General features: G+C 56.9%; 218 protein-coding genes, 4 pseudogenes, 1 riboswitch and 1 other annotated feature (2 of these 224 only partly in view). Of the genes and pseudogenes, 110 read left to right on the top strand and 112 right to left on the bottom strand.

Going from position 1 to position 229,204, the window contains the following annotated elements:
* On the bottom strand, positions 1-150 hold the 5' end (the start) of the coding sequence (gene ycjG, locus ACESQ2_RS06900) for an L-Ala-D/L-Glu epimerase (RefSeq protein ID WP_014229032.1). It extends 816 nt beyond the left edge of the window; the window shows 150 of its 966 coding nt (coding positions 1-150); its start codon is at positions 148-150; its stop codon lies off the left edge, out of view.
* 101 nt (positions 151-251) lie between these two features.
* Between ycjG and tpx the strand changes: the two genes are divergently transcribed.
* On the top strand, positions 252-758 hold the full coding sequence (gene tpx / locus ACESQ2_RS06895; protein ID WP_004850226.1) for a thiol peroxidase: 507 nt from the start codon (positions 252-254) through the stop codon (positions 756-758).
* A gap of 45 nt (positions 759-803) precedes the next feature.
* Here the strand turns inward: tpx and ACESQ2_RS06890 are convergent, their stop codons facing one another.
* From ACESQ2_RS06890 to pspA, 9 genes are all read right to left on the bottom strand, one after another.
* Complete coding sequence (locus ACESQ2_RS06890; protein ID WP_049070214.1) at positions 804-1,859, bottom strand: AbrB family transcriptional regulator; 1,056 nt, start codon at positions 1,857-1,859, stop codon at positions 804-806.
* A gap of 116 nt (positions 1,860-1,975) precedes the next feature.
* Positions 1,976-3,517 (bottom strand): transcriptional regulator TyrR, encoded by a 1,542-nt coding sequence (tyrR, locus tag ACESQ2_RS06885; protein WP_004850219.1) that lies wholly within the window; start codon positions 3,515-3,517, stop codon positions 1,976-1,978.
* Positions 3,518-3,802: 285 nt separating this feature from the next.
* Positions 3,803-4,864, bottom strand: a complete 1,062-nt coding sequence (locus ACESQ2_RS06880) for a YcjF family protein (protein ID WP_046877375.1) — start codon at positions 4,862-4,864, stop codon at positions 3,803-3,805.
* Positions 4,861-6,258, bottom strand: coding sequence for a YcjX family protein (locus tag ACESQ2_RS06875; protein WP_373170251.1), 1,398 nt, complete (start codon positions 6,256-6,258; stop codon positions 4,861-4,863). The genes ACESQ2_RS06880 and ACESQ2_RS06875 overlap by 4 nt, the downstream gene beginning before the upstream one ends.
* 88 nt (positions 6,259-6,346) lie before the next feature.
* The gene (gene pspE / locus ACESQ2_RS06870) at positions 6,347-6,661 is read right to left on the bottom strand and encodes a thiosulfate sulfurtransferase PspE (RefSeq protein WP_014229028.1); all 315 of its coding nucleotides are present in this window, start codon (positions 6,659-6,661) and stop codon (positions 6,347-6,349) included.
* Positions 6,662-6,694: 33 nt separating this feature from the next.
* Positions 6,695-6,925 (bottom strand): phage shock protein PspD, encoded by a 231-nt coding sequence (gene pspD, locus ACESQ2_RS06865; protein ID WP_004101464.1) that lies wholly within the window; start codon positions 6,923-6,925, stop codon positions 6,695-6,697.
* Positions 6,926-6,944: 19 nt separating this feature from the next.
* Entirely contained in the window at positions 6,945-7,304 is a 360-nt protein-coding gene (gene pspC / locus ACESQ2_RS06860) for an envelope stress response membrane protein PspC (protein WP_373170250.1), read from the bottom strand.
* On the bottom strand, positions 7,304-7,528 hold the full coding sequence (gene pspB, locus ACESQ2_RS06855) for an envelope stress response membrane protein PspB (protein ID WP_004101459.1): 225 nt from the start codon (positions 7,526-7,528) through the stop codon (positions 7,304-7,306). Before pspB ends, pspC begins: the two co-directional genes overlap by 1 nt.
* A 50-nt stretch (positions 7,529-7,578) precedes the next feature.
* Positions 7,579-8,247, bottom strand: a complete 669-nt coding sequence (pspA, locus tag ACESQ2_RS06850; RefSeq protein WP_049070217.1) for a phage shock protein PspA — start codon at positions 8,245-8,247, stop codon at positions 7,579-7,581.
* A gap of 152 nt (positions 8,248-8,399) precedes the next feature.
* On the opposite strand from pspA, the gene pspF reads away from it, so the two are divergent.
* Complete coding sequence (gene pspF, locus ACESQ2_RS06845) at positions 8,400-9,389, top strand: phage shock protein operon transcriptional activator (protein WP_192830782.1); 990 nt, start codon at positions 8,400-8,402, stop codon at positions 9,387-9,389.
* Here pspF and ACESQ2_RS06840 read toward each other — a convergent pair.
* Both ACESQ2_RS06840 and ACESQ2_RS06835 read right to left on the bottom strand, forming a co-directional pair.
* Positions 9,380-10,771: an MFS transporter gene (locus ACESQ2_RS06840; protein ID WP_373170249.1), complete on the bottom strand. Its 1,392-nt coding sequence runs from the start codon at positions 10,769-10,771 to the stop codon at positions 9,380-9,382. The genes pspF and ACESQ2_RS06840 overlap by 10 nt on opposite strands.
* 25 nt (positions 10,772-10,796) lie before the next feature.
* Positions 10,797-11,965 (bottom strand): annotated as a pseudogene (locus tag ACESQ2_RS06835) (M20 aminoacylase family protein).
* Between the two features lie 169 nt (positions 11,966-12,134).
* Between ACESQ2_RS06835 and ACESQ2_RS06830 the strand changes: the two are divergent.
* The 13 genes from ACESQ2_RS06830 (at position 12,135) to osmB (ending at position 26,601) form a co-directional block, all read left to right on the top strand.
* The gene (locus ACESQ2_RS06830; RefSeq protein WP_373170248.1) at positions 12,135-14,441 is read left to right on the top strand and encodes a helix-turn-helix domain-containing protein; all 2,307 of its coding nucleotides are present in this window, start codon (positions 12,135-12,137) and stop codon (positions 14,439-14,441) included.
* Positions 14,442-14,611: 170 nt separating this feature from the next.
* Positions 14,612-14,896 (top strand): hypothetical protein, encoded by a 285-nt coding sequence (locus tag ACESQ2_RS06825; protein WP_345911174.1) that lies wholly within the window; start codon positions 14,612-14,614, stop codon positions 14,894-14,896.
* A gap of 363 nt (positions 14,897-15,259) precedes the next feature.
* Positions 15,260-16,903, top strand: a complete 1,644-nt coding sequence (sapA, locus tag ACESQ2_RS06820) for an ABC transporter substrate-binding protein SapA (protein WP_004850192.1) — start codon at positions 15,260-15,262, stop codon at positions 16,901-16,903.
* Entirely contained in the window at positions 16,900-17,865 is a 966-nt protein-coding gene (gene sapB / locus ACESQ2_RS06815) for a putrescine export ABC transporter permease SapB (protein WP_014229022.1), read from the top strand. Before sapA ends, sapB begins: the two co-directional genes overlap by 4 nt.
* Positions 17,852-18,742, top strand: coding sequence for a putrescine export ABC transporter permease SapC (gene sapC, locus ACESQ2_RS06810; RefSeq protein ID WP_004139490.1), 891 nt, complete (start codon positions 17,852-17,854; stop codon positions 18,740-18,742). The genes sapB and sapC overlap by 14 nt, the downstream gene beginning before the upstream one ends.
* Positions 18,742-19,734 carry a putrescine export ABC transporter ATP-binding protein SapD gene (gene sapD / locus ACESQ2_RS06805; RefSeq protein WP_014229021.1) on the top strand — a complete coding sequence of 331 codons (993 nt, stop codon included), beginning with the start codon at positions 18,742-18,744 and terminating at the stop codon, positions 19,732-19,734. The genes sapC and sapD overlap by 1 nt, the downstream gene beginning before the upstream one ends.
* Before the next feature lies 1 nt (position 19,735).
* Positions 19,736-20,545: a putrescine export ABC transporter ATP-binding protein SapF gene (gene sapF, locus ACESQ2_RS06800; RefSeq protein WP_004850180.1), complete on the top strand. Its 810-nt coding sequence runs from the start codon at positions 19,736-19,738 to the stop codon at positions 20,543-20,545.
* Positions 20,546-20,781: 236 nt separating this feature from the next.
* A complete protein-coding gene (fabI, locus tag ACESQ2_RS06795) occupies positions 20,782-21,570 on the top strand; it encodes an enoyl-ACP reductase FabI (protein ID WP_004121225.1) in 789 nt (262 codons plus the stop codon).
* 182 nt (positions 21,571-21,752) lie between these two features.
* Positions 21,753-22,910, top strand: a complete 1,158-nt coding sequence (locus tag ACESQ2_RS06790; protein ID WP_046877379.1) for a carboxymuconolactone decarboxylase family protein — start codon at positions 21,753-21,755, stop codon at positions 22,908-22,910.
* A gap of 81 nt (positions 22,911-22,991) precedes the next feature.
* Positions 22,992-24,926, top strand: coding sequence for an exoribonuclease II (locus ACESQ2_RS06785; protein WP_014229019.1), 1,935 nt, complete (start codon positions 22,992-22,994; stop codon positions 24,924-24,926).
* A 176-nt stretch (positions 24,927-25,102) separates the two neighbouring features.
* Complete coding sequence (locus ACESQ2_RS06780) at positions 25,103-25,285, top strand: hypothetical protein (RefSeq protein WP_004121231.1); 183 nt, start codon at positions 25,103-25,105, stop codon at positions 25,283-25,285.
* A gap of 70 nt (positions 25,286-25,355) precedes the next feature.
* Positions 25,356-26,105, top strand: coding sequence for a DNA-binding transcriptional regulator YciT (locus tag ACESQ2_RS06775; RefSeq protein ID WP_014838218.1), 750 nt, complete (start codon positions 25,356-25,358; stop codon positions 26,103-26,105).
* 277 nt (positions 26,106-26,382) lie between these two features.
* On the top strand, positions 26,383-26,601 hold the full coding sequence (gene osmB, locus ACESQ2_RS06770) for an osmotically-inducible lipoprotein OsmB (RefSeq protein WP_004139496.1): 219 nt from the start codon (positions 26,383-26,385) through the stop codon (positions 26,599-26,601).
* Between the two features lie 97 nt (positions 26,602-26,698).
* Here osmB and yciH read toward each other — a convergent pair whose 3' ends face one another.
* The 5 genes from yciH to pgpB all read right to left on the bottom strand — a co-directional run bounded on the left by yciH (position 26,699) and on the right by pgpB (position 30,343).
* Positions 26,699-27,025 carry a stress response translation initiation inhibitor YciH gene (gene yciH, locus ACESQ2_RS06765; RefSeq protein ID WP_014229017.1) on the bottom strand — a complete coding sequence of 109 codons (327 nt, stop codon included), beginning with the start codon at positions 27,023-27,025 and terminating at the stop codon, positions 26,699-26,701.
* A complete protein-coding gene (pyrF, locus tag ACESQ2_RS06760) occupies positions 27,025-27,762 on the bottom strand; it encodes an orotidine-5'-phosphate decarboxylase (protein ID WP_014229016.1) in 738 nt (245 codons plus the stop codon). The genes yciH and pyrF overlap by 1 nt, the downstream gene beginning before the upstream one ends.
* A 192-nt stretch (positions 27,763-27,954) precedes the next feature.
* Entirely contained in the window at positions 27,955-29,124 is a 1,170-nt protein-coding gene (gene lapB / locus ACESQ2_RS06755; protein WP_004850164.1) for a lipopolysaccharide assembly protein LapB, read from the bottom strand.
* A 6-nt stretch (positions 29,125-29,130) separates the two neighbouring features.
* Positions 29,131-29,439, bottom strand: coding sequence for a LapA family protein (locus tag ACESQ2_RS06750; RefSeq protein ID WP_014229014.1), 309 nt, complete (start codon positions 29,437-29,439; stop codon positions 29,131-29,133).
* Between the two features lie 136 nt (positions 29,440-29,575).
* Positions 29,576-30,343, bottom strand: coding sequence for a phosphatidylglycerophosphatase B (gene pgpB / locus ACESQ2_RS06745; protein ID WP_046877380.1), 768 nt, complete (start codon positions 30,341-30,343; stop codon positions 29,576-29,578).
* A gap of 162 nt (positions 30,344-30,505) precedes the next feature.
* Between pgpB and ribA the strand changes: the two genes are divergently transcribed.
* Positions 30,506-31,096 (top strand): GTP cyclohydrolase II, encoded by a 591-nt coding sequence (gene ribA, locus ACESQ2_RS06740; protein ID WP_004121245.1) that lies wholly within the window; start codon positions 30,506-30,508, stop codon positions 31,094-31,096.
* Between the two features lie 57 nt (positions 31,097-31,153).
* Here ribA and acnA read toward each other — a convergent pair whose 3' ends face one another.
* The 4 genes from acnA to topA all read right to left on the bottom strand — a co-directional run bounded on the left by acnA (position 31,154) and on the right by topA (position 38,538).
* Complete coding sequence (acnA, locus tag ACESQ2_RS06735; protein WP_025106987.1) at positions 31,154-33,826, bottom strand: aconitate hydratase AcnA; 2,673 nt, start codon at positions 33,824-33,826, stop codon at positions 31,154-31,156.
* A 395-nt stretch (positions 33,827-34,221) separates the two neighbouring features.
* A complete protein-coding gene (locus ACESQ2_RS06730; RefSeq protein WP_004121247.1) occupies positions 34,222-34,389 on the bottom strand; it encodes a YmiA family putative membrane protein in 168 nt (55 codons plus the stop codon).
* A gap of 245 nt (positions 34,390-34,634) precedes the next feature.
* Entirely contained in the window at positions 34,635-35,609 is a 975-nt protein-coding gene (gene cysB, locus ACESQ2_RS06725) for an HTH-type transcriptional regulator CysB (protein WP_004121248.1), read from the bottom strand.
* A 331-nt stretch (positions 35,610-35,940) separates the two neighbouring features.
* Positions 35,941-38,538, bottom strand: a complete 2,598-nt coding sequence (gene topA, locus ACESQ2_RS06720; RefSeq protein ID WP_014229012.1) for a type I DNA topoisomerase — start codon at positions 38,536-38,538, stop codon at positions 35,941-35,943.
* A 410-nt stretch (positions 38,539-38,948) separates the two neighbouring features.
* On the opposite strand from topA, the gene ACESQ2_RS06715 reads away from it, so the two are divergent.
* Positions 38,949-39,200: a YciN family protein gene (locus ACESQ2_RS06715; RefSeq protein WP_004101388.1), complete on the top strand. Its 252-nt coding sequence runs from the start codon at positions 38,949-38,951 to the stop codon at positions 39,198-39,200.
* 55 nt (positions 39,201-39,255) lie between these two features.
* Here the strand turns inward: ACESQ2_RS06715 and sohB are convergent, their stop codons facing one another.
* A complete protein-coding gene (gene sohB / locus ACESQ2_RS06710; protein WP_373170247.1) occupies positions 39,256-40,302 on the bottom strand; it encodes a protease SohB in 1,047 nt (348 codons plus the stop codon).
* Positions 40,303-40,556: 254 nt separating this feature from the next.
* On the opposite strand from sohB, the gene ACESQ2_RS06705 reads away from it, so the two are divergent.
* Both ACESQ2_RS06705 and cobO read left to right on the top strand, forming a co-directional pair.
* A complete protein-coding gene (locus tag ACESQ2_RS06705; protein ID WP_286114257.1) occupies positions 40,557-41,318 on the top strand; it encodes a YciK family oxidoreductase in 762 nt (253 codons plus the stop codon).
* On the top strand, positions 41,315-41,905 hold the full coding sequence (gene cobO / locus ACESQ2_RS06700) for a cob(I)yrinic acid a,c-diamide adenosyltransferase (RefSeq protein WP_004850148.1): 591 nt from the start codon (positions 41,315-41,317) through the stop codon (positions 41,903-41,905). The genes ACESQ2_RS06705 and cobO overlap by 4 nt, the downstream gene beginning before the upstream one ends.
* Here the strand turns inward: cobO and ACESQ2_RS06695 are convergent.
* The 6 genes from ACESQ2_RS06695 to rnm form a co-directional block, all read right to left on the bottom strand.
* Positions 41,877-42,851, bottom strand: coding sequence for an AraC family transcriptional regulator (locus ACESQ2_RS06695; protein WP_049070226.1), 975 nt, complete (start codon positions 42,849-42,851; stop codon positions 41,877-41,879). The two genes, cobO and ACESQ2_RS06695, sit on opposite strands and share 29 nt — an antisense overlap.
* Before the next feature lie 13 nt (positions 42,852-42,864).
* On the bottom strand, positions 42,865-45,225 hold the full coding sequence (locus tag ACESQ2_RS06690; protein WP_025106984.1) for a beta-glucosidase: 2,361 nt from the start codon (positions 45,223-45,225) through the stop codon (positions 42,865-42,867).
* Between the two features lie 18 nt (positions 45,226-45,243).
* Complete coding sequence (locus ACESQ2_RS06685) at positions 45,244-46,608, bottom strand: MFS transporter (protein ID WP_032720005.1); 1,365 nt, start codon at positions 46,606-46,608, stop codon at positions 45,244-45,246.
* A 165-nt stretch (positions 46,609-46,773) separates the two neighbouring features.
* Positions 46,774-47,661, bottom strand: coding sequence for a 23S rRNA pseudouridine(2605) synthase RluB (gene rluB, locus ACESQ2_RS06680; RefSeq protein WP_004121268.1), 888 nt, complete (start codon positions 47,659-47,661; stop codon positions 46,774-46,776).
* A gap of 410 nt (positions 47,662-48,071) precedes the next feature.
* Positions 48,072-48,692 (bottom strand): L-threonylcarbamoyladenylate synthase, encoded by a 621-nt coding sequence (locus ACESQ2_RS06675; RefSeq protein WP_004850139.1) that lies wholly within the window; start codon positions 48,690-48,692, stop codon positions 48,072-48,074.
* Between the two features lie 9 nt (positions 48,693-48,701).
* Complete coding sequence (rnm, locus tag ACESQ2_RS06670) at positions 48,702-49,571, bottom strand: RNase AM (RefSeq protein WP_049070229.1); 870 nt, start codon at positions 49,569-49,571, stop codon at positions 48,702-48,704.
* Positions 49,572-49,798: 227 nt separating this feature from the next.
* Positions 49,799-49,894 (top strand) — a sequence feature (Trp leader region).
* A gap of 35 nt (positions 49,895-49,929) precedes the next feature.
* On the opposite strand from rnm, the gene ACESQ2_RS06665 reads away from it, so the two are divergent.
* The 5 genes from ACESQ2_RS06665 to trpA are packed head-to-tail and all read left to right on the top strand — an operon-like array spanning position 49,930 to position 56,461.
* Entirely contained in the window at positions 49,930-51,492 is a 1,563-nt protein-coding gene (locus ACESQ2_RS06665; protein WP_014838210.1) for an anthranilate synthase component 1, read from the top strand.
* The gene (gene trpD / locus ACESQ2_RS06660) at positions 51,492-53,087 is read left to right on the top strand and encodes a bifunctional anthranilate synthase glutamate amidotransferase component TrpG/anthranilate phosphoribosyltransferase TrpD (RefSeq protein ID WP_004850135.1); all 1,596 of its coding nucleotides are present in this window, start codon (positions 51,492-51,494) and stop codon (positions 53,085-53,087) included. Before ACESQ2_RS06665 ends, trpD begins: the two co-directional genes overlap by 1 nt.
* Positions 53,088-53,090: 3 nt before the next feature.
* Positions 53,091-54,449, top strand: a complete 1,359-nt coding sequence (gene trpCF / locus ACESQ2_RS06655) for a bifunctional indole-3-glycerol-phosphate synthase TrpC/phosphoribosylanthranilate isomerase TrpF (RefSeq protein ID WP_025106981.1) — start codon at positions 53,091-53,093, stop codon at positions 54,447-54,449.
* A 9-nt stretch (positions 54,450-54,458) separates the two neighbouring features.
* Positions 54,459-55,652 (top strand): tryptophan synthase subunit beta, encoded by a 1,194-nt coding sequence (trpB, locus tag ACESQ2_RS06650; RefSeq protein WP_004850131.1) that lies wholly within the window; start codon positions 54,459-54,461, stop codon positions 55,650-55,652.
* Entirely contained in the window at positions 55,652-56,461 is an 810-nt protein-coding gene (gene trpA, locus ACESQ2_RS06645; RefSeq protein WP_032749463.1) for a tryptophan synthase subunit alpha, read from the top strand. The genes trpB and trpA overlap by 1 nt, the downstream gene beginning before the upstream one ends.
* Positions 56,462-56,492: 31 nt before the next feature.
* Here trpA and ACESQ2_RS06640 read toward each other — a convergent pair whose 3' ends face one another.
* Positions 56,493-56,948 carry a MarR family winged helix-turn-helix transcriptional regulator gene (locus ACESQ2_RS06640; RefSeq protein ID WP_046878276.1) on the bottom strand — a complete coding sequence of 152 codons (456 nt, stop codon included), beginning with the start codon at positions 56,946-56,948 and terminating at the stop codon, positions 56,493-56,495.
* Positions 56,949-57,025: 77 nt separating this feature from the next.
* Here ACESQ2_RS06640 and ACESQ2_RS06635 point away from each other — a divergent pair, with 77 nt between their 5' ends.
* A complete protein-coding gene (locus ACESQ2_RS06635) occupies positions 57,026-57,973 on the top strand; it encodes a zinc-binding alcohol dehydrogenase family protein (RefSeq protein ID WP_046878277.1) in 948 nt (315 codons plus the stop codon).
* A 154-nt stretch (positions 57,974-58,127) separates the two neighbouring features.
* Here the strand turns inward: ACESQ2_RS06635 and ACESQ2_RS06630 are convergent, their stop codons facing one another.
* Positions 58,128-59,027 (bottom strand): LysR family transcriptional regulator, encoded by a 900-nt coding sequence (locus ACESQ2_RS06630; protein WP_014838206.1) that lies wholly within the window; start codon positions 59,025-59,027, stop codon positions 58,128-58,130.
* Positions 59,028-59,148: 121 nt separating this feature from the next.
* On the opposite strand from ACESQ2_RS06630, the gene ACESQ2_RS06625 reads away from it, so the two are divergent.
* Both ACESQ2_RS06625 and ACESQ2_RS06620 read left to right on the top strand, forming a co-directional pair.
* On the top strand, positions 59,149-59,853 hold the full coding sequence (locus ACESQ2_RS06625; protein WP_224260285.1) for an SDR family NAD(P)-dependent oxidoreductase: 705 nt from the start codon (positions 59,149-59,151) through the stop codon (positions 59,851-59,853).
* Positions 59,854-60,067: 214 nt separating this feature from the next.
* Positions 60,068-60,313 carry a YmjA family protein gene (locus tag ACESQ2_RS06620; RefSeq protein ID WP_014228996.1) on the top strand — a complete coding sequence of 82 codons (246 nt, stop codon included), beginning with the start codon at positions 60,068-60,070 and terminating at the stop codon, positions 60,311-60,313.
* Positions 60,314-60,434: 121 nt separating this feature from the next.
* Here the strand turns inward: ACESQ2_RS06620 and ompW are convergent, their stop codons facing one another.
* The gene (gene ompW / locus ACESQ2_RS06615) at positions 60,435-61,073 is read right to left on the bottom strand and encodes an outer membrane protein OmpW (protein WP_004121296.1); all 639 of its coding nucleotides are present in this window, start codon (positions 61,071-61,073) and stop codon (positions 60,435-60,437) included.
* Positions 61,074-61,386: 313 nt separating this feature from the next.
* On the opposite strand from ompW, the gene ACESQ2_RS06610 reads away from it, so the two are divergent.
* The 5 genes from ACESQ2_RS06610 to yciA all read left to right on the top strand — a co-directional run bounded on the left by ACESQ2_RS06610 (position 61,387) and on the right by yciA (position 67,139).
* Entirely contained in the window at positions 61,387-62,130 is a 744-nt protein-coding gene (locus ACESQ2_RS06610; RefSeq protein ID WP_046878279.1) for a YciC family protein, read from the top strand.
* A gap of 52 nt (positions 62,131-62,182) precedes the next feature.
* Entirely contained in the window at positions 62,183-62,722 is a 540-nt protein-coding gene (locus ACESQ2_RS06605) for a septation protein A (RefSeq protein WP_004101360.1), read from the top strand.
* A gap of 99 nt (positions 62,723-62,821) precedes the next feature.
* A riboswitch (Fluoride riboswitch) is annotated at positions 62,822-62,883 on the top strand.
* 79 nt (positions 62,884-62,962) lie between these two features.
* Positions 62,963-64,279 (top strand): voltage-gated chloride channel family protein, encoded by a 1,317-nt coding sequence (locus tag ACESQ2_RS06600; protein ID WP_049070232.1) that lies wholly within the window; start codon positions 62,963-62,965, stop codon positions 64,277-64,279.
* A 182-nt stretch (positions 64,280-64,461) separates the two neighbouring features.
* On the top strand, positions 64,462-66,642 hold the full coding sequence (locus ACESQ2_RS06595) for a TonB-dependent siderophore receptor (RefSeq protein WP_373170246.1): 2,181 nt from the start codon (positions 64,462-64,464) through the stop codon (positions 66,640-66,642).
* 98 nt (positions 66,643-66,740) lie between these two features.
* Positions 66,741-67,139 carry an acyl-CoA thioester hydrolase YciA gene (gene yciA / locus ACESQ2_RS06590; protein ID WP_004850109.1) on the top strand — a complete coding sequence of 133 codons (399 nt, stop codon included), beginning with the start codon at positions 66,741-66,743 and terminating at the stop codon, positions 67,137-67,139.
* A gap of 32 nt (positions 67,140-67,171) precedes the next feature.
* Here the strand turns inward: yciA and ACESQ2_RS06585 are convergent, their stop codons facing one another.
* Positions 67,172-67,708, bottom strand: coding sequence for a YniB family protein (locus ACESQ2_RS06585; RefSeq protein ID WP_049070234.1), 537 nt, complete (start codon positions 67,706-67,708; stop codon positions 67,172-67,174).
* A 129-nt stretch (positions 67,709-67,837) separates the two neighbouring features.
* Between ACESQ2_RS06585 and hxpB the strand changes: the two genes are divergently transcribed.
* The 4 genes from hxpB to ACESQ2_RS06565 all read left to right on the top strand — a co-directional run bounded on the left by hxpB (position 67,838) and on the right by ACESQ2_RS06565 (position 71,624).
* Positions 67,838-68,506 (top strand): hexitol phosphatase HxpB, encoded by a 669-nt coding sequence (hxpB, locus tag ACESQ2_RS06580; RefSeq protein ID WP_049070235.1) that lies wholly within the window; start codon positions 67,838-67,840, stop codon positions 68,504-68,506.
* A 148-nt stretch (positions 68,507-68,654) separates the two neighbouring features.
* The gene (kduD, locus tag ACESQ2_RS06575) at positions 68,655-69,416 is read left to right on the top strand and encodes a 2-dehydro-3-deoxy-D-gluconate 5-dehydrogenase KduD (protein WP_014228989.1); all 762 of its coding nucleotides are present in this window, start codon (positions 68,655-68,657) and stop codon (positions 69,414-69,416) included.
* 91 nt (positions 69,417-69,507) lie between these two features.
* Positions 69,508-70,098, top strand: a complete 591-nt coding sequence (locus ACESQ2_RS06570; protein ID WP_004850102.1) for a metal-dependent hydrolase — start codon at positions 69,508-69,510, stop codon at positions 70,096-70,098.
* Between the two features lie 134 nt (positions 70,099-70,232).
* Positions 70,233-71,624 carry an L-cystine transporter gene (locus ACESQ2_RS06565; protein WP_014228987.1) on the top strand — a complete coding sequence of 464 codons (1,392 nt, stop codon included), beginning with the start codon at positions 70,233-70,235 and terminating at the stop codon, positions 71,622-71,624.
* A gap of 75 nt (positions 71,625-71,699) precedes the next feature.
* Here the strand turns inward: ACESQ2_RS06565 and cedA are convergent, their stop codons facing one another.
* Positions 71,700-71,939, bottom strand: coding sequence for a cell division activator CedA (gene cedA / locus ACESQ2_RS06560; protein ID WP_009653410.1), 240 nt, complete (start codon positions 71,937-71,939; stop codon positions 71,700-71,702).
* 196 nt (positions 71,940-72,135) lie between these two features.
* Between cedA and katE the strand changes: the two genes are divergently transcribed.
* Entirely contained in the window at positions 72,136-74,394 is a 2,259-nt protein-coding gene (gene katE, locus ACESQ2_RS06555) for a catalase HPII (protein ID WP_046878282.1), read from the top strand.
* A gap of 42 nt (positions 74,395-74,436) precedes the next feature.
* Here the strand turns inward: katE and chbG are convergent, their stop codons facing one another.
* The 7 genes from chbG to osmE all read right to left on the bottom strand — a co-directional run bounded on the left by chbG (position 74,437) and on the right by osmE (position 80,379).
* Entirely contained in the window at positions 74,437-75,195 is a 759-nt protein-coding gene (gene chbG, locus ACESQ2_RS06550; RefSeq protein ID WP_046878283.1) for a chitin disaccharide deacetylase, read from the bottom strand.
* 12 nt (positions 75,196-75,207) lie between these two features.
* On the bottom strand, positions 75,208-76,554 hold the full coding sequence (locus ACESQ2_RS06545; protein WP_009653470.1) for a 6-phospho-beta-glucosidase: 1,347 nt from the start codon (positions 76,552-76,554) through the stop codon (positions 75,208-75,210).
* A gap of 102 nt (positions 76,555-76,656) precedes the next feature.
* Positions 76,657-77,496 carry a transcriptional regulator ChbR gene (gene chbR, locus ACESQ2_RS06540; RefSeq protein ID WP_071532282.1) on the bottom strand — a complete coding sequence of 280 codons (840 nt, stop codon included), beginning with the start codon at positions 77,494-77,496 and terminating at the stop codon, positions 76,657-76,659.
* A 12-nt stretch (positions 77,497-77,508) separates the two neighbouring features.
* Positions 77,509-77,856: a PTS N,N'-diacetylchitobiose transporter subunit IIA gene (gene chbA, locus ACESQ2_RS06535; protein ID WP_004850090.1), complete on the bottom strand. Its 348-nt coding sequence runs from the start codon at positions 77,854-77,856 to the stop codon at positions 77,509-77,511.
* Positions 77,857-77,909: 53 nt separating this feature from the next.
* Positions 77,910-79,268, bottom strand: coding sequence for a PTS N,N'-diacetylchitobiose transporter subunit IIC (gene chbC, locus ACESQ2_RS06530; protein WP_004850089.1), 1,359 nt, complete (start codon positions 79,266-79,268; stop codon positions 77,910-77,912).
* Positions 79,269-79,435: 167 nt separating this feature from the next.
* On the bottom strand, positions 79,436-79,756 hold the full coding sequence (gene chbB / locus ACESQ2_RS06525; RefSeq protein ID WP_004101340.1) for a PTS N,N'-diacetylchitobiose transporter subunit IIB: 321 nt from the start codon (positions 79,754-79,756) through the stop codon (positions 79,436-79,438).
* 284 nt (positions 79,757-80,040) lie between these two features.
* Positions 80,041-80,379 (bottom strand): osmotically-inducible lipoprotein OsmE, encoded by a 339-nt coding sequence (gene osmE, locus ACESQ2_RS06520; RefSeq protein WP_004850085.1) that lies wholly within the window; start codon positions 80,377-80,379, stop codon positions 80,041-80,043.
* A 230-nt stretch (positions 80,380-80,609) separates the two neighbouring features.
* Here osmE and nadE point away from each other — a divergent pair, with 230 nt between their 5' ends.
* Positions 80,610-81,437, top strand: a complete 828-nt coding sequence (gene nadE / locus ACESQ2_RS06515) for an ammonia-dependent NAD(+) synthetase (RefSeq protein ID WP_373170245.1) — start codon at positions 80,610-80,612, stop codon at positions 81,435-81,437.
* A gap of 107 nt (positions 81,438-81,544) precedes the next feature.
* Positions 81,545-82,405 carry an excinuclease Cho gene (cho, locus tag ACESQ2_RS06510; protein ID WP_004850082.1) on the top strand — a complete coding sequence of 287 codons (861 nt, stop codon included), beginning with the start codon at positions 81,545-81,547 and terminating at the stop codon, positions 82,403-82,405.
* A gap of 34 nt (positions 82,406-82,439) precedes the next feature.
* On the opposite strand, the gene ACESQ2_RS06505 is transcribed toward cho, so the two are convergent.
* The 8 genes from ACESQ2_RS06505 to ACESQ2_RS06470 all read right to left on the bottom strand — a co-directional run bounded on the left by ACESQ2_RS06505 (position 82,440) and on the right by ACESQ2_RS06470 (position 92,076).
* Positions 82,440-84,482 (bottom strand): DUF2207 domain-containing protein, encoded by a 2,043-nt coding sequence (locus ACESQ2_RS06505; protein ID WP_373170244.1) that lies wholly within the window; start codon positions 84,480-84,482, stop codon positions 82,440-82,442.
* 4 nt (positions 84,483-84,486) lie between these two features.
* The gene (locus tag ACESQ2_RS06500; RefSeq protein WP_373170243.1) at positions 84,487-85,029 is read right to left on the bottom strand and encodes a LemA family protein; all 543 of its coding nucleotides are present in this window, start codon (positions 85,027-85,029) and stop codon (positions 84,487-84,489) included.
* A gap of 191 nt (positions 85,030-85,220) precedes the next feature.
* The gene (gene spy / locus ACESQ2_RS06495) at positions 85,221-85,703 is read right to left on the bottom strand and encodes an ATP-independent periplasmic protein-refolding chaperone Spy (RefSeq protein WP_368762632.1); all 483 of its coding nucleotides are present in this window, start codon (positions 85,701-85,703) and stop codon (positions 85,221-85,223) included.
* Positions 85,704-86,052: 349 nt separating this feature from the next.
* Positions 86,053-87,018 (bottom strand): succinylglutamate desuccinylase, encoded by a 966-nt coding sequence (gene astE, locus ACESQ2_RS06490; RefSeq protein ID WP_373170242.1) that lies wholly within the window; start codon positions 87,016-87,018, stop codon positions 86,053-86,055.
* Between the two features lie 9 nt (positions 87,019-87,027).
* Positions 87,028-88,353 carry an N-succinylarginine dihydrolase gene (gene astB, locus ACESQ2_RS06485; protein WP_373170241.1) on the bottom strand — a complete coding sequence of 442 codons (1,326 nt, stop codon included), beginning with the start codon at positions 88,351-88,353 and terminating at the stop codon, positions 87,028-87,030.
* Positions 88,350-89,828, bottom strand: coding sequence for a succinylglutamate-semialdehyde dehydrogenase (astD, locus tag ACESQ2_RS06480; protein ID WP_373170240.1), 1,479 nt, complete (start codon positions 89,826-89,828; stop codon positions 88,350-88,352). Before astD ends, astB begins: the two co-directional genes overlap by 4 nt.
* Entirely contained in the window at positions 89,825-90,859 is a 1,035-nt protein-coding gene (gene astA / locus ACESQ2_RS06475) for an arginine N-succinyltransferase (RefSeq protein ID WP_014228978.1), read from the bottom strand. The genes astD and astA overlap by 4 nt, the downstream gene beginning before the upstream one ends.
* The gene (locus ACESQ2_RS06470; RefSeq protein WP_373170239.1) at positions 90,856-92,076 is read right to left on the bottom strand and encodes an aspartate aminotransferase family protein; all 1,221 of its coding nucleotides are present in this window, start codon (positions 92,074-92,076) and stop codon (positions 90,856-90,858) included. Before ACESQ2_RS06470 ends, astA begins: the two co-directional genes overlap by 4 nt.
* Before the next feature lie 444 nt (positions 92,077-92,520).
* On the opposite strand from ACESQ2_RS06470, the gene xthA reads away from it, so the two are divergent.
* The 8 genes from xthA to ACESQ2_RS06430 all read left to right on the top strand — a co-directional run bounded on the left by xthA (position 92,521) and on the right by ACESQ2_RS06430 (position 100,105).
* A complete protein-coding gene (gene xthA, locus ACESQ2_RS06465) occupies positions 92,521-93,327 on the top strand; it encodes an exodeoxyribonuclease III (RefSeq protein WP_004850068.1) in 807 nt (268 codons plus the stop codon).
* Between the two features lie 210 nt (positions 93,328-93,537).
* Complete coding sequence (locus ACESQ2_RS06460) at positions 93,538-94,173, top strand: TVP38/TMEM64 family protein (RefSeq protein ID WP_373170264.1); 636 nt, start codon at positions 93,538-93,540, stop codon at positions 94,171-94,173.
* A complete protein-coding gene (locus ACESQ2_RS06455) occupies positions 94,163-94,861 on the top strand; it encodes a TVP38/TMEM64 family protein (protein WP_049083448.1) in 699 nt (232 codons plus the stop codon). The genes ACESQ2_RS06460 and ACESQ2_RS06455 overlap by 11 nt, the downstream gene beginning before the upstream one ends.
* Entirely contained in the window at positions 94,858-95,409 is a 552-nt protein-coding gene (locus ACESQ2_RS06450; protein ID WP_042944930.1) for a carboxymuconolactone decarboxylase family protein, read from the top strand. The genes ACESQ2_RS06455 and ACESQ2_RS06450 overlap by 4 nt, the downstream gene beginning before the upstream one ends.
* Before the next feature lie 9 nt (positions 95,410-95,418).
* Entirely contained in the window at positions 95,419-96,579 is a 1,161-nt protein-coding gene (locus ACESQ2_RS06445) for an ABC transporter substrate-binding protein (protein ID WP_373170238.1), read from the top strand.
* Positions 96,552-98,087: an ABC transporter permease subunit gene (locus tag ACESQ2_RS06440; RefSeq protein ID WP_049070248.1), complete on the top strand. Its 1,536-nt coding sequence runs from the start codon at positions 96,552-96,554 to the stop codon at positions 98,085-98,087. The genes ACESQ2_RS06445 and ACESQ2_RS06440 overlap by 28 nt, the downstream gene beginning before the upstream one ends.
* Positions 98,087-98,719 carry an ATP-binding cassette domain-containing protein gene (locus ACESQ2_RS06435; RefSeq protein ID WP_032692752.1) on the top strand — a complete coding sequence of 211 codons (633 nt, stop codon included), beginning with the start codon at positions 98,087-98,089 and terminating at the stop codon, positions 98,717-98,719. Before ACESQ2_RS06440 ends, ACESQ2_RS06435 begins: the two co-directional genes overlap by 1 nt.
* Positions 98,720-98,797: 78 nt before the next feature.
* Positions 98,798-100,105: a rhodanese-like domain-containing protein gene (locus ACESQ2_RS06430; protein ID WP_373170237.1), complete on the top strand. Its 1,308-nt coding sequence runs from the start codon at positions 98,798-98,800 to the stop codon at positions 100,103-100,105.
* Between the two features lie 141 nt (positions 100,106-100,246).
* Here the strand turns inward: ACESQ2_RS06430 and ACESQ2_RS06425 are convergent, their stop codons facing one another.
* Positions 100,247-100,864: a CDP-alcohol phosphatidyltransferase family protein gene (locus tag ACESQ2_RS06425; protein ID WP_046878586.1), complete on the bottom strand. Its 618-nt coding sequence runs from the start codon at positions 100,862-100,864 to the stop codon at positions 100,247-100,249.
* A gap of 86 nt (positions 100,865-100,950) precedes the next feature.
* Between ACESQ2_RS06425 and ACESQ2_RS06420 the strand changes: the two genes are divergently transcribed.
* Together ACESQ2_RS06420 and gdhA are read left to right on the top strand one after the other, a co-directional pair.
* Complete coding sequence (locus ACESQ2_RS06420; protein ID WP_009653472.1) at positions 100,951-101,361, top strand: pyrimidine (deoxy)nucleoside triphosphate diphosphatase; 411 nt, start codon at positions 100,951-100,953, stop codon at positions 101,359-101,361.
* A gap of 182 nt (positions 101,362-101,543) precedes the next feature.
* A complete protein-coding gene (gene gdhA, locus ACESQ2_RS06415; RefSeq protein WP_004850048.1) occupies positions 101,544-102,887 on the top strand; it encodes an NADP-specific glutamate dehydrogenase in 1,344 nt (447 codons plus the stop codon).
* Positions 102,888-102,982: 95 nt separating this feature from the next.
* Here gdhA and ACESQ2_RS06410 read toward each other — a convergent pair.
* Together ACESQ2_RS06410 and selD are read right to left on the bottom strand one after the other, a co-directional pair.
* Positions 102,983-104,915: pseudogene (locus ACESQ2_RS06410) on the bottom strand (DNA topoisomerase III); the annotation flags it as partial.
* A 4-nt stretch (positions 104,916-104,919) separates the two neighbouring features.
* A complete protein-coding gene (gene selD, locus ACESQ2_RS06405; protein ID WP_049070249.1) occupies positions 104,920-105,963 on the bottom strand; it encodes a selenide, water dikinase SelD in 1,044 nt (347 codons plus the stop codon).
* 227 nt (positions 105,964-106,190) lie between these two features.
* Between selD and phoC the strand changes: the two genes are divergently transcribed.
* Positions 106,191-106,937, top strand: a complete 747-nt coding sequence (gene phoC / locus ACESQ2_RS06400; RefSeq protein ID WP_032749502.1) for an acid phosphatase PhoC — start codon at positions 106,191-106,193, stop codon at positions 106,935-106,937.
* Between the two features lie 231 nt (positions 106,938-107,168).
* On the opposite strand, the gene ACESQ2_RS06395 is transcribed toward phoC, so the two are convergent.
* Complete coding sequence (locus tag ACESQ2_RS06395; RefSeq protein WP_038424334.1) at positions 107,169-107,720, bottom strand: NAD(P)H nitroreductase; 552 nt, start codon at positions 107,718-107,720, stop codon at positions 107,169-107,171.
* Positions 107,721-107,886: 166 nt separating this feature from the next.
* Between ACESQ2_RS06395 and sppA the strand changes: the two genes are divergently transcribed.
* The 3 genes from sppA (at position 107,887) to pncA (ending at position 111,503) form a co-directional block, all read left to right on the top strand.
* Positions 107,887-109,740: a signal peptide peptidase SppA gene (sppA, locus tag ACESQ2_RS06390; RefSeq protein WP_014228962.1), complete on the top strand. Its 1,854-nt coding sequence runs from the start codon at positions 107,887-107,889 to the stop codon at positions 109,738-109,740.
* Positions 109,741-109,834: 94 nt separating this feature from the next.
* Positions 109,835-110,851, top strand: coding sequence for an asparaginase (gene ansA, locus ACESQ2_RS06385; protein WP_004850037.1), 1,017 nt, complete (start codon positions 109,835-109,837; stop codon positions 110,849-110,851).
* Positions 110,852-110,861: 10 nt separating this feature from the next.
* Complete coding sequence (gene pncA, locus ACESQ2_RS06380; RefSeq protein WP_373170236.1) at positions 110,862-111,503, top strand: bifunctional nicotinamidase/pyrazinamidase; 642 nt, start codon at positions 110,862-110,864, stop codon at positions 111,501-111,503.
* Between the two features lie 37 nt (positions 111,504-111,540).
* On the opposite strand, the pseudogene ACESQ2_RS06375 reads toward pncA, so the two are convergent.
* A pseudogene (locus ACESQ2_RS06375) lies at positions 111,541-111,638 on the bottom strand (hypothetical protein); the annotation flags it as partial.
* Between the two features lie 232 nt (positions 111,639-111,870).
* On the opposite strand from ACESQ2_RS06375, the gene ACESQ2_RS06370 reads away from it, so the two are divergent.
* Together ACESQ2_RS06370 and yajD are read left to right on the top strand one after the other, a co-directional pair.
* A complete protein-coding gene (locus ACESQ2_RS06370) occupies positions 111,871-113,124 on the top strand; it encodes a glycoside hydrolase family 18 protein (protein ID WP_038424330.1) in 1,254 nt (417 codons plus the stop codon).
* 100 nt (positions 113,125-113,224) lie between these two features.
* Positions 113,225-113,569: an HNH nuclease YajD gene (yajD, locus tag ACESQ2_RS06365; RefSeq protein WP_004138290.1), complete on the top strand. Its 345-nt coding sequence runs from the start codon at positions 113,225-113,227 to the stop codon at positions 113,567-113,569.
* Between the two features lie 60 nt (positions 113,570-113,629).
* Here yajD and ACESQ2_RS06360 read toward each other — a convergent pair whose 3' ends face one another.
* Both ACESQ2_RS06360 and msrB read right to left on the bottom strand, forming a co-directional pair.
* Positions 113,630-113,905: a YeaC family protein gene (locus ACESQ2_RS06360; RefSeq protein ID WP_004850031.1), complete on the bottom strand. Its 276-nt coding sequence runs from the start codon at positions 113,903-113,905 to the stop codon at positions 113,630-113,632.
* A gap of 42 nt (positions 113,906-113,947) precedes the next feature.
* Positions 113,948-114,361: a peptide-methionine (R)-S-oxide reductase MsrB gene (msrB, locus tag ACESQ2_RS06355; protein WP_004121465.1), complete on the bottom strand. Its 414-nt coding sequence runs from the start codon at positions 114,359-114,361 to the stop codon at positions 113,948-113,950.
* 338 nt (positions 114,362-114,699) lie between these two features.
* Here msrB and gapA point away from each other — a divergent pair, with 338 nt between their 5' ends.
* Together gapA and ACESQ2_RS06345 are read left to right on the top strand one after the other, a co-directional pair.
* Positions 114,700-115,695, top strand: coding sequence for a glyceraldehyde-3-phosphate dehydrogenase (gene gapA, locus ACESQ2_RS06350; RefSeq protein WP_004138295.1), 996 nt, complete (start codon positions 114,700-114,702; stop codon positions 115,693-115,695).
* 74 nt (positions 115,696-115,769) lie between these two features.
* Complete coding sequence (locus tag ACESQ2_RS06345) at positions 115,770-116,654, top strand: D-hexose-6-phosphate mutarotase (protein WP_014838178.1); 885 nt, start codon at positions 115,770-115,772, stop codon at positions 116,652-116,654.
* Positions 116,655-116,752: 98 nt separating this feature from the next.
* Here the strand turns inward: ACESQ2_RS06345 and ACESQ2_RS06340 are convergent, their stop codons facing one another.
* Together ACESQ2_RS06340 and ACESQ2_RS06335 are read right to left on the bottom strand one after the other, a co-directional pair.
* On the bottom strand, positions 116,753-117,607 hold the full coding sequence (locus ACESQ2_RS06340) for an aldo/keto reductase (RefSeq protein ID WP_025106950.1): 855 nt from the start codon (positions 117,605-117,607) through the stop codon (positions 116,753-116,755).
* A 92-nt stretch (positions 117,608-117,699) separates the two neighbouring features.
* Positions 117,700-118,446: a MipA/OmpV family protein gene (locus ACESQ2_RS06335; protein ID WP_373170235.1), complete on the bottom strand. Its 747-nt coding sequence runs from the start codon at positions 118,444-118,446 to the stop codon at positions 117,700-117,702.
* Between the two features lie 427 nt (positions 118,447-118,873).
* On the opposite strand from ACESQ2_RS06335, the gene yeaG reads away from it, so the two are divergent.
* The gene (gene yeaG / locus ACESQ2_RS06330; RefSeq protein WP_004121478.1) at positions 118,874-120,808 is read left to right on the top strand and encodes a protein kinase YeaG; all 1,935 of its coding nucleotides are present in this window, start codon (positions 118,874-118,876) and stop codon (positions 120,806-120,808) included.
* 131 nt (positions 120,809-120,939) lie between these two features.
* Positions 120,940-122,223, top strand: coding sequence for a YeaH/YhbH family protein (locus ACESQ2_RS06325; protein ID WP_004138302.1), 1,284 nt, complete (start codon positions 120,940-120,942; stop codon positions 122,221-122,223).
* A 48-nt stretch (positions 122,224-122,271) separates the two neighbouring features.
* On the opposite strand, the gene ACESQ2_RS06320 is transcribed toward ACESQ2_RS06325, so the two are convergent.
* The gene (locus ACESQ2_RS06320; RefSeq protein WP_004850015.1) at positions 122,272-123,429 is read right to left on the bottom strand and encodes a glycosyltransferase family 9 protein; all 1,158 of its coding nucleotides are present in this window, start codon (positions 123,427-123,429) and stop codon (positions 122,272-122,274) included.
* A gap of 361 nt (positions 123,430-123,790) precedes the next feature.
* On the opposite strand from ACESQ2_RS06320, the gene dgcJ reads away from it, so the two are divergent.
* The 3 genes from dgcJ (at position 123,791) to ACESQ2_RS06305 (ending at position 126,430) form a co-directional block, all read left to right on the top strand.
* A complete protein-coding gene (gene dgcJ, locus ACESQ2_RS06315; RefSeq protein ID WP_224260301.1) occupies positions 123,791-125,287 on the top strand; it encodes a diguanylate cyclase DgcJ in 1,497 nt (498 codons plus the stop codon).
* A gap of 32 nt (positions 125,288-125,319) precedes the next feature.
* On the top strand, positions 125,320-125,820 hold the full coding sequence (locus ACESQ2_RS06310) for a YbaK/prolyl-tRNA synthetase associated domain-containing protein (protein WP_046878576.1): 501 nt from the start codon (positions 125,320-125,322) through the stop codon (positions 125,818-125,820).
* A 163-nt stretch (positions 125,821-125,983) separates the two neighbouring features.
* Positions 125,984-126,430: a DUF441 domain-containing protein gene (locus tag ACESQ2_RS06305; protein ID WP_004138309.1), complete on the top strand. Its 447-nt coding sequence runs from the start codon at positions 125,984-125,986 to the stop codon at positions 126,428-126,430.
* Here ACESQ2_RS06305 and ACESQ2_RS06300 read toward each other — a convergent pair.
* Positions 126,414-127,208, bottom strand: a complete 795-nt coding sequence (locus ACESQ2_RS06300; protein ID WP_192830784.1) for a helix-turn-helix domain-containing protein — start codon at positions 127,206-127,208, stop codon at positions 126,414-126,416. The genes ACESQ2_RS06305 and ACESQ2_RS06300 overlap by 17 nt on opposite strands.
* 97 nt (positions 127,209-127,305) lie before the next feature.
* Between ACESQ2_RS06300 and ACESQ2_RS06295 the strand changes: the two genes are divergently transcribed.
* The gene (locus tag ACESQ2_RS06295; protein WP_049070255.1) at positions 127,306-128,490 is read left to right on the top strand and encodes a CynX/NimT family MFS transporter; all 1,185 of its coding nucleotides are present in this window, start codon (positions 127,306-127,308) and stop codon (positions 128,488-128,490) included.
* Between the two features lie 37 nt (positions 128,491-128,527).
* On the opposite strand, the gene ACESQ2_RS06290 is transcribed toward ACESQ2_RS06295, so the two are convergent.
* On the bottom strand, positions 128,528-129,220 hold the full coding sequence (locus tag ACESQ2_RS06290) for a CTP synthase (RefSeq protein ID WP_345911162.1): 693 nt from the start codon (positions 129,218-129,220) through the stop codon (positions 128,528-128,530).
* Between the two features lie 162 nt (positions 129,221-129,382).
* Here ACESQ2_RS06290 and ACESQ2_RS06285 point away from each other — a divergent pair, with 162 nt between their 5' ends.
* Both ACESQ2_RS06285 and ACESQ2_RS06280 read left to right on the top strand, forming a co-directional pair.
* On the top strand, positions 129,383-129,892 hold the full coding sequence (locus ACESQ2_RS06285) for a DUF523 domain-containing protein (protein ID WP_049070257.1): 510 nt from the start codon (positions 129,383-129,385) through the stop codon (positions 129,890-129,892).
* Positions 129,879-130,223: a DUF488 domain-containing protein gene (locus tag ACESQ2_RS06280; protein WP_049070258.1), complete on the top strand. Its 345-nt coding sequence runs from the start codon at positions 129,879-129,881 to the stop codon at positions 130,221-130,223. The genes ACESQ2_RS06285 and ACESQ2_RS06280 overlap by 14 nt, the downstream gene beginning before the upstream one ends.
* Here ACESQ2_RS06280 and ACESQ2_RS06275 read toward each other — a convergent pair.
* A complete protein-coding gene (locus ACESQ2_RS06275) occupies positions 130,218-130,457 on the bottom strand; it encodes a DUF333 domain-containing protein (RefSeq protein WP_046876548.1) in 240 nt (79 codons plus the stop codon). The two genes, ACESQ2_RS06280 and ACESQ2_RS06275, sit on opposite strands and share 6 nt — an antisense overlap.
* A 296-nt stretch (positions 130,458-130,753) precedes the next feature.
* Between ACESQ2_RS06275 and ACESQ2_RS06270 the strand changes: the two genes are divergently transcribed.
* The 4 genes from ACESQ2_RS06270 to ACESQ2_RS06255 all read left to right on the top strand — a co-directional run bounded on the left by ACESQ2_RS06270 (position 130,754) and on the right by ACESQ2_RS06255 (position 132,266).
* Positions 130,754-131,767, top strand: a complete 1,014-nt coding sequence (locus tag ACESQ2_RS06270; RefSeq protein ID WP_046876547.1) for a sensor domain-containing diguanylate cyclase — start codon at positions 130,754-130,756, stop codon at positions 131,765-131,767.
* A 57-nt stretch (positions 131,768-131,824) separates the two neighbouring features.
* The gene (locus tag ACESQ2_RS06265) at positions 131,825-131,926 is read left to right on the top strand and encodes a YoaK family small membrane protein (RefSeq protein WP_004101234.1); all 102 of its coding nucleotides are present in this window, start codon (positions 131,825-131,827) and stop codon (positions 131,924-131,926) included.
* On the top strand, positions 131,926-132,000 hold the full coding sequence (gene yoaJ / locus ACESQ2_RS06260; protein ID WP_100248259.1) for a protein YoaJ: 75 nt from the start codon (positions 131,926-131,928) through the stop codon (positions 131,998-132,000). Before ACESQ2_RS06265 ends, yoaJ begins: the two co-directional genes overlap by 1 nt.
* Before the next feature lie 140 nt (positions 132,001-132,140).
* A complete protein-coding gene (locus tag ACESQ2_RS06255) occupies positions 132,141-132,266 on the top strand; it encodes a hypothetical protein (protein WP_102075955.1) in 126 nt (41 codons plus the stop codon).
* 48 nt (positions 132,267-132,314) lie between these two features.
* On the opposite strand, the gene ACESQ2_RS06250 is transcribed toward ACESQ2_RS06255, so the two are convergent.
* From ACESQ2_RS06250 to ACESQ2_RS06235, 4 genes are all read right to left on the bottom strand, one after another.
* Entirely contained in the window at positions 132,315-132,578 is a 264-nt protein-coding gene (locus ACESQ2_RS06250) for a DUF2534 family protein (RefSeq protein ID WP_004131510.1), read from the bottom strand.
* Between the two features lie 129 nt (positions 132,579-132,707).
* Complete coding sequence (gene leuE, locus ACESQ2_RS06245) at positions 132,708-133,346, bottom strand: leucine efflux protein LeuE (RefSeq protein WP_046876546.1); 639 nt, start codon at positions 133,344-133,346, stop codon at positions 132,708-132,710.
* Between the two features lie 90 nt (positions 133,347-133,436).
* On the bottom strand, positions 133,437-134,351 hold the full coding sequence (gene lpxP, locus ACESQ2_RS06240; protein ID WP_009653416.1) for a kdo(2)-lipid IV(A) palmitoleoyltransferase: 915 nt from the start codon (positions 134,349-134,351) through the stop codon (positions 133,437-133,439).
* A gap of 543 nt (positions 134,352-134,894) precedes the next feature.
* Complete coding sequence (locus ACESQ2_RS06235; RefSeq protein WP_046876545.1) at positions 134,895-135,683, bottom strand: class I SAM-dependent methyltransferase; 789 nt, start codon at positions 135,681-135,683, stop codon at positions 134,895-134,897.
* Between the two features lie 259 nt (positions 135,684-135,942).
* Between ACESQ2_RS06235 and fecI the strand changes: the two genes are divergently transcribed.
* The 7 genes from fecI (at position 135,943) to fecE (ending at position 143,517) form a co-directional block, all read left to right on the top strand.
* Complete coding sequence (gene fecI / locus ACESQ2_RS06230) at positions 135,943-136,464, top strand: ferric citrate uptake sigma factor FecI (protein WP_032749540.1); 522 nt, start codon at positions 135,943-135,945, stop codon at positions 136,462-136,464.
* The gene (fecR, locus tag ACESQ2_RS06225) at positions 136,461-137,408 is read left to right on the top strand and encodes a ferric citrate uptake sigma factor regulator FecR (RefSeq protein WP_048261624.1); all 948 of its coding nucleotides are present in this window, start codon (positions 136,461-136,463) and stop codon (positions 137,406-137,408) included. Before fecI ends, fecR begins: the two co-directional genes overlap by 4 nt.
* A 98-nt stretch (positions 137,409-137,506) precedes the next feature.
* Positions 137,507-139,843 carry a TonB-dependent Fe(3+) dicitrate receptor FecA gene (fecA, locus tag ACESQ2_RS06220; protein ID WP_046876543.1) on the top strand — a complete coding sequence of 779 codons (2,337 nt, stop codon included), beginning with the start codon at positions 137,507-137,509 and terminating at the stop codon, positions 139,841-139,843.
* A gap of 58 nt (positions 139,844-139,901) precedes the next feature.
* Positions 139,902-140,804, top strand: a complete 903-nt coding sequence (locus tag ACESQ2_RS06215; RefSeq protein ID WP_046876542.1) for a Fe(3+) dicitrate ABC transporter substrate-binding protein FecB — start codon at positions 139,902-139,904, stop codon at positions 140,802-140,804.
* Positions 140,801-141,799: an iron-dicitrate ABC transporter permease FecC gene (gene fecC / locus ACESQ2_RS06210; protein WP_014228931.1), complete on the top strand. Its 999-nt coding sequence runs from the start codon at positions 140,801-140,803 to the stop codon at positions 141,797-141,799. The genes ACESQ2_RS06215 and fecC overlap by 4 nt, the downstream gene beginning before the upstream one ends.
* Complete coding sequence (gene fecD, locus ACESQ2_RS06205; protein ID WP_046876541.1) at positions 141,796-142,749, top strand: Fe(3+) dicitrate ABC transporter permease subunit FecD; 954 nt, start codon at positions 141,796-141,798, stop codon at positions 142,747-142,749. The genes fecC and fecD overlap by 4 nt, the downstream gene beginning before the upstream one ends.
* Positions 142,750-143,517 carry a Fe(3+) dicitrate ABC transporter ATP-binding protein FecE gene (gene fecE / locus ACESQ2_RS06200; protein WP_046876540.1) on the top strand — a complete coding sequence of 256 codons (768 nt, stop codon included), beginning with the start codon at positions 142,750-142,752 and terminating at the stop codon, positions 143,515-143,517.
* Positions 143,518-143,553: 36 nt separating this feature from the next.
* Here fecE and fraE read toward each other — a convergent pair whose 3' ends face one another.
* A complete protein-coding gene (fraE, locus tag ACESQ2_RS06195) occupies positions 143,554-144,597 on the bottom strand; it encodes a fructose-asparagine asparaginase (protein WP_046876539.1) in 1,044 nt (347 codons plus the stop codon).
* A gap of 279 nt (positions 144,598-144,876) precedes the next feature.
* Between fraE and ACESQ2_RS06190 the strand changes: the two genes are divergently transcribed.
* From ACESQ2_RS06190 to ACESQ2_RS06180, 3 genes are all read left to right on the top strand, one after another.
* Entirely contained in the window at positions 144,877-146,064 is a 1,188-nt protein-coding gene (locus ACESQ2_RS06190) for an HD-GYP domain-containing protein (protein WP_046876538.1), read from the top strand.
* Positions 146,065-146,141: 77 nt separating this feature from the next.
* Positions 146,142-147,926: a sensor domain-containing diguanylate cyclase gene (locus tag ACESQ2_RS06185; protein ID WP_032749549.1), complete on the top strand. Its 1,785-nt coding sequence runs from the start codon at positions 146,142-146,144 to the stop codon at positions 147,924-147,926.
* Positions 147,927-148,231: 305 nt separating this feature from the next.
* Positions 148,232-148,462, top strand: a complete 231-nt coding sequence (locus ACESQ2_RS06180) for a hypothetical protein (RefSeq protein WP_224227263.1) — start codon at positions 148,232-148,234, stop codon at positions 148,460-148,462.
* An 85-nt stretch (positions 148,463-148,547) separates the two neighbouring features.
* On the opposite strand, the gene icd is transcribed toward ACESQ2_RS06180, so the two are convergent.
* On the bottom strand, positions 148,548-149,798 hold the full coding sequence (icd, locus tag ACESQ2_RS06175) for an NADP-dependent isocitrate dehydrogenase (protein WP_004131480.1): 1,251 nt from the start codon (positions 149,796-149,798) through the stop codon (positions 148,548-148,550).
* 236 nt (positions 149,799-150,034) lie between these two features.
* Between icd and rluE the strand changes: the two genes are divergently transcribed.
* Genes rluE through purB form a run of 5 tightly spaced genes read left to right on the top strand, consistent with a single transcriptional unit; the run spans position 150,035 to position 154,402 of the window.
* Complete coding sequence (gene rluE / locus ACESQ2_RS06170) at positions 150,035-150,685, top strand: 23S rRNA pseudouridine(2457) synthase RluE (RefSeq protein WP_004138338.1); 651 nt, start codon at positions 150,035-150,037, stop codon at positions 150,683-150,685.
* 20 nt (positions 150,686-150,705) lie between these two features.
* Positions 150,706-151,182, top strand: coding sequence for an NUDIX domain-containing protein (locus tag ACESQ2_RS06165; protein WP_014838108.1), 477 nt, complete (start codon positions 150,706-150,708; stop codon positions 151,180-151,182).
* A gap of 38 nt (positions 151,183-151,220) precedes the next feature.
* The gene (gene mnmA, locus ACESQ2_RS06160) at positions 151,221-152,327 is read left to right on the top strand and encodes a tRNA 2-thiouridine(34) synthase MnmA (protein WP_004849976.1); all 1,107 of its coding nucleotides are present in this window, start codon (positions 151,221-151,223) and stop codon (positions 152,325-152,327) included.
* A gap of 59 nt (positions 152,328-152,386) precedes the next feature.
* Entirely contained in the window at positions 152,387-153,028 is a 642-nt protein-coding gene (hflD, locus tag ACESQ2_RS06155) for a high frequency lysogenization protein HflD (protein WP_004131471.1), read from the top strand.
* Positions 153,029-153,031: 3 nt separating this feature from the next.
* Positions 153,032-154,402 carry an adenylosuccinate lyase gene (gene purB, locus ACESQ2_RS06150; RefSeq protein ID WP_004131470.1) on the top strand — a complete coding sequence of 457 codons (1,371 nt, stop codon included), beginning with the start codon at positions 153,032-153,034 and terminating at the stop codon, positions 154,400-154,402.
* Between the two features lie 50 nt (positions 154,403-154,452).
* Here the strand turns inward: purB and ACESQ2_RS06145 are convergent, their stop codons facing one another.
* Positions 154,453-155,667: an MFS transporter gene (locus tag ACESQ2_RS06145; protein ID WP_286114282.1), complete on the bottom strand. Its 1,215-nt coding sequence runs from the start codon at positions 155,665-155,667 to the stop codon at positions 154,453-154,455.
* Positions 155,668-155,766: 99 nt separating this feature from the next.
* Between ACESQ2_RS06145 and ACESQ2_RS06140 the strand changes: the two genes are divergently transcribed.
* The 4 genes from ACESQ2_RS06140 (at position 155,767) to ACESQ2_RS06125 (ending at position 159,644) form a co-directional block, all read left to right on the top strand.
* The gene (locus ACESQ2_RS06140) at positions 155,767-156,213 is read left to right on the top strand and encodes a helix-turn-helix domain-containing protein (RefSeq protein ID WP_009653498.1); all 447 of its coding nucleotides are present in this window, start codon (positions 155,767-155,769) and stop codon (positions 156,211-156,213) included.
* Between the two features lie 85 nt (positions 156,214-156,298).
* Positions 156,299-156,973, top strand: coding sequence for a two-component system response regulator PhoP (phoP, locus tag ACESQ2_RS06135; protein ID WP_004101181.1), 675 nt, complete (start codon positions 156,299-156,301; stop codon positions 156,971-156,973).
* Positions 156,970-158,436, top strand: coding sequence for a two-component system sensor histidine kinase PhoQ (gene phoQ, locus ACESQ2_RS06130; RefSeq protein ID WP_004849971.1), 1,467 nt, complete (start codon positions 156,970-156,972; stop codon positions 158,434-158,436). The genes phoP and phoQ overlap by 4 nt, the downstream gene beginning before the upstream one ends.
* An 86-nt stretch (positions 158,437-158,522) precedes the next feature.
* A complete protein-coding gene (locus ACESQ2_RS06125) occupies positions 158,523-159,644 on the top strand; it encodes a cupin domain-containing protein (protein WP_004849969.1) in 1,122 nt (373 codons plus the stop codon).
* A gap of 55 nt (positions 159,645-159,699) precedes the next feature.
* Here ACESQ2_RS06125 and pepT read toward each other — a convergent pair whose 3' ends face one another.
* Positions 159,700-160,929 carry a peptidase T gene (gene pepT, locus ACESQ2_RS06120; RefSeq protein WP_014228870.1) on the bottom strand — a complete coding sequence of 410 codons (1,230 nt, stop codon included), beginning with the start codon at positions 160,927-160,929 and terminating at the stop codon, positions 159,700-159,702.
* A 257-nt stretch (positions 160,930-161,186) separates the two neighbouring features.
* On the opposite strand from pepT, the gene potA reads away from it, so the two are divergent.
* Genes potA through potD form a run of 4 tightly spaced genes read left to right on the top strand, consistent with a single transcriptional unit; the run spans position 161,187 to position 164,989 of the window.
* On the top strand, positions 161,187-162,323 hold the full coding sequence (gene potA / locus ACESQ2_RS06115; protein WP_046876576.1) for a spermidine/putrescine ABC transporter ATP-binding protein PotA: 1,137 nt from the start codon (positions 161,187-161,189) through the stop codon (positions 162,321-162,323).
* Entirely contained in the window at positions 162,307-163,164 is an 858-nt protein-coding gene (gene potB, locus ACESQ2_RS06110; RefSeq protein ID WP_004849963.1) for a spermidine/putrescine ABC transporter permease PotB, read from the top strand. Before potA ends, potB begins: the two co-directional genes overlap by 17 nt.
* Entirely contained in the window at positions 163,161-163,946 is a 786-nt protein-coding gene (potC, locus tag ACESQ2_RS06105) for a spermidine/putrescine ABC transporter permease PotC (RefSeq protein WP_004849960.1), read from the top strand. The genes potB and potC overlap by 4 nt, the downstream gene beginning before the upstream one ends.
* On the top strand, positions 163,943-164,989 hold the full coding sequence (gene potD, locus ACESQ2_RS06100) for a spermidine/putrescine ABC transporter substrate-binding protein PotD (RefSeq protein WP_014228868.1): 1,047 nt from the start codon (positions 163,943-163,945) through the stop codon (positions 164,987-164,989). The genes potC and potD overlap by 4 nt, the downstream gene beginning before the upstream one ends.
* 56 nt (positions 164,990-165,045) lie before the next feature.
* Here potD and ACESQ2_RS06095 read toward each other — a convergent pair whose 3' ends face one another.
* The 8 genes from ACESQ2_RS06095 to pdxA form a co-directional block, all read right to left on the bottom strand.
* Positions 165,046-165,327: a hypothetical protein gene (locus tag ACESQ2_RS06095; protein ID WP_014228867.1), complete on the bottom strand. Its 282-nt coding sequence runs from the start codon at positions 165,325-165,327 to the stop codon at positions 165,046-165,048.
* Between the two features lie 254 nt (positions 165,328-165,581).
* A complete protein-coding gene (gene tkt / locus ACESQ2_RS06090; protein WP_373170234.1) occupies positions 165,582-167,585 on the bottom strand; it encodes a transketolase in 2,004 nt (667 codons plus the stop codon).
* A gap of 18 nt (positions 167,586-167,603) precedes the next feature.
* The gene (tal, locus tag ACESQ2_RS06085; RefSeq protein ID WP_046876497.1) at positions 167,604-168,554 is read right to left on the bottom strand and encodes a transaldolase; all 951 of its coding nucleotides are present in this window, start codon (positions 168,552-168,554) and stop codon (positions 167,604-167,606) included.
* Between the two features lie 30 nt (positions 168,555-168,584).
* Positions 168,585-169,043, bottom strand: coding sequence for a ribose 5-phosphate isomerase B (gene rpiB, locus ACESQ2_RS06080; RefSeq protein WP_004101165.1), 459 nt, complete (start codon positions 169,041-169,043; stop codon positions 168,585-168,587).
* 33 nt (positions 169,044-169,076) lie between these two features.
* On the bottom strand, positions 169,077-169,445 hold the full coding sequence (locus ACESQ2_RS06075) for a PTS glucitol/sorbitol transporter subunit IIA (protein ID WP_368768081.1): 369 nt from the start codon (positions 169,443-169,445) through the stop codon (positions 169,077-169,079).
* Position 169,446: 1 nt separating this feature from the next.
* A complete protein-coding gene (locus ACESQ2_RS06070) occupies positions 169,447-170,466 on the bottom strand; it encodes a 2-keto-3-deoxygluconate permease (protein WP_046876498.1) in 1,020 nt (339 codons plus the stop codon).
* Between the two features lie 92 nt (positions 170,467-170,558).
* Positions 170,559-172,277, bottom strand: a complete 1,719-nt coding sequence (locus tag ACESQ2_RS06065; protein WP_373170233.1) for a four-carbon acid sugar kinase family protein — start codon at positions 172,275-172,277, stop codon at positions 170,559-170,561.
* Between the two features lie 35 nt (positions 172,278-172,312).
* Positions 172,313-173,320: a 4-hydroxythreonine-4-phosphate dehydrogenase PdxA gene (gene pdxA, locus ACESQ2_RS06060; protein ID WP_014228860.1), complete on the bottom strand. Its 1,008-nt coding sequence runs from the start codon at positions 173,318-173,320 to the stop codon at positions 172,313-172,315.
* 242 nt (positions 173,321-173,562) lie between these two features.
* On the opposite strand from pdxA, the gene ACESQ2_RS06055 reads away from it, so the two are divergent.
* Positions 173,563-174,357 carry a triose-phosphate isomerase gene (locus tag ACESQ2_RS06055; RefSeq protein ID WP_049071764.1) on the top strand — a complete coding sequence of 265 codons (795 nt, stop codon included), beginning with the start codon at positions 173,563-173,565 and terminating at the stop codon, positions 174,355-174,357.
* Positions 174,358-174,398: 41 nt separating this feature from the next.
* Positions 174,399-175,361 (top strand): sugar-binding transcriptional regulator, encoded by a 963-nt coding sequence (locus tag ACESQ2_RS06050; RefSeq protein ID WP_004101147.1) that lies wholly within the window; start codon positions 174,399-174,401, stop codon positions 175,359-175,361.
* Positions 175,362-175,657: 296 nt separating this feature from the next.
* Here the strand turns inward: ACESQ2_RS06050 and cobB are convergent, their stop codons facing one another.
* The 6 genes and pseudogenes from cobB to ACESQ2_RS06020 all read right to left on the bottom strand — a co-directional run.
* Positions 175,658-176,488 (bottom strand): Sir2 family NAD+-dependent deacetylase, encoded by an 831-nt coding sequence (gene cobB / locus ACESQ2_RS06045; RefSeq protein ID WP_032749587.1) that lies wholly within the window; start codon positions 176,486-176,488, stop codon positions 175,658-175,660.
* A gap of 14 nt (positions 176,489-176,502) precedes the next feature.
* On the bottom strand, positions 176,503-177,414 hold the full coding sequence (nagK, locus tag ACESQ2_RS06040) for an N-acetylglucosamine kinase (RefSeq protein ID WP_025106920.1): 912 nt from the start codon (positions 177,412-177,414) through the stop codon (positions 176,503-176,505).
* A gap of 48 nt (positions 177,415-177,462) precedes the next feature.
* Positions 177,463-178,707 (bottom strand): lipoprotein-releasing ABC transporter permease subunit LolE, encoded by a 1,245-nt coding sequence (gene lolE, locus ACESQ2_RS06035; protein WP_032721372.1) that lies wholly within the window; start codon positions 178,705-178,707, stop codon positions 177,463-177,465.
* On the bottom strand, positions 178,707-179,408 hold the full coding sequence (lolD, locus tag ACESQ2_RS06030) for a lipoprotein-releasing ABC transporter ATP-binding protein LolD (RefSeq protein WP_014228855.1): 702 nt from the start codon (positions 179,406-179,408) through the stop codon (positions 178,707-178,709). Before lolD ends, lolE begins: the two co-directional genes overlap by 1 nt.
* A complete protein-coding gene (lolC, locus tag ACESQ2_RS06025) occupies positions 179,401-180,600 on the bottom strand; it encodes a lipoprotein-releasing ABC transporter permease subunit LolC (RefSeq protein WP_004849945.1) in 1,200 nt (399 codons plus the stop codon). The genes lolD and lolC overlap by 8 nt, the downstream gene beginning before the upstream one ends.
* 200 nt (positions 180,601-180,800) lie before the next feature.
* Positions 180,801-180,866: pseudogene (locus tag ACESQ2_RS06020) on the bottom strand (hypothetical protein); the annotation flags it as partial.
* A gap of 39 nt (positions 180,867-180,905) precedes the next feature.
* Between ACESQ2_RS06020 and mfd the strand changes: the two are divergent.
* Together mfd and ACESQ2_RS06010 are read left to right on the top strand one after the other, a co-directional pair.
* Positions 180,906-184,352 carry a transcription-repair coupling factor gene (mfd, locus tag ACESQ2_RS06015; RefSeq protein ID WP_014228854.1) on the top strand — a complete coding sequence of 1,149 codons (3,447 nt, stop codon included), beginning with the start codon at positions 180,906-180,908 and terminating at the stop codon, positions 184,350-184,352.
* Between the two features lie 166 nt (positions 184,353-184,518).
* Entirely contained in the window at positions 184,519-185,478 is a 960-nt protein-coding gene (locus tag ACESQ2_RS06010) for a L,D-transpeptidase family protein (RefSeq protein ID WP_032719683.1), read from the top strand.
* Positions 185,479-185,700: 222 nt separating this feature from the next.
* On the opposite strand, the gene bhsA is transcribed toward ACESQ2_RS06010, so the two are convergent.
* Positions 185,701-185,958, bottom strand: a complete 258-nt coding sequence (bhsA, locus tag ACESQ2_RS06005) for a multiple stress resistance protein BhsA (protein WP_004131427.1) — start codon at positions 185,956-185,958, stop codon at positions 185,701-185,703.
* Positions 185,959-186,207: 249 nt separating this feature from the next.
* Here bhsA and ACESQ2_RS06000 point away from each other — a divergent pair, with 249 nt between their 5' ends.
* Together ACESQ2_RS06000 and ACESQ2_RS05995 are read left to right on the top strand one after the other, a co-directional pair.
* Positions 186,208-186,843 (top strand): TetR/AcrR family transcriptional regulator, encoded by a 636-nt coding sequence (locus ACESQ2_RS06000; RefSeq protein WP_004849937.1) that lies wholly within the window; start codon positions 186,208-186,210, stop codon positions 186,841-186,843.
* A 370-nt stretch (positions 186,844-187,213) separates the two neighbouring features.
* The gene (locus ACESQ2_RS05995) at positions 187,214-189,391 is read left to right on the top strand and encodes a TonB-dependent siderophore receptor (RefSeq protein ID WP_049071768.1); all 2,178 of its coding nucleotides are present in this window, start codon (positions 187,214-187,216) and stop codon (positions 189,389-189,391) included.
* Between the two features lie 56 nt (positions 189,392-189,447).
* On the opposite strand, the gene ACESQ2_RS05990 is transcribed toward ACESQ2_RS05995, so the two are convergent.
* From ACESQ2_RS05990 to hinT, 8 genes are all read right to left on the bottom strand, one after another.
* Entirely contained in the window at positions 189,448-189,987 is a 540-nt protein-coding gene (locus ACESQ2_RS05990) for a glycine zipper 2TM domain-containing protein (protein WP_004131424.1), read from the bottom strand.
* Between the two features lie 225 nt (positions 189,988-190,212).
* On the bottom strand, positions 190,213-191,517 hold the full coding sequence (locus tag ACESQ2_RS05985; protein ID WP_004849932.1) for an NAD(P)/FAD-dependent oxidoreductase: 1,305 nt from the start codon (positions 191,515-191,517) through the stop codon (positions 190,213-190,215).
* A gap of 234 nt (positions 191,518-191,751) precedes the next feature.
* Positions 191,752-192,294 carry an alpha/beta hydrolase YcfP gene (gene ycfP, locus ACESQ2_RS05980; protein WP_004849931.1) on the bottom strand — a complete coding sequence of 181 codons (543 nt, stop codon included), beginning with the start codon at positions 192,292-192,294 and terminating at the stop codon, positions 191,752-191,754.
* 36 nt (positions 192,295-192,330) lie between these two features.
* On the bottom strand, positions 192,331-193,341 hold the full coding sequence (gene nagZ, locus ACESQ2_RS05975) for a beta-N-acetylhexosaminidase (RefSeq protein WP_029946910.1): 1,011 nt from the start codon (positions 193,339-193,341) through the stop codon (positions 192,331-192,333).
* 31 nt (positions 193,342-193,372) lie between these two features.
* A complete protein-coding gene (gene thiK / locus ACESQ2_RS05970; RefSeq protein ID WP_046876503.1) occupies positions 193,373-194,191 on the bottom strand; it encodes a thiamine kinase in 819 nt (272 codons plus the stop codon).
* Complete coding sequence (gene lpoB, locus ACESQ2_RS05965; protein WP_014228847.1) at positions 194,172-194,807, bottom strand: penicillin-binding protein activator LpoB; 636 nt, start codon at positions 194,805-194,807, stop codon at positions 194,172-194,174. The genes thiK and lpoB overlap by 20 nt, the downstream gene beginning before the upstream one ends.
* Positions 194,808-194,819: 12 nt before the next feature.
* A complete protein-coding gene (locus ACESQ2_RS05960; protein ID WP_046876504.1) occupies positions 194,820-195,194 on the bottom strand; it encodes a YcfL family protein in 375 nt (124 codons plus the stop codon).
* A gap of 5 nt (positions 195,195-195,199) precedes the next feature.
* Positions 195,200-195,556, bottom strand: coding sequence for a purine nucleoside phosphoramidase (gene hinT / locus ACESQ2_RS05955; RefSeq protein WP_004849924.1), 357 nt, complete (start codon positions 195,554-195,556; stop codon positions 195,200-195,202).
* Between the two features lie 354 nt (positions 195,557-195,910).
* Between hinT and fhuE the strand changes: the two genes are divergently transcribed.
* Positions 195,911-198,094: a ferric-rhodotorulic acid/ferric-coprogen receptor FhuE gene (gene fhuE / locus ACESQ2_RS05950; protein WP_048261585.1), complete on the top strand. Its 2,184-nt coding sequence runs from the start codon at positions 195,911-195,913 to the stop codon at positions 198,092-198,094.
* Between the two features lie 99 nt (positions 198,095-198,193).
* Here the strand turns inward: fhuE and ptsG are convergent, their stop codons facing one another.
* The 14 genes from ptsG to yceD all read right to left on the bottom strand — a co-directional run bounded on the left by ptsG (position 198,194) and on the right by yceD (position 210,830).
* Positions 198,194-199,627 (bottom strand): PTS glucose transporter subunit IIBC, encoded by a 1,434-nt coding sequence (ptsG, locus tag ACESQ2_RS05945; RefSeq protein WP_014228844.1) that lies wholly within the window; start codon positions 199,625-199,627, stop codon positions 198,194-198,196.
* A gap of 297 nt (positions 199,628-199,924) precedes the next feature.
* Positions 199,925-200,719, bottom strand: a complete 795-nt coding sequence (locus ACESQ2_RS05940; protein WP_004849918.1) for a metal-dependent hydrolase — start codon at positions 200,717-200,719, stop codon at positions 199,925-199,927.
* Between the two features lie 10 nt (positions 200,720-200,729).
* Entirely contained in the window at positions 200,730-201,734 is a 1,005-nt protein-coding gene (gene holB / locus ACESQ2_RS05935; protein ID WP_088168048.1) for a DNA polymerase III subunit delta', read from the bottom strand.
* Entirely contained in the window at positions 201,731-202,372 is a 642-nt protein-coding gene (gene tmk / locus ACESQ2_RS05930) for a dTMP kinase (protein WP_368762766.1), read from the bottom strand. Before tmk ends, holB begins: the two co-directional genes overlap by 4 nt.
* Positions 202,362-203,384, bottom strand: coding sequence for a cell division protein YceG (yceG, locus tag ACESQ2_RS05925; protein WP_004849912.1), 1,023 nt, complete (start codon positions 203,382-203,384; stop codon positions 202,362-202,364). The genes tmk and yceG overlap by 11 nt, the downstream gene beginning before the upstream one ends.
* 2 nt (positions 203,385-203,386) lie before the next feature.
* Positions 203,387-204,196: an aminodeoxychorismate lyase gene (gene pabC / locus ACESQ2_RS05920; protein WP_025106910.1), complete on the bottom strand. Its 810-nt coding sequence runs from the start codon at positions 204,194-204,196 to the stop codon at positions 203,387-203,389.
* A gap of 145 nt (positions 204,197-204,341) precedes the next feature.
* Positions 204,342-205,583 carry a beta-ketoacyl-ACP synthase II gene (fabF, locus tag ACESQ2_RS05915; RefSeq protein ID WP_004849908.1) on the bottom strand — a complete coding sequence of 414 codons (1,242 nt, stop codon included), beginning with the start codon at positions 205,581-205,583 and terminating at the stop codon, positions 204,342-204,344.
* Positions 205,584-205,672: 89 nt separating this feature from the next.
* Complete coding sequence (gene acpP, locus ACESQ2_RS05910) at positions 205,673-205,909, bottom strand: acyl carrier protein (RefSeq protein ID WP_000103754.1); 237 nt, start codon at positions 205,907-205,909, stop codon at positions 205,673-205,675.
* A 210-nt stretch (positions 205,910-206,119) separates the two neighbouring features.
* Positions 206,120-206,854 (bottom strand): 3-oxoacyl-ACP reductase FabG, encoded by a 735-nt coding sequence (fabG, locus tag ACESQ2_RS05905; RefSeq protein WP_004131399.1) that lies wholly within the window; start codon positions 206,852-206,854, stop codon positions 206,120-206,122.
* A gap of 12 nt (positions 206,855-206,866) precedes the next feature.
* Positions 206,867-207,796 carry an ACP S-malonyltransferase gene (fabD, locus tag ACESQ2_RS05900; protein ID WP_046876508.1) on the bottom strand — a complete coding sequence of 310 codons (930 nt, stop codon included), beginning with the start codon at positions 207,794-207,796 and terminating at the stop codon, positions 206,867-206,869.
* A gap of 15 nt (positions 207,797-207,811) precedes the next feature.
* Entirely contained in the window at positions 207,812-208,765 is a 954-nt protein-coding gene (locus ACESQ2_RS05895) for a beta-ketoacyl-ACP synthase III (RefSeq protein WP_004131395.1), read from the bottom strand.
* A gap of 53 nt (positions 208,766-208,818) precedes the next feature.
* Positions 208,819-209,916, bottom strand: a complete 1,098-nt coding sequence (plsX, locus tag ACESQ2_RS05890; protein ID WP_071846169.1) for a phosphate acyltransferase PlsX — start codon at positions 209,914-209,916, stop codon at positions 208,819-208,821.
* Between the two features lie 202 nt (positions 209,917-210,118).
* Positions 210,119-210,292, bottom strand: a complete 174-nt coding sequence (rpmF, locus tag ACESQ2_RS05885; protein ID WP_004101077.1) for a 50S ribosomal protein L32 — start codon at positions 210,290-210,292, stop codon at positions 210,119-210,121.
* Between the two features lie 16 nt (positions 210,293-210,308).
* Positions 210,309-210,830, bottom strand: a complete 522-nt coding sequence (yceD, locus tag ACESQ2_RS05880; protein ID WP_004849895.1) for a 23S rRNA accumulation protein YceD — start codon at positions 210,828-210,830, stop codon at positions 210,309-210,311.
* Between the two features lie 141 nt (positions 210,831-210,971).
* Here yceD and ACESQ2_RS05875 point away from each other — a divergent pair, with 141 nt between their 5' ends.
* Entirely contained in the window at positions 210,972-211,556 is a 585-nt protein-coding gene (locus tag ACESQ2_RS05875; RefSeq protein WP_004849894.1) for a nucleoside triphosphate pyrophosphatase, read from the top strand.
* 199 nt (positions 211,557-211,755) lie between these two features.
* Positions 211,756-212,901 (top strand): dienelactone hydrolase family protein, encoded by a 1,146-nt coding sequence (locus ACESQ2_RS05870; RefSeq protein ID WP_373170232.1) that lies wholly within the window; start codon positions 211,756-211,758, stop codon positions 212,899-212,901.
* A gap of 12 nt (positions 212,902-212,913) precedes the next feature.
* On the opposite strand, the gene rluC is transcribed toward ACESQ2_RS05870, so the two are convergent.
* Positions 212,914-213,867, bottom strand: a complete 954-nt coding sequence (gene rluC, locus ACESQ2_RS05865; RefSeq protein ID WP_014228836.1) for a 23S rRNA pseudouridine(955/2504/2580) synthase RluC — start codon at positions 213,865-213,867, stop codon at positions 212,914-212,916.
* 697 nt (positions 213,868-214,564) lie between these two features.
* Here rluC and rne point away from each other — a divergent pair.
* Positions 214,565-217,819 (top strand): ribonuclease E, encoded by a 3,255-nt coding sequence (gene rne, locus ACESQ2_RS05860; protein WP_373170231.1) that lies wholly within the window; start codon positions 214,565-214,567, stop codon positions 217,817-217,819.
* 40 nt (positions 217,820-217,859) lie between these two features.
* Here the strand turns inward: rne and ACESQ2_RS05855 are convergent, their stop codons facing one another.
* Positions 217,860-218,795: a LysR family transcriptional regulator gene (locus tag ACESQ2_RS05855; RefSeq protein WP_373170230.1), complete on the bottom strand. Its 936-nt coding sequence runs from the start codon at positions 218,793-218,795 to the stop codon at positions 217,860-217,862.
* Between the two features lie 109 nt (positions 218,796-218,904).
* On the opposite strand from ACESQ2_RS05855, the gene ACESQ2_RS05850 reads away from it, so the two are divergent.
* Complete coding sequence (locus ACESQ2_RS05850; RefSeq protein ID WP_014228834.1) at positions 218,905-220,119, top strand: MFS transporter; 1,215 nt, start codon at positions 218,905-218,907, stop codon at positions 220,117-220,119.
* Positions 220,120-220,190: 71 nt separating this feature from the next.
* On the opposite strand, the gene murJ is transcribed toward ACESQ2_RS05850, so the two are convergent.
* From murJ to rimJ, 4 genes are all read right to left on the bottom strand, one after another.
* Positions 220,191-221,726 (bottom strand): murein biosynthesis integral membrane protein MurJ, encoded by a 1,536-nt coding sequence (gene murJ / locus ACESQ2_RS05845; RefSeq protein WP_042944885.1) that lies wholly within the window; start codon positions 221,724-221,726, stop codon positions 220,191-220,193.
* Positions 221,727-221,838: 112 nt separating this feature from the next.
* Entirely contained in the window at positions 221,839-222,762 is a 924-nt protein-coding gene (locus ACESQ2_RS05840) for a Gfo/Idh/MocA family protein (protein WP_368762769.1), read from the bottom strand.
* A 2-nt stretch (positions 222,763-222,764) separates the two neighbouring features.
* Positions 222,765-223,412, bottom strand: coding sequence for a YceH family protein (locus ACESQ2_RS05835; protein ID WP_049071789.1), 648 nt, complete (start codon positions 223,410-223,412; stop codon positions 222,765-222,767).
* Between the two features lie 9 nt (positions 223,413-223,421).
* Positions 223,422-224,006 (bottom strand): ribosomal protein S5-alanine N-acetyltransferase, encoded by a 585-nt coding sequence (gene rimJ, locus ACESQ2_RS05830; RefSeq protein WP_004131378.1) that lies wholly within the window; start codon positions 224,004-224,006, stop codon positions 223,422-223,424.
* Between the two features lie 229 nt (positions 224,007-224,235).
* On the opposite strand from rimJ, the gene mdtH reads away from it, so the two are divergent.
* The 7 genes from mdtH to solA form a co-directional block, all read left to right on the top strand.
* Positions 224,236-225,444, top strand: coding sequence for a multidrug efflux MFS transporter MdtH (gene mdtH / locus ACESQ2_RS05825; protein ID WP_286114289.1), 1,209 nt, complete (start codon positions 224,236-224,238; stop codon positions 225,442-225,444).
* 65 nt (positions 225,445-225,509) lie between these two features.
* Entirely contained in the window at positions 225,510-226,157 is a 648-nt protein-coding gene (grxB, locus tag ACESQ2_RS05820) for a glutaredoxin 2 (RefSeq protein WP_004849875.1), read from the top strand.
* Positions 226,158-226,292: 135 nt separating this feature from the next.
* Positions 226,293-226,853, top strand: coding sequence for a lipoprotein (locus tag ACESQ2_RS05815; RefSeq protein WP_286114290.1), 561 nt, complete (start codon positions 226,293-226,295; stop codon positions 226,851-226,853).
* Positions 226,854-226,975: 122 nt separating this feature from the next.
* Positions 226,976-228,022 (top strand): dihydroorotase, encoded by a 1,047-nt coding sequence (gene pyrC / locus ACESQ2_RS05810; RefSeq protein ID WP_025106905.1) that lies wholly within the window; start codon positions 226,976-226,978, stop codon positions 228,020-228,022.
* 72 nt (positions 228,023-228,094) lie between these two features.
* Entirely contained in the window at positions 228,095-228,340 is a 246-nt protein-coding gene (gene dinI / locus ACESQ2_RS05805) for a DNA damage-inducible protein I (RefSeq protein ID WP_004101040.1), read from the top strand.
* A gap of 286 nt (positions 228,341-228,626) precedes the next feature.
* On the top strand, positions 228,627-228,881 hold the full coding sequence (bssS, locus tag ACESQ2_RS05800) for a biofilm formation regulator BssS (RefSeq protein WP_004101039.1): 255 nt from the start codon (positions 228,627-228,629) through the stop codon (positions 228,879-228,881).
* A gap of 124 nt (positions 228,882-229,005) precedes the next feature.
* Positions 229,006-229,204, top strand: the 5' end (the start) of a protein-coding gene (gene solA, locus ACESQ2_RS05795; protein WP_014228828.1) for an N-methyl-L-tryptophan oxidase. Its footprint extends 920 nt past the window's final position; 199 of the gene's 1,119 nt are visible here — the first part of the coding sequence; it begins with the start codon at positions 229,006-229,008; its stop codon lies off the right edge, out of view.

Raw genomic sequence — 229,204 nt, 5'->3', positions numbered from 1 at the left:
ACGAGGATAGGGCGTGCACTCACCTGTCCCCTTGACGCCATTCTCTTCAATCTCCACCACCACGACTTTTGCCTCGCTGCGGCTGCCGCGGGCGATCACAAACGGAGTATGTAACGGCCAGGCTTCTTCATAGACTCGCAGATTTCGCATTCCCTGAACCTCGCAGGTAAGTATTAAAAGGATTTGCCGTGCTGATGACGGATGTCATACACTAGCCGCGACGTTAACTATATGTAAACAGGAAGATAACCATGTCACAAACCGTGCATTTCCAGGGCAACCCCGTTTCTGTTCAAGGCACCATTCCGCAGGCAGGCGCTAAAGCGCAGCCGTTTACGCTGGTGGCCAAAGATCTCTCTGACGTCGCGCTGAGCCAGTTCGCCGGCTCCCGTAAAGTGCTGAACATTTTCCCAAGCATCGATACCGGCGTTTGCGCGGCATCGGTACGTAAATTTAACCAGCTGGCGTCTGAACTGGACAACACCGTCGTGCTGTGCATTTCCGCTGACCTGCCGTTCGCGCAGTCTCGCTTCTGCGGCGCTGAAGGCCTGAACAACGTTGTCACTCTGTCCACCCTGCGCGGCGCGCAGTTCCTGGCCGACTACGGCGTCGCTATCTCTGCGGGCCCGCTGGCCGGTCTGGCGGCGCGTGCTGTGGTCGTCATTGATGAAAATGACCAGGTTGTTTACAGCCAGCTGGTGAATGAAATCACCGAAGAGCCGGACTACGACGCAGCCCTGGCCGCGCTGAAAGCGTAATATCCTCGCTGAGTTACGTAAGCCCTCGTTAAACGGGGGCTTTTTTTATTGCCGCGCCGCATAGCGGGAGATGAAGCGCGCAATCGCCGGGCCGGTCAATAAGATGGTGAACAGGCGCAGCGTCTGCATTGCCATAATAAACGACATATCCGCCCGCGTACCGGCGGCGATAATCGCCACCGTGTCCAGTCCGCCCGGACTGGTTGCCAGATAGGCGGTCATAAAGTCCAGCGGCAAAACCTGCGTCAGCCCATAAGCCATCAGCGCGCACAGCAGGATCAGGCCGATAATCGATGCCAGGATCTGCGGCAGGGTTTTCAGCGCCAGCAGGAAAATCTGTTTATTAAACTTTAGACCAACGCTCCAGCCGACGGCGGCATAGGCCAGCGCCAGCAGCCATTCGGGAAGTTCGAGCAGCAGCCAGCCTTCTCCCTGCACCAGCGCGCCAATCAGCATCGGGAAGAGCATCGCCCCGGAAGGAAAGCGCAGCCGCAGCCCAAGCCACCCCGCCGCCGCCGTCAACAGCAGCGTAAGCGGCAGCTGCCGGCTGACCGGCGGAAACCAGGCGACCTGCTGAGTCATCTCCTGCGCTTCACCGCCGAGCGCGACGCGCACCACCAGCGCCGCGGCGCCGGCAACAAACAGCACCCGCAGATACTGCATCAGCGCGACCAGCCGGACATCGGCGCCGTACTCCTGGGCCATAATCACCATCGCCGAGGCGCCGCCCGGCGAACTCCCCCACGCTCCGGTGGCGCCGGGCAGATCGCTGTAGCGCACCAGCAGCCATCCCGCCAGCGCGCTGATAGCGAGCGTGGAAAAGAGAATCAGCAGCACCAGCGCCCAGTTTGCCAGCAGAACGCCGAAAATGGAGGGCGTCAGGCTGCGGGCAATCATGCAGCCGATAATCGTCTGGGCGGCAATAAAAAAGGGACGGGGTACGCGAATTTCCGCACCGCGCAGGCTCAGGCTGATGCCGGCAATCATCGGCCCCAGCAGCAGCGCGGCGGGAAGGTGAAACCAGAACAGCACAAAAGAGATCGCGCTGGAGAGCGCCAGCAGTTTCATCCATTGAAAAAAATGACTACGCCAGATCCGCATGCGTATGCCTGCCATAAAGAGGGTAAAAACGCAGTATATACCGATTCATTTGACGCCAGCCCCCCTCCCTTTTCTGGAAATGCCGGCCGGCGGCGCAGGCAGCCGGCCGACGGGCATTACTCATCGCCCTTTTTCTGGCTCAGGCCATATTCACGCAGCTTGTTGGCGATGGCGGTATGCGAGACGCCAAGACGCTTGGCCAGCTTACGCGTGCTGGGGAAGCTGCGATAAAGCTGGGTGAGCACCGAGCGTTCGAAACGACGGGTAATATCATCCAGCGAGCCTTCCATCGCTTCTTCGCCTACCGCCAGCGAGGAGACGTCGTGATCCGGCAGCAGAATATCCTGGGGGCGCAGCTCGAAACCGTCCAGCTGCGTCAGCGCGCGATAGATCGCATTTTTGAGCTGGCGCACGTTGCCCGGCCAGCTGTAGCGCATCAAAACGCTGTTCAAATCAGCGGAGAGTTTCGGCCGCGGGATGCCCTGCTCATCGGCAAAACGCGCCACGAACAGCTCGGTCAGCGGCATGATGTCCTGCGGGCAATCGCGCAGCGGCGGCAGATACAGGGTCAGGACGTTAAGACGATAGTAGAGGTCCTCGCGGAACAGCCCTTTTTGCACCAGCTCCACCAGGTTTTTCTGGGTAGCGCAGATCACCCGGACATCAACGTGGACTTCATGATCTTCACCAACGCGGCGGAAAGTTCCATCGTTAAGGAAGCGCAGCAGCTTGGTCTGCATGCGCGGCGACATTTCGCCAATTTCATCCAGCAAAACCGAGCCGCCGTTAGCCTGCTCGAAGAAGCCTTTCTTGCCCTGAACGGCGTCGCCGAACAGCTCGCTCTCCACAGCGTCTTCCGGGATGGAGCCGCAGTTCAGCGCCAGATAAGGTTTCCCCGCGCGCGGGCTGGCCAGATGGCAGGCGTGGGCCAGCAAATCTTTCCCTGTGCCGGTATCACCGACGATCAGCAGCGGCGCGCTGAGCATGGCCAGCTTACGGGCCTGCTCGACAACGTGGCGCATTTTCGGCCCAACGGCGAGGATCTGGCTAAAGGCGCTGGTGTCCTGAATGGTCATCGTTTGCAGCTGGCGCCCCATACGGACCGTCGAACGCAGCATCGCTACCGCGCCGGTCAGTACCTTCTCGCCGTGTTCGCCTTCGAGATAAACCGGAGTGATCTCCAGCAGGAAGTTCTGCCCGTTGACCACCACGTGCTCGGCGTGGGACTCCTGCGGACTGTTTTCCAGCCAGCGCTGGACGTTAAAATCGGTAATCAGCTGCGCGACCGGGTGGCTGCGCAGCTTCTCCTGACTCTGGCCAAACAGCTGGCAGCTGGCCGGGTTAGCCAGTTCGACTTTTCCTTTGGTGTCGAGAGACAGCACCGGCTCAGGCATCGCCACCAGCAGCGCGCTGAGCGCCAGATGTTCGCGCTCTGACGGCATCCACGCCACGGTACGCACGTCGGTGACGCCGGCGATACGACGAATTTCCGCCATCAGGCTGCTGAAGCTGGCGAAATCCAGCTCGGCGAAGTTGAGATAAATTCGGCCAATAGGGTCAATATCGATGCCCCGCAGGTCGATACCGCGCAGCACCAGTAAATCGAGCAATTCACGAGTCAGACCAAGACGGTCTTCACAAAAGACTTCAAGACGCATAGGCGTTTTCACCCTAAAGAGGCCAATAACCGATGAATAATAGGACAGTTATTTGCTGGCGTGAAGATAGCTGTCAACAATTATTGACAGTATGGCGGAAAAATGGCCTTTCTGCCGTAAAGTTATGCGCTCAGAGGAAAAATGACGATGAGATAAGCGGCTATCATCGCTTCTGCTTTTCTCCCCGGCTTGCGCTGCGCGTAGCCGGGCTACAGGTTACAGCCTTCTGTGAAACGGTAGCCCGGCTAAGGCGTTCACGCCGCAAGCCGGGAATGCTTAAGCGACTTATTTTTCCGCGCCGCTTTTGCTCTTCTGCAACGTCTCTTTTAGCTGGCCGATCAGCTCGCGGCGAAAATCCCCCAGCCGCGGTTTATCGTCGGCGATCCACGGCAGCGGACGGCACAGCTCCATCGCCTTAATACCCAGCCGCGCCGTCAGCAGACCGGCGCCAATTCCCTGCGCCGCGCGCGCCGATAGCCTGGCCGCGAGATCCTGCGACATCCAGTCCATCCCGACTTCCCGCACCAGCTCGCTGGCGCCAGCAAAAGCGATATTCAGCAGCACCAGGCGGAACAGGCGCAGGCGGCTGTAGTAGCCCAGTTCAATACCGTACAGAGTGGCGATGCGGTTGATCAGACGTAAATTACGCCAGGCGATAAACGCCATATCCACCAGCGCCAGCGGGCTGACGGCAATCATCAGCGTCGATTCCGCCGCCGAACGGCTAATCTCACGCCGCGCCTGCGCATCCAGTACCGGCTGCACGATCTGCGCGTACAGGCTCACCACTTCACGATCGTTCTGCGTTTCATGGATCGCCGCATACCAGCGCTGCAGCGCCGGGTGCGAGTGATCCAGCCCCGCCTGATGGGCCAGCTTTTCGCAAAAGGCGCGCCCTTTGCCGACCGCATGGCTGTGCATCAGGTCCCGCGCCTCATCGCGCTCGTGGGCGCGCTGGCGTAGCCGCCACAGCCGGCGCCATTCGGTCGCCACTGAACCGACGCCCGCCCCGACGATCAGCGCGCCGGCAGCGCAGCCGCCGAGGGCGATCCAGTCCTGCGTTTGCCAGGCGGTCATCGTCCACTGCACGCCCTGCGCCACGACGCTGACGCCAAAAATAGCCAGCCCGGCGCTGACCATCTTTCGCCACAGGCTGCGCTTAGGTCGCAGCACCGATTCCACCACCGCTTCCGCCGCGCCCTCTTCTTCTTCCGGCGCGTCGAGCCGCGCAGGAGCGAATTTCTCCGCATCGGCGCCGTCAAAAGCGCGCGCGGATTTCAGAATTTGCGCCTTTTCCACCTCCAGCGGGCCATCGAAATCGATACGCGGTTTTAAAGGTTCGGTCATCGCAATTTATCTCCGATCAAAAATTCCAGCGCCGCGTCGAGGCGAATATGCGGCAGCGGTTTATCAACGTCCATTACCTGCGGGCGAAAGTTTTCAAACTGAAAACCCTGCTGCTCCCAGAAGGCCTGACCCGGCAGGCGCGCGGGCACTTCGCCGGGATAGACGGTCAGCGGCTGTCCGTCGCTTAGCCGATGCCCCCGCAGCGCAGGGATCTTCTCATCGTTCACCTCGATAAGCCCGCTCTGCGTCGCCTGAATCGACGCCAGCCCCAGACAATCCATGCTGATGCCTTCAAACGCCGCGTTCTGCCAGGCATCCTGAATCAGCTGCTGCAGCAGCGACACCATATTGCTGTGCTGATCGACGGTGACGTGATCGGCTTTGGTCGCGGCGAACAGCAGCTTATCGATAACCGGTGAGAACAGGCGACGAAACAGCGTGCGCTGCCCGTAGTGGAAGCTTTGCATCAGCTGCGTCAGTGCGAGACGCATGTCGTTAAACGCCTGCGGCCCGCTATTAAGCGGCTGCAGGCAATCTACCAGCACGATCTGCCGATCGAAGCGCAGGAAATGATCTTTGTAGAAGCCCTTAACCACTTTCTCGCAGTAGTATTTAAAACGCTCGCGCAGCATTCCGGCATTGGTCTGTTTGTCCGCCTGCGCCAGCTTAGCTTCACCGGCGGCATCAACGTCCGGCCAGGGGAAGAACTGCAGCGCCGGCGCGCCGGCCATTTCGCCGGGCAGCACAAAGCGCCCCGGCTGAATGAAGTGCATCCCTTCGCGCTTACAGGTATGCAGATAGTCGGTCCACGCCGCGGCGATCTCCGCCAGACGGGTTTCATCGGCGGGCGCCAGCGGATCCAGTCCTTCGCATAGCTGCCGCCAGCGCGCTGACCACTCCGCCCTCTGCCCCTGCAGTAATCCGGTCATCTGCCGTGACCAGGTCAGATAGTCCTGGGCCAGCATCGGCAGATCCAGCAGCCACTCGCCGGGATAGTCGACAATCTCCAGGTAGAGGGTCGAGGTCTCTTTAAAATGGCGCAGCAGCGAATCGTTGGAGCGATAGCGCAGAGCGAGGCGGATTTCGCTGACGCCGCGGGTGGGCGTTGGCCAGACCGGCGGCTGACCGTACAGCTGGGCCAGCCCTTCGTCATAGGTAAAACGCGGAATGCCGAAATCCCGCTGCGGGACGCGCTTGACGCCCAGCAGGCGTTCTTCACGCGCTGCGCTGAGCAGCGGCAGCCGCGCCCCGGCGTGAATATTGAGCAGTTGATTTACCAGCGCGGTGATAAAGGCGGTCTTGCCGCTGCGGCTAAGGCCGGTGACGGCCAGGCGAAGGTGCCGGTCAACCCCACGATTCACCAGCGCATTAAATTCTGTTTTGAGTCGCTTCATCGCCATCCTGTTGAGCCTGAAGAACGAGGGAAATAGACATGAGGGCTAATCATAAAGTGCAATAGCCCCGCTGCGACGGGGCTGAAGATTATTTGCTGGCGCTTTTCGGCCTGGCGATCTGACTGAGGCCGCCGGCATTCACCACCTGCGTGTAGCCCATTTCGCTCAGCATCTGCTGAGCCTGGCCAGATTGCCGGCCAACGTTGCAATAGACGTGAATGGTATCGTTTTTATCCGGTACTTCAGCCGCAATCCGCGTTTTTAAATCCGCCAGCGGAATATTCACCGCCCCGTCGACGTGTTCTTTTTGATACTGCTGCGGAACGCGGACGTCAATCCAGTGCTCCGCCGCGAAGACGGGTAAGGCCATGGCCAGCGCTAAACCCAGAAGCAGTTTTCGCATTTTATCATCCTGATAGAGTGAGTTTTTAGGCACTCATAACATACGCCATCCGCGACGTTTAGAAAACCGCTGCGCCGCCCGGCTGAGCATCGGTTCCAGAACAAGCATCAGCAGCATTTTCAGCGGCCGACGCGCGACGGATTTTACCGCCCAGCCTGCGACGCCCGCCGGACCGTAGCGCAGCGCGGTGAGCAGAACCAGCTTGCCTGCGATTTTCAGACCCGGTTTGACTTTTTGCCCGGCCTGCTGCCATTTCATGTTCATTATTAACCTCAACTTTCAGTTATAGCTGGCGAAAACGACTGCGTAGCGAAAAGGTGTCGGAAGTGACGTAGCGTTCCATTTCACGCAGACGACGCTCCCCTGTTGCCAGCTCCTTATCCGCGGCGGCCAATAGCTCTCCGCTGCTCGGCGTTTTTTCACCATACAGCTCGCTTTCCGGCATAGGATCCAGCGCAAACGAGAGAATGATGTAGGCCACCACCACAAACAGGAACAGGCCAAAAATCATTGCCAGTACGGTAATCAGGCGCACCAGCTTAACCGGCACGTCCAGATACTGCGCGATGCCGGCGCAAACCCCTTTCACCATGCCCTGCTGCGGAATGCGCCACATTTTTTTACTCAGATCCAGTCCGCTCATTATTTCTCTCTCCAGTTCGGATGCTCAGCGTCAAGAATCGCCTCCAGCGCCTGAATACGCTCGCGCATACGCTTCGCGTCATCGGTCAGCTGCAGCAGGCGCTGCTGTTCGTTCTGCGATAGACTGCCGCTGGCGGTGCGGTTGTTGTAATGCAGCCAGAGCCAGACCGGCAAAACAAACAGCACAAACAACGTCAAAGGGATGGCGAGAAAAAGCATGCTCATGTGAACTCCTTGCTGATGGCGGCGGCACGTCTTGGTGCCGCCCGAAGACATTACTGGTTATTTTGATTCATTTTGGCTTTCAACGCCGCCAGCTGCTCGCTGATTTCATCGTCCGCTCTCAGATCGGCGAACTGCTGATCCAGCGATTTATCTTTACCGAAGCGGTGGCTTTCGGCTTCGGCTTCCATATGATCGATGCGGCGTTCAAACGATTCAAAACGCGCCATCGCCTCGTCAATCTTACCGCTGTCCAGCTGACGGCGAACGTCGCGGGAGGAGCTTGCGGCCTGATGACGCAGCATCAGCGCCTGCTGACGGGCGCGGGTTTCGCTGAGTTTGTTTTCCAGCTCGCCAATCTCTTTTTTCATCCGCGCCAGCGTTTCATCAACCAGTTGCGCTTCGTTTTCCAGGCTGCCGATAAGGTCGGTCAGCTTCTGCTTTTCGATCAGCGCCGCACGGGCCAGATCCTCTTTCTCTTTACGCAGCGCCAGTTCGGCTTTTTCCTGCCATTCCGCCTGCTGGGCAACGGCCTGTTCAATACGACGGCTCAGCTGTTTCTTTTCAGCCAACGCCCGCGCCGAGGTCGAACGGACTTCAACCAGCGTGTCTTCCATCTCCTGGATCATCAGCCGAACCAGCTTCTGCGGGTCTTCCGCTTTCTCCAGCAGAGAGTTAATGTTGGCGTTCACGATGTCGGCAAAACGAGAAAAAATACCCATAATTTCAATCCTCATAGTTCTGGTGTCAGGCACCGGCCTGTGCCATGACTAATACAAATGCCGTGCCAAGTTTTTATCTTATTGATTTTAATGGAAGTGGTTGTTATCTGGCCAGCGCATTGCTAAAGTGACCTGGTGAATCACACTACTAAATGGCGAAATTCATCATGGCGGATTACAAGGACAACCTGCTCGGCGAGGCCAATAGCTTTCTTGAGGTGCTGGAGCAGGTCTCAAGACTGGCGCCGCTCGATAAACCGGTGCTGGTGATTGGCGAGCGCGGAACCGGCAAGGAGCTGATCGCCAGCCGTCTGCACTTCCTCTCTTCCCGCTGGCAGGGGCCGTTTATCTCCCTGAACTGCGCGGCGCTCAATGAAAATCTGCTCGATTCGGAGCTGTTCGGGCATGAGGCCGGCGCCTTTACGGGGGCCAGTAAACGTCACCCGGGTCGCTTCGAGCGCGCCGACGGCGGTACCCTGTTTCTCGATGAGCTGGCCACCGCGCCGATGCTGGTACAGGAAAAACTGCTGCGCGTGATTGAGTATGGCGAACTGGAGCGCGTCGGCGGCAGCCAGCCGCTACAGGTTAACGTCCGCCTGGTGTGCGCGACCAACGCCGATCTGCCGCAAATGGTGGAAGACGGTCTTTTTCGCGCCGACCTTCTCGACCGTCTGGCCTTTGATGTGGTGCAGCTGCCGCCGCTGCGCGAGCGCCAGAGCGATATCATGCTGCTCGCCACCCAGTTTGCTATCCAGATGTGCCGCGAGCTCGGACTGCCGCTGTTTCCCGGCTTTAGCGAACGCGCCGCCGTGACGCTGCAGAACTACCGCTGGCCGGGGAATATCCGTGAATTAAAAAACGTGGTTGAACGCTCGGTCTACCGCCACGGCAGCAGCGAGCGCGAGCTGGATAATATTATTATTAACCCCTTCCGCCAGCAGCACGCGGCGACGCTCGTCGAAGTGGAGAAGACGCCAGGCCCCACGCTGCCGCTCGATTTGCGCGCTTTCCAGCAGGAGCAAGAAAAAAGCCTGCTCGAGAGAAGCCTCGAACAGGCGAAGTACAATCAAAAACAGGCGGCCGAACTGCTGGGGCTAACCTACCACCAGCTGCGGGCGCTGCTGAAAAAACATCAGCTTTGACCTGTACGCGGAAGCAGTAGCGCGCTCACCGCCATTGAACCCAGGCAGAGCGCGGCGTTAAACCACAGCGCATACTGCGCCGCGCTGGCCATGCCGAGCGGTAAAAACAGCGCAAAAAGTGACGCTGTCACCGCAATCCCCATCGCTCCGCCGAGCGAACTGCCCATCTTATAGATCCCCGAGGCCACGCCTACCTTATTCTCGGGAGCGTTAACCACCGCGGTATCCGTTGACGGGGTGGCGTAGCAGCCCAGGCCGAAGCCAAACAGCACGTTGCTGAAAAAGACCGTGACGATATAGGTCGATTTATCGAGAAAGGTGCAGGAGATAAGAAGAATACCGACCGCGGTAAAGACCGGGCCGCTCATCATCGGCAAACGCGCGCCGTAGCTTTGCAGCAGCTTCTCGCCCACCCGAATCATCGCCAGCACGGTAACCAGATAGCCGAGCGTCATCATTCCGCTCTCCAGCGGGCTCAGATGATGCCCCTGCTGGAGCCAGATGCTGGCAATCATCATCGTACCGATGGCGCCGTTGAGCATAAAGTTCGACAACACCGCGGCGCTGTAGGCCCGGTTGCCAAACAGCGCGAAATCAATCAGCGCCGCGTCGCCCTTACGCTGGCCGCTGCGGATAAAAAACAGCCCCGATGCCAGCGCGCCGGCCAGCATCGCCAGCGAGGTTGCGCTGGTCCAGCCCCAGCCGTGGCCTTTGCTGATAAACAGATTTAACAGCACCAGCGCAAGGATCAGGCTGAGCAGGCCGCTGATGTCCAGCTTATGCTGCTGCGCGCTGGCGCTGCGGCTTTCCGGCGTACCGCGCAGCAAAAACAGCGCCGCCAGCGCTACCGCGATGGAGAAAACAAAGATCCAGCGCCAGCCCAGACCGGTGGCGATCGCCCCGCCGACAAACGAGCACAGACCGCTGCCGCCCCACGAGCCGATGACCCAGAAGCTGACCGCCCGCTGGCGCGCTTTGCCTTCATACCAGGTTTTAATTAACGCCAGCGTCGCCGGCATGATGCAGGCGGCCGACAGCCCCTGTAAAACGCGCCCGGCCAGGAACAGCGCGGGTCCCTGAGAGAACACCAGCATTGCGCTACCGACAATGCTGAGGATCAGGCCCAGGGTAGTCATGCGCATGCGGCCGAATTTATCCGCCAGCCCGCCGCTGGCGACCACGAAGCAGCCGCTGAATAAGGCGCTCAGGCTCACCGCCAGGGTCAGGGTTTCCAGCGAAATATCGAGGCTGCTCTTCATCGCCGGAACCACGTTAATCACCGACTGGGCAAACAGCCAGAAGGTCAGAACGCTCAATACAATACCCGCCAGCAGACGATCGGTGCCGACGAACTGCGCTTCGCTTAGCGATACAGAACTCATAGCAGGGTCCTCTTCATTGCGGACATTAACGCAAATAGTGTTCCGTCAGGGCGCACCACAGCGCGGCGCCTTTCAGCAACAGCGCATCGTTGAAGTCGTATCCCGGGTTATGCACCATGCAGCGATCCGCTTCGTCCCCGGCCCCGATGGTGAAATAGCAGCCGTTCGGATTGCGCTCGAGCATAAAAGCAAAATCTTCGCTGCCCATAAACGGCTTCACCTCGCCGACCTGCGCCGCGCCAAACAGCGCGGTCGCCACCGTGCGGACCATCTCATTGGCAGCCGGATCGTTCCTTAAAACCGGGCTGCCGTTAACGTGGGTTAAGGCGGCGCTGGCGTTAAAGCTCTCGGCCTGAGCAACGGCGATATCGTGAATGCGCTGCAGGACGGTCTCGCGAACCTGTTCGTTTAAGGTGCGCACCGTGAGCTTCATTAACACCTTGTCGTTGATAATGTTCGGGGCGTGCCCGGCCTGAATGCTGCCCACGGTCACGACCGCTGGTTCAAACGGCGTGATGTTTCGGGAAACAATGGATTGCAGCGCCAGGGTGATATGACAGGCAACCAGCGTGGCGTCGACGGTATGCTCCGGTACCGCGCCGTGTCCGCCCACCCCTTTGACTTCAATATGGAGAGTATCCGAGGAGGCCATCATCGCCCCATCGCGCAGGCCGATTCTGCCTAACGGCTGCCCCGGCATATTATGCAGGCCAAAAATGGCATCGCAGGGGAACTGGTCAAACAGGCCGTCTTCCAGCATGACCCGACCGCCGTAGAGTAATTCCTCAGCAGGCTGAAAAATAAGCTGCAGGGTGCCGTTAAACTGCCGGGTGCGCGCCAGATATTCCGCGGCGTACAATAGCGTGGTGGTATGGCCATCGTGGCCGCAGCCGTGAAAACGACCGTCGACCCGGCTGGCCCACGCTTTGCCGCTCATCTCCTGCATCGGCAGGGCGTCCATATCCGCCCGTAGCCCCAACCGTTTTTACCCTCGCCGACGCGTAAAGTACCGACCACGCCGGTGCCCGCCAGACCGCGGTGAACCTGATAGCCCCATTCGCCGAGCAGGCGGGCAACCTCTTCGCTGGTTTTATGCTCTTCAAAACCAATTTCCGGCTGCTGATGGAAACGGCGGCGAAGCGCGACAAACTGCGCCTCGTTAACCTGTAATGCCTCAATAATCGGGTGTGTCATTTTTATTATTCCTGTGTTGTGTTTGCACGACACTTTCGAGTTTATGCATCCCTGTTGGCTTTAAAATGCGCTTTTTTGTTTTATAGTGACGGATTATTAATGAGTGTTTTTCATACAAAACGGTTATGACAAAAAATGACGTGCTGTTTTTTGTCTTCAGGAGGCGACGGTGGAGCATCATTCAGGCGACTTTCAGGTTGTGGTTCGCGATATCCGGCAGCTGAGCCAGCAGGAAAACGATGCTCTGACGCTGCTATGGCTGCTTGAGGGCAGCGTCGAACTCCGCGATGGCGAGACGGGTCGGTACCTGCAGGCCGATGAACTGGCGATAGTGAATCGTCATCGCCGCTGGAGCCTGCACAGCAAGACGGCGAACGTCGTGATGGCGCTGTCGCTGAACGCCGGATGGCTGACCCGCCTCGACGGCGATTTTTTTGCCTCCGCTTACCAGAGCAGCAGCGAAACGCCCGATGCCGAAGACACCCTGCGCTACCTGATGCGCCAGCTGCTGGTCCTCGGTCTGGTCAATCCGCAGGCCCACTACCGGCTGGAGGCCAACCGCTGGCTTAGCGAAATTGCTCTCCTGCTGGCGTCACGCTTCAGCCGTCCCCTCACCGCCCAGGCGCCTCGCGGAGCCGAACGCTGGAGCCAGCGAATAAACAGAGTGGTGGCGCGAATCGACGCCAACTATCAACGGCGCCTGTCGCTGCAGGAGATAGCCGCCGCGGAGTTTGTTTCTGAGGCCTGGCTCTCGCGTCTGTTCCGCAAAGAGGTGGGCGTCAGCTTTATGCAGTACATCACCGGGCTGCGCCTGCGCAAAGCCGCGGAGCAGCTGACGACGACGCGTCAATCGATACAGCAGATCGCTCAGCAGCAGGGCTTTGCCAGCAGCCGGGTGATGAGCGACCTGTTTAAACGCGAGCACGGCCTGACGCCGCGCCAGTTCCGCCAGCAGCACCCGCAGACGGCAGTCGAATCTCTCCGCCCGCACCTACAGCAGACCGAGCGATGGCAGCCGGTGTCAATCGATCGGCTGTACGCCCGGCTAAACGCGCCGCAAACCTACGGTCTGGATAGCCCGCCGCTGCGGCTCAGCCCCCAACAAACCCGCCATCTCGATGTTCGCGAACTCCCGGCGCGCGGCGCGCCGCTGCGTCACACCCGAATGGTGATTACCGTTCGCGAACTGGACGACCTGCTGCGCGAGGATGTCCGCCGCGAACTGGAACAGCTGCACGACGCGCTGCCGATATTCGCCATCGATATTCACGATCCGTTTCTCAGCAGCCGCCTGTTCGGCACCGGCTGGGACGATCCGCAAATGGCCGGGTATGCCTGCTGGTATAACCTGCAGCGCATTTTTAGCTGGCTGGCGACCCAGGGCTTGGCGGTGATACTGCATACCGGGCTCACCACCCGCGGCGACCTGCTGCAACGTTTCCTCTCTCTGTCCGCTAACCATTTTCCGCCGGCAACCCTCGCCAGCTGGCACTTCGTCTGGCACTGGTCCCCTCAGGCCAGCGACGAGGCCCGCCAGCACGCCTGGCGGCAACAAAAGACGATCCTGCAGAGGCTATCGCCGCAGTCGACGCTGGGGATCTGGCACCGTTTCCCTCAACAGGTGGAGGACGATCCCCTTCTGCGTTCACCGCTGCTGGTCGAGGCGGATTTTCTGGCCTGCCAGGCCGATGCTAATGAACTGCTGGATCTCGCGCAGGCGGATAGCCAGAAACTGGCCGCCAGCGAAAACTATCCGGTACACAAATTGCGCAAACTTCATAGCGCGCTGCGCCAGCGGCAGCTCCTGCTGCCGCTTTGGCTGCTCTCGTGGAATACCCTCACCGGCGATACCCGCGATACCAACGGCCGTTTCTTTCGCGGCGCGCTGCTGATGGATAATCTGCTGGGACTGGCGGATCAGGTTTGGCTCGCGGGGTTCTGGCTGAATTCAGGGCTGCAGGGGGAAGCCCGCGCCAACGGCAAGCTGGATACTTCCAGCCTGGCGCTGCACTATCTCCACGGTCTGCCGCGACCGGTCTACTGGGTGCTATGGCTGTGGCGCAGGCTGCGGGGCGAGGTGGTGATCAACGACAAGAACTTGCTGCTGCTGCGCCATAACGGCCATTATCAGCTACTGCTGCGCAACACGGTAGTTTTCAATCCCTGGCTTTCCAGCGAGGAGGCGTTTATCCAGCGCTTTAGTCAGCCCTGGAGCGTGCGCCTGCTCGGTCTTGAAGGACGCTGGCGAATCAAACATCATCTGTTCGATCGGCACCATGGCGCGCTCTTCCCGCTGTTTGAGGCCTTTCGCAGCCAAAGCGGGCCGGACGATGAGGACTATCGCTGGCTGATGCACAGAGCGCGTCCGGCGCTGCGCGTCAGTGAAGAGACGCCGGATAGCGACCGCTGGCAGCTTGTCGATTCGCTGGAGAGCAATGCGCTGGCGCTTTATGAATTCACGCCGCTCGGCGATTGAAAAGTGACAGCGTCACTACCCTGCTTCTTTCTGCAAGCGGTCTGTGCCGTGAAAAATAGCTTTTGCTTGCGCGGCAGCCCGTTCGCATGCGGTTAAAAAATTGTAACTAGCAAGATATTCTCATGTGAACTATCATCAGCGCATCATGACTCAATGGACTGAAAATAAAGATGATTCCGGTTAATCCTTCAACACTCGGCCGCTATGCGGCGCACGTTAGCCTGGTCCATACCATGAAAAGCCACCGCGCGCCGGCGCTCTCGGTCATGATGATCTTTTCGGACCTGCTTATCCGCTCAACCGAAGATGCATATCGTCAACAGGGCTGGACAATTTCGCCGCAAAACAGCGGCCTGGTACTGCGTACTTATGTTGCCCACCATTACGATGGCGAAAAGCTGGAAATTAATCCCAAAGATTATATCGCCCGCTATAACCGACTCCTTCCCCTGTAGCGCCCCGACCGCCAGCCAGCCGTACAGCCACGGCTGGCTGGAGAAACCGCCAATAAAAAGATACCATGTGGCGGATATCGGGGCTTCGACGCAAATAAGCGCCATGCTCAATACCCATAGCTTCCTCAAGCCGTGCGGCAGATGAATCGAAAATACGCTTTGCTCAAACCCTCGCTTGCCTGATGACAAACGTCGGATGATTTACGAGGTATACTCGAAGTTAATAAGCGGTATGAATTTGAATCAGTTGGTCAAATAACCGACGCAGCCCTCGCTTATATTATCTCCATGAGCAAGAAGGTGGTGGTAAATGTTATTTAATATTAATAAGATAGAGCCTTGCTCTATAATCAAAAAGAAACTATGCGCCTGAAATTGTCTTCTCTCCTGGCAGCGGTATGTATGCTGTACGGGCAAGCTTTTGCCGCGCCAGCGCTGCCTGCGCACGCGGATATTCGCGATAGCGGCTTCGTTTATTGCGTGAGCGGTCAGGTCAACACCTTCAACCCGCAAAAGGTCAGCAGCGGCCTGATTGTCGATACCCTGGCCGCCCAGCTCTACGACCGGTTGCTTGACGTCGACCCCTATACTTATCGCCTGGTTCCCGAACTGGCAGAAAGCTGGGAGGTGCTGGACAACGGCGCAACCTACCGCTTCCACCTGCGCAACAACGTGCCTTTTCAGACCACCGCCTGGTTCAAACCGACCCGTAATTTTAATGCCGATGACGTCATTTTCACCTTTGGCCGCATTTTTAATCGCGACCACCCGTGGCACAACGTTAACGGCAGCAGCTTTCCCTATTTCGATAGCTTACAGTTTGCCGACAGCGTGGAAAGCGTGCGTAAGCTGGATAGTCATACCGTCGAGTTTCGCCTCAAACGCCCGGACGCCTCGTTCCTGTGGCACCTGGCCACCCACTACGCCTCGGTGATGTCGGCAGAGTATGCCGCGAAGCTGGCGCAGAACGATCGCCAGGAACTGATCGACCGGCAACCGGTCGGCACCGGTCCGTTCCAGTTGGAGGAGTATCGCAGCGGTCAGTACATTCGCCTGCAGCGCCATCCGGCCTACTGGCGCGGTAAACCGCTGATGCCGCAGGTGGTGGTCGATCTCGGCTCCGGCGGCACCGGCCGCTTGTCAAAACTGCTGACCGGCGAATGCGACGTGCTGGCCTGGCCCGCCGCAAGCCAGCTCTCTATTCTGCGTGACGACCCGCGTCTGCGCCTGACCCTGCGCCCGGGAATGAACATCGCCTGGCTGGCGTTTAACACCGCTAAGCCGCCGCTCGATAATCCTGAGGTGCGCCATGCGCTGGCGCTGGCCATCAATAATCAGCGCCTGATGCAGTCGATCTACTACGGCACCGCGGAAACCGCCGCGTCTATGCTGCCTCGCGCCTCCTGGGCCTACGATAACGACGCCAGGATCACCGAATATAACCCCACGGAAGCCCGAGCCCGGCTGAAAGCCCTGGGGCTGGAAAATCTAACGCTTAAGCTGTGGGTGCCAACCAGCTCGCAGGCCTGGAACCCCAGCCCGCTGAAAACCGCCGAGCTTATTCAGGCGGATATGGCGCAAATTGGCGTGAAGGTGATTATTGTGCCGGTCGAAGGCCGCTTCCAGGAGGCCAGATTAATGGATATGAGTCATGACCTGACGCTGTCCGGCTGGGCAACGGACAGTAACGATCCGGACAGCTTTTTCCGTCCGCTTTTGAGCTGCGCGGCGATTACCTCACAAACCAACTATGCTCACTGGTGTCATCGCGAATTCGACGAGGTGCTGCAAAAGGCGCTCACTTCGCAGCAGCTGGCCTCGCGCATTGAGGCCTATAAAGAGGCGCAGCGCATTCTTGCCAATGAACTGCCGGTGCTGCCGCTGGCCTCCTCCCTGCGTTTGCAGGCCTATCGTTACGACATGAAAGGCCTGGTGCTGAGCCCGTTTGGCAACGCCTCTTTCGCAGGCGTCTCGCGGGAAAAAGAAGACGAGGTGAAAAAACCATGATTATTTTTACTCTGCGTCGCCTGCTGCTGTTGCTGATTACCCTCTTCCTGCTGACCTTTGTCGGTTTTAGCCTGAGCTATTTTACGCCCCACGCGCCGCTGCAGGGCGCCTCGCTGTGGAACGCCTGGCTATTCTGGTTTGAGGGCGTGCTGCACTGGGATTTCGGCGTTTCCAGCATCAACGGTCAGCTGATTTCCGAGCAGCTTAAAGAGGTCTTTCCCGCCACCATGGAGCTCTGTATCCTCGCCTTCGGCTTCGCGCTGGTGATCGGGATCCCCGTCGGTATGCTGGCGGGCATTATGCGCAACAAATGGCAAGATACCCTGATCAGCGCCCTGGCGCTGCTGGGCTTTTCGATTCCCGTCTTCTGGCTGGCGCTGCTGCTGACCCTGTTTTTCTCCCTTACCCTGGGCTGGTTTCCGGTCTCCGGACGCTTCGATCTGCTGTATGAAGTGAAATCGGTCACCGGCTTTGCGCTGATCGACGCATGGCTATCCGACTCCCCGTGGCGCCATGAAATGATCGTCAGCGCGGCGCGCCACATGGTGCTGCCGGTGCTAACCCTGGCGGTAGCGCCGACGACGGAAGTGATCCGTTTGATGCGTATCAGCACCAGTGAAGTATACGACACCAACTATGTCAAAGCCGCCGCCACCCGCGGCGTATCACGGCGGACGATTTTACACCGCCACGTCCTGCACAATGCCCTGCCGCCGGTGATCCCGCGCCTGGGGCTGCAGTTTTCCACCATGCTAACGCTGGCGATGATTACCGAAATGGTCTTTAGCTGGCCGGGGCTGGGCCGCTGGCTGATTAACGCGATTCGCCAACAGGACTACGCCGCGATCTCAGCGGGCGTGATGGTCATCGGCGCGCTGGTGATCATTGTGAACGTGATATCCGATATTCTGGGTGCTATGGCTAACCCACTGAAACATAAGGAATGGTATGCCCTACGATAGCGTCTATCTGGAGAAGCGCCCGCCGGGTGCGCTGCGCACCGTATGGCGAAAATTCTACGGCGATACGACCGCCATGATCGGCCTGTACGGCTGTGCGGCGCTGGCGCTGCTGTGCGTTTTCGGCGGCTGGTTCGCTCCTTACGGCATCGACCAGCAGTTTCTCGGCTACCAGCTGCTGCCGCCGTCCTGGTCGCGGTACGGCGAAGTGTCGTTCTTTCTCGGTACCGACGATCTCGGTCGCGACGTCCTGAGCCGCCTGCTGAGCGGCGCGGCGCCGACGGTCGGCGGCGCGTTTGTGGTGACGCTGGGCGCCGCCCTGCTGGGACTGGTGCTTGGCGTGATTGCCGGTTCTACCCACGGCCTGCGGTCGGCGGTGATGAACCATATTCTTGACACGCTGCTGTCGATCCCGTCCCTGCTGCTGGCCATTATCGTGGTCGCCTTCGCCGGGCCGCACCTCAGCCACGCGATGTTCGCCGTCTGGCTGGCGCTTCTGCCGCGGATGGTGCGTTCGGTCTACAGCATGGTGCATGACGAACTGGAAAAAGAGTACGTTATCGCCGCCCGCCTTGACGGGGCCTCGACCCTGAATATTTTATGGTTCGCGGTGCTGCCGAATATTACCTCAGGCCTGGTCACCGAGATCACCCGCGCGCTGTCGATGGCGATCCTGGATATCGCTGCGCTGGGCTTCCTCGATCTCGGCGCTCAACTGCCTTCCCCCGAATGGGGAGCGATGCTCGGCGACGCGCTGGAGCTGATTTACGTGGCGCCGTGGACGGTGATGCTGCCGGGTGCGGCAATCATGATAAGCGTCCTGCTGGTTAATCTGCTGGGCGACGGGATCCGCCGCGCCATCATCGCCGGGGTGGAATAATGCCGTTACTCGACATCCGTAATTTAACCATTGAATTCAAGACCAACGAAGGCTGGGTAAAAGCCGTCGATCGCGTCAGCCTGACACTCGCCGAGGGGGAAATACGCGGCCTCGTAGGGGAGTCCGGCTCCGGCAAAAGCTTAATAGCTAAAGCGATATGCGGCGTCACCAAGGACAACTGGCGGGTAACCGCCGACCGCATGCGCTTCGACGACATCGATCTGCTGCGTCTGTCGGTGCGCGAGCGGCGTAAGCTGGTGGGCCACAACGTCTCAATGATTTTTCAGGAGCCGCAATCCTGTCTCGACCCTTCCGAACGGATCGGCCAGCAATTAACGCAGAATATCCCCGGCTGGACCTTTAAAGGACGCTGGTGGCAGCGCCTGGGCTGGCGCAAGCGGCGCGCCATCGAGCTCCTGCACCGCGTGGGGATCAAAGATCATAAAGATGCGATGCGCAGCTTCCCCTACGAGCTGACGGACGGAGAGTGCCAGAAGGTCATGATCGCCATCGCGCTGGCTAACCAGCCGCGGCTGCTGATCGCCGATGAGCCGACTAACGCCATGGAGCCGACAACGCAGGCGCAAATCATCCGCCTGCTGACGCGGCTGAACCAAAACAACAACACCACCATTTTGCTGATCAGCCACGATATGCAGATGCTCAGTAAATGGGCGGACAAAATCAACGTGATGTACTGCGGGCAGACGGTGGAAACCGCGCCGAGCGAAGAGCTGGTGACGATTCCTCATCACCCTTACACGCAGGCGCTGATTCGGGCGATTCCCGATTTCGGCAGCGCCATGCCGCACAAGAGTCGGCTCAACACCTTGCCGGGGGCGATCCCTTTGCTCGAACAGCTGCCCATCGGCTGCCGGCTCGGGCCGCGCTGCCCCTATGCCCAGCGCGAATGTATCGAAACGCCCCGGCTGGTGGGCGCCCGTAACCACCTCTATGCCTGTCATTTCCCGCTGAACATGGAGAAAGAGTGAAATGGTCGAAACATTGCTTGAAGTGCGCAATCTGAGTAAGACCTTTCGCTACCGCACCGGCTGGTTTCATCGGCAAACGGTGGAAGCGGTTAAGCCGCTAAGCTTTACCCTGCGCGAGCGCCAGACGCTGGCGATTATCGGCGAGAACGGATCCGGCAAGTCAACGCTGGCAAAAATGCTCGCCGGAATGGTCGAACCCAGCACCGGCGAACTGCTGATTGACGATCGCCCGCTGGCGTTTGGCGATTACTCTTTCCGCAGCCAGAAGATTCGCATGATCTTTCAGGATCCGTCGACCTCGCTCAATCCTCGGCAGCGTATTTCGCAAATCCTCGATTTTCCGCTGCGCCTGAATACCGACCTCGAACCCGAAGCGCGGCAGAAGCAGATTATCGAAACGTTGCGAATGGTTGGCCTGCTGCCGGACCACGTCAGCTACTACCCGCATATGCTGGCGCCGGGGCAGAAACAGCGTCTGGGCCTGGCGCGCGCGCTGATCCTGCGTCCGAAGGTCATCGTCTGCGATGAAGCGCTGGCGTCGCTGGATATGTCAATGCGCTCGCAGCTGATAAACCTGATGCTGGAGCTGCAGGAAAAACAGGGTATCTCCTACATTTACGTGACTCAGCATCTGGGCATGATGAAGCACATCAGCGATCAGGTGCTGGTGATGCATCAGGGCGAAGTGGTCGAACGCGGCAGCACCGCCGACGTTCTGGCGTCTCCGCTGCACGAGCTGACAAAACGCCTGATTGCCGGCCATTTCGGCGAGGCGCTGACTGCCGATGCCTGGCGTAAAGACGGTAAATAAACCGAGGCGTAATTTGCACGGAGCTAGCGCCAGGTCGCCGTCATATCCGATGGTATACTCTTGTATACGCGGTAGCCAAAGCGCGATATGACGTGGCGAATGGCTGAAAAATATCGTGACAAAGGGGTCGTCAGTGGGATATAATTCCCGGCTAAATTTGAGTTATTTTGAAATAACAATGCTAACCAAATGATTGTTAAAGTAAAAATACGCAATAACGATAAGGATTAAAAGCTATGGGTTTTCTTTCCGGTAAGCGCATTCTGTTGACTGGCCTTGCCAGCAAACTGTCCATCGCCTACGGCATCGCGCAAGCCATGCACCGTGAAGGGGCTGAACTGGCGTTCACCTATCAGAACGAAAAACTGAAAGGTCGTGTGGAAGAATTTGCCGCCGCGCTGGGCTCTAATATCGTCCTGCCGTGCGATGTCGCGGAAGATGAGAGCATCGAGTCTCTGTTCACCGAGCTGGCAAAAGTGTGGCCGAAGTTCGACGGTTTCGTCCACTCTATCGGCTTTGCGCCGGCAGACCAGCTGGACGGCGACTACGTTAACGCGGTGACTCGTGAAGGTTTCAAAATTGCTCACGATATCAGCGCCTACAGCTTTGTGGCGATGGCGAAAGCCTGCCGCGGTATGCTGAACCCGGGCTCCGCCCTGCTGACGCTCTCCTACCTGGGCGCAGAGCGCGCCATCCCGAACTACAACGTGATGGGTCTGGCGAAAGCCTCTCTTGAAGCTAACGTGCGCTATATGGCGAACGCCATGGGCCCGGAAGGCGTTCGCGTTAACGCCATCTCTGCCGGTCCGATCCGTACCCTGGCGGCTTCCGGTATTAAAGATTTCCGTAAGATGCTGGCGCACTGCGAAGCGGTCACCCCGATCCGTCGCACCGTCACCACTGAAGACGTGGGCAACAGCGCAGCATTCCTGTGCTCCGACCTGTCTGCCGGCATCTCCGGCGAAGTCGTTCACGTTGACGGCGGCTTCAGCATCGCCGCCATGAACGAGCTGGAACTGAAATAAGTTCGTTACCCTCCTCGCGCCCGCGAGGAGGGGTATTTCCCCCGCGCTTTCCTTCTGTTATTCCAATCCGCTATTTGTTAGCACGGATCAATATTTTCTCCCGCTCCAGGGTTAAGCCAGGATAGTTCCGCATAGCATGACCGCGAAACGGCGGTTTGCCACATACCGAACAAGGAACGCCCATGGAGCAACGCCGCGTTAACGGCAAAAACCACTGGTATCATGAGACCCAGTCAACAATCTGCCCGGTGGATGTATTGCCGCTCGTCCCTGAAGCCGCCCATGTCGAAGATCGTTTTCTACTCGATCTGACTCTCCCCCGGGAGCTGCTCGAGGCGCATGCGCGCTGGCTTACGCCGGCCCGTCGGCTGGCAGATGCCCTCTTTCCCGCGTCAGTGACGGTTAACCGTCTACAGACATTTAGCGCCTATGACCGGCTAAGTACGGCGCTGACCGTCGCCCAGGTTTATGGCGTACAGCGCCTGTGTAATCACTACGCCGCTCGCCTGGCGCCGCTTCCCGGCCCGGACTCCTCGCGTGAGAGCAACCGTCGTCTGGCGCAAATTACCCAGTACGCGCGTCAGCTCGCGAGCTCTCCTTCGCTGATCAACGCGCTCGCCCGCAGCCAGCTGGACGAAGTCGGCCTGACCAGTCGCGATATTATCCTTATCAATCAGATTATTGGCTTTATCAGCTTCCAGGCCCGCGCTATCGCCGCCTTCCATGCCGCGCTGGGTTACCCGGTGCGCTGGATCCCCGGCATGCCGCAGCAGGAAGATGCCCCGGAAGCGCTTTTCGTCACGAGGGAGAGTGACTGGCAGCCAGGACTTGACGACGCGGACTTACGCTATGCCGACGATGAGCGCCAGTCTCTTTTAGCGAACTGGCGAAAACATCCGGGCCTGTTTGAACTGGCCCCGCTGCTGGCGGCTCAGGAACCTCCTCTGGCTCTGCAGGAGCAGCTCCTGTTCCACCTCAGCGATCGGCAACCGTTCGCCGCGCAGGTGGCGCTGATCGCTGCGCGGATTAATGGCAGCATCAGCTGCTTTAACGCGTGGGCCTCGCGATGTCCAGATTTAGCCGATCTCACGGACGCTTTGCGTGGTAATGAATCCGGCGTCCAGCCATGGGGAGACAACCCGTCAATGGAACGCCAGCTTCTACAATCCGTACAGCTTTTGACCCGCGCGCCCGACCGCTTCAGCGCCGCCCAGCTAACTCCCCTCACTGATTACGGGCTTTCCCGTAGCGCGGCTATCGATCTACTCGCCTGGTGCGGGCTGTGCGGTTGGATGAATCGGCTAAAAATCGCCCTCGGGAATGTACGTCAGGAGACGTAAAATGCTGAAACAGCGCTTGCTGCGGCAGGCATATTCGCGTAAAAATGTCAGCCGCTCTTTTAGCCACGAAAATACGAAATTATGTTTCAGGACAACCCGCTGCTAGCGCAGCTTAAACAGCAACTGCATTCCCAGACTCCGCGCGTTGAAGGGGTCGTTAAGGGGACGGAAAAAGGATTTGGCTTCCTCGAAGTCGACTCGCAGAAAAGCTATTTCATTCCGCCGCCGCAAATGAAAAAAGTGATGCATGGCGATCGTATTATCGCCGTGGTCAATACTGAAAAGGAACGCGAAAGCGCTGAGCCTGAAGAACTGGTTGAGCCGTTCCTGACGCGTTTTGTCGGCAAAGTTCATAAGAAAGACGATCGTCTTTCCATCGTTCCTGACCATCCGCTGCTGAAAGATGCCATTCCTTGCCGCGCCGCGCGCGGCGTAGAGCATGATTTTAAAGAGGGTGACTGGGCCGTTGCCGAAATGCGCCGTCATCCGCTGAAAGGCGACCGCGGTTTCTACGCTGAGCTCACCCAGTACATTACCTACGGCGACGATCATTTCGTTCCATGGTGGGTCACCCTGGCGCGTCATAATCTGGAAAAAGAAGCGCCGGACGGCGTGGCGACCGAGATGCTTGATGAAGGTCTGGAACGCCGTGATTTAACGGCCCTGGCTTTCGTGACCATCGACAGCGCCAGCACCGAAGATATGGACGATGCGCTGTACGTTGAGCAAACCGCTGACGGCAAGCTGCATCTGACCGTCGCTATCGCCGATCCGACCGCGTGGATTGCCGAAGGCAGCAAGCTGGACAACGCGGCGAAAATTCGCGCCTTTACTAACTATCTGCCGGGCTTCAACATTCCGATGCTGCCGCGCGAGCTCTCGGACGACCTCTGCTCTCTGCGCCCCAACGAGGTTCGCCCGGTTCTGGCCTGCCGCATGATCCTCGCGGATGACGGCGCCATCGAAGATGATATTCAGTTCTTCGCGGCGACCATCGAGTCGAAAGCGAAGCTGGCCTACGATGATGTTTCCGACTGGCTGGAAAATAACGGTGGCTGGCAGCCGGGAAGCGAGACTATCGCCCAGCAAATTAAGCTGCTGCAGGAGGCCTGCCTGCGTCGTAGCGAATGGCGTAAAAACCACGCGCTGGTATTCAAGGACCGCCCGGATTACCGCTTTGTGCTTGGCGACAAGGGCGAAGTGCTGGATATCGTCGCCGAACCGCGTCGTATCGCCAACCGCATCGTTGAAGAGTCAATGATTGCCGCCAACATCTGTGCCGCCCGCGTGCTGCGCGACAAACTCGGTTTCGGCGTTTATAACGTCCACACCGGTTTCGATCCGGCCAACACCGAGCAGCTCGCGGCCTTACTGAAGACTCACGATGTGCACGTTGACCCGGTGGAAGTGCTGACGCTGGAAGGCTTCTGCAAGCTGCGTCGCGAGCTGGACGCGCAGCCGTCTGGTTTCCTCGATAGCCGTATTCGTCGCTTCCAGTCGTTTGCGGAAATCAGCACCGAGCCGGGCCCGCACTTCGGCCTGGGTCTTGAGGCCTATGCGACCTGGACTTCCCCGATCCGTAAGTACGGCGATATGATTAACCATCGTCTGCTGAAAGCGATTATCAAAGGGGAAGCGATCTCCCGCCCGCAGGATGACGTTGCGATCCAAATGGCTGAACGCCGTCGCCTCAACCGCATGGCGGAGCGCGATGTTGGAGACTGGCTGTACGCCCGCTATCTGAATCCGCAGGCCGGCACCACTACCCGTTTTGCAGCTGAGATTATCGATGTCAGCCGCGGCGGCATGCGCGTGCGTCTGGTTGATAACGGCGCGGTTGCCTTTATCCCGGCGCCGTTCCTTCACGCCGTGCGCGATGAACTGGTGTGCAGCCAGGAAAACGGCACCGTGCAGATCAAAGGCGAAGTCGTCTACAAAGTCACGGATGTTATCGACGTCACGATTGCCGAAGTGCGCATGGAAACCCGTAGCGTGATTGCGCGTCCAGCCGCCTGATAATTCACCTGTGCGGCTCCCTTATATGGAGCCGCATTTTAGCCCTTCCCGTTGTTTTTCTGCGCGTTGCCCACGAATCATTGTAGATGAGTTAGTTTGTGCGTTTTTTTCGCTTCTCTTTTTCATCCGTTTTTAGCATCATTGATTTTATTCACATTTGTAACCAGGATAACGCCATGTCAGATCTGAATGCCCGCCTGCTCGCCCAACGAATCGATACCGTGCTGGATATTCTGGTTGCCGGGGATTATCACTCCGCAATCCATAATCTGGAAATTCTGAAAGCTGAACTGCAGGCGCTTTCCAGCGACGAGCAGGAAAATAAACCCGGTCAGCCTAAAGCGCCGTGGGAAATTTGATAATCTTCATCGTCGCCATCGGCCATCCAGGGCCGATCGCGCCCAAATAGCCCTTAACTGCGAAGTTGCTATGAACGCCCGACAACAAAGTATTTTGCAAATGGTCATCGATAAAGGCCGTATGAGCGTGGCCGATCTCGCGAAGATGACCGGTGTCTCTGAAGTCACCATTCGCCAGGATCTGAATTCACTCGAGAAACAGAGCTACCTGCGGCGTACCCACGGCTTCGCCGTTCCGCTGGATAGTGAAGATGTGGAAACCCGCATGATGACCAACTTCGCCATTAAGCGAGAGCTGGCTGCGCGGGCCGCTACGCTCGTTTCGTCCGGGGAAACGGTATTTATCGAAAACGGGAGCTGCAACGCCCTGCTCGCCCGTACGCTTGCCGAGCGCGGCGATATCACTATCATCACCGTCAGCAGCTATATCGCGCATCTGCTGAAAGAGACGCCCGGAGAAGTCATCCTGCTGGGCGGGATCTATCAAAAGCGCAGTGAAAGTATGGTGGGTCCGCTAACCCGCCAGTTTATTCAGCAGGTCCACTTCAGCAAGGCCTTTATTGGCATTGACGGCTGGCAGGCTGAAACCGGATTTACCGGACGGGATATGATGCGTGCTGACGTGGTCAACGCGGTGCTTGAAAAGGGCTGTGAAGCGATTGTGCTCAGCGATAGCTCGAAATTCAACGTGGTTCATCCCTATCCGCTCGGCCCGATAGCGCGCTTCAACCGCATTATCACCGATGATAATCTCAATGATGCCGTGCGCAACCAGTTAACCCAGTGCGGTTTAGCCGTCGATATCGTTAACCATCCCTGATCCTTATTTCTGCCTTAACGCCGCTTTGCCGGGCTCTCCCCGGCATCGCCCTGGTCTGAGACTTTTCTGACACCTGAATTCAGACTTTTTACCTGCCTGAAAAATTTATAGAAAGTAGAATTAATGTTAGCGATATAACAGGAAGTAACTATCACCTGCGTGAATAGAGCAACACCTGCGCAACTAAAGCTTCATGGAATACCCCCCGGGCTGGCGTAACAAGCTATGCTTAAGGGAAGTTGTATCCATGAATAGATTATTCAGGAGAAAAAAAATGATGACTTCAATGAACAAAAAAATGGCCGCTGTGGTTCTGGCCGTCACTGTTGCAATGTCTCTGAGCGCTTGTTCTAACTGGTCTAAACGCGACCGTAACACCGCTATCGGCGCAGGTGCCGGTGCACTGGGCGGTGCGGTATTAACGGATGGCAGCACCCTGGGTACCCTCGGCGGCGCGGCAGTCGGCGGGATTATCGGCCACCAGGTGGGTAAATAATATTAACCACGAACAATAAAATGAAAGTTTATATTTGCTGACCAGTACACCAGCACAAAAATAAAGGCCACGATATTTATCGTGGCCTTATTATTAATCAACCGCCAGCCAGCTTAACCTTCATGCCTTTGGCTTCCAGAAGCGATTTGAGCAAGTCACGCTTATCGCCCTGAATCTCAATCACGCCATCTTTTACCGCCCCGCCGCAGCCGCATTTCTTTTTCAGCTCGGCAGCCAGCTTAGCCAGCGCGTCGTCACTTTCATCTATTCCGCTAATCAGACACACGCCCTTCCCCTTGCGCCCGCTGGTCTGGCGCTGGATACGTACGATACCGTCCCCTTTCGGACGCGCCTGTACCGCTTTGGGCTCATCAATACGACCGCTGTCCGTTGAATAAACCAGACGACTGTTGGAATCGCTCATCATACCCCCTTATTCAACGATGCGTTGATACCGCGCAGGGTGGCGGCCGGATCGGCAGACTGCGTTACCGGACGACCAATCACCATGTAATCTACCCCCGCCGCCTGCGCCTGTTCCGGCGTCATAATGCGCCGCTGGTCACCCGCGTCGCTACCTTGCGGACGAATGCCAGGCGTCACCAGCTTGAACGCCTGGCCCAGCTCTTGTTTAAAGCGAACCGCCTCCTGCGCCGAACAGACAACGCCATCCAGCCCGCAGCGCTGGGTCAGCGCCGCCAGCTTCGCGGCGTGGTCCGCCGGAGATAGCGTAATGCCCAGATCCTGCAGATCGCTGGCTTCCATGCTGGTTAACACCGTTACCGCAATTAATAGCGGCGCATCTTTTCCGAAGGGCAGCAGGGCCTCACGTGCGGCGGTCATCATACGCGCGCCGCCGGAGGCATGAACGTTAACCATCCAGACGCCAAGCTCTGCCGCTGCGGCGACCGCACGCGCCGTGGTATTCGGGATATCGTGAAACTTTAGATCGAGGAAAATCTCAAAACCGCGCTGGTGCAGGTCGCGAACAAACTGCGGCCCCAGCAGGGTGAACATCTCTTTACCAACCTTGAGCCGGCAGTCGCGCGGGTCGATACGGTCGACAAACGCCAGCGCTTTATCACGGTTATCATAATCGAGAGCAACGACGATGGGAGAGGATGTGACAACGCGGGAAGAAGATGTTGCAGTAGACGTCATGACCGGACCTTAATTGTTGATGAGCGCCGGTTCGGCGCAAAAAAGGTAAACGGGCAGCATTCTACCTGCGATAAGCCGAAAATAACAGGCTGCATTTCCCTCCCTGCCGGACGTCTTAATAGCCGTAGCCGGAGGAGACGGACATAATAATCCATAAGTATGTTGTAACTAAAGTGCGGCTTTTTTTTAAAATTACTGCCCGTCGAGTCCGCGAATGGGCTTAATGGTTGACCACGACCGGCAGGATGGACAGTGCCAGTACAGCGTATGGGCGGTAAAGCCGCATTTCTGGCAGCGGTAGCGCGGCTTGCTGCGGACCTGCTCGCCCACCATGTGGCGCAGCACGCCCAGGCTCTCCTTCGCGCGCCCCTCTTCGGCTTCATTGATGTGGTAATCGATGAGCTTATGGAAAACGCGCATCGTCGGATGGCGCTCCAACTGGCGAGTCACGTAGTTTTGCGCGGCGTCAACCCCTTCCCGCTGTTCGAGGATCTGCGCCAGCATCAGATCGGCCGTCGCGCCGGTATTTTCCTCCGCGCAGCGGCGCAAAAATGCTTCCCACTCGTCGGTTTTCCCTAACTGCTGGTAACAGGTTTGCAGCATCTCCAGGGTTTCACCCACCAGTTCTTTATCCTGCTCAATCACCCGCTCCAGGCTCTCTACCGCTTTGGCATAGTCGCCCTTCTCCATCCATACCCGACCCATCATGATGGAGACGCGAGCGCTGTTGCGATCCGCCGCGGCGCCTTTTTTCAGCAGCGCCATCGCCTTATCCAGATCGTTGCCCGCCATTTGCTGCAGCGCCAGTTCACACCAGAAATTGGCGATTTCGCCGCGATGTTTCTCTTTCCCCAGCTTAACCAGACGCTCGGCCACTTCTATCGCCGACTGCCAGTCGCTGGTTGCCTGATAAATTTGCAGCAGCTGCTGCAGGGCGCTCAGGCGAAAATCCGTTTCATCCACCAGCTGTTTGAACATCCCCTCCGCCCGATCGTAGAGCCCGGCGGCCATATAATCGCGCCCCAGCTGCTGAACCGCCAGCAGGCGCTGGTCGTAAGTCAGCGAGGCGCTTTCCATTAAGCTCTGGTGGATGCGGATAGCGCGGTCAACTTCACCGCGCGAGCGGAACAGGTTGCCCAGCGTCAGATGGGCTTCGACGGTGCCGGTATCCTCTTTCAGCATATCGAGGAACAGATCGACGGCTTTATCCTGCTGATTGCTCAGCAGGAAGTTGACCCCTGTAACGTAGTCACGCGACAGACGGCTCGCATCGTCCTGTTTGGACTGTTGTGCACTTCTGCGCCCCATGTACCAGCCATACGCTGCGGCAACGGGCAAAAGCAGAAACAACAACTCCAGCATAAATGATTATTCCTTCACCGCAGGAACACCGGCTTCTGCAGGCGTAGCGCTGGCTGGCGCGATCTGATGCTCCAGACGCTTAATTTTACGCTCAGCGCGCGCCAGAGAGACGCGAACGCGTAGCCAGAAAAGACCGCAGATCAGCCAGCCGATAGCAAAACCGGCAGCAAAAAGCACGGCCAGCAGCGTCGAAATACGGAACTCACCCTGCGCGAGGAGATAGTTGAACGTGACCACCTGGTCATTCTGCGCGCCCAGCGTCACTGAAATGACGAAGATGGCTAACACCAGTAAGAAAATAAGAAAATATTTCACATGACTTCCCGTTCTATGGGTTGCGCGAAAAAATCCCGCGTTCAGCCCTATTAAAGTACCATTTTCGCCGCAGCGGTGGAATGGAAATGCATGACACCAGTACAGGATATGCGGCCTGATAGGGGTAATATCAACATTATTCCGGCGCTGCCGCCCTTTTTTTAATATCCTGCGCCTCTTCTCCCGGCGGCGATAGCGGGCCGCAGAACCGCTGGGCAAGCCAGGTCGCCAGGGTCACCAGTAGCCAGGAAATCAGCGTTGCGACGATCAGATCCTGCGGCCAGTGCATGCCCAGCGCCAGGCGGCTGCCCATCACCGCCGTCGCCCACGTTAGCAACAGCACCAGGGTGACCCAGCGACGCCGCGGCCACAGTAAACCAACGCCGAGCAGCGCCCAGCTGGCAGCGAACATCGTATGGCCAGATGGGAAAGCGAAGCCGGTCTCTTTTTGCCAGTGCTTGCGCAAAAATCCGGGGATTTGCTGCTCTTGCGCCAGCTGCTCATGCACCAGTTTAGCGCGTTCTTTGCGTTTCAACGCGTAGAATTGCGTGACCGGCACCTGCTGCGTCTGCTCCAGCCAGATGACAAAGGGACGAGGCTCCTGAACGCGGCCTTTAATCCACGTCTTCATTCCCTGCCCAACCAGTATCGCTGCGGCCAGAATGAGAAACAGCATTATCGCCGCTCGCAGACGAAAACGCAGGCACCACAGAAACCAGGCGCATAAGATAACGTGCGTAATGATGCCCCATGGCTGCGTCACCGTTTCGGTCACCCAGTACAGCAGCTTCATCGTCCCTGCCGACAGCCCGGGATGCCATTTCCAGCCCGAAATCCAGATCGCTGCAGGCATGATTAATAACAGGGCCGCGCCAACGGCGGTTCGTCTGGCAATCAACAGCATCTCGTCTCCTTATTCATTAACCTCAATATCATAACGGAAAGTAGTTCGTTTGTGCGCTTTGCGCGCAGGTAACCCTACGCAATTAGGAGAACGTCGCGCCATTGTGGCAAAATAGCGGCAAACAGAAGCACAGTCAGGTGCTGATAGAATCTGGAGAATCACATGCAGCTTAAACGTGTGGCAGAAGCCAAACTGCCAACCCCATGGGGCGATTTTCTCATGGTGGGTTTTGAAGAACTGGCAACCGGGCAGGATCACGTCGCGCTGGTATTTGGCGATATTTCGGGGCAATCCCCGGTTCTGGCTCGCGTACACTCTGAGTGTTTAACGGGCGACGCCCTTTTTAGCCTGCGCTGTGATTGCGGATTTCAACTGGAAGCGGCGTTGTCGCATATTGCCGAAGAGGGGCGCGGCATTCTGCTGTATCACCGCCAGGAAGGGCGCAATATCGGTCTGCTGAACAAAATCCGCGCCTACGCGTTACAGGATCAAGGCTATGACACCGTGGAAGCCAACCATCAGCTGGGTTTTGCCGCCGATGAACGCGACTTCACGCTGTGCGCAGATATGTTTAAGCTGCTCAACGTCGACCAGGTACGCCTGTTGACCAACAACCCGAAGAAGGTCGAAATTCTGACTGAAGCGGGAATTAACATTGTGGAACGCGTGCCGCTGATTGTGGGACGCAACCCGAAAAATGCCCACTATCTGGATACTAAGGCTGCCAAAATGGGGCACCTGCTGAGCAAGTAATTCCGTTGAAAAATGAAGGGCCAGCCTGTGCTGGCCCTTTTTATATCAGACGCGGGTTTACAGCATATTGCGGATCACATAGTGCAAAATACCGTCGTTCTGATAGTAGGTCAGCTCAGTCGCGGTATCGATGCGGCAGCGGCACTCAATCACTTCCTGCCGACCATCCGCGCGCGTCAGCGTGACCGGCACCGTCATACCGGGCTGCAGAGCCTGCAGGTTGCTGATATCTATCCGCTCCTCGCCGCTCAGTCCCAGCGTTTTACGCGTCACCCCCTGCGGGAATTCCAGCGGTAAGATCCCCATTCCAATCAGGTTGGAGCGGTGGATACGCTCGAAAGACTCGGCAATCACCACCCTGACGCCGAGCAAACGCGGTCCTTTAGCCGCCCAGTCGCGGCTGGAGCCGGAACCGTACTCTTTGCCTGCGATCACCGCCAGCGGCGTGCCCTCCGCTTTGTAGAGCATAGCGGCATCGTAAATAGCGATAGGTTGACTATCCGGAAGATGACGGGTCATCCCCCCTTCCACGCCGGGGACCATTTCGTTACGAATACGAATATTGGCAAACGTCCCGCGCATCATCACCTCATGGTTGCCGCGACGGGAGCCGTAGGAGTTAAAATCAATGCGTTCGACGCCGTGATTTTGCAGATAACGGCCCGCGGGGCTGTCGGCTTTAATGCTGCCAGCCGGGGAGATATGGTCGGTGGTAACCGAGTCGCCCAACATGGCCAGAATGCGCGCGCCGTGAATATCCTCTACCGGTTTAGGCTCAACGCCCATCTCATCAAAGAACGGCGACAGGCGAATGTAGGTGGAATCATCCTGCCAGTCGTAGGTATCAGAGCGATCCACTTTAATCGCCTTCCACTCGGCTGTCCCTTCAAACACTTCGGCGTACTCTTTACGGAACATCTCCGTTGAGACTTGCTCAACCGCCTGCGCGACTTCGATTCCGCTCGGCCAGATATCCTTCAGATACACCGGCTGACCATCTTTACCCGTCCCTAACGGCTCACGGGTCAGATCGAGATTCATATTCCCCGCCAGGGCGTAGGCGACCACCAGCGGCGGCGACGCCAGCCAGTTGGTTTTGACCAGCGGATGAATACGTCCTTCAAAGTTGCGGTTCCCGGAGAGCACAGCCCCGACGGTCAGATCGCCCTGCTTGATTGCGCGCTCGATCGGGTCCGGCAGCGGTCCGGAGTTACCGATACAGGTGGTACAGCCATAGCCGACCAGATTGAAGCCCAGTTCATCAAGATACGGCGTCAGCTTTGCGTGGGCCAGATAGTCGGAAACGACCTTCGACCCGGGAGCCAGCGACGCTTTAACCCACGGCTGCGGCTTCAGCCCCCGCTCAACGGCTTTTTTGGCCAGCAAGCCGGCGGCCATCAGGACGCTGGGGTTCGACGTGTTAGTACAGGAGGTAATGGCGGCAATCACCACCGCGCCGTCAGGCAGCGAATACTGCTGTCCGTTCAGCGTGTAGTCGATTGGCCGTTTATCTTTCTGCGCGTGATTAACTTCCAGCTCGGTGCTGGCGGCAAAGGCCTGGGGCACATCGCCGAGCGCTACGCGGTCCTGCGGACGTTTCGGCCCGGCCAGGCTGGCTTCAACGGTTCCCATATCCAGCGCCAGCGTGCTGGTGAATACCGGTTCATCTCCGGGCTGACGCCACATGCCCTGCGCTTTCGCATAGGCTTCTACCAGCGCCACCTGCTCTTCGCTGCGGCCGGTCAGGCGCATATAGTCAAGCGTTACCGCATCGATCGGGAAAAAGCCGCAGGTCGCGCCATACTCCGGGGACATATTGGCAATCGTCGCGCGGTCCGCCAGCGGCAGAGAATCGAGGCCATCGCCGTAGAATTCAACAAACTTACCCACAACGCCGTGTTTACGCAGCATTTGGGTGACCGTCAGGACCAGGTCCGTCGCGGTAATGCCTTCACGCAGCTTGCCGCTCAGCTTGAAGCCAACAACGTCCGGGATCAGCATGGAAACCGGCTGACCGAGCATGGCGGCTTCCGCTTCGATACCGCCGACGCCCCAGCCCAGAACGCCTAAACCGTTAATCATCGTGGTATGGGAATCGGTGCCGACCAGGGTGTCGGGGAAAGCCACCCACTCGCCGTTTTGCTGTTCGCTCCACACCGCCCGGCCAAGGTATTCGAGGTTTACCTGGTGGCAAATACCGGTACCCGGCGGTACTACGCTGAAGCGGCTGAATGCCTGCTGCCCCCAGCGCAAAAAGACGTAGCGCTCATGGTTGCGCTCCATCTCAAGCCGGACGTTCTCTTCAAAAGCATCATCGTCACCAAAACGATCTACGGTGACCGAGTGGTCAATCACCAGGTCGACGGGCGAAAGCGGGTTCACTTTGGCGGTATCGCCGCCCAGGCGTTTGACCGCTTCGCGCATCGCCGCCAGGTCCACCACGGCAGGAACGCCGGTAAAGTCCTGCATCAGGACGCGCGCCGGACGGTAGGCAATCTCCCTGTCGGCATGGGCATGCTTCAGCCATCCGGCCAGGGCATGAATATCTTCGGCGGTCACGGAATCGCCGTCCTGCCAGCGCAGCAGGTTTTCCAGTAGCACTTTGAGCGATTTGGGCAAGCGCGAGAGATCGCCCAGTTGTTTAGCGGCCAGCGGTAAGCTGTAGTAATGCCAGGTTTTATCTTTAACCTGGAGCGTATCCTTACTGGCTGCTCGTAGGGTTGACGACATAGCTCCTCCTTTACCTTAGGGATAGCATCCCCTGATCCTCCTCAGGGTCATTATTAAAGATAACACATCTTTGATGTAACATTTTGATAACAACCCAAATTGCTAAAATAGGCGTAACGCATTAAGACAGGAAATTTGAATAATGAGGGCGGATATATTGAGAAGGATTGAAGAAGTCAGGTTTGCGTCGGCGAGCGCGACGTATTAGTACACGAGTACAAAGAAAGACTAATCGCCATTATTCTGGCGATTAGTCCAATAGAGAAAATTTATCGAGCGAGTCTAAAAAGGGAAAAATTATATCCTCCTTATTACCGCTATTTTATCAGATAGAAATAATTCTCAATAATTCACTTGTCATAAAACTGACATAACCGCTGTGACTGGAAGGTGCTCTAGCTTAGTAACCAAACGTTGCAGACAACCAGAGCAATGACGCTCCAGAACATCGCAAGCCCAAGGATAACGGCGCTCCAGGCCTTACTTCTCAAAACTGGATCTATCTCAGTCTTGTCACGTTCCTGTGACATCGCAAACTTCATATAATCGATATCACTAATCATTTTTTCACCACCAATCGCTAAGAATTACTAACCACAGATAAATCTTAATTATGGATTGACTATTAATCCAGTGAATTCGCTTTTCAGCAGATATCTTTCATCATTAATTTGATCGCGGCAGGTATATTTGCAAATGTGGTACGAGGAGTTAACAAAAATTGTGATTCAGACGAGGTTTAGATATTCCATTTCAGGCCACTATAGGCTTTGGCATCCCCGAGAGGATGCCATTATTTTTTCTGTGGTTATTTTTCCGGTAATTTAATATCTTTGAACATCGCTTCAATATCTTCATTTGAGCGCAAAGCAACGGCGGTATCGACCACATCCCGGGTCAGATGCGGCGCAAATCGCTGAATAAAATCATACATATAGCTTCGCAAGAAGGTACTGCGACGGAAACCTATTTTCGTGGTGCTGTGGCTGAAAATACCATTGGCGTCCAGCTTCACCAGGTCCGGGTCGGAAACCGGATCCACCGCCATACTGGCAATTACCCCTACCCCAAGGCCCAGACGCACGTAGGTTTTAATCACATCGGCGTCAGTGGCGGTGAAAACGATGCGCGGCGTTAAGCCGGCGCGATTAAAGGCGGTATCCAGCTCGGAGCGGCCGGTGAAGCCGAAGGTATAAGTCACCAGCGGATACTGCGCCAGCTCCTCAATCGATACCGACTCTCGCGACGCCAGCGGATGCTCTGGCGTGACGACCACGGAGCGGTTCCAGTGGTAGCACGGCAGCATCACCAAATCATCATAAAGATGAAGCGCTTCGGTCGCGATAGCGAAGTCAGCATTGCCTTTCGACACCGCCTCGGCGATTTGCGTTGGCGACCCCTGATGCATGTGCAAGGAGACGCGGGGATAGCGTTCGATAAAGCCTTTGATAACGCCCGGTAGCGCGTAGCGGGCCTGGGTGTGGGTAGTTGCTACGTACAGCGACCCCTTATCAGGCCAGGTATGCTCACCCGCTACCGATTTGATCGCATCGACCTTCGACAGGACCTCGCGAGCGATGCGTATGATCTCCTGGCCTGCGGGCGTGACCTGGGTCAAATGTTTGCCGCTGCGGGCGAAAATCTGAATTCCCAGCTCATCCTCCAGCATGCGAACCTGCTTGCTGATGCCCGGCTGTGAGGTGTACAGGCCTTCGGCCGTGGAGGAGACGTTCAGATTATGGTTAACAACCTCAACGATATAGCGGAGCTGCTGTAGTTTCATGGCTGATATCCGATAGCACGTAAAATAAACCCGCTTAATACATTTTACGCTCAGGTCACTTGGCGGTGGACGGGCTAGCCCGAACCTCCCTGCGACTCGCCGCGTTGGCGCCACAACGTATCCTGATGACGGTGATGTATAAGACGATAAGATAATAAAAAAGGGATTAGCTATAACCACTATATCATTTATATCTACAGTGTATAGATACTAACAAAAAATAATAAGGCGGTTATAAGGAGAGAGGAGGAACAGAGTAATATCTTGGATATCAACAACATGTGATGTCAAAAAAGGGCCGCAGCGCGGCCCTTTTATCAGATGATAGCAGTTACTTCTTTGCTTCAGTCCATTTGCCATCTATATAGAAAGCTGACCAGCCGGTGGCTTTGCCATCTTTCTCTGAGGCAACGTACTGCTGCTTGGTTTTACGGCTAAAACGCACCATCGTTTTGTTGCCTTCCGGATCCTGCTGCGGCGCATCGGCCAGATAGCGCAGCTTCTCCGCCAGGCGGTCGCGGAAGCGGTACAGTTCTTCCACGAGCGGCGCGCGGGTTTCGCGCGATTTCGGGAAGGTGTTGGCGGCCAGGAAGACGCCCGCCGCGCCATCGCGCAGAACAAAGTAAGCGTCCGATTTCTCGCACGGCAGCTCCGGCAGCGGTACCGGATCTTCTTTCGGCGGCGCCACCTCCCCGTTACGCAGGATCTTACGGGTGTTTTTACACTCGTCGTTGGTGCAGGCCATATACTTACCAAAACGCCCCATCTTCAGGTGCATTTCGGAGCCACATTTTTCACACTCAACGATCGGGCCGTCATAGCCCTTGATGCGGAACTCGCCCTCTTCGATCTCGTAGCCATCGCAGGTCGGGTTATTACCGCAGACGTGCAGCTTGCGCTTCGGATCGATGAGGTAGCTGTCCATCGCCGTGCCGCATTTTTTACAGCGGCGTTTAGCGCGCAGCGCGTTGGTTTCAGCGTCATCGCCTTCCAGCACGTTGAGCACTTCGTTTTCCGGCACCAGGTTAATGGTAGTTTTACAGCGCTCTTTTGGCGACAGCGCGTAGCCCGAGCAGCCGAGGAATACGCCGGTGCTGGCGGTTCGGATCCCCATCTTGCGCCCGCAGGTTGGGCAGTCGATGGTGGTCAGCACCATTGGGTTCGGCTGCATGCCGCCCTCTTCCGGATCTTTCTCTGCCGTCTGCAGCTGCGAGGTAAAGTCTCCGAAGAAGCTGTCGAGGACCTGCTTCCACTCGGCCTGATGGTTAGCCACCTGGTCGAGGCGATCTTCCATCTGCGCGGTGAAATCATAGTTCATCAGATCGCGGAAGTTCTCTTCCAGACGATCGGTGACGATTTCGCCCATCTTTTCCGCATAGAAGCGGCGGTTTTCCACCCGCACGTAGCCGCGATCCTGAATGGTCGAAATGATCGACGCATAGGTGGACGGACGGCCGATGCCGCGTTTTTCCAGCTCTTTAACCAGCGAAGCTTCGCTAAAACGCGCCGGCGGCTTGGTAAAGTGCTGCGCAGGGGTCAGCTCGACCAGGCTCAGGCTGTCGCCCTTATTGACCATCGGTAAAGTACGGTCTTCATCGCCTTTACGCAGGGCTGGCATTACTTTGGTCCAGCCGTCAAAGCGCAGCGTACGGCCGCGGGCTTTCAGTTTGAAATCGCCGGCTTTCACCGTCAGCGTGGTGGAGTCGTACTGCGCAGGCGTCATCTGACAGGCGACAAACTGGCGCCAGATCAGCTGATACAGTTTCTGCGCATCAGATTCCATATCTTTTAACGTTTCGGCCAGCACGTTGACGTCGGATGGACGAATCGCCTCGTGCGCTTCCTGCGAGTTTTCTTTGCTGGCGTACTGATTCGCGCTCTCTGGCAGATATTTCTTACCGAAGTTGTCGCCAATGTAGCCGCGCACCATGCTCAGCGCGTCCTGGCTCAGGTTCGTCGAGTCGGTACGCATATAGGTAATGTGGCCCGCTTCGTAGAGACGCTGCGCCATCATCATGGTTTTCTTCACGCCGAAGCCAAGACGCGTGCTGGCGGCCTGCTGCAGCGTGGAGGTGATAAACGGCGCGCCCGGCTTGCTGCTGGTCGGCTTATCTTCACGCTCCAGCACGCTGTAGCTGGCTTTCTCAAGCAGCGCGACCGCCGCCATGGTTTCATCACGGTTTACCGGACGGAACGGCTTATCGCCGTTATGCGTGACCTGCAGCGGTAACGCATCGCCGCCAGGGGTCGTGGTGCTGGCGTCAACTTCCCAGTACTCTTCCGGAACGAACGCTTTAATTTCGCGCTCGCGCTCGACCACCAGACGCACCGCAACCGACTGGACGCGGCCTGCTGACAGACCGCGGGCAATTTTTTTCCACAGCAGTGGAGAGACCATGTAGCCCACCACGCGATCCATAAAACGGCGCGCCTGCTGAGCGTTGACACGGTCAATATTCAGTTCGCCCGGCTTTTCGAAAGCCTGACGAATCGCATTCTTCGTGATCTCGTTGAACACCACGCGGCTATAGCGCTGTTCATCACCGCCGATAACTTCCCGCAGGTGCCATGCGATGGCTTCCCCTTCGCGGTCAAGGTCGGTTGCGAGATAGATGTGGTCAGCTTTTTCCGCCAACTGTTTGAGTTCAGAAACGACCTTTTCTTTACCCGGGAGTATTTCATAGTGCGCATTCCAGTCATGCCACGGGTCCACGCCCATACGGTTGACCAGAGCGCCGCGTTCATCCTTCTTAGGCTTTTTAGCCCCTTTGGTGGAGGTAGAGTCGGCGCTCTTTTTGGAAGCTGAGCCACTGGTCGGCAAATCGCGGATATGACCGACGCTGGACTTAACCACGTAGTCATTACCCAGATACTTATTGATCGTTTTGGCTTTTGCCGGGGACTCAACGATAACGAGAGCTTTACCCATATTCACCTTTACCTAATTTGATTCATCCAGGAATACATCGCACATTGATTCACCATCCACTGGCGACACGTCACAACCTATGTTGCGTCGTTATCGATGGATATCAACCCCTTGCACCGGTTTCGCATCCATAAAACCAGATAGCTGAGTTTGCTGGCGTTTTCTCGCCAGGCGACATAGCACGAATAATTTTTGGCCGAATGTCAAGCAAATCTGTTGCCAGATCGCTGAAAGCGTCACACTGTACCTGATAAAATTCGTTACGCAACTTTATTAGCATGCAAAAGCAAATCCCGCCACTAAACTGATGTTTATTAGGCTTCTGCGATTACCCCTGCAAGATCAATGGAAAATTTGCCCCTCGCCGCCGCGCGGCGTAGACTAGCCGCGAAGAAACACAGGAGGCATTTATGCAAGGTACAACCCAACCCATCGATCGCCAGACGCTTCTGGAAAAAGCCAACAAACTCATTCGCGAACATGAAGATACGTTAGCCGGGATCGAGGCCACCGACGTCGTTCAGCGTAACGGCGTGCTGGTGTTCAGCGGCGAGTTCTATCTTGACGAGCAGGGTCTGCCAACGGCGAAGAGTACGGCGGTATTTAATATGTTTAAATACCTCGCACACGAGCTGTCTGATAAGTACCACCTGGCGGATTAACCGCTGCCTGCAGGGCCATGACAACAACGCGAGGCCGAAGCCTCGCGTTGTTTGTTTACATCAGCGGCTTTTGCCCGCGCTGCCACCAGCGCAGCAGAAGTTTATCGGCGCTTTCCGCCGCGCTGCCGGTAAACCGCTCGAGCATTTTCTTACGCTGCTGATAGCGCACGCTGATAACCTCGTGCTTATCCATCAGCCCCAGCAGAAGTTCATCGCTGGTTTCCACCGCGTCCACAAGGCCTTTTTCCAGCGCCTGAACGCCGTACCAGTGTTCACCCGTCGCTACCTGCTCGATATCCAGCCTGGGGCGCATCTGGTGGACAAAATCTTTGAACAGCCGATGAGTATCGTTGAGGTCTTCGCGAAATTTCTGCCGCCCTTCTTCGGTATTTTCACCCAGCATCGTCAGGGTGCGTTTGTACTGCCCGGCCGTATGTAGCTCAATGTCGATATCTTTATTTTTCAGGAAGCGATTGATGTTGGGAATTTGCGCCACAACGCCAATAGAGCCCAGGATAGCAAAGGGTGCACTGACGATTCTGTTCGCCACGCAGGCCATCATATAGCCGCCGCTGGCCGCGACTTTATCGACCGCGACCGTTAGCGGGATCTGCTTGTCGCGCAGGCGCTGCAGCTGCGAAGCCGCCAGGCCGTAACCGTGAACCACGCCGCCTGGGCTTTCAAGGCGAATGACGACCTGGTCGCGCGCTTTTGCCGCCGCCAGAACGGCGGTGATTTCTTCGCGCAGGCTGCTGACTTCATGGGCATCCATACTGCCTTTAAAATCCAGCACCCAAACGCGCGGCTTGACGTCCGGCTCTGGTGTGCCGAGCTTCGCCCGCGCCTTTGACGCCTTTGCTTCCTGCTTGAGCTTTTTCTTTTGCGCTTTATGCCACAGCTTCTGCTGCGGCCCATCGAGCAACGAAACCGCCAGCTCTTCCTTCATCTCCTTATATTGCTCGCTAAGATTGGTGACCCGCAGCTCGCCGCGCTGTTTTTTGCGCTGAGTCAGGTTAACAATAATGGCGACGATAACCGCAATTGCGACAACGATGGTCGCGATTTTGGCCAAAAACAGGCCATATTGAGCAAGTAATTCCACGTTTTCACCTTGTGTAAACCGCTGACGTTGGCGCACAGTGTACATCAGCCGTCGGCGAGAAGTCTTTGTGCTTTGTGTCGCACGCGAGGCGCCTTCCTGTTTTTTTCAGCGACGATGAAATCGTTGCAAGATATTAATTCCGCGAAGAGTTTCCGCTTCGCCGATTGCAATAGCGGGCGCTTTCAGGCATAAAGCGCAAAAGTGAGATACCGAACAGCAAGCGCGATCGTCAGCAGATCGCCCGAGGAGTCGCCGTGCACTATCAACCGCAACGTCACTTGTTACAGGACCGCATCATCCTGGTTACCGGCGCCAGCGACGGCATTGGCCGTGAAGCCGCCCTGACCTATTCCCGCTATAGCGCCAGCGTTATCCTGGTCGGCCGCAACGAAGAAAAGCTGCGCAGCGTCGCGCACGAAATTCAGCAGGCGGGCGGCATTCCCGCCCGCTGGTTTACTCTCGACCTGTTAACCTGCACGCCGCAGGAGTGCCAGCAGCTGGCGCAGAAAATAGCCATCCACTACCCGCGCCTCGACGGGGTGCTGCACAACGCGGGTCTGTTGGGCGACGTGTGCCCGATGGATCAACAAAAGCCGGAAGTATGGCAGCAGGTGATTCAGGTGAACGTGAACGGCACCTTTATGCTCACCCAGGCGCTGCTTCCTTTATTACTTAAATCCGAATCGGGTTCGCTGGTCTTTACCTCTTCCAGCGTCGGCCGCCAGGGACGCGCGAACTGGGGCGCTTACGCCGCGTCGAAATTCGCCACCGAGGGCATGATGCAGGTGCTGGCCGAGGAGTATCAGAACCGTCATCTGCGGGTCAACTGCATTAACCCAGGCGGCACCCGCACCAAAATGCGCGCCAATGCGTTCCCGACGGAAGATCCGCAAAAATTGAAAACCCCCGCTGATATCATGCCGGTTTACCTGTGGCTGATGGGCGACGACAGTCGTCGCAAAACGGGAATGACCTTTGACGCCCAGCCGGGCCGCAAACCAGGAATCGCACAATGAGTGATGAACGCCACCGCGAACGCCAGCAGCGGGTAAAAGATAAAGTTGACGCTCGCGTCGCCGCCGCGCAGGAAGAGCGCGGCATCGTGATCGTCTTTACCGGCAACGGTAAAGGCAAAACCACCGCCGCTTTTGGCACCGTCACCCGCGCCGTCGGGCACGGTAAAAAAGCCGCCGTCGTGCAGTTTATTAAAGGTACCTGGCCAAACGGCGAGCGCAACCTGCTTGAGCCGCACGGCGTTGAGTTTCAGGTGATGGCGACCGGTTTTACCTGGAATACGCAGGATCGCGAAAGCGACACCGCCGCCTGCCTCGCGGTCTGGGAGCACGGGCGCCGCATGCTGGCTGATGAAAGCCTCGATCTCGTTTTGCTGGACGAGCTAACCTACATGGTGGCTTATGATTACCTGCCGCTGGAAGAGGTGCTTACCGCGCTGCGCAACCGCCCGGCGCACCAGACGGTGATTATTACCGGCCGCGGCTGCCACCGTGAGATTACCGAACTGGCCGATACCGTCAGCGAGCTGCGCCCGGTGAAGCACGCCTTTGACGCCGGAATCAAAGCGCAGATGGGGATCGACTACTAGCCGCCAGCCGCTCGAGCAGCGCATGATTCAGCGGCAGGCACAGGCAATCCTCCCCCTGCGCCAGTTCGCTTTCGCGCATATTTTGCCGCGAGACGAAGCGCTTGCGGTATTCGGTTGGCGTGACGCCGCAGTATTTATTAAAGGCGGCGATCAGATACTTGTGTTCCTGAAAACCGCAGCTGTGGCTAATCTCCGTGATCGGGGTGCGGGTATCGCGCAGCAGGGTGCGGGCTTTATTTAGCCGCACCAGCGTCAGATACTCTTTAAAATTATACCGGCTCACCTTTTTGAACAGCCGCGAGAACCAGGAGTAGCTCATCCCGCTATGGCAGGCGACCTCGCTCAGCGTCAGCGGCTGATCAAAGTGTTGATTGATAAAATCAATGCCTTTTTTGATCATCGCCTCGTCGCGCAGCGAGCTTTCGGCGCGCCGCGTCGGCTTTCCGGCGGAGACGACCGCATCCAGCAGCAGATAAATCGCTGCGATACGCTGAAATGGCGCGTGGTTATCGATCAGCTGTTCCAGTAGCTTCGCCAGCCGCTGGCGTACCTTGCTGTCTGCCGGAGAGTAAGGTCGTCCACAGGTACTCCAGTCCAGCTGCGGCGAGGGATGAAGTTCATCAAACAGGCCGGGTGAAAACTGTACGGTGAGCAGCTGGCTGCCCGCCTCCTCGGCGCTCAGCGAATGGACCTCTTCGGCATTGATATACAGCATGTCTCCCTGCGCCAGCTCCAGGCTTTGCTGGCCGACGACGAGGGTAAATCGCCCCGCCAGCACGGTAATCAGCTCCGGAGCCGGATGCCAGTGAGGCTCGCAGTAGCGAACCTCCGCGGCAAACACGTTCAGCTTCTCCGCGTCAAAGGCAATCAGCTCGTAGCCGCTGTTCGCCGTTTGTCGTCCGCTCTGGGTGACCGAGCGAGGGTGAGTCACTGAAAAAGGAAACATGCGCACTCTCCTGTCATTGGCAATGATGAGCGCCGGCCAGCACGGCGTTAAGCTCGTCGCGTTCGATATCCAGCGCCAGGAATTCGGTCAGCGCAATCAGCAGCCCGCAGAACAGATCCGGCGCCAGGCGAATCAGTTTTTCACGCACCTGCTCCGCCGGCATCTGGCTCTTATCGGCAATCAGCTTCACTACGCGGGCAAAGGCCTCCGGCTGCTGGATCAGCTGTTGTAGAGAGTTATCATCGCGCAGCGGGACATACCGCTGCGGACAATCTACCTCAATCTCCGCGATCAACGGCAGATCCCGGGATGAGGCGCCGACGCGAACCTGCCAGATACCCGGCGTCACGACCCAATCACCCAGGCCCGGATGATAGCAGGCCAGCTCGCCAATGGGCAGCTGCAGGCTCACGCGACGGGTCTCTCCGGCGGCCAGCGCCACTTTGCTGAACGCTTTTAATGACTGCACTTCGCGAATCAGCTCCCCCTTCGGCGCGCTAACGTACAGCTGGACGATCTCTTTACCCGCATACTCTCCGCAGTTGGTCAGGTCGAACGACACGGTAAGCGTCTCGCCTGCACCTGCACGGCGGGCTGACAGCGCGATATTATCGTACGCAAACCGGGTATAGCTTAAGCCAAAGCCAAACGGAAACTGCGGCGTCATGCGACGTTTATCATAATAGCGATAGCCGACAAAAAGCCCTTCTCCGTAATGATGACGCAGGTTTTCGCCCGGATAGTGCAGCCAGGCCGGCGTTTCCTCCAGGGAATTAGGTACCGTTACCGTCAGTTTGCCGCAGGGGTTACGCTGGCCGAAGAGGATTTCCGCCACCGCGCGCCCCATCCCTTGCCCGGCAAAGAACGTTTCCAGCAGCGCTTTGCACTCGCCGAGCCACGGCATCACCACCGCATCGCTATTCGCCAGCACCACCACGATATTCGGCTGGACCGTCGCCACTTCGCGAATCAACCGTTCGTGTACCGGCAGAATATGCAGATCCTGACGATCGCCGTTTTCGCCATCTTCACCTACGGCGGTGCTGACGAAGATCACCGCCACGTCGGCCTCCTGCGCGACGCGGCAGGCCTGCGCCAGCGCCTGTTCATCGCAGCGCAGATCGTCCGGCGCGCCCACGGCCCAGGAGACGCTGAAGTCATCGCCGGCGAGGTCAAAAATTTCATCCAGCGGCCGATCGAGCAGATACGGCACCGTGGTCGCGCATCCGGACCCCTGGATCACCGGCTCCTGAGCCGGTTTACCCAGCACCGCGACGCGCGGCGTTCTCTCCGGACGCAGCGGCAGCAGATTATCTTCATTTTTCAGCAAGACAATGGATTCACCGGCAAGCCGCTGCGCCAGCGCGTGGTGCGCCGTAAAATCGGCTCGCGTTTGCGGGCGGCGATGGCGTTGGACCTTGTCGAGCAGTTCCAGCATGCGGAGACAGGCGCGGTCCACCACCGCCATCGGCACCTCTCCGGCTTCAATCGCCGCCAGCAGAGTTTGTTTATCGCGGCGGGTTTCGGGCATCGCCAGATCGTTACCCGCCATCAGCGATGCGGGGCGATCTTTAATACCGTACCAGTCGGACATCACCAGCCCTTCATATCCCCACTCATCGCGCAAAACCTGAGTGAGCAAAAACGGATCCTGGGAGGTTTGCACGCCGTTAAGACGATTGTAGGAAGACATCACCGTCCACGGCCGGGATTTCGCAATCGCGCGCTGGAAACCCGCCAGATAGATTTCCCGCAGCGCCCGTTCTTCAATAATCGAATCCATTTCCGTGCGGCGGTACTCCGAGTTGTTCGCCGCAAAGTGTTTCAGGCTGGCACCAACCCCCTCCTGCTGCAGGCCGTTGATCAGCGCAGCGGCAATATCGCCGCTGACCACCGGGTCTTCGGCGTAATATTCATAGCCTCGCCCGGCCAGCGGCGTACGGCGAATGTTAATCCCCGGCCCGAGCAGAATCCCGACGCCCATTTGCTGACACTCCCGCCCCAGCGCTTCCCCCATCTGATGCACCAGCTCCACGTCCCAGCTGCAGGCCAGGCTGGAACCATTAGGAAAGCAGGTCGCCGGTAGCGAAGTGCTGAATAGCGCCTCACTCCCCCCTTTCGCGGCGGGCTCTTCCGCGCTGGCCTGGTCTGCGGTTTGGGTGATGACCGAGATAAAATCATCCATGCTCCACTTTTCCCGGCCATCAATCTGCGCGCTGCTGTAGCGCACGCCGTAGGTGCCGTCGGTCATAATGATATCTTCGATACCGTGCTGCGGCAGCGAGGCCGTCCGCCACAGGCCGCTGCCGGTCAGCAGCGCCACTTTTTCTTCCGCGCTCATCGCGGCGAGGGTGGTGTTAAAATCGTTATTCATCTCTCTGGCTCCCTGAGGTTAAAGCGCGTTCTGTTTGCGCAGGCTGATTTTTTGCACAATATCGCGATAGGTTTTTTCATCCAGCGAATAGCAGGCGACAAACAGTGCGCTGAGCGCAAACATCGCGCCGGGAAATAGCGTCATCAGTACGTTAATGCCGTTAATCGCGCTGGCAGTAATGTTGCCCGCGTCATAGTGGTAATAGTCCAGCATCCAGCCCGCGCAGCCGCCGCCGATGGCCATCGCTATTTTGGTGATGAAATTAAAGAAACCGTAAATTGCGCCTTCGGTGCGCACCCCATGGTGCCACTCGGCATATTCCACGGTATCGGCAATCATTGACCACATTGAAACAAAACCCATCCCCAGCGTAATACTGTACAGACACACGCCGGTCATGATCAGCCAGATATTGTCGCCAGCGATAAAATATTGCATCAGTACGCCCGCAACGCCGATCGACAGCGCCACCAGCGTCATTTTCTTTTTACCTATCAACGCAATGATTTTTTCCGAAATAACGGTACCGACAATATAAGCCGCCGACTGAATCATAAAGAAGGTGGAAGTAAAACCTTCGCTACCAATTATATATTTGATAAAGTAAATAGCGATCGCCATCCACACGGTATAGGCAATATAAAAAAAGACGGTGAACATAGAGAGGTTAATTAGCGGCGCGTTGCCTGCCACCGCCTTCAACATTTCCCGCAGCGTTGGCGCCGGGGTCTCTTCCTCTTCTTCACCAACGCGCTCTTTGGTCATCCCGAAGCAGGCAAGAAACAAAAACGTCGCCAGCAGCGCAAAGCAAGAGACGGCGAAGACGTACCCCAGCTGTTTATCGCTAAACGGGGAAATCAGCCTGTCCGCGGTGGTGGACACAATCAGATAGCCAACAATCGCCAGGACAAACCGGTATACCGACAGCGATGAACGGGAGGCTTCATGCTGGGTTAAACGGTTGGTCAGCGCCGAATAAGGCGTATTTACCGCCGTATAGGCCAGGCAATAAATAGTATAGGAAATCAGTGCGAAGTAGAATTTGGCCTCACCGCCGAAAGGCACAAAGCAGAGCACCGTTAAGAAGCCGAGCGGAATTGAACCATACAACAACCAGGGTCGAAGCTTACCGTAGCGGCTGTGGGTTTTATCGATGGCAAAACCAATCAGAATATTAAAGGCCGCATCAACCACGCGGGCAATAACAAAGATCAGGCTCGCCTGTACGGCGCTAATGCCGTAAATATTGGTATAGAAAAAAAGTAAAAACAGAGAAACGAAGCCGAAGGATAAATTAGATGCGAAATCGCCAAAACCATACCCTATTTTTTCTTTAACGCCGATAACCACATAGCTTGCTGAAAGTTTTCCTGCTGTTTCCATTTTAGGCTACCTGTTAATGTAATCAGTGGCCTCAGTATATGGCGTCGCCTGGCGCACCGCTTTGCGTTATTTGTCCGGGCATTTCCTGTTTTTTGTCTTTATGCAGAAGTGTGAAAGGAGTCACAGGAGGGGGAATTCCGGCGGTGACCGCCGGAACTGGAATAATTAACCGTTACCGTTATTACGGCTGCTGGAACGACGGTTGTTATTATTATTGCTCACCTGGCTGTGGCGCTTAACCGCGCGGCGAATCTGATTCGCCTTCATGCGACGGCGATCTTTTTCGACGGCGACCTTAGAGGTGGTTTCCGGCGTAAGCTCAACCAGTTCGCGCAGGTAGTTGGTTTGCGCCAGGTCCAGCTCGGTGTAGCCGCCGCGCGGCAGGCCTTTCGGCAGCAGAATATCGCCGTAGCGCACGCGGATCAGGCGGCTGACCTGTACGCCAACGGCTTCCCACAGGCGGCGAACTTCGCGGTTACGGCCTTCGGTCAGCGTGACGTTGTACCACTGGTTAATCCCTTCGCCACCGGTAAACTTGATGGTTTTGAACGCCGCCGGGCCGTCTTCCAGCTGCACGCCGCGAGAGAGCTGGCGCAGCTTGTCATCATCTATCTGGCCAAATACGCGCACCGCGTATTCACGTTCCACTTCGCGGCTCGGGTGCATCAGGCGGTTCGCCAGTTCACCGTCGGTGGTAAACAGCAGCAGGCCGCAGGTGTTGACGTCAAGACGACCGACGGCAATCCAGCGCGCGCCGCGCAGCTTTGGCAGACGATCGAACACCGTCGGTCGCCCTTCCGGGTCGTTACGGGTACAGAGTTCGCCTTCCGGCTTGTAGTAAGCCAGCACGCGACAAATCTGTTCCGCAGACTCTTTCACCGAAATCAGATGACCGTCGATGCGAATTTTTAAACCCGGGACAATTTCAACGCGATCGCCAAGCGTGGCGATTTTGCCATCAACGCTGACGCGGCCAGCTTCGATTTTGGCTTCGATTTCACGGCGGGAGCCGTGGCCAGCGCGGGCCAGCACTTTTTGTAATTTCTCGCTCATTGAGCTTCCTTAAGGTGTCGCCTTCCCAGGCGTCTGGTATACTTCGAAAAACAGGGCGCGAGGCAAAATGAAACCTAACACCCTGTTCTGTAAAATTTTTTTGCATCAGCGCGTGCCGTTATCTATGTTGCTACAGCAGACATAACAGAGACACGCCTTCTCGCGTGGGCGAACATGGTACACGAACTTTAAGATGAATGCTTCTTTGCGTTACGAGCATAGCACAACTTACCGCGCACCTCCGTCCGGGCGCATGGCGCGCTGATGGAAGCCAGGTAGCACAATAGGGTCTTTTGCAGAGGATGAACCATCAAAAGGCGCGCGGCATTGCGCCGCGTTGAACGGCGGCAAATAAAAGCGGCGAGCGGGTATTCATTACATGACGATTCCTTCCATGGAAACAGACGTCATTACAGGAACGGCGTTACGTCCCCCACGCCTTCACGCACCACAACCGGCGCATCTTCAGTGAGGTCGATAACCGTGGTCGGCTGCTGGCCCAGATAGCCGCCGTGAATAATCAGGTCAACCTGCTTCTCCAGACGATCTTTGATCTCTTCCGGGTCGGATTCGGTAAAGTCGCTTCCCGGCAGCATCAACGAAGTGGAGAGCATCGGCTCGCCCAACGTTTCCAGCAGCATTTGCGCAATCGGGTTGGACGGCACGCGCATACCGATGGTCTTACGCTTATCCTGCAGCAGACGGCGCGGAACTTCTTTGGTGCCTTTGAGGATAAACGTGTAGTTACCCGGGGTATTGTTTTTAATCAGACGAAAGGCCACGTTATCAACGAATGAATAGGTCGACAGTTCGGACAAATCGCGGCACATCAGGGTGAAGTTGTGGCCGTTTGGCAGATTACGGATCCGGCAAATCCGCTCCATCGCACCTTTATCTTCAATTTTGCAGCCTAACGCGTAGCCGGAGTCGGTCGGATAGACGATGACCCCGCCTTTACGCACAATGTCCACCGCCTGGTTAATTAACCGCGCCTGTGGATTTTCCGGATGGATATAAAAAAACTGGCTCATACTTCCCTCTCAATTTTGTTCTACGGCCACTTCCCAACTGCGCCAGATCCCTTCCACGCCCGCGGGTAGCCAAAGTTTGCGGCCCAGTTCGATCCACGGGCAGGGCTGATGAAAATCAGACCCCTGCGAGGCATCCAGGCCATACTGCACGGCGTAAGCGGCAAGCTGTGCGCGCTCGTGAGGCGCCTGCTGACACTGCGCCACCTCCATCGCATCGCCCCCCTGCTCGCTAAAATGGGCCAACAGCCGTTTTAACCACTTGGCGGAGAGATCGTAGCGCCCGGGATGGGCAATGACCGCTTTACCGCCAGAATGATGAATGACATCAATCGCTTGTTTTATTGTACACCACTGAGGCGGAACGTAACCGGTTTTCCCGCGCGCCAGATACTTCTTAAATACGTCAGCCATATTGTTGGCATAGCCGGCCTCCACCAGAAAACGGGCAAAATGGCCGCGCGTCACCGCACCGCCGTCCGCCAGCTTCAGCGCCCCTTCCCAAGCGCCCGGGATCCGCGCTTTTTCCAGCCGCTCGGCGATCTGCTGACCCCGCATCTGGCGACTCGCTTTCTGTTCATCGAGCAGCGCGGTCATCGCCGGATGGTCGATATCGATATTCAGCCCGACAATATGAATTTCATGATTTTCCCACAGCGTGGAAATTTCCACTCCGGTAATCAGTGCCAACGGTAAACCGGCACGTTCAATTTCACGCTGAGCCGCGGGAATTGCCGCCACGGTATCGTGGTCGGTAATCGCCAGGGTGCCGACGCGCATCTGGTGGGCGCGATGGACAAGTTCTTCTGGAGTCAGACGCCCGTCAGAGGCGATGGTATGGCTGTGCAGGTCGTAAATCACTGCGTAATTGGTGTTGCTCAAGATGACTCCTGCTGGACATGAACCGGTACCCGTCATACTTTAAGTCACAGGCAGATTGACTGTGGTTCTGCAGCTTAAGTGATTAAGGATAGTAATAAGCGCATCATCATACCGACTGATAGAGAAAATCTGCAAACAGGGGTTGACTTTAATCTCTCGGACTAGTTAACTAGTACGAAAGTTCACATGAAGGGGTATCAACAATGAAAACGCAATTCATCACTCTGCACGGCTGGTGGCGCACCTCCTGTTATCGGGCGGCGTGATCGCGTTTTGCACTCAGCATACAGATACCCGGCCCGCCAATGAGCGGGCTTTTTATTGGACAAATTATTATAGCGAACAGGCGACAACAATAATGCAAACATCAAAACCGGCACTCGAGCTTCTCACCAGCGACGCCATCTATCGGGAAAACCCCACGGCGCTGTTCCACCAGCTATGCGGCGCGCGTCCAGCCACCCTGCTGCTGGAATCCGCGGATATCGACAGTAAGGATGATTTAAAGAGCCTGCTGCTGGTGGATAGCGCGCTGCGCATTACCGCGCTAGGTGACACTGTCACTATTCACGCATTTTCCGCCAACGGTACGGCGTTACTCGAACTGCTGGATAGCGCGCTGCCATCCGGCATCGATAACCAGCGTCAGCCAAATAGCCGGGTATTAACCTTCCCGCCGGTCAGCGCGCTGTTGGATGAAGATGCCCGCCTGTGTTCACTCTCGGTATTCGACGCTTTTCGCCTGCTGCAGGATCTGATAACCGTCCCGCAGGAGGAGCGCGAAGCGATGTTCTTCGGCGGCCTGTTCGCCTATGACCTGGTCGCTGGCTTTGAAGACCTGCCGCCGCTGGAGAGCGACACCGCCTGCCCGGATTACTGCTTCTATCTGGCGGAAACGCTGCTGGTTATCGACCATCAGACCAAAAATACCCGTATCCAGGCGAGCCTGTTCACGCCGCTGGAAAGCGAAAAACAGCGTCTGCTACAGCGGCTCGCTCAGCTTCGTCAGCAGCTAAACGAGCCGCCGGCGCCGCTGCCGGTGACCACGGTTGCCGAAATGAGCTGCGACTGCGATCAGAGCGACGAAGAGTACGGCGCCGTCGTGCGTAAAATGCAGCGCGCCATCCGCGCGGGCGAGATTTTTCAGGTCGTGCCGTCACGCCGCTTCTCGCTGCCCTGCCCGTCGCCGCTGGCCGCTTATGATGTGCTGAAGAAGAGCAACCCGAGCCCGTACATGTTCTTTATGCAGGACAACGATTTCACTCTCTTCGGCGCGTCGCCGGAGAGTTCTCTCAAGTACGATGCCACCAATCGCCAGATTGAAATCTATCCCATTGCCGGTACCCGCCCGCGCGGCCGCCGCGCGGATGGTTCGCTGGATCGCGATCTCGACAGCCGCATTGAGCTGGAGATGCGCACCGACCATAAAGAGCTCTCCGAGCATCTGATGCTGGTCGACCTTGCGCGTAACGACCTCGCGCGCATCTGTACGCCGGGTAGCCGCTACGTCGCCGACCTGACCAAAGTCGACCGCTACTCCTTTGTGATGCACCTCGTCTCCCGCGTGGTTGGCGAGCTGCGCCGCGACCTTGACGTGCTGCATGCCTACCGCGCCTGTATGAATATGGGCACCCTCAGCGGGGCGCCGAAAGTGCGCGCCATGCAGCTTATCGCCGCCGCTGAAGGCAAACGCCGCGGCAGCTACGGCGGCGCGGTGGGCTACTTTACCGCCCACGGCGACCTCGATACCTGCATCGTGATCCGCTCCGCCTACGTGCAGGATGGCGTCGCCACGGTGCAGGCCGGCGCCGGTATCGTGCTCGACTCCGTTCCCCAGTCAGAAGCGGATGAAACCCGTAATAAAGCTCGCGCGGTGCTGCGCGCTATCGCCCAGGCCCACCACGCGAAGGAGATTTTCTAATGGCCGACATTCTGCTGCTCGATAATATCGACTCTTTTACCTATAACCTGGCAGACCAGCTGCGTTCGAACGGCCATAACGTGGTGATTTACCGCAACTCCGTCCCGGCGCAGGCGCTGATTGAGCGCATCGGCACCATGAAAAACCCGGTACTGATGCTTTCTCCGGGGCCGGGGACGCCGAGCGAAGCGGGCTGCATGCCGGAGCTGCTGACCCGCATGCGCGGCAAGCTGCCGATTATCGGTATCTGCCTCGGCCATCAGGCGATTGTCGAAGCCTACGGCGGCTACGTCGGTCAGGCCGGTGAAATTCTTCACGGGAAGGCGTCAAGCATTGAGCACGATGGCCAGGCGATGTTTGCCGGACTGAGCAATCCTCTGCCGGTCGCCCGCTACCACTCGCTGGTGGGCAGCAATATCCCGGCCGGACTCACCATCAACGCCCACTTCAACGGTATGGTGATGGCGGTGCGTCACGACGCGGATCGCGTCTGCGGCTTCCAGTTCCATCCTGAGTCAATTCTGACCACCCAGGGGGCACGCCTGCTGGAGCAAACCCTGGCCTGGGCGCTGCAGAAGCTGGAGCAGACCAACACTCTCCAGCCGATTCTGGAAAAACTGTACCAGGCCGAAACCCTGAGCCAGCAGGAGAGCCATCAGCTGTTCTCTGCGGTGGTGCGCGGTGAAGTCAAACCCGAGCAGCTGGCCGCCGCGCTGGTGAGTATGAAAGTACGCGGTGAGCATCCGCAGGAAATCGCCGGCGCCGCCACCGCGCTGCTGGAAAACGCCGCGCCGTTCCCGCGTCCGGATTATCCGTTTGCCGATATCGTCGGTACCGGCGGCGACGGCAGCAACAGTATCAATATTTCGACCGCCAGCGCGTTTGTAGCCGCCGCCTGCGGCCTGAAGGTCGCGAAGCACGGTAACCGCAGCGTGTCGAGTAAATCCGGTTCTTCCGACCTGCTGGCGGCGTTCGGTATCAACCTGGATATGAATGCCGATAAATCTCGCCAGGCGCTGGATGAACTGGGCGTTTGCTTCCTGTTCGCACCGAAGTACCACACCGGTTTCCGCCACGCGATGCCGGTCCGTCAGCAGCTCAAAACCCGCACCCTGTTTAACGTGCTTGGGCCGCTGATCAACCCGGCTCATCCGCCGCTGGCGCTGATTGGCGTCTATAGCCCGGAACTGGTGCTGCCGATTGCGGAAACCCTGCGCGTGCTGGGCTACCAGCGCGCCGCGGTGGTGCATAGCGGCGGTATGGATGAAGTGTCGCTGCACGCGCCGACGGTGGTCGCGGAACTGAACCATGGCGAAATCAAGAGCTACCAGCTCACCGCCGCCGACTTTGGCCTGACGCCTTACCATCAGGAGCAGCTGGCAGGCGGCACGCCGGAAGAAAACCGTGACATTCTTACGCGCTTGCTACAAGGTAAAGGTGAAGCCGCTCACGAAGCCGCCGTTGCCGCCAACGTCGCCATGTTGATGCGTTTACATGGACACGAAGACCTGAAGGCCAACGCGCAGCAAGTCATCGATGTGCTGCATAGCGGAGCGGCCTATGACAGAGTGACCGCATTAGCGGCAAGAGGGTAAAAAATGCAGACCGTTTTAGCAAAAATCGTGGCCGACAAAGCGATTTGGGTAGAAGCCCGCAAACAACAACAACCGTTAGCCAGTTTTCAAAATGAAGTGGTACCGACGCAGCGCAATTTTTATGATGCCCTCGCCGGAACCCGCACCGCGTTTATTCTCGAGTGCAAAAAGGCCTCGCCATCAAAAGGCCTGATTCGCGAAGATTTTGACCCGGCGGCCATCGCTGGCGTCTACAAGCACTACGCCTCGGCTATCTCGGTGCTGTGCGATGAGAAATATTTCCAGGGCAGCTTCGATTTCCTGCCGATGGTCAGTAAGGTCGCGCCGCAGCCGATTCTCTGTAAGGACTTCACCATCGATCCTTATCAGATTTACCTGGCGCGCTACTACCAGGCCGACGCCTGTCTGCTGATGCTTTCAGTGCTGGATGATGAGCAGTATCGCCAGCTCTCCGCCGTCGCGCACAGCCTGAACATGGGCGTGCTGACCGAAGTGAGTAATGAAGAGGAGCTGGAGCGCGCGATTGCGCTGAAGGCGAAAGTGGTCGGCATCAACAACCGCGATCTGCGCGATATGTCGATTGATCTCAACCGTACCCGTACCCTGGCGCCTAAGCTCGGTCACGATGTCACGGTGATCAGCGAGTCCGGCATCCATACTTACGCGGAAGTGCGCGAACTGAGCCACTTCGCCAACGGCTTCCTGATTGGCTCGGCGCTGATGGAGCACGCCGATCTCAACGCCGCCGTGAAGCGCGTGCTGCTCGGCGAGAATAAGGTCTGCGGCCTGACCCGCCCCCAGGATGCCCAGGTGGCGTATGAATCCGGCGCGGTCTACGGCGGCCTGATTTTTGTCCCGACGTCGCCGCGCGCGGTGAACGAGGCGCAGGCGCAAGCGGTGATCGCCAGCGCGCCTCTGAGCTATGTCGGCGTATTCCGCAATACCCCGGTGGCGGAAGTGATCGCCCGGGCGGAAAACCTCGACTTAGCCGCCGTACAGCTGCACGGCAGCGAAGACCAGACCTATATTGATACCCTGCGCGCCGAACTTCCGCCGAAGGTGCAAATCTGGAAAGCCCTCAGCGTAGGTGAAACGCTACCGCCGCGCGATCTGCGCCATGTCGATAAATACGTTCTCGACAACGGTCAGGGCGGCACCGGCCAGCGTTTCGACTGGTCCCTGCTGCAGGGCCAGGACCTGCATAACGTCATGCTGGCAGGCGGCCTCGGCGCCGATAACTGCGTAGAAGCCGCCAAAAGCGGCTGTGCCGGACTCGATTTTAATTCAGGCGTAGAGTCGCAGCCGGGTATTAAAGATGCCGACAAGCTGTCCTCTGTGTTTCAAACGCTGCGCGCATATTAAGGAGCAACAATGAGTACTTTACTGAACCCCTACTTTGGCGAATTCGGCGGAATGTACGTTCCGCAGATCCTGATGCCCGCCCTGCGCCAGCTGGAAGACGCGTTCGTCAGCGCGCAAAAAGATCCGGCATTCCAGGCCGAATTTACCGACCTGCTGAAAAACTACGCCGGTCGTCCGACGGCGCTGACCAAATGCCGCAACCTCACTGAAGGCACCCGCACGACGCTGTATCTGAAACGTGAAGACCTGCTGCACGGCGGCGCGCATAAAACTAACCAGGTGCTCGGCCAGGCTCTGCTGGCGAAACGGATGGGCAAAACGGAAATTATCGCCGAAACCGGCGCCGGCCAGCACGGCGTGGCCTCAGCCCTCGCCAGCGCCCTGCTCGGCCTGAAGTGCCGCATCTACATGGGCGCGAAGGATATCGAACGCCAGTCGCCGAACGTTTTCCGCATGCGCCTGATGGGAGCGGAAGTGATCCCGGTTCATAGCGGCTCTTCTACGCTGAAAGATGCCTGCAACGAGGCCCTGCGCGACTGGTCCGGCAGCTACGAAAAAGCCCACTATATGCTCGGCACCGCCGCGGGCCCGCACCCGTTCCCGACCATCGTGCGTGAATTCCAGCGCATGATTGGCGAAGAGACCAAAGCGCAGATCCTCGAGAAAGAAGGTCGCCTGCCGGATGCGGTTATCGCCTGCGTCGGCGGCGGATCGAACGCCATCGGCATGTTCGCCGATTTTATCGACGAAACCGCTGTTGGCCTGATTGGCGTGGAGCCGGCAGGTCACGGTATTGAGTCCGGCGAGCACGGCGCGCCGCTTAAGCACGGTCGTGTGGGCATCTATTTCGGTATGAAATCGCCGATGATGCAAACCGAAGAAGGCCAGATTGAGGAGTCCTACTCCATCTCCGCCGGGTTGGATTTCCCGTCAGTGGGCCCGCAGCATGCTTATTTAAACAGCATTGGCCGCGCCGATTACGTGTCGATTACCGATGACGAAGCGCTGGAGGCCTTTAAAGAGCTATCACGCCATGAAGGGATTATCCCGGCGCTGGAATCCTCCCACGCCCTGGCGCACGCGCTGAAAATGATGCGTGAAAACCCGGAAAAAGAGCAGCTGCTGGTGGTTAACCTCTCCGGCCGCGGCGATAAAGACATCTTCACCGTACATGATATTTTAAAAGCGCGAGGGGAAATCTGATGGAACGTTATGAGACGCTGTTTGCACAACTGAAAGATCGCCGGGAAGGCGCGTTTGTTCCCTTCGTCACCCTCGGCGATCCGAATCCGGAACAGTCGCTAAAAATTATCGATACGCTGATTGAGGCGGGTGCCGACGCGCTGGAGCTGGGTATTCCTTTCTCCGACCCGCTGGCGGATGGCCCGACCATTCAGGACGCCACCCTGCGCGCTTTTGCCGCCGGGGTGACCCCCGCGCAGTGCTTCGAAATGCTGACGGCGATTCGCCAGAAACACCCTACCATTCCTATCGGCCTGCTGATGTACGCCAACCTGGTGTTCAGCCCCGGCATCGATGAATTCTACGCCGCGTGCGAACGCGCGGGCGTCGATTCCGTGCTAGTTGCCGATGTCCCCGTGGAAGAGTCCGCGCCGTTCCGCCAGGCCGCGCTGCGCCACAATATCGCGCCGATTTTCATCTGCCCGCCCAATGCCGATGACGATCTGCTGCGCCAGATAGCCTCTTACGGCCGCGGTTATACCTACCTGCTGTCGCGGGCGGGCGTGACCGGTGCGGAAAACCGCGCCGCGCTGCCGCTGCATCATCTGATTGAAAAGCTGGCCGAGTACCACGCCGCGCCGCCGCTGCAGGGCTTTGGCATCTCGGCGCCGGAGCAGGTTACCGCCGCGATTGAGGCCGGCGCGGCCGGCGCAATTTCCGGCTCCGCCATCGTCAAAATCATCGAGCGGAACGTGAATGACCCGCAGGCCATGCTGGCGGAACTCAAGGCTTTCGCCCGAAGCCTGAAAGCCGCCACTAAAGCGGCTTAACGTGCCTGCCGTCCGGCCCCGGGCCGGGCGGTTATTTCAGCTGTAAGCTGTCGGCGTATTTACGCGTCAGGCGAAACAGCGCCATCACCTCTTCTTGCGTCCATCCGGCCAGCACCTCATTCATCAGCCGCGTTCTTGCTCCCGCGATACGATCGATCATCGCCTGCCCCGCTTCGCTGAGCGTCACCTCGCTAATCCGGCGATCTTTTGCATTGGGCTGCTTGAGTACCAGCTGCTGCGCTTCCAGCTTCTTCACCTGCCTGCTGACGGTGGTGTAATCGCGACCGAGGCTATCCGCCAGTTCAACGACCCCAACGGGTCCCCTGCGCCCTATTGCCACCAGCAGCGGGAAGAGGATCCGATCGAGCTGGACCCCAGCCGCCTGCAGTATCTGCTCGTCGCGCATCGGCTGGTTCATCACGCTGATGATATCGAGCAGCGCGCCGTGAAAGCCGCTGATGTCGTAATTATTATGTGCATCTTGCATATATTGGTTAACCGGGTATAGTGCTGTTATCAGATACGTGCATTTTACACATAACTATCCCACAGGGGGAGAAGACGATGAAAGCAGCCGTGGTTTTTGACCTGCAGCAGGGGCCGGTGTGGTCCGATTTTCGCGATCCGCAGCCCGGTGAGCATCAGGCGTTAGTCGAGGTTCGGGCAGCCGCCATCAGTCATGTAGTGAAAGGCAGGGCCTCCGGTAAGCATTATAGTTTCGATGGCCGCCTGCCTTTTGTCCCGGGTATTGACGGCACCGGTATCTTACCCGGCGGAGAGCGCGTCTATTTCGCCTTCCCCGTCGCGCCCTGGGGCAGCATGGCGCAACGGGCTCCCGTCGCCTTAAACCACTGTCTGCCGCTGCCGGATGCGCTGGACGATATCACCGCCGCGGCAATGGCTAATCCGGGGATGTCGGCCTGGGCGGCGCTGGTCAAACGCGCCGGGATGAAAGCCGGGGAAACGGTACTGATCAACGGCGCCACCGGCAGCGCCGGGCAGCTGGCGGTACAAATCGCCCGTTTTCTCGGCGCCAGAAAAGTGATCGCCTGCGGGCGAAACGTGGAGAAGCTGGCCGCCCTCGGCGCTGATGAAACCGTTAACTTAAGTCAGGATGAGGCGGACTTACGGACGCAGTTTGCCGGGCTGGCGGCGCAGCAGATTGATGTCGTCGTCGATTATCTGTGGGGACGTAGCGCCGAACTTTTGCTGCCAGCGCTGGCAAAACACAGCCCAGGAAATGCGCCGGTACGTTTTATTCAGGTCGGTTCCCTTTCCGCCGCCGATATCTCTCTCAATGGCGCGGTGCTACGCTCCTCGCCGCTGCAGCTGATGGGCAGCGGAATTGGCAGCCTTTCTGTGCCCCAGCTGCTGGCCGCCACCGGGGAGATGCTGCAGGCCGCCGTCGCCGGCGGATTGACTATTGCCACGACTCCCCGGCCGCTTCGCGAGGTCGCCACGGCGTGGCCGCAGGACGACAGCCAGAAACGCACCGTCTTTGTCGTCGATTAAAAAAATCGCTTCTGCACAAAAGTTGGGGTTGATATCTTAAATGAGAAATATTATCTTTCTCATTACTGAATAGTTGAGCAAACAGCTCAGGTATTCGGTACGACATTGCTCACATTGCTTCCAGTATTTTTGCCCGCACCTGTGCGGGCTTTTTTTATGGTTGTCGACACACTCTGCGCACCAGCTGCCTTAGCCAGCGATGTGCCGATTCATGCTCCTGGCGAGGATGCCACATTTGTGACACCGTTATCTCCGGCGTACTCACCGGGAGAGGAAAAGCGACCATCTCTTTTCCCGCCGCGCTCTGCAGGCAGGAGGCCGGGACAACGGCGATGAGCTGAGAATCCCGGGCCACGGCCAGCGCGGCGGAAAAACCAGGCACCACCGCGGCAATCCTGCGGCGCATGCCACACGCCGCCAGCGCGTCATCAACCGGCCCGCGTATCAACCCGCGACGGGAGGTAATGACGTGCCCCACGGAAACAAATTGTTCCCGCGACATGTCAGCAAAGGCGGCCAGCGGATGGTTTTTGGCCAGCGCGACGACAAAACGATCGCGAAACAGCGCCTGCAGGCGGATCTCCGGCCCCATATTTTTCAGTACGCCAATTTCCAGGTCCACCCGCCCCTCGCGTAAAAATCGGGCATCTTTCTCCGGCTTAGCGACAAACTCCAGCGTCACGCCCGGCGCTTCCCGCGCGGCGGCGTTCACCAGCGCCGGGCCAAAAGCGTCTATAAATCCCTCATTGGTACGCAAAGTAAATCGCTTCTCGAGGGTCGATAAACTCAGCGGCGCAGGCGAAGCGTTGAGCACCGCGCGCATCTCGGAGACAACGTTTTTTGCCCGCGCCTGCAGACTTTCTGCGTGCGGAGTCAGCACCATGTTTCGCCCGGCTCTGACCAGTAGCGGGTCGCCGGTGACCTGCCGTAGGCGCGTCAGCGTGCGGCTCATCGCCGAAGCGCTGAGCTTAAGCCGTTTAGCCGCCCCGGCAACGCTTTTCTCGCTCAACAGTACATCCAGCGCCGCCAGTAAATTGAAATCAGGATCGGTCATCTTTTCTCCACTCCAGGATAAGGCGTCTGATGCACTTTATTATTGCAAATGCTGCGCCTTCCGCCTGCTACAGCACCAGCCTATATTTACCCCATCATGTATTTGCTCAGGAGTTATGCCCATGGTCACTTCCCCTAAAACAGTATTGATCGCAGGCGCGTCACGCGGGCTTGGGCACGCCATGGCTGAACAGTTTCTGCTGCATGGCTGGCAGGTCATCGGCACCGTACGCGATCTCTCACAAACGACGCCGCTGCACCATCTGGCCGAGGCTTATCCTGGACGGGTGCGCATTGAGGCGCTGGATATTTGTGATAGCGACGGGATCGCGGCGCTGCGCAATGTGCTTGCCGATAGCGTGCTGGATATGCTGTTCGTCAACGCGGGCACCACCAACCGCGATCCCACACAAATCATCGGCGAGATCGCGACGGAAGAGTTTATTCACGTCATGCTGACCAACGCGCTCGCGCCGATGCGGGTCATAGAACATCTGCAGGCGCTGGTGCTGCCGCAGGGGCTGATTGGCGTTATGTCTTCAGGACAAGGCAGTTTGAGCAATAATACCGGCGGGCAGCGCGAGCTGTATCGCGGGAGCAAAGCCGCGCTGAATATGTTTATGCGCAGCTTTGCCGCCCGCCCTGCCAGCGTATCGCATCCGATGGTGGTCATGGCGCCGGGGTGGATCCGCACGGCCCTTGGCGGCGAGAGCGCCCCGCTCACCATGGCGGAAACCATACCCTCGCTGGTGAACGTGCTGCTGGAAAAACAAAATCGTCCCGGATTAGAGTATCTGGATTATCGCGGATGTCGCGTGCCGTGGTGATAAGTCTATGCGTATTAATGGCCTGCAGACGGGTTCATGGCAGTCAATTTTCGCTTTTTACGCTATTACGCCCCGATGATGGAGAGTTTCTGGACCCGTTGCGCATGGCGTGGGCTAGTCATACGTTTTTCCGGGCGTTCCTGAGCTAAAGCCAGGCAGGGGTGATATTATTCAAGCCAGAAAATACAGGCACAACGTCAACCGGGAGCGATATATGCACGAGGAAGTACCACTGAAATATTACGACATTGCGGATGAGTATTCGACGGAGTCCGCCGAGCCCGTCAGCGAGTCAGAACGTGAGCCCCTGGCGCGCTATTTTCAACTGCTGATTACGCGGCTGATGAATAACGAAGAAATCAGCGAGGAGGCGCAGGGAGAGATGGCCATACAAGCGGGCATCGATCGGCAGCGCATCGATGATATCGCGGTATTCCTGAATAAATGGGGTAATGAGTAGCGGTAGACGCGGACGTTCCGCGAAGTGCTTGCGGCAAATGACGCATCGGCAATCGCAGCAGCGGACTTCGCGTCGGGACGTGCAATAAAGCTGGTCATTGCGACCAGCTTTACCTGAGACTTTAGAACCTGTATCCCGCAGAGAACATAAACACCCACGGATCCAGACGAATACTGTCGTGCTGCTGCGCGCCCGCCAGCTTATAGTTGGCGGTGGTGTCGATATCCATGTACCACACCGACATGTTAATCAGCCAGTCGCGGTTAATCAGATAGTCCATCCCCACCTGTCCTGCCGCCCCCCAGGAGTCTTTCAGGCTCAGATCGGATATGCCGGTCTTTTTACCCGTATCGTTCACGCTCTCATCGAAGAAGGTCGTGTAGTTGATACCCGCGCCAATGTAAGGACGCAGCTTGCTGCTGGAGTCGCCAAAATACCACTGCGCCATAAGCGTCGGCGGTAAATGGTGAACGGTCGCAATATTGCCGGTTGCCGCGGTCCCGACTTTATGGCGGAACGGCGTGGCGGCCAGCAGTTCAACGCCGATGTTATCCGTTGCCATATAGGTGAACGTCAAACCCAGTTGCGTATTATTGCTGACGTTAAAGCCCCCCAGGCTGCCTAACGTGCCGCCCGCGCCTTCGGTCGGTCTGACCGTTGCCGAACCCGCGCGAATAAAAAATTCACCGGCTTCATGCGCCCAGACGCTGCTGCCGGAAAGACTGCTCAGAATAACAACCGCCGCTGCTAACTTTTTCATACCCACTTCCTCATTATGGTTATTCAGCGCCAGAATATACCTACATTGAAGTATGTTTGATCCAACATAGATCACATTAAGTGGGCAAATTTAACATTTATTGATCCAGATTAATTTTCACTTTCTCAATACAATCAGTGAGAAGCGTGTCGTATCAAATTTCTTCCTTTATGACACTCAAGGCAGCGCGTCGCTGATTTCCTCTTCTATTTACAAAGATATACTTAGCGTGCAGGAGCAGAGACTGCTACCCAGCCGCGATTTGCGGTACAATCGCCGGCTAGTTAACACCTGCAATACTCAAGGAGAATGCATGTCTATCACGGCGAAGTCCGTCTACCGTGACACCGGGAACTTTTTCCGCAATCAGTTCGTTACTATCCTGCTGATTGCGCTGCTATGCGCGTTCATTACGGTAGTACTTGGCCATGCCTTTTCACCCAGTGAAGAGCAGCTGTCAATACTGAGCCAGGGCGATAGCCTGGCGGGTAGCGGCGGGCTGTTCGAACTGGTCCAGAGCATGACGCCGGAGCAGCAGCAAATCCTGCTGCGCGCGTCTGCGGCCTCCACCTTCTCAGGGCTGGTAGGTAACGCCATTCTTGCCGGCGGCGTTCTGCTCATGATTCAGATGGTTTCCGCTGGTCAGCGAGTCAGCGCCCTGCGTGCGATCGGCGCTTCTGCGCCGGTGCTGCCAAAGCTGCTGCTGCTGATCCTGCTGACGACGTTTATCGTGCAGATGGGAATGATGCTGGTGGTGGTGCCGGGCGTCCTGCTGGCTATCGTGCTCTCTTTCGCACCGGTTATGCTGGTGCAGGATAAAATGGGGATTTTCAGCGCCATGCGTAGCAGTATGCGTATGGCCTGGGCCAACGTACGTCTGGTGGCGCCGGCCATTATCGGCTGGCTGCTGGCGAAAACGCTGCTGCTGCTGTTTGCCTCCAGCTTCGCGGTCCTGACGCCAAACGTTGGCGCGGTGGTAATAAATACCCTCAGCAATCTTATCTCCGCATTGTTGCTGATCTATTTATTTCGCTTGTATATGCTCATTCGTAACTAACCTAATCCGGGGCGGGTGCTCCCTGCCCCAACCTGAACGACGGAATCGATGTATGAAGCAGTTTCTGGATTTTTTACCGCTGGTAGTCTTCTTCGCATTCTACAAGCTTTATGATATCTACGCCGCGACGACCGCGCTGATTATCGCTACCGCCATCGTGCTGATTTACAGCTGGGTGCGCTATCGTAAAGTCGAAAAAATGGCGCTGATTACCTTTGTGCTGGTGGCCGTATTTGGCGGCTTAACCATCTTCTTCCATAACGATGAGTTTATTAAATGGAAGGTGACGGTTATCTACGTGCTGTTTGCCAGCGCGCTGCTGTTTAGCCAGTGGGTGATGAAGAAGCCGCTGATCCAGCGCATGCTGGGTAAAGAGTTGACGCTGCCGCAGCAGGTGTGGTCGCGTCTGAATCTGGCCTGGGCGGTGTTTTTCATCCTTTGCGGACTGGCGAATATCTATATCGCTTTCTGGCTGCCGCAGAATATCTGGGTCAACTTCAAGGTCTTTGGTTTAACCGCCCTGACGCTGGTATTCACCCTGCTGAGCGGCGTGTATATCTATCGCCATATGCCGCAGGACGACAACCACTAAGCTGGCTTTCCCACGGCACGCCGGACGGCGTGCCGCGTTCTTCGCTTTTCCCCTCTCCGCATAAATCGCTTCAGCTGAAACGATTCGTAATGTAAGCTATTTCTCACAGGAGATGGCATTCCTCCTTGAACCGCCATGTGGCTAATGATGCCTGCTTTTTATTCCCGGACCGGGAATGGGCAGGCATATCTGAATTGCAGGCACCGCGTCCGGGAAGGTTAATCTTCTAAGGAACTGACGATGCGTGCAAACCGCTTTTCATCACTCTCTCTGCTTTTCTTCCTCGGAAAATGGCTGCTCCTCGCCTTTATCATCGCGGTGCTGGCGGGTACGGCATCGGCGTTTTTTCTTTTCTCACTGCAGTGGGCCACGGCAACGCGTGAAGCTCACCGCTGGCTTATCGGGCTCCTGCCGTTGGCAGGTTTTGCCGTCGGCTGGATCTACCTGCGCTACGGCACCCGCGTGGAGGCCGGCAATAACCTGATTCTGGAAGAGATTCACGACCCTCAGCGCATCATTCCCTTGCGCATGGCGCCGCTGGTTTTTTTCGGCACCGTTGTTTCTCATCTGTTTGGCGCCTCCGTCGGGCGTGAAGGCACGGCGGTGCAGATGGGGGCCTCGATCGCCGACCGTTTTACTGCTCTTTTCCGCCTTAACGACGGTGCCCGGCGAATGGTACTGATGGCCGGGATCAGCGCCGGTTTCTCTTCGGTTTTCGGTACCCCGCTCGCCGGAGCGCTATTCGGGCTCGAGGTCCTGGCTATCGGACGGATGGACTACAGCGCCATTCTTCCCTGTCTGTTTGCGGCGATTATCGCCGATCGGGTCGGCATCATGTGGGGCGTGCAGCATACGCACTACTTTATTACCGGCTTTCCCACGCTGACGCTCTGGACGCTGCTGGCCATCATTATCGCCGGCTGCTGCTTTGGCCTCGCGGCGCGCATTTTCGCCGACAGCACGCATGCGGTCGGCGCCTTGATGAAAAAACGGATTCACTACGCGCCGCTGCGGCCGTTTATTGGCGGACTGGCGATTGCCGGCGCCGTCTGGCTGCTGCACGGAGAGCGCTATATTGGCCTGGGCATACCGGTGATAGTGGACGCTTTCCAGCATCCGCTGGCGCCGTGGGATTGCTTCGGCAAACTGATCTTCACCGTTGTCTCTTTAGGCAGCGGATTTAAAGGTGGCGAAGTCACCCCGCTGTTTTACGTCGGCGCGACGCTGGGCAATGCTCTGGCGCCGCTGCTGCATATGCCGCCAGGTTTTCTGGCCGGGATAGGTTTTGTCGCCGTCTTTGCTGGCGCGGCGAATACCCCCATCGCCTCGACGCTGATGGCGATTGAGCTATTTGGCGCGGAAATCGGTGTTTACGCGGCGCTGGCCTGCGTGGTGGCATGGCTGGTCTCGGGCTATACCGGTATTTATCGTTCCCAGCGCATAGCCTGCCTGAAACAAAGCTATGTCCCGACCGGCATCAGACTGGCTGAGCTCCCGGCGTGGTACCAATCGCAAACACGCCGTCAAAAAACCGACAACGAAACCCCCACCTCCTGACGAACGTGCCCGGAAACCGGAGGGTTCAGGCTCGCCGGTTTCTTCATGATATCTACCACATGCCGGAAAGTTGCGGCAATTGTGAGGATTTAATGGAGATTAGCATCGCTTTATTGAAACGATAATGATTATCATTGATATTCTCGATCTCAATTTTTCATGATTTGATATGGATATTTATAATGAGAACGCAGAAAAATCACATAGCAACGCCCCTGGCCCTGGCCATTGCAGGCTTACTCAGCCCAGGGGTCTTCGCCGAAGAGGTGGAACAGGATACGGAGACCATGGTGGTTCATGGCACCGCCGAAGAGGCGCTGAAGCAGCAGCCGGGCGTCTCGATCATCACTGCGGAAGATATTGCTAAAGATCCCCCGGTTAACGATCTCTCAGAAATCATCCGTAAAATGCCCGGCGTCAACCTGACCGGCAACATCGCCAGCGGCAGCCGCGGCAACAACCGTCAGATCGACATTCGCGGAATGGGACCGGAAAACACGCTGATTCTTATCGACGGCGTGCCCGTCACCTCCCGCAATTCAGTGCGCTATAGCTGGCGCGGCGAGCGCGATACCCGTGGCGACAGCAACTGGGTACCGCCGGAAATGGTGGAACGCATTGAAGTTCTGCGCGGCCCTGCCGCAGCGCGCTACGGCTCAGGCGCCGCGGGCGGCGTTGTCAATATCATCACCAAGCGCCCCACCAACGACTGGCACGGCTCGCTTTCGCTGTATACCAATCAGCCGGAAAATAATAAAGAAGGCGCCACCAACCGGGCTAACTTCAGCCTCAACGGACCGCTGGCGGGAGATGCCCTGACCATGCGTTTGTACGGCAACATCAACAAAACGGAGCCCGATGCCTGGGATATTAACCGCGCGCAAAATGGCTCTTACGCGGCGGGCCGCGAAGGGGTACGCAACAAAGATATTAACGCCCTGCTGTCGTGGAAAGTTACCCCGCAGCAGATCCTGGATTTTAGCTACGCCTATAGCCGCCAGGGCAATATTTATGCCGGCGATACGCAGTACAGCAACAGCAATATGAGCCCAAATGGCCTGGTGGATACGCTGTACGGTCAGGAAACCAACCGGCTATATCGGCAGACCTGGGGCCTGACCTACAACGGGATCTGGGACTGGGGCCAGTCGAAGGCGGGCGTCTACTACGAAAAAACCAACAATACCCGCCTGCAGGAGGGCACCACCGGCCGCGTTGAAGGGATGATCAACAGCGATGTCTATGACACCAGCCGCCTGGAGTCGTGGCGCTCAACCGCAGAGGTGAATCTCCCCTTCAACTGGCTCGCTGAACAGACCCTGACTCTGGGCATGGAATGGAATCGCGATGAGCTAAACGATCCGGCGTCCATGCAGGCCACCACGACGACGGAAACGCTGCCGGGGATGTCCGGCGATCCTTCGCAACGCAGCCCTAAAAACAGCGCCACCCTGACCGGTATTTATCTGGAAGACAATATCGAAGCGACGCCGGGCACCAATATTATCCCGGGTCTGCGCTTCGACTATCATAACGACTTCGGCAGCAACTGGAGCCCGAGCCTGAACCTGTCGCAGGATCTGGGCGATATGTTTAAGGTCAAAGCGGGCATCGCCCGGGTATTTAAAGCGCCGAACCTGTATCAGTCGAGCGAAGGCTATCTGCTTTCGACGCGGGGTAACGGCTGCCCGATAAGTATTGCCGATGGCAACTGCTATCTGTTGGGTAACCCGGACCTCGATCCGGAAATCAGCATCAACAAGGAGATCGGCCTTGAGTTTAACCTGAACGGTTACAACGCCGGCGTCACCTGGTTTCGCAACGACTACAAAAACAAGATCGTCTCCGGTACCGAGATACTGGGTAATACCGCGACCGGAGCGAATATCCTGCAGTGGGAGAACGGTGGGAAAGCGGTCGTCGAAGGGCTTGAAGGCACGCTGCTGGTTCCGGTCATTGTCGATACGCTCAGCTGGCGCACCAATGCCACTTATATGATTAAATCGGAAAACAAAGATACCGGAAACCCGCTGTCCGTTATTCCGAAATACACCATCAATACCCTGCTCGACTGGCAGGTGACCAGCAAGTTTTCGGCGAACGTCAACTGGACTCTGTACGGTCGGCAGAAACCGCGGGAATATGCGGAAATTCGTACTGAAAACGGCGTGCTGGCCACCAATGAAGTGGGCTCCTATTCCGTGGTTGGTATCGGCGGCAACTATCAGCTAATGAAAGACCTGCGCCTGAACGCCGGGATCAGTAACCTGTTCGATAAGCAAATTTATCGTGAAAACGAAGGGGCTTCGACCTATAACGAACCGGGTCGCGCCTATTACGCTGGCGTCACGATCTCCTTCTAACCCCTCACGCCCGCTATCGCGGGCGTATTCCCTATTCTCTCAGCGTCATTTTCATAGTAGCATCCGCCTGATCATCTTTGACTAGTACAGAGTATAGAATGACAACAACAGATCTTACACCGAAGGGCGAATTGGTATTACGCACCCTGGCGATGCCGGCGGACACCAACGCTAATGGCGATATTTTCGGCGGCTGGCTGATGTCGCAGATGGATATTGGCGGAGCGATTATGGCCAAAGAGATTGCCCACGGTCGCGTCGTGACCGTGCGCGTCGACGGCATGACTTTTTTACGCCCGGTCGCGGTCGGCGACGTGGTGTGCTGCTACGCCAGCTGCGTGAAGCGCGGCAATACGTCGATAACCATCAATATGGAAGTGTGGGTCAAGAAGGTGTCGTCTGAGCCCATCGGCCAGCGCTACAAAGCAACCGAAGCGCTGTTTATCTACGTCGCGGTAGATAATGAGGGTAAACCGCGCGCCCTTCCCGCCCAGTAATTCTGCCGGCCCGGCGCTTCCGGGCCGGTCTTTTACAGAAAGCCGAGTAAAGAGAAGAAGAAGTAGCCCAGCACAATAATAATAATCGGCAGGACGTATAGCGGAAAATATTGCACCAGGATGGTATGGCGCGGCACCACAACGCGTTCAGAGATTTGTTCGCGCGTCAGCCCTTCGGCCCCTTTCGCCTGCTCCAGAATCAGCTGATCCTCAACGCCCTCGCGCAGAAACTTCGCCTGGCGCCCCATTCGCGCTCCGGAGGCCTGTAGCGCCATGCCGACGAACACCAGAATATAGATAACCCAGAAGCCAATATTCATACCGTGCTTAAAGTCCGGCAGCGGCGAGTTGTACCAGAAGAAATTCAGGAACGGCGTATTGAAACGCATCATCTCAATCATCACATGAGCAAAGTCCATCATCACCGCGTCAATGCCCGGTTTTTTCTCACTGTGCTCGTACATAAACTTCAGCACGGAGATCAGCGTCGAGATAACCGCCGGGATAAATACTACCCACCCCAAAATACGTTTAAGTACTGCAACGCGTCCAGCTTGTTGATACGTCATGGGTTCCCCTTGTTAAGACGCCTGTCTACCCTAAGTCTACCTTCGTCGGCGAATTTCGCCCAATAATGCGCGGTATGATATACCATGAGTGCCGATTCGTTATCTACTTACGCTACAGGAGAGGGACTTATGTCAGCCAGGCGCCAGATTCACGCCGCGATTTTTGATATGGATGGTTTACTGATTGATTCTGAGCCGCTGTGGGATAAAGCGGAGCTGGAGGTGATGGCAAGCCTCGGAGTGGATATCAGCCGCCGCCATGAAATGCCCGATATCCTGGGGCTGCGCATCGATTTAGTCGTCGATCTGTGGTTTGCCCAGCAGCCGTGGAAAGGCCCGGATCGTGCCGAAGTCACCGCGCGGATCATCAACCGCGCCATCCAGCTGGTGGAAGAAGCGCGTCCGCTCCTCCCCGGTGCGCGGGAAGCGGTGGCGATGTGCAAAGCCCAGGGGGTGAAAATCGGCCTGGCGTCGGCTTCGCCGCTGCGGATGCTGGAAAAAGTCCTCACCATGTTTGAACTGCGCGATCAATTTGACGCCCTCGCCTCCGCCGAAGGGCTGCCATTCAGCAAACCGCACCCGCAGGTCTATCTGGACTGCGCCGCCAGACTCGGCGTCAGCCCGATGCACTGCGTGGCGCTGGAAGACTCGGTTAACGGCATGATTGCCAGCAAAGCGGCCCGGATGCGATCTATCGTCGTACCGGAAGCGGAAAACAGCCGCGATCCGCGCTTCGTGCTGGCGGACGTGAAGCTTGCCACCCTTGAATCCCTCACCCTGAGCGACCTGCTCGGTTAATCCTGCCGCTGATGATGAGATAGCGGCACCGTCTCATCATCACAAAATTAAAACAGCGTTTCATTTTTATTTGTTTTTTCTTCTCCCGCCCTCTATGCTTGTCTCAACGGCGTTTTTTAACGCGTGAAATCAGCATACAGAGGTGCATATGGTACTGAACGCCTTTGACCTTACGGGCAAGGTCGCTATCGTGACGGGTTGTGATACCGGGCTGGGCCAGGGAATGACGCTGGGCCTTGCGCAGGCCGGGTGCGATATCGTCGGCGTGAATCGCCGGATCCCCCATGAAACCGCAGAGAAGGTTCAGGCGCTGGGCCGACGCTTTACCGCTATTCAGGCCGATCTGAGCCGGCAGGATGAGATTGAAACCATTGTCGATCGGGCCGTGGCCGCCATGGGCCGGGTAGATATCCTGGTCAACAATGCGGGAACCATCCGCCGCGCCGATGCGCTCTCCTTTAGCGAGAAGGACTGGGACGAGGTGATTAACCTGAATCTGAAGTCGGTGTTCTTTCTTTCGCAGGCGGTCGCCAGGCAGTTTATTCAGCAGGGTGACGGCGGGAAAATCGTTAACATTGCCTCAATGCTCTCCTTTCAGGGGGGGATTCGGGTACCCTCCTACACCGCGTCAAAAAGCGGCGTACTGGGCATTACCCGCCTGATGGCCAACGAATGGGCGGGGCATCGCATCAACGTTAACGCCATTGCCCCGGGATACATGGCCACAAACAATACCCAGCAGCTGCGTGAAGACGCCGAGCGCAGCAAAGCGATTCTCGATCGTATTCCGGCCGGGCGCTGGGGCGTGCCTGATGACCTGCAGGGGCCGGTGGTTTTTCTCGCCTCCCGGGCGGCGGATTACATTAGCGGCTTTACGCTGGCGGTAGATGGCGGCTGGCTGGCACGCTGATGTTTTTGTGACAAAGAGTTACACCGTCACCTCTTCCGCACACTGTATAAAAACCCTATACTGTATGAATTGACAGTTTAGGGTGTTTATCATGACGGCGGAAGGCCACCTCCTCTTCTCTATCGCCTGTGCGGTATTTGCGAAAAACGCGGAATTGACCCCCGTGCTGGCTCAGGGCGACTGGTGGCACATCGTTCCTTCCGCCATCCTGACCTGTCTGCTGCCGGATATCGATCACCCTAAGTCGTTTCTCGGTCAGCGATTAAGCTGGATATCAAAACCGATAGCGCGCGCCTTTGGCCATCGCGGCTTCACCCATAGCCTGCTGGTAGTCTTTGGCGCGGTCGCGATTTTCTCATTGAAAGTACCGGAAAGCTGGATAGTGCCGGCAGATGCGGTTCAGGGCCTGGTTCTTGGCTACCTCAGCCATATTCTCGCCGACATGCTCACCCCGGCAGGCGTTCCGCTGCTCTGGCCCTGCCGCTGGCGTTTTCGCCTGCCCCTGCTTGCACCGCGCAAGGGTAACCAGCTGGAGCGCGCGCTGTGTATGGCGCTGTTTATCTATGCCGTATGGATGCCGCAAAACGTTGCCGAAAACAGCGCCATTCGCTGGTCATCGGACATGATTAATTCTTTGCAAACCACCTTTAATCGCTTAATTAGCCACCAGGCTGGACGATAAACCAGCGAATTATTCAATTGGTTATAATCAATTCCATTTGAATATAAGTAACGAATAACGCCTTCTGCTACCCTTGCCGTCATAAGAGTTGGTTATTGACCAACCCGGTAATAAAAGATATCAGGAGAACGGGGATGAACTTTCCATTAATAGCGAACGTAGTCGTGTTCGCGGTTTTACTGTTGGCGCTGGCCCAAACCCGCCATAAACAGTGGAGCCTCGCTAAAAAAGTGCTGGTCGGTCTGGCGATCGGCGTTGTCTTCGGCCTGGCGCTACAGCTTATCTATGGTTCCGACAGCCCGGTGCTGAAGGATTCTATCCAGTGGTTCAATATCGTCGGTAACGGCTATGTTCAACTGCTGCAAATGATCGTCATGCCGCTGGTTTTCGCCTCCATTCTGAGCGCGGTCGCCCGTCTGCATAATGCCTCGCAGCTGGGTAAAATCAGCTTCCTCAGTATTGGAACCCTGCTGTTCACCACGCTGATTGCGGCGCTGGTCGGGGTGCTGGTCACTAATATGTTTGGCCTGACCGCCGAAGGGCTGGTTCAGGGCAGCGCGGAGACCGCCCGCCTCAACGCCATTCAGAGCAATTACGCCGGTAAAGTCGCGGACCTGAGCGTCCCGCAGCTGATCCTCTCTTTCGTACCGAAAAACCCGTTTGCCGATCTGACCGGCGCGAACCCAACGTCGATTATCAGCGTGGTTATCTTCGCCGCGTTCCTCGGCGTCGCGGCGCTGAAGCTGCTGAAAGATGACGTCGCCAAAGGCCAGCGCGTACTCACCGCCATCGACACGCTGCAGAGCTGGGTAATGAAGCTGGTGCGCCTGGTGATGCAGTTAACGCCGTACGGCGTGCTGGCGCTGATGACCAAGGTAGTCGCGGGCTCTAACCTGCAGGACATCATCAAGCTCGGCAGCTTCGTTATCGCCTCCTATATTGGTCTGGGCATCATGTTCGTGGTGCACGGTCTGCTGCTGGCGGTCAACGGCGTGAGTCCTCTGAAGTATTTCCGTAAAGTCTGGCCGGTATTGACCTTCGCCTTTACCAGCCGCTCCAGCGCGGCGTCTATTCCGCTGAACGTGGAAGCGCAAACGCGTCGCCTGGGCGTGCCGGAGTCTATCGCCAGCTTCTCCGCATCGTTCGGCGCCACGATCGGGCAGAACGGCTGCGCGGGCCTCTATCCGGCGATGCTCGCCGTGATGGTCGCCCCTACCGTCGGTATTAACCCGCTCGATCCGCTGTGGATTGCGACGCTGGTGGGCATCGTGACCGTCAGTTCCGCCGGGGTCGCGGGCGTGGGCGGCGGCGCGACCTTTGCCGCCCTGATCGTCCTGCCGGCGATGGGCCTGCCGGTCACGCTGGTGGCGCTGCTGATCTCGGTTGAGCCGCTGATTGATATGGGCCGTACCGCGCTGAACGTAAGCGGTTCCATGACCGCCGGTACCCTGACCAGCCAGTGGCTGCGTCAAACCGATAAAGCTATTCTCGATAGCGAAGAGGACGCGGAGCTCGCGCACCGCTAAGCGGGCCCGCACTTCAGGTTGTTAAAAACAAAAAACCGCTGATTTTCAGCGGTTTTTTTATTGTGCCCGGCACATTCAGGCGTCGATTTCACCTTCCTGCCTCATTTGCGTCGCCCAGCGCTGCGCCGCTTCCGGCACGTTAAACGGCGGGGAGCGACGAAAATGTTCGTCTATCAGCACAAAAGCAACGTATTTACCCCGCAAAACCCAAACGTCGCGAAAACCATCCATTTTGACGGCGTGTTCCGGCGGCGCAGGCTCGACTCGCGGCACGTAGCTAATGACCTGACGATTTTGTTGGCGAAGTGGTTTCATCACAAATAGATTCACTAAACACAGCGGGAAACAGAAACCCCTATCATAGCCGAAAAAGCCCCCTTTCGTCGCCCCCAGCTTGCGGCCCTTTAGTAGTAAAACTCTTATAAAAATATATTCTTGAAATGATGTTCTACAATTAGAAGGGTTTTGGTTTAGCAACGACCATTTTCAGCAATGAAAGCAGGAGCGAGCAATGTCTGATAAACACCATAACCCGCAACCCCATCAATCACCGGTTCACGACGACCGGGAAGCAAAACCAGGTCTGGATGCCTTAGCCCCCGAAGACCAGAACTGGCGGCCCACGCCGCATCCCACCGCTCCAGGTGAAGAGCCGACCGCCCCGGGCAGTATGAAAGCCCCGGATACGCACAGCGAAAAGCTCGATGCCCTTGAAAAACAGCGTAAAGGCGGCGAGGATTTTGCGCTTACCACCAATCAGGGCGTACGCATCGCAGACGACCAGAACTCGCTGCGCGCGGGCAAACGCGGCCCCACGCTGCTGGAAGATTTTATCCTGCGCGAAAAAATCACCCATTTTGACCACGAGCGCATTCCTGAGAGGATTGTCCATGCCCGCGGCTCCGCTGCGCACGGTTATTTCCAGGCGTACAGCGATTTAAGCGATATCACCAAAGCGGCTTTCCTCTGCGATCCGCAGAAAAAAACGCCGGTCTTCGTCCGGTTTTCCACCGTTCAGGGCGGCGCAGGCTCCGCCGATACGGTGCGCGACATCCGCGGCTTTGCCACCAAGTTTTATACCGACGAGGGCATCTTTGACCTGGTCGGCAACAACACGCCGATCTTTTTTATTCAGGACGCGATCAAGTTCCCTGATTTCGTCCACGCGGTCAAACCCGAGCCGCACTGGGCCGTCCCGCAGGGGCAAAGCGCGCACGATACGTTCTGGGATTACGTCTCACTGCAGCCCGAAACGCTGCATAACGTGATGTGGGCGATGTCCGACCGCGGACTGCCCCGCAGCTACCGCACGATGGAAGGGTTCGGCATCCACACCTTCCGCCTGATTAACGCGGAAGGTAAAGCCACCTTCGTACGTTTTCACTGGAAGCCGGTCGCGGGCAAAGCCTCCCTGGTATGGGACGAGTCGCAAAAGCTGACCGGTCGCGATCCCGATTTCCACCGCCGTGATTTATGGGAAGCGATTGAAGCCGGCGATTATCCTGAGTACGAGCTGGGCTTACAGCTGATCCCGGAAGAGGACGAGTTTGCTTTTGATTTCGATCTGCTGGATCCCACCAAGCTGATTCCGGAAGCGCTGGTCCCGGTGCAGCGCGTCGGTAAGATGGTCCTCAATCGCAACCCGGACAACTTCTTTGCCGAAAACGAACAGGCGGCCTTCCATCCAGGGCATATCGTTCCGGGGATAGACTTCAGCAACGATCCGCTGCTGCAGGGCCGACTTTTCTCCTATACCGATACGCAGATCAGCCGCCTCGGCGGGCCGAATTTCCATGAAATCCCGATCAATAAACCCACCTGCCCGTACCATAATTTCCAGCGCGACGGCATGCACCGGATGGATATTGATACCAACCCGGCAAACTATGAACCTAACTCCATCAACGATAACTGGCCGCGGGAGACGCCGCCGGCCGCTAAACGCGGCGGCTTTGAATCCTATGCCGAGCGGGTTGACGGGGAAAAAATTCGCCAGCGCAGTCCGTCGTTTGGCGAATATTACTCGCAGCCCCTGCTGTTCTGGCGTAGCCAGACGCCTATTGAGCAGCAGCATATTATCGACGGATTCAGCTTCGAGCTGAGCAAGGTCGTCAGGGAGTGGATCCGCGAGCGGGTGGTCGATCAGCTGGCGCATATCGACCTGCAGCTGGCTCAGGCGGTGGGTAAAAATCTGGGTATTGAGCTCACCGACGAACAGCGCAGCATCACGCCGCCGCCGGATGTTAACGGTCTGAAAAAGGATCCTACGTTAAGCCTGTACGCTATTCCCAGCGGTGACGTAAAAGGCCGGGTGGTAGCGGTACTGCTTAACGATCGTCCGGTCGCCAAAGAGCTCCTGACGCTGCTCAAGGCGCTCAAAGCGCACGGGGTGCATGCCAAATTACTCTATTCCCGAATGGGGAAAGTGCAGGCCGATGACGGCACCGAGCTGTCGGTGGCCGGGACCTTTGCCGGGTCGCCATCGCTTACCGTGGACGCGGTCATTGTTCCCGGCGGCGATCTGCAAAGCCTGAGCAACAATGGTGATTTCCACTACTACCTGCTGGAAGCCTATAAACACCTGAAGCCGATTCTGCTGGCAGGCGATGCCCGGCAGTGCAAAGCGCCGCTGCAGGTTGCCAGTCAGGGGGAAGAAGGCATCGTTGAGACGGACGCCATCGATAATTCGTCGGTGGATGCGCTGATTACCCTGATGGCAGCGCATCGGGTGTGGTCGAGAAGCGCCAAAATCTCCGCGATCCCGGCGTAAAAAAAGCCCGGCATTTCTGCCGGGCTTCTCACTTCTCTTTACTTACACATCGCGATAGGTGCCGAGCCGGTAGCCGCGCTCGGCAATCGCATACTTCAGCGACTCGGCGGTGAGCACGTCCAGTTCGGTCAGGCGCGGGTAGCAATAGGCGCTACCCATAATCGTGTTATCAACGAACGCCGGGTGGCACATCACCTCCAGCGATCGCTCATCACGCTGGATAGAGGCATCCAGGGTTTGCAGAAACAGCGCTTCCGAAACCCCTTCCCCGTAAAACTCGCTGGTAAACCCGTCGCTGCTGCGCGCCGCATCCTGCGCTAAACCTGACAGCGTCGCCAGCTGCCGATCGATCCGCAGCGCCCCCCCCTTCTCGCGCGCAAAGGCCGCGACGATGGGGTAAATCTGCGCAATCATATGCACATGGTGATGGCTGTCGATATGCGTCGGCTCATGGCCAAACAGCTCGACAAAGCGCCGGTACTGGCACTCCAGCTCGTGCGCGATCTCATCCAGCGGCAGGCTATCCTCTTCCGCCATCTGCCAAATCCACTTACCGAGACGACCTTCGCGGGTTAAGCCCGGCATCGCCGACAGCGGTTCGCCCAGCGTCAGGACAAAGTGCATCCCCACCGCCAGCTCAGGGACGCAGCGGCTAAGCTGGGCAGCGTGGCCGATCGCCGCGCCGTTGACCAGCGCCGTCGTGGAGGTGACCAGACCGTTCTTGCAGGCTTCGATAATGCCGTAGTTTTGCCCTTTGCTGAGGCCAAAGTCATCGGCATTGACGATTAACACGCGTTCCATAAGCCGCTCCCGTTACTGTTTCAGTTTTTCGATAGTCGCCGCAAAGTTTGGCAGCCACTGCTCGTGCGCAAGGATCATCTCACGCGCCAGCTGTTCTGCGTCACGATCGGAGTGGATCAGCGGGCTCAGGTTAAGCGCCAGCAGCACGTCATCCAGTTTACCGCTGATTGCCGCTTCGCTGGCCGCGACTTCAAAGCCTTTAATGGTGTAAATCAGTCCCAGCACTTTTTCGTCGAAATGCGTGATGCGCGGCGTCGGTTTCGCACCGTCGCGACCCAGCGTACAGGTCATCTCGACCGCCCAGTCGGCCGGGATGTTATCCACGTGGCCATGGTGCGGCACGTTCACGTAATGTTCGGCCTGCTTATCATTATAAATGGCGTTAATCACTTCACAGGCCGCGTCGGAGTAATACGCCCCGCCGCGCTGTTCCAGCTCTTTTGGTTTAACGTTCAGATCCGGATCTTTGTACAGCTCAAACAGCTGTTTCTCAACCTTCTGCACCACCTGCGCGCGGGCGCCGCCTTTGTAGTACTCGCCCATTTCAATCGCCAGCATCTCTTTTGGCTTAAAGTAGTAGAGCAGATAGGAACAAGGGATCAGGCGCAGCGAACGGAGCAGCCCTTCGCTAAACGGCAAATCAAAGATATTTTTCACCGAGTTTGCGCTCAATCGACCCGACGCCACGCCGTCAAGCAGCTCGTCAAAGCGCGAAACGCCGTTGACCAGCACATCCCGCACGAACACCAGATGGTTCAGACCAAACAGATCGATATTGAGCTCATCGCTCGGGCTCAGCTTCAGCACATCGGTGATAAACATCTTCATGCCGATAGGAATATTGCACACGCCGATAAAGCGCTTAAAGCCGGTATGACGATAAACCGCTTCGGTCACCATGCCCGCCGGGTTGGTAAAGTTAATCACCCAGGCGTTCGGACAGACTTCCTGCACATCTTTCACAATGTCAAAAATGACCGGAATGGTGCGCAGACCTTTAAACAGTCCGCCCGCGCCGTTGGTTTCCTGGCCTAAATAGCCGTGGCTCAGCGGAATACGCTCATCCTTTTCGCGCGCCTTAAGCTGGCCGACGCGCAGCTGGGTGGTGACGAAATCGGCGCCTTCCAGCGCCGCGCGGCGATCGAGGGTCTTGTAGACTTTCATTGGGACGCCGGCTTTTTCCACCATGCGCTGGCACAGCGCGTGGATAATATCGAGCTTTTCCTGCCCTTCCGCGACGTCCACCAGCCACAGTTCGCTAATCGGCAGTTCATGATAACGCTTCAGGAATCCTTCCAGTAATTCCGGGGTATAGCTGCTGCCGCCGCCGATAGTCACTACCTTCAATTTCTGGCTCATCTTTTTCTCCCTTGCGGATAGCGCGTATGCGGCACCCGCTCTCCGTTTAAATACGGACAGTTAATTTGAATATTTAGACCGCGCGGACTATTCCGCGCCCGGTTAATTAATACTGGTGAGGTGTTTCCGATAGCTGCTGGGGGTAAAGGAAGTCAGCTTCTTGAATGTTTTAATAAACAGACTTGGGCTACTGTACCCCGACTCATAGGCGATATCGGTCACCGAGTAGTTGGTTATCTCCAGCTGTTTTTTGGCGAAGTTGATGCGAATATCGTTAATCATCTGCATCGGCGTTTTGGCATAATAACGCTGGGTCGCCCGGGTTAAGTATTCCTGAGTTTTCCCGGAAAGCTCGACCATATTTTCCAGCGCCCCCTCGCCAAATTTAAGCTTATCGTGCATACCCTCAACGGTATTTTTTAACCATTGCGGAATAACGTCTTCCGTAGGTTCTTCACGATAATGCCGCAAACGATTCAGGGTGTAAAAAGACACCAGCTCGATAAATTCGTCGAATTCAGTTTCGCGAAAATTCAGTGATGCAATAACCGACTCAATATAACTGAGAAAAGTACTTTTAACGGCATAGACCTGTGAGGCGACCAGACCAAACGGCAGCAGCGGCAGATAGTGTTTCTCAAAGAAACTTTTGCTGATGCCAACGTTAAGAATGCGCGTCGCACCAAATTCATAAAAACTCTGGTGATGCGACCCCATTGGGATGAAGACAAAATCCCCGCGCTCCAGCAGCACCCGCTTGCCATTAATAACCTGATAATAGCGCCCGGTTAAAACGATGGTGTACTCGTAGTAATCATGCTGGTGAAGCCCGCTTACGCTCTCCGTTTTGTTATAGATGACCACATGAAAATTCTTGCCGTTAAAGAGTTGTTGCTCCCGGGCGGTACTGATTTCAGTGGTCATCATCTTTGGCTGCCTCATCGTGTCGATGACCTATTGTACCTTCTCGTGCAGCTCAATCAATTCGGCAACCAGCTCACGAGCCAGCATTGAGGTCATCAGATGATCCTGCGCATGAACCAGCACCAGGCTCACCTTCATTTTGCCTTCACCCTCATCGCTCTCAATCAGCTGCGTCTGCACAAGGTGCGCTTCGCTCAGCGCCATGCGCGACTGTTCCATCATCGTTTTCGCCGCCTCGAAATCTCCCTGCTTTGCCTGCTTCAGCGCGGCATAAGCCAGGCTGCGCGCTTGGCCGGAGTTGATAATCAGCCCCATCACCACCTCTTCGAGGTCGTTTACCGCGGTCTCTTCTGCTGCGATGTTATCCAGATCAAACATAATGACTCCCTTATTTCCAGGACGGTACGGGAAATCTCCCGTACCGCTCAATGTTAGAATTTCAGTGCGTTAGCGATATCTTCTTCGCTCTCTTCCTGCTCAATGACGCCCTGCGCTTTGTTGGAAATCACCACAAACGGCAGGTAGACCAGGGTGGACACGGCAAGGTTGAACAGGGCCAGCAGCAGAGCGGCTACGCTACCGTTGGTGTTAAAGAAGGCGCCTAAACCGGTCGGCATGGTCCACGGCGCGATATTGGTAATCGGCGGGATGATGCCCAGGGTATAAGCCGTCATGGTGATAGCCGCCAGCAGAGGCTGAATCAGAATGAAGGGGATAAACATCACCGGGTTCATAATGATCGGCAGACCGAACAGGATTGGCTCGTTAATCTGGAAGATGCCTGACGGCAGCGCCAGTTTCGCCACCTGACGATGATCCTCACGACGTGAAGCGATAAAGATGGCGATGATTAAGCCCAGAGTCGCGCCGGTACCGCCAAGGAAGATGTAGGAATCCAGCATCGGCTTGGCCCACATATGGAAGCTCTTACCCGCGGCCAGCGCGGCCTCGACGGAACCGTACTGCTGGTAGGTTGCAATGTTTTCCAGCGCCCACGGCGTCATGATTCCGCTATCCAGCGCTGACAGCGCCAGCGACCCGTGTACGCCGAAGAACCACAGCAGCGAGGTGAAAATGACGTATGCCCAGCCTACGACGGCGCCCATTGAAGCCAGCGGCGTGGAGATAGTGTCCATGATGATCTGGTGGAAGTTAGTCCCCCAGTGGGTCAACGCCCAGGAGATAATCCCCATAATCGAGAGGATAATAAAGGCCGGGATAACCGCAGAGAATGAACGGGAAACCGAAGCCGGCACGCTGGACGGCAGCGTAATCACCCAGTTACGATGAACGATAAAGGTGAACATCTCGGCAACGACCAGACCGATGACAATACCAGAAATGATATTGGCGCCGCCTAACCAGTTCGCGCCCACGGCGTAGGCTTCACCGACGCTATAAGGCGTGACGGTCATAAATGCCGCAACGGCCAGTAAACCGGCGGCCATCGGGTCTACTCTCCGCTCCTCAGCTAAAGCGGAGCCAATAAAGAAAGGCGCCATCAGCGACATAATGCCAAGCGTACCGTTATAAACGTTACCGCCGATAGCTTTAAAACCGTTAAGCGTTTCTATTGTAGACGCATCCAGACGGATGCCCATTGAATAAAAGAATGAGCCGTCGCCAAAGCTCAAAAATACGTTGTTAATTAAAACAAACATCGCCCCGGCTAGCGTCAATGGCATTAACTTAATAAAGCCGTTTTTAATTGCATTGACGTGGGGCTGCCTTCCTATTTTGACGGCAAAAGGCAGGAGTACCTTTTCAAGCGAGTCAATCACTTTACTCATAATAAATACCCTTTAAGGCCGCAATATAGTCACTGCGGCAATGATAGATGAAATTACTCTTTGACGGGAAAATAAACTCTGGGTATTTCGGACAGCGAGCAGCTAAAACACACCCTCACGAAATTCTAACCGCTGCTATCCGAAATATGTCGAGTTTTAAAATAAAATTATTGTGCAGCAGCTTTCTTAATGGCCGCAACGGCCGCTTTCAGAACACCTAAACCATCGATCTTACCGTACAAAACAGAATCAATGACTTCTACGGGTTTATTTGGCAGTAAACGCTGAATGTCCGGCAGCATATAGGAAATTTGTGGGCCTAATAATACGACATCCGCATCAGGTCCTTTTTCACCGGCTAAGGTCTCCGGAAATGCTTCAATAATCACCGGCACTTCATACTTCTCGGCCTGGGCACGCATTTTCGATACCAGCAGTGATGTCGACATCCCAGCAGAACAGAACAGGTAGATATGTTTCTTTTCCATGAACGCTTCCTCAATTTGTGTGACCCGGTCCTCTCTGCAGCATTGATGCCTGAGAGGCGGTAAGAGATGTTTCTTTGAATTAGTATTGTTTATGCATTGAGTATACGGCATCGATCGACAGCAGGATAATTCCTCCTTGAACAGAATTGTCTCTCATTGACCTCGCGTTTTGACTGCCTTCACATTTCCCTCAAATAATTCGCGCAATTAAATAAGCATCAGAACTCATAAAAAAACCCGACCAATGGTCGGGCTTTCGTAGGAATCAGCACTATGGCGGGGCGTTACTTACTGTTGCGTGGGTCGGTATCGTACTCGGCGCAGGTCTGATAACCAGAATTCATCACGCGGCCAGTTTCATCCAGCGCAACGAAGTAGGTTTCAATTTTACCATCGCGTTGACCCAGGATATATGTCTGGCAGGTACCGCGCGCGTGGATCATGGTGACTTCTGATGAAGGTTTACCGGCAATTTGCGCAACCTGCGCGCGGGTCATGCCTTTCTTAACGTCTTTAACCACGGGTTGAGTGAACTGATCTTTCGTACGGTCGTAGGCCGTACACCCTGCCAGCAGGGTCAATACTGCTGCTGCGCCCAGAAATCCTGCAAAATGCTTATTCATATACCATCCTCTTTTTTTTGGCGTGTTAATAAGCCTGGAATAAATATCGTTATTTTTCAAGCCGAAGGTGGAAATGAAGCGAAATTAAGAGCTTTCCAATAATAAATCCCCTCTTGTTGAGGTTGCCTGCTTTTGCTTCACTCAAAATTGTGATCCTTGTCGTTTTACCGGCAAAGAGGTAGGTTAAACCACTGCTGATTGGCAAACAGATTCACTTCCCGGAGGGCGCAATGACGCTACAACAAGAGATTATTCAGGCGCTGGGCGCAAAACCCCAGATCGATGTCGAAGCCGAGATACGCCGCAGCGTAGACTTTTTGAAGGCCTATCTTCAGAGATACCCTTTTATTAAATCACTGGTCCTCGGCATCAGCGGCGGCCAGGATTCAACGCTAACCGGTAAATTGTGTCAGTTAGCCATCAACGAACTGCGTGCCGAAACCGGTGACAGCAGCCTGCAGTTTATTGCCGTGCGCCTGCCCTACGGCGTGCAGGCGGATGAGCAGGACTGCCAGGACGCTATCGCTTTTATTCAGCCGGATCGCGTATTAACGGTCAATATCAAAGGCGCCGTGCTGGCCAGCGAACAGGCGCTGCGCGAGGCCGGGATTGAACTTAGCGACTTTGTTCGCGGTAACGAAAAAGCCCGCGAACGCATGAAGGCGCAGTACAGCATCGCCGGAATGACCCACGGCGTCGTGGTGGGTACCGACCATGCGGCGGAAGCCATTACCGGATTCTTCACCAAATACGGTGATGGCGGTACGGATATTAACCCTATCTTTCGCCTTAACAAACGCCAGGGCAAACAGCTGCTGGCCCAGCTAGGCTGCCCGGAGCATCTGTATAAAAAACTGCCGACCGCCGATCTTGAGGACGACCGCCCCTCCCTGCCGGACGAAATGGCGCTGGGCGTGACCTACGAAAATATTGATGATTATCTGGAAGGCAAAGCGCTGGATGAGAAAATTGCGAAAACGATTGAAGGCTGGTATTTGAAAACCGAGCATAAACGCCGGCCGCCGATTACGGTCTTCGACGACTTCTGGAAAAAGTAATTCGCCTCTCCCCCCTCCGCCCCGACCCGGTTCGGGGCGATTTTTTATCCTTTTCGCCTCTTCCTTCGGCTGCTATACTGGATAAATAACCAGCATCAGGAGCAAAAGTGGCAAGAAGGCAATCCGCCCCGCGTCTCGAATTTGAAGCGGCGGCAATTTATGAGTATCCCGAACATCTGCGTCCGTGGCTTGAGGCTTTGCCCAGGCAGCCGGGGGTGTATCTGTTCCACGGCGAAAGCGATACCCTACCGCTCTATATCGGGAAAAGCGTGAATATCCGCAGCCGGGTGTTGTCGCATCTGCGCACGCCCGACGAAGCGGCGATGCTGCGCCAGTCCCGGCGCATAACCTGGCAACGAACGGCGGGAGAGCTGGGCGCACTCTTATTAGAGGCGCAGCTCATTAAAGAACAGCAGCCGCTATTTAATAAGCGTCTGCGGCAAAACCGACAGCTATGTTCATTACGCCTGGCTGACGCCCGTCCGCAGGTGGTGTACGCCAGCGAGCTGGATTTTTCCCTGCAAAGCGATCTCTATGGTCTTTTTGCCAACCGCCGCGCGGCGCTGCAGGCGCTGCAAAAAATTGCCGACGAGCATCGCCTGTGCTACGGATTAATGGGCCTCGAGCCGCTCAACCGCGGGCGGGCCTGCTTTCGTTCGGCGCTCGGCCGCTGTGCGGGCGCCTGTTGCGGAAAAGAGAGCGTTGAAGCACACCAGCAGCGTCTGGTCGACAATATGCAAAAGATGCAGCTGGTATGCTGGCCCTGGGCCGGGGCGATCGCGCTGGAAGAGAGCAGCGAGGATATGACCCAATACCATATTATTCAAAACTGGCTTTGGCTCGGCGCGGTAGAGTCTCTGTCGCAGGCGTCATCACTCACGCGCCTGTCGGCCAAATTTGACCATGACGGTTATAAAATATTGTGTAAGCCGCTGCTCAGCGGCCGCTATAAGCTCCATCCTCTGTGAGGCGAATGTCAGCCCCGATGCGCTATCGGGGCAATTACCAGCCGCCCCCGCCGCCGCCGCCCGAGCCGCCTCCGGATGAACCGCCTCCGGAGGAACCGGAGCCGCTGTAACCTGAACCTGATGATGAACCGCTCCCTGAACCGCTATCCGGCGTTGACATAGAGGCGGTTCGGCAGGCTTCGCTGAAGTGGCGGACGCTTCCCCAGTCGGCGCCGGCAAACGCATGCGACACGGCGCCTGTACTACTCAGGTAGTGGGCAAAGGTATTTGCCCATGTTTTCCCTACGCCAAGCGCCAGGGCAACCGGCAGCAGCGCTTCAAAATGGGAAATCATCTGCTCGGGCGGATAGATAATCTGATAACGATGCTTTTCGGCGGTGCCCAGATAGCGCATCAATCCTTTCGCGATAGCCAGTTCATCAAGCCCGCGCTGCGTATAGCGAGGCGTTTTCCAGGCAACGAAAACGCAGAGCACCAGCGCGGCAATAAGCGCTCCAATGTATCCTGACGGAAGCTGGGTGATGGGCAGTATACCAAAGAGAAAAATCCCGCCTCCCAGCGTCGCGAAGGGGCCGAAGATCGCCAAAAAAAAGAGCGGCACCGGCCCCCAGGCACGCCACATTTCCCGCGGGCGGCATATAAAGCGCAGCAAACAGGCGAGCATCGCTCCGCCAATCAGCATAAAAACCGCGGCCGGTATCGTCAGCAGCGCGGCCTCCGTATTAACCCAAAGACCGCAGGCCACCGGCACCCACAGCGCAATGTAGATGCAGCGCCGCAGCGGCTGCCCCCATTTGCGAAATAATTTATCCCGCTGCGCTTCACAACGCTTTTCCTGCTCTGCACGCGCTGTCTGCATCGATCGCTGATGGGCCTTGCTGAGATCGATATTTTTTTGTTTACCTTTAAAGAGCGTACTTAATAGCTGCCTGTCATCATAGTTTAATTGCCGGTTTCCCTCGACGGGCAAACGGGTCAGCCGCTGTTTTACGCCGGCGTTCGCAAGCCACGGGTTAGGGGTGTGTTGACTGTCCCCGCTGACCGCCATTCCGCGTTTAGCCACCAGCGCTAATAAATCGCTACTAAAAGCCACATCATCATATTTACGCCGGGTGATAAAACGCAGGTAGCCCGGAGACATGCCGGGAGGCGGCGAATAAAGCGCAATGACCGGCGGCATTTTTAGCCCGGCTTTGGTGACGTTTTTTCGCCACCACATCAGGTAATAAGCGGCCATCAGCAGCAGAGGTAGCCAGACCACGCAGGTTTTTAGGGTGGGGATAAGGAGATGCACCAGCGGCAAAGCGGCCTCCGGCGCCGGAGCGTCGGCAAGGATCGACCGAGGCCAGGTATAGACAACGGTCAGCCCCTCCCCCCGCGCCAGAGGCCGCAGGGTGCGTACGCTACCGTCAGGAAGCACCTGCGCGTTGTGTTCTTTCGCCCCTGCGACGCCGGTATAAACATCAAGCGATCGCACTCTGGCGTCCTTAGCGTCGGCGTTGAGATTTCCGGCGGCGTCCGGCAGTTCAAGACGAAAGCTGGCCTTGCTAATTGGCCACGCCCAGTCATTGCCCGTCACGTTCCAGTAAAGCTCATCCCATTCGGGGAAGCGGCTGAAATGGTTGCTGATTTGATAGCGAATCTCGTAGTTATAGATCCCTGGTTTCAGGACCCGTTCGCCGCTGCCAATGCGTACCGTCAGGTTTTTTTCTGCTTCATCAAGGCTAAACGGCTCGGGCACGCCATCGCGCGACACCGACTCGATCGCGTAATACACGCGAAAGATCTTGCCGTCCTGGCGGTTCCAGGTCAGGGGCAGCGTACGGAAAATCCCCCGCCGAATCTGTCTGCCCAGAGAAAGTACTTTGATATTTTCCCGCATCTCCATGCTACCGTCCGGGTTAAAGCGCGCCCGGGCATCGAAAGAGAGGATATGTTCATACGCTGGAATAGCGTCAGCGGGAAGCTGGGAAGCATCCTTGATGATGATCATGTCGCCGGCGGCAAAAGTCGCGCTGATGTTCAGAAGCAGCAGCAGGACGAGGGTGCGCAGCCCTCGAAAAAGTAAATTCGCCATTTCATCACGCCATCCGCGGTGATTTAGCTTCTTCTGGTGAGTCCAGCTCGAAGAAAACTTCCGTTTGAAAATTAAACAGTCGCGCCAGCAGCAGGCTGGGGAAAGACTCGACCAGGATATTGAAATCGCGCACCGTACCGTTGAAGTAGCGGCGAGCCATCTGCAGCTGCTCTTCTATTTCGCTGAGAGATTGCTGTAAGGCAAGGTAGTTTTCGCTGGCTTTAAGTTCCGGGTACGCTTCGCCGAGCGCGAAAACGCGCCCTAGCGTACCAGAGTACTGGCGTTCGCTGTCGGCGATCTGTCGGGTGCTGCCGACCAGTGCGCCGCGCTGGCGGGAGATCTCTTCCAGCAGTTCTTTTTCATGCTGCGCATAGCGTTTCACCAGGCTCAGCAGATTCGGCGCCAGGTCGTGGCGGCGCTTAAGCTGTACGGCAATGCCGCTCCAGGCTTCGTCCTTGAAACGTCGCAGGGAGATAAAGCGGTTATAGGTCATCACGACCCAGATGAGGACGACAACGAGGACGGCGAGGCCGATATACATTTCCATATGCAAGATCCATGAGCAGAGTAGGCTTTAGACCAGGACACCAGAGTCCGTGGCGATGGCACTCATACTGGCACATTCGTCCCTGCCGGGTAAATCAGCTTGTCGCTACAGATAAAGAAAAACCGCCGGTCCTGCCCAAAGCCTGTTGGCGTTATTGGGCAAGACCGGCGGTCTTAAGTCAGCGCGCTGAGTTATTCAGCAGGTGCAGGCATTTTACCTTCCGGCGCTTTACGATCTGTCAGATGCTTCTCAAAATTGGCATTGAACTGCTTTTTCTGTTCCGGCGTCAGAATGTTGTAAATCTTATTCTGGGTTTCCAGACGAGCCAGCGCCATCTCTTTATGCTGGGCTTCCATCTTATCAATCTGCGCTTCCGCTTTTGCCTTATCGAAGGTATCGCTGGCTACCAGCTCATGCATCGCGCGGCGCTCATCCAGGGACGGACGCTTCATGTTGTCGCGCTGGCTCTTCATAATGTCGCGGATTTGCGTTTTCTGCGCATTGGTCAGGTTCAGCCCTTTAAACATCATTTCATGTGGGCCCGCAGGTCCGCGCTTATGATGCATCATCGGCGCGTTATCGGTTGGGGTTGCAGTAGCGTCAGCCGCGTGGGCCAGGTTAGCCGCGCCCAGAGCCAGAGTAGAGGCAACAAACAGTGCAGTAATCTTCTTCATAGTTCAATCCTTACTTTGCGTTATTCTTACGGCGCGTTGCCGTGTTGACGAGATTAACTTTACGACGTTTATCGTCAATTAATCAGAGCAAGCGTAAAACATTGAAAGTGTAAAAAACATTTTCTCGCCAATTATGGAGAAAATAAGGAAAATGAGGGGATAAATGCAATAAAAAATAAATAAGCAACTGTTTTAATGGGAAATTATGAAGATTATAAATCAGCGGAGATTAAAAACAAAGCATTTAACCAGGAATAATCTGCAATCAATGGACAGAGCACGAAAAAATAAGATAGCTGCAGAAAAATAAACGCTGAAATAAATACCGCCGCCCGGACGGGCGACGGATTCACCGGAAGCGCTCCAGCATGAGCCCGGCGCGCTGGCCGAAGGCGACGCTGGGGTTGGGAAACAAAACGTACTCTTGATCCCTTTCCACTATGTAGCGGGTATCGCCATCCTCAGCAAGCAGCGTCCCGGCGGCAAACGGCGTAAAGTTCAGCGTCTGCGCCGACATATGCAGCCGGAAACTGTCGCTGCTGCGGGTAATTTGCTGTACCACCCTGTAGCGCAGCGGCGCGTGCGCCTCTTCCACCGCCACATCTCCCGCCAGCAGCAGCGACAGCGCGCGTTGAGTCGCCGCGAACAAGCGCAGATCGTTTTCGCCAAAAGGTAGCGCCTTGCCGAGCTCCAGCGTGCAGGAGCGCGCGCCGAAGCGTTCGCAGCTGAAATGGGTAAAAGTCCCGCCAGGCTGCTGATGAAACACCAGTGCCTCCAGCCCTGCCGCCCCTAACCAGCGCAAAAACGCTTCATCCCACGGCGTATCCCGCGCCGGCAGGACACCAAAGCGGGTATGCAGCGAACCGCGTATGGCGGTATGTAAATCCAGGTGCCAGCGCTCGCCGGGCGTCCCGGCATAAAATCGCGCCAGCGCATGCTCCAGCTGCCGGGCGCGAACGGTTTCATCGCTGACGCTAAAAGCGCGCCATCGCTCGCCGAACATCCGGTTGATATCGCTGTGCATATAGCGCTTGTTGGCCCGCAGCGCCGGAGGGTTACCAAAGATCGCCAGCAGCCGCCAGCGGAGCGGTATTTCCCCACGAAACAGCTGCCGCAGCAGTAAATCGGTGATTTCGACCGGTGCGGTTTCATTGCCGTGAAGCCCGGATGACAAAACCAGCGACCGATCGCAGGGTTCATGAGGAATGAGCTGCAGAATACCGCAGTCAATCCAGTGCCAGCGGAAATGCGCGGTTTGACCATGGAAATGGTGGGGCAGACGCCCCGCCAGAGTAAGTGCCAGAAAGTCGTCCACGACGCCTCCTTATTGCTGAAACGGATACACTGAGCCCAGGCGCAGGATTTGCGTTAAGCGGTCGAGCGCCTCGCGGCCTTCGCGCAGCAGCTGCGGATCCGCGAGATCGACCTGGGTCAGGCGATCGCGATAGTAGCGGTCTACCCAGTCATTAAGGGTGGCGAACAGCGTATCGTTCATCATGACCGCCGGATTCACCGCCTGTCGCTCGTCCTCCGTCAGCACCACCCGCAGCCTCAGGCAGGCGGGACCGCCGCCGTTGGCCATGCTTTCGCGCAGATCGTAAACCTGTAGCTCATCGATGGGGTTATCGCCCTCCACCAGCCGGTTCAGGTAGCGCCAGACGCCCGGGTGTTCCTGCGCTTCCAGCGGCAAAATCAGCCGCATCCCGCCTTCTTCTTTGCTCAGCAGCTGGCTGTTGAACAGATAGGTCGCCACCGCCTCTTCCACCGAAACCTGACTCGCCGGCACCACCAGCGGCGTAAAGCCGGAGACCTGCTGCGCCAGCTGCTGCAGGAGCTGCGGCTGGTCAACAAACGCCTGCTCGTGGCAAAACAGTACCTGCTGATTGCTTACCGCAATCACATCGTTATGAAACACGCCTTTATCAATCACCGCCGGATTTTGTCGGGCGAAAATCACCTGCCGGGGATTGACCTGATTCAGGCGGGCGACGGCCTGGCTGGCCTCGAGCGTCTGCCGCGCAGGGTAGCGCAGCGGATTATCTTCGCCCCCCTGCTGGCGGCCGTAAATAAACAGCTGCACGCCGGGCGCGCCGTAGTCGCCGCCGAGGCGGTTATGGTTTGCCGCCCCTTCATCGCCGAACAGCGATACCTGGGGCAGCGCGCCGTGTACGGCAAACCGCTGCTCATCGGGGAAAATCGCCCGCAGCAGCGCTTCGGTGGTCGGCGCTTCGCTGGCGCGATGGAATTTATCGTTCAGGTTGGCGACGGTCAGATGCACCCGGCCATCCAGCGAATCGGCCGAGGGCGAGACCGTGGCGGCGTTAGCCACCCACATCGATGACGCGGAGCTGACCGCCGAGAGCAGTTCCGGCGTCTGGCGCGCCGCCTTTTCCAGCACCTGCTCATCGCTACCGCTAAAACCGATCTGCCGCAACAGCGGAATGTTTGGCCGCTCCTGCGGCGGGATCAGCGCCTGCGGATAGCCCGCATCCGCCAGCGCTTTCATTTTTTTCAGCCCCTGCTTTGCCGCCAGCTGCGGGTTCGACACCCGATAGCGGTGCTTCGTCGAGGCTTCGTTGCCGAAAGATAAACCCGCATAGTGGTGGGTCAGGCCCGGCAGCCCGTCAAAGTTCACTTCCCGGGCTTTCATTGTGATGTCTCCTTACGGAAATTCAGCCCGGGGCTGAGGGTTGCCGGCAGCGCCAGCTCCGGTGATTCGAGACTGGCCATCGGCCAGGCGCAATAGTCTGCGGCGTACCACGCCCCCGGCCGGTGGTTACCGGAAGCGCCGGTACCGCCGAACGGCGCGGTGCTGGCGGCGCCGGTTAAGGGTTTGTTCCAGTTAACGATCCCGGCCCGCGCCTCCAGCAGCAGCTGGTCGAATTTGTCGCGTTCGGCGGAGATCAGCCCGCAGGAAAGCCCGAAACGGGTCGCGTTAGCGAGGGCAATCGCCTCATCGAAATGGTCATAGCGCCAGACGCAGAGCAGCGGCCCGAAGACCTCTTCGTCGGCCACCTGCGCCACCGCGCTCATCTCGATAATACCCGGCGTCAGCAGCGAGGTTCCGGCCTGCAGCAGGCGCGGCTCCAACAGGGTTTTTCCGCCGCTGGCCACATGGGCCAGCCAGGCCTGATGTACCTTTTGCGCGGCCTGCGCTGAAATTAACCCGCCGAGGAACGGCTGAGGTTCAGCGTCCCACGCGTCGGGAATCAGCGTTTGTGACACCGTCACAAGCCGCTGAAGAAACGCATCGCCGGCCTCGCCGCGTTTTACCAGCAGCCGGCGCGCGCAGGTACAGCGCTGTCCGGCAGTAATAAACGCCGACTGAATGGTCAGATGGACCGCGGCGTCGATATCCTGTGGGTCATCGACGATCAGCGGGTTGTTGCCGCCCATCTCAAGAGCGAGAATTTTTTCCGGCTGCCCGGCAAGCTGGCGATGAAGTTGAAAACCCGTCGCAGAGCTGCCGGTAAATAGCAGGCCGTCGATGTCCGCCTGGCCGCTCAGCGCTTCGCCGGTTTCCCGCCCGCCCTGGAGCAGGTTAAGTACGCCCGGCGGCAGGCCGGCTTCGGCCCATAGCTTCACCACCGCCTCGCCGCTTTGAGGCGTCAGCTCGCTGGGTTTGAATACCACGGTATTTCCCGCCAGCAGCGCCGGAACGATATGCCCGTTAGGCAAATGTCCGGGAAAATTGTAGGGGCCAAAGACCGCCAGCACGCCGTGCGGCCGATGGCGAAGCGTCGCCTCTCCGTCCGCCATCGCGGTCTGCGCTTCCCCCGTACGGCTATGATACGCGTTCACCGAAATGGCGATTTTGTTGATCATCGCGGTAATTTCCGTTGCTGCTTCCCAGCGCGGTTTGCCGGTCTCCTGGGCGATAATCCTGGTTAATTCACCTTTGTTCGCTTCCAGTAACGAAGCAAACTTTTCCGCTATCGCTTTCCGGGCGGCAAACGTCTGACGCGCCCACGCGGGAAACGCCGCGCGCGCCGCGGTGACCGCCAGCGCCACCTGCCCGGCATCGGCATCGTTGCCCTGCCACAGCAGCGCCTGGCTTACCGGGTTATGTTTACTACGGGCCGGGCCGCGACCGCTTTGCCAGTCGCCGTTAATCCATAAACTCATGATTTTTTCTCCTCAGGGCACAGACGAACCAGGCGAATCTGGTCGCCGGGGTGGCATTTCAGGGCATCCAGCTCGCGCGCGCTTAGCACCAGGCGGTCGCTCTCCGGGTCGGCGTGAACGAGCATGGCGCGAAACTGCTGGTACTGCTCATTAGCAACCAGACAGGCCGGCCACTCGCCCGGCGCGGGCTGGCCTTCAACGACGGTGACCAGCCGGCTTTTGCGAATGGCCCGCACCCGGTCAATTTCGCACTCCAGCGTCGGGCCGCCGTCGAAGATATCGACGTAGTTGAGATAGCGAAATCCCTCTTTCTCCAGCACCGCGCGTGCCGGCGCGGTTTGCGGATGGACCTCGCCGATGACCGCTCGCGCTTCGTCGCTTAAAAAGTCGATATACAGCGGGTGCTTCGGCATCAGCGCGGCGATAAACGCCTTCTGCCCGGTGCCGCACAGGTAGTCGGCGCGGGAGAACTCCATCGCGAAGAAGCGTTTCCCGAGACTCTCCCAGAACGGCGAGTAGCCGTGTTCGTCAATGACGCCGCGCATTTCCGCCACGACCTTATCGTTGAAGCGTTCGCGAAAGGCGGCCATAAACAGAAAACGCGATTTCGACAGCAGATAGCCGTTGCCCTCTTTACGCCATTTTGGATCCAGGAACAGCGTACACAGTTCGCTGCTGCCGGTATGGTCGTTACTGAGAAACAGCGTCGGCAGGGCGTTGTAGACGTTAAGCTCTTTCGATGCGTGCACCTGGGTACCGACGCGATAGTTGTACCAGGGGTCGTTAAGCCCCACGGCCACCTCAATGGCGCAAATTCCCGCTACCGCGCCGCTGGCGCAGTCCTCAAGAACGAACACATAACCCTGCTCGCTTTTCGGCAGCTCGCCGCGCCAGGTCATCTGCGAACGTTCAATGCGCGCGGCCAGCGTGGCTTCATCGGCCGGCAGCGACGTCAGGCCGCCGCCGGTCTCGCCCGCCAGGGTCATTAGCCCCGGCAGATCGCCTTTTTCTACTGGACGGATCACCATCATGATGAGACCCCCGCGAGAAAGCGTTTGCAGGCCAGTTCGAAGCGATCCAGCCCGGCGTTGATCTCTTCTTCGCTGATAATCAGCGCCGGAGCGAAACGCACCACGTTGGCGCCGGCGATCAGCATCATCAGCCCCTCTTCCGCCGCCTCATTACTGATGGTCTTCGCCTTGCCGGCATATTCATCCTTCAGCACGCAGCCGATAAGCAGCCCCAGGCCGCGAATCTCTTTAAACAGGCCGTAACGCGCGTTAATCGCGTTGAGCCGTTCGCAGAACCATTGATGGCGCTGCTTAACGCCGCTGAGCACTTCGCGAGTGTTGACGATGGCAAACACTTCTCCCGCCACCGCGCAGGCCAGCGGGTTGCCGCCGTAGGTCGTGCCGTGGGTGCCGACGGTCATTACGCTGGCGCAGCGCTCCGATGCCAGCAGCGCGCCGATCGGGAAACCGCCGCCCAGCGCTTTCGCGGTGGAAAGCACGTCCGGCGTCACGCCGTAGTGCATATAGGCGTACAGCTCCCCGGTACGGCCGACGCCGGTCTGGACTTCGTCGAAAATCAGCAGCGCGTTGTGCGCATCACACAGTTCACGCAGGCCGCGCAGGAAGTCCGCATCAGCAGGCACGACGCCGCCTTCACCCTGCATCGGTTCGACGATCACCGCGCAGGTATTGTCGTCGATCAGGGCCTTTGCCGAGTCGAGGTCGTTATAGATGGCGTGCTGAATCTGCGGCGGCAGCGGCGCAAAATCCTGCGAATAGGCCGACTGGCCGCCCGCGGAAACGGTAAACAGCGTGCGGCCGTGGAAGGCATTCTTGAACGCCACGATGCCGCTTTTCTCGCTGCCGAAACGATCGTGGGCATATTTGCGCGCCAGTTTTAGCGCCGCTTCGTTGGCTTCGGCCCCGGAGTTACAGAAAAAGACCCGGTCGGCAAAAGTGGCGTCAATCAGCTGCTTAGCCAGACGCAATACCGGCTCATTGGTATAGCCGTTACCGGTATGCCAGAACTTTTCCGCCTGCCCGGTCAGCGCTTTAACCAGCCGAGGATGTGCGTGACCGAGGGCGTTCACCGCAATGCCGCCGGCAAAATCGATATACTCTTTTCCCTGCTGATCCCACAGGCGTGACCCCTCGCCGCGTACCGGAATAAAAGCCGCTGGCGCGTATACAGGCATCATCCATTCATCAAAGTTGCTACGCGTAATTGACTGAGACATATCGACCTCTTCCGGTAAATAAAAAGTTTAAATAATGTTAATGAATATGGTTATTACGCTGTAAATGTAGATTGCACGGTTCGTGCCAGCCAGAGGTAAAAATGCATAAATCGAGGTCGTCAACGAAATATCAATAAGTTACGAAAGACCGTTATTCACATAAAATGCATAAAAAGTGAATAAAAATACTAAAAGAGGCTTTTGCAGTGGAATAAAAAGAAAGATTATGCAGGGGTAAGATATAATTCTGTAATTGTGATCCTTGACGAAATTTATCGGCAATAATCGCCCTTTTTTGGCGCAGCGCGTTCCAGAATGGTGCACAGTTTGTGCAAACAGGCTACCAACCGCTGCAATCGGCAGAATAAAGCGCCTTTGCGCAGCCAGCCCGGCGAATTTCTGCTACCATCCCTGCACTATTCACCTTGCACAGTGGCAGCGACTATGAAATTTGTCTCTTTTAATATCAACGGCCTGCGTGCCCGCCCGCATCAGCTGGCCGCCATCATCGATAAACACCAGCCCGACGTCATCGGCCTACAGGAAACCAAAGTTCACGACGATATGTTTCCTCTCGAAGAGGTGGCAAAGCTGGGCTATAACGTCTTTTATCACGGGCAGAAAGGCCATTACGGCGTCGCGCTGCTGACCAAAGAGACGCCGATCTCCGTGCGTCGCGGTTTCCCAAACGATGGTGAAGAGGCCCAGCGCCGCATCATCATGGCGGAAATCCCTTCCCCGTTTGGCAACGTGACGGTGATTAACGGCTATTTCCCACAGGGCGAAAGTCGCGATCATGAAACCAAATTCCCGGCGAAGGCGGCGTTTTATCAGAACCTGCAAAACTACCTTGATACCGAACTAAATAAAGAGAATCCGGTACTGATCATGGGCGACATGAATATCAGCCCGACCGATCTCGATATCGGCATCGGTGAAGAGAACCGTAAGCGCTGGCTGCGTACCGGCAAGTGTTCCTTCCTGCCGGAAGAGCGCGAATGGATGGAGCGCCTGCTGGGCTGGGGCCTGGTGGATACTTACCGCCATGCGAATCCGCAGGACAACGAACACTTCTCGTGGTTCGACTATCGCTCTAAGGGCTTTGACGATAACCGCGGGCTGCGTATCGATCTGCTGCTGGCAAGCACCCCGCTGGCGCAGCGCTGCATCGAAACCGGCATCGACTACGAAATTCGCGCAATGGAAAAGCCGTCCGACCACGCGCCGGTATGGGCGACCTTTAAAGTCTAAATATTCCCTCCGTCAGGCTCTCCCGTCCGGAGAGCCTGAGCCATATCAAAAAAGCCGCCGTCAGAGATTGTGAACGGCGGCAAACTATTATACTGTCGCGCGCACTTCAGACCGCCCGCGCCATACAGGAGAACCCAATGCAAAAGAAGCCGTCATAAAGCAGAATATAAGCTGCTTTTTGTTGTGGTGATATTGAGCATTGTCGCCTGTATTATTCAGCAGTCGGGTTTTGCCGGGCTGGTTACCCATTTTGATCGTCTGCGCGAAATGATCCGCCAGAGCGGCGCCTTCGGCTATACGCTCTATATTCTGCTGTTTATCGTCGCCACCCTGTTTTTGATACCGGGCACTCTTTTAGTGATTGCCGGCGGGGTGATTTTCGGTCCGCTGGCGGGAACCTTGCTATCGCTGCTGGCGGCGACGCTCGCCTCCTCCGCGTCGTTTCTGTTCGCCCGCTGGCTGGGCCGCGAGCTGCTGCTTAAATACGTCGGGCAGACGGCGATTTTTCAGGCCATTGAAAAAGGCATCGCCCGTAGCGGCACCGATTTTTTAATTCTGACCCGGCTCATCCCGCTGTTTCCCTATAATGTTCAGAACTACGCCTATGGCCTGACGGCGATTCCGTTCTGGACGTTTACCTTTATTTCCGCCCTCACCACCTTGCCCGGCATATTTATCTATACGCTGATGGGCAGCGAGCTTATCCGCGAAGGTATCACCCCCCTGTTTATACTGAAGCTGACCCTCGCGGGGCTGGCCTTATTTGTCCTGATTCAGGCGGCGAAAAGATATGCCCGCTATCGGCGAATCGAGACATCACGGATACAGGCTCACGATGAAAAATAGCAACGCGCGCTACCGGATAGCCATCGGCATGACGCTGTTTGCGCTTCTGCTGGCATGGTGGCTGATACCCGGCGTCAATGAGTTTATGCAGCGCAGCCTCGCCGCTTTTGCCACGCTCGATCAGCAGGCTATTGAACGCTTTATCGACTCCTGGGGCCCGCAGGCGGCGCTGGTCTCCTTCGCCCTGATGATTTTGCAGGCGATTATCGCCCCGCTTCCCGCCTTCCTGATCACCTTCGCTAACGCTTCCCTGTTCGGCGCCTTCTGGGGCGGCGCGCTGTCGTGGGTGAGCGCGATGGCCGGCGCGGCGCTGTGCTTTTTTATCGCCAGAGCGCTCGGCCGCGACGCGGTGGAAAAGCTCACCGGCAAGAGCGTACTGCAGAGTACGGATGGCTTTTTTACCCGCTACGGCAAACACACCATATTAATCTGCCGTCTGCTCCCTTTCGTTCCCTTCGACCCGGTGAGCTACGCCGCCGGGCTGACGTCAATGCGCTTTCGCCACTTTATGCTGGCCACCGGTCTCGGCCAGCTGCCCGCGACGATAGTCTATTCGTGGACCGGCAGCCTACTGACCGGCGGCACATTCTGGCTGGTGACCAGTTTATCGATCCTGTTTGCGCTGGCGATTGTGGTGGTCGTCGCGAAAGCACTCTATCTTGAACAACAAAAGAGGCGTTCACGATGAGCTTACCCCCTCTGAAGTCTATTCCGCTGATTCTTCGCCCGCAGGCCTGGCTGCATCGTCGCCACTACGGCGAGGTGCTCAGCCCTATCCGCTGGTGGGGCCGTATTCCGCTGGTGTTTTACCTGGTGTCGATGTTCGTCGGCTATCTGGAACGCAAGCGTTCGCCCCTCGATCCGGTGCTGAGATCGCTGGTCAGCGCCCGCGTCGCGCAGCTGTGCCTGTGCGAGTTTTGCATTGATATCACCAATATGAAGCTGGCGGAACGCAGCGGCGGCAGCGCTAAGCTGCTGGCGGTCGCCGAATGGCGGAACAGCGCGCTGTTCAGCGACCGCGAGCGGCTGGCGCTGGAGTATGCCGAGGCGGCCAGCATGACGCCGCCGGTGGTCGACGATGCGCTGCGCGACAGGCTGGCAGGCCAGTTTGACGCCCGCGCGCTCACCGAACTCACGGCGCTGATCGGTTTACAAAACCTGTCGGCGCGCTTTAATTCGGCCATGGCGATCCCCGCCCAGGGATTGTGCCGGATCCCAACCGATTCAAAACCATAAGGAGTGGTTATGCGCAGTGTGCTGGTCTTCGCTTTGCTGTTGCTCTCCCCGCTGGCCGCCAGCGCCGGCTGGCAATCCCTACAACAAGAAGCCCGCGGCCAGACGGTGTGGTTTAACGCCTGGGGCGGCGATCCGGCGGTGAACCGCTATCTCGACTGGGTCAGCGGTGAGGTAAAGCGCGACTACGCTATCGACCTGCGTATCGTGCATATTGCGGATGCCGCCGACGCGGTGAAGCGCATCCAGACCGAAGCCCGCGCCGGACGCAGTAAAGGCGGTTCCATCGATCTGCTGTGGGTCAACGGCGAAAACTTCCGCACCCTGAAAAACGCCAGGCTGCTGCAAACCCGGTGGGCGGAAACCCTGCCCAACTGGCGCTTTGTCGATACGCAAAAGCCGGTGCGCGAGGATTTCTCTATCCCCACCGACGGCGCCGAGTCGCCGTGGGGCGGCGCGCAGCTCACTTTTATCGCCCGCCGCTCACAAACGCCCGACGGGCCCACCACTCCGCAGGCGCTGCTGGCTTTCGCCGCCGCGCATCCCGGCAGCGTCACCTATCCGCGTCCGCCGGATTTTACCGGTACCGCGTTTCTTGAACAGCTGCTGCTGACGCTGACTCCGCGGCCCGCCGCGCTACGCCAGCCGCCTGAGGAGGCCACCTTCGCCGCCGTGACCGCGCCGCTGTGGCACTATCTTGATCGGCTTCACCCCCTGCTGTGGCGCCAGGGCCGCGACTTCCCGGCTTCGCCCGTCCGCATGGATGCCATGCTTAAAAATGGGACCCTCAGGCTGTCCATCACCTTTAACCCGCTGCACGCGCAGCAAAAAGCGGTCAGCGGCGAGCTGCCGAAAGACAGCTACGGTTTCGGCTTCCGCGAGGGGATGCTTGGCAACGTCCACTTTGTGGCGATCCCGTCCAATGCCCGGGCGACGGCGGGGGCGAAAGTGATCGCGAATTTCCTGCTCTCGCCGCAGGCCCAGCTGCGCAAGGCCGACCCGACGGTGTGGGGCGACCCCAGCGTGCTGGATCCGGCGAAATTAACCGAGACTGAGCGGCAGGCCTTTAACGCCGTTGTGCCGCAGAATATGCCGCCGATGCTGGGTGAACCGCACGCGGCCTGGGTTGACGCGCTGGAGCAGGAATGGCTGCGCCGCTACGGCACGCACTAAGGCTGCTGGCCTGGGCCGCCGTCGCGCTGATCTATCTGCCGCTGCTGCCGGCCGCTGCGCTGATGGCGCTTCCGGCGCTCCGCCGCGCGCGCTGGCTGTCGCTGTTTGCCGACCCGCAATTCAGCCAGGCGCTGGCGGCGACTCTCGTCTCAACCCTGCTATCGGTTGGCGGCGCGCTGATCATCACGCTCACCGTCGTGGCCGCACTCTGGCCGTCGGGCGGCTGGCGGCGGCTGGCCGCAAGGCTCCCTCTGCTGCTGGCGGTACCTCACGTGGCCTTCGCCACCGCAGCCCTGCTGCTCTTCGCCGATGGCGGCTGGCTCCCGCGCCTGTTGCCCTTTTTTACCCCGCCGGTTGACCGCTACGGCATTGGACTGGGCCTGACGATGGCGCTCAAAGAGAGCGCGTTTCTGCTGTGGGTGGTTTATGGCCTGTTAGGCGAGAAACGCCTGGCCGGACAGGCGACGGTATTAAAAAGCCTCGGCTACGGACGCTGGCAGTGCCTGAAATGGTTAGTCTTGCCCACGCTGCTTCCGGCGCTGTCGATAGCGCTGCTGGCCACCGCCGCCTGGAGCCTTTCGGCGGTCGACGTCGCGCTGGTGATTGGCCCGGGTAACCCGCCGACGCTGGCGGTGCTGGCCTGGCAATGGTTAAGCCAGGGCGATGAGATCCAGCAGGCGAAAGGCGCCCTCGCCAGCCTGGTACTGCTGCTGACGCTGGCCATCATGGCGCTGGCGGCGTGGGGAGTCTGGCGTCTCTGGCGACGGCGGATCCCGCAGGTTCAGGGGATCCGCCACCCGCAGCCGCGGGCGCTCGCCGGGAAAAGCTTCGCCCTTCTTCTACCGCTGTGCGGCGTGGCCTGCGCCCTGCTGCTTGCCGCGGCGGCGCAGAATAGCCAGCCGGTCAGCGATAGCGTCGGCAACAGCCTGTGGCTTGGACTCTGCTCAGCGTCGCTAGGCGCGGTTATCTGCCTGCTGTGGCTGGCGTCTGGCCCCTCCCGTTTCGACGGATGGATCTGGCTGCCGCTGATTTTACCGGCGCTGCCGCTGGTAGACGGCCAATATCAGCTGGCGCTGTATACGTGGCTGGACGGTGAGTGGATCGCCGTTTTATGGGGGCACCTGCTGTGGGTCGTGCCGTGGATGCTGTTTATTCTGCGTCCCGCGTGGCGCGCTCGCGACCCGCGCATGGAGCTGCTCGCCCGCACCCTCGGCTGGCAACGAGGCCGCATCTTCTGGCTGGTTACCTTACCCGCCCTGACGCGTCCTCTGCTGACCGCGCTGGCGGTGGGCTTTTCGGTAAGCATCGCGCAATATCTGCCGACGTTATGGCTGGGGGGCGGACGGTTCCCGACGCTCACCAGCGAAGCCGTAGCGCTGAGCAGCGGCGGCGAGACGTCCACTCTGGCCGCGCAGGCGCTATGGCAGCTACTGCTGCCGGCGCTGTTTTTTGCCGCCACCGCGCTGCTGGCCTGGCTGACCGGCCGCTATCGACAAGGATTACGCTAATGTTGATCGTCAAAAACCTGACTCTCAGCCTCAACGGAGAGCCGCTGCTGCGCAACGTCGACTTTTCCGTTGCTCCCGGCGAGATACTGACCCTGATGGGCCCCTCGGGCAGCGGTAAATCAACCCTGTTCGCCTGGATGGTCGGCGCGCTGGCGGAGAATTTTCGCGCCGCCGGCGAGCTGTGGCTGGATAACCAGCGCTGCGACAGTTTACCCACCGAGCGACGGCGCATCGGCATCCTGTTCCAGGACGCGCTGCTGTTCGACCACTTCAGCGTCGGGCAAAATTTACTGCTGGCGCTTGCCGCTGACGTCCGCGGCCCCCAGCGCAAAACCCAGGTCGAACAGGCGCTGGAGCGCGCCGGTCTGGCGGGGTTTTATACGCGCGATCCGGCCACCCTTTCCGGCGGCCAGCGGGCGCGGGTCAGCCTGCTGCGCGCCCTGCTGGCCCGACCGCGGGCGCTGCTGTTGGATGAGCCGTTTAACCGCCTCGACGTTGCGCTGCGCGCCGATTTTCGCCGCTGGGTGTTCAACGAACTGGCGCGGCAGGCGATCCCCGCGGTGCTGGTCACGCATGATGACCAGGATACGCCCGCCGGCGGACGCTGTTTGCATATGGGGCTCTGGCAATGAAAGCCTGCGCTATCGCAAAGAATTCTCCGCGTTGTTCGCGGAGAATTGCCGCTCAATTTTCTACTGCCGGGCATTTCGATGAAACGTGTTTCTCAATTGACCGCACTCGCCCTGCTGATGGGGCTTGCTGCTGCTTCCACCTCCGCCGCTGACACCATGCCAACGCTAACGCTTTCCACGCTGCAACAGCACAACGGCGTCGCTATTGACACGCGCCTTAGCGCTTTCTATAACGGTTGGCCGCAAGGCGCCAACGGCCCTCAGGGCCATGAACCGCAGGCGCTCAACCTCGCCGCCAGCTGGCTTGGCTCGCTGAACGATGAACAGCTGAGCGCCTGGGCTAAGCTGCACAATCTGCAGGCCTCTACGCCGATTGCGCTGTACGGCAACGCCGACGACAACGCGAAAGTCGCGGCGCGCCTTAAGGCGGCTGGTTTCACTCACCTCAGCTCGCTCGGCGACGCCCTGAGCCATGCGGACCGCCTGCAGAAGCTGCCGCATTTTGAACAGCTGGTGTATCCGCAGTGGCTGCACGACCTCCAGCAGGGTAAACCGGTCACCGCCGCGCCTGCCGGGCACTGGAAGGTGTTCGAGGCCGCCTGGGGCGCGCCGAAGTTTTATCTGCTGAGCCATATTCCGGGCGCCGGGTATATCGATACCAACGAGGTGGAGAGCGAGCCGCTATGGAACAAAGTCTCCGACGCGCAGCTTAAAGCGATGCTGGCAAAACACGGTATTCGCCATGACACCACGGTGATTTTGTACGGTCGCGACGTGTATGCCGCCGCCCGCGTGGCGCAGATCATGCTCTACGCCGGGGTGAAGGATGTGCGCCTGCTCGACGGCGGCTGGAAAACCTGGTCCGACGCCGGGCTGCCGGTCGAGCGCGGAACGCCGCCGAAGCAGAAGCCCGAGCCGGAGTTCGGCGCGCCGATCCCGGGTCAGCCGCAGCTGATGCTCAATACCGAGCAGGCTCGCGCCCTGCTGCACCGTCAGGACGCCTCGCTGGTGAGCATTCGTTCCTGGCCGGAGTTTATCGGCACCACCAGCGGCTACAGCTATATCAAGCCGATGGGGGAGATTGCCGGGGCCCGCTGGGGCCATGCCGGAAGCGACTCCACCCATATGGAGGATTTCCATAATCCGGACGGCACCATGCGTAGCGCAGATGATATCGCCGCGATGTGGAAATCATGGAATATTCTGCCGAACCAGCAGGTCTCTTTTTACTGCGGTACCGGCTGGCGCGCCTCAGAAACCTTTATGTACGCCCGGGCGATGGGCTGGAACAACGTCTCGGTCTACGACGGCGGCTGGTACGAGTGGAGCAGCAACCCGAAAAACCCGGTCTCGCGCGGGGAACGCGGCCCGGAAAGCAGTATGTAATTCGCCTGTTGGCCATATGCACCGCCGGGAAGCATCCTTCCCGGCGCATTTCCCGAAGACGGCGCTGGCAGCACCGGACCGCTGACGACTGCGGCCCCGTAGCCCGGCTAAGCGCAGCCCGAGCCGGGAAAAACCCGCCCATCAATCTCTTACCTGCTTCAGGGTAAGGTATCCGCTCCACACCCGCGTAAAGGTCGTCAGCCAGCACAGTGCGCCAAACATCCACGCCAGCCACGCAAACCACGCCGGAAACAGGCAGCTCAGCACAAACAGCGCGATAGTTTCCGTCCCTTCCGTCAGCCCGCCGAGATAATAAAACGATTTGTGGGCGTAGCCCGGATTATCGATTTGATGCTTAGCCGCCAGCGCGGCAAAGGCGAGAAAGCTGCTGCCGGTGCCGATAAACGCGAACAGCAGCCAGCCGCCCGCCAGCGCGTTGTGCGCCGGATCGGCAAGAATAAAGCCAAACGGCACCAGGGCATAAAACAGGAAATCGAGCGAAATATCGAGAAAACCGCCCGCATCGGTTAATCCGCGTCGCCGGGCCAGCGCGCCGTCCAGGCCATCCAGCAGGCGATTGAGCACGATCGCCGCCAGCGCCGCCGGATACCAGCCCAGGGCTAAAAACGGCAGCGCCAGCACGCCAATCGCAAAGCCAAAGAGCGTCAGGCCATCGGGAGAGATAGCCGGACGATCCAGCAGGGCGACGGCGGCGTTGAGGACAGGTTTCAGGCGGGGATGCAAATGACGGTCAAGCACAAAGTCTCTCCAGCGAATTCAGGGTTGTTTGACGGAGACAAGGACGGTGATAATAGGCCATTATCCCGTACAGAACGATGATTCACATGCTAAAAACCCTTGATGTTGTTGCCGCCATTATCGAACGCAACGGGCAAATTCTGCTGGCGCAGCGGCCGCCCCACGCGGATCAGCCGGGAATGTGGGAGCTGGCCGGCGGTAAAGTAGAACCCGGCGAAACCCAGGCCCAGGCGCTGGCGCGCGAGCTCCAGGAGGAGCTGGCGATCGACGCCCGGCCGGAATGCTACATCGCCAGCCACCAGCGCGAAGTGTCCGCCCGCCTGATACATCTTCACGCCTGGTGGGTTCCGCATTTTAACGGCGAACCCATCGCCCGCTACCACAGCCAGCTGCGCTGGTGTTCACCGCAGGAGGCGTTAACCTTCCCTCTTGCGCCAGCCGATATTCCCCTGCTCGAAGCCTTTATCGCCCAGCGCGCCGCTCTCCATTCCCGCTAATTTTATCGGGTGGTTGTCATCGTTTTTGATTATGACCACCGCCTGATTATAAATTTTGCTTTCTGAACAATTTTTCCTTGCTTAACTAACGATTTCCGATGGTATAGTCGGAAAATCGGCTTTTTCAAGGGCCGAATCATAATAAATAGACGCAACCACAACCATAAGGGGAACTTATATCTATGGATCAGACGTGCACTCTGGAAGGTTTTCTCGCCCGCGTTCAACAGCGCGATCCAAATCAAACTGAATTTGCTCAGGCGGTCCGCGAGGTGATGACCACCCTGTGGCCATTCCTTGAGGAAAATCCGCGCTATCGTCAGATGAATTTGCTGGAACGTCTGGTTGAACCGGAGCGTGCTATCCAGTTCCGCGTCGTTTGGGTTGATGACCGTAATCAGGTTCAGGTTAACCGCGCCTGGCGCGTGCAGTTCAACTCCGCCATCGGCCCGTATAAGGGCGGTATGCGTTTCCATCCCTCTGTAAACCTGTCGATTCTGAAATTCCTCGGCTTTGAACAAACCTTCAAAAACGCCCTCACCACCCTGCCTATGGGCGGCGGTAAAGGCGGCAGCGACTTCGATCCTAAAGGAAAAAGCGATGGCGAAGTGATGCGTTTCTGCCAGTCGCTGATGACTGAGCTGTATCGCCACCTCGGTCCGGATACCGACGTGCCGGCCGGTGATATCGGCGTGGGCGGTCGTGAAGTGGGCTTTATGGCCGGAATGATGCGTAAGCTCTCCAACAACAGCGCCTGCGTCTTCACCGGTAAAGGCCTCTCCTTCGGCGGCAGCCTGATTCGTCCGGAAGCCACCGGTTATGGACTGATTTACTTCACCGAAGCGATGCTTAAGCGCCACGGTTTGGGCTTTGAAGGGGCTCGCGTCGCGGTGTCCGGGTCGGGTAACGTGGCGCAGTACGCGATTGAGAAAGCCATGGAGCTCGGCGCCCGGGTGATTACGGCTTCCGACTCCAACGGTACCGTGGTTGACGAATCTGGCTTCACCAAAGAAAAACTGGCGCGCCTGATCGACATTAAAGAGCGCTGCCACGGCCGCGTGGCGGATTACGCGCGCGAGTTCGGCCTGACCTACCTTGAAGGTAAGCAGCCATGGTCCGTGCCGGTGGATATCGCTCTGCCGTGCGCCACGCAGAACGAGCTGGACGTCGACGCTGCCCGCCAGCTGATTGCCAACGGCGTGAAGGCCGTCGCGGAAGGCGCCAACATGCCAACCACTATCGCGGCGACCGATCTGTTCCTCGAAGCGGGCGTGCTGTTCGCGCCGGGTAAAGCGGCCAACGCCGGCGGCGTCGCCACTTCAGGACTGGAAATGGCGCAGAACGCCGCGCGTATGGGCTGGAAAGCGGAGAAAGTGGATGCCCGTCTGCACCATATCATGCTGGATATCCACCACGCCTGCGTTGAATACGGCGGTGAAGCGAAGCAGACCAACTACGTACGCGGCGCGAATATCGCCGGTTTCGTGAAGGTCGCCGACGCAATGCTGGCGCAGGGTGTTATTTAAGTCCACTCGCTGACTGAACCCCTGTATATGGGTTCGGAGCATAATTGAAAAACCCCGGTTTCCCGGGGTTTTTTATTGCGGGCTTTCCGCCGCAGGGCCGGCGGCGCTTTTTTTATCTTTCGCTTTGGCTCTGCCTTTCCCCTTACTAAAGCTCTTCTTGCCGTCGCCCGGGGCCACAATTCCGCGGAAGCGGCGTACCGGCGTGCTCCTGGCCTGGTCGATAAGCTGGAACAGGGTACCGACCAGCGGCTGCATAAAGTCCTGATAGCGGCACTGTTTCTCGCTGATTTGCGTCAGAATCGATTCCCAGTGGGCGGTCATATCCGGGCGCGTCGCCATTTCAGGCAAAGAGTGAAACAGCGCCTTCCCGGCGTCAGTGGAGTGGATATAGCGCCCTTTCTTGGTTAAGAAGCCGCGTTTGAACAACAGTTCGATAATCCCGGCGCGGGTTGCCTCCGTACCGAGGCCATCCGTTGCGCGCAGGATTTTCTTCAGGTCTTTATCCTGCACAAAGCGGGCAATACCGGTCATCGCCGATAGCAGCGTCGCATCGGTAAAATGACGCGGCGGCTGGGTCTGACGCTCCACCACTTCGCCTTTTTCGCACAGCAGCTCGCCATCCTTTGCCACCACCGGCAGCGGCATGCCGTCGTTCTCTTCATCGCGCTCTTTATTGCCCAGCAGGGTTCGCCAGCCCGCTTCCGCCAGAAAACGCGCTTTGGCAACGAACTTGCCGTTGGCGATATCGAGATCGATCTGGCATTTGCGGAACACCGCATCCGGGCAGAACTGCATCAGATACTGGCGGGCAATCAGGCCGTAAACCTTTTCTTCGTTGTCGCTGAGTTTTACCTGCGAACTGCGGGCGGTCGGAATAATCGCGTGGTGGGCATCGACCTTTTTATCGTCCCAACAGCGGTTACGGATCTCCGGATCCACCACCGGCTGCGGCAGCAGATCCGCCGCGTGCACGCCGATCGCGTTCAGCACCGCATGGCGCCCGGCAAAATGCTCCTCCGGCAGGTAGCGGCTATCCGAACGCGGATAGGTAATCAGCTTATGGGTTTCGTACAGCTTCTGGCAGATATCCAGCACGTTCTGCGCGCTAAAGCCGAAGCGCTTCGCGGCTTCAATCTGCAGCGCCGAGAGGGAGAACGGCAGCGGCGCTGGCTCAGAGTCCCGCTTATCGTTATAAGCGGTGACCGTCGCCGGCTGCCCCTCAATGCGCTTGACGACGTGCTCGGCAAGCGAGCGATGCAGCAGTCGCCCCTCTTCATCCTGGTACGGTTCGCAGGCCTCGCTGGGCACCCAGGTGGCGACAAAACGCTCATCCTTGGGGGTAACGATATGCGCCTTGACGTCGAAGAAGTCTTTAGCGACGAAGTTTTCAATCTCTTCATCGCGGCGTACCACCAGGCCAAGCACCGGCGTTTGCACGCGCCCGACCGAGAGTACCCCCTGGTAACCCGCGTTACGGCCAAGGATGGTGTATGCGCGGGTCATATTGATCCCGTATAGCCAGTCGGCGCGGGCGCGGGCCAGCGCGGAGACGCACAGCGGAACAAATTCGCTGTTGGCGCGCAGGCGGTTAATCGCCCGCTCCACCGCCTGCGGGTTAAGATCGTTAATCAGACAGCGCTGCACCTGCTGACGCTTTTCCGGCGCCAGCTGCAGGTAGTCAAGTACCTCATCCACCAGCAGCTGCCCCTCTCTGTCCGGGTCACCCGCATGAATGACTTCCTGCGCATCGCCGAGCAGACGCTTAATCACGTTAAGCTGTTTGGTCACCGACGGTTTAGGCTGGAGCTGCCACTTTTCCGGCACGATAGGCAAGTCGAGCAGGTTCCAGCGCGCATAGCGCGCATCGTAGACGTCGGGCTGGGCCTGCTCCAGCAGGTGGCCGATGCACCACGTGACCACCTGCCCGTTACCGCACTCAATGTAGCCGTCGCCTTTGCGATGCGGTTTTGGCAGCACATCGGCGATGGCGCGACCGAGACTCGGTTTTTCTGCAATAAACAGCCGCATGAAATCAACGGATCTCGATCATGGGGCGTCCGCCGCGGGCGGTAACCAGCTCGCCGATAGCGGTAAGCGCGATACCAAACTCAGCGGCGGCAGCCTGCACCTCAGCCTCGGCTTCCGGCGTTACCGCCAGCAGCAGACCGCCGGAGGTTTGCGGATCGCACAGCAGATCGCGCCACGCTGGCGGCATGTCGCCCATCAAATGGCCGTAGCTGGCAAAGTTACGCCCGGTACCGCCCGGCACCGCGCCCGCCGCGATGTAGGCTTCGACGCCGGGCAATTTCGGGATATCCGCATAGGTAAGCTGCGCCTGTACGCCCGCGCCGCGGCACACTTCGCTCAGGTGGCCCAGAAGCCCGAAACCGGTGACGTCGGTCATCGCTTTCACGCCGTCGATATTAGCAAACGCCGAGCCAACGAGATTCATCTGACACATGGTTTCCGTCGCCAGCCCCTGGTGCTCAGGCTTCAGCAGCGACTTTTTCTCCGCGGTGGTCAGCACGCCAATACCCAGCGGTTTAGTGAGATACAGCTTGCAGCCGGCCTGCGCGGTGCTGTTTTTCTTCACCCGCTCGGTCGGGACGACGCCGGTCACGGCAAGCCCGAAGATGGGTTCCGGAGCGTCAATGGAGTGACCGCCGGCAAGCGCGATCCCCGCCTGCTGGCAGGCAAAGCGTCCGCCCTCAACCACCTGACGGGCAATTTCCGGCGCCAGGGTATTGATGGGCCAGCCGAGAATAGCGATCGCCATAATCGGCTTACCGCCCATGGCGAAAATATCGCTGATGGCGTTGGTCGCCGCAATGCGCCCAAAGTCGAACGGGTTGTCGACGATCGGCATAAAAAAATCGGTAGTACTGACGATCGACGTGCCGTTACCGAGATCGTAGACCGCGGCATCATCGCTGGTTTCGTTGCCCACCAGCAGATTCGGGTCGATAAATTTAGCCTGGTCGCTTTGCAGGATAGTTTCCAGCACCTTAGGGGAAATTTTACACCCGCAACCGGCTCCGTGGCTGTATTGCGTTAAACGAATGGCTTGCTCGCTCATGGACATCTCCTGTCATTGCAATCCCGATATGGTAGCGCCCAAATGGCGGAGTGGTAAGTGCGACAGTCCGAAATCGCGTATGGTTGCTCATTAAGCAGACAAAAAACCGATTTTGCGATGCGGCCCCGCTTTTTCAACGTGATTTTACCCTTTACTAAAAAATGACAGAAATATGACAAGCATAAATTCTGTTTTCTCTGGACATATAACAACGTAAGGAAGTTTTCATGAAAAAGCGTGTTCTCGCCGTTTGCCTGGCCAGTCTCTTCTCCCTTAACGCTTTCGCCCTGGTTCCCGCCGGTAACGACGTCACCACAAAACCCGATCTCTACTACCTGACCAACGCCCAGGCCATCGACAGCCTGACGCTGCTGCCGCCGCCGCCGGAAGTGGGCAGTATCGCGTTTTTAAACGATCAGGCGATGTATGAGAAAGGCCGTCTGCTGCGCGGCACCGAGCGCGGTAAGCTGGCGGTTGAAGACGCTAACCTGAGCGGCGGCGGCGTCGCCAACGCCTTCTCCGGCGCCTTCGGCTCGCCCATTACCGCCAAAGATGCGCCGGAGCTGCACAAGCTGCTCACCAACATGATTGAAGATGCCGGCGACCTGGCGACGCGAGGAGCGAAGGAGAAGTACATGCGCATTCGCCCATTTGCGTTTTATGGCGTCGCCACCTGTAACACCAAGGAACAGGATACGCTGTCGAAAAACGGCTCCTACCCCTCCGGCCACACCTCGATCGGCTGGGCCACCGCGCTGGTGCTGGCTGAGATTAATCCCCAGCGGCAAAATGAAATCCTTAAGCGCGGCTTTGAGCTCGGCGAGAGCCGGGTGATCTGCGGCTATCACTGGCAGAGCGACGTAGACGCGGCGCGTATCGTCGGTTCGGCGGTCGTCGCCACGCTGCATACCAATCCGGCCTTCCAGCAGCAGCTTCAGAAAGCGAAAGACGAATTCGCGAAACGACAGAAGTAACATCGTCGCCGTTGAATGCCCGGAGGCGGCGTCTGAAACGCTCTGCCTCGGCTACGGGTTCCCAGCCGTCCGCGGTTTGGTAGTCCGGACTGGTGCGCCAGCACCGCCTCCGGGAAAGGTGTCAAGTCTGATACACTGACACTGCTTCCACCCGGCTCGCGCTGCGCTTAGCCGGGCTACTTCCCCCGAGGAGGCGGTGAGCCGGGCCCGCCCGGCATAACGAGAACGGACTCAGAAGCGCGTCACGAACGGCGCGGTATCCGGCAAAGCGATGGTGGTTGACGCTTTGAGCTGCGGGGTCCCCAGATAGAGAAAGCCCACGATCTTATCCTGCTCGCGGCAGGCAAACCCTTCGCGTACAACCGGGCTTTCGGTTAACGCGCCGCTGCGCCAGATGCCGTTAAACCCCTGCGCCACGGCCGCCATCTGCATGGCCATCACCGCACAGCCCGCCGACATCTCTTGCTCCCACTTTGGCACCTTCGGATGATCTTCACAGTGCGCCACCACCGCAATGATCAGCGGCGCGCGAAACGGCGCGCTGCGCGCTTTTTCAATCGCTTTTTCATCTCCCCCTGCCGCCACCGCGCCTTTTTCCAGCAGCTGGCTGAAGCGCTCGCGCCCTTCATCGGCAATAATGAAGAAGCGCCACGGCTGCAGCGTCCCGTGGTCCGGCGCGCGCAGGCCAGCGCGAAGGATGTTTTCCAGCTGTTCGCCCGCCGGAGCCGGGTCGGTCAGACGTGAAGCGCTGCGGCGATTAACCAGTAGTTCGAGAGCATCCATCTGTATAACTCCTGTGATGTGATTTTTCATAAAATTAACATGCGCAAGGATTTTGTTACAGCCCAACGGGTGATTCCTGCTGACAACCGACGGCACTCTCATTAGGATAGCCAGACGCGGCAGCCCCTGCGGCTCGCCCATTTTTGATTATGGTTAGGGAGAATACATGCGAACTCTTTGGCGACTGCTCGCCGGATTTTTTAAATGGACATGGCGCGTGCTCAATTTCATTCGCCAGCTCGCACTGAACGTGGTTTTCCTGGTGCTGGTGCTGGCCTGCGTCGGCATCTGGGCCCAGTTCAGCAGTACAACGACAGAGCACGCTACCCGCGGCGCGCTGCTGCTGGATATCACCGGCGTGGTGGTCGATAAACCCTCGGCCAGCAGCAAGCTTGGCGTGATTGGCCGCCAGCTGTTTGGCGCCAGTTCCGATCGCCTGCAGGAAAACTCGCTGTTCGACATTGTGCAGACAATTCGCCAGGCGAAAGACGACCGCAATATCACCGGTATCGTGCTGGATCTGAAGGACTTTGCCGGCGGCGATCAGCCGTCGATGCAGTATATCGGTAAAGCGCTGCGCGAATTCCGCGATAGCGGCAAGCCGGTATATGCCATCGGCAGCAGCTACAGCCAGGGTCAGTACTATCTGGCCAGCTTCGCCAATAAGATCTGGCTCTCGCCGCAGGGCGAAGTGGACCTGCACGGCTTCGCGACCAACGGCCTGTACTACAAATCGCTGCTCGACAAGCTCAAAGTGTCGACCCACGTTTTCCGCGTCGGCACCTACAAGTCAGCGGTAGAGCCGTTTATCCGCGATGATATGTCCCCGGCGGCGCGCGAGGCGGACAGCCGCTGGATTGGCGAGCTGTGGCAAAACTACCTCAATACCATTGCCGCCAACCGCCAGATCACCGCTCAGCAGCTGTTCCCCGGCGCTCAGGGCGTGATTGACGGCCTGCGTAAAGTCGATGGCGATACGGCAAAATACGCGCTGGATAACAAGCTGGTTGATGCGCTGGGCACCTCTACCGAGGTGGAAAAAGCGCTGACTAAACAGTTTGGCTGGAGTAAGGAGGACAACAACTACAGCGCAATCAGCTACTACGATTACACGCTGAAAACGCCTGCCGACCAGGGTTCCGCAATAGCGGTTATCTTTGCTAACGGCGCGATTATGGATGGCGAAGAAACGCCGGGTAACGTCGGCGGCGACACCACCGCCGCGCAGATCCGCGACGCGCGCCTCGATCCGAAAGTGAAAGCGATCGTGCTGCGGGTTAACAGCCCGGGCGGCAGCGTCAGCGCCTCCGAGATGATTCGCGAAGAGCTGGCGGCGGCAAAAGCGGCCGGTAAACCGGTGGTGGTCTCAATGGGCGGCATGGCAGCATCCGGCGGCTACTGGATCTCCACCCCGGCGGATTATATCGTCGCCAACCCCAGCACCCTTACCGGCTCTATCGGTATCTTTGGGGTGATCAATACCGTCGAAGATACCCTCGGCTCAATTGGCGTCCATACCGACGGCGTGGCCACCTCGCCGCTGGCTGATGTCTCAACCACCAAAGCGCTGCCTCCGGAAGTGCAACAGCTGATGCAGCTCAGCATCGAAAACGGCTACAAGCGTTTTATCACCCTGGTGGCGAACGCGCGTAAGAGCACGCCGGAGAAAATTGACCAAATCGCTCAGGGCCACGTCTGGACCGGTGAAGATGCAAAAGCGAACGGCCTGGTCGATAGCCTTGGCGACTTTGACGACGCGGTGGCAAAAGCCGCCGAGCTGGCGAAGCTGAAACAGTGGCATATCAACTACTATCAGGAAGAACCGACCTTCTTTTCGATGGTGGTGGATAGCCTGACGGGTTCCGTTCGCGCGGCGCTGCCGGCAGCGGTCCAGGCGTATCTGCCCGCACCGGTCGCCGCGGCGGCCAATGCGGTGAAAACCGAGAGCGATAAGCTGGCGGCATTCAACGATCCGCAGAACCGCTACGCGTTCTGCTTAACCTGCGCCAATATTCGTTAATCCTCTGCCGCCCCATCCCGTGGGGCGGCATTTACTTTATTTTTTCTTCCGCCCCTCTATACTGCGCCTGTCTACGTTTAACCTAAGCGATGCTATGCAGAAGAAATCTATTTACGTTGCCTATACCGGCGGCACCATTGGTATGCAGCGTTCTGAACACGGCTATATCCCCGTTTCCGGCCATTTACAGCGCCAGCTGGCGTTGATGCCCGAGTTTCACCGCCCGGAGATGCCGGACTTCACCATTCATGAATACGCCCCGTTAATGGACTCTTCCGATATGACGCCGGAAGACTGGCAGCATATCGCCGACGATATTCGCGACCATTATGACCAGTACGATGGTTTCGTGATCCTCCACGGCACGGACACCATGGCGTTTACCGCCTCTGCGCTCTCCTTCATGCTGGAGAATCTGGGAAAACCGGTCATTGTGACAGGGTCACAAATCCCGCTTGCCGAACTGCGCTCTGATGGCCAGATTAACCTGCTCAACGCGCTGTACGTCGCCGCCAACTATCCGATTAACGAAGTGTCGCTGTTCTTCAATAATCGCCTCTACCGCGGCAACCGCACGACGAAGGCCCATGCCGACGGCTTTAACGCCTTCGCCTCTCCCAACCTGGCGCCGCTGCTGGAAGCCGGTATCCATATTCGCCGGCTCGGCACGCCTCCCGCGCCGCACGGCAGCGGCGAGCTGGTGGTTCACCCTATCACGCCGCAGCCGATTGGCGTGGTGACGATTTATCCCGGCATTTCCGCCGACGTGGTGCGCAACTTCCTGCGCCAGCCGGTCAAAGCGTTGATCCTGCGCTCCTATGGCGTCGGTAACGCGCCGCAGAACGGCGAGTTTATTCAGGTCCTGGCCGAAGCCAGCCAGCGCGGTATCGTGGTGATTAATTTGACCCAGTGTATGTCCGGCAAGGTCAACATGGGCGGCTACGCCACCGGCAACGCGCTGGCGCAGGCTGGCGTGATTAGCGGATTTGATATGACCGTCGAGGCCACGCTGACCAAGCTACACTATTTGCTGAGCCAGGATCTGGACGTGGCGGCTATCCGTCACGCCATGCAGGAGAATCTGCGCGGCGAACTGACACCCGATGAGTAAGGAGAAGCACATGACCCAGCGCGCGCTGCTACTGGTCGATTTACAAAATGATTTCTGCGCCGGCGGCGCGCTAGCCGTCCCGCAGGGCGACAGCACGGTGGACGTCGCCAACCAGCTTATCGCCTGGAGCCTGGCGCGGGGCGAAACGGTGGTTGCCAGCCAGGACTGGCACCCGGCGAACCACGGCAGCTTTGCCAGCCAGCATCAGGTCGAACCCTATACCCAGGGCGAGCTTGATAGCCTGGCGCAGACGTTCTGGCCGGATCACTGCGTGCAGAATAGCGAAGGCGCGTCGCTGCATCCGCTGCTCAAACAGCAGGCTATTGCCGCCGTGTTCCACAAAGGGGAAAATCCGGCCATTGACAGCTACAGCGCCTTTTTCGACAACGGCCACCGGCAGAAAACGCAGCTCGATGCGTGGCTGCGCGAGCGCGGCATCAGCGAGCTAACGGTGCTGGGTCTCGCCACCGACTACTGCGTCAAGTTTACCGTGCTTGACGCCCTCAATCTGGGCTACACCGTCAACGTGATTACCGACGGCTGCCGCGGGGTGAATATTCAGCCGCAGGATAGCAATCTGGCGTTTATGGAGATGGCCGCCGCGGGCGCAACTCTCTATACCCTTGACGACTGGCTGGAAACCCACGCATAAAATACGCCGACAGGCATTGTCCTGTCGGCGCGTTATCTCAGGCCAGAGCGGAAATCTCTTCCAGCGACGCGTTGCGCGTTTCGATGCCAAAACAAAACAGAATCAGCGCGCAAAGCGCCACATCACGCCTGGGATGATAAAGCCCCTAATCGGGTCATTGTTAGTCTCATTTTGCGTCATGTTCTGCATCCTGGCGTTTACTCCGAAGTGAACCTCATCGCACTACCGCTTCGCTAATGCAGCCGTGAACCGCTTCGCATTTTTGCGCAGCGGAAGATGCTAGGCTGCACGAGCTGTTTTTTTCGCCACGCCATTTCCGTGGCGTGTTTGCTTTTCAATGTCACTTTTAAGTCAAAGAGGATCCGCTATGAAACTTTTGCCTTTACTGGCAGCTTTACCCCTGCTCTGCGCGAGCGTTGTTTCCGCTAACTCACTGATGTCCGTCGGCTACTTTAACGGCGGCGGCGACGTCACTGCCGGTCCAGGCGGCGATATTGATAAACTGGACGTACGCCAGATTACCCATCTCAACTACTCGTTTGGTCTGGTTTACAACGATGAAAAAGACGAAACCAACGCCGCCCTGAAAGATCCGAGCAAGCTGCATCAAATTTGGCTGTCGCCGAAAGTGCAGGCTGATTTACAGAAAATCCCCAGCTTGCGCCAGCAGAACCCGAACCTGAAAGTCTTGCTTTCCGTAGGCGGCTGGGGAGCGCGCGGATTCTCCGGCGCGGCGGCGACGAAGGAAACCCGGGCGGTGTTTATTCAGTCCGCTCAGGCGATTATTGAAAAATACGGTCTCGATGGGATCGATCTGGACTGGGAGTATCCGGTCAACGGCGCGTGGGGGCTGGTCGCCAGCCAACCGGCCGATCGCGATAATTTTACCGCCCTGCTGAAAGAGCTGCGCGCGGCGGTCGGTAATAAAAAACTGGTGACCATCGCCGTAGGCGCCAACGCGGAGAGCCCAAAAAGCTGGGTGGACGTCAAAGCCATTGCGCCATCGCTCGACTACATCAACCTGATGACCTACGACCTGGCCTACGGTACCCAGTACTTCAATTCCAACCTGTATGATTCAACCCGCTGGCCGACGGTCGCCGAAGCGGATAAGTACAGCGCGGACTTTATAGTGAACAACTACCTTGCCGCCGGTCTAAAGGCGAGCCAGATGAACCTGGGGATTGGTTTCTATGGCCGGATACCCAAACGCGCCGTCGAGCCGGGTATTGACTGGAGCAAGCCGGACGCGCAGAAAAACCCGGCCACCCGCCCCTACTTTGCGGCTCAACAGATTGAACTGTTCGAATCGCTGGGCGTCGATCTGACCAAAGATACCTATGTGAAATATAACGATATCGTGGCGAAGTTAATCAACGATCCGCAGAAGCGCTTTACTCAGCATTGGGATGATGAAGCGAAGGTACCGTGGCTGTCGGTGCAGTCCGCCGACGGTCAAGCCCTCTTTGCGCTTTCGTATGAGAACCCGCGCTCGGTGGCCATCAAAGCTGACTACATCAAGAGCAAGGGGCTGGGTGGCGCGATGTTCTGGGAGTACGGCGCCGATGACCAGAATCAGTTAGCGAAACAGCTGGCCGAGTCATTGGGGATCAAACGCTGATCTGCGCGGTGTCAGCGCCAGCACAATAGGTTATGATAACCCCATTCCGCTGCGCCGGCTCCGGCGCAGCTTTTCATTTGCAACAAAAGGCATGGATATTATGGCTTATATCCCGAAAAACTACGCCCGTCTGGAAGTCGGTTACCGCGAAAAAGCGCTGAAGCTCTTCCCCTGGGTCTGCGGACGCTGCTCGCGAGAGTTTGTCTATTCAAACCTGCGTGAACTGACGGTACACCATATTGACCACGACCACTCCAATAACCCGGAAGATGGTAGCAACTGGGAGATGCTGTGCCTGTACTGTCACGATCATGAGCACTCAAAATACACCGAAGCCGATCTGTATGGCTCGACGGTGGTCGCTGGCGAAGATGCGCAGAAAAGCGTCGGCGAAGCGAAATATAACCCCTTCGCCGATCTTAAAGCGATGATGAACAAGAAGTAACGTTGTGATGCCTCAGAGCCCGGCGCGCAGTTAGCCGGGCTGACGCAGGCCTTTTCAGTCTCAGGATTTAAAGGTCGCGATAGGCTGCGGCGTAATGCCGAAGTCAACTTTCAGCTGCTGTTTACTCTTCATCACCATCTGCCCGTTGGTATCGATGGTCATATGCTGCGCGTCAACGTTGTATCGCGCCTGCCAGAGCATCACCAGCTGCAGACAGTTCTCTTTCTGTTCGTCAGTCAACGCCACGCCGTCCGGCCATTTACCCAGCTCAACCGCCGTCGCCAGGCGCTGATAAACTTCCGGCGTCATACCGTCAATAATCCGCTCAATTTCCATCTTCCGCCAACCCCGTTTGGAATAATTTGCTGAATCGTTTTTTCAACCCTTAATTTGCTCACCGTTTTCATCATTGGTGAAGCTTAATGAGGCCGAATTAACACAAAAACGCTCTCCGGTGGGCTGTGGACCATCCGGGAATACGTGCCCAAGGTGAGCATCGCAGTTTCCGCAGCGAATTTCCGTGCGCTGCATACCGTGGGAGTAATCATTAAGGTAGCGGATAGCGTCATCGCTGACGGGCTCATAAAAGCTTGGCCAGCCGCAGCCGGAATCATACTTGGTTTGCGAGTGAAACAGCGCGGCATCGCACACCAGGCAGTGGTAGACGCCATCGCGTTTGTTGTGGAGCAACCGCCCGGTGAACGGCGGTTCAGTACCGTGATTCTGCGTCACGTAAAACTGCATCTCGCTCAAATTTTTTTTGAGCTCGTCCGAAGAGGGTTTATTCGACATTGGCTTGCTTCTCGCTGTGAAAGGACAACTTTTCACGTCAATTCTAACAAAATATTAACAATGAAGCGTGCACTTTTGTTCTAAACTTAGGCGACGCCAAAAGGCAGCCACACAATTGTGATGAATATCACATTTTTATCTTCAATGACCTTTAAAATTCCGGGCGCAGCCCCCATATGGAATTGGGCTCAAAGGGAAAGTGGGATAAATCGACCGCGCAAAGGCATGCTCTGGATTGATTTGTCGCAATGATTGACACGATTCCGCTTGACGCTGCGTAAGGTTTTTGTAATTTTACAGGCAACCTTTTATTCACTAACAAATAGCTGGTGGAATATATGACTATCAAAGTAGGTATCAACGGTTTTGGCCGTATCGGTCGCATTGTTTTCCGTGCTGCTCAGGAACGTTCTGACATCGAGATCGTTGCAATCAACGACCTGTTAGACGCTGACTACATGGCTTACATGCTGAAGTATGACTCCACTCACGGCCGTTTCAACGGTACCGTTGAAGTGAAAGACGGTCATCTGATCGTTAACGGTAAAAAAATCCGTGTTACCGCTGAGCGTGACCCGGCTAACCTGAAGTGGGACGAAGTGGGTGTTGACGTTGTTGCTGAAGCAACCGGTATCTTCCTGACCGACGAAACCGCTCGTAAACACATCACCGCTGGCGCGAAAAAAGTCGTACTGACTGGCCCGTCCAAAGACAACACTCCGATGTTTGTTAAAGGCGCTAACTTTGACAAATACGAAGGCCAGGACATCGTTTCCAACGCATCCTGCACCACCAACTGCCTGGCTCCGCTGGCAAAAGTTATCAACGACAACTTCGGCATCATCGAAGGTCTGATGACTACCGTTCACGCAACCACCGCGACTCAGAAAACCGTTGATGGCCCGTCTCACAAAGACTGGCGCGGCGGCCGCGGCGCAGCTCAGAACATCATCCCGTCCTCTACCGGCGCTGCTAAAGCTGTAGGTAAAGTTCTGCCAGAACTGAATGGCAAACTGACCGGTATGGCGTTCCGCGTTCCGACTCCGAACGTATCCGTTGTTGACCTGACCGTTCGTCTGGAAAAAGCTGCTTCTTATGAAGAAATTAAGAAAGCAATCAAAGCTGCTTCCGAAGGCGCAATGAAAGGCGTTCTGGGCTACACCGAAGACGACGTGGTATCCACCGATTTCAACGGTGAAATCTGCACTTCCGTATTCGACGCCAAAGCGGGTATCGCTCTGAACGACAACTTTGTGAAACTGGTTTCCTGGTACGATAACGAAACTGGTTACTCCAACAAGGTTCTGGACCTGATTGCTCATATCTCCAAATAAGTTGAGATGAGACAGTAATCTGTAAGAGCGACTTCGGTCGCTCTTTTTTTTGTCTGAAGATAAAGGATTGCGTAATGATTAATAAAATTTTTGCCCTCCCGGTTATCGAACAGCTTACCCCTGTACTTTCCCGCCGCCAGCTTGATGACCTGGAGCTGATCGTCGTTGACCATCCGCAGGTGAAAGCGTCCGTGGCTTTCCAGGGCGCTCACCTGCTCTCCTGGAAGCCCGCTGGCGAAGAAGAAGTCCTGTGGCTCAGCGGCAACACCCCATTTAAAAACGGCGTTGCCCTGCGCGGCGGCGTGCCGATTTGCTGGCCGTGGTTTGGTCCTTCTGCTCAGCAGGGCCTGCCCTCCCACGGCTTCGCCCGCAACCTGCCGTGGGCCCTGAAAGGGCACGATGAAGACGACAACGGCGTGGTGCTGACCTTTGCACTGAAAAGCAGCGACGCCACCCGCCAGTACTGGCCGCACGAGTTCACCCTGCTGGCGCGCTTTAAGCTGGGCAAAACCTGCGAAATTGAGCTGGAGGCGCACGGCGAATTTGAAACCACGTCTGCCCTGCATACCTATTTCAACGTCGGCGACATTGCGGCAGTGAAGGTCAGCGGTCTGGGCGACCGTTATATTGATAAAGTGAAAAACGCGGAAGAAGGCGTATTAAGCAACGGCACAGAGACTTTTCCCGATCGTACCGACCGCGTCTATCTGAATGCCGAAACCTGCAGCGTGATTCATGACGATGCGCTGAACCGCAACATCGACGTTACGCATCATCACAACAGCAACGTAGTGGCCTGGAACCCGGGCCCGGCGCTTTCCGTCAGCATGGGCGACATGCCGGATGATGGTTACAAGACCTTCGTTTGTGTAGAAACCTGCTGCGTGACCGAAACGCAGAAGGCCAGCGAAGAGAAACCTTCGCGCCTGACGCAAACCCTTCGCGTGGTGAAACGCTAACGCCAGGAAGCTTGGCCCACGGGTTAACCGCGTGTGCGCCATATCTGCCGGATGACGGCTGAAGCCCCGTGAAGTCGGGGCTTTTCTTTAACGCTTGTTCAGACCATATCCAGCGGCGTTTTTCTGGCCGGCGCCGGGTAGGCGTTATCCAGAAGCGCAAGCTCCTCACCGTTCAGCACAATATCCAGCACCGCGGCATTTTGCCTGACATGCTCAATGCTTGACGCTTTCGGGATCGCCATTACGCCCCGGTGGCTAATCACCCACGCCAGCAGAATCTGCGCCGCGGTTACGCCCCGCGCCTGCGCAATATTTTTCACAACGGTATGATTTAAAAGTCCATTGCGCAGTCGACCGGCCTGAGCCAGCGGACAATATGCCATCACCGGCAGCCGCTGCTGCTGGCACCACGGCAGCAGGTCATGTTCAATACCGCGGGAGGCCAGATGGTAGAGCACCTGATTGGTCGCGCACTGTTCGCCGCCGTCCGCCTGCCAGAGTTCCTGCATATCATCGTAATCGAGGTTTGATACGCCCCAGCGGCGAATTTTTCCCTGCGCAACGAGCGCGTCCATGCCCGCAACCGTCTCCTGCAATGAATAGTCCCCGCGCCAGTGCAGCAGGTAGAGATCCAGATAGTCGGTATTGAGGCGGCGCAGGCTCTCCTCGCAGGCGCTGGCTATTTTGCGACCGCCAGCGTTCCACGGATAGACTTTAGACACCAGCACCACGCGCTCGCGCTGACCGCGAATGGCCTCGCCGACAACCTCTTCGGCGCCGCCGTCGGCGTACATTTCCGCCGTATCGATCACCGTCAGGCCAAGATCGATGCCCGCGCGTAGTGCAGCAGACTCCTGCGCGCGCAGAGCCGGGTTTTCGCCCATGAACCAGGTCCCCTGCCCTATGAGCGGAACCGCTGAATGCTCGCCAAAACGGATGGTCCTTTCTGCCATGACATGCTCCTGTGTTTGATTGCACCACCGTAATGCAAAACAGGGCTTTACGCCCTGTTTTGATGCACAAATTGCACTGTAATAATGCACTATCAGAAGGAGTAAGTGATCCCGGTTGAAATCAGCCCGCTCCAGGATTTGTCCACCATCGGGCTATCGGTAATTTCGTCAGACAGGCGGGTATAGCGCGCCACGCCGTATACGCTCCAGTCGCCGAGGAAACGATAGTTAGCCGACAGCTCGAGGTACGGGTTCCAGCTGCTGTCCGGATCGTAGCTGCGCATGCCGCTGCGATTCGACTCATGCTTCGAAACACCGTAGTAGTACTCGTTCTGGTTGTCGCTGTTCCACTCCACGCCAATACCCGGCGTAAGCGTCAGGTTGCCGTTGGTGTAGCGATACAGCCAGGCCAGATCCCACACGATACCGTTGCTGTTATCGAGGGTGTCCCCCGACAGCGCGGTGCGCAGGAAACCGTACTGCGTATAGTGTTCGTAGGAAAGCCCTGCCATCACCGTGGACTTACGTTTATCCAGACGGCGCATCTGCTCGCTATCGCTGTCGCCTGGCTTAAAGTACATCGGCGACCAGTAGGCGGTCACGGAGAGCTTATCGTTGGTATCATTCCACAGGTAGAGACCACCGCCCAGGCCGCGGAACCAGAAGTTATCGCTCTCGTAATTAATCACCGGCACCGGGTAAACATCAGCATCATATTGCTTGTACGGATGTTCAACGACGCGTACACCCGCCCCTAAAGTGAACTTCCCTTCAGCGTGTACGGCGGATGCTGAAGTCGCAATCAACACACCAAGTGCCAGAAGTTTGATTTTAGTCACGATCCATATTCCTGTTGTCAAATTATTAGCGCAGGCAGTTTAACGTTGTATACGTCATGCCTCAAATTCTTTACCAGTCATTACACTGAATTCACCAGATTCTCATCATCAGATGACCACCCGCTGACAGCTGAATGACAGCGTCATGACGCGGCGAAACCCGAAGTGCGAATGAGACGCTGCTTTTCCGGATGAGTTGTTGATAAGTCATTGAAATTGATTTTCTGCGCCATGCAAGTTTTCCAAATGCATCTACGCTTTAATTTAGAAGAAGTAAATGCGGGGCACGTTATCCCGAGACTTCGCCAACCTGGCATAAGGGTTGCTGGAGATTCAGAGAGCGCTGTGCAGCTTACCTCTTCCGGGGGCTCCCACTATTCATATGAACGGCTCTCAACCTGTGCTAAAAACGAAAGGACGGCATGCCATGAATATATTCGATCACTATCGCCAGCGCTATGAAGCTGCCAAGGACGAAGAGTTCACACTGCAGGAGTTTCTTACCATCTGTCGGCAAGATCGCAGTGCTTATGCTAACGCAGCAGAAAGATTGCTGATGGCCATCGGTGAGCCGGTCATGGTCGATACGGCCCTCGAACCCAGGCTATCCCGTCTCTTTTCAAACCGGGTCGTCGCGCGCTACCCGGCCTTTGAAGAGTTTTACGGTATGGAAGATGCCATCGAGCAAATTGTTTCTTACTTAAAACACGCCGCTCAGGGGCTGGAAGAGAAGAAACAGATTCTGTATCTGCTGGGCCCCGTTGGCGGCGGTAAATCATCGCTTGCCGAACGCCTGAAGTCCTTGATGCAGCGCGTCCCTATCTATGTGCTCAGCGCAAACGGTGAGCGCAGCCCGGTCAACGACCATCCGCTGTGTCTGTTTAACCCGCAGGAGGATGCGCAAATCCTCGAAAAAGAGTACGGCATTCCAAACCGCTATCTGGGGACGATTATGTCGCCGTGGGCGGCCAAGCGTCTGCATGAATTCGGCGGCGACATCACGAAATTCCGCGTGGTGAAAGTGTGGCCGTCAATCCTGGCGCAGATTGCCATCGCCAAAACCGAGCCCGGTGACGAAAACAACCAGGACATCTCGGCGCTGGTCGGTAAAGTCGATATCCGTAAACTGGAACACTACGCGCAGAATGACCCGGACGCCTACGGCTACTCCGGCGCTCTGTGCCGCGCCAACCAGGGGCTGATGGAGTTCGTCGAGATGTTTAAAGCGCCTATCAAGGTGCTGCATCCGCTGCTGACCGCGACGCAGGAAGGTAACTATAACGGTACCGAAGGGATCTCCGCCCTGCCGTTCAACGGGATTATCCTCGCCCACTCCAACGAATCGGAATGGGTGACCTTCCGTAATAACAAAAACAATGAGGCCTTCCTCGACCGCGTGTATATCGTCAAGGTGCCTTATTGCCTGCGTATCTCGGAAGAGATCCGTATCTATGAAAAACTGCTTAACAACAGCGAGCTGACCCATGCGCCGTGCGCGCCGGGCACGCTGGAAACGCTGTCGCGCTTCTCCATTCTGTCGCGCCTGAAAGAGCCGGAAAACTCGAGCATTTATTCAAAAATGCGCGTCTATGACGGCGAAAGCCTGAAAGACACCGACCCGAAAGCGAAATCCTATCAGGAGTATCGCGATTATGCCGGCGTTGATGAAGGGATGAACGGCCTGTCTACCCGCTTCGCGTTCAAAATCCTGTCGCGGGTATTTAACTTTGACCATGCCGAAGTCGCCGCCAACCCGGTGCATCTGTTCTACGTCCTCGAGCAGCAGATCGAGCGCGAGCAGTTCCCGCAGGAGCAGTCAGAGCGTTACCTTGAGTTCCTCAAAGGCTATCTGATCCCGAAATACGCCGAGTTTATCGGGAAAGAGATCCAGACCGCCTACCTTGAATCCTACTCGGAGTATGGGCAGAACATTTTTGACCGTTATGTCACCTACGCTGACTTCTGGATTCAGGATCAGGAGTATCGCGACCCGGATACCGGCCAGCTGTTTGACCGCGAGTCGCTGAATGCGGAACTGGAGAAAATCGAGAAGCCCGCCGGGATCAGCAACCCGAAAGACTTCCGTAACGAAATAGTCAACTTCGTGCTGCGCGCCAGAGCGCACAACAGCGGGCGTAATCCAAACTGGACCAGCTACGAGAAACTGCGCACGGTTATCGAGAAGAAAATGTTCTCCAATACCGAAGAGCTGTTGCCGGTAATTTCCTTCAACACCAAAACGTCAACCGATGAGCAGAAAAAACACGATGACTTTGTCGACCGCATGATGGAGAAAGGCTATACCCGCAAGCAGGTTCGCCTGCTGTGCGAATGGTATCTGCGGGTACGTAAATCATCCTGATAGACCAGCCCGGCAGGCAGCGGCTGCCGGGCTAATAATAACTGCGAAGACCCAATGACATTCAGCGCCAGGCATATTTCAGCGCCTGAATGGCCGGGGCATAAGTTGGCAAATGCAGTACAGGAGGGCATATGACCTGGTTCATAGACCGACGCCTGAACGGGAAAAATAAAAGCGCCGTCAACCGGCAGCGCTTTCTGCGCCGCTATAAAGCGCAGATAAAACAGTCGATCTCCGAGGCCATAAACAAGCGCTCGGTGACCGATATTCAGAGCGGAGAGTCCGTCTCCATCCCAACGGACGATATTAACGAACCGATGTTTCATCAGGGGCGCGGCGGCCTGCGCAATCGCGTACACCCGGGTAACGATCACTTCGTACAGAATGACCGGATTGAGCGCCCTCAGGGCGGCGGAGGCGGTGGAGGCAGCGGTCAGGGCCAGGCCAGCGCCGACGGCGAAGGCCAGGATGAGTTTGTTTTTCAGATTTCGAAAGACGAATATCTCGATCTGCTCTTTGAAGATCTCGCCCTGCCGAACCTGAAGAAAAACCAGCAGCGTCAGCTGACGGAATATAAAACCCATCGCGCGGGCTATACCGCTAACGGTGTGCCCGCTAACATCAGCGTCGTTCGCTCGCTGCAAAACTCGCTGGCGCGCCGCACGGCGATGACCGCCGGTAAACGCCGGGAACTGCACGCGCTGGAAGAAGACCTGGACACCATTAGCAAAAGCGAACCGGCGCAGCTGCTGGAAGAGGAGCGGCTGCGCAAAGAGATAGCCGAACTGCGGGCGAAAATTGACCGCGTGCCGTTCATTGACACTTTCGATCTGCGTTACAAGAACTACGAAAAACGGCCAGAACCGTCAAGTCAGGCGGTGATGTTCTGCCTGATGGACGTTTCCGGCTCCATGGACCAGGCGACAAAGGACATGGCAAAACGCTTTTACATCCTGCTGTATCTGTTCCTCAGCCGGACCTATAAAAACGTTGATGTGGTTTATATCCGCCACCATACGCAGGCGAAAGAGGTCGACGAACACGAATTCTTCTATTCGCAGGAAACCGGCGGCACCATTGTCTCCAGCGCCCTGAAGCTGATGGATGAAGTGGTCAAAGAGCGCTATGACCCGGCGCAGTGGAATATCTACGCCGCGCAGGCTTCGGATGGCGATAACTGGGCGGACGATTCGCCGCTGTGTCACGAACTGCTGGCGAAGAAAATCCTGCCCGTGGTGCGCTACTATAGCTATATCGAGATAACCCGGCGCGCGCACCAGACGCTGTGGCGGGAATATGAACACCTGCAGTCAACCTTCGAAAACTTTGCTATGCAGCATATTCGCGACCCGGAAGATATTTATCCGGTGTTCCGTGAACTTTTTCACAAGCAAACCTCAAAAGCGGACGGTTAAGCCTTTCCGGACAGCCAGCACAGACGCTGGCTGTTTTTTTACCCCACCTTACCCGGCTCGCGCCTGTTGCAGGGTGACGGGATCAATCTCCGACATTATCAGGTCGGGCAAGCTCTCCAGCTGGTATACCTTGCCGCATTTAACGATAATCTGCCGCGCGTTGTCGTACCCCGGAGCCCAGAGTCGATTATTCATCCGCACATCTTTGTAGACCGCGATAAGCGGTTTTTTCCACGCCGCCGCCATATGGACCACCGAGGTATCCGGCGAGATAACTAAGTCGGCCTCGGCGATAAGCGCCATGCAGTGGTGCAGCGTTTTGAACGGATTCACGCAGACCTTCTCCGGCAGGGGGATCCGGATTTCATTGCGATGATCGAGCAATATGATATTGACGTCCGGATAATCCTCGCACAGTCTGGCGAGAAGCGTTGCCAGCTGCGCCTGCGACATACTGCGGTCCTGATGCCCGGCAAAAATATTAATCACCACGTTACGCCCGTTGAGCGCCGCCAGATAATCACGAACCTGCTGGCAGATATCCTGTGGAATATGCAGATCATAAGATTGCAGAGATTTTTTATCCAGCTGCAGATAATCAGCGATAAAAGAAAATGTCTTACTGACGTGCCAGTTTTCACAGTCAAAATCAAAAGACTTGCTGTAGTGTTTAATAGAAGGCCACTTATTGAAACCCAGTACCGCTCTGGGCTTTATCTGTCGTAACAGCAGCATCCTGTGTACCGGAATATCAAACAACGACGGGTCGATTACAATATCGTACTTATTATTCGCAAGCTCAGTAATAACTGACTGAGGAACGTTATGGGTAAATTTGTGCAAATAATCCGCCGAGTCGACATTCTCGGCCTCATAGATATGGCGAATGCGAGGATTATACCGCATGACCTGACTATTGGATTTGGTCAACAGAAAGTCAACGGTCATTCCCGCCTCGTGAAGGCATTTAACCAGCGCTGAATCAACAACTACATCGCCGATCGCACCTTCATTACGCATTAACAGCACCGTTTTCGCGGAGGTTAAATCAGCTTCACGGCGCGCGCGACTATCCCAGAACGCTTTAGCGATATAGACTCGCAAATCGTTGCGTATTTTCTTAAAAAAATAATTTCGACGCCTGTTTAGCGCCCTTATTTTTTTAAACTTTCGAGGGGTTCCCTGCACCGCTGCGTTTTCCATCATGATAACCTCATTGCCGCTTTCAATAGTACTGCCTGTAACCCTGCTAAGGACTGGTAAAAATAAGAAAAGTTCGCTTGATAATTAACATTATTTCATTTTTAGCTGCACCAGGATAGCCATAGCAGCGTCATTGCAGCATATTTCATTGAGGATAAAATGAGTGGAAAATGGATTTTGCAGGATATTTACGACAGTAACATTCATTAGCGCCCTCATATTTAATAAACTATTCATTTCCATTGCCGTGCGATGCTGACTGAGTCCGGCACTGGATAGATAAACAGTCTGTCTGCCACCGAACGTGGCGTCCCTGCGCCGCACATGGTAGAATTGTCTTAATTGTGCTGGCGAAATTATCATCATGAAATTACAGAATAAATTACTCCGTCATTTCATTTCTGCGGGGGTGGTTGTCCTGACATCTTCATTTCTGGTGTATGAATTAGTCGCCAGCCATCGGGATATGTCGGAATACATGCGCTACATCGTCGAGAAGGGCGAATCCGCCTTTCTGTACGATAAATATCAAAATCAGCTGGTTATCTCCCAGGTCTCGCGAAAGCTGGATACGCATCCCGCGGCCGAAAAGGCCCGACAGGCCTGCGCTGGCGTGCAGACCAATGGCAACGTATACGGGCTCAATATCGCCGGGCATACCTTCCCCGGGCTTCACGGTACGCTCAGCACCACCCAGCCTTCGTGCGAGCCGTGGATTAACGATCTCCCGGCGCTGCAGGCTTTTGATGCCGCGATAGCCCAAAGCGATATTATCGCCGCGCTGAATTCGGCAACCTTCAAATCAGATAAACGCTTCCGCTATTACCTCGATTTAGACAATAAATACGCGTATTTCTATTCGCCGATTGAGATAGATAGCAGCCCCGTTGATAACTGGAACTTTCTTCACGACAGTAAACTGGGCATCACTCAGTTCAGTCTTAACGGTTTACTTCGCGGGCGTACGCTAATTTCCAGCATCTATGCTGACGCATTAACCGGACAGAATATTTTGTCGTTCTTAACCCCGGTCTATCATCGGGATCGGCTGAAGGGTATTGTGATGGTGGACGTCACTCGTCACGATATTGAGAAGCTGCTCTATACCACCGACCGCCCCCTGGTCTGGCGCTATCTCGACATCACCTTAACGGACTCGGACTCAACGTCTGAAATCCGCGTTCACCGCAGCAACACGCATTTTTTCAGCTACGCCCACCATAGCCAGCAGGTGGCGGAAAACCTGCACATTTCGCTGTCGCTGGATATGTCCTATTTTCTGCTGAGCTCCTGGAAGCTATTTTTGTTTTACCTGATATCTACCGGCGTTCTGCTGCACCTGGTACGCATGCACTTTCGCCTGTATACCGACGTTTTTAAAGAAAACATTAGTGATTCTTTAACCGGTCTGTACAACCGAAAAATTCTCTCCGCGCTGCTGGAATCGCGTATGCAAAAGCTCACCGAGCAAGGCGTGAATATCGTGTTTATGGCGCTGGACTGCGACCGGCTTAAATACCTTAATGACACCTGGGGGCACGATGAAGGCGACCGCGCCATCGTGCTGCTCGCCCAGTCCATTTCCGCCGCCATTCGTAAAAGCGATTACGGTATCCGGCTGGGCGGCGATGAGTTCTTCCTGATACTGATCGATTATGAGGAACAGGAGGCGAAAAATATACCCGAGCGCATTCGCCAGCACCTGAAGGAAATTGACATTAACCAGCGCGTTAATTTCTCATGGGGGGCCTGCAGCATGGCGCCGGGGGATAGCCTGGCCGACGTCATGAAAATCGCGGATGCCCGGCTGTACGAAAATAAAAAGCAAAAAAAACACGCTTACCCGGGGCGAGAGGATTAATCTTGAGGTTTTATTTTTAAGGAAAAAACGACATGAACGCGCCAGTAAAAGTGAGTATTCATCAGCAGCTGTTGGCGCTGCTTAACCGCGACCACGCCCGTTACCGGGTCGTGGAACATGAAGCCGTCGGAAAGTGTGAAGCCGTGTCGAAGATCCGCGGCACCGCGCTGGGTCAGGGGGCGAAAGCGCTGGTATGTAAAATTAAAGGACATGGGGTTAATCAGCACGTTCTGGCTATCCTTGCCGCCGATCTGCAGGCGGATTTAGCCCGTCTGGCCGAATACATCGGCGGCAGCAAAGCCTCTCTGGCCAGCCCGGCGGAAGTTGACGCCCTGACCGCCTGCGTCTTTGGCGCCATTCCCCCTTTCAGCTTCCACCCCTCTTTACGCCTGGTCGCCGACCCGCTGCTGTTTGAGCGCTTCCCGGAAATCGCCTTCAACGCCGGGCAGCTTGATAAGTCCATCATCCTTGATACCGCCGACTATCTGCGTATTGCCCGTCCGGAACTGATCGCGTTTCATCGCGAAGCCTGATTGTTCCCTCTCCTGCGCCAGGGCGCGGATTGTCCCGCGGGTGAAAATCGATCGTGCAGATGCCTCAAATCGCGAGTCTGCGATAAAAAACCTGTTTACTTACGCGATTATGCGTAGAGTAAACGGGCTGTTCTTTTTTATATTCTGGCAAGGACCTCTGCACATGCTCGACACCACCCTGTTAATACTGCTGGGCCTGGCGGCGCTCGGCTTTATTAGCCATAACACCACCGTAGCTATTTCAATCCTGGTATTAATTATCGTCCGCGTCACCCCGCTCAACGCCTTCTTTCCGTGGATTGAAAAGCAAGGGCTGACCATCGGTATTATTATTCTCACCATCGGCGTGATGGCGCCCATTGCCAGCGGCACGCTACCACCCTCTACGCTGCTGCACTCCTTCGTGAACTGGAAATCGTTGCTGGCGATTGCCGTGGGGGTTTTTGTTTCCTGGCTCGGCGGGCGCGGCGTGGCGCTGATGGGCTCGCAGCCGCAGCTGGTGGCCGGACTGCTGGTCGGCACCGTGCTCGGCGTCGCCCTCTTCCGCGGCGTCCCGGTCGGCCCGCTGATCGCCGCCGGGATCATTTCGCTGTTTATTGGGAAGTCGTAGCCAGGCTGGCAAGATAGCGCCCCGGGGTTTGCCCGAGGCCCTTTTTAAACATGGTAATAAAGGCGGTGGTCGAGTCATAGCCCAGGCTCTGCGCCGTCTGCTGTACCGTCTGCCCGCGGATCAGCATCTGCAGGGAGAGGATCAGTTGCAGCTGATGTCGCCAGCGGCGAAAGCTTAAGCCCGTCTCACGCACCACCAGCCGCGCCAGATTGCGTTCGCTCATGGCAAACTCCGCCGCCCACTGCGCCAGCGTTTGCCAGCGGGCCGGGTCGACGGCCATCGTGTCCACCATCTGACGAATTTTTGGATGCCCGGAGACCGGGAGCTGCAGGTGCTCCTGCGGCTGCTGCGGGAGTTCATCGAACAGCACCTGCACCAGGCGGTTCATTGCCGGTTTAGCGAGTTCGGCCCTGCTGCGCTCGGCCATAACGAGAATAAGCTCGCGCACCAGCGGCGAAATCTTTAGCGTGCAGCAGAAATCCGGCATCGGCGCCGCGTGGGGTTCAATAAATAAAAAGCAGACCTGCGCCTCCGGCGTCGCGCGATTGCTGTGCGGCACCTGTCCCGGTACCCACACCGCGTACTGCGGAGGCACCATCCACATCGCGTTCTCCACTTCGCAGGTCAGCGCCCCGTGTAGCGCCAGGATGAGCTGACCTTTACGGTGATGATGGCGCGGAATGTACTGCTCGTCCGCGACCACCTGAATACGAAAAGCCGCCGCCGCTTCGTGGCCGCTGTCCGGGTCGTAGCCGTCCAGGCCGAGTCCGATCATGATATTGTCCGATTTTAGCGATAATCTGTCATTTTAGCTTGATTTAAACAGGCGGCAAACAGGCTATGGTAAGCGCCACGTATTCTTGTTTGAGATAGCCATGAATTCTGTTTCACCTTCTGCCGGCCGCCGTAATCTGCTATTGATTGCCGGTATTCTGCTTATCGCCACCACCTTGCGGGTCACCTTTACCGGCGCCGCGCCGCTGCTCGATGCCATTCGCAGCCAATATGGCCTCACCACCGCGCAAACCGGTCTGTTAACCACCCTGCCGCTGCTGGCCTTTGGCCTGGTCTCGCCGCTGGCGGCGGGTGTCGCCCGCCGATTCGGCATTGAACGTAGCCTGCTGCTGGCGATGATCCTGATTTGCCTCGGCGTGGGTCTGCGCTCCCTGCCCTTCGTCTCGCTGCTGTTTATCGGAACCGCGATTATCGGCTGCGGCATCGCCCTGGGCAACGTTCTGCTGCCCGGACTGATCAAACGTGACTTCTCGCAGCACGTCGCCAAAATGACCGGCGCTTACTCTCTCACGATGGGGGGCGCGGCGGCGCTGGGTTCGGCAATGGTCGTTCCGCTGGCGCTCGCCGGACTGGGCTGGCGCGGCGCGCTGTTGATGCTGATGGCATTTCCGCTGCTGGCGCTGTTTATCTGGCTACCGCAGGCGCGCAGGCAAGTCACCGCGCCGCTGACGGGGTCGGGCGCCATCCACAACCGCGGGATCTGGCGCTCGGCGCTGGCCTGGCAGGTGACGCTGTTTCTCGGGATTAACTCGCTGGTCTACTACGTCATCATCGGCTGGCTGCCCGCCATTTTGCAAAGCATAGGCTACAGCGAAGCGCAGGCGGGCTCCCTGCACGGGCTGCTCCAGTTGGCCACAGCGGCGCCGGGGCTGGCGATCCCGTTAATATTGCATCGGCTGAAAGATCAGCGCGGCATTGCGGTGCTGGTCGCCCTGATGTGCGCAGTCAGCGCGCTCGGTTTATGGTTTTTACCCGCTCAGGCGGTGCTGTGGACGCTTATCTTTGGCTTCGGTTCCGGCGCGACCATGATTCTGGGATTGACCTTTATCGGGCTGCGCGCCAGCTCGGCGCACCAGGCCGCCGCGCTGTCGGGAATGGCGCAGGCGGTGGGCTATCTGCTGGCCGCATGCGGGCCGCCGGTGATGGGAAAAATTCATGATGCCAACGGCGACTGGCATATCCCGCTGATCGCCGTGGCGCTGATTTCCGTTGCGATGGCGGTATTTGGCGCGCTGGCCGGTCGCGATCGGGAGATCAACGGCTAGCGATATCGACGCCCGGCAACCGCCGCCGGGCGTTCGCTCACTGACTTGCCGCGCGTAAAAACGCGTGAACCAGCGGCGCAGGTCTGCCTTCCAGCGCATTGCGCTCGTGCTGAAATAGCGTGGCGACAAAGAACGGATGCGTCACCAGTTCTACCGCCCGAATCTCACCGTCATCATCCCAGCCCGTAACCCGCAGGTCGCCCTGCTCCAGCTCGCGGGCAAAATCGGCGGCAATCCCGTAGCTGCAGTGGTAACCCTCTTCAATACTGTCACGGCCATAGGCACGAGAGATCAGCGTATTGGCCCGCAGTTCAATGTTGTCCGACTTTTCTACCAGCGAGCAGCTAAGCGGCGCGATAACCATCCGGCCTTCGGTATCGGTTTCCGCATGTGCGGCATCCCGCCAGCCCATAACGTTGCGCGTGTATTCGATAATCGCGTGCTGGAATCCTCCGCAGGTGCCAAGGAACGGAATGCTGTTTTCCCGCGCGTGGCGTATAGCGATAAACGCGCCTTCGGCGTTTTTATAGGGGCTGGCGGGAACCACCCAGATAGCATCGTAATCAGCGAGATCGTCAGCGGACTTTATTTCGCTGGTGGCCAGCCAGTCATAACGCAGCGGCAGCTCCAGTACGGCGGCGGCATCATCAATTGCCAGGGGAATCGCTTTATGGGCAACTACATCAGGGTTGTAATCACCAACCAGGGCAATACGCAGGGGGGAGTTCATAGCAGGATCCTTATGTCAGAGCGAATATCAGGCAACACAAGGAGCCTCAGGTTAGCGATCTCAACGGCAGAACACAATCCTTATTTTGTCTGCTTCTGAACGCGGGTAATTTAGCCTGACTGGCGCTATGGTATAGGGCAGACAAATCGCTATGGATGAATGATGAAGGACAAAATTTTGGTTAGCGCCTGCCTGATGGGCTTTCAGGTTCGCTATAACGGCAGCCATAAAGCCCGGCTGGCTAACGCGCTGTCTCGCTGGCAGAGCGAGGGGCGGCTGGTCACCCACTGCCCGGAGCTGGCTGCCGGATTGCCCATCCCCAGGCTACCGGCGGAAATCCTTGGCGCGCAGGGAGCGGATGTCATGCAAAACCGTGCGAAAATTGTTGAAAGTGACGGCCAGGACGTCACTGCGCGCTATCAGCTAGCCGCCTGGCTGGCGCTAAAAGCAGCGCAGGAGGAAGGCTGTACCGCAGCATTGCTCACCGACGGCAGCCCAACCTGCGGCAGTCAGTTTATCTATGATGGTACCTTTAACGGACAGCGCAAACCCGGTGCCGGCGTTGCCGCCGCCCTGCTTCGCGAATACGGGATAACGGTATTTTCCGAGCAGCAGTTGCCGCAGCTGCTTGCCTGGATGGAACGGAGGGAGAGTGACGATGATTCAATGTAAACGGGTTTATGACCCGCAGGAAGCGAGCGACGGCTACCGGATACTGGTAGACCGCCTGTGGCCGCGCGGAATAAAAAAAGAGGCGCTGAATTACGATGAGTGGTGCAAAATCCTGGCGCCATCGACTGATTTGCGTAAGGCTTTTCACGGCGAGACGCTTGATTTTGCCCACTTTAGCCAGCGCTATCGCCAGGAGCTGGAAGCCCACCGCGATGAAGGCGAGCGCCTGGCCGCGCTTGCCACGCAGCAGCCGCTGACGCTGCTCTACGCGGCGAAAAACACCCGGCAAAACCATGCCCAGGTGCTGGCTGACTGGCTGAAAGCGCTATGACTTAGCCGGATGATCGCGCCGCCAGAGCGCCCATTCATCTAACGTTTCACCACTGGGTAGCTTGCACTCGGTGCGTACGCCCTGCGGGCTTTGGACAGGAACCTGTTTCCCTCCCAGCTGCTGGCAGTATACCGAAGCCGGGTTAGCCATCCCTATCGGGTGTGCTTGCTGCGCCGGCTGAGTCTGCGCGCATCCGGCAAGCGCCAGAGGCAGCATGACTATCATCCCCTTCATTTCCCCTCCTTAATCGATTAAAACGGTCTTTCACCCTGAATCTCCACGGTTTCTCCATTTTAGCTGCACTTTTGCATCGTAGAGTAGCCCTGTTCTCGAATTGACCAGAGAACAGATCATTCCATAATCAATGAGTTTTCCCCGTCGCCCCCGACGGGGCTTTTTTTCCCGCCGCGGATGCAGGTATTCTCCCCCCAGATGTGTTAAATTTTGTGTATCTCTGTTAATTCTGCGCTGATTGTTTTTTAGCATCATTTGCTGGTAGTGACGATTAGCATTCGGGAGCCGTATTTCTCATGTCCGATTTTATTCTCGCTCGCGTGTCGCAAACGCTCGCTAATGAACACTCCCTCGAAACCCTGGTGCGACAGCTGCTTGAGATGCTGGAGCTGGTTACCCGAATGGAATCTACCTACCTGACTCGTATCGACTTCGACGCGCAGCGCCAGCATATTATGTACGCGCACAACAGCAGCGAAATGCAGATCCCCGAAGGGTTCTCCGTCCCGTGGAACGACTCGCTGTGCAAACGCGCGCTGGACGACCGCTGCATTTTTAGCAACGATGTTGCCGAGCGCTGGCGTTCGTGTCTCGCCGCCCAGGATTTGGGGATCGCCACCTTTTTCAGCATTCCCGTGCGCCTGACCGACGGCTCATTATTCGGCACGCTGTGCGCCACCAGCCGGGCAAGACAGCCCTATAACATTGAGGGTGAGCAGGTGATGAATCTGTTTGCCAACCTCATCTCCCATTACGTTGAGAAAGAGACGCTGGTACAGCAGCTTCGGGCGGCTAACGTCGCGCTGGAGATGCATTCGTATACCGACGAGCTTACGGGTTTGCCGAATCGCCGCTCGCTGTTTAAGCATCTTGCCGCGCAGTTTTCGCAGGCCCGGGAACAGCAGCGCAGCGTGCTGCTGATTTTTATCGATCTCGATGATTTCAAAGCAATCAACGATCGATTCGGCCACCCGTGCGGCGACAGCTTTTTGATTCAGATCGGAGAACGCCTGGCCGCCCGCGTGCGCAGCAGCGATATTGTAGGCCGTCTCGGCGGCGATGAGTTTTTAATTGTCGGTCCGGGTACCGATTCAGCCGACCAGCAGGAGTATATCGCCGCGTTACGTCAAGCGCTGGCGGGGATCTATTTCCTTGGCGAACACCGGATTAACTACCCCGGCGCCAGTTTTGGGGTGATTGAAGCCGACCCCTGGCAGATCGACGTTGAACTGGCGCTGCGCGCCGCCGATGAGGCGATGTATCAGGATAAGCAGTCTCGCCGTCAGGGGCGTTTTTTTCATATTGACTAATCTACGGTGAAATCCCGTATCATAGTCGACACGACACGCACTTACAGGGGCTCAATAATGAGACTGGGTATTCTATTTCCGGTGGCTATTTTTATCGTTGCCGTGGTTTTTCTGGGCTGGTTTTTTGTCGGCGGCTATGCGGCACCAGGCGGAGCGTAATGAAAAAAAGCACCATAATTATGCTTATTGTCGCCATCGTCGCCGTGGCAGGTACGCAATTGGGCTGGTGGTAAATCCAGGATTATTCGCGCGTCTTTCCGGCAAGGATTGCAGAATTATCTCATCTACTCAATAAGTTAAAAGCATACACTCACCTCATCAGCCGATAGCGCATGCCCGTTTTTGCGCACGGATTTAACTGGAGAAGTGAGAAATGAAAAAACCGATCGTGTTGCCGTTGATTCTCGCGCTTTGCACGCTGTTATCGGGATGTATTGTCGACCCAGGCTATCACCATCAACACCACCACCATCATCATGACAACAGAGACTGGCGATAGCCGTGGAAACATAATAAGGCGAACTTCGGTTCGCCTTATTGCATGAAATTAGTCCCGGCGGTCGGAACCTAAAAAGAGGAAACCCAGCGGGATGGAAAACAGCAGCGTAAACACAATGCTGTAAACCGTGACCATCGCCCCCTGCAGAAAGAACATTGACGTCGTCCATTCTGAATACGGCATATTGTATTCACTCACCACGCCGCCAAAGGTGGCGCGCCCAACCACGATAAGCGCGATGGCAAAGATCGCCGCGATCGACAAAAAGAACTTCTTGCTGTTTTTATTGCTGGTGAGTTTCTGCAGAATCATCCGGGTTCCCTTTTTTCTGAGCGATAATCGGCTGTATATGTAACACCAATGCAATCAAAATTGAAGGGATTTTGTTACGAGGCAGTGACAGTCACTATGGGGCCGGTCCCGCGTACCGGCCCCCAACGATTACGACTGGAGCGTCGCCAGACGGGCGGCAAAACCGACAAACACAAGGCCTATCAGACTGTTGCCGATTTTCGCCAGCTTCTTTTTCGTCTTCACGTAACGCGTAACGAAAGAGCCGGAGAGGATCAAAAAGCTCATATAGATGAAGCTGATTATCTCCAGGGTCAGCGCCAGAATAAAGAACGCCAGCCCGGGCGTTTTGGCGCTGACGTCAATAAACTGCACGAAGAATGAGACATAAAAAAGAATCGCTTTTGGATTCGTCAGGCTAAGGGTCAGCGAACGTTTGAGAATCGCGCTGCCCGGCTCGGAATCAGCAGACGAATGACCATCACGCTGGGTTAACACCGCGTAGAGCATCTTGCCGCCCATCCACAGCAGATAAATCGCCCCCAGGTAACGCACGATATTGAACAGCACCGGCGTAGTCTTGATGAGCGTCGCGACGCCGGCAAAAGCCAGAAACATCAGCACCGCATCGCCAATAAACACGCCTGCCGCCGCCAGATACCCTTTTTTAACGCCGTGGGCAATGCCGGTCTTGAGGACAAAAAAGGTATTCGGGCCGGGAACCAGGATGATAAAAACAGCGCCGACCAGATAGGTCAGGTAATTCAATACACCAAACTCAGCGAACACAACGCACTCCTTCGCTTACAACAAAAAATATGATCCCGCGCACGTTAACGCAACCGGGACCATTTTGAAAGCGCCGCGAGTGCGGAGGGCTTAATAGAGCGAAGTTTCGCCCAGCGGACGGGTTTTAAAGCGGCGGTGAACCCACAGGTATTGCTCCGGCGCGCGCAGGATCTCTTTCTCAATAACCTTGTTGATATAGCTTGCCGCATCCTGTTTATCTTCGCCAGGATAGTCGCTCATGACGTCGCTGATGTGCAGGCTATAACCTCTGCGGTCCGCTTTACGCACCATGCTGATGGTGAGCATTTTCGCGCCCGACAAACGAGAGAGTACGTAGGTACCGTTGGTCGTTGCTGCCTGCTGTACCGAGAAGAACGGAGCAAATACGCTCCCCTTCGGGCCGTAGTCCTGATCCGGCGCAAACCACACCGCTTCACCCGACTTTAAGGCATGTACCAGGCCGGATAAATTACGACGGTCAATCATCGCCTTGTTCGAGCGCAAACGACCGCGCGTCTGCACCCACTCCATTAACGGGCTATTATGCGGACGGTAGGTCGCCATCATCGGACGACACAGCCCCATCGTACGGCCACCCAGTTCAAGCGACATAAAGTGGACGCCAACGACCATCACGCCTTTTTGTTCGCTCAGAGCATTATTGAGATTGACCATACCTTCCACGTCAAACCATTTCTTAACGCGCTCATCGCTCCAGAACCATGCCATCCCTGTTTCAATCAGGCCCATCCCTAGCGACATGAAGTTCTGTTCGATAAGCTTTTCGCGCGCCGCGGGCGACATGGTGGGAAAGCAAAGTTCGAGATTGCGTCTGGCGATATGCTCACGGCGTTTCAGGAAGCGCCGGGATGCGCGACCGGCGCTGGTACCGATAAGATGCAAGACGGGATAAGGAAGCTGGACGATGAGCCAGAGCACGCTCAGGCCAAACCAGGTCCCCCAATTACGGGGATGAAGAAGTTTTTTATTAAAAGCGCAAGACATGTTTTTTCCTGTAAACATTAGAACATGAGGTAACGCTTAAGGAAAAAACGAGTCCCTTCATCTGTCATTAGGCGGTACGTGTAGCAGTTCAGACAATAATAATCCTGGTAAATTCACTCCGGCAAGTAAAAAAAGAGGCCAACAGAAAAAAACACAATACCAGCACACCTGTAACAAAATGTAAATAAAAAAGTGAATAATAAACCTCAAATATCCACCCCAAGAATGATTAACGCGCTAATCATTCAACATAAAGTATGCGTCTTTTCCAACCAGAACGTCGCTGTGGTAACCCGCAGGCCGCAGCTGAAGCCGCTTCGAGTTACGGCTGCATCCAGATGAGGTCGGGGTAGCCTCTGCTTTCTGTTATCCTTTTCACAACGTTTGCGGACAGGCTATTCCTTTATCTTCCATAAGCCTCACTGACATAAAATAGCAATATTAAAAATGAGTGTCAGAGAAATGACTAAAATAAGAATCAGCTTATTTTACTTTCCTGACAATAATTAATATTTATCGACAATTATCCATATCGCCGGTGGGTTATTTCAGACTTTTTACCTCCGTTGCTTTAACAGAACAGCAGGCAATAAAGTTCAAATGCCTTTTATGACGTTGAAAAAAACGCAACATAGATAAAAATCTCGGACGATTCTCGCCCTTCAACAAACCATTGCCGACAATTTTTAGCGCCTGTTTAAAACCTTCATCTTTCATCAACCCTCGCGGCGACATCAGCGACATCGGTCCATGATGAATGCTTACGGCGTCAAAGCCGGTCCGTTGGAAAAGCGTCTGCCAGGCGGCGGCGCTCAGCGGGCTGACGTGGGATTTCACCACCCCCTGCAGCTGCCGCCGGGCGTCCTCTCCCAGCGCATCCTGCGTATACATGATATCGTGTGTCAGCAAACGACCGCCGGGCTTAAGAACGCGAAAATATTCCGCCACCAGTTTCTCTTTGGCTTTATCCGCATACATGGTGAGCATCGCTTCATTTATCACCATATCAAACGTTGCATCGGCAAATGGCAGCCGAGCGGCATTCGCCTCCATCACTATCACCCGATGATCCACACCTTCGCGAACGATATTTTGCCGGGCTTTCGCCAGCGCGTCTTTATCCATATCGATGGCGTAAACGCTGCAGCGAAAACGCTGCGCCAGCTCAATAGAGGTTGTCCCCATATTACAGGCTACCTCCAGAACTTTACTGTCGGCGGTAAAACCCGCCTGCTGAAATAGCCACTCTGTGGCTTCAATGCCGCCCGGGCGTAAGCGGGTTTTCCCCAGGCTTGCCAAAAACGTATGTCCGGCTTTTTCGCTTGCGTTCATTTGACTCTCCTCCCCTCATTAAGATGCATTATAAATACAACATTAAAGTTAAAGAGGGAATAATGATAATGAATTTTATTTGCATTAAGAAGAAAGGGAAAGAAATGATGCAATGAGGGGAAAAATCTATTCAATATTTAACAATCACTTATCGTTACTATGAGTCTATATGGCCCTTATCCCTGTCGCCGCTTTATTGAAATGATAACCATTCTCATATTAACATGTGTCGTATTGATCAACTCTCCTGAACCTGGCTATGTCACCTTCATCCGCCATCGCTTCTCCGCTGACGCTTGCCTCGCTCTATAGCGACCATCATGGCTGGCTGAAAAAATGGCTTACCCATAAGTTGCAATCCGCTTATGACGCCGACGACGTAGCGCAGGACACCTTTGTCCGAATTATGGCCGGCGAGTCGCTGTTGACGATTCGCGATCCAAAATCTTTTCTCTGTACGATTGCTAAACGGGTGATGATCGACCTGTTCCGCCGCAACGCCCTGGAGCGCGCCTGGCTCGACATGCTCTCTCAGCTACCGCCAGAGCTCTCTCCCTCACCGGAGCTACGGCAGAGCCAGCTCGAACTGTTACAGCAGATTGATGCCATGCTGGACGGGCTTAACGCAAAAGCCCGGGAAGCGTTTTTGCTCTCGCAGCTTGAAGGGCTGACCTACGCCGATATCGCCAGCCGCCTGGCGGTTTCCATCAGTTCGGTTAAGAAATATATCGCGAAAGCCACCGAGCACTGCCTGCTGTTCCGTCTGGAGAATGGCCTGTGAAACCGACGCTAAGCGAATCCCGTCGTCAGGCGCTGCGTTCCGCCTCGCACTGGTACGCGGTCCTCAGCGATGGGCGCGTCAGTCCGCAGCTGGAGGCCCGCTGGCAGCAGTGGTATGAGCAAAACAACGAAAATCAGTGGGCGTGGCAGCAGGTAGAAAACCTGCGTCAGCAGATGGGGCAACTGCCGGGCGGGCTGGCCAGCCGTGCTCTTCACGATAGCCGTCTGGCGCGTCGCCACGTGCTGAAAGGGCTGATGCTTTTGCTGGCGGCCGGAGGCAGCTGGCGGCTCTGGGAGTCCGAGCTGGCGGAGGGCCTCCGCGCCGACTACCGGACGGCGAAAGGAATACCGCGCCCGCAGCGGCTTGCCGACGGTTCGCTGCTGACGCTGAATAGCGAAAGTGCCGCCGACGTCCGTTTTGACGCGCGGCAGCGCATGGTTCATTTACGCTACGGCGAAATCGCCATCAGGACCGCTCACGACAGCCGGCAGCGGCCTTTTCGGGTGCAAACGCGGGAAGGCACTCTCACCGCGCTCGGGACCGCATTCACCGTCCGTCAGTTTGCCGGCGGCACCCGGCTGGCGGTACAGCAGCATGCCGTAGAAGTGGTTTTACCGTCCGGCAGCGCCCAACGCGTTAACGCCGGGGAAAGCCTGTGGTTTACCCGCGATCGCTTCGCCGCCCTGGTTAAGCTCAACGGCGGCGAGGATAGCTGGATCCGGGGCGTGCTGACCTTCCACGACGCCCCGCTGAGCGAAGTGGTCGAAACCCTCGCCCGCTATCGCTCCGGGGTGCTGCGCTGCGATCCCGCCGTGGCCGATTTACGCCTGAGCGGCACCTTTCCGCTGGGCGACCCTGATGCCATTCTGCAGGTTATCGCGCAAACGCTGCCGATTACATTGCGGTCTGTCACCCGCTACTGGGTCACGCTCGTTCCGGCCTGAGAAAAAAAATCGAAAAAATTCTCATTCTCTATTGTCCCTTTTCCCCTGCTCGTTCGACTTATCTGATGAATATAACCAAAAACGATGGTGGAGAAGAGATGACGCCTTTACGCGTTTTACGCAAACCGATGCCTCTGGTGATGGCAATCCGTTTAAGCCTGCTGCCGCTAGCGGGGCTGGCTGCCGCGCCGGTATTCGCCGCCGCGCAGTATGATATTGCCGCTGGGGAGTTAGATCACGCCCTGAACCAATATGCCGCCCGCAGCGGTATCACGCTTTCCGCCGACGCCAGCCTGACGCGCGGCAAGCATAGTCCGGGCCTGCACGGCAGCTTTGAAACCGAAGAGGGTTTACGCAGGCTGCTGAACGGCAGCGGATTACGGCTCAAGCCGCTGGGCAAGAACGTCTGGACCCTGGAGCTGGAGCCCGCGTCCGTCAGTGCAGAATCCACCCTCACCGTCGTCGGGGACTGGCTTGGCGACGCGCGCGAAAACGATGTCTTTGAGCACGCCGGCGCCCGCGACGTGATCCGTCGGGAGGATTTCGCCAAAACCGGCGCCGCCACGATGCGCGAAGTGCTGAACCGGATCCCCGGCGTCAACGCGCCGGAAAATACCGGCACCGGCAGTCACGACCTGGCGATGAACTTCGGTATTCGTGGCCTCAACCCGCGGCTTGCCAGCCGTTCCACGGTGCTGATGGACGGTATCCCGGTTCCCTTTGCCCCCTACGGCCAGCCGCAGCTTTCGCTGGCGCCGGTCTCGCTCGGCAATATGGACGCCATCGATGTCGTGCGCGGCGGCGGCGCGGTGCGCTACGGGCCGCAGAGCGTCGGCGGCGTGGTGAACTTCGTCACCCGCGCCATCCCCGAGGATTTTGGCATTCAGGGCGGCATTGAAGGGCAGCTCAGCCCCACCTCTTCGCAAAACAACCCGAAAGAGACGCATAACCTCGCGATCGGCGGCACGGCGGACAACGGTTTCGGATCCGCCCTGCTTTACTCCGGCACCCGGGGCAGCGACTGGCGCGAACACAGCGCCACGCGGATTGATGATGTAATGCTGAAAAGCAAATACGCGCCCAACGAAGTCCATACCTTTAACAGCCTGCTGCAATACTATGACGGCGAAGCCGATATGCCCGGCGGCCTCTCCCGCGCCGACTACAACGCCGACCGCTGGCAGTCCACGCGTCCTTATGACCGCTTTTGGGGACGCCGCCAGCTCGCCAGCCTCGGCTACCAGTACCAACCGGATGCGCAGCATAAATTTAATATTCAGGGGTTCTATACCCATACCCTGCGCAGCGGCTACCTGGAACAGGGTAAGCGCATTACCCTCTCCCCGCGCGAATATTGGGTCCGCGGCATCGAGCCGCGCTACAGCCAAAGCTTTATGATCGGCCCATCCGCCCACGAAGTCGGCGTCGGCTATCGCTACGTCAACGAATCGACCCACGAGATGCGTTACTACACCGCGACCACCAGCGGCGAGCTGCCCAGCACCGCCAGCCCGTACGATCGCGATACCCGTTCCGGCACCGAAGCCCACGCCTGGTATATCGACGATCGCGTGGATATCGGCAACTGGACGATTACGCCAGGTATGCGCTTTGAGCACATTGAGTCTTATCAGGACAATAATCTGCTCGGCACCCGCGAACGGGTCAGCTATAACGCCCCGCTCCCGGCGCTGAATGTTCTTTATCACCTCACCGACAGCTGGAATCTTTATGCCAACACAGAAGGCTCATTCGGCACCGTACAGTACAGCCAGATTGGCAAGGCTGTGCAAAGCGGCAATGTGGAACCGGAAAAAGCGCGAACCTGGGAAGTCGGCACCCGCTACGATGACGGCGCGCTGACCGCAGAGATGGGGCTGTTCCTGATTAACTTCAACAATCAGTACGATTCCAACCAGACCAATGACACGGTCACCGCCCGCGGTAAAACCCGTCATAGCGGCCTGGAAGCGCAAACCCGTTACGCCCTCGGCGAGCTTTCACCCGCGCTTGATAATCTCTCTGTCTACGCCAGCTATGCGTACGTCAATGCTGAAATCCGCGAGAAAGGCGACACCTACGGTAACCAGGTTCCCTTCTCGCCGAAGCACAAAGGCACCTTGGGCGTCGATTACAAGCCCGGCAGCTGGACGTTTAACCTCAACGGCGACTTCCAGTCGAGCCAGTTTGCCGATAACGCCAATACCGTTGCCGAAAGCGCCGATGGCAGCACCGGCCGCATTCCCGGCTATATGCTGTGGGGCACTCGCGTGGCCTATGACTTTGGCCCGCAGATGGCCAATCTCAACCTCGCGCTGGGGGTGAAAAACATCTTCGACCATGCGTATTACACCCGCTCGTACGACGATAACAACAAAGGGCTTTACGCCGGTCAGCCGCGCACGCTGTACCTGCAAGGATCAATGAAGTTCTGATGATAGAGCGTTGCCGGACAGCGCTATTCGCGCCCTGTCCGGCAAGCTGGAGTGAATAATGTTTAGCCTTGTTCGTCTGTGTATTTTCAGCCTGCTGTTTCTGGCGGGCCCGCTCTTTGCCGCCACCGTACAGGATGAGCGCGGTCGCTTTACGCTTGATAAAACGCCGCAGCGCATCGTCGTACTTGAACTCTCCTTTGTCGACGCGCTGGCGGCGGTTGACGTTAGCCCGACAGGCGTGGCCGATGACAACGATCCGTCGCGTATTCTGGCGGACGTACGCGCACGTCTGAAGCCCTGGCAGTCGGTGGGCACCCGCGCCCAGCCCTCACTGGAGGCCATCAGCGCTCTGCATCCCGATCTGATCGTCGCCGATAGCAGTCGCCATGCCGGAATTTACGCCGCCCTGAGGCAAATTGCCCCGGTGCTGCTGTTGAAATCGCGCAATGAAACCTGGGAGGAGAACCTGCAGTCAGCGGCGATTATCGGCAAAGTAGTGGGTAAGGATAAGGAGATGCAGCAGCGTCTGGCGCTGCATCGGCAAAAAATGGCGGCGTTTTCCCGACAGCTGCCGGCTGGCGCCAGCGTGCTGTTTGGCACCTCTCGCGAACAGCAGTTTAATCTTCACTCAACGCAAACTTATACCGGCAGCGTGCTGACGGCGCTTGGCCTGAAGGTTCCGCCGCCAATCGGCGGCGCGCCGATGGCGGCGATAAATTTCGAACAGCTGCTGGCCCTGAATCCGCAATGGCTGCTGGTCGCCCATTACCGTAGTGAAAGTATCGTGAAAAAATGGCAGCAGGACTCCCTGTGGCCAATGCTGCAGGCCGAGCAGAAAGGGCAGGTCGCCGCCGTCGACAGCAACAGCTGGGCGCGGATGCGCGGGATCTTCGCCGCCGAGCGTATTGCCAGCGATATGGTTAAAATTGTCCACCACCGGGCGGTTGATATCACGCCATGAAACCGTTCCGTCGCGCGTTTTTTATCTGGGGATGGCCGCTGCTGGCCCTCAGCGGCCTGTTCTGGCTGAGCCTGTTCTGCTATTCGCCCATCCCGATTTCGCCGCTCAACGCCCTTCACGCCCTGCTGGCGCCTGAGTCTCCTTCGCTTGCGGAGGCGCTGGTGCTTAATCTGCGCCTGCCCCGCAGCCTGGTGGCGGTAATGCTCGGCGCCTCGCTGGCGATGTCGGGGGCGTTATTACAAACGCTTACCCATAACCCGCTGGCATCGCCTTCACTGCTCGGCATTAATAGCGGCGCGGCGCTGGCGATGGCGCTGACCAGCGCATTCAGTCCGGCACCGCTGGCGGGCTTTTCGCTGGCGCTGATTGCCGCCTGCGGCGGCGGAATAAGCTGGCTGCTGGTGATGAGCGCCGGCGGCGGCTGGCGTCAGCAGCAGGATCGCCAACGGTTGATCCTCGCCGGTATTGCCCTCTCGGCGCTATGCATGGCGCTGACCAGAATGACCCTGCTGCTGGCGGAAGATCGCGCCTGGGGCATTCTTACCTGGCTTGCGGGCGGCGTTTCCCACGTACGCTGGGCCGAGTTCTGGCAGCTTTTCCCTTTTGTCGCGCTGATCACCCCCGGCGTATTCCTGCTGGCCAACGCGCTTAATCTGCTCAACGTCAGCGATACCGCCGCCCATTCGCTGGGGGTGAATTTGCCGCGCCTGCGCCTGCTTATCAACGCGGCCGTGTTGCTGCTTACCGGCGCCAGCGTCAGCGTCGCCGGACCGATTGCCTTTGTTGGCCTGCTGGTCCCGCATCTGGCGCGTTTTTGGGCGGGTCACGATCATCGTACTTTTTTGCCGGTCAGCGCCCTGCTGGGCGCCCTGTTTATGCTGCTGGCGGATATGCTCGCCAGAGCGTTGGCCTGGCCGGGTGAACTGCCCGCGGGCGCGGTGCTGGCGCTGGCGGGCGGGCCCTGTTTTGTCTGGCTGGTCAGGAGACGCGGGTGAAACAACGCATCGTGTTTTTATGGCTCGCGCTCACGCTGTTAACCCTGTTCTCGCTGCGGATGGGGGCGATCCCGCTGCCGTGGCGAGCGCTACTCAGCGGATGGTATGCGGACAGCGAGTATCACTACGTCCTTACGCAATATCGCCTGCCGCGCGTGGTGCTGGCGCTGATTATCGGCGCCGCGCTGGCGGTTTCCGGGGCGCTGGTTCAGGGTATTGTGCATAATCCGCTGGCCTCGCCGGACATTCTGGGTATTAACCACGGGGCGAGCCTGACCTCGGTGGCGGCACTGTGGTTTTTACCGTCCCTGCCCCTGCCGTGGCTGCCGCTGCTGGCCTTTATCGGCGGAATGGTGGCGATGGTAATACCGCTCGCCCTTGCCGGTTTTTCTCGCCCAATGCGCCTGGCGCTGACCGGCATCGCGCTGTCGGCCTGCTGGGCCAGCGTGACCGACTACCTCTTACTGTCGCGGCCGCAGGAGATCAATAACGCGCTGCTGTGGCTGACCGGAAGCCTGTGGGCCAGAGACGGCGCATTCGTCATCATCGTCCTGCCCCTGCTGGCGATTTTGCTGCCCTTAAGCTTCGCCCTCAGTCGCGATCTCGACCTGCTGGCGCTAGGCCATGAGCGCGCGGGAACGCTCGGCGTCAACGTACGCTGGCTTAACGGCTACGGCTTAACGCTGGCGGTGGCCCTCGCGTCGATCGGCGTCGCGGTCTGCGGTCCTGTCGCCTTTATCAGCCTTGTGGTGCCGCATCTTGTGCGTCGCCTCTTCGGCGGCCGCCATCGCCGTTTATTGCCGCTCTCTGCGCTCACGGGCGGAGTGGTTCTGCTGCTCGCCGATCTGCTGGCGCGAACGCTGCATCCGCCGCTTGAGCTGCCGGCAGGCGTGCTGACGGCGATTATCGGCGCCCCCTGGTTTATCTGGCTTCTTGTGAGAATGCGTTAAATGGAACTGCGAATAGAAAAGCTAACCGCTGGCTATGGCGGCAAGCGCGTTATCAACAATCTCGATCTGACGCTACCGGGCGGGAAAATTACCGCGCTGCTGGGGCCAAACGGCTGCGGTAAATCAACGCTGCTGAAGTGTTTGTCTCGCCTCCTGACGCCCATCGCCGGCGAGGTCTGGCTCAATGATGTCCCCTTAAACCGCCTCTCCGCCCGTCAGCTGGCGCGGCGACTGGCGCTGCTGCCGCAGCAGCATCACGTTCCGGAAGGCGTCACCGTACGCGAGCTGGTCGGCTACGGCCGGAGTCCGTGGCTACCGCTGTGGGGGCGGCTTTCCGCGCAGGATCGACAGCAGGTCGACAGCGCGCTAGAACGAACCGGCATCGCTGCGCTGGCGGAACAACCGCTGACCGCCCTTTCCGGCGGCCAGCGGCAGCGGGCTTTTCTGGCGCTGCTGCTGGCGCAGGATACGCCGCTGGTGCTGCTCGATGAGCCAACGACCTGGCTGGATATTCATCATCAGGTGGCGCTGATGACGCTGATGCGCGAACTGCAGACGATGGGTAAGACCGTGGTCACCGTACTGCACGACCTGAACCAGGCCAGCCGCTACTGCGACCATCTGGTGGTGCTTGAAGGGGGCCGGGTGCAGGCTCAGGGCCTGGCGGAAACGGTACTGACGCCGGAGATGCTGCGGGAGATTTTTCACCTGGAGGCGGAGATTCACCCGGAGCCGGTGTCGCAGCGCCCGATGTGCGTGGTGAAATAACCCGGGTAAGGCGCGCTGCGCCCTACCCGAAGTTGATTAGTAGGTGTGGAAGTACTGCTGGATCACCTGCGGATTTTTCGTTTGCGTCAGCGCCGTCATCAGCAGGATGCGCGCTTTTGCCGGGTTGAGCGAATCGGCTACCAGCCCAGGCTGGCCGTCATCAACAGGCACGACGCCGCTGCCGGTACGCGAGGCGCGAACCACCACGATACCGGCTTTTTCCGCCTTTTCGATCCCCGCCGCGCTGCGTACGGAGACCGACCCCGCGCCGGTGCCCGCATAGATAATCCCGTCGGCATGGTGCGCGATCGCCGCGTCATACATATATTCAGGGTCATCCTGGTAGCCATAAATAATGACCACTTTCGGTAGCGCGTTAAGATTGCGGACGTCAAAAACCGAACGCACGGTGTGAATTTTATCCACGCGAGTTTCGAACTGCGGTTTGCCGCTCACGATAACGCCCAGATAGCCCTCCTCCGGCGCCTTGAAGGTATCCAGCGTCGTGGCGTTGGTCTTAGTGACAAAACGCGCCGCGCCGATGCGGTCATTAAGCACCACCATCACGCCGCGGCCCTTCGCTTCCGGGTCGGCCGCCACGGTCACCGCTTCCAGCAGATTCATCGGACCGTCGGCGCTGATGGCCGTGGCCGGACGCATTGCCGCCGTGAAAACGACCGGCTTATTGCTTTTTACCGTCAGGTTGAGGAAATAAGGCGTCTCGTCCAGGGTGTCGGTACCATGGGTAATCACTACGCCGTCCACATCATCGCTTGCCAGCAGTTCATTGACGCGCTTTGACAGTTTGAGAATGATGTCGCTGGTCATATTTTCGCTGCCGATATTAGCGACCTGCTCGCCGTCAACGCGCGCGACTTTGCTCATCTCAGGCACGGCATTAATCAGCGTCTGTACGCCAATCGCGCCGGCTTTGTACCCGGTAGTCTGGGTATTGCTGGCCGCTGAACCGGCAATCGTTCCTCCGGTCGCCAGGATTACGATATGCGGCAGACGCGTCTCACTCGAGGCGAAAGCGCTTATCGCCAGTAACGTAATTGCCAGTAATGCTCTAAAATTCATCATGACTCATCCCAAAATAGATATTAAATAAATTCGCGCAGAGAGAATGCAAACGGCTTGCCAGGATTTAATGTATTTTACTCGGTAAAAATGATTAACTATCGGACAAAAAAGGATTTTTACTTCGCCCGGAGCGCTACTTTGGTGCAGGGACGCGCTAAAAATGGGCAGGATAAAAATGCGAAACCCGAATGGACTTATTCAATCTATTTTGTCATGTCGGCATCGCTATCAACGAAATAGAGCAAAACGGTGCGGGTAATGCGATGGAGAAAAACGATGCATAATATCGCCTTAAAATCAGCATTGATGCTTACCACCCGCGTCATACAAATTATTAACCCTGAATTACACCTGCATATGCAACGAACGGCGCTGATCGCGCTGGAGCTTGCGCAGGCGTCAGGGCTCTCGCGTCAGCAGCAGACGATCTTTTGCGCCGCGCTGCTGCACGACATTGGCGTTCTGGGCGATAAACGAGTGTTCTCCTCGCTGAACGCCATCGATAACCTTAACGACCCGCATCAGCACCGGGGAGCAGAAATGCTGGCCGGGTTAGCGACCCTGGCCCCCATCCTGCCGATTATCCGCGATCACCATTTTAGCCCACACCACAAAGGCAGCCTCGAACAGCATATCGTCTATTTCGCCGACGTGTTTGAACGCCTGCTTGCTGGCGATAAGCACGCGACAACCTTTCAAACCGATATGATTATTGGTAAATTTCGCGCGCTTTACCAGGCGATAGATCCGCCGCTGTGCCAGACTTTGTGCCAGCTCGCACAAAAAGAGCATTTTTGGCTGCACCTCAATCCCGGACATATTCAGCGAATGCTGGAGATCATCGGCCCTATCAACCATGTTTATATCGATATCGACGGTCTGAAAGATATCTGCCTGTTAATTGCCAAAATCGTCGATACCTACAGCAGCTTCACCGCCAGCCATAGTCTGAAGGTCGGGCGAATTTCGCGCACCCTCGCCGCTTATATGAATCTGCCGGAGATGGAGTGTAAGAAAATTGAGATTGCCGGCTATTTACACGATATTGGCAAAGTACACATTCCGCTGAAAATCCTGGAGAAACAGGGCGAACTGAATGACGAAGAGCTGCTTCAGGTGCGGGAACATAGCTATATGACCGGCGAAATTCTTAGCACCTTCAGCGAACTCGGCGAAATAATTAACTGGGCCGCGAATCATCATGAAAAGCTGGATGGCAGCGGCTATCCGCTTCATCTCAATGAGCATTACCTGCAGCTCCCGGATCGGATTATCGCCATCGCGGATATTTTCACCGCGCTTACCGAAGACCGCCCCTATCGCCCCGGAATGAGCCGTCAGCAAGCGTTACAGCTGATAGAGAGTGATGTTATAAATGGCGCGCTGGATAAAGACGTGTACCGCATTTTGCATCACCATGCCGAAGCGCTGCACGCTATTATTACTCACACGCTACACCCGTAATCACCGTTTTTTTTCCGGTGAAGCCGGAGTGTGACGATAAAAAAATAATTAATTCATCTGCACGCAAGGAATATCCGGTGAGAATCGCCACCATGACTAACTGGGCCTACGGGATCACCGTCGCCCTGACCCTCGCCTCAGGCATCGCCATGCTGATGGCCTCAAGTGCGGATAATGCCGAACGCCGCGCCGTCGAACAACGCCAGGCGTTTGACCAGCTAAGCGAAGAAGTAGAAAGCGGCGCCTGGGAGCTTTCCGATCTCGCGCGACTTTACATCATTCAAAAAAATCAGGATGTGCTGCAGGAGTACCGGCAGCAAGCCCAGTCCACCGCCGCCATTGAACATCGTCTGGAAAAGCTGAAAGACAATGGCGCAACTGCTGAAGAGCTGGCGCTGCTGCGCGAGGGTTTACAGATAGCCGATGAACTTCAGGATGAGCAGCAAACGGCGCTGGCGCAGGTTGCCAGGGGAGAAGAAAAAGCGGCGGTCAGCCTGCTTTACGGCGCTGCCTATGAGCAGGAGCTTGAGCGGGTCCAGACGCAGCTCGATCACTTTCGCCTGATGCTCGAAGGCCGGGTGAATAAAACCATTGCCGAGGCTACGGAGAAGTCACGGATCTGGCGTACGCTTTCTGAGATCATGGTTGGGCTCACCGCGCTGATGTTCTTGTTTGTGCTGGGGTTTATTCTTAAGCGGCGGGTGCTCTATCCCGTCGTTCGCCTGAGCGACGTGGTGCAGCGGCTGGCATCGCAGGATTATGCGGTTGAGACGCCGCAGTTTACCCAGATTGATGAAATTGGCGATATGGCCCAGGCCATTCGTATCTTTCGCGAGAACGGGCTGGCGCGGCAGCGGCTGGAACAAGAGCGCGATGCGGACTGGGCGGTCCGCGAGCTGCTGGCGAGGATGACCCAGCGCTTGCAGGGCTGCGAATCGTTCGAGGATGTGATCAAGGTTGCCGAACTGTTCGCGCCAAATATCGCCCCGGAGATCCCGGGCCGGCTGTATATTCTCGATACCGATCCCTGGCAGATGCGCTGCGTGGCGCAGTGGCTTTCTCCGCCGCTTGAAGCCGACGTCTTCCATCCGGATAACTGCTGGGCCGTGCGGCGCGGGCTGAGCCATCCGCCGGTCAACGGTGAGCCGGATATCGCCTGTTATCACCTGTCGGAATCGCAGGCTCAACGGTCGCTATGCGTGCCGCTGATTGCGCAAGGAGAAGCGATTGGTCTGCTCTCCTTCAGCAACGTCACCTCCGCGACCGCCCCGTCCCGCGCCTATCTTGAACTGATGGCCGAAGCCCTGGGTCTGGCGCTGGCGAACCAGCGTTTACGCAACGCGCTGCTGGAAAAGGCGCTGTTTGATTCATTAACCGGCCTGCGTAACCGCCACCACCTGGATGACGCTCTGCATACTCAAATGAATCTGGCGGTACGCAACGGTACGCCGCTGAGCTGCCTGATGATCGATATCGATCACTTTAAGGCAATTAATGATAGTTATGGTCACGAAGCGGGCGATCTGGTCATTAAAAACGTCGCGGCGATTATTCAACGTGCGGTGCGCGATATTGGAATGGCCTTCCGCTATGGCGGCGAAGAGTTCCTGGTATTGCTGGGCGGAACCGATGAAGAGGCCGCGATGGCCTGCGCGACCGACATCTATCACAGCGTCCAACTGCTGACGCTACGCTATGGCCTGGCTGAAATTGGTCAGGTCGATGTGTCCATCGGCATCGCCAGCTACCCGCAGCATACGCAAAGCGATAGCCTGTTGCGCGCGGCTGACGCTGCGCTCTACCGGGCAAAAGAGCTGGGGCGGTCGAGAATTGTGAGCTTTGGGATGTTAAAAGCGGATTGAGTCGACAGTCACACCACCGCGTAAAAGGAGCGCTGCACTCCTTTTACGCGGTGGTGTGAGCAGGACAGAATGGCAACCGTTAAGCGCAATCCTTTTTCTATCCTATTGAAAATCAAGCCTCTTGATCCAGGGCAAAGTCGAAATGCCGCAATTCAGTAAAATTCATCGCCTGATTTGAACAAGACTATGTCGTTTTCATGTTTTTAAGATTTACGCTGTTCTACCTACTTATTATCCCCTTGCAGACTTTCGCGCTTAATTACTCTTCAACTTTTTTAAGACTCAATTGCCCGCAGAGAGGCCTCGTGGAAGTCATTTTGCATGTTTACGATCATACCCAGGAAAAATGGCAGAATAATTTTGAGACCGGCGCGGGGCACAAGCGTTCTGGCGATACGGAACTGATCCCCTTTGCCAACGGAGACATTCTCTTCCACTCCGCTTCAAAAGATGCTTTCAGCTATCTCTACAGCGGCGAGGAGACGCTTCACCACTGCATAAAACTGGACGAGAGACCGCTATACCCCTCCTTTTAGACCCGCGTAACGGACGCGATTCACCCCGGAGAATAAAAAAACGGGAACCCATCGGCTCCCGTTTTTGCTTAACCCAGAGACTGGATTACATGTTCGCGATAATCGCGTCGCCAAACTCTGAACATTTCAGCAGTTTAGCGCCTTCCATCAGACGTTCAAAGTCATAGGTCACGGTCTTGGCGGCAATTGCGCCTTCGGTGCCTTTAACAATCAGGTCTGCGGCTTCGAACCACTGCATGTGGCGCAGCATCATCTCAGCGGACAGGATGATGGAACCTGGGTTCACTTTGTCCTGGCCGGCATATTTCGGCGCAGTACCGTGGGTGGCTTCAAACAGCGCGCACTCGTCACCGATGTTCGCACCCGGGGCAATACCGATACCGCCAACCTGCGCCGCCAGGGCATCAGAGATATAGTCACCGTTCAGGTTCATACAGGCGATAACATCGTATTCCGCCGGACGCAGCAGGATCTGCTGCAGGAAGGCGTCGGCGATAACGTCTTTAACGACGATCTCTTTCCCGGTGTTCGGGTTTTTAATCTTCAGCCACGGGCCGCCGTCAATCAGCTCACCGCCGAACTCTTCGCGTGCCAGCTGGTAGCCCCAGTCTTTGAACGCGCCTTCGGTGAATTTCATGATGTTGCCTTTGTGCACCAGAGTCAGAGAATCGCGATCGTTGGTGATAGCGTATTCGATGGCGGCGCGAACCAGGCGTTTAGTGCCTTCTTCAGAGCACGGCTTGATGCCGATACCGCAATGTTCCGGGAAGCGAATTTTCTTCACGCCCATTTCATCGCGCAGGAATTTGATCACTTTATCTGCTTCAGCAGAATCGGCTTTCCACTCGATACCGGCGTAGATGTCTTCAGAGTTTTCGCGGAAGATAACCATATCGGTCAGTTCAGGATGCTTAACCGGGCTCGGGGTACCCTGATAATAACGAACCGGGCGCAGGCAAACGTAGAGGTCCAGTTCCTGACGCAGAGCAACGTTCAGAGAACGGATACCGCCGCCGACTGGGGTGGTCAGAGGGCCTTTGATAGCAACACGATATTCACGAATCAGATCAAGAGTTTCGGCAGGCAGCCAGACATCCTGGCCATAAACCTGGGTCGATTTTTCACCGGTGTAAACTTCCATCCAGGAAATTTTACGCTCGCCCTTATAGGCTTTCTCAACGGCAGCATCAACCACTTTCAGCATCGCCGGAGTCACGTCAACGCCGATACCATCACCTTCGATGAACGGGATAATCGGGTTATTAGGGACGTTCAGCTTGCCGTTTTGCAGGGTGATTTTTTGACCTTCCGCCGGAACTACTACTTTGCTTTCCATTAACCTCTCCTTCGAGCGCTTCTGGTTCTGCTCTTCCCTCTTCACGCTAGCCGGGCGTTGGCTTTACTCGCCCACTCCCGTCATCGGAATATGCCGCTAACCGGAGATTTCGCGTCCGTGTCGCCTTCCTGTAATGCGAATCGGTTTGAGCAACCTTTTTGTTAATAAGTTGTAATGAGCATGTCAATACTACCTGAATGTTTGCATCCATGAAAGGCATTCGTAATTAGGCTATAATGCGGCAATTGATTGAGTCTGAAAATACCATGCAAAAAACTTCATTTAGAAAACATCGCGTTGAGCGATTCAGCACGCAACAAGTCACCAGACAACGCAAAGAACGCCAGCCAAAAACTGTGATCTTGTTCAATAAACCATACGATGTATTGCCGCAATTTACCGATGAAGCCGGCCGCAGCACGCTGAAAGATTTTATTCCGGTTGCCGGCGTCTACGCTGCCGGTCGGTTGGATCGCGATAGCGAAGGCCTGCTGGTACTGACCAACGACGGCGCGCTGCAGGCGGCGCTCACTCAACCGGGTAAGCGCACCGGTAAAATTTATTATGTTCAGGTGGAAGGTGAACCCACGGCGGACGCGCTGGCCGCGCTCCGCGACGGCGTCACGCTTAATGACGGCCCTACTCTGCCCGCCGGCGTTGAGCGGGTTGCGGAACCAGAGTGGCTGTGGCCGCGGAATCCGCCCATCCGCGAGCGCAAATCTATCCCCACCAGCTGGCTGAAAATCACCCTCTATGAGGGACGCAACCGCCAGGTACGGCGGATGACTGCCCACGTCGGCTTTCCGACGCTGCGCCTGATTCGCTACGCGATGGGCGGCTATACGCTGGATGGCCTGGCCAACGGCGAATGGCGCAAAATTGATTAACCGTAGCCTAAGGAAAAACAATGTTTAAGCCTCACGTCACCGTCGCCTGCGTGGTTCACGCGAAAGGCAAATTCCTCGTTGTTGAAGAAACGATCAACGGAAAAGCGCTGTGGAACCAGCCTGCAGGTCACCTCGAAGCCGACGAAACCCTGGTTCAGGCCGCAGAGCGCGAGCTCTGGGAAGAGACCGGCATTCGCGCGACGCCGCAGCACTTTCTTCGCCTGCATCAGTGGATAGCCCCGGATCGCACCCCGTTTTTGCGCTTCCTCTTTACTATCGAGCTTAACGATACGTGCGTCACCGAGCCCCATGATAGCGATATCGATCGCTGCCTGTGGCTCAGAGCTGAGGAAATTCTTAACGCAACAAACCTGCGTTCTCAACTGGTTGCCGAGAGCATTCGCAGCTATCAGCAGGATCCGCGCTACCCGCTGTCGCTCATCGGCGAATTTAACTGGCCGTTTACAGGGGGTGCCTCGACGGATGACGCGTGCTAGAATACGCCGCCTCGAAGTTCAATGTAGTGAGTATTCCAATGTCAGAAAGCCAGAAAAAAGTGATCGTCGGCATGTCCGGCGGGGTTGATTCCTCAGTTTCCGCTTACCTGCTGCTCCAGCAAGGGTATAAGGTGGAAGGCCTGTTCATGAAGAACTGGGAAGAGGACGACGGCGAGGAATACTGCACCGCAGCGGCGGATCTTGCCGACGCGCAGGCCGTTTGCGATAAGCTGGGAATTGAACTTCACACCGTCAACTTTGCCGCAGAATACTGGGACAACGTATTCGAATTGTTCCTTGAAGAATATAAAGCCGGCCGCACGCCGAACCCGGATATTCTGTGCAATAAAGAAATTAAATTTAAAGCCTTCCTCGAATTTGCCGCAGAAGACCTCGGCGCTGACTACATCGCCACCGGGCACTACGTGCGCCGCGCCGACGTTAACGGCAAGAGCCAGCTGCTGCGCGGCCTCGACGGTAACAAAGACCAGAGCTACTTCCTTTATACTCTCAGCCACGAACAGATCGCGCAAAGCCTGTTCCCGGTAGGAGAGCTGGAAAAGCCGCAGGTGCGTAAAATCGCCGAAGAGCTGGATCTCATCACCGCGAAGAAAAAAGACTCGACCGGTATCTGTTTTATCGGCGAACGTAAATTCCGTGAATTCCTTGGCCGCTACCTGCCCGCCCAGCCGGGTAAAATTATCAGCGTTGACGGCGACGAAGTTGGCGAGCACCAGGGCCTGATGTACCACACGCTGGGTCAGCGTAAAGGCCTGGGCATCGGCGGCATCAAAGACGGCGGCGAAGACCCGTGGTACGTGGTCGACAAAGACGTCGAAAACAATATTCTGATTGTCGCCCAGGGCCACGACCATCCGCGTCTGATGTCCGTGGGGTTGATTGCTCAACAGCTGCACTGGGTAGACCGCGAGCCGCTGACCGGCACGCTGCGCTGCACGGTGAAAACCCGCTACCGCCAGACCGATATCCCCTGCAGCGTAAAAGCGCTGGATGACGACCGCATTGAAGTGATCTTTGATGAGCCGGTTGCCGCCGTCACTCCTGGCCAGTCTGCGGTCTTTTACCGCGACGAAGTCTGCCTCGGCGGTGGGATTATCGAACAGCGCTTGCCGCTGCAGGCTTGACAGACATATTAGCCGCGGAATGCCTCAACCGGGTATTCGGCGGTTTACAAGGAGAATGTGTGGCGAAGAATTATTATGACATTACGCTGGCGCTGGCCGGCGTTTGCCAGGCCGCGCGTCTGGTTCAGGAACTGGCGCACCAGGGGCACTGCGATAGCGACGCCCTGCATGTGTCGCTGAACAGCATCATCGACCTCGACCCGGATTCAACGCTGGCGGTGTTCGGTGGTAGTGAAGCCAATCTTCGTCTCGGGCTGGAAACTCTCATTGGCGTGCTGAATACCAGCAGTCGCCAGGGGCTGAACGCCGAACTCACCCGCTATACTCTAAGCCTGATGGTGCTCGAGCGTAAGCTTGCCGCCAGCAAAGGGGCCATGGATACCCTCGGCAACCGTATCGGTGGCCTGCGTCGTCAGCTTGAACATTTCGATCTGCAATCCGAGACCCTGCTCAGCGCAATGGCCGGCATCTATGTTGATGTCATTAGCCCGCTGGGCCCGCGGATTCAGGTGACCGGCTCTCCAGCCGTGCTGCAAAGCCCTCAGGTTCAGGCGAAGGTTCGCTCTGCCCTGCTGGCAGGTATTCGCTCCGCGGTGCTCTGGCACCAGGTCGGCGGCGGACGTCTGCAGCTGATGTTTTCCCGTAATCGTCTGGTTAACCAGGCAAAACAAATTCTTGCTCATTTAACCCCGGAGTTGTGATCTATGGAATTATCCTCACTGACCGCCGTTTCCCCAGTCGACGGCCGCTACGGCGACAAAGTCAGCGCGCTGCGCGGTATCTTCAGCGAATTCGGTTTGCTGAAATTCCGCGTTCAGGTAGAAGTGCGTTGGTTGCAAAAACTGGCCGCGCACGCAGCGATCAAGGAAGTTCCTGCTTTTGCTGCCGACGCAAACGGTTACCTTGATAAAATCGTCGCCGATTTCAGCGTAGAAGATGCAGAGCGCATCAAAACGATCGAGCGCACCACCAACCACGACGTCAAAGCGGTTGAGTATTTCCTCAAGGAAAAAGTCGCCGACGTGGCAGAACTGCACGCGGTCTCCGAGTTTATCCACTTCGCCTGCACCTCCGAGGACATCAACAATCTGTCCCACGCGCTGATGCTGAAAACCGCCCGCGACGAAGTGATCCTGCCATACTGGCGCAAGCTGATCGACGCGGTTAAGGACCTGGCGGTACAGTATCGCGATATCCCGCTGCTTTCCCGCACCCACGGCCAGCCGGCCACGCCGTCCACCATGGGTAAAGAGATGGCGAACGTCGCTTACCGTATGGAGCGCCAGTATCGTCAGCTGAATCAGATTGAAATTCTTGGCAAAATCAACGGCGCGGTGGGGAACTATAACGCCCACATCGCCGCCTACCCGGAAGTCGACTGGCACCAGTTCAGCGAAGAGTTCGTCACCTCGCTGGGTATCCAGTGGAACCCGTACACCACCCAGATTGAACCGCACGACTATATCGCCGAGCTGTTTGACTGCGTCGCCCGCTTCAACACCATCCTGATTGATTTCGATCGTGACGTGTGGGGCTATATCGCGCTCAACCATTTCAAGCAGAAGACCATTGCCGGCGAAATCGGCTCTTCCACCATGCCGCATAAAGTGAACCCGATCGACTTCGAGAACTCCGAAGGCAACCTCGGTCTGGCCAATGCGGTGATGCAGCATCTGGCAAGCAAACTGCCGGTTTCCCGCTGGCAGCGCGACCTGACCGACTCCACCGTCCTGCGTAACCTCGGCGTGGGCATCGGCTACGCGCTGATCGCGTATCAATCCACCCTGAAAGGCGTGAGCAAGCTGGAGCTGAATCAGGACCGCCTGCTGGATGAACTGGACCACAACTGGGAAGTTCTGGCCGAGCCGATTCAGACCGTCATGCGTCGCTACGGCATCGAGAAGCCGTACGAGAAGCTGAAAGAGCTGACCCGCGGCAAGCGCGTTGATGCCGAAGGCATGCAGCAGTTCATCGACAGCCTGGCGCTGCCGGAAGCGGAAAAAGTTCGCCTGAAGGCCATGACCCCGGCTAACTATATCGGCCGTGCGACCACCATGGTTGACGAACTGAAGTAAACCTTTCCACCCTCTTTCCGCTCAGGAAAGAGGGTTATTTTTCCTCCCCCTCATCTGCTCGTCGTCATCCCCCGGGTCATCAACCAGAACAGCAGCGCCAGCAGACTGACCGAAGCCCCCAGCAGGCAAACGCCCTGCCATCCCGCGCGCGCATATACCGCTGTCGTACTCACCGCGCCCAAACCGCTGCCAAGCGCATAAAACAGCATATACAAACCGACCAGCCTGCTGTGCGCTTCGGGACGGGTACGGAAAATCATGCTTTGATTGGTGACATGCAGCGCCTGACCGCCGAGATCCAGCAGTACAATGCCAACCAACAGCGCCGCGGGCGACCATGCCATCAGCGACAGCGGCCACCAGGCTATCAGCAACATCGCCAGGGCCGCGGCGCTGGTGCGCTGCCCATATCCGCGATCGGCCCATTTACCGGCACGCCCCGCTGCCAGAGCGCCGATGACCCCGACCAGGCCCAGGGCGCCAATCTCAGTATGGGAAAAGCGAAAGGGCGGAGCGCTTAATGGCAAAACCAGCGCACTCCAGAAGATATTGAAAGCGGCAAACATCAGTAATGCCAGCACGCCGCGCACCTGAAGCACTTTTTCCTGGCGCAGCAGAGCCAGCATGGATATCAACAGCCGCGGATAGCTCAGAGGGTTCGGCGCAGCCGCCAATACCGGCAGCCGACGCCACAGCGGAAGCGCAATACCCAGCATCAGTAAAGCGGCCAAGATGTACACCCCGCGCCAGCCGAAGAGATCGCTAATCGACCCAGAGAAGACCCGCGCCAGCAGCAGCCCGATAAATACTCCGCTTTGCGCAGCGCCCACCACGCGCCCCTGTTCATGGGGCGCGGCGGCGCTGGCGGCATACGCGATTAGCCCCTGGGTCATCGCGGTACCCAGCAGGCCAACGGCAAGCATACAGCCCAATAGCATCACGGCGGTGGAAGCCATACTCACCGCCGCCAGGGCAGCGATCAGTAAAATCACCTGCGTCGCCATCAGGCGGCGGCGATTCACCCTGTCGCCCAGCGGCACCAGCAGTAGCAACGCCATTGCGCAGCCAATCTGGGTCGCCGCAATCACCCCGCCAATCGCGGCGTCGCCGATCGCAAAATCTCGCGCTAGCGCGTCGAGCAGCGGTTGCGCGTAATACACGTTTGCCACGCTCAGGCCGCTGGCGATAGCAAACAGCCAGACCAGGCTGCGAGGCATAACCGTTTGCGGATCGCTTAGCGTTGGAGATATCAGTGTCGCTTTCATGATGCCCACCTTGGTTACCTGGTTTCAAAATAAAACCAGTTGAAGGCTAGAACATCAAGTTTTAAAATGCAACTACTTACCAGGCCGTTCGGAGAGCCCATGCCAGCGCGTGAAAAAATGAAAAACGAAACCTGCCCCGTCGCCCGAAGCGTGGATATTATCGGCGATCGCTGGTCCTTGTTGATTGTACGCGACGCCTTTGATGGCATACGCCGCTTCAGCGATTTTCAGCGAAGCCTCGGTATGGCGCGTAATATTCTCTCTGACCGTCTGCACAAATTGGTAAACTCAGGTATTCTCACTATGCAATCCGCCTCGGATGGCACGGCTTATCAGGAATACGTACTGACGGCAAAAGGAGAGCGTTTGTTCCCCGTTGTCGTTGCGCTACGCCAGTGGGGAGAGCTGCATCTGTTTGCCCATGGGGAACCCCATTCCGTACTGATCGATAAACGTACGCTGCGCCCGATACCGATGATGTCGCCCGCGGCCGAAGATGGACTCGTCCTCACCGCCCAAGAGACCGAGGTACAAAAAATCGAATAAAATTCTTTATTTAACAGCTGTTTATATTAAAGGTGTATAATAAACGCTAAACTGTTCAATATCATAAATAAAATGGAGAACTGGCATGCGCGTACTCGTGGTTGAGGATAACGCTCTGCTGCGCCACCACCTGAAAGTTCAGCTGCAGGAGCTGGGACATCAGGTCGATGCGGCGGAAGACGCAAAGGAAGCGGATTACTATCTGGGTGAGCACGTTCCGGACATCGCCATCGTCGATCTTGGCCTGCCGGATGAAGACGGCCTTTCGCTGATTCGCCGCTGGCGCAGCCACGACGTGTCGGTACCGGTGCTGGTGCTGACCGCCCGCGAAGGCTGGCAGGATAAGGTTGAGGTCCTGAGCGCCGGAGCGGATGATTACGTCACTAAGCCGTTCCATATCGAAGAGGTTGCCGCCCGCATGCAGGCGCTTCTGCGGCGTAATAGCGGCCTGGCATCACAGGTTATCTCCATTCCGCCTTTCCAGGTGGATCTGTCGCGTCGCGAGCTGTCGGTCAACGACCAGCCCATCAAGCTGACGGCATTTGAATACACCATTATGGAAACCCTGATCCGTAACCGGGGCAAAGTGGTCAGCAAAGATTCGCTGATGCTGCAGCTCTATCCCGACGCCGAGCTGCGCGAAAGCCATACCATCGATGTGCTGATGGGACGATTGCGCAAAAAAATACAGGCTGAGTATCCGCAGGATGTGATTACCACCGTGCGCGGTCAGGGCTATCTGTTCGAACTGCGCGGATGAAAGGGGTGCTGCGGCATATTCTGCCGCTGTCGTTACGCGTTCGCTTTCTGCTGGCGACGGCCGCCGTAGTGCTGGTGCTGTCACTCTCCTATGGCATGGTCGCGCTGGTGGGGTATAGCGTCAGTTTCGATAAAACCACCTTCCGCCTGCTGCGCGGCGAGAGCAATCTGTTCTATATGCTGGCGAAATGGGAAAACAACACCATCGATGTTGATATCCCCGAAAACCTGAATATGCAAAGCCCCACGGTGACGCTCATTTACGACGCCCGCGGCCAGCTGCTGTGGGCACAGCGCGACGTACCCTGGCTGGTAAAACGTATTCAACCGGACTGGCTCAAAAACAACGGCTTTCACGAAATTGAGGCCGACGTTGACAGCAGCAGTATGCTGCAGCACAACAACCATGAGATTCAACAACAGCTGGACGCCATTCGGCAAGAGGACGATGGCTCCGAAATGACCCACTCGGTGGCGATCAATATCTATCCGGCCACCAGCACCATGCCGCAGCTCAGTATCGTGGTTGTCGACACCATTCCGGTAGAGCTTAAGCGCTCCTACATGGTGTGGAGCTGGTTTATCTATGTCCTCGCGGCTAACCTGCTGCTGGTGATCCCGCTACTGTGGGTCGCGGCATGGTGGAGCTTGCGCCCTATCGAATCGCTGGCCAAAGAGGTGCGCGAACTGGAGGAGCATCACCGCGAGATGCTCAATCCGAATACCACCCGCGAGCTGACGCGGCTGGTCAGCAATCTCAACCGCCTGCTGAAAAGCGAACGCGAACGCTATGATAAATACCGCACGACGCTGACCGACCTCACCCACAGTCTGAAAACCCCGCTTGCGGTGATGCAGAGCACGCTGCGTTCCATGCGCGGCGAGAAAATGAGCGTCAATGAAGCAGAGCCGGTGATGCTGGAGCAGATTAGCCGCATCTCGCAGCAGATTGGCTACTATCTGCACCGCGCCAGCATGCGCAGCGGCGGTTCGCTGCTCAGTCGCGAGCTGCATCCCATCGCTCCGCTCCTCGACAGCCTGACCTCGGCGCTGAATAAGGTCTATCAACGTAAAGGCGTGAACATTACCCTGGATATCTCGCCGGAAATCAGTTTTGTCGGTGAAAAGAATGATTTTATGGAGGTTATGGGCAATGTGCTCGATAACGCCTGTAAATACTGCCTTGAGTTTGTGGAAGTCTCCGTCCGGCAGACCAACGACAACCATCTGCATATTCTGGTTGAAGATGATGGCCCGGGGATCCCCGCCGCGATGCGCAGCGCGGTATTCGACCGCGGCCAGCGCGCAGATACGCTGCGCCCCGGACAGGGCGTCGGTCTCTCGGTTGCCCGCGATATCGTAGCCCAGTACGATGGCCGCATCCTCGCCGAAGAGAGCCTGCTCGGCGGCGCCTGCATGGAAGTTATTTTTGGTCGTCAGGCCCTGGAAGATAAAGAGAGCTAAAACCGTCGGTTTTTTAACGGCGCCTGCATCATGCTGGTGCCGCATCCGTTATAATCCCTAACAGACACCTGCTGTGGAATATAAATATGGATTATCAATTAACGCTTAACTGGCCCGACTTTATCGAACGCTACTGGCAAAAACGCCCGGTGGTGCTGAAACGGGGCTTTGCTAATTTCGTCGATCCGTTAAGCCCGGACGAACTGGCCGGACTGGCAATGGAGAGCGAAGTCGACAGTCGCCTGGTCAGTCATCAGGACGGTAAATGGCAGGTCAGCCACGGCCCCTTTGAGAGCTACGATCACCTGAGCGAGAATAACTGGTCGCTGCTGGTACAGGCAGTCAATAACTGGCATCAGCCAACGGCGGCGCTCATGCATCCGTTCCGCGCCCTGCCCGACTGGCGCATCGACGATCTGATGATCTCGTTTTCCGTCCCCGGCGGCGGCGTCGGTCCGCATCTCGACCAGTACGATGTGTTTATCATTCAGGGTACCGGCCGCCGCCGCTGGCGCGTGGGTGAAAAAGTGCCGATGAAACAGCACTGCCCGCACCCGGACCTGCTGCAGGTCGACCCGTTTGAAGCCATCATTGATGAAGAGATGGAGCCGGGCGATATTCTGTATATTCCGCCGGGGTTCCCGCACGAAGGCTACTCGCTGGAAAACTCGCTCAACTATTCAGTTGGCTATCGCGCGCCTAACGCGCGTGAGCTGTTCAGCGGCTTTGCTGATTATATTTTGCAGCGTGAACTGGGCAGCCAGCGTTATGCCGACCCGGACGTACCGTCTCGCGAGCACCCTGCGGATATTCTGCCCGCGGAGCTGGATCGCCTGCGCGATATGATGCTGGGGCTGATTAATCAGCCGGAGCACTTTAAGCAGTGGTTCGGCGAATTTATCACCCAGTCCCGGCACGAGCTGGACGTGGCGCCGCCGGAGCCACCGTACCAGCCGGATGAAATTTACGATGCCCTGCAGCAGGGAGATAAGCTGACGCGTCTTGGGGGCCTGCGCGTGCTGCGGATTGATGGCGAGGTATTCGTCAACGGCGAGAAGATCAACTCTCCGCACCGTCCGGCGCTGGATGCTCTGGCAACCCACCTGACGCTAAACGCAGAGCATCTCGGCGATGCGCTGGAAGATCCCTCCTTCCTCGCCCTGCTGGCCGCGCTGGTCAACAGCGGCTACTGGTTCTTTGAGGACTGAGTCTTCGACTGCCCGGTGACGGCTGAGGCCTCACCGGGCCCGTAGCTTATAGCCTTCATGCGCCTCGTTTCGCCGTCAGCTCCGCAATGCGTACAATCACCTGCACCGCCTTCTCCATGCCTTCAAGCGTCACAAACTCATGCTTGCCGTGGTAGTTATAGCCGCCGGTAAACAGATTCGGGCACGGCAGACCCATGAAGGAGAGCTGCGCGCCGTCGGTACCGCCGCGAATCGGCTTCATCTGCGGATCGATCTGGCAATCCACCATCGCCTGGCGGGCAATCTCCACCACGTGCGGGTGCGCCATCACCTTTTCATGCATATTGTAATAGCTGTCTTCGATGACCAGCTCAATATAGCAATCCGGATGCAGCCCCTTGCCGACCTTTTTGGCGATCTCCATCATTTTGCGCTTGCGGGCCTCAAACTGCTTGCGGTCAAAATCGCGGATGATGTAGTGCATATCGGCCCGGTCGACCGTGCCTTTGATGCTGGCCAGATGGTAGAAGCCCTCATAGCCTTCGGTGGTTTCCGGCGCTTCGTCCGCTGGGACTTCGGCATGAATGCGCGCCGCCAGCGACAGCGCGTTGACCATCACCCCTTTCGCCGTACCGGGATGAACATTGTTGCCAACGATCTTAATCGTCACCGACGCGGCGTTAAAGTTCTCGAACTCCAGCTCACCTACGCCGCCACCGTCGACGGTATAGGCCCAGCAGGCGTCAAACGCGGCAACATCGAAATGCTTCGCCCCTTTGCCCACCTCTTCATCCGGGGTAAAGGCCACGCGAATATCGCCGTGAGGAATATTCTTCGCCTTTAGCGTCGCCAGCGCGGTCATGATCTCTGCGATACCGGCTTTATCATCGGCGCCGAGGAGCGTTTTACCATCGGTGGTGATCAGCGTCTGCCCGAGCAGCTGGTGCAGTATCGGGAACATCACCGGCGAGAGGACCTCATCGCCAATACCAAGCGCGATATCGCCGCCGCGATAGTTTTCTACGATCTGCGGATTCACGTTCTTGCCGCTGAAGTCAGGCGACGTATCGACATGAGAAATAAAGCCAATGGCCGGAATATCACCCTCAACGTTAGCTGGCAGGGTGCCCATGATCGTCCCTTTCTCACTCAGCGTCACATTCACCAGTCCCATTTCTTGCAGCTGCGCCTGAAGCAGACGTAGCAGCTTCCACTGACCTTCCGTGCTCGGTACCTGACGCACGCCCGGTTTCGACTGCGTGTCTAAAGAAACGTACTGCAAAAAACGCTCAAGCAATTTATCCATGTAGCCACCCTCTTCTTTTGTGACAACATTATTGATAAGCCGGAAAAACCAAATATTGCGTCAGGTCATTTTTAGCCCGGCAAATGAGAATTTAATACATTTCACACGATAATGTTGTAAAGGTAGTTCATCATGGCGCATCAATCATTGGCGATTACAATCGTTTGCCGTAGAATGCTCGGCCTTATTATTTTATGTGCAAAACCAAAGGTGGTTAACCACAAACCCCGCATCGGTAAGCTTTCCGCTGCGTCTACATGGGACAGAGTCGAAAATTGAATACACAACCGCGTTCGCGTTCTCCGCTGGTTCAGCTGGCGGGAATTCGCAAAAGCTTTGATGGTAAAACGGTTATCTCCGACCTCAATCTGACCATCAACAACGGTGAGTTTCTCACCCTGCTTGGCCCCTCTGGCTGCGGTAAAACAACCGTTCTTCGTCTTATCGCCGGACTGGAAAGCGTCGATAGCGGCCAAATCCATCTCGAAGATCACGATATCACCCATATCCCGGCGGAAAACCGCCATGTGAACACCGTCTTTCAAAGCTATGCGCTGTTTCCGCACATGACGGTGTTTGAAAACGTCGCCTTCGGCCTGCGTATGCAGAAAACCCCGACGGTGGACATCGCGCCCCGCGTCCACGATGCCCTGCGCATGGTGCAGCTTGAAGCGTTTGCTCAACGTAAACCGCATCAGCTGTCCGGCGGCCAGCAGCAGCGCGTGGCGATTGCCCGCGCGGTGGTGAACAAACCGCGCCTGCTGCTGCTTGATGAATCCCTCTCCGCCCTTGATTATAAACTGCGCAAGCAGATGCAGAACGAACTGAAGGCGCTGCAGCGTAAGCTCGGCATCACCTTCGTCTTCGTGACCCACGATCAGGAAGAAGCGCTGACCATGTCCGACCGTATCGTGGTGATGCGCGAGGGTAAAATCGAGCAGGACGGTACGCCGCGCGAAATCTACGAAGAACCGAAAAACCTGTTCGTCGCCAGCTTTATCGGCGAAATCAACATTTTCAGCGCCACGGTCATTGAACGGATTGACGATCGGCGGGTGCGCGCCAGCGTCGAAGGCCGCGAGTGCAATATCTACGTCAACTTCGCCGTTGAAAAAGGCCAGCGGCTTAACGTTCTGCTGCGCCCGGAAGACCTGCGCGTGGACGAGATCCACGACAGTAATGACGCCGATGGCCTGATAGGCTATATCCGCGAACGCAACTATAAAGGCATGACGCTGGAATCGGTGGTTGAACTGGAAAACGGTAAAATGGTGATGGTCAGCGAATTCTTTAATGAAGACGATCCTGATTTTGACCACTCTCTCGACCAGAAAATGGCCATTAACTGGGTAGAAAGCTGGGAGGTTGTGCTGGCCGATGAAGAACACCAGTAAATTCCAGAATGTGGCGATCGCCACCATCGTGGGCTGGCTTGTGCTGTTTGTCTTTCTGCCCAACCTGATGATCATCGCCACCAGCTTTCTGACCCGCGACGACACCAACTTCGTCAAGCTGGTCTTTACGCTGGACAACTACGCGCGCCTGCTCGACCCGCTCTACTACGACGTGCTGCTGCATTCGTTGAATATGGCGCTGCTGGCGACGCTGGCCTGCCTGGCGCTCGGCTACCCTTTCGCCTGGTTCCTGGCCAGGCTACCGGAAAAGGTGCGCCCGCTGATGCTGTTTCTGCTGATCGTGCCGTTCTGGACCAATTCGCTGATTCGTATCTACGGCCTGAAGATTTTCCTCAGCACCAAGGGCTACCTTAATGAATTTTTGCTGTGGCTGGGTATCATCGATACGCCGCTGCGCATCATGTACACCCCCTCGGCGGTGATTATCGGCCTGGTCTATATTCTGCTGCCATTTATGGTGATGCCGCTCTACTCGAGCATCGAGAAGCTCGATCGCCCGCTGCTGGAAGCGGCAAAAGACCTTGGCGCCGGTAAGCTACAAACCTTTATCCGTATCATCATTCCGCTGACCATGCCGGGGATTATCGCCGGCTGCCTGCTGGTGATGCTTCCGGCCATGGGGCTGTTCTACGTTTCCGACCTGATGGGCGGCGCGAAGAACCTGCTGATTGGTAACGTGATTAAGAGCCAGTTCCTCAACATCCGCGACTGGCCGTTTGGCGCGGCGACCAGCATCACGCTTACGCTGGTGATGGGTCTGATGCTGCTGATTTACTGGCGCGCGGCGCGTTTACTGAATAAAAAGGTGGAGCTGGAATGATCGGTCGACTGCTGCGCGGCGGCTTTATGACCGCTATTTACGCGTATCTCTATATTCCCATTATTATTCTGATCGTTAACTCGTTTAACAGTTCACGCTTTGGCATTAACTGGCAGGGTTTTACCACCAACTGGTATAGCCTGCTGATGAATAACGACAGCCTGCTGCAGGCGGCGCAGCACTCGCTGACCATGGCGGTGCTCTCGGCGACCTTTGCTACGCTTATCGGCTCGCTGACCGCCGTGGCGCTGTACCGCTATCGCTTTCGCGGCAAGCCGTTCGTCAGCGGGATGCTGTTTGTGGTGATGATGTCGCCGGATATCGTGATGGCGATTTCGCTGCTGGTGCTGTTTATGCTGATCGGTATTCAGCTGGGATTCTGGTCGCTGCTGTTTTCCCACATCACCTTTTGCCTGCCCTTCGTGGTGGTCACGGTGTTTTCGCGCCTGAAAGGTTTTGACGTGCGGATGCTGGAAGCAGCGAAAGATCTCGGCGCCAGCGAACTGACCATTCTGCGAAAGATCATTTTGCCGCTGGCGCTGCCCGCGGTGGCCGCAGGGTGGCTGCTGAGCTTTACCCTGTCGATGGATGATGTGGTGGTCTCTTCATTCGTCACCGGGCCGGGTTATGAGATCCTGCCGCTGAAGATCTATTCGATGGTTAAAGTTGGGGTATCGCCGGAGGTTAATGCGCTGGCGACCATTCTGTTGGTTCTGTCGCTGGTGATGGTTATTGCCAGCCAGATAATTGCACGTGATAAAACTCAGGGGACGTTAAAATGAAAAAATGGTCACGCCACCTGCTCGCTGCGGGCGCTCTGGCAGTCGGTATGAGCGCCGCGCACGCGGACGATAGCAAAACGCTCTATTTCTACAACTGGACCGAGTATGTCCCGCCGGGGCTGCTGGAGCAGTTCACCAAAGAGACCGGCATCAAGGTGATCTATTCGACCTACGAGTCGAACGAAACCATGTACGCCAAGCTCAAAACCTATAAAGACGGCGCCTACGACCTGGTCGTGCCTTCCACCTACTTCGTCGACAAAATGCGTAAAGAGGGCATGCTGCAGAAGATCGACAAGAGCAAACTGAGCAACTTCAGCAATCTTGACCCTGAAATGCTCAACAAACCGTTCGACCCCAACAACGACTACTCCATTCCGTACATCTGGGGCGCGACGGCCATTGGGGTGAATAGCGAAGAGATCGATCCGAAGACCGTCACCAGCTGGGCGGATCTGTGGAAACCCGAGTATAAGAGCAGCCTGCTGCTGACCGACGACGCGCGCGAAGTGTTCCAGGTCGCGCTGCGTAAACTGGGCTACTCCGGTAATACCACCGATCCGAAAGAGATTGAAGCGGCCTATAACGAGCTGAAAAAACTGATGCCGAACGTCGCGGCGTTCAACTCCGATAACCCGGCGAACCCGTATATGGAAGGCGAGGTCAACCTTGGCATGGTATGGAACGGCTCCGCGTGGGTTGCGCGTCAGGCCGGTACGCCGCTGGAAGTGGTGTGGCCGAAAGAAGGCGGCATCTTCTGGATGGATAGCCTGTCGATTCCGGCAAACGCCAAAAACGTCGATGGCGCGCTGAAGCTGATCAACTTCCTGCTGCGCCCGGAAGTGGCCAAACAGGTAGCGGAAACTATCGGCTACCCGACGCCAAACCTTGCCGCGCGGAAGATGCTAAGCCCGGAAATCGCTAACGATAAATCGCTCTACCCGGACGCCGCAACGATTCAGAAAGGCGAATGGCAGAACGATGTCGGCAGCGCCAGTACGCTTTATGAAGAGTATTATCAGAAGCTGAAAGCGGGTCGTTAATCACCTCACAGGTCGGGTAGCATGGTGCTTACCCGACCGCTTCAGGAAGTGCGTTTCTAGCTTCTCAACGGATGAATTCTTGATTTAACCAGCGCGTCTTCAACGTCAAAATCGGCCAGCGGGTAGTTGGTCGCCACCAGATAAAATCGCCCATCCTGCGCCGGATATTCATGGACATTGTAGTTCACCATTTTTGGCTGCTCGGCAGAGGTATCTCCCCGGACGGAACAGGCGGCGTATTTCGAACGGACCCGGAGAGAGTGGCTTTTAATATCCCTGTGGATTTCGCCGTGATGCTCGTCGCCGAGGATCAGGTAGTCAACATATTCAGTGGCCATGGTGTTATTCCTTCTCTGTTGTCCGAGTGAAGAAACATGCCACAAATGTCTGTCTGATACTGTTTTGTTAATCACAGCGTTACATATATGTGAAATGCAAAATCAAAATATTAACGGCCAAAATAATACCAGCGCTGCCGCTCTGGCAACGGTGTGAGGCACGGCGAAGACAGGCTTTTCCCCCGGAGGCGGTGCTGCGCGCCTGTCCGGGCTACCCGACCGCGCTGGCCCGTAACCCGGAGGCGGTAAAAGAACTACAGCAGCGCTTTCGCTTTCGCGACCACGTTATCCACGGTGAAGCCAAACTCTTCAAACAGCTGCTCCGCCGGCGCAGACTCACCGAAGCTGGTCATGCCAACGATCGCGCCGTTCAGGCCCACGTATTTGAACCAGTAGTCGGCGATACCCGCTTCGATGGCCACGCGCGCAGAGACGGCTTTCGGCAGCACGGCTTCACGGTAAGCGGCATCCTGCCTGTCGAACGCGTCGGTGGACGGCATGGAAACCACGCGCGCCTTCACGCCTTCGGCAGTCAGTTTTTCGTAAGCGGCAACCGCCAGCTCCACTTCAGAACCGGTGGCGATGAAGATCAGCTCCGGCTGTCCCGCGCAGTCTTTCAGCACGTAGCCGCCGCGGGCGACGTTCGCCAGCTGCTCTTCGGTACGCTCCTGCTGCGCCAGGTTCTGACGGGAGAGGATCAGCGCGGTCGGGCCGTCCTGACGCTCCACGCCGTATTTCCACGCAATGGCGGATTCCACCTGGTCGCACGGACGCCATGTGGACATGTTCGGGGTGACGCGCAGGGAAGCCACCTGCTCAACCGGCTGGTGCGTCGGGCCGTCTTCGCCCAGACCGATGGAGTCGTGGGTGTAGACCATCACCTGACGCTGCTTCATCAGCGCCGCCATACGTACCGCGTTACGCGCGTACTCGACGAACATCAGGAAGGTGGAGGTGTACGGCAGGAAACCACCGTGCAGGGCGATGCCGTTGGCAATCGCGGTCATACCGAATTCACGCACGCCGTAGTGGATATAGTTACCGGCAGCGTCTTCGTTGATGGCCTTAGAGCCGGACCACAGGGTCAGGTTACTTGGCGCCAGGTCAGCGGAGCCGCCGAGGAACTCAGGCAGCAGCGGGCCGAAGGCTTCAATGGCGTTCTGGGACGCTTTACGGCTGGCGATTTTCGCCGGGTTAGCCTGCAGCTTCGCGATGAATTCGTTCGCTTTCGCGTCGAAATCGGCCGGCATCTCGCCTTTCATACGGCGGGTAAACTCGGCAGCTTCCTGCGGGAAGGCTCTGGCGTAGGCGGCGAATTTCTCGTTCCACGCGGACTCTTTCGCCTGGCCGGCTTCTTTGGCATCCCACTGGGCATAGATTTCAGACGGGATTTCAAACGCCGGGTGTTTCCAGCCGAGCGCTTCGCGGGTCAGCGCGATTTCCGCGTCGCCCAGCGGCGCGCCGTGGGAGTCGTGGGTACCGGCTTTGTTCGGCGAACCGAAACCGATGATGGTTTTGCACATCAGCAGGGATGGTTTGTCGGTGACCGCACGCGCTTCTTCTACCGCGCGTTTAATCGAGTCAGCATCGTGACCGTCAACGCCGCGCACCACGTGCCAGCCGTAGGCTTCAAAACGCTTCGCGGTGTCATCGGTGAACCAGCCTTCCACGTGACCGTCGATAGAGATGCCGTTGTCGTCATAGAACGCCACCAGCTTGCCCAGTTTCAGGGTACCGGCCAGAGAACATACCTCGTGAGAGATACCTTCCATCATGCAGCCGTCGCCCATGAACGCGTAGGTGAAGTGGTCAACAATGTCGTGGCCCGGGCGGTTGAACTGCGCCGCCAGAGTTTTCTCCGCGATGGCCATACCAACCGCATTCGCAATACCCTGCCCCAGCGGACCGGTGGTGGTTTCCACGCCCGCGGTGTAGCCGACTTCCGGGTGACCCGGGGTTTTAGAGTGCAGCTGACGGAAGTTCTTCAGCTCTTCAATCGGCAGATCATAACCGGTGAGGTGCAGCAGGCTGTAAATCAGCATGGAACCGTGGCCGTTGGACAGGACAAAACGGTCGCGGTCGGCCCATGACGGGTTCTGCGGGTTATGATTCAGGAAATCACGCCACAGGACTTCGGCAATGTCAGCCATACCCATCGGGGCACCCGGGTGGCCGGATTTGGCTTTCTGTACTGCGTCCATGCTCAGGGCTCGCAGCGCGTTGGCGCACAGGCTGCGGGTGGTTTTTGTGGTATTCATAAGTCTCTTTTCCTGCCCTTACAGCATCTGCTGAATCTGATTTTCCAGTTTGACCTGATCGACCGCGAACAGGCGGATACCTTCCGCCAGTTTTTCCACCGCCATCGGATCCTGATGATGCTGCCAGAGGAACTCCGCCTGAGTCATCGGGCTGGGGCGGGTTTCCGTCACGCAGCCGGGCGCCAGCTGGCGACTCAGCGCGCCTTCGCTGGCGGCCAGTTCATCAAGCAGCGCCGGGGAGATAGTCAGGCGATCGCAGCCCGCCAGCGCCTGGATCTGCTCGATACGGCGGAAGCTGGCCCCCATAACCACGGTGTCGTAGCCGTGCGATTTGTAGTACTGATAAATCTGGCGCACGGAAACCACGCCCGGATCGCTGTCGACCTGATACTCCGACTGCGGTTGGTTTTTCTGATACCAGTCGTAAATACGCCCCACGAACGGCGAGATTAAAAAGACGCCCGCTTCGGCGCAGGCCCGCGCCTGGGCAAAGGAGAACAGCAGGGTCAGGTTACAGTTGATACCGCTTTGTTCCAGCTCCTCTGCGGCGCGAATCCCCTCCCAGGTGGCGGCAAGTTTGATAAGGATGCGTTCCGGCCCGATGCCGTTCTTTTCATACATCTGAATAAGCTTGCGCGCCTTCGACACGCACATCCCGCGATCCCAGGCAAAACGGGCATCGACTTCGGTAGAAATACGCCCCGGCACATGACGCAGTACCTCGGTACCGATATCCACCGCCACCTGATCGCAGGCGTTTATCAGCTGCGTTTCCGGGCTGCCGCCCTGCCGACGCGCCTTGCCGATTGCGTTGGCAATCAGCGCCTGATACTGCGGGAGCTGCGCGGCCTTCAGCACCAGTGAAGGGTTGGTGGTCGCATCCTGCGGGGCAAATTTTTTAATCGATTCGATATCGCCGGTGTCGGCAACCACCGTGGTGTATTTTTTCAGTTCGTCTAACTGGCTCATAGTCTGTTCCTTATATTACGACTGCGGATATTAATCTCTGGCGTGCTGGTGTTCGTAATAGTCGATACGCTCCACTTTCGACGCGGAGCCGCCGCCTTCATATTCGGATTCAAGCCAGGCCTGAATAATTTTTTTGCCCAACTCCGGGCCAATCACGCGCGCGCCAAGAGTGATAATCTGCGCGTTATTACTTTTGCGCGCCCGCTCGGCGGAGAAAGTATCGTGGCACTGGGCGGCTCGTATCCCCGGCACTTTATTTGCCACAATGCTCATTCCAATGCCGGTGCCGCAAATCAGAATGCCGCGATCGTGCTCGCCCTGCTTTATTGACATTGCCACCGCGTGGGCAACATCCGGATAGACCATGCTGCCCTGGCGTTTATCGCTGCTGTAATCCGCGACCTTAATTCCCTGCCCATTCAGATAAGCGACGATAGCGTCGCGAAAAGCATAGGCGGCATCATCCGCACCAATAGCGATTGTTTTCATGATAATTTCCTTAATTTAGCTGTACGTCTTAATTTAGTTCCGGATAAAAAAAATTTGGTCGCCGCGCTGAATATCCTGGGGGGCGTCACCATTGAGATGCACCATCCCCGGTAATTCAGCGGTGGCAGCGCCATCAAATTTTAAAGTGATATGGCCAAGCCGTTTTAAATTTGCCGTTGCAACGCTACCTACCGCCGTGACTCGATAAATAGTCTCATTTATTTTCATTATCTGCCCGGGTGACAATTCAGCTGTCAGCTCACTGCTCTGATGTACGGCGCAATACATCGCAATATCGTCAGGAACGGTTTCAGAAAATAAAATCAGCTGATGCTCCTGTAGAGAGTTTTTGACATATTCCCCAACAGCCGTGATAAGTAATGAATACAACGGCGCGATCATATTATTTGTTCCCTTTGGTGGCAGGCGAAGATAATGTCACTTTCTCTTCACTGGTTTCTTCTTTTACTAGTTCAACCCTCGGCGCGCGCTTTTTCAGACGTTTATCAAACCAGGCCACCAGTATCGGCGCGGTAATCATGGTGATGATGCTCGCCGTCGCCAGCTGCGCGGTCGCGGCATCCACGTACATCGCCAGCGAGGGGTCGGCCTGAGCCACCATTGCCGGCGTCAGCGCAGAGCTGGCGGCGGTTGTTCCCAGCGCGGCGCCCAGCGCGGTTTTCTTCTTCAGGAACAGGTTGTAGATAAAATAGAACACAATGCCGGTTAGCGCAGAGATAATGCCAAGCAGGATCCCGGACAGTCCGGCGGTAAAGACCGTGTTAATGCTGGAATTGGCGCCGATGGCAAACGACATAATAATGATAATCAGCGGCTGAGCGGAGGCGCACAGCTGTTTGAAACGATCATCAAGGTTGCCCCATAGCATACCAATCAGCAGCGGGATCAGCATCGATAGCAGCGCGGCGAAAGGAATATTGGCCAGGCCGCTGACCCCCAGCACCATCATGGTAACAAAGGGCCCATCCTTGACGCAGAAGACGGAGATCGCCCCGGCGTCGCTGGCATCGCCGTAGTTGCTGCACAGCGCGATATATAGCGAGCTGTTGGAGCTGGTTAAGCAGGCAATCAGCGCCAGGGTCGAAATACCGAGGAAACCGTTGGGGCCAAACATCGCTCCGGCCACCCATACGGCCAGCGCGCCGGCGAGGCATTTCAGGAACAGCAGCACCGCGCCTTTATAGAGCGGCAGGCCGGCCTGGCGGATATTGATCGAGGTACCGCAAATTAGCAGAAAAATCCCCATCATTGCGCTGGAACCAACCTTGAATAATGCGGTCGTCGGGCCGCCGATGCCCAGGACTTCCGGCGCAAAGGTATTAATAAGAATTGCCGCGAGCAACGGAATAATAATTAAACCGCCTGGCACCTTATTCATCTTCTCTAATATATTTATGTTCATAGGGTAACTCATAAATTATGATTTAACAGAGATAACGACGCAATACTACCCGGACGACCATTACGTCGCTTTTTATTTATATGACCGGTGGGTTATAGCTGCGCTTCTTTATAAACTCTTTCAACAATAGTACTAATAATATCTTCTGGCCCGGTTAAACCGCCTTTGCCGACGCAAATCAATCCAGCATAATCGCCGCCGATAATACGCACCATATCGGTTTGCGGTATCACGTAGTCAATCATTTCAATCCCGGTAGCGCCGAGCTCTTTAAGAACATTCACCATCGTATCGCCACCGGTCATATACAGGCCTTTAATTTCTCCGGCTGCGCAGTTAAGCACGTCACGAACAATATTCCCCAGTCCCTGGTTAATATTTTCCGCAGCCTGTCCGTGGGCCAGCCCAAAGCGCTGCTCTTCTTCCTGAAGATTCAGCAGCCGCCCGGTTAACGCGGATTCAAAAACGAAGATGGCATTCTGCTGTGCCGGCACGCACTGCCGGGCATGCTGCACCACGCGATTCACTTCGATTTCAGCGGCGTTTTTCCTGTCAACCAGCAGTTCGGCATCAACAGGAATGTGACATACTCTTTCGTCATTAGCGATCAGATGCTGAAGCTGCTTTTTGGTCACCGGCGTGGCGCTACCGGCAACCACCAGAATCGAACCGCGCGGGTTTTCCGCCCCTGACGACGCTGTCGCGCTGCTGCGCGCTTCCCGCATCAGGCCACGACGGACCGCAAGCCGCTCGGTAAAAGGCCCCGGGTCGACCGCCAGCACGTTCCAGTTCAGCGCCACCACCGCCCCGGCAATCACATCGACATCGTCAACGGTAATCGCATCGACGACGATCACCCGCACGCCGCGCTGCTGCTGTTCCTGGAGATCCCGCTGCAGTTGCTCCTCGCCTTTCATCACCGAGGCCAGCGCGATATGTCCGACCTGATGATGGGTCTGTGCCGCCAGCAATCCCGGCACCCAGGATTCGGTAACCGGGGTACGTACATCGCGTGCGACATCGGTTCGCGAAAGCGCGACGGAGTCAATTACCGAATAGCCGCCAACCAGAATACGCCGCGACTGCGGCATCGCCGGCACGACGACGGCAACCGTTTCCAGCGGCAATTGTTCCAGCATGGCGTCAATTTCAAAGCCGATACCGCCGCGCAGCGTGGTATCAATACGCTTGGTAAAGTAGTGCGCGCCGCGCGCCTGCAGCTGCTTCACCGCGGCGCTGACCTGCTGCTGGGCTTCCGCTTTCGGCAAAGGACGGCTGTCGCTGCTAACGACCATCGCCGGATACTCCACCTCATTGCGGGCGAAGGATTCAGTATCGAAGAACGCGGCGGTTTTTAACCCGCTACGCGCCAGCAGTACCCCGACGGTGGTCGCGCCGGTCAGATCGTCGGCCACGATCCCCAGCTTACCGCCTTCCCCCTGCGGCCAGATCATTTCAATACAGGCGGGCGTCACGCCGGAGACGTAGATCCCTTCATGAATAAACTCCGCCAGCGGGCCACTTTTACCGGTGGGATGGAGGTTAATCGTCGGAATACCGCGTTTGGGATAGAGACCGCAGCGTAGCGTGCCGCCGCAGTCGATAACCATCAGGCCGATCTCCTCTTCCGGCGGCTCGCCATTTTTAAATACGTCGACGGAAGGCCAGCCGGTCAGTTCGCTCAGGCGCTCAACAACCGGGGGACAAATCCCCCCGGTGATATAAGCAATCTTTTTCGCCTGGCTAATATTAATGGTCAGCGGCCCGCCCCAGCCCTTACAGCCTTTGCTAATTAACAGATGTTTTTCCATTTCTCTGCCCTTTTGCTTCGCATTAACCTCAGCGATTAGTGGTTTTTCATTTTCCAGTAGCTCACCGCGGCCATCGTGGACTCCAGCATACTGACGGTGCCCGCTTTACCGGTGCCGGCAATATCAAACGCCGTGCCGTGGTCTACCGAGCTACGCATAAACGGCAGGCCAAAGGTAATGGTCACGGAACGCTCAAAATCGAGGGTTTTACAGGCGATATGCCCCTGATCGTGGTAAAGCGAGAGGATGGCGTCATAGCGCCCCTGTTTACCCAGATGGAAGACGGAATCTGCCGGCACCGGGCCGATGGCGTTAATCCCCATTTCCTGCGCCGCTTTGACTGCCGGGATGAGGTTATCGGCTTCTTCGTGGCCAAACAGGCCGTTGTCTGAACCATGCGGATTCAGCGCGGCTACCGCAATGCGCGGATTTTTGATATTTAGCGCGGTGAACTCATGGTGGATCTGCTGCACGCAGGCCAGAACGCGCTCTTTATTGGCGTAATCGCAGGCGTCTTTAAGCGCCATATGACGGCTCACGAAGAAGACCCGCAGGTTATGAACGTGGAACATGGTCAGGCCATAATCGGATTGCGTTTCAACCTGATAGATCTCGGTATGACCCGGAAGTTTACACCCCGCCAGCTTGATTGCTTCTTTATGAATCGGCGCGGTAGAGACCACATCGATCAGGCCGGCTTTCCCCAGTTCGATAGATTTCAGAACATAGTCCAGCGACATCTGCCCCGCCAGCTTCTGCACTTTGCCCCATTCAATGCTCTCGCAGTCATAATCATCGGTTTCCAGCACGTCCAGCGTACCCCAGCTGAAGCGAGCTTCCTGCGGATGGCTAATTTTGTTAATCGGAAAATCACAGCCCATGATTTTCATTGCTCTGGCGATAATCGGCGCTGAGCCAATCAAAAAAGGTTTGCACTCGTCGTAGACGCTTTTCTCCATCATCGTCGCGACTGAAATCTCCGGACCAATCCCGGCAGGATCGCCAATGGTAAGTGCGACAACGGGCTTTTTCTCTTGTGACATCGTGGACCTCTCGTAGTGAAAATCGTTTTGTTCATATGTTCAATAGTGAATCATATGGTCAAAACATTACCTGATGATTGAGAGGTTATTGGTGATTTAAATCACATAAAAAAATCCATAGATTTATTTTATAAAAAAATGTGATCTAACATATGTTCATTGGGTGATAAAAAGTTCAATCTCACTCATAAGCGAAAGCCATTTCACGACAAGCTATTGATTTACCTATTACGGAGAACAAAATGGAACAAATCTGGTTAGGAACCAGCTGGAAAATGAACAAACCGTTATCGCAAGCCATGGCCTTTTGTGAAACGCTGGCGCAGCGGTTACCGCAGGTGAGGCATCCGAAAATCCAGCCGTTTATTATTCCCCCTTTCACCGCCATTTATCCCGTCAGCCAGTATCTACAGCAGCATCAGATCCCCTGCCTGACCGGCGCGCAGAATATGCATGAAGCGGAAAACGGCGCCTGGACCGGTGAAATATCCGCCGCCATGCTGGCTGAAACCGGCGCCGCCCTGGTCGAGCTTGGTCACTCCGAGCGTCGCGGCGCGTTCAATGAATCCGACGCCGCCATTAACCAAAAAGTGCATCGCGCCCTGCGTCACGGCCTCCGGCCTCTGATCTGTATCGGCGACAGCGCCGATGAAAAACGCTGGCAGGTCTCACGGGAAACGGTAGTGCGGCAGATGAAAATCGCGCTTTATGGCCTGAATGAACAGCAGGTTTTACACACTCTGGTTGCCTATGAGCCCATATGGGCTATCGGCGAACACGGCACGCCGGCGACGCCGGAGCAGGCCGCAGAGATCCACCGGGCGCTGCGTCAGGCGTTATGCGAGACCTTCGGCGAAGAAATCGGACGGCGCATTCCCCTGCTGTACGGCGGTAGCGTCAATCGGCAAAATGCCGTAGAACTCCTTCAGCAGGATGACATTAACGGACTGTTTATTGGCCGCGCGGCATGGGATGCCAACGGCTATTGCGACATTGTTCAACGCGTTACAGAGGAATTTATTCTTCAGGCGCAGTAGTATTAGGGAGACATCAAAGATGGAAATACCAGGCGATAACTATGACTGAACAAGACTCAGATTATGCGCTGCTGACAGAAATTGCCGTGGCCTATTACGATCAGGAGCAAACCCAGGAAGAGATTGCAAAACGCTTTGGGATCTCACGCATTAAGGTCGGTCGGCTGCTGAAAAAAGCTCGCCACGAAGGAATTGTCGAGATCAGCGTGAAATACCACCCGGTCTTCAGCTCCCAGATTGAGCAGCAGTTTATCTCCCATTTCGGCATCAAGCGCGCGCTTATCGCCCTGGACCATCACGACGAGGATGAACAGCGCCAGCAGGTCGCGGCGCTGGTCAGCAACTATCTCGCCGGGATCCTCAAAAGCGATATGACGGTGACCGTCGGGCAGGGTCGCAACGTCGCCGCCGTGGCCAACCACGTGGGGATTTTTCCGGAGCGCAACTGTCGCTTTATTTGCGGTATCGGCGGCACCAAGCGCGACAACCAGCTGATCGATGCCGATCACATCAGTCGAAACCTGGCGCGTAAATTCAACGGTTTTAGCGAAACGCTGTACGCCCCGGCCTATGTCGAAACGCCGGAACTGCGCTCGGCGTTTATGCAAAACCGGCTGATTAAAGCCACGCTCGAACAGGCCAGCAAGGCGGATGTCGCCATCATTGGCCTTGGCGATATGAATGAAAATAGCTTTATGGTGCAGCTCGGCTGGTTCTCCCCACAGGAGATTGCGACCGCGCGCCAGGAACAGGGCGTAGTGGGCGATCTCGCCGGCTATAGTTTTTTCAATATCCAGGGTAAACCGGTTGATACGGTGATGAACGATCGGGTTATCGGCCTGAGCCTTGAACAGCTCCGCGCCATCCCGTGCGTGATCGCCATTGCTTCGGAAAGCACCAAGGCAACGGCGATTCTCGGCGCGCTGCGCACCGGCGTGATTGACGTGCTGGCCACCAGCGCATCCAATGCCCGGGCGGTGATTAATATGCAGAAGGCGCTATGAATAAAGGGCGCCGCGGCGTCCTGAATTTCATGAGCGACCTGCCCTGGCGATTGTCGTACGCTTTTTCTCGGGCGGTGGCAAAAGCGTGGATTATTTCTTGTCCTGGTTTTCGTTAAGACAGCAGCAAGCTTTCCCGCAACATAATTCAGCGGCTTCCACAACGCGCTCAGCACGATAAGCGGGCCGAACCACGCCGAACCGCCCCTACTGCGGCCAAAAATATCGCGGCAGATATTGCTAATGGGCTATCCATAGCCACTCCTGTTTTCCGTAACGCTGTAATGATGAGGTTGCGTTTATCCTGCCAGCTGTTTAAGCAGCTTTTCCACAAAGCGCGGCACCACTTCGCTTGCCAGGCCATAGTGCTTTTCGGCAAATTCGCTGCCCACCTGGCTTGGCTCGAGGTTGAGCTCTACCGTATGGGCGCCCTGCAGCCGCGCTTCGTGAACAAAGCCTGCCGCCGGATAAACGTGCCCGGAAGTGCCGATGGCGATAAAGATATCGCACTCGGCCAGCGCAAGGTAGATCTCATCCATATCCAGCGGCATCTCGCCGAACCACACCACGTGCGGGCGCAGCGGCGCGGGAAACTGGCAGCAGTGGCATTTGTCTTCCGTCGTCACATCGCCGGTCCACGCCAGCACCTGGCCGCTCCACGAGCAGCGCACCTTCAGCAGCTCGCCGTGCATATGAATCACCCGGCGATTGCCCGCGCGCTCGTGCAGATTATCGATATTCTGGGTGACCAGCAGAAAACGATCGCCCAGCGCCTCTTCCAGCCGCGCCAGCGCCTGATGCGCCGCGTTGGGCACGATGTCCGGTCCTTGCAGCTGGCGGCGGCGGTCATTGTAAAACGCCTGCACCAGCGCCGGATCGCGGGCGAAGCCTTCCGGCGTCGCCACGTCTTCCACCCTATGCTCTTCCCACAGGCCATCGGCGGCGCGGAAGGTTTTAATTCCCGACTCTGCCGAAATACCCGCGCCGGTTAGCACCACGACTCTTGGTTTTTCCATCGTTTCAGGGGTCTCCTTATCTTCGCCGAAGAAAATCCGCTGACGCAGACGGTCTCGTAACCGACGCTTATTGCGGCGAAATCGGCTTAATCGATGTAAGCGGCGCGACTGCATAGCTACCTCTGTCGTTATTGAGTCAGATGAAGGAAGGCCGCACCGCGCATGCCTCCGGCATCGCCATGGCGCGCGCGCTCAATGCGCGGCACGCTGGCAACGGGAAGCAGATGTCGCGGCAGGCGCTGCGCCAGCCCTTCGGTTATTGCTGTAAAGTTAGACAATCCACCGCCAAGCACCAGCAGATCCGGGTCGACAATCGTTAAAATATTGCCCAGGCATACCGCCAGTAAATCGAGATAGCGCTCGACGTGCTCGCGCGCCTTCGCGTCGCCCTGCTGCCATAGCGCGACGATCTCGGGCGAGGTTAAAGCGTGTTGGTAAAAATGTTCATACAGCCAGGCGAAGCCGCGTCCGGAAAGGTAGTTTTCAATGCAGCCCAGCTGGCCGCAGCCGCAGCGCGTAAGCGGAAAATCGCGTCCCACCACCTCCAGCGCATCCACCGGCAGGCGGATATGGCCAAATTCGCCGGTAATATAGCGATGCCCGGTAATCGATTTTCCGTTGAGCACCAGCCCCCCGCCAACCCCGGTGCCGAGGATCATCCCCATCACCAGCGGATATTGGGTGAACTCGTCATCCCACGCTTCGGAGAGGGCAAAACAGTTGGCGTCGTTATCAAGCCGCACATCGCGGCCCAGACGTTCGCTCAGATCGGCCCGCAGCCGCCTGCCGCTGGCGGCGGGCACGTTGGCGGCGTAGAGCGTGCCGTCTTCCGTCTCCGGCATGCCCGGAATACCGATGCCCACCGAGCCCTGGCAGCCGAAGCGCTGGTCGGCTTCTTCAACCAGCTCCTCTACCGCCTGCAAAAATGCTTCGTAGCTCTCTTTCGGCGTGGCGACGCGTTTTTCCCACTGCAGCCGCCGCGCTTTATCAAATACGCCCAGCGCTATCTTGCTGCCGCCAATGTCAAATCCATAGTACATTTCAGCAATTCCTCTTTACTGGTCAGCAAAGCCGACCATGACGATAAATTACTGGCCACTCAGCACCCTCGCCGGGTCAATGCGGCTGGCGCGGCGGGCGGGATACCAGCTGGCCAGCAAACTCAGCAACAGTGCCGTCACCAGCACGTAAACGACGTCCAGCCAGTGCAGTTCAGACGGCAGGAAGTCAATAAAATAGATGTCGCCGGAGAGGAATTTATGCCCGATCAGGCTCTCAATACCGTTAATGATTGCAGTCAGCTTAAAGGCGCAGATAACGCCAATCGCCACCCCAATCAGGCTCCCTACCGAACCGGCAAGTAAACCATACCATACGAAAATCGCGCGGATCAGCCCGTCTTTTGCGCCAAGCGTGCGCAGCACCGCAATATCGCCGCTTTTATCTTTCACCGCCATCACCAGGGTCGAGACGATGTTAAAGCAGGCCACGCCAATCACCAGCACCATCGCCAGGTACATAATGGCGCGGATCATCTGAATGTCCCGGTACATATAGCCGTAGGTGCCTATCCAGCTCTTGATATAAACGTAGCTATTGGTCACCTGGCCCGCATCGCGTACCAGGGTGTTGGCATGAAACACGTCGGTCACTTTGATGGCGATCCCCGTCACGCTGCTGCCCATATCAAGGTACTGCTGCGCATCCTGCATGGGAATCATGGCAAAACTATGATCGAGCTGTCCGCTTAGCTGCAAAATACCGGCAACGTGAAGCCTGACGCGCTTTGGCTGCAGCAGCTGATGCTCGGCATCGGAGTTAGGGATCATAATTGACACCCAGTCCCCCTGCTTAACGTGCAGGGCATCGGCGACGCCTTTACCGAGGATCACCTGCTGTTCGCCGGCTTTAAAGCTGGCCCACGCATTGTTCTGCACAAAGTTGGGCAGCGAACTGAGACGGCTCTCCTGCTGCGGGTCAACGCCTTTCACCTGGATGGCGCGCATATTGCTGCCGCTCTCCACCAGCCCGGTGAAGTTAATATATGGCGCCGCGGCAACGATGCCTTTGACCTTCTCAACCTTCGCCAGCGCCTCGTTCCAGTTGTTCCACGGCTGGTTCACCGGTTCAATCTCACCGTGCGGGACCACCGCCAGAATGCGGTTGTTGAGCTCGCGTTCGAAGCCGTTCATCGCGCTCAGGCCAACGATCAACACCGCCACGCCCAGCGCGATACCGATCGTCGAAATAACCGAAATCAGCGACACCATCCCACCGCGCCGCCGTCCACGGCTGAAGCGCAGGGCAATCAATAACGATAACGGAGAAGCCATTACTCAGCCCCCATCAGGGAGAGTTCGGCTGTCAGGCGCCCGTCGCGCATCTCCAGCTGGCGGCTCATGCGTTTTGCCAGCTGCAGGTCGTGGGTCACCACCAGGAAGGCGGTACGCTGCGCCACGTTCAGCTCGCCAAGCAGCTGAAAAATGCTGTCGGCGTTGCGGGCGTCAAGGTTACCGGTGGGCTCGTCCGCCAGCACCAGGCGCGGTTTATTGACCAGCGCGCGGGCAATCGCAACGCGCTGACGCTCGCCGCCGGAGAGCTCCGACGGACGGTGGTCGCTGCGGTGCTCAAGCCCGACGGCGCGCAGCATCGCTTTCGCCTGCCGCTCGATATCCGCCGCCTTCTGCTTACCAATCAGCAGCGGCATCGCCACGTTTTCCAGCGCGGTAAAATCTGGTAAGAGGTGGTGAAACTGATAGATAAAGCCCAGTTCGCGGTTGCGCAGATCGGCGCGGGCGGCGGCGGAGAGCTGGCTCATCGGCTGGCCGGAAAAGATAACGTCGCCGGAGGTCGGCGTATCCAGCCCGCCAAGCAGATGCAGCAGCGTACTTTTGCCGGAACCGGAGGTACCGACAATCGCCATCATCTCGCCCTCCTCAATGCTGAAGCTGACATCATGCAACACGTCGGTTTGCACGGTGCCTTCCTGATAGCGTTTGCACAGGTTGTCGCATTGCAGCAGGATCTTATTCATAACGTAAAGCCTCAGCGGGTTGAGTGGCGGCAGCGCGCCATGAAGGATACAACGTAGAGAGTAATGCCAGCACCATTGCCACCAGGGCAATCACAATGACCTGCAGCGGCTCAATGGCCACCGGCAGCGCGGCGCCGTCGAGGAACGCGCCGATAATCGGCATCAAATTATTCAGCTGGCTGGCCAGCAGCGCGCCCAGCCCGGCGCCAAGCAGCGCGCCGACGATCCCGGCGCTGGCCCCCTGAACCATAAAGACCAGCATGATCTGCCGCGGCGTCAGGCCAAGGGTCTGGAGAATCGCCACCTCGCCCTGCTTTTCCATCACCATCATTCCCAGAGAGGTAATGATGTTAAAGGCGGCGACGGCGACGATCAGGCTCAGCAGCAGGCCCATCATATTTTTTTCCATCCGCACGGCCTGGAACAGCTCGCCTTTACGCTCGCGCCAGTCCTGCCATTTGGTCCCTTCCGGCAGCGTCTGCTGGCTGAGGGTATCCACCTGTAAAGGCTGATTCAGCCACAGCCGCCAGCCGGTAATATTTCCCTGCGGGTAGCGCATCAGGCGCGAGGCGTCGTCGATGTTGGTCAACATTTGATAACCATCGACTTCACTGCTGGCGGCAAAGGTACCGATTACGTTAAACAGGCGCTGGCTGGGAAGCCGCCCCATCGGGGTAAACTGGCTGGCGGAAGGCACCATCACGCGGATTTGATCGCCGCGATTGACGCCCAGCTGTCCTGCCAGCTGCTCGCCCAGGATGACGTTATACTTGCCGGCCTGCAGATCGCTCTGCTTGACGTTAACCAGGTAGGGCGTCAGGGGATCTTTTTGCGCCGGGTCGATGCCGAGCATCACGCCGACCGCCACGCTGCGGGCGCTTTGCAGCACAACATCGCCGGTGGTCAGCGGCGCCACGCGGGTGACCCCCTGTAATCTGGCCGCGCTTTCCGGCAGCTGTTGCGGGTTTACAGACCCCTGCTTGGCGCTAAGAATGGCCTGCGGCATCAGCCCCAGGATGTTGTTTTGCAGCTCGCGTTCAAAGCCGTTCATCACCGAAAGAACGGTCACCAGCGCCATCACGCCAAGCGTAATGCCGATGGTCGAAAGCCAGGAGACGAAACGACCGAAGCGGTCGGCTGCGCGCCCACGCATATAGCGAAGGCCGATAAAGAGTGCGGCAGGTTGATACATGTAATCCATCTGATTGCTGATAGCCGATGCCCGAGTATATAAGCGATTATGGGCAGCGTAAATGACTGATACCTGTAGATTTTATTGACAAAAATAGCAAAAAATCAATATAAACAACAAGATAGACAGGTAAGTCATTATTTAACTTTACGCTTATCGGAGTTCGTTACATTTTTGGCCACGACAGGATGTTTGCGATACGGGTTGGCGAATCCGGGTCGATCGCGGATAATCTCACTATTGAATATCAGCGAGTTGCCCTCCATATCGGCAGAGCGAATACCCAAGAGATCATGATACCGTCTATGCCTGAACAATACCGATACTCTCTGCCGGTTAAAGCCGGCGATCAGCGCCAGATTGGCGAACTGACCGGCGCGGCCTGCGCCACTCTGGTGGCGGAAATGGCCGAGCGCCACGGCGGACCGGTGGTACTGATTGCCCCCGATATGCAAAACGCCCTGCGTCTGAATGATGAAATCAGGCAGTTTACCGATAGCATGGTGGCGGGCCTGGCGGATTGGGAAACCCTCCCCTACGATAGCTTTTCCCCTCACCAGGACATTATCTCTTCCCGTCTCGCCACCCTGTACCAGCTCCCGACCATGGAACGCGGCGTATTAATTATCCCGGTCAGCACCCTGATGCAGCGCGTCTGTCCGCATAATTTCCTCCACGGCCACGCGCTGGTGATGAAAAAAGGCCAGCGCCTGTCGCGGGATGCGCTGCGCTCCCAGCTGGATAGCGCCGGCTATCGTCATGTCGACCAGGTGATGGAGCACGGCGAGTACGCCACGCGCGGCGCATTGCTTGACCTGTTTCCTATGGGCAGCGAGCAGCCCTACCGTCTCGATTTTTTTGATGATGAGATAGACAGCCTGCGTCTGTTCGACGTCGACAGCCAGCGTACGCTGGAGGAAGTCGCCAGCATTAACCTGCTTCCGGCGCACGAATTCCCGACGGATCAGGCCGCTATCGAGCTATTCCGCAGCCAGTGGCGCGACCGCTTTGAGGTCAAACGCGACGCCGAGCATATTTATCAGCAGGTCAGTAAAGGCACGCTGCCCGCGGGAATCGAATACTGGCAGCCGCTGTTCTTTAACGAGCCGCTGCCGCCGCTGTTCAGCTATTTCCCGGCGAAAACGCTGATCGTTAATACCGGCGATCTGGAGGCCAGCGCCGAACGCTTCCAGAACGAAACCCGCGCCCGCTTTGAAAACCGCGGCGTCGACCCGATGCGCCCGCTTTTGCCGCCGGAACAGCTGTGGCTGCGCAGCGATGAGCTGTTTAGCGAGCTCAAAAAATGGCCGCGCGTCCAGCTCAAAACCGAGCGTCTGGCGGAAAAAGCCGCCAACACCAATCTCGGTTATCAGAAATTACCCGAGCTGGCGATCCAGGCGCAGAACAAAGCGCCGCTGGATAACCTGCGCCGATTCCTCGAGTCCTTCAGCGGGCCGGTGATTTTTTCGGTCGAGAGCGAGGGGCGTCGAGAGGCGCTTGGCGAAATGCTGGCGCGTATTAAGATCGCGCCAAAGCATATCCTGCGTCTTGAAGAGGCGACGGGTAATGGCCGCTATCTGATGATCGGCGCCGCCGAGCATGGGTTCGTCGATAGCCAGCGTAATCTGGCGCTGATTTGCGAAAGCGACCTGCTGGGCGAGCGCGTCGCGCGCCGTCGTCAGGACTCTCGCCGCACCATCAATCCCGATACGTTGATTCGTAACCTGGCGGAGCTGCATATCGGCCAACCGGTGGTGCACCTTGAGCATGGAGTTGGGCGCTACGCCGGAATGACCACCCTTGAAGCGGGCGGCATCAACGGCGAATACCTGATGCTGACCTACGCCAACGATGCCAAACTGTACGTGCCGGTGTCGTCGCTGCATCTGATTAGCCGCTATGCGGGCGGCGCGGAAGAGAATGCGCCGCTGCATAAACTGGGCGGCGACGTCTGGGCGCGGGCGCGGCAGAAAGCGGCCGAGAAAGTGCGCGACGTGGCCGCCGAACTGCTGGATATCTACGCTCAGCGTGCGGCGAAAGCGGGCTACGCGTTTAAACATGATAAAGAGCAATATCAGCTGTTCTGCGACGGCTTCCCGTTCGAGACCACGCCCGATCAGGCGCAGGCTATTAACGCCGTACTAAGCGATATGTGTCAGCCGCTGGCGATGGACCGTCTGGTGTGCGGCGATGTCGGCTTCGGCAAAACGGAAGTGGCGATGCGCGCCGCGTTTCTGGCGGTTGAAAACCATAAGCAGGTGGCGGTGCTGGTGCCGACCACCCTGCTCGCCCAGCAGCACTTCGATAACTTTCGCGATCGCTTCGCCAACTGGCCGGTGCGCATCGAGATGCTCTCGCGCTTTCGTAGCGCCAAAGAGCAGGCGCAGATCCTCGAGCAGGTCGCGGAAGGGAAAGTCGATATTCTTATCGGCACCCATAAACTGCTGCAGCCGGACGTTAAGCTGCGCGATCTCGGCCTGCTGATTGTTGATGAAGAGCACCGCTTCGGCGTGCGCCATAAAGAGCGCATCAAGGCGATGCGCGCCGACGTCGATATCCTGACCCTGACCGCCACGCCTATTCCGCGTACGCTGAATATGGCGATGAGCGGTATGCGCGATCTGTCGATCATCGCCACCCCGCCCGCCCGCCGTCTGGCGGTCAAAACGTTCGTCCGCGAATATGACGCGCTGGTGGTCCGCGAGGCGATCCTGCGTGAGGTACTGCGCGGCGGCCAGGTTTACTACCTCTATAATGACGTGGAAAACATCCAGAAAGCCGCCGAGAGGCTGGCGGAGCTGGTGCCGGAAGCGCGCATTACCATCGGTCACGGCCAGATGCGCGAGCGCGAACTCGAACGGGTGATGAACGATTTTCATCACCAGCGCTTTAACGTGCTGGTGTGCACCACCATTATCGAGACCGGGATCGACATTCCAACGGCGAACACCATTATTATCGAGCGCGCCGATCACTTCGGTCTCGCACAGCTGCACCAGCTGCGCGGTCGCGTCGGTCGTTCGCACCATCAGGCCTATGCCTGGCTGCTGACGCCGCATCCGAAGGCGATGACCACCGATGCGCAAAAACGCCTTGAGGCTATTGCATCGCTGGAAGATCTCGGCGCTGGTTTCGCGCTGGCAACGCATGACCTCGAAATTCGCGGCGCGGGTGAACTGTTGGGCGAGGATCAGAGCGGTTCCATGGAAACCATCGGCTTCTCCCTCTATATGGAGCTGCTGGAAAATGCCGTTGACGCGCTGAAAGCAGGCCGCGAACCCTCGCTGGAGGATCTTACCAGTCAGCAGACCGAAGTTGAGCTACGGATGCCGTCGCTGCTGCCGGACGACTTTATCCCGGATGTGAATACGCGCCTGTCGTTCTACAAACGCATTGCCAGTGCGAAGAACGAGAATGAGCTGGAGGAGATCAAAGTCGAGCTTATCGATCGCTTTGGCCTGCTGCCCGATCCGGCAAGAAACCTGCTCGATATCGCCCGACTGCGCCAGCAGGCGCAGAAGCTGGGGATCCGCAAGCTGGAGAGCAACGAAAAGGGCGGCACCATTGAGTTTAACGAGAAGAATAACGTGAACCCGATGTGGCTAATTGGCCTGTTGCAAAAGCAGCCTCAGCACTATCGCCTGGATGGCCCAACGCGCCTCAAGTTTACGCAGGACCTTGCCGAGCGTAAAACGCGGATGGAGTGGGTGCGCCAGTTTATGCGCCAGCTCGAAGAGAACGCCGCCGCCTGATAGCAGGCGGGATACGGCCTGTGCGTCGTATCCCGCCCCTCCCCACTTGTTCGGCAAAATTTACAAACATTTTGCAATCCCTCTGAACTTCCAGACACTCTCTTCGCCATAATCTCAGGGACTTTTCGTATAAAAATAACCACTTACTTATTATGGAATTAGGGTGATGAAAAGCTTTACGCGAATTTCTCTCTGGCTGGGGATGATAGCTATCGCCGCCGCGCTGGCGCTGCCCGCTCGCGCCAATACCTGGCCCCTGCCGCCTCCGGGCAGCCGTCTGGTCGGGCAAAACCAGTTTCATGTCGTCGAGAACAACGGCGGCTCCCTCGAAGCGATCGCCAAAAAGTACAACGTCGGTTTTCTGGCCCTGCTCCAGGCTAACCCCGGGGTGGATCCGTATGTTCCACGAGCCGGTAGCGTGCTGACGATTCCGCTGCAAACCCTGCTGCCCGACGCGCCGCGCGAAGGATTAGTCCTTAACCTGGCCGAACTTCGCCTCTATTACTATCCGCCAGGAAGAAGTGAAGTAACCGTTTATCCTATCGGCATTGGCCAGCTCGGCGGCGACACCATCACGCCGACGATGGTCACCACCGTCTCCGACAAACGCGCCAACCCGACCTGGACGCCGACGGCCAATATTCGCGCCCGCTATAAAGCAATGGGCATTGACCTGCCTGCCGTCATGCCCGCTGGCCCGGATAACCCCATGGGGCACCACGCTATTCGCCTGGCGGCGTACGGCGGCGTGTATCTGCTGCACGGCACCAACGCCGACTTCGGCATCGGCATGCGCGTCAGCTCCGGCTGTATTCGCCTGCGCGATGACGACATCAAAGCGTTGTACAACGAAATCACCCCGGGAACGAAGGTGACGATTATCAATACGCCAATCAAGGTGTCCGTGGAGCCGAACGGCACCCGTCTGGTGGAGGTCCATCAGCCGCTGTCAAAACATATTGATGACGACCCGCAGACGCTGCCCATTACCCTTACCGACAGCATGCAGGCGTTTAAGCAGGCACAGTTGACCGACACCGAGGTAATGGAACGCGCGATGATGCTGCGTTCGGGCATGCCGATTGACGTCACCCGCCACCATCGCGTAACGGAGCAGTCGCTCTAGTTCGCTAAACTGCCGACGAAAAAAAACCGCCTTCAGTTCACTGAGGCGGTTTTTTTTATGGCAATAATCAAACAGGGTCCTGCTTTTCTGCGGGTTGCGGCGCCATATAAGGGGTGGGCACCGCCTCTCGTCAGAGAACAACGTACTTCTTACTTTACGCGGACTGCTGAAGGGGGTCAGAACCGCGCGTAGTCAGTGGCATAACAGGGGTAGCGCAACAAATTATTTGTAGATAACCGCAGTCCCGTGAAGGGTGTTAGGACCGGTTACGGACGTAATACGGTAAGAGGTTGCGCCCATCTCTTCCGCTTTTTGCGCCAGCTGATCTTCCAGTGAACCCAGGTTGGTCCCGGCTGAGGCGGAAACGGTACCGATTTTATGCTGACCCGCCGGCGTTGACTGAACTTCTACAGCGGCGAAGCTGGCGAAAGAGAGTGAGCTAAGAACAGCGGCGATAGCGAGTGTTTTAACGTTTTTCATGATTGTTATACCTGTGCAGATGAATGTTTTTGTAGGGGCGAACGCATTTAATTAACGATCGATAGGGAAATGATAATGTGATCTAAGTCACACGTCAAACTATTTTTATAACGACCGTTTAACTATTTATAAACAGCTTAAAATTCATACATATATGAATTATTTATTTTTAGAGCAACATCGCTGGTAGCACGTAAGGTTTATTTTTATAATGCCCTTTCAACAAACCAACACAGGTACAGCGGCACCATGACAACTGACGTTCAAAGTTGCACAAAAAAAAGCCGTGGCCGACCTAAAGTGTTCGACAGGGAAGCGGCGCTGGATAAGGCCATGACACTCTTCTGGCAGCACGGCTATGAAGCGACCTCTCTCGCCGATTTAGTGGAGGCGACGGGCGCAAAAGCGCCTACGCTCTACGCGGAATTTGTGAATAAAGAGGGGTTGTTTCGCGCGGTGCTGGATCGCTACATCGCGCGTTTTGCCGCCAGGCACGAAGCGCTCCTCTTTGACGAAGAGAAAAGCGTCGATCGAGCATTACGCGACTACTTCACCGCCGTCGCGACTTGCTTTACCAGCAAAGAAACGCCGGCAGGCTGCTTTATGATTAATACCTCCGCAGCGCTGGCGGCGGCGTCCACCGATATCGCCAATACCGTTAAGTCCCGGCACGCGATGCAGGAACAAACGCTAACGCAGTTTCTCCAGCAGCGGCAGCTGCGCGGCGAGCTGCCGCCAGACGGCGACGTACGTCAGCTGGCGCAGTTCCTCAACTGCATATTACAAGGCATGTCGATCAGCGCCCGCGAAGGCGCCGACTTCACTAAAATCATGCAAATCGCCGAAACCACGCTGCGTCTGTGGCCCCAGGTTCTTCAGCGCTAACACCTCGCTTACCGGTGGGCTCCCCACCGGTTCCCCTCCCCTTTATCCCTACATAACGCAATGTTTTCAGTCATTTATTTTGTTCATTTCGCGAGAATGATATTGATAACAATAATCAATACGGGCAAAATTCGGTGTTAAACGTTTCTGTATATTTCACCGTGTAACAACCGGTACGCCCGTACCGAATAACGAAAACAACGATATCGTAAGCCCTAAATAATTCGAGTTGCAGGACATGGCACTTGTGCCTTGATCTGCGCTAGCGCTGGCCCCGTAGGGGCGAGGCCCATGGATGGGCCGAGTAATCCGCAGTCAACACACCTGCAACTTGAAGAATGACGGGCATAAACTCATAAAAGGAATGAGCATGAACAAGCGTCTCTGGGTGCTTAACCCACTGCTGCTGGCAACCGCCCTGCCCGCCTGGGCCGCTGATGACAGCATGATCGTCAGCGCAAACCGAACGCACCGCACCGTCGCTGAAATGGCCCAGACCACCTGGGTTATCGAAGGCCAGGAAATTGAACAGCAAGTTCAGGGCGGAAAAGAATTTAAAGACGTGCTGGCGCAGCTGATCCCCGGCATCGACGTCAGCAGCCAGGGACGCACCAACTACGGCATGAATATGCGCGGCCGCGCGATCGTCGTGCTGATTGACGGCGTTCGCCTTAACTCCTCCCGTACCGACAGCCGCCAGCTGGATTCTATCGATCCGTTTAACATTGAGCATATCGAGGTGATCTCCGGCGCCACATCGCTGTACGGCGGCGGTAGTACCGGCGGCCTTATTAATATCGTCACCAAAAAGGGCCAGCAGGAGCGCCAGGTCGACCTGGAGCTGGGGAGCAAAACCGGTTTTGCCAACAGCAACGATCATGATGAACGCGTGGCGGCAGCGGTCAGCGGCGGTACCGACCACGCTTCCGGCCGTTTATCGGTCGCCTATCAGCGTTTTGGCGGCTGGTATGATGGCAATAATGATGCGCTGATCCTTGATAATACCCAGACCGGGCTTCAACATTCCGACCGCCTGGATGTGATGGGAACGGGAACCATTGAGATTGACGAGAACCGTCAGCTGCAGCTGGTAACCCAGTACTATAAAAGCCAGGGCGACGATTACGGTCTGTACCTCGGGAAAAATATGTCGGCGGTGACCGGCGACGGCAAAGCCTTTACCACCGATGGCCTGAACTCCGACCGCGTCCCCGGCACCGAACGTCACCTGATAAGCCTGCAGTATTCCGATGCCGATTTCCTCGGCCAGAATCTGGTCAGCCAGGTCTATTATCGTGATGAATCCCTGACTTTTTACCCTTTCCCTACGCTCAGCAAAGGCCAGGTCAGCAGCTTCTCCTCTTCAAAGCAGGATACCGATCAGTACGGCGCGAAGATCACCCTGAATAGCCAGCCGCTGGATGGCTGGGATCTGACCTGGGGAGTGGACGCCGACCACGAAACCTTCAACGCCAATCAGATGTTCTTCGATTTGGGCCAGTCTATGTCTTCCGGCGGTCTGAATAACCAGGCTATCTACACCACCGGCCGTTATCCCGGCTACAGCATTACCAACCTGGCGCCGTTCCTGCAGTCCAGCTATGACCTGAACGACATCTTCACTATCAGCGGCGGCGTACGTTATCAGTGGACGGAAAACCGGGTCGATGATTTTGTCGGCTATGCCCAACAGCAGGATGTCGCCAGCGGCAAGGTCAGCTCTGCGGATGCCATTCCGGGCGGAAAAACCGATTACGACAACTTCCTGTTTAACGCCGGGATTGTCGCCCATCTCACCGATCGCCAGCAGACCTGGTTTAACTTCTCTCAGGGCGTTGAGCTGCCGGATCCGGGCAAATACTACGGCATCGGAAAGTACGGCGCGGCGGTCAACGGCCACCTTCCGCTTCTCTCAAGCGTGAACGTTGGCGATTCGCCGCTGCAGGGAATTAAAGTTAACTCGTACGAACTGGGCTGGCGCTACACCGGCGATAATCTGCGCACTCAGCTGGCGGCTTACTATTCGACCTCCGATAAAACGATCGTCGTTAACCGTACCGATATGACCATCGATGTGCAGTCCGATAAACGCCGTATTTATGGCGTAGAGGGCGCGGTGGATTACTACTTCCCGAACAGCGACTGGAGCGCCGGAGCTAACTTTAACGTGCTGAAATCGCAGGTGAAAAGCGACGGTAGCTGGCAGAAGTGGGACGTCACTCTCGCCTCGCCGTCAAAAGCCACCGCGTGGGTGGGCTGGGCGCCGGAGCCGTGGTCGCTGCGGGTGCAGAGCCAGCAGGTGTTTGATATCAGCGATGCCAGCGGTAATAAGCTCGATGGCTACAATACGGTAGACTTTATCGGCAGCTACGCGCTCCCTCTCGGCAAGCTGACCTTCAGCATTGAGAACCTGCTCAATGAAGATTATGTCACCCTCTGGGGCCAGCGCGCGCCGCTGCTGTATAGCCCGACCTACGGCAGCAGCTCTCTCTACGAGTATAAAGGTCGCGGACGCACCTTCGGCCTGAACTACGCTTTGAGCTTCTGATAAAAAAAGCCCCTCAGCCAGAGAGCCTGAGGGGCGAATAAAGATACACATCTTTTTTACGCTTTGTTAGTCAGAATCAGTTGGCCATTACTGTCCAGCGGGATTTGCGTACCAGGGTCGCGATCCATACGGATTTTGCCCTGCTGGTCGCCGATTTTGTAAGTGACATCGTAGCCGAGCATTTTTTCTGATTTATCGTACACCGTTTTGCAGCGCTGCTGCGTCGTGGTGTAGGTATCCCCTTCCTGCATTGAGCCCTGAATCTGGTTACCGGCATAGCCGCCGCCCAGCGCGCCCACGACGGTGGCAACGTCGCGGCCGCGTCCGCCGCCGAACTGATGGCCAATAACCCCGCCGGCCACCGCGCCCAGCACGGATCCGGCGATGCGGTTTTCATCCTGCACCGGTCGACGATGGGTCACGGTGACGTTCCGGCACTCCTGACGCGGGGTTTTGACGCTCTCTTTTATCGGCGTACTGGATACTACCTGTGCATACTGCGGGCCGCGATCTAACACGTTAAGACCGGCAACGGCTGCGACGCCCAGCGCGGCAGCCACGCCAATTCCTATACCCGCCAACATTGATTTATTCACGGGACTTCCTCCTTCGTTGCTATTGCCCCTAATTTTGCAATCCAGGCATCAGGCTTGCAAATAAGAAAGCGGATGAAAAGTGCGTGAACGTGTGGCAAATCAACGGGATTCGGAGGAATCTGAGAGGGTTTCCCGGCAAGGAAAGGAGGATATTCTGGTTATGAGTCTCTTAATGCGAAAAGCAAACGGGCGGACAAAACCTTCTGGCTTTGCCGCCCAGAGACATTAATGCAGCTTCAGGCGCGGACGAATAATGCGGTTGATACGTCCTACCAGCATCATCAAGCCGGTTTTAAAGTAGCCGTGCAGCGCAATCTGGTGCATGCGATACAGAGAGATATAGACGAAGCGCGCAATGCGACCTTCGATCATCATTGAACCGCGCATCAGGTTGCCCATCAGGCTGCCCACGGTGGAATAGTTAGAGAGCGACACCAGCGAACCGTGATCTTTATAGGTATAAGCTTTCAGCGGCTTACCTTTCATCTGCGCCAGAATATTGTGCAGGGCGCAGGTCGCCATCTGGTGCGCAGCCTGAGCGCGCGGCGGGACAAAACCGCCTTCCGGGCGCGCGCAGGACGCGCAGTCGCCGATGGCGTAAATATCCGCATCGCGCGTCGTTTGCAGCGTCGGTTCGACCACCAGTTGGTTAATACGGTTAGTCTCCAGTCCGCCAATCTCTTTCATAAAGTCCGGCGCCTTAATCCCGGCCGCCCAGACCATCAGGTCAGCGTTGATAAATTCGCCTTCTTTCGTGTGCAGACCGTTTGCATCGGCGCTGGTGACCATGGTTTTGGTCAATACGCGAACGCCAAGCTTGGTCAGCTCGCTGTGCGCAGCGCCGGAAATGCGCGGCGGCAGCGCGGGCAGAATACGCTCGCCAGCTTCAACCAACGTCACGTTCAGAGCTTCATTAGTCAGACCTTTGTAGCCGTAGCTGTGCAGCTGTTTCACCGCATTGTGCAGCTCGGCCGACAGCTCAACGCCGGTCGCGCCGCCGCCGACGATGGCGATATTCACCTTGCCGTTCGCCCCGAGGTTCGCCGAATACTTGAGGAACAGATCCAGCATTTCCTGATGGAAACGACGCGCCTGATGAGGATTATCGAGGAAGATGCAGTTCTCTTTCACGCCAGGCGTGTTGAAGTCGTTCGACGTACTTCCCAGCGCCATGACCAGCGTGTCGTAAGGCAGCTTACGCTCGGGCACCAGCAGCTCGCCCTTCTCGTTATGCAGCTCGGCGAGGGTGATCGTTTTGGTTTCACGGTTAATATCCACCACCGATCCCAGCTGGAACTGGAAGTCGTGGTTACGGGCGTGAGCAAGGTAGCTCAGCGCGTCTACACCTTCATCAAGTGAACCGGTCGCCACTTCATGCAGCAGCGGTTTCCACAGGTGGCTGTGGTTACGATCAACCAGCGTGATTTTGGCCTTTTTATTACGGCCCAGCTTTTTACCCAACTGGGTAGCCAGCTCCAGCCCACCGGCACCACCACCCACAATCACTATTTTTTTCAATGGCGTAGTCACGCGACCCCCTAAAATTATTAACCAATTGTTAACTAAAAGTTATACATATAACCTTTAATTAACAACAGGTTACGGCAGTGAAACCATTCAGCGAGATCGAGAATAACATGAACGGTGCATTGGTCATACCAAAATTGATATGCATCAAGTTTTACCGCATATTTTTTGAGCGCAGAATCGCAAAAATGAATAAAAAAAGCCCGCGATGTTTTCACATTGCGGGCCGGCGCGCGTTTAGCCGAGGGTTTTGAAGGCTTTTATGCGCTGGAGATGCGGGGAGATATTCTTGAACTTGTGGGTCTGTTCTTCATCCCAGATTATCTCATAGTAATGGTGCAGCAGGTCCGCCGAACGCTGGCTATTCAGCGCTTCGTCCTGACGAGATAGCACCACCAGGCAGCGATCGCGGTTTTTTTCGCGGAAATTATTCACGCATTTGGTGGCAATATCCGCATACTCTTCCGGCCGATCAATTTTCCCTTCCATGTTTTCATTGGGAAACAGGTTCGGGTTAAAAATGGCCTGGCGGATATCGCAAAGAAAGCCAATTCGCTCCGCCCAGAAGCCGCCGAGACCCACGCCGCAAATCAGCGGCCGATCGTCGGCGCTCAGCTGCAGCATCTTATCGACCTCTTTTAATAAGTGCTGCATATCATGTTTGGGATGCCGCGTGCTGTAGCTAATCAACCGAACATCGGGGTCAATAAACTGAAGCTGAAGCACCTTCTCATGGTTACCGGGGCTGTTTGAGTCAAAACCATGTAAATAGATAATCATCGCATCCTCACCAGACAACAACGCCTTTCAGGTTTATTACGCGGATTTCGCCTCTTGCCAGCGCGCGTGAAGCTGCTCAAGCTGCGCGCTGATCGTCTTCCAGCGGGCGGAATCCCTTAACGCCTGACGGCTAAAGGAACCTTTATGATACAATTTCGTAACACGTTCTGCTTTGATCGGCGACAGGTTATCCAGCACGCTGACCGCACCCTTACGATTATTGCAGACAAGGATCATATCGCAACCCGCATCCAGCGATGCCTGGCCGCGCTCGGCGTAGCTGCCCATAATCGCCGCCCCTTCCATCGACAGATCGTCAGAGAAAATCACCCCTTCAAATCCCAGCTCACCGCGCAGAACCGTTTTTAGCCAGTGCGCAGATCCGCTGGCCGGACGCGGGTCAACGTCGCTGTAGATGACGTGAGCGGGCATGATCGCATCAAGCCGCTGCTCGCCAATCAGCGTACGGAAGATGGCCATATCTCTGGCGCGAATTTCCGCTTCCGCGCGCGGATCGCGCGGCGTCTCTTTATGGGAATCGGCCGTCACCGCGCCGTGTCCGGGAAAGTGCTTACCGGTGGTTTTCATTCCCGCGGCGTGCATGCCGTCAATAAAATGACGAGCTATCGCCAGGGCTTTGTCGGGATCGTCGTGATAGGATCGCTCGCCAATAGCGGCGCTGATATGCCCAACGTCCAGAACCGGCGCAAAGCTGATATCAATATCCATGGCGATCATTTCGCTGGCCATCAGCCAGCCGGCCTCTGCGGCCAGCTTACCGCCCTCCTCCATGCCGAGCAGCGCGGCGAAAGATTGCGCCGCGGGAAGGCGGGTAAAGCCCTCGCGGAAACGCTGTACGCGCCCGCCTTCCTGATCTACCGCCACCACCAGATGGTTGCGCGAGGCCTCGCGGATCTGGCGGACCAGCTCACGCAGCTGCGCCGGATCGTGATAGTTGCGGGTAAACAGGATCAGCCCGCCAACCAAAGGATGCGCCAGAATCTCACGCTCTTCCGCATCCAGTTCAAAACCTTCGACATCCAACATTACCGGGCCCACATCCACCTCTCTTATCCTTTTACTTTTTGTCTAACTGGCGCCATACCTCATCCGCCAGCGCAATAAACTGTCGGTCACCGGTTTGCTGCCAGCGTCGCTCGTACCAGCCCGCCATCAGCAGCTGCACCCACGGACGCCAGCGCTGAATTTGCCGCCAGAGCTGAAGCTCATCGATGCTCGCCCGTCTCGCGTATTCTGCGGCTAGCCGACGATGCGCGGCGGGCTCGATCCACACCGCCGCCAGCTCCAGCGCAACATCGCCATCGCCCGCATATTCCCAGTCAATCAGCCGCAGCCCCGCCTCGCCGTGAACGATGTTGCCCGCATGGACATCCATATGTAACGGGGCGAGACGCAGCGGCCGGGGCTCGCCGCGACGCAGCAGCCGTTTGTGCCAACGTAGCCACTGCGGTGTGCGCCGCGCGGGGCTGCACTGTTGCCAGTAGCGCTCAAGCAGCGGCCGCAGCGCGATACGCCAGCCAAAGCGCGGCTGTCGGTGCAGATGATACAGTAACCCTGCGAGCGCCGGACACTCCGGTAATGCGTTAACCACATCGCCTGAGCAATATTCCACCACCATCCAGGCGGGAGAATAAAACACCGGCGCGGGCGCTAACGAATCGGGAAGGCGTGACAGAACGTGATATTGACGGCGAAAGTCGCAGGCCGGCGCATGCGGATCGTGCGGCTGGCGCAGCACCCGCTTTTGCCGACCATCGCTGAGAATGCAGCTGCCGCCGCTCAGCCCGTTTTGGGGCGGCGCGGCGACAGGCGTATAGCGCGGGAAAAAGCGCGACAGCACTTCGTCGCGCGTGAGCTTATTGTTGCTGAACAGCACCTTTGCCTGACCAGATAATTTCGCCGGTCTGGACCAGCATTAGCTGCATTTTCAGCTCAGGGGAATTAACGTTGCCGGTCGCGTTGGAATAGAGCACGTACTGTGCGCCAACGGTACGCGCAATGCCCATCGCTTTACTGCGGCTGCCAAGGCTATCCTGCGGCGACAGGCCAAGCTGCTGTTTGGCTACGCCCAGCTGCTGCTGCGAGACCAGGGTGAATTTTCCATTGCCTTCCAGCGCGTTGCGCAGCGCCGTGGTGGCCTCTCCCGCATTCAACGTGCCGTTGGTGCGGTTATTGACGCTGTCGACCAGCAAAATGCTGCCCGCATTTACGCCGCTGGCCTGCAGCATCTGCCCTATCATCGGCTGCACCGCGGAATTCCAGTCAAAATGACGCACGCGCGGCGCCGGCTGCGCTGGCTGCTCGCCGTGTTCAATCGGACCCGGCTGCGTAGGTATCACGGGAATAGTCGGCACAGTCGGCTGCGGCTGAACGGGCTGCTGCGGCTTCGGCTGCGCTTCCTCAACGGGAGCGGGTTCCTGACGTTGACCCACGCATCCGGCAAGGAATATCGCCAGTGCGGTAACTAATGCATAGCGACATAGTTTAATCATTACGATTACCTCTTACAGATAAAGATAAAGACGGGCCTTGTGCGCCCCCAGAATATTGGCGCTGCCATAAAGCGTAACGGAAGAGTGCGCAGGCACCGTTATGCTGCGCGCGGACTCCAGCGGATGCATTTCCAGCCCTCTGGCGTCATACCAGAAAAAGCGATAATGCACGGTCACCGGTACCTGGCGTTCATTGAACAATCGGGTGGTCGCCGTCGCCTGAATCTCGGATGCGGTCACCGTCGGTACTTCAGCGCTGATGCCCGCTGCCAGTACGTTTGATTCCATCACCAGACTTTGCTGATCGCTGACCGGAATTTCCGGATGTGAACTGCACCCGACCAGTAACGTCACGGCCAGAAGTGCGCCGAAGTGGGCTGCGCGCATGAATGTTAACCTTTATGAGCCAGCATCGGGCCTAACGGACGGCCGCCCAGCAGGTGCATATGGACATGGTAGACCTCCTGGCCCCCGTGGCGATTGCAGTTGACGATCAGGCGATAGCCATCGTCGGCAAGCCCCTCATCGCGGGCGATTTTCGCCGCGACGGTCATCATGCGTCCCAGGGCAAGCTCGTGCTCTGCGGTCACATCGTTGACGGTGGGAATCAGGATATTGGGAACGATCAGAATATGGGTTGGCGCCTGCGGAGAGATGTCGCGAAAAGCGGTCACGAGCTCATCCTGATAAACCACATCCGACGGGATCTCCCGGCGAATGATTTTGCTGAAAATCGTTTCTTCTGCCATGACTGATTCCTTAATAATTTTTATACCGTGCTCTGGCCTGCCTCTGCAGGTAAACGCGGATGCACAGGATTCCCCTAAGAGTATGAGCGAGTTACTCCCCCTCTTTCAACCTGAATGCGTTTTTTCTTACGCGACCAAGCGCTTAGCTGCTGACGGATTAAGCGTTTCTTCGCTGTATGCCCCCCCGGTACCGGTCAACAAGACCCGGGTACAGCCGTTTTCCCGCTTGTTTACACATTAAATATTAATGCGTATATTTCTCATTTGCATTCAAAGCAAATACAGTGCACTGACGATCTACCGCGGCCATCGCGCCGCAGCAAATAACAACAATCACACGATCAAGGGCTTATGATGTCTCTCTCCACCAACTTTCGGGATGGGCGTAACGCGCCGTCCCTGCTTGCTATGGGTATCGCGCTGGCGATCTTTCCCAACCTCAGTCAGGCAGCCGGCACGTCCGAAGACACTATTATTGTAGAAGGTTCCGCAGATAGCGCCTCGGAGACACAAGAGCAGGACTACAGCGTCAGAACCACCTCAGCCGGGACTAAAATGGAGATGGCCCAGCGCGATATCCCGCAATCGGTCAGTATCATTACCGAACAGCGGATGCGGGATCAGCAGCTGCAAACGCTGGGCGACGTCATGGACCATACCATGGGGATCAGCAGCAGCCAGGCGGACTCAGACCGCACCAGCTATTATTCCCGCGGTTTTGAGATCGACAATTATATGGTCGATGGCATTCCGACCTGGTTTGAATCTCGCTGGAATCTGGGCGACGCGCTTTCCGATATGGCCCTCTTCGAACGGGTTGAGGTCGTACGCGGCGCCAACGGCTTGCTGACCGGTACCGGCAACCCTGCCGCGTCGGTCAATATGATCCGCAAGCACGCGACCAGTCGGGAGTTCAAGGGAAATGTCTCTGCGGAGTACGGCAGCTGGAATAAGCAGCGCTACGTTGCTGATATGCAAAGCCCGCTGACTGACGATGGCAGCGTACGGGCGCGCATTATCGCCGGTTATCAAAATAATGACTCGTGGCTGGATCGCTATAACAGCGAAAAAACGTTCTTCTCCGGCATTCTTGATGCCGATCTCGGTACGTCGTCCGCTTTATCCGCTGGCTACGAGTATCAGCGTATCGACGTGAATAGCCCGACATGGGGTGGCCTGCCTCGCTGGAATACCGATGGCAGCAAGAACCGCTATGACCGCGCCCACAGCACCGCGCCCGACTGGGCCTATAACGACAAAGAGATCAACAAGGTCTTCGTCACGCTGAAACAGCGCTTTGCCGATACCTGGCAGGCAACGCTGAATGCCACCCATTCTGAGATCACGTTCGACAGCAAGATGATGTACGTTGACGCGTACGTCAACAAAGCGACCGGAATGCTGGTGGGCCCCTATAGCAGCTACGGCCCGGGCTATGATTACGTCGGCGGTACCGGCTGGAATAGCGGCAAACGTAAAGTCGACGCCGTTGACCTGTTCGCCGACGGCGGCTACGACCTGTTTGGTCGCCAGCACAACCTGATGATCGGCACCAGCTACAGTAAACAAAACAACCGCTATTTCAGTTCGTGGGCAAACGTCTTTCCCGATGAGGTTGGCAGCTTCTATAGCTTCAATAGCGCGACATTCCCGGAAACCAGCTGGGGCCCGCAGAGCCTGGCGCAGGACGATACCACGCGAATGAAGTCGCTGTATGCGGCGACGCGTTTTTCCCTGCTTGACCCGCTGCATCTGATTCTTGGCGTCCGCTATAACAACTGGAGCATCGAGACGCTAACCTACACGATGGAGAAAAACCATACCACCCCGTACGCCGGGCTGGTTTACGACATCAACGACAGCTGGTCGGCCTACACCAGCTATACCTCGGTCTTCCAGCCGCAGAATAAGCGCGATAGTTCCGGAAAATACCTGACCCCGGTTACCGGAAACAACTATGAAGTGGGCCTGAAGTCGGACTGGATGGACAGCCGGTTAACGACGACGCTCGCCCTATTCCGCATCGAGCAGGATAACCTCGGCCAGGCGACCGGCGGGCAAATCCCCGGCAGCAATGGCGAAGCAGCCTATAAAACCGTCGACGGTACCGTCAGCAAAGGGGTGGAGTTCGAAATCAACGGGGCGATTACCGATAACTGGCAGATGACCTTTGGGGCGACGCGTTTTGTCGCTGAAGACAATGAAGGCAATGCGGTGAATCCCAACCTGCCGCGTACCAGCGTCAAGCTGTTCACCCGCTACCGTCTGCCGGTAATGCCTGAACTGACCGTCGGCGGCGGCGTTAACTGGCAGAACCGGGTGTATAAAGATACCGCGACGCCGTACGGGACGTTCCGTGCGGAACAAGGCAGCTACGCGCTGGTGGATGTGTTCACTCGCTACCAGGTCACTAAAAATTTTGCTGTGCAGGGTAACGTCAATAACCTGTTCGACAAAACCTACGACACCAACGTCGATGGTTCCATCGTCTACGGCGAACCGCGCAACGTCAGCATTACGGCCAGCTATCAGTTCTGATCTCTGCTTAACGTGACAAAAGCCGCGGGCGCGCTTTTAACGCCTGCGGCCATTAAAAAAGGCAGCCCGTAGGCTGCCTTAGTCTCCCCATATCACAACTTAGCTGTTGCGGATGTATTCATCCATTTCAGTTTTCAGGTTATCGGATTTGGTACCGAAAATAGCCTGAACGCCTGAACCTGCAACAACCACGCCTGCGGCACCCAGTTTTTTCAGGCCAGCCTGATCAACTTTCGCCACATCCGCCACGCTCACGCGCAGACGAGTGATACATGCGTCGAGGTTAGTAATGTTCTCTTTACCGCCGAACGCGGCAATCAGAGCCGGAGCCATTTCGCTGGTCGCGCCAGCTTTGCTGTCTTCGGTGGCGTCTTCACGACCCGGGGTTTTCAGATCCAGCGCTTTGATCAGCACGCGGAACACCACGTAGTAAACAATCGCATAGCAGATACCGACGATCGGGAACAGCCACAGCTTGCTGCTGTTGCCAGACAGAACGATGAAGTCGATCAGGCCGTGAGAGAACGACGTACCGTCACGCATACCCAGCAGGATACAGATCGGGAAGGCCAGACCTGCCAGAATCGCGTGGATGATGTACAGGATCGGCGCAACGAACATGAACGAGAACTCGATCGGCTCGGTAATACCGGTCAGGAACGAGGTCAGCGCTGCGGAGATCATGATACCGCCCACTTTCGCGCGGTTTTCTGGTTTAGCAGAGTGCCAGATAGCGATAGCGGCGGCCGGCAGACCGTACATTTTGAACAGGAAGCCGCCGGACAGTTTGCCCGCAGTCGGGTCGCCTGCCATATAGCGCGGAATATCACCGTGGAAGACCTGACCTGCTGCGTTGGTGTATTCACCAATCTGCATCTGGAAAGGAACGTTCCAGATGTGGTGCAGACCAAACGGCACCAGGCAGCGCTCAATGAAGCCGTAGATACCGAACGCGACAACCGGGTTCTGGTAAGCGGCCCACTGGGAGAAAGTCTGGATTGCGGTACCGATCGGTGGCCAGATAAAGGACAGGATCACGCCAGTGAAGATCGCTGCCAGGCCGGAGATAATTGGCACAAAACGCTTGCCCGCAAAGAAGCCCAGATACTCAGGCAGCTTAATGCGATAGAAGCGGTTGAACATGTAGGCTGCGATGGCACCGGAGATGATACCGCCGAGGACGCCGGTATCCGCCAGGTGTTTAGCCGCAATCTCTTCAGCAGGTAAATGCAGAACCAGAGGTGCAACCACGGCCATGGTTTTCACCATGATGCCGTAAGCGACGACCGATGCCAGAGCGGATACGCCGTCGTTATTGGTGAAGCCAAGTGCGACACCGATAGCAAAAATCAGCGGCATGTTAGCGAAGACCGAACCGCCCGCTTCCGCCATGACGTGGGAAACTACGGCTGGCAGCCAGCTGAAGTTTGCGGAACCGACGCCCAGCAGGATACCTGCGATAGGCAGTACGGATACCGGCAGCATCAGCGATTTACCGACCTTCTGCAGGTTAGCAAATGCATTCTTAAACATAATTGAGAGTGCTCCTGAGTATTTGGTGCTTTTTTACGTTTTCACGCATTGGCCCGGGGGGAGAACCGCGCCGTGGACAGGACATCTAAGCGCCCTTTATTTATTACACAGAGTAAAATAATTACCGGGATGATTGTTTGACGGCTATCACGTTTCAATCAGACACCCATTAAAAACTGACATTGATTTACATAACTCGTGTCTGAATGTTGCCAAAAAACCTTCACCGCCCCATTTGTGGCGGTGAACTTTACTCGCTTTAGCTATTAATTACGAGCCTTAAAATAATAAGCAATATCAGAGAGGTTGCAGCCGGGAGGGGTCAATATGAAAAAGCGTCGCGAAATTTTCAGTCGTCTGTTGTGCCAGCTGCTCCAGCGATACGCCCTTGAGGACCGCCATATACTCGGCGACGTCCCTGACCATTGCCGGCTGGTTCTCTTTGCCGCGATGCGGTACCGGCGCCAGATACGGCGAATCGGTCTCCACCAGCAGGCGATCGAGAGGTACATAGCGCGCAGCATCGCGAAGCTGCTCCGCATTACGGAACGTCACAATGCCGGAAAACGAGATATAGAACCCCATATCCAGCAGTTTACCCGCTGTCTCCCTATCCTCAGTGAAACAGTGTAGTACGCCACCGCAATCCGTCACTTTTTCTTCGCGTAAAATTTCCAGCGTATCGGCGCGGGCATCGCGGGTGTGAACAATAACCGGCTTATTCAGCTCCCGGCCTATACGGATATGATCGCGAAACGACGCCTGCTGACGCGCTTTTGTTTCCGGCGTGTAGAAATAATCGAGCCCGGTCTCGCCCATCGCGACGACGCCGTCCTCTGCTGCGAGTTTGCGCAGCTCTTCAACGTCATACTCTTCATCCTGGTTTAACGGATGGACGCCGCAGGAAAAAACGACGTCGTGACGCTGCCCCACCAGCTCGCGCATACCGCGGTATCCCGGCAGCGTCGTCGCCACGGCCAGGCAAAATTTCACATCGCGCGCGGAAGCCTTTGCCAGTACATCGTCCACATCTTTATGCAGCGTTTGATAATCCAGGCCATCGAGATGGCAATGGGAGTCGACTAAAAACATGATGTCTCTCTCAGAGGTGGGATACGGGAAGAACCGCCCCGGGTTGCAGGTAATGTTCCCAGCGCAGAAGGCGCTCGGTTAGCAGCAGTTCGCGATTAATGCCGACAACGCTCAACAGCTGTTCGCGGCAGGCGCTGACGTCACGCGCAATCGCCTGCAGGCGCGCCGCCGGCAGCGCAGCGGCCAGCTGATTGACCAGTGGCCAGGCGTCCGGATTGCTGATAAGCGTAATCCCCTGCTGCCTTTTTTGCGCATCGACCAGCAGCGATGCCAGCCAGTGCAGGCGAATCGCTACCTGTTCATGGTTCAAAATCGGCAACAGCGTCAGCCAGTCGCCGTGAGTTAAAATATTACCCAGGATCTGACAAAGCTGCTGGCGCGGTGCCCAGTGAGAATCCTGCAGCAGATCCAGCGCTGCCGCTGGCGCGTTGGCGCTCAGCCGCAGCGCCGCGAGCAGCGCGTCTTGTGACATCGTCACTTCCCGCTCTAACCACGCCAGCGCGTAGCGTTCTGAAGGCGGAGCAAGGTGATACAAACGACAGCGGCTGCGCAGCGTTGCCAGCAGGCGCGCTGGCTCCTGACAGGCCAGGAAGAACCAGGTATTCTCCGGCGGCTCCTCCAGCGTTTTCAGCAGCGCGTTTGCCGCCGCATCCGTCAGCATAGCGGCATCGCCTATCCACACCACCTTCGCGCCGCCAAGCCGGGCGTGCTCATAAAGCTTTTCGCTCACCTCGCGCACGGCATCGATCCCGAGCGAGCTCTTCCCCTTTTCCGGGGTCAACGCATAATAATCAGGATGGGTACCGGCCTGCATCAGTTGACAGCTGTGGCAATGACCGCAGCTTTTATGCCCTTCCGGCTGGCGACACATCAGAAAGCGACAAAGCGCGTAAATCAGCGCATCGCTCCCCATGCCCGGCAGCGCCTGGACCATCAGCGCATGGTGGCCCCGTCCCGCCTGATAGCTGGCAACCAGCTGTTCAAAGGGCGGGCGTAACCACGGATACCATTTCATGGGAGTTGCTCCGCAACCCACTGATTGACCACCGCACGGATGTCGCGCTCGACGGCCTCCAGCGGCTGGGTGGCGTCAACGGTACGGATGGTGGGATCCTGCACCGCCAGTTCAAGGTAGCGCGCGCGAGTTCGATTAAAGAAATCCAGCGACTCCTGCTCAATTCGGTCAAGTTCGCCGCGGGCGCGGGCGCGCTTCAGGCCCACCTCCGGAGTCACATCAAGATAAAGCGTCAGATGGGGACGAAAGTCTCCCAGTACCGCGTCACGCAGGGTCGCCAGCATCGTCTGGTCGATACCGCGACCGCCGCCCTGATAGGCCTGGGTAGAGAGATCGTGACGATCGCCAATGACCCATTGACCGCGCGCCAGAGCGGGTTTAATCACCGTCTCTACCAGCTGTACGCGCGCCGCGTAAAACATCAGCACTTCCGCTTTATCATTAATCACTTCATCGCCGGTGGACTGAATATCCAGCACCAGGCTGCGCAGCTTCTCGGCCAGAATGGTGCCGCCCGGTTCGCGGGTAAACACCATATCGCTAACGCCCAGCTGTTTTAGCGTCTCTACCACACATTCACGCGCGGTGGTTTTCCCTGCGCCCTCCAGGCCCTCGATGACGATATAGTTACTGCGCATTTTTTTCCTTAAGTACTTTCAAATAATCCTGAACCGAGCGGTTATGGCTGGCCAGGTTGGTGTTAAACGTATGCCCGCCCTTGCCGTCCGCGACAAAATAAAGATACGGCGTTTTCGCCGGATGCGCGGCGGCGTTCAGCGAGGCCTCGCCCGGTGCGGCAATGGGTCCGGGCGGCATACCGTTAATGGCATAGGTATTGTAAGCGGTCGGCGTTTCCAGGTCTTTACGCGTCAATTTGCCATTATAACTCTCCCCCATCCCGTAAATCACGGTGGGATCGGTTTGCAGACGCATGCCGATACGTAAACGATTAATAAATACCGATGCGACGCGGTCGCGCTCTTCCGGCAGCGCCGTCTCTTTTTCAATGATAGAGGCCATCGTCAGCAGCTGATTCTTATCATGATACGGCAGATTCTCCATCCGCCCTTCCCAGGCTTTATCGACCGCGGCAACCATCTTCTGATGCGCGCGCTTAAGGATCGCCACATCGCTGGTATTGGCGGTATACATCCAGGTATCCGGCCAGAACCAGCCTTCGACCCAATCGGGATGTTCCAGTTCAAGGGCCTTCGCCACGGTTTCATAGCTATCATCCGCCAGCGTATGCTTGACGTAAGGCGCATCGCGCAGCTGACGCAGGTAGTCACTCACCCGCATACCTTCAACGAAGCGCAGCGGAAACTGCGCCTCTTTACCGCTGGCCAGCAGCTGCAGCATCTGGCGTACCGTCATATCAGGCGTAAAGCGATAGGTCCCGGCTTTAAAGTGGGACAGCTCAGGCTTGATGCGCAGCAGCCACTGGAACACCCGAGGGCGGTTAATGACTTTATCGCTATACAGCTGTTGCCCAAGCGCCAGGCGCCCCGTTCCGGCCTCAAGGGTAAAGATGGTCTCTTCTTTAATCAGTAACTTACTGTCCGCCAGCTGGCGAACTTTCCACATACCGATGCCTGCGGCGATGCCCAGCACCACCACCAACAGCAGAATGAAACGTAACATTTTCTTCATGGCTAATCAGACAGCTCACACAAGGGGGCTAAAAAATGATAAAGCTCGCGCGTGGACCAACGTTTATCGTTCCAGCGGCGAACAGGCACCAGCGGCATTAATGCGTTACAGACAAGGACCTCGTCGGCTTCGCGTAACGCCTCGGGGCGCATGGTGGCTTCGACAACGCGAAACGGCGATGGTGCCAGCTTAGCGAGAATGTACTGGCGCATAATACCGTTGACCCCCGCCTGATCGAGGCGCGGGGTAAAGACGTCGGATCCTTTACGCCAGAATAAGTTCGCGGCACAGCATTCCGTAAGCCACCCGTCGCTGTCAAGGACCAGCGCTTCATCGGCGTCCGTCTGCTCAAGATGAGAACGAATCAGCACCTGCTCCAGCCGATTCAGGTGTTTGAGGCCGGCGAGCGAGGGATTGCGTCCCAGCCTGACAGGGCTCAACGTCACGGAGATCCCCTCCTCGCGCCAGCGAAGATAGTGCTCCGGCCAGGGCGATACGCTGAGGATTCTCACGGGATTCACGCAGCCGGCAGCGCTGTATCCGCGCCCCCCCGCCCCGCGCGTGATGATGACCTTCAGCACGCCATCCTGATGGGGCTGTGCCAGATGCGCCATCTCCTGCGCTAATAGCGCCCAGTCGTCGTAGGGGATAAAGAGCTGTTCACAGGCCTTCTGCAGGCGGGCCAGATGGGCTGACAGCAGCTGAACCCGGCCTCTGACGATGCGCGCCGTGGTAAAGCAGCCATCGCCGAACTGAACGCTGCGATCGTTCACCGCAAGCGTTTCACTTTCAGCGCCATTTATCAAATACATAAAAGTCTCCTTATCGCTGGCCGGTTAGTTTCGCAGGAGGAGATACATTGAACAAGCGGAGAAAACTGAATAAAAAAAGGCCCGACAAGCGGGCCAGTTTTTCGATGAGCATTGACGTCAGCAAAGACGTGGCGTCAGGCGCGCATCACACCCTTTTAAAGATTAGCGAGCCGTTAGTGCCGCCGAAGCCGAAGGAGTTACACAGGGTATACTCCAGATCGCTAACCTGACGCGCTTCGTGCGGAACGAAGTCCAGATCGCAACCGTCATCCGGGTTATCCAGGTTGATGGTTGGCGGAACCGCCCGATCGCGCAGCGCGAGGATGGAGTAGATAGACTCTACTGCGCCCGCGGCGCCCAGCAGGTGGCCGGTCATTGACTTAGTCGAGCTGACCATGACGCGGCTGGCAGCGTCACCGAAGACAGATTTCACCGCCTGCGCTTCTGCTTTATCGCCTGCCGGCGTAGAGGTGCCGTGGGCGTTGACGTAGCCAATCTGGCTAGCTTCAATGCCAGCATCACGAATGGCGTTCACCATCGCCAGCGCGGCTCCAGCACCATCTTCCGGTGGCGAAGTCATATGGTAGGCATCGCTGCTCATACCAAAGCCGACGATTTCCGCATAGATTTTCGCGCCGCGTTTTTTCGCGTGCTCATACTCTTCCAGCACGACCATGCCGGCGCCGTCGCCGAGCACGAAACCGTCACGCTCTTTATCCCATGGACGGCTTGCCGCCTGCGGGTTGTCATTGCGCGTGGACAGCGCGCGCGCTGCACCAAAGCCGCCTACGCCCAGCGGGGTACTGGCTTTTTCCGCACCACCGGCGACCATTGCGTCAGCATCGCCATAGGCGATAACGCGCGCGGCGTGACCAATGTTGTGTACGCCAGACGTGCAGGCGGTTGCGATGGAAATGCTTGGTCCACGCAGACCAAACATGATGGTCAGATGCCCGGCCACCATGTTAACGATTGTGGAAGGAACAAAGAACGGGCTGATCTTACGCGGTCCGCCTTTTACCAGCGAACTGTGGTTTTCTTCGATCAGGCCAAGCCCGCCAATACCGGAACCAATAGCGGCACCGATGCGGGTAGCATTCTCTTCCGTCACTTCAAGGCCAGAATCCTGCATGGCCTGAATGCCAGCGACAATTCCATATTGAATGAAGGCGTCCATCTTGCGCTGTTCTTTGCGCGAGATGAAGTCATCACAGTTAAAATCCTTTACTAAGCCAGCAAATTTCGTTGCATAGGCGCTAGTATCGAAATGGTCGATCAGGCTGATGCCACTCTGACCGGCAAGGAGAGCTTTCCAGGTAGACTCTACGGTATTGCCGACAGGAGACAACATGCCCAGTCCGGTCACAACTACACGACGCTTAGACACGGTTGTCCTCCAGGGAGGGAAAATAGATTCTTGTGGGACAAAATATAGATAAAACTCAGGCGGTCGAATGACCGCCTGGAGATGTTCACTTACGCCTGGTGGCCGTTGATGTAATCAATGGCAGCCTGAACAGTAGTGATTTTCTCAGCTTCTTCGTCCGGAATCTCAGTATCAAACTCTTCTTCCAGAGCCATTACCAGCTCAACGGTGTCAAGAGAATCAGCGCCCAGGTCTTCAACGAAGGAAGCATTGTTGGTAACTTCTTCCTGCTTAACGCCCAGCTGTTCGCCGATAATTTTCTTAACGCGTTCTTCGATAGTGCTCATACTCTTAAATTTCCTATCAAAACTCGCTTTCGCGATGGTTTTCGTAGTGTATAAAATGTTGAAAAATTTGCAACTAAATCCCGGCAGGTCTTACCACGATTTTACGCTATTTTGCGGCTGTTTGCCCTCATAACGCAAATCATTTTGTACAAAACATTACGGTGAACCGCACAGACTGCGCGGTTCCTGAGCGTTTTGCACAAATCTCGGTCAGACCATATACATTCCGCCGTTGACGTGCAGAGTTTCACCGGTGATGTAACTCGCTTCGTCAGAGGCTAAAAATGCCACCGCGCTGGCGATTTCATTTGGAGAGCCTAAGCGCCCCGCAGGAACTGCCGCCAGCGTACCCGCACGCTGCTCATCGGTCAGCGCACGCGTCATGTCCGTTTCAATAAAGCCCGGAGCAACAACGTTTACAGTAATACCGCGGGACGCAACTTCGCGAGCCAGTGATTTACTGAAGCCAATCAGACCCGCTTTCGCCGCAGCGTAGTTGGCCTGACCCGCATTTCCCATGGTACCAACCACAGAACCGATAGTGATAATACGTCCATGACGCTTTTTCATCATAGCGCGCATTACCGCTTTTGACAGACGGAAAACAGATGACAGGTTGGTTTCGATAATATCGTTCCACTCATCATCTTTCATGCGCATTAACAGGTTATCACGAGTAATCCCGGCATTGTTCACCAGGATATCAACTTCACCAAATTCTGCGCGAATATTTCCCAGAACAGATTCGATAGATGCAGGATCGGTCACATTCAGCAGCAGACCTTTACCGTTAGCACCTAAATAATCGCTGATCGCCTGCGCGCCGCTCTCGCTGGTCGCAGTACCGATAACTTTCGCGCCACGGGCAACGAGCGTTTCAGCGATTGCGCGGCCAATCCCGCGACTTGCACCGGTAACCAGCGCGATTTTTCCTTCAAAACTCATGGTTTTCCTCTTTTATTGCTCAAGCGCCGCAGACATCGCCGCCGGCTCGTTAAGCGCGGAAGCGGTCAGGGTGTCAACAATACGTTTAGTCAGACCGGTGAGGACTTTACCCGGACCAACTTCATACAGATGCTCTACGCCCTGTGATGCCATAAACTCAACGGTTTTGGTCCACTGAACCGGACTATACAGCTGGCGAACCAGGGCATCACGGATAGCATCAGGCGCCGTTTCACTTTTCACGTCGACGTTGTTTACCACCGCAATCGTCGGCGCGTTAAAGGTGATTTTCTGCAGCTCAATCGCCAGTTTTTCCGCCGCCGGCTTCATCAGCGCGCAGTGGGACGGTACGCTGACCGGCAGCGGCAGGGCACGTTTCGCACCCGCAGCCTTACAGGCGGCTCCCGCGCGCTCGACGGCCTCTTTGTTACCCGCAATAACCACCTGTCCTGGCGAGTTAAAGTTTACCGGAGAAACCACCTGCCCTTCAGCAGATTCTTCGCAGGCTTTGGCAATCGCAGCGTCGTCAAGCCCGATGATCGCGGACATCGCACCGGTACCTTCCGGTACCGCTTCCTGCATAAACCTGCCGCGCATCTCAACCAGGCGGACGGCATCAGCAAAATCAATAACGCCTGCGCATACCAGCGCAGAGTATTCGCCGAGGCTGTGGCCCGCCAGCAAAGCGGGCGCTTTACCGCCCTGCTGCTGCCAGACGCGATACAGCGCTACGGAGGCGGTCAGCAGAGCCGGCTGCGTCTGCCAGGTTTTGTTCAACTCTTCCGCCGGGCCCTGCTGTGCAAGCGCCCACAGATCGTAACCCAACGCCGCAGAGGCTTCACGGAACGTCTCTTCAATGACCGGGTAAGCGGCCGCCATGTCTGACAGCATCCCGACACTCTGAGAGCCCTGTCCCGGGAACACAAAAGCAAATTGCGTCATGTTTAAATCCTTATCCTAAAAACGAACCAGCGCGGAACCCCAGGTGAAACCACCACCGAAGGCTTCCAGCAGAATAAGCTGACCACGTTGAATGCGGCCATCGCGAACGGCTTCATCCAGCGCACAGGGAACAGATGCCGCCGACGTATTGCCGTGTCTGTCGAGCGTGACGACCACGTTGTCCATCGACATGCCCAGCTTCTTCGCCGTGGCGCTGATAATACGCAGGTTGGCCTGATGCGGCACCAGCCAGTCAAGCGCAGAGCGCTCGAGGTTGTTCGCAGCTAAAGTCTCATCCACGATGTGCGCCAGCTCGGTTACCGCCACCTTAAAGACTTCATTACCCGCCATCGTCAGATAGATGGGGTTTTCCGGTTCGACGCGATCGGCGTTCGGCAGCGTCAGCAGCTCACCGTAGCTGCCATCCGCGTGCAGATGGGTGGAGATGATGCCCGGCTCTTCAGAAGCGCCCAGCACCACGGCACCGGCGCCATCGCCAAAAATAATAATGGTTCCGCGATCGGCAGGATCGCAGGTGCGCGCCAGCACGTCAGCGCCGATCACCAGCGCGTAATCCACCGCACCGTTTTTCACGTATTGATCGGCAACGCTGAGCGCGTAGGTGAACCCCGCGCAGGCCGCAGCGACGTCAAACGCCGGGCAGCCTTTAATACCCAACATTGATTGAATCTGGCAAGCCGAGCTAGGAAACGCATGGGTACCGGAGGTGGTCGCAACAATAATCAGACCAATTTGCTCCGGCTTGACGCCCGCCATGTCCAGCGCATTCTTAGCGGCTTCAAGGCCCATCGTAGCAACTGTTTCATTCGGTGCGGCAATACGACGCTCGCGGATACCGGTACGAGTAACAATCCACTCGTCAGACGTATCGACCATATTTTCCAGTTCAGCGTTCGTACGCACGTGCTCAGGCAGATAGCTGCCGGTACCAATAATCTTCGTATACATGTACGCTCAGTCACTCTTGGGTAATATACCGGGTTAACTCAAACTGCGAGGCGTCAGTCGTTGCCGGTCATCCGGGTTTGAGGCCTGGAATTTCCGCTTCTGCCGCCTTCAGGCAATTCGAAACCTGCAGGGTATAAAGATTCCAGGCGAGCGGCAATTCGCTGAGGAACCTGCCGCTGCACAGCCTGCACTGCCTGCTCTATCGCGACGCAAAAAGCGCGCTGATTGGCAGCCCCATGACTTTTAATCACGGAACCGCGTAATCCTAACAGACAGGCACCATTATACTGGTCGGGGTTGAGGTGACTGAATCGCCTCGACAGGCTTTTTTGTAACCAACGCTTTAATAAAAGCAGCCACCACGACCTTTTTTTCCCCTCTCCCTGTGATTTCAACAGTGAAAGGAACATTCTGACAACACCTTCCATCGTTTTTAATGTGACGTTGCCCGTGAATCCATCACAAACCAAAACATCCGTCTTGCCCGTCAACAATTCGTTGGCTTCCAGATACCCAATATAGTTGAGGGTTGGCAGAGTCTTCAAAACCGCCGCCGCGTCGCGAATGCTGCTGAGACCTTTCATCTCTTCTTCGCCGATATTCAGAAGCGCAACGCGGGGATCCTTAATACCGATCGCTTCTTCGGCAAGAACCGCCCCCATGATGGCAAACTGCACCAGCATTGTGCTATCGCAATCCACGTTAGCGCCTAAATCCAGCACCACCGTTTTGCCCTTCAGCTGATGCGGCAACATAGTAACCAGCGCAGGGCGCTCGATCCCCTCAATGGGCTTAAGCAGCAGCTTCGCCAGCCCCATCAGTGCTCCGGTATTACCCGCACTGACGCAGGCCTCCGCCCGCCCTTCTTTCACTAACTCAAGCGCAATGCGCATTGAGCTACCGCGACTGGCGCGAATCGCTTGCGCGGGTCGAGCATCACTGGCAATAACTGACTGCGCAGGGATAACCTGCAGACGTGAACGTTGTTCAAAATCAGCTTTGGCAAGTAATGGCGCGATAGTGTCGGGATCGCCGACTAAAAGAAGTGTGAGTTGTGAATTAGAGTTCAGTGCCTGCAATGCTGCAGGCACTGTCACGGAAGGGCCAAAATCCCCGCCCATGACATCTAACGCCAGGGTTAGACGTGTCAAGGTATCGTCGCTGCTCGGTTCGGTTATTCCCCAGTTACCCGGGGAGATCCTCACTAAGCTTCATCACGCTTTTACTCTTCGTCTTTCACGCGGCAAGTGCGTTGACTGCGCTCGTTCACACCAGTCACATAGTGAGCTATGCTCCTGGTGCTTCTCTCGCTTGCGTCTTCTTGCAACGCGAAATCCATGGAGTAATGCGTGATTACTTAGCGATAACCTTGCGACCGCGGTAGAAACCGTCGGCAGTGATGTGGTGACGCAGGTGTTTTTCACCAGAAGCTTTGTCTACAGACAGGCTGGTGACTGCGGTCAGCGCGTCATGGGAACGACGCATGCCACGTTTGGAACGGGTTGGTTTATTCTGTTGTACGGCCATGGACCTTACTCCTCAATTACTTATGCTTTAAGCTGGCTAATACGGCAAATGGGTTTGGTTTTTGTGCCTCTTCAGGCAGTTCACCAAAGACCATGTCCGCGTCGGACACTTCACAGTGTTCAGAATCATGCACCGGAACTACGGGCAAGGCGAGGATGATTTCATCTTCAACCAGCGCCAGCAGATCGATTTCACCGAATTCGTTAACCTCAATCGGCTCATACGCTTCCGGCAGTGCTTCGGCCTGTTCGTCATTTCTGACGGGGCTGAAACAATACGTTGTGTGAACATGATGGGGGAACGGTTTCCCGCAACGCTGACATTCGAGGGTTACCGACACCGTCGCATCGCCGCTTAAAACGGCAAGACGCTGGTTATCGATAGCGAACGACATGCTGCATTCCACATCGCTGTCCACGCTGACAACAGAATCAGCGACACGCACAGCCTGATCACGGGTATAGATACCTTGGTAATCTAAGCGTTTTTGAGCCGTGCGAACCGGATCGAGAGTCAGGGGTAATTTTACCTTTTGCATAGGGCGCGCATATTAACTTTGTAACGTCATAGAGTCAAAGAAAAAGGCAGCCTCAGGTTGCCTTTTGCCATTTATTCGCACACATTGCGGCGCATAGTTTAAAATGATGCTCTGCGAAGCGCTATATGTGGATGAAAAAATATGTCTGAACTAATCCTCGCGTCAACCTCGCCGTGGCGGCGAATGCTGCTGGAAAAACTGTCGGTGCCTTTTGAATGCGCTGCGCCGAACGTTGATGAAACCCCGCTGCCCGGCGAACCTGCCCGCCAGCTGGTGATGCGTCTGGCGCAGGCAAAGGCGCAGGCCCTTGCCGCACGCTACCCACAGCACCTCATTATAGGCTCCGATCAGGTTTGTGTCCTGGACGGTGAAATTACCGGCAAACCGCATACGGAAGAAAACGCCCATCGCCAGCTGAGAAAGGCCAGCGGCACCATCGTCACGTTCTATACCGGCCTGGCGCTGTACAATTCCGCCAACGGTCATCTACAAACGGAATGCGAACCTTTCGACGTTCATTTCCGCCGTTTAAGCGACCAGGAAATTGAGAGCTATATCCGCAAGGAAAACCCGCTGCAGTGCGCCGGAAGCTTTAAAAGCGAAGGTTTAGGCATCACGCTATTCGAACGGCTTGAGGGGCGCGATCCCAACGCGCTGGTCGGTTTGCCGCTCATTGCCCTGTGCCAGATGCTGCGCCGGGAAGCGTTGAATCCCCTGCTCACGTAAACATGATAAAGGCCTCCCGATCCCACGCGGTCTCTTCCTGAGGCCGCGTGCCGCCACTTTACAACGCGTTTTACCCGCTGCCCAACGGAGCAGAGCAGGTTTACCCCAACTTAATTAATGCATCGCCTGTCACAGTTTATTTTACCCGCGCCATTAGAATCCATTATGAAACGTTGTTTTATTTTTAAATGGAGCCACTATGCCAACCCGCGCTACGCTTTTGACCCTCACCCTGCTGGCCGCCGCCGGCGTTAATGCCCATGACTGGCAGCGCCAGGGCATCGTAGAGGGCAATCTCCCCGCCTCCTGGCAGCAGTTGAAAGCGCAGATGACCTACCCGGACTCGTGGCTCTCTGGCCACTACCGTGATTTTGAGCAATGGCGACAGCAGGCCCGTACGCTGCTTCGGCAGTCTCTGCTAACCCCGGCGTCGACACTCCCCTTCGCGCCGCAAACGCTGATGAGAGAAAATCGAGGCGCGTATACCGCCGAGAAGCTGGCCTTCAACGTAACCGACGATAACAGGGTTGCCGCGCTGATGTTGACGCCAAATTCCCCCGGCCCTCACCCGGCAATTGTTCTGCTGCACGACCATGGCTCAAAGTTTGATATCGGTAAGGAGAAGCTAATCCGTCCGTGGAACGACGCCGCACGGCTGGCCAGCGCCGAGGCGTGGGCGGATAAATTTTTCAGCGGTCGGTTTATCGGCGATGAACTGGCGCAGCGCGGCTATGTCGTCATCGCCATTGATAGCCCGGGTTGGGGGGACCGAGGGCCGATGGTCTACGTGCAGCAGCAGGCCCTCGCCAGCAACTACTTTAACCTGGGGCGCTCGCTGGCAGGTGAAGTTGCCTATGAAGATCTGCGTACCGTCGATTTCCTCAGCACTTTAAAAACGGTTGATAGTCAACGCATTGGGGTCGTGGGTTTCTCAATGGGCGGTTTTCGCGCCTGGCAGCTGGCCGCCCTGTCTGACAAAGTCGCCGCGACTGCGGTTATCTCCTGGTTTGGAACCTGGAACGGCCTGATGCAGCCTGGCAACAACGTTTTGCGCGGCCAGTCGGCGTTTTATATGCTTCACCCTGGCTTATCCGGACGCCTCGATATTCCCGATATCGCCAGCATTGCCGCGCCAAAACCGATGCTTATTTACAGCGGCGGACAAGATAAGCTCTTCCCGGCGGAAGCCGTTAACGACGCCTTCGCAAAAGTACATAAAGTGTGGGCGTCGCAAAACGCGCAGGATAAGCTGGAAACAAAAACGTGGCCGGAACTTGGCCACGTTTTTAATCAACAACAGCAGGATGAAGTTTTCCCCTGGCTTGCCAGGTGGCTCAAACCCTGAGCCTGAGCGCGGTCATTTCGCGTTACGCAAGACCTGCAGGCAGCGCTTAAGCTGATTATCTAAGGGGGCTTCAATGCGCATAATCTCCCCGCTACCCGGATGGGTAAACTTCAGCGCCGCCGCATGCAGAAACAGCCGGTTAAGGCCGGTGCCCGCCAGCTGCTTATCAAATTCACGGTCGCCGTAGCGGTCGTCAAAAGCAATAGGGTGGCCGGCGTATTGCGTATGCACGCGGATTTGATGCGTACGACCGGTCACCGGGCTGCAGCGCACCAGCGTCGCATGGGTATAACGCTCTTCAACTTTAAAGCGCGTCTCCGACGGTTTCCCCTCCTGGTTAACCCGCACAATGCGCTCACCGCTCTGCAGAATATTTTTCAGCAGCGGCGCCTGCACCACTTTAGTATGCGACTGCCACTGCCCGCGCACCAGCGCCAGGTAATCCTTCTGCATTCCTTTGTCGCGCAGCTGCTCGTGCAGGGAACGCAGCGCGGAGCGCTTTTTGGCGACCAGCAGCACGCCGGAGGTGTCGCGATCCAGGCGATGCACCAACTCCAGGAAACGCGCTTCCGGACGCAGCGCGCGCAGACCTTCAATTACGCCAAAGCTCAATCCGCTGCCGCCGTGTACCGCCGTTCCGGAAGGCTTGTTAAGCACCAGGATATGATCGTCTTCATATAAAATCACATCGGCCAGCGCGGCCACTTTTTGCAGGTGTGGAGAGACCGCCTCTTCTTCTTTCTCAGAGACGCGAACCGGCGGGATGCGCACTTCGTCGCCGGCTTCCAGCTTATATTCCGGCTTCACGCGCTTTTTGTTAACCCGCACCTCGCCTTTACGCAAGATGCGATAAATCATGCTCTTCGGTACGCCCTTCAGCTGCGTACGCAAAAAGTTGTCGATACGTTGCCCGGCTTCATCATCAGCAATGGCAACCATTTTTACGCTTGGGATCTCAGTTTTCATGGTGCGCGATTCTAAATAGCCCGACGCATTAGCGCCACTCATTTTTATATGCTTATATTTATCATCATCCGGATTTCACAGTACGCTTCATCATCGTTTTGTTTGTTATTAGAACAATCTGTATACGCGGGTGAAAAAACTGTGAGTAACCGGGTGATAAAAGGTGAAAGTCAACTTGCTATAACGAGCTTAGCAATGGAATAATGATGCAGTATTCCGTGCTGAAACTTGTTAGAACAAGAAATTAGCGGAATGACCAATTTTGTCTGACCGATCATCAACGCAGCAATGGCGTAAGACGTATTGATCTTTCAGACAGTTAGCGGGCTGCGGGTTGCAGTCCTTACCGGTACAGGCTCTATGGATTTCACGTCGCAGGAAGGCGTTCACACTGGGATATCCCGGCGCTCATCTGGATCAAATGATTAAGATGAGCAGGTTAAGCCGCCACGCCTGCTGCATGAAAAACGATGGGTATAAATGGAATCTTCTCTGGTGATACATCCCAGGCAGTTCCCCTGATAAGTGCGCTGTGTTTCCGTTTGAAATACAGGCGACCGACACTCTGCGCCTCTTAAGCGCGCGACAGCCGTGAGGTTGGCGACGTGAAACAGACACGAGGCCATCGGTTTTCCCCGGTAAGGCGTTACTCTGCCCGTAGCTTAGTCGTCAATGTAAGAATAATGAGTAAGTTACGATGAAAAGAATGTTAATCAACGCAACTCAGCAGGAAGAGTTGCGCGTCGCCCTTGTTGATGGGCAGCGCCTGTACGACCTGGATATCGAAAGCCCCGGGCACGAACAGAAAAAAGCGAACATCTACAAAGGCAAAATCACTCGTATTGAACCTAGCCTCGAAGCCGCATTTGTTGATTATGGTGCCGAGCGTCATGGTTTCCTCCCTCTCAAAGAAATTGCCCGCGAATACTTCCCTGCCAACTACAATTCTCACGGTCGTCCAAACATCAAGGACGTGCTGCGTGAAGGCCAGGAAGTGATTGTCCAGATCGATAAAGAAGAGCGTGGCAATAAAGGCGCCGCGCTGACCACCTTTATCAGCCTGGCGGGTAGCTATCTGGTGCTGATGCCGAATAACCCACGCGCTGGCGGTATTTCACGCCGCATCGAGGGTGACGATCGCACCGAACTCAAAGAAGCGCTGGCCAGCCTTGAGCTGCCGGACGGCATGGGACTTATCGTTCGCACCGCTGGCGTCGGCAAATCCGCCGAAGCGCTGCAGTGGGACTTAAGCTTCCGCCTGAAGCACTGGGAAGCCATCCAGAAAGCCGCAGACAGCCGCCCTGCTCCGTTCCTGATCCATCAGGAAAGCAACGTCATCGTGCGCGCTTTCCGCGACTATCTGCGTCAGGATATCGGCGAAATCCTTATCGATAACCCGAAGGTGCTTGAGCTGGCTCGCCAGCACATTGCGGCGCTGGGTCGTCCGGATTTCAGCAGCAAAATCAAACTGTACACCGGGGAAATCCCGCTGTTCAGCCACTATCAAATCGAATCGCAGATTGAGTCCGCTTTCCAGCGTGAAGTGCGTCTGCCTTCCGGCGGTTCTATCGTTATCGACAGCACCGAAGCGCTGACCGCTATCGATATCAACTCCGCACGCGCCACCCGCGGCGGCGACATCGAAGAAACGGCGTTTAATACCAACCTTGAAGCAGCCGATGAAATCGCTCGTCAGCTGCGTCTGCGCGACCTTGGCGGCCTGATCGTTATCGACTTCATCGATATGACCCCGGTTCGCCACCAGCGTGCGGTAGAAAACCGCCTGCGCGAAGCCGTCCGTCAGGACAGAGCGCGCATCCAGATCAGCCATATTTCCCGCTTTGGACTGCTGGAGATGTCGCGTCAGCGCCTGAGCCCGTCGCTCGGGGAGTCCAGCCATCACGTCTGCCCGCGCTGTAGCGGAACGGGTACCGTGCGCGATAACGAATCGCTGTCGCTTTCTATTCTGCGTTTGATCGAAGAAGAAGCGCTGAAAGAGAACACCAAAGAAGTTCACGCTATCGTACCGGTGCCGATTGCCTCTTACCTGCTGAACGAAAAACGTGCCGCGGTAAGCGCGATTGAAACCCGTCAGGCCGATGTGCGCGTTATTATCGTGCCAAACGACCAGATGGAAACGCCGCACTACTCTGTTCTGCGCGTGCGTAAGGGCGAAGAGACCTCCACGCTGAGCTATCTGCTGCCGAAACTGCACGAAGAAGAGATGGCCATGCCTTCTGATGAAGAGCCGGCCGAGCGTAAACTCCCGGAACAACCGGCGCTGGCTGCTTTTGTCATGCCTGACGCGCCTCCGGCTCCGGCCCAGGAAGAGCCAGCCAGAGCCGCGGCTACCGTTGCGCCTGCCGCATCCGCACCGAAAGCGGCAGCGCCGGCGCAGCCTGGCCTGGTTGCCCGCTTCTTCAGCGCGCTGAAAAATATGTTCTCCAGCGAGGAAGAGACTAAACCGGCAGAAGTTCAGGTTGAGAAAAAAGCGGAAGAGAAATCCGAGCGTCAGCAGGAGCGTCGTAAACCGCGCTCCAACAACCGCCGCGATCGCAATGACCGCCGCGACAACCGGGATAATCGCGATAGCCGCGAGAACCGCGATAGTCGTGCCGAGAACAGCGAAGGTCGCGAGTCTCGTGAAGAAAACCGCCGCAACCGTCGTGAGAAGCAGCAGCAGAACGCTGAGCCGCGCGAAATCCGCCAGACAACGGTCGAAGATAGCGAAAAAGGCAAAGCGCGCGACGAGCAGCCGCCGCGCCGCGAACGTAATCGCCGTCGTAACGATGATAAACGTCAGGTTCAGCAGGAAGCCAAAGCGCAAACCCGCGAAGAGCCGGTTGTTCAGGAGAGCGAGCAGGAAGAGCGCGTGCAGACGATGCCGCGTCGTAAACCTCGCCAGCTGGCGCAGAAGGTGCGTATTGAATCTGCTGCCGCTGAACAGGTTGTCGAGCCGGTAGCCGCGCCTCAGGTCGCCGAAGCGCCGGTCGTCCAGCCGGAAGCCGCAGCGCCGCGCACTGAACTGGCGAAAGTCGACCTGCCGGCGGTTGTTGAAACCACTGCGGAACATGATGAGAACGGTGAAGCTCGCGAATCCAACGGTATGCCGCGTCGTTCACGTCGTTCCCCTCGTCACCTGCGCGTCAGCGGCCAGCGCCGTCGTCGCTACCGTGATGAGCGTTACCCGACGCAATCCCCGATGCCGCTGACCGTAGCCTGCGCATCGCCGGAAATGGCGTCTGGTAAAGTGTGGATCCGCTACCCGGTCGTTCGCCCTCAGGACCAGCAGCAGGAAGACGTGCAGGTTCAGGAGTTCTCAACCACTGCGGCTGAGCCCGTCGTCGCGCCAGTGGCTGCCGCTGAGCCGGTTGTCTCTGACGTCATTGCCCCGGCTGTCGCCGCAGAAAGCGCAGTCGAGCCAGTGGCCACTACCGAGCCTGTGGCGGTGATTAACGAACCTGAAGTTCCGGTCGTAGAAACCACGCATCCGGAGGCTATCGCCGCCCCGGTTGATGAACAGCCGCAGCTGATTGCCGAAGCCGATGAAGCCGTGGCCGAAGAAGTTGTCGCAGAAGCCGTTGACGTCGTTGCGCAAGAGGCTGTCGAACCGGAAGCTGCGGCCGCTGAATCTGTTGCGGTTGAAGAAACGGCGGTGGTTGTTGAGGAAGCGCCTGTTGTTTCCGAACCGGTGGTTGAACCTGCACCAGCGGTGGAGCCGGTCGTTGCGACTCAACCTGTTGTCACGGCTGCGCCGGTAGTTAAGGTCGCCAATCGTCACGCCACGGCGCCGATGACCCGCGCCCCAGCGCCAGACTACGTACCTGAAGCGCCTCGTCAAAGCGAGTGGGTTCGCCCGAACTTTGATTTTGACGGTAAAGGTTCTGCTGGCGGCCATAGCGCCACGCACAAAGCCGCTGCCGGACCTACCCGTCCGCAGCCCGTAGAGTAACGTCACCTCGACAAGACCGGCCCCCGCGGCCGGTCTTTTTTTATTCCCCTTCCGGACGCTGCATCCCCGCAATCTGCGGCATGACCTCACGCATCAGATCGAGAAACTTACGCAACCGCGTCGGATAGTAGCGCGCCCAGGGATACACCAGGTGTACCGGCAGCGGTGAGGCTCGCCACTGCGGGAACAGCTCCACCAGCCGCCCGGCGGCAATATCGTCCGCTACCGCCCAGCTCGACACAATCGCCGCGCCCAGCCCCGCCAGCGCGGTATTACGCGCCACATGCACGCTATCGGTACTCAGACACGGCGCGATGGCAAAGGTAATAAGCTGCTCATCCACCTGCGACTGCAGCTTCACCTCATGCTGATAGAACGTGCTGATGGCTATCCACGGCAGCAACGACATCTCCTGCGGCGCGCTTAACGGCGGCATGTTCGCCAGCAGCGATGGGGATGCCACCACGCTGCGGGGAACCTCGGCCAGCAGTACCGATACCGTAGCCGGATCCACCTCGGCCCCCACGCGAATCGCGCAGTCGATACCATCGCTCAGAAAATCGACCGTCTTATCGTTCAGCATCCATTCAACCGCCAGCTGGGGATAGCGCTGCAAAAAATCCACCAGCGGCCCCAGCAGCTGTTGCTGACCAAACGCATGCGGGGCCCGCACCCTTAAAATTCCCACCGGCCGGTCATCGGTGATCCGCAGGTCGTCCTCCAGCGCCAGCCAGGCATCGACGACCTGGCGGGCATGCTGATAACAGCGCTCACCGTCATCGGTCAGCTTCATCGCGTGAGTCGTGCGCAGAATCAGCTTTGCGCCAAGCAGCCCCTCCAGAGACTGAAGCCGTCGACTTACCGTCGCCTGGGTCGTATTCATCTGTACCGCGGCGGTGGAGAGAGAGCCGGCCTCCACGATACGAATGAACGTACGCATCAGTTCGATACGATCTATACGCTCTTGCTTCTTCATTTATATTTTGCCTATACGTTTAGCGTATAACCGTTTTACCACCGGGCTATCTACCGCGCCAGCCGGATTACGGGAAAAATAGCGCCATCGCTTCTAAGAGGAATCCACCATGACACCAACTCCACTCACCTCCCGCGCCGCCGGGTGGGTCATTTTCATCCTTGCGCTGGGCGCGGGCTTCAGCGTCGCCTCAATCTATTACGCGCAACCGCTGCTGCCGCTGATGGGGGCTAACCTCCATTTGAGCGTTGAGGGTATGGGTTTGGTTCCGACGCTGACCCAGGCCGGCTACGCGCTGGGCATACTTTTCCTTCTCCCGCTTGGCGACCGCCACGACCGCAGAAAGCTGATCCTGATGAAAAGCGCCGCGCTGGCCGTCCTGTTGCTGCTCTGCAGCCTTACCGGTCAGCTAAGCTCTCTGCTGATTGTCAGCCTGCTTATCGGTATGGCCGCGACCATGGCGCAGGATATCGTACCGGCAGCCGCGATTCTGGCTCCCGCGGGCAAGCAGGGGAAAATGGTGGGTACGGTGATGACCGGCCTGCTGCTGGGGATCCTGCTGTCGCGAACCGTTAGTGGTCTGGTGGGGGCGCTATTCGGCTGGCGGGTAATGTATCAGGCGGCTGCGGTCAGCATCGCGATGATTGGTGTGGTGATGTGGCGCGTGCTGCCGCGCTTCGAAATTCACTCAACCCTCAGCTACCCGCAGCTGATGAAATCAATGGCGCATCTGTGGAAACGCTATCCGGCACTCCGTCGCGCCGCATTCGCCCAGGGATTCCTCTCTATCGCCTTTAGCGCCTTCTGGTCTACGCTTGCGGTCATGCTGTTGGCGCACTATCAGATGGGCAGCGCGGTAGCCGGTGGCTTCGGTATCGCAGGGGCTGCTGGGGCGCTTGCCGCCCCGCTGGCCGGCGGCCTGGCCGACAAGTTCGGCGCAGAAAAAGTCACGCAAATGGGCGCGGCGCTGGTGACGGTTTCGTTTGCCCTGATGTTTTTGCTGCCTGCGCTACCGCCGCATGGTCAGCTAATCCTGATAGCCATCTCGGCCGTCGGTTTTGACCTGGGGCTGCAATCCAGCCTCGTGGCGCACCAGAATCTGGTGTATGGCCTGGAGCCGCAGGCGCGCGGACGCCTCAACGCGCTGCTGTTCACCGGCGTGTTTATTGGGATGTCGCTGGGTTCAGTACTGGGAAGCAAACTGTATGTGCTCGCAGGCTGGAGCGGCGTGGTGACCCTCGCCGTCGTAACCGGTGCGATTGCCCTTGGGATCCGCCTGCTGGAAAGCGCCAGGGTCGTATCGGCGCAGCGAACCGCCAGATAAAGAGCGAACCGTCAGGTAAAAAAAGCCGCTGTGCAATTCCTGCAGAGCGGCTTTTCTTTCATCAGAACAACTCAAACCGTGCGGCGAGCAAACTCTTTCACGCGAAAGCCCAGCAGCAGCAGCGTCGCGAAATAGGCGACAACGCCGGCCACCACGACAACCATCAAGCGCAGCAGGCGGAACGGCATCGTCCCCTGCGACCACTCCGGCATCAGGTACATCACGCCCAGCAGCGCCGCTGACATAATAATCACCGCGATGACCAGGCGTAGCAGGAACAGGAACCAGCCCGGCTGAGGCGTAAAAATTTTCTGTTTCCGCAGCTGCCAGTAGAGCAGCGCGGCGTTCAGGCAGGCCGCCAGACCAATCGACAACGACAGACCAGCGTGCTTCAGGGGGCCAATAAAGGCGAGGTTCATCACCTGCGTCATGATCAGCGTGACGATGGCAATTTTCACCGGCGTTTTAATGTCCTGCCGCGAATAGAATCCGGGAGCCAGCACCTTCACGACGATGAGCCCCATCAGCCCGACAGAATATGCCACCAGCGCGCGCTGGGTCATCGCGGCATCAAAAGCGGTAAATTTCCCGTACTGGAATAACGCGACCGTCAGCGGCTTGGCCAGGATCCCTAACGCCACCGCGCTCGGTAGCGCGAGCAGGAAGCACAGGCGTAATCCCCAGTCCATCAAACGGCAGTATTCATCGTGATTGCCGCTGGCGAAGCTTTTAGACAGCGAAGGCAGCAAAATGGTCCCCAGCGCCACGCCCAGTACGCCGGACGGAAACTCCATCAGACGATCGGCGTAGTACATCCACGATACGGAGCCGGAAACGAGGAATGAGGCAAAAATCGTGTTAATGATCAGCGAGATTTGGCTGACTGAGACGCCGAGAATCGCCGGGCCCATCTGTTTTACCACCCGCACCGCGCCAGCATCTTTAAGGTTGACCCGCGGCAGCACCAGCATGCCGATTTTTTTCAGATGCGGCAGCTGCCAGGCGAGCTGCAAAATACCGCCAACCGTTACCGCCCACGCCATTGCCAGCATCGGCGGATTAAAATAGGGCGCGGCAAACAGCGCAAAACCAATCATGCTGACGTTCAGGAAGGTCGGGGCAAAAGCAGGCACCGAAAAGCGGTTCCAGGTATTCAGGATGGCGCCCACGAGTGAAGCCAGGGAGATCAGCAGAATATAGGGAAAAGTGATGCGCAAGAGCTGCGTGGTCAGGGCGAACTTTTCGGGCGTATTGGCAAATCCCGGCGCGGTGATAGTAATCACCCACGGTGCCGCCAGCATACCCGCTATGGTCACCAGCGCCAGCACCAGCGTCAGCAGCCCCGAAACATAGGCGACGAAAACCCGGGTCGCATCTTCACCCTGCTTGCTTTTATACTCCGCCAGAATCGGCACAAAAGCCTGTGAGAAAGCGCCTTCAGCAAAAATACGCCGTAAAAGGTTCGGGAGTTTAAAAGCAACGAAGAAGGCGTCGGTGGCCATCCCCGCGCCAAAAATACGCGCCACAATCGCATCGCGCGCAAAGCCCAGCACGCGCGAGAACATGGTCATCGAACTGACGGCCGCCAGTGATTTTAAAAGATTCATTAACGTGTTATTCCACAACCCTGGAGTAAAACGCCCGCAAATGCGGGCGCTGGAAAGTGGCGATAGTCTACCGGGTTCATAATGAATTACTACTGTCAGTTGTTACAACGGATTATTCGCTCATCGCTTCGCGCCAGAGTTTCTCTATAACGCGCTGAGCCAGCAGCGCCTGCTCGCCAGACGTTTCAGGAACCGTCTGATTTTGCACGCATTCGATAAAATGCCGCGCGCAGCCGGTAAATCCACGCTGCTCAAGGGTGGTCTGCCAGCCGGGGATCGGGCGCTGGATCACGCCGCGCCCCCGCTCCTCCTGCCACTCCCGCATATCCCGGACTTCATATAATCCGCCGTCGGTTACCGCCTGTACCCACTCCCGCTGGCTTCCGGCGCGGCGGTGCATACTGGTGGTTATCTGCATCATTCCGCAACTGAAATGGTGTTCGGCATACAGCATCTCCCCTTGAGCGGTGGTATGCAGCGCACCGCCGCTTAAACGCGCTTTATCGCTCGCCAGCCATAGCGCGGTATCGACGACGTGCAGATAGTCATCCAACAGCGTGAAGCGCAGATCGTGGCCCACGCTGTCGCTACGGTGCTTATCCATCCGCAGCGACGCAGCGCTCCCGAGCTGGGCCTTCAGCTCGCGATAGAGGGGGGCAAAACGACGGTTAAACCCGACCATTAGCGTGAGATGACGGCGAGCGGCCAGCTCAACCAGCGCCTCCGCATCGCTGAGTTTATCCGCCAGCGGTTTATCAACGCAGACATGCACTCCGGCATTGAGCAGGCGGGAAACCACTTCATAATGTGAAGCCGTTGAAGTATGCACGAATACGGCATCACACTGCGCCGCCAGCTGTTCCAGAGAATCCGCATAGGGAATACGCCAGGTTTCACAGATACGCAGCGCTTTCTCTTTCCCGGGCGACCACGCCGCCTGTAGCGTCCAGTCATCGGCGGCCCCCAGCACCGGTAACCACGCCTTTTGCGCGATACCGCCCAGGCCAACCACTCCTATACGTAGTTTCGCCGACATGCTTAATCTCCCAGGTGAGCCAGCAGTGAATCGAGACGCGCTTTCAGCTCGGCAACTTCCGCCTCCAGCGCCTCAACGCGCATCTGAAGATCGTCGCCGGGCGGCGACACGGCCTCCACGACGGTAATCAGTGAATCCATATCATCGCAGAACAGATGCATATAGCGGCTTTCACGCTTGCCAGGCTCCCGCGGCAGACGCGCAACATAGGGGCCATCTTCTCGCGAAGCCAGATTTTCGAGGACGCTTTCAACCTCAGCCATATCGCTGAATTCATGCATTCGCTGCGCGCGACCGCGGAGTTCGCCAGGCGTCTGCGCCCCGCGCAGCAGCAGTGTGGTCACGATAGCGACTTCCGCCGGCGTGAATTTCAGATCGCCGAATTCAGAGTTGCAGAAGCGTTGTTCATACTTGGTCACCCGATTGCCGAAACCGCTGACCGTACGCAAATAATGGCGCTTGACTAGCGTATCGAGCAGATCCTGAACTTCACTATCGCTGAGCGACATTACCGGTTCACGGTTTGTTTTCTGGTTACAGGCGGTGACCACCGCGTTGACCGACAGGGGGTACTGCTCCGGCGTGGTGACCTGCTTTTCCAGCAGGCAGCCAATGACCCGCGCCTCATGCGCGGTTAACTGATATTTCATGATGTCTCCTTAGCGACCCGGGGTCCAGTCCGGTGTCGTCAACGCCGTCAGTACGTGATCGCGCCACTGCCCATCAATGAGCAGGTAATCTTTGGCGTAACCCTCTTTTTCAAAGCCCAGACGCGCCAGCAAATCGCCGCTGCGCTGATTATGCGGCATATAGTTTGCCATTATGCGATGGATATGTTGCGTGCGCTGCATATAGCGAATGGCCGACGTCAGCGCTTCATACATCAGCCCCTGCCCTTGCCATTTCTCCCCGATGGAGTAGCCGAGATAGCAGGCATGAAACGATCCGCGCACCACGTTCGAAAAATTCGCCACGCCGATGATCTCTTTTTCTTCCGGGTCAAGCAGAGCAAAATAGAACGCCGAGCCCTGCTTATGAAACTCAGAAATCATCGATAAACGCGCCTGCCAGCCGGAAGGATAACAGTGGCTGTCATCGCGCACCGGTTCCCAGGGTTTTAAGAACCCTTTATTTTCCGCGTAATAATCGGCCAGACGCCAGGCGTCACGATCGTGCACCAGCCGAACCACCAGCCGGTCCGTCGTCAAACGCACCTTCGGTACGTTACTGCGATAGCCAAACATTCCCCTCTCCTGTTCCCCTGACGCAATACTTGCTGACTTTACTATACCTGTCCTGCACGGCGGTGTGAAAACAGCAACATACCATTTTCTGCACCATCTCTGCTTTTCGATGAATAGCCTCTATCGTTCTTGCATTTTGATAAAAAAATATTGTCGCGAGCGCGCTGGGAAAATAGCCATTAACCCCGCAAAATGTCAGAGCTTATTCTTATTTTTCCCTGGAGGGGAAATGTCCCGCGTATCGCAGGCAAGGAGCCTGGGTAAATATTTCCTGTTAGTCGATAACATGCTGGTCGTACTCGGCTTTTTCGTTGTGTTCCCGCTTATCTCCATTCGCTTTGTCGACCAGATGGGGTGGGCTGCGCTGATGGTCGGGATTGCGCTCGGCCTGCGTCAGCTGGTGCAGCAAGGCTTAGGAATATTTGGCGGCGCCATTGCCGACCGTTTTGGCGCCAAGCCGATGATCGTTACCGGTATGCTGATGCGCGCGGCCGGCTTCGCGGCGATGGCCGTCGCTCATGAACCCTGGGTGCTGTGGCTCTCCTGTATTCTTTCAGGCCTCGGCGGCACGCTGTTCGATCCCCCGCGGGCGGCGCTGGTGGTCAAGCTGGTACGCCCGCACCAGCGCGGACGTTTCTTCTCTATCCTGATGATGCAGGACAGCGCAGGAGCGGTGATCGGCGCGCTGCTGGGCAGCTGGCTGCTGCAATATGATTTTCGCCTGGTGTGCAGCGCCGGAGCGGCGCTGTTTATCGCCTGTGCGGCATTCAACGCCTGGTATCTTCCCGCCTGGAAGCTGTCGACGGTCAAAACGCCGGTTCGTGAAGGACTGGGGCGCGTGTTGCGCGACAAACGCTTTGTCACCTATGTGCTGACGCTGACCGGGTATTACATGCTAGCGGTGCAGGTGATGCTGATGCTGCCGATTATGGTTAATGATATTGCGGGTTCTCCGGCGGCGGTCAAATGGATGTACGCCATTGAAGCGACCATTTCGCTAACGCTGCTGTATCCGATTGCCCGCTGGAGCGAAAAGCGTTTTCGCCTGGAGCAGCGCCTGATGGCCGGCCTGCTGATCATGACGCTCGCGATGATGCCAATTGGCCTGAGCAGCAATTTGCAGCAGCTGTTTACGCTGATCTGCGTATTTTATATGGGGTCAATCATCGCTGAACCCGCGCGTGAGACGCTGGGGGCGTCGCTGGCGGATGCCAGAGCGCGCGGCAGCTATATGGGCTTTAGCCGGTTAGGCCTGGCCTTCGGCGGCGCTTTCGGCTACGCAGGCGGCGGCTGGCTGTTCGATGCCGGGAAGGCCGTCGGTCAGCCCGAGCTGCCGTGGCTTATGCTGGGCATTATCGGCCTCGCGACGTTTATTGCGCTGTGGTGGCAGTTCAGTCCAAAACGTTCGACCTCCGGAATGCTGGAGCCGCGAACCTGATTTGCCGGGCCTTCGTTTCTCCTCCATACTGAATTGAGGATGTTCAGCAACAATGGAGGAGAAACGTGAAGTTATATATCTACGATCACTGCCCGTTCTGCCTTAAAGCCCGCATGATTTTCGGCCTGAAAAATATCCCCGTCGAACTGATTGTGCTCCTGAACGATGATGAATTAACCCCCACCCGAATGATCGGCCAGAAAATGGCGCCAATCCTGCAAAAAGACGATAGCCGCTATATGCCGGAAAGCATGGATATCGTGCACTATGTCGATAAGCTGGACGGCAAACCGCTGCTTACCGGCCCGCGTAATCCGGCGGTGGAAACCTGGCTGCGGAAGGTCAACGGCTACGCGAACCGCCTGCTGATCCCCCGCTTTGCCAAATCCGCGTTTGATGAATTCGCCACGCCAGAGGCGCGCGCCTATTTTGTGAAAAAGAAAGAGGCAGCTATCGGCAGCTTTGCCGACCATCTCGCCCATTCCCCCGGTCTGGTGAAGAACATCAGCGACGATCTGCGGGCGCTGGATAAACTGATTGTCCAGCCGAACGCCGTCAACGGAGAACTCTCTGAAGATGATATTCAGCTCTTTCCTCTGCTGAGGAATCTGACGCTGGTTGCCGGCGTGAACTGGCCGAGTCGGGTGGCCGCCTATCGTGACAATATGGCCAAACAGACGCAGATCAACCTGCTTTCCTCAATGGCTATTTAGCCTCAAGGCAGCGGATGGTTTAGCCCTTCGCTGCCGAACGCCTCTTTTTCAGTCTTTTCCGCTAGCACCTCCTGCGCTGGCGGGCCATGCTGCTTTGTGTCAGGATGAACCCATGGCATGACATTAAGGAATCCAATGAAAAAGATGTTTATCGCGGCCGCGCTTATCGTTAGCGGCCTGCTTAGCGCCTGTAATCAGCTCACGCAATATTCCGTGAGCGAGCAGGAAATCAATCAAGCGCTGCAGAAACGTAACCACTTCGCTAAGGATATTGGCCTGCCAGGCGTAGCGGATGCCCATATTGAACTGCAAAATCTTACCAGCGCTATTGGCCGTGAAGAACCAAACAAAGTCACGTTAAGCGGCGTGGCCAATTTAGATCTGAATTCACTTTTCGGGAACCAGAAAGCGACCATCGATCTGAAGCTCAAAGCGCTGCCGGTTTTCAATAAAGAAAAGGGGGCGATTTTCCTGCAGGAGATGGAAGTCGTCGATGCTAAAGTTCAGCCGGAAAAGCTCCAGTCTGTCGTACAGACGCTGATCCCTTACCTGAATCAGTCCCTGCGTAGCTACTTCAATCAGCAGCCTGCCTACGTCCTGCGCGAGGATGCCAGCACCGGTGAAGCGCTGGCGAAAAAGTATGCTAAAGGGATTGAAGTTAAGCCCGGCGAGATTATTATCCCGTTCACCAACTGATAGCTCGGGCGCTGAAGCGCCCGATTTTTTACGGAAGTTGATGCAAAGGAAAACGTTTACGCTTATCCTTAGTGCCCGGCAAAAACAGCCCTGATGACTGAACCTATTAGCCGGAGCCTTCCATGACAGCACAATCCCAGGTATTGAAAATCCGCCGCCCTGACGACTGGCATATCCATCTGCGCGATGACGATATGTTAAAAACCGTCGTGCCTTATACCAGTGAATTTTATGGCCGGGCAATCGTGATGCCAAACCTGGTACCGCCTGTCACTACCGTCGAAGCCGCCCTCGCCTATCGCCAGCGTATCGTTGATGCGATCCCTGCGGGCCATGATTTTACGCCGCTGATGACCTGCTATCTGACGGATACGCTCGACCCGGCTGAGCTGGAGCGCGGATTTAACGAAGGCGTATTCACTGCCGCCAAGCTCTATCCGGCCAACGCCACCACCAACTCCAGCCACGGCGTCACCAGTACGGATGCCATTATGCCGGTGCTGGAACGCATGGAAAAGCTGGGGATGCCTCTGCTGGTTCACGGTGAGGTCACCCATGCTGATATCGATATTTTTGACCGGGAAGCGCGCTTTATTGAAACGGTCATGGAGCCGCTGCGTCAGCGCCTGCCAGGCCTGAAGGTGGTCTTCGAACACATCACGACCAAAGATGCCGCTGAATACGTACGCGACGGTAACGAGCTGCTGGCGGCCACCATCACCCCGCAGCACCTGATGTTCAACCGCAACCATATGCTGGTTGGCGGCGTGCGTCCCCACCTTTATTGCCTGCCGATCCTGAAACGCAATATTCACCAGCAGGCGCTGCGCGAACTGGTTGCCAGCGGTTTTGACCGCGCTTTCCTCGGCACGGATTCCGCTCCCCATGCCCGCCATCGTAAGGAAGCCAGCTGCGGATGCGCAGGCTGTTTTAACGCCCCGACCGCGCTGGGCAGCTACGCCACGGTATTTGAGGAGATGAACGCCCTGCAACACTTTGAAGCCTTCTGCTCGCTTAACGGCCCCCGCTTCTATGGCCTGCCGGTCAATGAGGGCTACGTGGAGCTGGTGCGCGAAGAGAGCCAGGTGGTCGAGAGTATCACCCTGCCAGGCGACGCGCTGGTGCCGTTCCTTGCCGGGGAAACCGTGCGCTGGACGATGAAAAAATAAATAGCCTGCCCCCTGTTGTAAATCTTCAGAGCGTACTGTATAAATAAACAGTACATTATCCAGGGGGCAATTATGCGTATTGAAGTCTCTATCGCCAAATCAACAGCCTTACCCAACGGCGCCTTAGATGCGCTGAACAATGAACTCTCGCGTCGTATCGAACAGCAGTTTCCCTCTACCTCAAGTCAGGTAACGGTTCGGTACGCGGCTAATAACAATCTGTCGGTTATCGGCGGCCTGAAAGAAGACAAAGACCGGATTAGCGAAATCCTGCAAGAAACCTGGGAAAGCGCTGACGACTGGTTTGTCCGCGACTAGCCAATTAAATTTGCTCCCTCATTGTGCAATTTTTTGCCGGGTCGCCCCGGCTTTTTTATTTTTTTCATAGTCAGACTCTCCCCTATTGCTTTTCCTTAGCACCTTCATAAATAACAAATAACCCTCCCTGATTTGCCTAAAAAATCAGCAAATGGGCGCGTATGTGTCTCTATTTCATTTAATTTCTCGAGTTTATTCTTGACTACTGATATAATTAACTTGCTTCAAAAAACACGCATTAAACCTCGAGAACTGTTGTCTTTTAACATATGAATAAGGGGTTATGATGGAAAAGAATAATGAAGTCATCCAGACCCATCCCCTCGTCGGATGGGACATCAGCACCGTTGATAGTTACGATGCGCTGATGTTGCGCCTGCACTACCAAAACCCCGCTCAAGAAAGCAGTAGAGACGCAGAGATTGGCCAGACGCTATGGCTAACGACGGACGTCGCACGTCAGTTTATTTCGATTCTGGAAGCAGGTATTGCGAAGATTGAATCTGGCGAATACCAGGAAAATGAGTATCGAAGGCATTAAAATTTAGCGCTAATGTCAGAATATTCACTTAACAGGCACCCTCGGGTGCCTGAATTATTTTCGGGCTTGTATAACAGCAGGTTGTTAATTACCCTGCTAATAAAGCAATAACCTGGAACTCACCATGCAATACGATCTTATCATTATCGGTAGCGGCTCGGTCGGCGCTGCCGCAGGCTATTATGCGCGGCAGGCAGGGCTCAACGTACTGATGATTGATGCCCATCAGCCGCCGCATCAGGAAGGCAGCCATCACGGCAGCACCCGCCTCATTCGTCACGCCTACGGCGAAGGCGAAAGATATGTCCCCCTGGTACTGCGCG

The sequence above is a fragment of the Klebsiella sp. Q11 genome, from assembly GCF_964241505.1.
Classification (GTDB): domain Bacteria; phylum Pseudomonadota; class Gammaproteobacteria; order Enterobacterales; family Enterobacteriaceae; genus Klebsiella; species Klebsiella michiganensis.
The sequence above is the reverse complement of the archived record's forward strand: the minus strand, read 5'-3'. Positions and strand labels throughout refer to the sequence as shown.

Excerpts from the sequence above, each read along its gene's own strand:
- ACESQ2_RS06890 (WP_049070214.1), bottom strand. The coding sequence starts at position 1,859 with ATGCGGATCTGGCGTAGTCATTTTTTTCAATGGATGAAACTGCTGGCG.
- ACESQ2_RS06775 (WP_014838218.1), top strand. The coding sequence starts at position 25,356 with ATGAACGCCCGACAACAAAGTATTTTGCAAATGGTCATCGATAAAGGC.
- ACESQ2_RS06685 (WP_032720005.1), bottom strand. The coding sequence starts at position 46,608 with ATGGAAACAGCAGGAAAACTTTCAGCAAGCTATGTGGTTATCGGCGTT.
- pncA (WP_373170236.1), top strand. The coding sequence starts at position 110,862 with ATGACCCAGCGCGCGCTGCTACTGGTCGATTTACAAAATGATTTCTGC.
- ACESQ2_RS06790 (WP_046877379.1), top strand. The coding sequence starts at position 21,753 with ATGGAGCAACGCCGCGTTAACGGCAAAAACCACTGGTATCATGAGACC.
- yciH (WP_014229017.1), bottom strand. The coding sequence starts at position 27,025 with ATGAGCGATTCCAACAGTCGTCTGGTTTATTCAACGGACAGCGGTCGT.
- ACESQ2_RS05815 (WP_286114290.1), top strand. The coding sequence starts at position 226,293 with ATGAAAAAGATGTTTATCGCGGCCGCGCTTATCGTTAGCGGCCTGCTT.
- ptsG (WP_014228844.1), bottom strand. The coding sequence starts at position 199,627 with ATGTTTAAGAATGCATTTGCTAACCTGCAGAAGGTCGGTAAATCGCTG.
- dgcJ (WP_224260301.1), top strand. The coding sequence starts at position 123,791 with ATGAAATTACAGAATAAATTACTCCGTCATTTCATTTCTGCGGGGGTG.
- ACESQ2_RS06235 (WP_046876545.1), bottom strand. The coding sequence starts at position 135,683 with ATGAACGCAAGCGAAAAAGCCGGACATACGTTTTTGGCAAGCCTGGGG.
- ACESQ2_RS05840 (WP_368762769.1), bottom strand. The coding sequence starts at position 222,762 with ATGTCGGCGAAACTACGTATAGGAGTGGTTGGCCTGGGCGGTATCGCG.
- ACESQ2_RS06780 (WP_004121231.1), top strand. The coding sequence starts at position 25,103 with ATGTCAGATCTGAATGCCCGCCTGCTCGCCCAACGAATCGATACCGTG.
- ACESQ2_RS06140 (WP_009653498.1), top strand. The coding sequence starts at position 155,767 with ATGCCAGCGCGTGAAAAAATGAAAAACGAAACCTGCCCCGTCGCCCGA.
- ACESQ2_RS05870 (WP_373170232.1), top strand. The coding sequence starts at position 211,756 with ATGCCAACCCGCGCTACGCTTTTGACCCTCACCCTGCTGGCCGCCGCC.
- ACESQ2_RS06125 (WP_004849969.1), top strand. The coding sequence starts at position 158,523 with ATGGATTATCAATTAACGCTTAACTGGCCCGACTTTATCGAACGCTAC.
- ACESQ2_RS06420 (WP_009653472.1), top strand. The coding sequence starts at position 100,951 with ATGCTAAAAACCCTTGATGTTGTTGCCGCCATTATCGAACGCAACGGG.
- ACESQ2_RS06595 (WP_373170246.1), top strand. The coding sequence starts at position 64,462 with ATGAGAACGCAGAAAAATCACATAGCAACGCCCCTGGCCCTGGCCATT.
- ACESQ2_RS06430 (WP_373170237.1), top strand. The coding sequence starts at position 98,798 with ATGAAACGTGTTTCTCAATTGACCGCACTCGCCCTGCTGATGGGGCTT.
- pepT (WP_014228870.1), bottom strand. The coding sequence starts at position 160,929 with ATGGATAAATTGCTTGAGCGTTTTTTGCAGTACGTTTCTTTAGACACG.
- ACESQ2_RS06370 (WP_038424330.1), top strand. The coding sequence starts at position 111,871 with ATGAAACTTTTGCCTTTACTGGCAGCTTTACCCCTGCTCTGCGCGAGC.
- chbB (WP_004101340.1), bottom strand. The coding sequence starts at position 79,756 with ATGGAAAAGAAACATATCTACCTGTTCTGTTCTGCTGGGATGTCGACA.
- pgpB (WP_046877380.1), bottom strand. The coding sequence starts at position 30,343 with ATGCTGTTGATTGCCAGACGAACCGCCGTTGGCGCGGCCCTGTTATTA.
- ACESQ2_RS05960 (WP_046876504.1), bottom strand. The coding sequence starts at position 195,194 with ATGCGCGCAGCCCACTTCGGCGCACTTCTGGCCGTGACGTTACTGGTC.
- potA (WP_046876576.1), top strand. The coding sequence starts at position 161,187 with ATGGGACAGAGTCGAAAATTGAATACACAACCGCGTTCGCGTTCTCCG.
- ACESQ2_RS06145 (WP_286114282.1), bottom strand. The coding sequence starts at position 155,667 with ATGAAAGCGACACTGATATCTCCAACGCTAAGCGATCCGCAAACGGTT.
- rpiB (WP_004101165.1), bottom strand. The coding sequence starts at position 169,043 with ATGAAAACAATCGCTATTGGTGCGGATGATGCCGCCTATGCTTTTCGC.
- ACESQ2_RS06265 (WP_004101234.1), top strand. The coding sequence starts at position 131,825 with ATGAGACTGGGTATTCTATTTCCGGTGGCTATTTTTATCGTTGCCGTG.
- pspE (WP_014229028.1), bottom strand. The coding sequence starts at position 6,661 with ATGCGAAAACTGCTTCTGGGTTTAGCGCTGGCCATGGCCTTACCCGTC.
- lpxP (WP_009653416.1), bottom strand. The coding sequence starts at position 134,351 with ATGTCTTGCGCTTTTAATAAAAAACTTCTTCATCCCCGTAATTGGGGG.
- astA (WP_014228978.1), bottom strand. The coding sequence starts at position 90,859 with ATGATGGTGATCCGTCCAGTAGAAAAAGGCGATCTGCCGGGGCTAATG.
- trpB (WP_004850131.1), top strand. The coding sequence starts at position 54,459 with ATGAGTACTTTACTGAACCCCTACTTTGGCGAATTCGGCGGAATGTAC.
- ACESQ2_RS06345 (WP_014838178.1), top strand. The coding sequence starts at position 115,770 with ATGATTAATAAAATTTTTGCCCTCCCGGTTATCGAACAGCTTACCCCT.
- lolC (WP_004849945.1), bottom strand. The coding sequence starts at position 180,600 with ATGTATCAACCTGCCGCACTCTTTATCGGCCTTCGCTATATGCGTGGG.
- ompW (WP_004121296.1), bottom strand. The coding sequence starts at position 61,073 with ATGAAAAAGTTAGCAGCGGCGGTTGTTATTCTGAGCAGTCTTTCCGGC.
- tmk (WP_368762766.1), bottom strand. The coding sequence starts at position 202,372 with ATGCGCAGTAACTATATCGTCATCGAGGGCCTGGAGGGCGCAGGGAAA.
- ACESQ2_RS06280 (WP_049070258.1), top strand. The coding sequence starts at position 129,879 with ATGATTCAATGTAAACGGGTTTATGACCCGCAGGAAGCGAGCGACGGC.
- ACESQ2_RS06075 (WP_368768081.1), bottom strand. The coding sequence starts at position 169,445 with ATGATCGCGCCGTTGTATTCATTACTTATCACGGCTGTTGGGGAATAT.
- ACESQ2_RS05835 (WP_049071789.1), bottom strand. The coding sequence starts at position 223,412 with ATGAAATATCAGTTAACCGCGCATGAGGCGCGGGTCATTGGCTGCCTG.
- yajD (WP_004138290.1), top strand. The coding sequence starts at position 113,225 with ATGGCTTATATCCCGAAAAACTACGCCCGTCTGGAAGTCGGTTACCGC.
- ACESQ2_RS06500 (WP_373170243.1), bottom strand. The coding sequence starts at position 85,029 with ATGGAAATGTATATCGGCCTCGCCGTCCTCGTTGTCGTCCTCATCTGG.
- yceG (WP_004849912.1), bottom strand. The coding sequence starts at position 203,384 with ATGAAGAAAATGTTACGTTTCATTCTGCTGTTGGTGGTGGTGCTGGGC.
- ACESQ2_RS05940 (WP_004849918.1), bottom strand. The coding sequence starts at position 200,719 with ATGTTTTTAGTCGACTCCCATTGCCATCTCGATGGCCTGGATTATCAA.
- sapC (WP_004139490.1), top strand. The coding sequence starts at position 17,852 with ATGCCCTACGATAGCGTCTATCTGGAGAAGCGCCCGCCGGGTGCGCTG.
- icd (WP_004131480.1), bottom strand. The coding sequence starts at position 149,798 with ATGGAAAGCAAAGTAGTAGTTCCGGCGGAAGGTCAAAAAATCACCCTG.
- lpoB (WP_014228847.1), bottom strand. The coding sequence starts at position 194,807 with ATGATTAAACTATGTCGCTATGCATTAGTTACCGCACTGGCGATATTC.
- trpA (WP_032749463.1), top strand. The coding sequence starts at position 55,652 with ATGGAACGTTATGAGACGCTGTTTGCACAACTGAAAGATCGCCGGGAA.
- sapA (WP_004850192.1), top strand. The coding sequence starts at position 15,260 with ATGCGCCTGAAATTGTCTTCTCTCCTGGCAGCGGTATGTATGCTGTAC.
- tal (WP_046876497.1), bottom strand. The coding sequence starts at position 168,554 with ATGAGCCAGTTAGACGAACTGAAAAAATACACCACGGTGGTTGCCGAC.
- ACESQ2_RS05855 (WP_373170230.1), bottom strand. The coding sequence starts at position 218,795 with ATGAAGAAGCAAGAGCGTATAGATCGTATCGAACTGATGCGTACGTTC.
- osmB (WP_004139496.1), top strand. The coding sequence starts at position 26,383 with ATGACTTCAATGAACAAAAAAATGGCCGCTGTGGTTCTGGCCGTCACT.
- ACESQ2_RS06695 (WP_049070226.1), bottom strand. The coding sequence starts at position 42,851 with ATGTTTCCTTTTTCAGTGACTCACCCTCGCTCGGTCACCCAGAGCGGA.
- fecI (WP_032749540.1), top strand. The coding sequence starts at position 135,943 with ATGTCACCTTCATCCGCCATCGCTTCTCCGCTGACGCTTGCCTCGCTC.
- lolE (WP_032721372.1), bottom strand. The coding sequence starts at position 178,707 with ATGGCTTCTCCGTTATCGTTATTGATTGCCCTGCGCTTCAGCCGTGGA.
- gapA (WP_004138295.1), top strand. The coding sequence starts at position 114,700 with ATGACTATCAAAGTAGGTATCAACGGTTTTGGCCGTATCGGTCGCATT.
- ACESQ2_RS06055 (WP_049071764.1), top strand. The coding sequence starts at position 173,563 with ATGGAACAAATCTGGTTAGGAACCAGCTGGAAAATGAACAAACCGTTA.
- ACESQ2_RS06095 (WP_014228867.1), bottom strand. The coding sequence starts at position 165,327 with ATGGCCACTGAATATGTTGACTACCTGATCCTCGGCGACGAGCATCAC.
- pabC (WP_025106910.1), bottom strand. The coding sequence starts at position 204,196 with ATGTATTTGATAAATGGCGCTGAAAGTGAAACGCTTGCGGTGAACGAT.
- ACESQ2_RS06445 (WP_373170238.1), top strand. The coding sequence starts at position 95,419 with ATGCGCAGTGTGCTGGTCTTCGCTTTGCTGTTGCTCTCCCCGCTGGCC.
- ACESQ2_RS06840 (WP_373170249.1), bottom strand. The coding sequence starts at position 10,771 with ATGAGTTCTGTATCGCTAAGCGAAGCGCAGTTCGTCGGCACCGATCGT.
- chbA (WP_004850090.1), bottom strand. The coding sequence starts at position 77,856 with ATGTTTGATCTGGATAACATCGCAGCAGAAGAGACCGCGGTAAACGAC.
- nadE (WP_373170245.1), top strand. The coding sequence starts at position 80,610 with ATGACGCTACAACAAGAGATTATTCAGGCGCTGGGCGCAAAACCCCAG.
- ACESQ2_RS06565 (WP_014228987.1), top strand. The coding sequence starts at position 70,233 with ATGAACTTTCCATTAATAGCGAACGTAGTCGTGTTCGCGGTTTTACTG.
- ACESQ2_RS06470 (WP_373170239.1), bottom strand. The coding sequence starts at position 92,076 with ATGTCTCAGTCAATTACGCGTAGCAACTTTGATGAATGGATGATGCCT.
- ACESQ2_RS06785 (WP_014229019.1), top strand. The coding sequence starts at position 22,992 with ATGTTTCAGGACAACCCGCTGCTAGCGCAGCTTAAACAGCAACTGCAT.
- ACESQ2_RS06570 (WP_004850102.1), top strand. The coding sequence starts at position 69,508 with ATGACGGCGGAAGGCCACCTCCTCTTCTCTATCGCCTGTGCGGTATTT.
- astB (WP_373170241.1), bottom strand. The coding sequence starts at position 88,353 with ATGAAAGCCCGGGAAGTGAACTTTGACGGGCTGCCGGGCCTGACCCAC.
- rluC (WP_014228836.1), bottom strand. The coding sequence starts at position 213,867 with ATGAAAACTGAGATCCCAAGCGTAAAAATGGTTGCCATTGCTGATGAT.
- ACESQ2_RS06875 (WP_373170251.1), bottom strand. The coding sequence starts at position 6,258 with ATGAAGCGACTCAAAACAGAATTTAATGCGCTGGTGAATCGTGGGGTT.
- ACESQ2_RS06545 (WP_009653470.1), bottom strand. The coding sequence starts at position 76,554 with ATGAGCCAGAAATTGAAGGTAGTGACTATCGGCGGCGGCAGCAGCTAT.
- pdxA (WP_014228860.1), bottom strand. The coding sequence starts at position 173,320 with ATGTCACAAGAGAAAAAGCCCGTTGTCGCACTTACCATTGGCGATCCT.
- phoC (WP_032749502.1), top strand. The coding sequence starts at position 106,191 with ATGAAAAAGCGTGTTCTCGCCGTTTGCCTGGCCAGTCTCTTCTCCCTT.
- rluE (WP_004138338.1), top strand. The coding sequence starts at position 150,035 with ATGCGGCAATTGATTGAGTCTGAAAATACCATGCAAAAAACTTCATTT.
- tkt (WP_373170234.1), bottom strand. The coding sequence starts at position 167,585 with ATGAATACCACAAAAACCACCCGCAGCCTGTGCGCCAACGCGCTGCGA.
- ACESQ2_RS06275 (WP_046876548.1), bottom strand. The coding sequence starts at position 130,457 with ATGAAGGGGATGATAGTCATGCTGCCTCTGGCGCTTGCCGGATGCGCG.
- katE (WP_046878282.1), top strand. The coding sequence starts at position 72,136 with ATGTCTGATAAACACCATAACCCGCAACCCCATCAATCACCGGTTCAC.
- sapF (WP_004850180.1), top strand. The coding sequence starts at position 19,736 with ATGGTCGAAACATTGCTTGAAGTGCGCAATCTGAGTAAGACCTTTCGC.
- ACESQ2_RS06635 (WP_046878277.1), top strand. The coding sequence starts at position 57,026 with ATGAAAGCAGCCGTGGTTTTTGACCTGCAGCAGGGGCCGGTGTGGTCC.
- ACESQ2_RS06065 (WP_373170233.1), bottom strand. The coding sequence starts at position 172,277 with ATGGAAAAACATCTGTTAATTAGCAAAGGCTGTAAGGGCTGGGGCGGG.
- ACESQ2_RS06880 (WP_046877375.1), bottom strand. The coding sequence starts at position 4,864 with ATGACCGAACCTTTAAAACCGCGTATCGATTTCGATGGCCCGCTGGAG.
- spy (WP_368762632.1), bottom strand. The coding sequence starts at position 85,703 with ATGAAGAAGATTACTGCACTGTTTGTTGCCTCTACTCTGGCTCTGGGC.
- xthA (WP_004850068.1), top strand. The coding sequence starts at position 92,521 with ATGAAATTTGTCTCTTTTAATATCAACGGCCTGCGTGCCCGCCCGCAT.
- ACESQ2_RS05875 (WP_004849894.1), top strand. The coding sequence starts at position 210,972 with ATGTCTGAACTAATCCTCGCGTCAACCTCGCCGTGGCGGCGAATGCTG.
- ACESQ2_RS06825 (WP_345911174.1), top strand. The coding sequence starts at position 14,612 with ATGATTCCGGTTAATCCTTCAACACTCGGCCGCTATGCGGCGCACGTT.
- ACESQ2_RS06000 (WP_004849937.1), top strand. The coding sequence starts at position 186,208 with ATGACAACTGACGTTCAAAGTTGCACAAAAAAAAGCCGTGGCCGACCT.
- chbR (WP_071532282.1), bottom strand. The coding sequence starts at position 77,496 with ATGAGGCAGCCAAAGATGATGACCACTGAAATCAGTACCGCCCGGGAG.
- murJ (WP_042944885.1), bottom strand. The coding sequence starts at position 221,726 with ATGAATCTTTTAAAATCACTGGCGGCCGTCAGTTCGATGACCATGTTC.
- yceD (WP_004849895.1), bottom strand. The coding sequence starts at position 210,830 with ATGCAAAAGGTAAAATTACCCCTGACTCTCGATCCGGTTCGCACGGCT.
- ACESQ2_RS05995 (WP_049071768.1), top strand. The coding sequence starts at position 187,214 with ATGAACAAGCGTCTCTGGGTGCTTAACCCACTGCTGCTGGCAACCGCC.
- acnA (WP_025106987.1), bottom strand. The coding sequence starts at position 33,826 with ATGTCGTCAACCCTACGAGCAGCCAGTAAGGATACGCTCCAGGTTAAA.
- bssS (WP_004101039.1), top strand. The coding sequence starts at position 228,627 with ATGGAAAAGAATAATGAAGTCATCCAGACCCATCCCCTCGTCGGATGG.
- rne (WP_373170231.1), top strand. The coding sequence starts at position 214,565 with ATGAAAAGAATGTTAATCAACGCAACTCAGCAGGAAGAGTTGCGCGTC.
- hinT (WP_004849924.1), bottom strand. The coding sequence starts at position 195,556 with ATGGCAGAAGAAACGATTTTCAGCAAAATCATTCGCCGGGAGATCCCG.
- ACESQ2_RS06250 (WP_004131510.1), bottom strand. The coding sequence starts at position 132,578 with ATGATTCTGCAGAAACTCACCAGCAATAAAAACAGCAAGAAGTTCTTT.
- ACESQ2_RS06440 (WP_049070248.1), top strand. The coding sequence starts at position 96,552 with ATGGCTGCGCCGCTACGGCACGCACTAAGGCTGCTGGCCTGGGCCGCC.
- rluB (WP_004121268.1), bottom strand. The coding sequence starts at position 47,661 with ATGAGCGAGAAATTACAAAAAGTGCTGGCCCGCGCTGGCCACGGCTCC.
- fecC (WP_014228931.1), top strand. The coding sequence starts at position 140,801 with ATGAAACCGTTCCGTCGCGCGTTTTTTATCTGGGGATGGCCGCTGCTG.
- ACESQ2_RS06395 (WP_038424334.1), bottom strand. The coding sequence starts at position 107,720 with ATGGATGCTCTCGAACTACTGGTTAATCGCCGCAGCGCTTCACGTCTG.
- ACESQ2_RS06610 (WP_046878279.1), top strand. The coding sequence starts at position 61,387 with ATGTCTATCACGGCGAAGTCCGTCTACCGTGACACCGGGAACTTTTTC.
- osmE (WP_004850085.1), bottom strand. The coding sequence starts at position 80,379 with ATGAATAAGCATTTTGCAGGATTTCTGGGCGCAGCAGCAGTATTGACC.
- mfd (WP_014228854.1), top strand. The coding sequence starts at position 180,906 with ATGCCTGAACAATACCGATACTCTCTGCCGGTTAAAGCCGGCGATCAG.
- fabI (WP_004121225.1), top strand. The coding sequence starts at position 20,782 with ATGGGTTTTCTTTCCGGTAAGCGCATTCTGTTGACTGGCCTTGCCAGC.
- lolD (WP_014228855.1), bottom strand. The coding sequence starts at position 179,408 with ATGAATAAGATCCTGCTGCAATGCGACAACCTGTGCAAACGCTATCAG.
- ACESQ2_RS06690 (WP_025106984.1), bottom strand. The coding sequence starts at position 45,225 with ATGAATAACGATTTTAACACCACCCTCGCCGCGATGAGCGCGGAAGAA.
- ACESQ2_RS06285 (WP_049070257.1), top strand. The coding sequence starts at position 129,383 with ATGAAGGACAAAATTTTGGTTAGCGCCTGCCTGATGGGCTTTCAGGTT.
- ACESQ2_RS06450 (WP_042944930.1), top strand. The coding sequence starts at position 94,858 with ATGAGCTTACCCCCTCTGAAGTCTATTCCGCTGATTCTTCGCCCGCAG.
- phoP (WP_004101181.1), top strand. The coding sequence starts at position 156,299 with ATGCGCGTACTCGTGGTTGAGGATAACGCTCTGCTGCGCCACCACCTG.
- sppA (WP_014228962.1), top strand. The coding sequence starts at position 107,887 with ATGCGAACTCTTTGGCGACTGCTCGCCGGATTTTTTAAATGGACATGG.
- selD (WP_049070249.1), bottom strand. The coding sequence starts at position 105,963 with ATGAGCGAGCAAGCCATTCGTTTAACGCAATACAGCCACGGAGCCGGT.
- ACESQ2_RS06070 (WP_046876498.1), bottom strand. The coding sequence starts at position 170,466 with ATGAACATAAATATATTAGAGAAGATGAATAAGGTGCCAGGCGGTTTA.
- sapD (WP_014229021.1), top strand. The coding sequence starts at position 18,742 with ATGCCGTTACTCGACATCCGTAATTTAACCATTGAATTCAAGACCAAC.
- dinI (WP_004101040.1), top strand. The coding sequence starts at position 228,095 with ATGCGTATTGAAGTCTCTATCGCCAAATCAACAGCCTTACCCAACGGC.
- fecE (WP_046876540.1), top strand. The coding sequence starts at position 142,750 with ATGGAACTGCGAATAGAAAAGCTAACCGCTGGCTATGGCGGCAAGCGC.
- rimJ (WP_004131378.1), bottom strand. The coding sequence starts at position 224,006 with ATGTTTGGCTATCGCAGTAACGTACCGAAGGTGCGTTTGACGACGGAC.
- pspF (WP_192830782.1), top strand. The coding sequence starts at position 8,400 with ATGGCGAAATTCATCATGGCGGATTACAAGGACAACCTGCTCGGCGAG.
- cobB (WP_032749587.1), bottom strand. The coding sequence starts at position 176,488 with ATGCAGTCGCGCCGCTTACATCGATTAAGCCGATTTCGCCGCAATAAG.
- purB (WP_004131470.1), top strand. The coding sequence starts at position 153,032 with ATGGAATTATCCTCACTGACCGCCGTTTCCCCAGTCGACGGCCGCTAC.
- kduD (WP_014228989.1), top strand. The coding sequence starts at position 68,655 with ATGGTACTGAACGCCTTTGACCTTACGGGCAAGGTCGCTATCGTGACG.
- pspD (WP_004101464.1), bottom strand. The coding sequence starts at position 6,925 with ATGAACATGAAATGGCAGCAGGCCGGGCAAAAAGTCAAACCGGGTCTG.
- ACESQ2_RS06305 (WP_004138309.1), top strand. The coding sequence starts at position 125,984 with ATGCTCGACACCACCCTGTTAATACTGCTGGGCCTGGCGGCGCTCGGC.
- ACESQ2_RS06630 (WP_014838206.1), bottom strand. The coding sequence starts at position 59,027 with ATGACCGATCCTGATTTCAATTTACTGGCGGCGCTGGATGTACTGTTG.
- pspA (WP_049070217.1), bottom strand. The coding sequence starts at position 8,247 with ATGGGTATTTTTTCTCGTTTTGCCGACATCGTGAACGCCAACATTAAC.
- ACESQ2_RS06010 (WP_032719683.1), top strand. The coding sequence starts at position 184,519 with ATGAAAAGCTTTACGCGAATTTCTCTCTGGCTGGGGATGATAGCTATC.
- fabD (WP_046876508.1), bottom strand. The coding sequence starts at position 207,796 with ATGACGCAATTTGCTTTTGTGTTCCCGGGACAGGGCTCTCAGAGTGTC.
- nagZ (WP_029946910.1), bottom strand. The coding sequence starts at position 193,341 with ATGTTGGATGTCGAAGGTTTTGAACTGGATGCGGAAGAGCGTGAGATT.
- ACESQ2_RS06435 (WP_032692752.1), top strand. The coding sequence starts at position 98,087 with ATGTTGATCGTCAAAAACCTGACTCTCAGCCTCAACGGAGAGCCGCTG.
- ACESQ2_RS06360 (WP_004850031.1), bottom strand. The coding sequence starts at position 113,905 with ATGGAAATTGAGCGGATTATTGACGGTATGACGCCGGAAGTTTATCAG.
- pyrC (WP_025106905.1), top strand. The coding sequence starts at position 226,976 with ATGACAGCACAATCCCAGGTATTGAAAATCCGCCGCCCTGACGACTGG.
- astD (WP_373170240.1), bottom strand. The coding sequence starts at position 89,828 with ATGAGTTTATGGATTAACGGCGACTGGCAAAGCGGTCGCGGCCCGGCC.
- pspC (WP_373170250.1), bottom strand. The coding sequence starts at position 7,304 with ATGAGCGGACTGGATCTGAGTAAAAAAATGTGGCGCATTCCGCAGCAG.
- ACESQ2_RS06190 (WP_046876538.1), top strand. The coding sequence starts at position 144,877 with ATGCATAATATCGCCTTAAAATCAGCATTGATGCTTACCACCCGCGTC.
- hxpB (WP_049070235.1), top strand. The coding sequence starts at position 67,838 with ATGTCAGCCAGGCGCCAGATTCACGCCGCGATTTTTGATATGGATGGT.
- ACESQ2_RS06505 (WP_373170244.1), bottom strand. The coding sequence starts at position 84,482 with ATGGCGAATTTACTTTTTCGAGGGCTGCGCACCCTCGTCCTGCTGCTG.
- ACESQ2_RS05895 (WP_004131395.1), bottom strand. The coding sequence starts at position 208,765 with ATGTATACGAAGATTATTGGTACCGGCAGCTATCTGCCTGAGCACGTG.
- fhuE (WP_048261585.1), top strand. The coding sequence starts at position 195,911 with ATGTCTCTCTCCACCAACTTTCGGGATGGGCGTAACGCGCCGTCCCTG.
- tyrR (WP_004850219.1), bottom strand. The coding sequence starts at position 3,517 with ATGCGTCTTGAAGTCTTTTGTGAAGACCGTCTTGGTCTGACTCGTGAA.
- ACESQ2_RS06340 (WP_025106950.1), bottom strand. The coding sequence starts at position 117,607 with ATGGCAGAAAGGACCATCCGTTTTGGCGAGCATTCAGCGGTTCCGCTC.
- mdtH (WP_286114289.1), top strand. The coding sequence starts at position 224,236 with ATGTCCCGCGTATCGCAGGCAAGGAGCCTGGGTAAATATTTCCTGTTA.
- pyrF (WP_014229016.1), bottom strand. The coding sequence starts at position 27,762 with ATGACGTCTACTGCAACATCTTCTTCCCGCGTTGTCACATCCTCTCCC.
- potB (WP_004849963.1), top strand. The coding sequence starts at position 162,307 with ATGAAGAACACCAGTAAATTCCAGAATGTGGCGATCGCCACCATCGTG.
- ACESQ2_RS06295 (WP_049070255.1), top strand. The coding sequence starts at position 127,306 with ATGAATTCTGTTTCACCTTCTGCCGGCCGCCGTAATCTGCTATTGATT.
- ACESQ2_RS06455 (WP_049083448.1), top strand. The coding sequence starts at position 94,163 with ATGAAAAATAGCAACGCGCGCTACCGGATAGCCATCGGCATGACGCTG.
- acpP (WP_000103754.1), bottom strand. The coding sequence starts at position 205,909 with ATGAGCACTATCGAAGAACGCGTTAAGAAAATTATCGGCGAACAGCTG.
- nagK (WP_025106920.1), bottom strand. The coding sequence starts at position 177,414 with ATGTACTATGGATTTGACATTGGCGGCAGCAAGATAGCGCTGGGCGTA.
- ACESQ2_RS06675 (WP_004850139.1), bottom strand. The coding sequence starts at position 48,692 with ATGAGCCAGTTTTTTTATATCCATCCGGAAAATCCACAGGCGCGGTTA.
- gdhA (WP_004850048.1), top strand. The coding sequence starts at position 101,544 with ATGGATCAGACGTGCACTCTGGAAGGTTTTCTCGCCCGCGTTCAACAG.
- fabG (WP_004131399.1), bottom strand. The coding sequence starts at position 206,854 with ATGAGTTTTGAAGGAAAAATCGCGCTGGTTACCGGTGCAAGTCGCGGG.
- fraE (WP_046876539.1), bottom strand. The coding sequence starts at position 144,597 with ATGAATTTTAGAGCATTACTGGCAATTACGTTACTGGCGATAAGCGCT.
- ribA (WP_004121245.1), top strand. The coding sequence starts at position 30,506 with ATGCAGCTTAAACGTGTGGCAGAAGCCAAACTGCCAACCCCATGGGGC.
- ACESQ2_RS06730 (WP_004121247.1), bottom strand. The coding sequence starts at position 34,389 with ATGATTAGTGATATCGATTATATGAAGTTTGCGATGTCACAGGAACGT.
- phoQ (WP_004849971.1), top strand. The coding sequence starts at position 156,970 with ATGAAAGGGGTGCTGCGGCATATTCTGCCGCTGTCGTTACGCGTTCGC.
- lapB (WP_004850164.1), bottom strand. The coding sequence starts at position 29,124 with ATGCTGGAGTTGTTGTTTCTGCTTTTGCCCGTTGCCGCAGCGTATGGC.
- ACESQ2_RS06715 (WP_004101388.1), top strand. The coding sequence starts at position 38,949 with ATGCAAGGTACAACCCAACCCATCGATCGCCAGACGCTTCTGGAAAAA.
- ACESQ2_RS06665 (WP_014838210.1), top strand. The coding sequence starts at position 49,930 with ATGCAAACATCAAAACCGGCACTCGAGCTTCTCACCAGCGACGCCATC.
- ACESQ2_RS06585 (WP_049070234.1), bottom strand. The coding sequence starts at position 67,708 with ATGACGTATCAACAAGCTGGACGCGTTGCAGTACTTAAACGTATTTTG.
- trpD (WP_004850135.1), top strand. The coding sequence starts at position 51,492 with ATGGCCGACATTCTGCTGCTCGATAATATCGACTCTTTTACCTATAAC.
- potC (WP_004849960.1), top strand. The coding sequence starts at position 163,161 with ATGATCGGTCGACTGCTGCGCGGCGGCTTTATGACCGCTATTTACGCG.
- cysB (WP_004121248.1), bottom strand. The coding sequence starts at position 35,609 with ATGAAACTACAGCAGCTCCGCTATATCGTTGAGGTTGTTAACCATAAT.
- holB (WP_088168048.1), bottom strand. The coding sequence starts at position 201,734 with ATGAAATGGTATCCGTGGTTACGCCCGCCCTTTGAACAGCTGGTTGCC.
- ACESQ2_RS06310 (WP_046878576.1), top strand. The coding sequence starts at position 125,320 with ATGAACGCGCCAGTAAAAGTGAGTATTCATCAGCAGCTGTTGGCGCTG.
- sapB (WP_014229022.1), top strand. The coding sequence starts at position 16,900 with ATGATTATTTTTACTCTGCGTCGCCTGCTGCTGTTGCTGATTACCCTC.
- topA (WP_014229012.1), bottom strand. The coding sequence starts at position 38,538 with ATGGGTAAAGCTCTCGTTATCGTTGAGTCCCCGGCAAAAGCCAAAACG.
- ansA (WP_004850037.1), top strand. The coding sequence starts at position 109,835 with ATGCAGAAGAAATCTATTTACGTTGCCTATACCGGCGGCACCATTGGT.
- ACESQ2_RS06290 (WP_345911162.1), bottom strand. The coding sequence starts at position 129,220 with ATGAACTCCCCCCTGCGTATTGCCCTGGTTGGTGATTACAACCCTGAT.
- ACESQ2_RS06165 (WP_014838108.1), top strand. The coding sequence starts at position 150,706 with ATGTTTAAGCCTCACGTCACCGTCGCCTGCGTGGTTCACGCGAAAGGC.
- msrB (WP_004121465.1), bottom strand. The coding sequence starts at position 114,361 with ATGTCGAATAAACCCTCTTCGGACGAGCTCAAAAAAAATTTGAGCGAG.
- potD (WP_014228868.1), top strand. The coding sequence starts at position 163,943 with ATGAAAAAATGGTCACGCCACCTGCTCGCTGCGGGCGCTCTGGCAGTC.
- ACESQ2_RS06640 (WP_046878276.1), bottom strand. The coding sequence starts at position 56,948 with ATGCAAGATGCACATAATAATTACGACATCAGCGGCTTTCACGGCGCG.
- ACESQ2_RS06270 (WP_046876547.1), top strand. The coding sequence starts at position 130,754 with ATGTCCGATTTTATTCTCGCTCGCGTGTCGCAAACGCTCGCTAATGAA.
- ACESQ2_RS06050 (WP_004101147.1), top strand. The coding sequence starts at position 174,399 with ATGACTGAACAAGACTCAGATTATGCGCTGCTGACAGAAATTGCCGTG.
- chbG (WP_046878283.1), bottom strand. The coding sequence starts at position 75,195 with ATGGAACGCGTGTTAATCGTCAATGCCGATGACTTTGGCCTCAGCAAA.
- bhsA (WP_004131427.1), bottom strand. The coding sequence starts at position 185,958 with ATGAAAAACGTTAAAACACTCGCTATCGCCGCTGTTCTTAGCTCACTC.
- ACESQ2_RS06215 (WP_046876542.1), top strand. The coding sequence starts at position 139,902 with ATGTTTAGCCTTGTTCGTCTGTGTATTTTCAGCCTGCTGTTTCTGGCG.
- ycfP (WP_004849931.1), bottom strand. The coding sequence starts at position 192,294 with ATGATTATCTATTTACATGGTTTTGACTCAAACAGCCCCGGTAACCAT.
- chbC (WP_004850089.1), bottom strand. The coding sequence starts at position 79,268 with ATGAGTAAAGTGATTGACTCGCTTGAAAAGGTACTCCTGCCTTTTGCC.
- ACESQ2_RS06325 (WP_004138302.1), top strand. The coding sequence starts at position 120,940 with ATGACCTGGTTCATAGACCGACGCCTGAACGGGAAAAATAAAAGCGCC.
- yeaG (WP_004121478.1), top strand. The coding sequence starts at position 118,874 with ATGAATATATTCGATCACTATCGCCAGCGCTATGAAGCTGCCAAGGAC.
- rpmF (WP_004101077.1), bottom strand. The coding sequence starts at position 210,292 with ATGGCCGTACAACAGAATAAACCAACCCGTTCCAAACGTGGCATGCGT.
- trpCF (WP_025106981.1), top strand. The coding sequence starts at position 53,091 with ATGCAGACCGTTTTAGCAAAAATCGTGGCCGACAAAGCGATTTGGGTA.
- fecA (WP_046876543.1), top strand. The coding sequence starts at position 137,507 with ATGACGCCTTTACGCGTTTTACGCAAACCGATGCCTCTGGTGATGGCA.
- ACESQ2_RS05850 (WP_014228834.1), top strand. The coding sequence starts at position 218,905 with ATGACACCAACTCCACTCACCTCCCGCGCCGCCGGGTGGGTCATTTTC.
- yciA (WP_004850109.1), top strand. The coding sequence starts at position 66,741 with ATGACAACAACAGATCTTACACCGAAGGGCGAATTGGTATTACGCACC.
- cedA (WP_009653410.1), bottom strand. The coding sequence starts at position 71,939 with ATGAAACCACTTCGCCAACAAAATCGTCAGGTCATTAGCTACGTGCCG.
- tpx (WP_004850226.1), top strand. The coding sequence starts at position 252 with ATGTCACAAACCGTGCATTTCCAGGGCAACCCCGTTTCTGTTCAAGGC.
- mnmA (WP_004849976.1), top strand. The coding sequence starts at position 151,221 with ATGTCAGAAAGCCAGAAAAAAGTGATCGTCGGCATGTCCGGCGGGGTT.
- ACESQ2_RS06600 (WP_049070232.1), top strand. The coding sequence starts at position 62,963 with ATGCGTGCAAACCGCTTTTCATCACTCTCTCTGCTTTTCTTCCTCGGA.
- ACESQ2_RS06620 (WP_014228996.1), top strand. The coding sequence starts at position 60,068 with ATGCACGAGGAAGTACCACTGAAATATTACGACATTGCGGATGAGTAT.
- ACESQ2_RS06605 (WP_004101360.1), top strand. The coding sequence starts at position 62,183 with ATGAAGCAGTTTCTGGATTTTTTACCGCTGGTAGTCTTCTTCGCATTC.
- ACESQ2_RS06255 (WP_102075955.1), top strand. The coding sequence starts at position 132,141 with ATGAAAAAACCGATCGTGTTGCCGTTGATTCTCGCGCTTTGCACGCTG.
- cobO (WP_004850148.1), top strand. The coding sequence starts at position 41,315 with ATGAGTGATGAACGCCACCGCGAACGCCAGCAGCGGGTAAAAGATAAA.
- ACESQ2_RS06625 (WP_224260285.1), top strand. The coding sequence starts at position 59,149 with ATGGTCACTTCCCCTAAAACAGTATTGATCGCAGGCGCGTCACGCGGG.
- pspB (WP_004101459.1), bottom strand. The coding sequence starts at position 7,528 with ATGAGCATGCTTTTTCTCGCCATCCCTTTGACGTTGTTTGTGCTGTTT.
- ACESQ2_RS06320 (WP_004850015.1), bottom strand. The coding sequence starts at position 123,429 with ATGATGGAAAACGCAGCGGTGCAGGGAACCCCTCGAAAGTTTAAAAAA.